Origin of the sequence: Mesorhizobium sp. ES1-1 (assembly GCF_020164785.1) — a bacterium.
In the GTDB taxonomy this organism is placed as follows: domain Bacteria; phylum Pseudomonadota; class Alphaproteobacteria; order Rhizobiales; family Rhizobiaceae; genus Mesorhizobium.
In genome coordinates this window covers 56,502-286,423 of the sequence record NZ_JAIUGX010000004.1, presented here as the reverse complement: position 1 = coordinate 286,423, position 229,922 = coordinate 56,502, and the positions used below count along the sequence as shown (strand labels likewise).

General features: G+C 63.4%; 213 protein-coding genes, 1 tRNA gene and 1 other RNA gene (1 of these 215 only partly in view). 78 read left to right on the top strand and 137 right to left on the bottom strand.

Annotated features, from left to right (window positions below; genetic code table 11):
• Window positions 1-1,478, bottom strand: the 5' portion of a protein-coding gene (locus LB513_RS09140; RefSeq protein WP_224663150.1) for a glucose/quinate/shikimate family membrane-bound PQQ-dependent dehydrogenase. Its footprint begins 838 nt before the window's first position; the window shows 1,478 of its 2,316 coding nt (coding positions 1-1,478); its start codon is at window positions 1,476-1,478; its stop codon lies off the left edge, out of view.
• Window positions 1,479-1,738: 260 nt separating this feature from the next.
• Here LB513_RS09140 and LB513_RS09135 point away from each other — a divergent pair, with 260 nt between their 5' ends.
• The gene (locus LB513_RS09135) at window positions 1,739-4,408 is read left to right on the top strand and encodes an ATP-dependent helicase (RefSeq protein ID WP_224663149.1); all 2,670 of its coding nucleotides are present in this window, start codon (window positions 1,739-1,741) and stop codon (window positions 4,406-4,408) included.
• A gap of 27 nt (window positions 4,409-4,435) precedes the next feature.
• Here LB513_RS09135 and LB513_RS09130 read toward each other — a convergent pair whose 3' ends face one another.
• Genes LB513_RS09130 through LB513_RS09120 form a run of 3 tightly spaced genes read right to left on the bottom strand, consistent with a single transcriptional unit; the run spans window position 4,436 to window position 7,159 of the window.
• On the bottom strand, window positions 4,436-4,750 hold the full coding sequence (locus LB513_RS09130) for a hypothetical protein (RefSeq protein ID WP_224663148.1): 315 nt from the start codon (window positions 4,748-4,750) through the stop codon (window positions 4,436-4,438).
• A gap of 39 nt (window positions 4,751-4,789) precedes the next feature.
• Complete coding sequence (locus LB513_RS09125; RefSeq protein WP_224663147.1) at window positions 4,790-5,545, bottom strand: DUF4239 domain-containing protein; 756 nt, start codon at window positions 5,543-5,545, stop codon at window positions 4,790-4,792.
• Between the two features lie 60 nt (window positions 5,546-5,605).
• Window positions 5,606-7,159: a trimethylamine methyltransferase family protein gene (locus LB513_RS09120; protein WP_224663146.1), complete on the bottom strand. Its 1,554-nt coding sequence runs from the start codon at window positions 7,157-7,159 to the stop codon at window positions 5,606-5,608.
• A gap of 224 nt (window positions 7,160-7,383) precedes the next feature.
• Here LB513_RS09120 and LB513_RS09115 point away from each other — a divergent pair, with 224 nt between their 5' ends.
• Complete coding sequence (locus LB513_RS09115; protein WP_224663145.1) at window positions 7,384-8,868, top strand: esterase-like activity of phytase family protein; 1,485 nt, start codon at window positions 7,384-7,386, stop codon at window positions 8,866-8,868.
• A 42-nt stretch (window positions 8,869-8,910) separates the two neighbouring features.
• On the opposite strand, the gene LB513_RS09110 is transcribed toward LB513_RS09115, so the two are convergent.
• Complete coding sequence (locus tag LB513_RS09110) at window positions 8,911-9,726, bottom strand: L,D-transpeptidase (RefSeq protein WP_224663144.1); 816 nt, start codon at window positions 9,724-9,726, stop codon at window positions 8,911-8,913.
• A gap of 165 nt (window positions 9,727-9,891) precedes the next feature.
• Here LB513_RS09110 and LB513_RS09105 point away from each other — a divergent pair, with 165 nt between their 5' ends.
• The gene (locus tag LB513_RS09105) at window positions 9,892-11,364 is read left to right on the top strand and encodes an MATE family efflux transporter (protein ID WP_224663143.1); all 1,473 of its coding nucleotides are present in this window, start codon (window positions 9,892-9,894) and stop codon (window positions 11,362-11,364) included.
• A gap of 71 nt (window positions 11,365-11,435) precedes the next feature.
• A complete protein-coding gene (locus LB513_RS09100; RefSeq protein ID WP_224663142.1) occupies window positions 11,436-12,011 on the top strand; it encodes a TMEM175 family protein in 576 nt (191 codons plus the stop codon).
• A gap of 1 nt (window position 12,012) precedes the next feature.
• Here LB513_RS09100 and LB513_RS09095 read toward each other — a convergent pair whose 3' ends face one another.
• The gene (locus LB513_RS09095; RefSeq protein ID WP_224663141.1) at window positions 12,013-12,294 is read right to left on the bottom strand and encodes a hypothetical protein; all 282 of its coding nucleotides are present in this window, start codon (window positions 12,292-12,294) and stop codon (window positions 12,013-12,015) included.
• A gap of 131 nt (window positions 12,295-12,425) precedes the next feature.
• On the opposite strand from LB513_RS09095, the gene LB513_RS09090 reads away from it, so the two are divergent.
• Window positions 12,426-13,292: an SDR family NAD(P)-dependent oxidoreductase gene (locus LB513_RS09090; protein ID WP_224663140.1), complete on the top strand. Its 867-nt coding sequence runs from the start codon at window positions 12,426-12,428 to the stop codon at window positions 13,290-13,292.
• Between the two features lie 14 nt (window positions 13,293-13,306).
• On the opposite strand, the gene LB513_RS09085 is transcribed toward LB513_RS09090, so the two are convergent.
• The 3 genes from LB513_RS09085 to LB513_RS09075 all read right to left on the bottom strand — a co-directional run bounded on the left by LB513_RS09085 (window position 13,307) and on the right by LB513_RS09075 (window position 15,043).
• Window positions 13,307-13,747 (bottom strand): low affinity iron permease family protein, encoded by a 441-nt coding sequence (locus LB513_RS09085; protein ID WP_224663139.1) that lies wholly within the window; start codon window positions 13,745-13,747, stop codon window positions 13,307-13,309.
• A 103-nt stretch (window positions 13,748-13,850) separates the two neighbouring features.
• Complete coding sequence (locus tag LB513_RS09080; protein ID WP_224663138.1) at window positions 13,851-14,510, bottom strand: DapH/DapD/GlmU-related protein; 660 nt, start codon at window positions 14,508-14,510, stop codon at window positions 13,851-13,853.
• Between the two features lie 83 nt (window positions 14,511-14,593).
• Window positions 14,594-15,043, bottom strand: coding sequence for a CreA family protein (locus tag LB513_RS09075; protein WP_224663351.1), 450 nt, complete (start codon window positions 15,041-15,043; stop codon window positions 14,594-14,596).
• Between the two features lie 269 nt (window positions 15,044-15,312).
• On the opposite strand from LB513_RS09075, the gene LB513_RS09070 reads away from it, so the two are divergent.
• The 3 genes from LB513_RS09070 to LB513_RS09060 all read left to right on the top strand — a co-directional run bounded on the left by LB513_RS09070 (window position 15,313) and on the right by LB513_RS09060 (window position 18,794).
• Window positions 15,313-15,912 (top strand): SCO family protein, encoded by a 600-nt coding sequence (locus tag LB513_RS09070; RefSeq protein ID WP_224663137.1) that lies wholly within the window; start codon window positions 15,313-15,315, stop codon window positions 15,910-15,912.
• Between the two features lie 40 nt (window positions 15,913-15,952).
• Window positions 15,953-16,825, top strand: coding sequence for a 50S ribosomal protein L11 methyltransferase (locus LB513_RS09065; protein ID WP_224663136.1), 873 nt, complete (start codon window positions 15,953-15,955; stop codon window positions 16,823-16,825).
• Window positions 16,826-16,949: 124 nt separating this feature from the next.
• Window positions 16,950-18,794, top strand: a complete 1,845-nt coding sequence (locus LB513_RS09060; RefSeq protein WP_224663135.1) for an aminopeptidase P family protein — start codon at window positions 16,950-16,952, stop codon at window positions 18,792-18,794.
• Window positions 18,795-19,032: 238 nt separating this feature from the next.
• On the opposite strand, the gene LB513_RS09055 is transcribed toward LB513_RS09060, so the two are convergent.
• The 23 genes from LB513_RS09055 to mraZ all read right to left on the bottom strand — a co-directional run bounded on the left by LB513_RS09055 (window position 19,033) and on the right by mraZ (window position 46,167).
• Window positions 19,033-19,329, bottom strand: a complete 297-nt coding sequence (locus LB513_RS09055) for an AzlD family protein (protein ID WP_224663134.1) — start codon at window positions 19,327-19,329, stop codon at window positions 19,033-19,035.
• Window positions 19,326-20,054 (bottom strand): AzlC family ABC transporter permease, encoded by a 729-nt coding sequence (locus LB513_RS09050; protein WP_224663133.1) that lies wholly within the window; start codon window positions 20,052-20,054, stop codon window positions 19,326-19,328. The genes LB513_RS09055 and LB513_RS09050 overlap by 4 nt, the downstream gene beginning before the upstream one ends.
• Before the next feature lie 91 nt (window positions 20,055-20,145).
• On the bottom strand, window positions 20,146-20,859 hold the full coding sequence (locus tag LB513_RS09045; RefSeq protein ID WP_224663132.1) for a DUF2461 domain-containing protein: 714 nt from the start codon (window positions 20,857-20,859) through the stop codon (window positions 20,146-20,148).
• Window positions 20,859-23,063 carry an NAD-dependent DNA ligase LigA gene (gene ligA / locus LB513_RS09040; protein WP_224663131.1) on the bottom strand — a complete coding sequence of 735 codons (2,205 nt, stop codon included), beginning with the start codon at window positions 23,061-23,063 and terminating at the stop codon, window positions 20,859-20,861. Before ligA ends, LB513_RS09045 begins: the two co-directional genes overlap by 1 nt.
• A gap of 138 nt (window positions 23,064-23,201) precedes the next feature.
• The gene (gene recN / locus LB513_RS09035; RefSeq protein WP_224663130.1) at window positions 23,202-24,875 is read right to left on the bottom strand and encodes a DNA repair protein RecN; all 1,674 of its coding nucleotides are present in this window, start codon (window positions 24,873-24,875) and stop codon (window positions 23,202-23,204) included.
• A gap of 13 nt (window positions 24,876-24,888) precedes the next feature.
• On the bottom strand, window positions 24,889-25,758 hold the full coding sequence (locus LB513_RS09030; protein ID WP_224663129.1) for an outer membrane protein assembly factor BamD: 870 nt from the start codon (window positions 25,756-25,758) through the stop codon (window positions 24,889-24,891).
• A 264-nt stretch (window positions 25,759-26,022) separates the two neighbouring features.
• Window positions 26,023-26,973: a UDP-3-O-acyl-N-acetylglucosamine deacetylase gene (gene lpxC / locus LB513_RS09025; RefSeq protein WP_224663128.1), complete on the bottom strand. Its 951-nt coding sequence runs from the start codon at window positions 26,971-26,973 to the stop codon at window positions 26,023-26,025.
• A gap of 280 nt (window positions 26,974-27,253) precedes the next feature.
• Window positions 27,254-28,942: a cell division protein FtsZ gene (gene ftsZ, locus LB513_RS09020; RefSeq protein ID WP_224663127.1), complete on the bottom strand. Its 1,689-nt coding sequence runs from the start codon at window positions 28,940-28,942 to the stop codon at window positions 27,254-27,256.
• Window positions 28,943-29,010: 68 nt separating this feature from the next.
• The gene (gene ftsA, locus LB513_RS09015; protein WP_224663126.1) at window positions 29,011-30,318 is read right to left on the bottom strand and encodes a cell division protein FtsA; all 1,308 of its coding nucleotides are present in this window, start codon (window positions 30,316-30,318) and stop codon (window positions 29,011-29,013) included.
• Window positions 30,315-31,256 (bottom strand): cell division protein FtsQ/DivIB, encoded by a 942-nt coding sequence (locus tag LB513_RS09010; RefSeq protein ID WP_224663125.1) that lies wholly within the window; start codon window positions 31,254-31,256, stop codon window positions 30,315-30,317. Before LB513_RS09010 ends, ftsA begins: the two co-directional genes overlap by 4 nt.
• On the bottom strand, window positions 31,244-32,170 hold the full coding sequence (locus tag LB513_RS09005) for a D-alanine--D-alanine ligase (RefSeq protein ID WP_224663124.1): 927 nt from the start codon (window positions 32,168-32,170) through the stop codon (window positions 31,244-31,246). Before LB513_RS09005 ends, LB513_RS09010 begins: the two co-directional genes overlap by 13 nt.
• A 302-nt stretch (window positions 32,171-32,472) precedes the next feature.
• Window positions 32,473-33,438, bottom strand: a complete 966-nt coding sequence (gene murB, locus LB513_RS09000) for a UDP-N-acetylmuramate dehydrogenase (RefSeq protein WP_224663123.1) — start codon at window positions 33,436-33,438, stop codon at window positions 32,473-32,475.
• Window positions 33,435-34,841: a UDP-N-acetylmuramate--L-alanine ligase gene (gene murC, locus LB513_RS08995; RefSeq protein WP_224663122.1), complete on the bottom strand. Its 1,407-nt coding sequence runs from the start codon at window positions 34,839-34,841 to the stop codon at window positions 33,435-33,437. Before murC ends, murB begins: the two co-directional genes overlap by 4 nt.
• The gene (gene murG, locus LB513_RS08990) at window positions 34,838-35,962 is read right to left on the bottom strand and encodes an undecaprenyldiphospho-muramoylpentapeptide beta-N-acetylglucosaminyltransferase (RefSeq protein WP_224663121.1); all 1,125 of its coding nucleotides are present in this window, start codon (window positions 35,960-35,962) and stop codon (window positions 34,838-34,840) included. Before murG ends, murC begins: the two co-directional genes overlap by 4 nt.
• A gap of 1 nt (window position 35,963) precedes the next feature.
• Window positions 35,964-37,115 (bottom strand): putative lipid II flippase FtsW, encoded by a 1,152-nt coding sequence (gene ftsW / locus LB513_RS08985; RefSeq protein ID WP_224663120.1) that lies wholly within the window; start codon window positions 37,113-37,115, stop codon window positions 35,964-35,966.
• The gene (gene murD / locus LB513_RS08980) at window positions 37,115-38,515 is read right to left on the bottom strand and encodes a UDP-N-acetylmuramoyl-L-alanine--D-glutamate ligase (RefSeq protein ID WP_224663119.1); all 1,401 of its coding nucleotides are present in this window, start codon (window positions 38,513-38,515) and stop codon (window positions 37,115-37,117) included. The genes ftsW and murD overlap by 1 nt, the downstream gene beginning before the upstream one ends.
• 8 nt (window positions 38,516-38,523) lie before the next feature.
• Window positions 38,524-39,606 (bottom strand): phospho-N-acetylmuramoyl-pentapeptide-transferase, encoded by a 1,083-nt coding sequence (mraY, locus tag LB513_RS08975; RefSeq protein ID WP_224663118.1) that lies wholly within the window; start codon window positions 39,604-39,606, stop codon window positions 38,524-38,526.
• A gap of 23 nt (window positions 39,607-39,629) precedes the next feature.
• Window positions 39,630-41,087 (bottom strand): UDP-N-acetylmuramoylalanyl-D-glutamyl-2,6-diaminopimelate--D-alanyl-D-alanine ligase, encoded by a 1,458-nt coding sequence (locus LB513_RS08970; RefSeq protein WP_224663117.1) that lies wholly within the window; start codon window positions 41,085-41,087, stop codon window positions 39,630-39,632.
• Entirely contained in the window at window positions 41,084-42,538 is a 1,455-nt protein-coding gene (locus LB513_RS08965; protein ID WP_224663116.1) for a UDP-N-acetylmuramoyl-L-alanyl-D-glutamate--2,6-diaminopimelate ligase, read from the bottom strand. The genes LB513_RS08970 and LB513_RS08965 overlap by 4 nt, the downstream gene beginning before the upstream one ends.
• Window positions 42,539-42,592: 54 nt before the next feature.
• A complete protein-coding gene (locus LB513_RS08960) occupies window positions 42,593-44,302 on the bottom strand; it encodes a peptidoglycan D,D-transpeptidase FtsI family protein (protein ID WP_224663115.1) in 1,710 nt (569 codons plus the stop codon).
• Window positions 44,299-44,676: a hypothetical protein gene (locus tag LB513_RS08955; protein WP_224663114.1), complete on the bottom strand. Its 378-nt coding sequence runs from the start codon at window positions 44,674-44,676 to the stop codon at window positions 44,299-44,301. Before LB513_RS08955 ends, LB513_RS08960 begins: the two co-directional genes overlap by 4 nt.
• Window positions 44,677-44,680: 4 nt before the next feature.
• A complete protein-coding gene (gene rsmH / locus LB513_RS08950; protein ID WP_224663113.1) occupies window positions 44,681-45,712 on the bottom strand; it encodes a 16S rRNA (cytosine(1402)-N(4))-methyltransferase RsmH in 1,032 nt (343 codons plus the stop codon).
• Window positions 45,709-46,167: a division/cell wall cluster transcriptional repressor MraZ gene (mraZ, locus tag LB513_RS08945; protein ID WP_224663112.1), complete on the bottom strand. Its 459-nt coding sequence runs from the start codon at window positions 46,165-46,167 to the stop codon at window positions 45,709-45,711. Before mraZ ends, rsmH begins: the two co-directional genes overlap by 4 nt.
• A 407-nt stretch (window positions 46,168-46,574) precedes the next feature.
• On the opposite strand from mraZ, the gene LB513_RS08940 reads away from it, so the two are divergent.
• The gene (locus LB513_RS08940; RefSeq protein WP_224663111.1) at window positions 46,575-47,690 is read left to right on the top strand and encodes a cystathionine gamma-lyase; all 1,116 of its coding nucleotides are present in this window, start codon (window positions 46,575-46,577) and stop codon (window positions 47,688-47,690) included.
• 56 nt (window positions 47,691-47,746) lie between these two features.
• On the opposite strand, the gene rnpB is transcribed toward LB513_RS08940, so the two are convergent.
• From rnpB to LB513_RS08915, 5 genes are all read right to left on the bottom strand, one after another.
• An RNA gene (gene rnpB / locus LB513_RS08935) (RNase P RNA component class A) lies at window positions 47,747-48,156 on the bottom strand.
• A gap of 129 nt (window positions 48,157-48,285) precedes the next feature.
• Complete coding sequence (locus LB513_RS08930) at window positions 48,286-48,963, bottom strand: lytic transglycosylase domain-containing protein (protein WP_224663110.1); 678 nt, start codon at window positions 48,961-48,963, stop codon at window positions 48,286-48,288.
• Window positions 48,964-49,172: 209 nt separating this feature from the next.
• Window positions 49,173-49,928 (bottom strand): N-acetylmuramoyl-L-alanine amidase, encoded by a 756-nt coding sequence (locus tag LB513_RS08925; protein ID WP_224663109.1) that lies wholly within the window; start codon window positions 49,926-49,928, stop codon window positions 49,173-49,175.
• Window positions 49,925-50,644, bottom strand: coding sequence for a J domain-containing protein (locus LB513_RS08920; protein WP_224663108.1), 720 nt, complete (start codon window positions 50,642-50,644; stop codon window positions 49,925-49,927). Before LB513_RS08920 ends, LB513_RS08925 begins: the two co-directional genes overlap by 4 nt.
• A 136-nt stretch (window positions 50,645-50,780) precedes the next feature.
• A complete protein-coding gene (locus LB513_RS08915; RefSeq protein ID WP_224663107.1) occupies window positions 50,781-50,981 on the bottom strand; it encodes a hypothetical protein in 201 nt (66 codons plus the stop codon).
• A gap of 178 nt (window positions 50,982-51,159) precedes the next feature.
• Between LB513_RS08915 and LB513_RS08910 the strand changes: the two genes are divergently transcribed.
• From LB513_RS08910 to LB513_RS08900, 3 genes are read left to right on the top strand one after another with little or no spacing between them, the layout of a single operon-like run.
• Window positions 51,160-54,768, top strand: coding sequence for a hydantoinase B/oxoprolinase family protein (locus LB513_RS08910; RefSeq protein ID WP_224663106.1), 3,609 nt, complete (start codon window positions 51,160-51,162; stop codon window positions 54,766-54,768).
• Between the two features lie 30 nt (window positions 54,769-54,798).
• The gene (locus tag LB513_RS08905; protein ID WP_224663105.1) at window positions 54,799-56,097 is read left to right on the top strand and encodes a DUF3419 family protein; all 1,299 of its coding nucleotides are present in this window, start codon (window positions 54,799-54,801) and stop codon (window positions 56,095-56,097) included.
• Window positions 56,094-56,780 (top strand): class I SAM-dependent methyltransferase, encoded by a 687-nt coding sequence (locus LB513_RS08900; protein WP_224663104.1) that lies wholly within the window; start codon window positions 56,094-56,096, stop codon window positions 56,778-56,780. The genes LB513_RS08905 and LB513_RS08900 overlap by 4 nt, the downstream gene beginning before the upstream one ends.
• On the opposite strand, the gene LB513_RS08895 is transcribed toward LB513_RS08900, so the two are convergent.
• Window positions 56,777-58,156: a serine hydrolase domain-containing protein gene (locus tag LB513_RS08895; protein ID WP_224663103.1), complete on the bottom strand. Its 1,380-nt coding sequence runs from the start codon at window positions 58,154-58,156 to the stop codon at window positions 56,777-56,779. The two genes, LB513_RS08900 and LB513_RS08895, sit on opposite strands and share 4 nt — an antisense overlap.
• A 269-nt stretch (window positions 58,157-58,425) precedes the next feature.
• Here LB513_RS08895 and LB513_RS08890 point away from each other — a divergent pair, with 269 nt between their 5' ends.
• On the top strand, window positions 58,426-59,220 hold the full coding sequence (locus LB513_RS08890) for a GH25 family lysozyme (protein ID WP_224663102.1): 795 nt from the start codon (window positions 58,426-58,428) through the stop codon (window positions 59,218-59,220).
• Between the two features lie 244 nt (window positions 59,221-59,464).
• Window positions 59,465-60,643: a lytic murein transglycosylase gene (locus tag LB513_RS08885; RefSeq protein ID WP_224663101.1), complete on the top strand. Its 1,179-nt coding sequence runs from the start codon at window positions 59,465-59,467 to the stop codon at window positions 60,641-60,643.
• Between the two features lie 36 nt (window positions 60,644-60,679).
• On the opposite strand, the gene LB513_RS08880 is transcribed toward LB513_RS08885, so the two are convergent.
• Complete coding sequence (locus LB513_RS08880; protein ID WP_224663100.1) at window positions 60,680-61,900, bottom strand: alanine racemase; 1,221 nt, start codon at window positions 61,898-61,900, stop codon at window positions 60,680-60,682.
• 224 nt (window positions 61,901-62,124) lie between these two features.
• On the opposite strand from LB513_RS08880, the gene LB513_RS08875 reads away from it, so the two are divergent.
• Entirely contained in the window at window positions 62,125-63,042 is a 918-nt protein-coding gene (locus LB513_RS08875) for a DMT family transporter (RefSeq protein WP_224663350.1), read from the top strand.
• A 66-nt stretch (window positions 63,043-63,108) separates the two neighbouring features.
• Here the strand turns inward: LB513_RS08875 and LB513_RS08870 are convergent, their stop codons facing one another.
• The 3 genes from LB513_RS08870 to LB513_RS08860 form a co-directional block, all read right to left on the bottom strand.
• On the bottom strand, window positions 63,109-64,977 hold the full coding sequence (locus tag LB513_RS08870) for a hypothetical protein (RefSeq protein WP_224663099.1): 1,869 nt from the start codon (window positions 64,975-64,977) through the stop codon (window positions 63,109-63,111).
• 640 nt (window positions 64,978-65,617) lie between these two features.
• A complete protein-coding gene (metF, locus tag LB513_RS08865; protein WP_224663098.1) occupies window positions 65,618-66,529 on the bottom strand; it encodes a methylenetetrahydrofolate reductase [NAD(P)H] in 912 nt (303 codons plus the stop codon).
• Window positions 66,529-67,551, bottom strand: a complete 1,023-nt coding sequence (locus tag LB513_RS08860; protein WP_224663097.1) for an ArsR/SmtB family transcription factor — start codon at window positions 67,549-67,551, stop codon at window positions 66,529-66,531. Before LB513_RS08860 ends, metF begins: the two co-directional genes overlap by 1 nt.
• A 155-nt stretch (window positions 67,552-67,706) precedes the next feature.
• On the opposite strand from LB513_RS08860, the gene tsaA reads away from it, so the two are divergent.
• Both tsaA and LB513_RS08850 read left to right on the top strand, forming a co-directional pair.
• Window positions 67,707-68,231: a tRNA (N6-threonylcarbamoyladenosine(37)-N6)-methyltransferase TrmO gene (tsaA, locus tag LB513_RS08855; RefSeq protein ID WP_411962691.1), complete on the top strand. Its 525-nt coding sequence runs from the start codon at window positions 67,707-67,709 to the stop codon at window positions 68,229-68,231.
• Window positions 68,228-68,542, top strand: a complete 315-nt coding sequence (locus LB513_RS08850; RefSeq protein ID WP_224663096.1) for a DUF2293 domain-containing protein — start codon at window positions 68,228-68,230, stop codon at window positions 68,540-68,542. Before tsaA ends, LB513_RS08850 begins: the two co-directional genes overlap by 4 nt.
• A 49-nt stretch (window positions 68,543-68,591) precedes the next feature.
• On the opposite strand, the gene LB513_RS08845 is transcribed toward LB513_RS08850, so the two are convergent.
• The gene (locus LB513_RS08845; protein WP_224663348.1) at window positions 68,592-69,209 is read right to left on the bottom strand and encodes an MOSC domain-containing protein; all 618 of its coding nucleotides are present in this window, start codon (window positions 69,207-69,209) and stop codon (window positions 68,592-68,594) included.
• Window positions 69,210-69,404: 195 nt separating this feature from the next.
• On the opposite strand from LB513_RS08845, the gene LB513_RS08840 reads away from it, so the two are divergent.
• Window positions 69,405-69,971 carry a methyltransferase family protein gene (locus LB513_RS08840; RefSeq protein WP_224663095.1) on the top strand — a complete coding sequence of 189 codons (567 nt, stop codon included), beginning with the start codon at window positions 69,405-69,407 and terminating at the stop codon, window positions 69,969-69,971.
• A 24-nt stretch (window positions 69,972-69,995) separates the two neighbouring features.
• Here the strand turns inward: LB513_RS08840 and LB513_RS08835 are convergent, their stop codons facing one another.
• From LB513_RS08835 to ettA, 7 genes are all read right to left on the bottom strand, one after another.
• Window positions 69,996-70,412, bottom strand: a complete 417-nt coding sequence (locus LB513_RS08835) for a GFA family protein (protein ID WP_224663347.1) — start codon at window positions 70,410-70,412, stop codon at window positions 69,996-69,998.
• A gap of 177 nt (window positions 70,413-70,589) precedes the next feature.
• On the bottom strand, window positions 70,590-71,711 hold the full coding sequence (locus LB513_RS08830; RefSeq protein WP_224663094.1) for a beta-ketoacyl-ACP synthase III: 1,122 nt from the start codon (window positions 71,709-71,711) through the stop codon (window positions 70,590-70,592).
• 127 nt (window positions 71,712-71,838) lie between these two features.
• The gene (locus tag LB513_RS08825) at window positions 71,839-72,174 is read right to left on the bottom strand and encodes a hypothetical protein (protein ID WP_224663093.1); all 336 of its coding nucleotides are present in this window, start codon (window positions 72,172-72,174) and stop codon (window positions 71,839-71,841) included.
• Window positions 72,175-72,280: 106 nt separating this feature from the next.
• Window positions 72,281-73,075: a trans-aconitate 2-methyltransferase gene (tam, locus tag LB513_RS08820; RefSeq protein ID WP_224663092.1), complete on the bottom strand. Its 795-nt coding sequence runs from the start codon at window positions 73,073-73,075 to the stop codon at window positions 72,281-72,283.
• The gene (locus LB513_RS08815; protein ID WP_224663091.1) at window positions 73,072-73,338 is read right to left on the bottom strand and encodes a type II toxin-antitoxin system RelE family toxin; all 267 of its coding nucleotides are present in this window, start codon (window positions 73,336-73,338) and stop codon (window positions 73,072-73,074) included. Before LB513_RS08815 ends, tam begins: the two co-directional genes overlap by 4 nt.
• Window positions 73,335-73,583 (bottom strand): DUF6290 family protein, encoded by a 249-nt coding sequence (locus LB513_RS08810; RefSeq protein WP_224663090.1) that lies wholly within the window; start codon window positions 73,581-73,583, stop codon window positions 73,335-73,337. The genes LB513_RS08815 and LB513_RS08810 overlap by 4 nt, the downstream gene beginning before the upstream one ends.
• A gap of 58 nt (window positions 73,584-73,641) precedes the next feature.
• Window positions 73,642-75,291, bottom strand: coding sequence for an energy-dependent translational throttle protein EttA (gene ettA, locus LB513_RS08805; RefSeq protein ID WP_224663089.1), 1,650 nt, complete (start codon window positions 75,289-75,291; stop codon window positions 73,642-73,644).
• A gap of 263 nt (window positions 75,292-75,554) precedes the next feature.
• Between ettA and LB513_RS08800 the strand changes: the two genes are divergently transcribed.
• Window positions 75,555-76,838: a sensor domain-containing diguanylate cyclase gene (locus LB513_RS08800; RefSeq protein ID WP_224663088.1), complete on the top strand. Its 1,284-nt coding sequence runs from the start codon at window positions 75,555-75,557 to the stop codon at window positions 76,836-76,838.
• A gap of 66 nt (window positions 76,839-76,904) precedes the next feature.
• Here the strand turns inward: LB513_RS08800 and LB513_RS08795 are convergent, their stop codons facing one another.
• Window positions 76,905-77,915, bottom strand: coding sequence for a ribonuclease T2 family protein (locus LB513_RS08795; protein ID WP_224663087.1), 1,011 nt, complete (start codon window positions 77,913-77,915; stop codon window positions 76,905-76,907).
• 183 nt (window positions 77,916-78,098) lie between these two features.
• Between LB513_RS08795 and LB513_RS08790 the strand changes: the two genes are divergently transcribed.
• The 3 genes from LB513_RS08790 (at window position 78,099) to LB513_RS08780 (ending at window position 81,952) form a co-directional block, all read left to right on the top strand.
• Window positions 78,099-79,031, top strand: coding sequence for an alpha/beta fold hydrolase (locus tag LB513_RS08790; RefSeq protein WP_224663086.1), 933 nt, complete (start codon window positions 78,099-78,101; stop codon window positions 79,029-79,031).
• Between the two features lie 99 nt (window positions 79,032-79,130).
• Window positions 79,131-80,306 (top strand): CaiB/BaiF CoA transferase family protein, encoded by a 1,176-nt coding sequence (locus tag LB513_RS08785; protein ID WP_224663085.1) that lies wholly within the window; start codon window positions 79,131-79,133, stop codon window positions 80,304-80,306.
• Window positions 80,303-81,952, top strand: a complete 1,650-nt coding sequence (locus LB513_RS08780; protein WP_224663084.1) for a thiamine pyrophosphate-binding protein — start codon at window positions 80,303-80,305, stop codon at window positions 81,950-81,952. The genes LB513_RS08785 and LB513_RS08780 overlap by 4 nt, the downstream gene beginning before the upstream one ends.
• Before the next feature lie 39 nt (window positions 81,953-81,991).
• Here LB513_RS08780 and LB513_RS08775 read toward each other — a convergent pair whose 3' ends face one another.
• The 6 genes from LB513_RS08775 to LB513_RS08750 form a co-directional block, all read right to left on the bottom strand.
• A complete protein-coding gene (locus LB513_RS08775; RefSeq protein WP_224663083.1) occupies window positions 81,992-82,429 on the bottom strand; it encodes a CHRD domain-containing protein in 438 nt (145 codons plus the stop codon).
• Between the two features lie 165 nt (window positions 82,430-82,594).
• Window positions 82,595-83,566 carry an ABC transporter substrate-binding protein gene (locus LB513_RS08770; RefSeq protein ID WP_224663082.1) on the bottom strand — a complete coding sequence of 324 codons (972 nt, stop codon included), beginning with the start codon at window positions 83,564-83,566 and terminating at the stop codon, window positions 82,595-82,597.
• Window positions 83,567-83,605: 39 nt separating this feature from the next.
• Complete coding sequence (locus LB513_RS08765; protein ID WP_224663081.1) at window positions 83,606-84,760, bottom strand: ABC transporter permease; 1,155 nt, start codon at window positions 84,758-84,760, stop codon at window positions 83,606-83,608.
• Window positions 84,757-85,635 carry an ABC transporter permease gene (locus tag LB513_RS08760; protein WP_224663080.1) on the bottom strand — a complete coding sequence of 293 codons (879 nt, stop codon included), beginning with the start codon at window positions 85,633-85,635 and terminating at the stop codon, window positions 84,757-84,759. The genes LB513_RS08765 and LB513_RS08760 overlap by 4 nt, the downstream gene beginning before the upstream one ends.
• Entirely contained in the window at window positions 85,636-86,166 is a 531-nt protein-coding gene (locus LB513_RS08755; protein WP_224663346.1) for an endonuclease domain-containing protein, read from the bottom strand. It lies immediately after the preceding gene.
• On the bottom strand, window positions 86,159-86,950 hold the full coding sequence (locus tag LB513_RS08750) for an ABC transporter ATP-binding protein (RefSeq protein ID WP_224663079.1): 792 nt from the start codon (window positions 86,948-86,950) through the stop codon (window positions 86,159-86,161). Before LB513_RS08750 ends, LB513_RS08755 begins: the two co-directional genes overlap by 8 nt.
• A gap of 124 nt (window positions 86,951-87,074) precedes the next feature.
• On the opposite strand from LB513_RS08750, the gene LB513_RS08745 reads away from it, so the two are divergent.
• The gene (locus tag LB513_RS08745) at window positions 87,075-87,479 is read left to right on the top strand and encodes a cupin domain-containing protein (protein WP_224663078.1); all 405 of its coding nucleotides are present in this window, start codon (window positions 87,075-87,077) and stop codon (window positions 87,477-87,479) included.
• A gap of 17 nt (window positions 87,480-87,496) precedes the next feature.
• Here the strand turns inward: LB513_RS08745 and LB513_RS08740 are convergent, their stop codons facing one another.
• The 4 genes from LB513_RS08740 to LB513_RS08725 all read right to left on the bottom strand — a co-directional run bounded on the left by LB513_RS08740 (window position 87,497) and on the right by LB513_RS08725 (window position 92,326).
• On the bottom strand, window positions 87,497-87,835 hold the full coding sequence (locus LB513_RS08740; protein ID WP_263482042.1) for a hypothetical protein: 339 nt from the start codon (window positions 87,833-87,835) through the stop codon (window positions 87,497-87,499).
• Between the two features lie 40 nt (window positions 87,836-87,875).
• Window positions 87,876-89,327: a dihydropyrimidinase gene (hydA, locus tag LB513_RS08735; RefSeq protein ID WP_224663076.1), complete on the bottom strand. Its 1,452-nt coding sequence runs from the start codon at window positions 89,325-89,327 to the stop codon at window positions 87,876-87,878.
• A gap of 349 nt (window positions 89,328-89,676) precedes the next feature.
• Window positions 89,677-90,927 carry a Zn-dependent hydrolase gene (locus LB513_RS08730; RefSeq protein ID WP_224663075.1) on the bottom strand — a complete coding sequence of 417 codons (1,251 nt, stop codon included), beginning with the start codon at window positions 90,925-90,927 and terminating at the stop codon, window positions 89,677-89,679.
• Window positions 90,928-90,997: 70 nt separating this feature from the next.
• Window positions 90,998-92,326 carry an aspartate aminotransferase family protein gene (locus LB513_RS08725; protein ID WP_224663074.1) on the bottom strand — a complete coding sequence of 443 codons (1,329 nt, stop codon included), beginning with the start codon at window positions 92,324-92,326 and terminating at the stop codon, window positions 90,998-91,000.
• Window positions 92,327-92,552: 226 nt separating this feature from the next.
• On the opposite strand from LB513_RS08725, the gene LB513_RS08720 reads away from it, so the two are divergent.
• A complete protein-coding gene (locus tag LB513_RS08720; protein WP_224663073.1) occupies window positions 92,553-93,188 on the top strand; it encodes a TetR family transcriptional regulator C-terminal domain-containing protein in 636 nt (211 codons plus the stop codon).
• Between the two features lie 90 nt (window positions 93,189-93,278).
• Here the strand turns inward: LB513_RS08720 and LB513_RS08715 are convergent, their stop codons facing one another.
• Entirely contained in the window at window positions 93,279-94,139 is an 861-nt protein-coding gene (locus LB513_RS08715; protein ID WP_224663072.1) for a helix-turn-helix transcriptional regulator, read from the bottom strand.
• Between the two features lie 110 nt (window positions 94,140-94,249).
• Here LB513_RS08715 and LB513_RS08710 point away from each other — a divergent pair, with 110 nt between their 5' ends.
• Entirely contained in the window at window positions 94,250-94,972 is a 723-nt protein-coding gene (locus LB513_RS08710) for an SDR family oxidoreductase (RefSeq protein WP_224663071.1), read from the top strand.
• A 42-nt stretch (window positions 94,973-95,014) separates the two neighbouring features.
• On the opposite strand, the gene otsB is transcribed toward LB513_RS08710, so the two are convergent.
• The 8 genes from otsB to LB513_RS08670 form a co-directional block, all read right to left on the bottom strand.
• Window positions 95,015-95,758, bottom strand: coding sequence for a trehalose-phosphatase (gene otsB, locus LB513_RS08705; RefSeq protein ID WP_224663070.1), 744 nt, complete (start codon window positions 95,756-95,758; stop codon window positions 95,015-95,017).
• Window positions 95,755-97,542, bottom strand: a complete 1,788-nt coding sequence (locus LB513_RS08700; protein ID WP_224663069.1) for a trehalose-6-phosphate synthase — start codon at window positions 97,540-97,542, stop codon at window positions 95,755-95,757. Before LB513_RS08700 ends, otsB begins: the two co-directional genes overlap by 4 nt.
• Window positions 97,543-97,682: 140 nt before the next feature.
• Entirely contained in the window at window positions 97,683-99,845 is a 2,163-nt protein-coding gene (locus LB513_RS08695) for an amylo-alpha-1,6-glucosidase (protein WP_224663068.1), read from the bottom strand.
• 41 nt (window positions 99,846-99,886) lie between these two features.
• Window positions 99,887-100,948, bottom strand: a complete 1,062-nt coding sequence (locus tag LB513_RS08690; RefSeq protein WP_224663067.1) for a glycosyltransferase family 4 protein — start codon at window positions 100,946-100,948, stop codon at window positions 99,887-99,889.
• A gap of 125 nt (window positions 100,949-101,073) precedes the next feature.
• Window positions 101,074-101,532 carry a carboxymuconolactone decarboxylase family protein gene (locus tag LB513_RS08685; RefSeq protein WP_224663066.1) on the bottom strand — a complete coding sequence of 153 codons (459 nt, stop codon included), beginning with the start codon at window positions 101,530-101,532 and terminating at the stop codon, window positions 101,074-101,076.
• Between the two features lie 24 nt (window positions 101,533-101,556).
• Window positions 101,557-102,075, bottom strand: coding sequence for an RrF2 family transcriptional regulator (locus LB513_RS08680; protein WP_224663065.1), 519 nt, complete (start codon window positions 102,073-102,075; stop codon window positions 101,557-101,559).
• A 366-nt stretch (window positions 102,076-102,441) separates the two neighbouring features.
• A complete protein-coding gene (gene preA, locus LB513_RS08675) occupies window positions 102,442-103,755 on the bottom strand; it encodes an NAD-dependent dihydropyrimidine dehydrogenase subunit PreA (protein ID WP_224663064.1) in 1,314 nt (437 codons plus the stop codon).
• 2 nt (window positions 103,756-103,757) lie between these two features.
• Window positions 103,758-105,122: an NAD(P)-dependent oxidoreductase gene (locus LB513_RS08670; RefSeq protein ID WP_224663063.1), complete on the bottom strand. Its 1,365-nt coding sequence runs from the start codon at window positions 105,120-105,122 to the stop codon at window positions 103,758-103,760.
• A gap of 518 nt (window positions 105,123-105,640) precedes the next feature.
• Between LB513_RS08670 and LB513_RS08665 the strand changes: the two genes are divergently transcribed.
• Window positions 105,641-106,417 carry a VOC family protein gene (locus LB513_RS08665; RefSeq protein ID WP_224663062.1) on the top strand — a complete coding sequence of 259 codons (777 nt, stop codon included), beginning with the start codon at window positions 105,641-105,643 and terminating at the stop codon, window positions 106,415-106,417.
• Window positions 106,418-106,439: 22 nt separating this feature from the next.
• Here the strand turns inward: LB513_RS08665 and LB513_RS08660 are convergent, their stop codons facing one another.
• Entirely contained in the window at window positions 106,440-106,928 is a 489-nt protein-coding gene (locus LB513_RS08660) for a hypothetical protein (RefSeq protein WP_224663061.1), read from the bottom strand.
• A gap of 199 nt (window positions 106,929-107,127) precedes the next feature.
• Between LB513_RS08660 and LB513_RS08655 the strand changes: the two genes are divergently transcribed.
• Together LB513_RS08655 and LB513_RS08650 are read left to right on the top strand one after the other, a co-directional pair.
• Window positions 107,128-107,517 carry a DoxX family protein gene (locus LB513_RS08655; protein WP_224663060.1) on the top strand — a complete coding sequence of 130 codons (390 nt, stop codon included), beginning with the start codon at window positions 107,128-107,130 and terminating at the stop codon, window positions 107,515-107,517.
• Window positions 107,518-107,581: 64 nt separating this feature from the next.
• Window positions 107,582-108,172: a transglycosylase SLT domain-containing protein gene (locus tag LB513_RS08650; protein ID WP_224663059.1), complete on the top strand. Its 591-nt coding sequence runs from the start codon at window positions 107,582-107,584 to the stop codon at window positions 108,170-108,172.
• Between the two features lie 18 nt (window positions 108,173-108,190).
• On the opposite strand, the gene LB513_RS08645 is transcribed toward LB513_RS08650, so the two are convergent.
• The 6 genes from LB513_RS08645 to LB513_RS08620 form a co-directional block, all read right to left on the bottom strand.
• Entirely contained in the window at window positions 108,191-110,524 is a 2,334-nt protein-coding gene (locus LB513_RS08645) for an ABC transporter ATP-binding protein (RefSeq protein WP_224663058.1), read from the bottom strand.
• Between the two features lie 47 nt (window positions 110,525-110,571).
• Entirely contained in the window at window positions 110,572-111,729 is a 1,158-nt protein-coding gene (locus tag LB513_RS08640) for an ABC transporter permease (protein ID WP_224663057.1), read from the bottom strand.
• Between the two features lie 12 nt (window positions 111,730-111,741).
• Window positions 111,742-112,776: an ABC transporter permease gene (locus LB513_RS08635; protein WP_224663056.1), complete on the bottom strand. Its 1,035-nt coding sequence runs from the start codon at window positions 112,774-112,776 to the stop codon at window positions 111,742-111,744.
• A 150-nt stretch (window positions 112,777-112,926) separates the two neighbouring features.
• Entirely contained in the window at window positions 112,927-114,585 is a 1,659-nt protein-coding gene (locus LB513_RS08630) for an ABC transporter substrate-binding protein (RefSeq protein WP_224663055.1), read from the bottom strand.
• A 256-nt stretch (window positions 114,586-114,841) separates the two neighbouring features.
• Window positions 114,842-120,895: a translocation/assembly module TamB domain-containing protein gene (locus LB513_RS08625; protein ID WP_224663054.1), complete on the bottom strand. Its 6,054-nt coding sequence runs from the start codon at window positions 120,893-120,895 to the stop codon at window positions 114,842-114,844.
• A gap of 3 nt (window positions 120,896-120,898) precedes the next feature.
• Window positions 120,899-122,827 (bottom strand): autotransporter assembly complex protein TamA, encoded by a 1,929-nt coding sequence (locus LB513_RS08620; RefSeq protein ID WP_224663053.1) that lies wholly within the window; start codon window positions 122,825-122,827, stop codon window positions 120,899-120,901.
• A gap of 268 nt (window positions 122,828-123,095) precedes the next feature.
• Between LB513_RS08620 and LB513_RS08615 the strand changes: the two genes are divergently transcribed.
• From LB513_RS08615 to LB513_RS08580, 8 genes are all read left to right on the top strand, one after another.
• Window positions 123,096-128,576, top strand: a complete 5,481-nt coding sequence (locus LB513_RS08615; protein WP_224663052.1) for an alpha-2-macroglobulin family protein — start codon at window positions 123,096-123,098, stop codon at window positions 128,574-128,576.
• A 158-nt stretch (window positions 128,577-128,734) separates the two neighbouring features.
• Window positions 128,735-130,825: a penicillin-binding protein 1C gene (pbpC, locus tag LB513_RS08610; protein WP_224663051.1), complete on the top strand. Its 2,091-nt coding sequence runs from the start codon at window positions 128,735-128,737 to the stop codon at window positions 130,823-130,825.
• A 204-nt stretch (window positions 130,826-131,029) separates the two neighbouring features.
• Window positions 131,030-132,055: a sulfate ABC transporter substrate-binding protein gene (locus LB513_RS08605; RefSeq protein WP_224663050.1), complete on the top strand. Its 1,026-nt coding sequence runs from the start codon at window positions 131,030-131,032 to the stop codon at window positions 132,053-132,055.
• A 20-nt stretch (window positions 132,056-132,075) separates the two neighbouring features.
• Entirely contained in the window at window positions 132,076-132,927 is an 852-nt protein-coding gene (cysT, locus tag LB513_RS08600; RefSeq protein WP_224663049.1) for a sulfate ABC transporter permease subunit CysT, read from the top strand.
• Entirely contained in the window at window positions 132,920-133,804 is an 885-nt protein-coding gene (gene cysW, locus LB513_RS08595) for a sulfate ABC transporter permease subunit CysW (protein ID WP_224663048.1), read from the top strand. The genes cysT and cysW overlap by 8 nt, the downstream gene beginning before the upstream one ends.
• 12 nt (window positions 133,805-133,816) lie before the next feature.
• On the top strand, window positions 133,817-134,857 hold the full coding sequence (locus LB513_RS08590; protein ID WP_224663047.1) for a sulfate/molybdate ABC transporter ATP-binding protein: 1,041 nt from the start codon (window positions 133,817-133,819) through the stop codon (window positions 134,855-134,857).
• A gap of 245 nt (window positions 134,858-135,102) precedes the next feature.
• On the top strand, window positions 135,103-136,524 hold the full coding sequence (locus LB513_RS08585; RefSeq protein ID WP_224663046.1) for a sensor histidine kinase: 1,422 nt from the start codon (window positions 135,103-135,105) through the stop codon (window positions 136,522-136,524).
• Between the two features lie 4 nt (window positions 136,525-136,528).
• Window positions 136,529-137,176, top strand: a complete 648-nt coding sequence (locus tag LB513_RS08580; protein WP_224663045.1) for a LuxR C-terminal-related transcriptional regulator — start codon at window positions 136,529-136,531, stop codon at window positions 137,174-137,176.
• A gap of 14 nt (window positions 137,177-137,190) precedes the next feature.
• Here the strand turns inward: LB513_RS08580 and LB513_RS08575 are convergent, their stop codons facing one another.
• From LB513_RS08575 to LB513_RS08565, 3 genes are all read right to left on the bottom strand, one after another.
• On the bottom strand, window positions 137,191-137,646 hold the full coding sequence (locus tag LB513_RS08575) for a hypothetical protein (protein ID WP_224663044.1): 456 nt from the start codon (window positions 137,644-137,646) through the stop codon (window positions 137,191-137,193).
• A gap of 218 nt (window positions 137,647-137,864) precedes the next feature.
• The gene (locus LB513_RS08570; RefSeq protein WP_224663043.1) at window positions 137,865-138,206 is read right to left on the bottom strand and encodes a hypothetical protein; all 342 of its coding nucleotides are present in this window, start codon (window positions 138,204-138,206) and stop codon (window positions 137,865-137,867) included.
• Window positions 138,207-138,636: 430 nt separating this feature from the next.
• Entirely contained in the window at window positions 138,637-138,918 is a 282-nt protein-coding gene (locus tag LB513_RS08565) for a hypothetical protein (protein WP_224663042.1), read from the bottom strand.
• A gap of 345 nt (window positions 138,919-139,263) precedes the next feature.
• On the opposite strand from LB513_RS08565, the gene LB513_RS08560 reads away from it, so the two are divergent.
• The 3 genes from LB513_RS08560 (at window position 139,264) to LB513_RS08550 (ending at window position 141,496) form a co-directional block, all read left to right on the top strand.
• Window positions 139,264-139,566 (top strand): DUF1236 domain-containing protein, encoded by a 303-nt coding sequence (locus LB513_RS08560; RefSeq protein ID WP_224663041.1) that lies wholly within the window; start codon window positions 139,264-139,266, stop codon window positions 139,564-139,566.
• 246 nt (window positions 139,567-139,812) lie between these two features.
• Entirely contained in the window at window positions 139,813-140,799 is a 987-nt protein-coding gene (locus tag LB513_RS08555; protein WP_224663040.1) for a sulfate ABC transporter substrate-binding protein, read from the top strand.
• A gap of 247 nt (window positions 140,800-141,046) precedes the next feature.
• Complete coding sequence (locus tag LB513_RS08550) at window positions 141,047-141,496, top strand: RrF2 family transcriptional regulator (protein WP_224663039.1); 450 nt, start codon at window positions 141,047-141,049, stop codon at window positions 141,494-141,496.
• Window positions 141,497-141,506: 10 nt separating this feature from the next.
• On the opposite strand, the gene LB513_RS08545 is transcribed toward LB513_RS08550, so the two are convergent.
• A complete protein-coding gene (locus tag LB513_RS08545; RefSeq protein ID WP_411962690.1) occupies window positions 141,507-143,075 on the bottom strand; it encodes an acyl--CoA ligase in 1,569 nt (522 codons plus the stop codon).
• Here LB513_RS08545 and LB513_RS08540 point away from each other — a divergent pair.
• Window positions 143,058-144,311 (top strand): hypothetical protein, encoded by a 1,254-nt coding sequence (locus LB513_RS08540; RefSeq protein WP_318011182.1) that lies wholly within the window; start codon window positions 143,058-143,060, stop codon window positions 144,309-144,311. The two genes, LB513_RS08545 and LB513_RS08540, sit on opposite strands and share 18 nt — an antisense overlap.
• Here LB513_RS08540 and LB513_RS08535 read toward each other — a convergent pair.
• The 7 genes from LB513_RS08535 to LB513_RS08505 form a co-directional block, all read right to left on the bottom strand.
• Entirely contained in the window at window positions 144,306-144,857 is a 552-nt protein-coding gene (locus LB513_RS08535) for a gluconokinase (protein ID WP_224663038.1), read from the bottom strand. The two genes, LB513_RS08540 and LB513_RS08535, sit on opposite strands and share 6 nt — an antisense overlap.
• A gap of 2 nt (window positions 144,858-144,859) precedes the next feature.
• Window positions 144,860-145,846, bottom strand: coding sequence for an ABC transporter permease (locus LB513_RS08530; RefSeq protein WP_224663037.1), 987 nt, complete (start codon window positions 145,844-145,846; stop codon window positions 144,860-144,862).
• Entirely contained in the window at window positions 145,843-146,823 is a 981-nt protein-coding gene (locus LB513_RS08525; protein ID WP_224663036.1) for an ABC transporter permease, read from the bottom strand. The genes LB513_RS08530 and LB513_RS08525 overlap by 4 nt, the downstream gene beginning before the upstream one ends.
• Window positions 146,820-148,367 carry a sugar ABC transporter ATP-binding protein gene (locus LB513_RS08520; RefSeq protein ID WP_224663035.1) on the bottom strand — a complete coding sequence of 516 codons (1,548 nt, stop codon included), beginning with the start codon at window positions 148,365-148,367 and terminating at the stop codon, window positions 146,820-146,822. Before LB513_RS08520 ends, LB513_RS08525 begins: the two co-directional genes overlap by 4 nt.
• Window positions 148,368-148,445: 78 nt before the next feature.
• Window positions 148,446-149,573 (bottom strand): sugar ABC transporter substrate-binding protein, encoded by a 1,128-nt coding sequence (locus LB513_RS08515; protein ID WP_224663034.1) that lies wholly within the window; start codon window positions 149,571-149,573, stop codon window positions 148,446-148,448.
• 293 nt (window positions 149,574-149,866) lie between these two features.
• On the bottom strand, window positions 149,867-150,895 hold the full coding sequence (locus LB513_RS08510) for a LacI family DNA-binding transcriptional regulator (RefSeq protein ID WP_224663033.1): 1,029 nt from the start codon (window positions 150,893-150,895) through the stop codon (window positions 149,867-149,869).
• 142 nt (window positions 150,896-151,037) lie between these two features.
• A complete protein-coding gene (locus LB513_RS08505; protein WP_224663032.1) occupies window positions 151,038-152,267 on the bottom strand; it encodes an MFS transporter in 1,230 nt (409 codons plus the stop codon).
• Between the two features lie 167 nt (window positions 152,268-152,434).
• On the opposite strand from LB513_RS08505, the gene LB513_RS08500 reads away from it, so the two are divergent.
• The 4 genes from LB513_RS08500 to LB513_RS08485 all read left to right on the top strand — a co-directional run bounded on the left by LB513_RS08500 (window position 152,435) and on the right by LB513_RS08485 (window position 155,710).
• Window positions 152,435-152,722: a DUF3175 domain-containing protein gene (locus tag LB513_RS08500; protein ID WP_224663031.1), complete on the top strand. Its 288-nt coding sequence runs from the start codon at window positions 152,435-152,437 to the stop codon at window positions 152,720-152,722.
• Between the two features lie 119 nt (window positions 152,723-152,841).
• Window positions 152,842-153,753 carry a myo-inosose-2 dehydratase gene (iolE, locus tag LB513_RS08495; RefSeq protein ID WP_224663030.1) on the top strand — a complete coding sequence of 304 codons (912 nt, stop codon included), beginning with the start codon at window positions 152,842-152,844 and terminating at the stop codon, window positions 153,751-153,753.
• Between the two features lie 187 nt (window positions 153,754-153,940).
• Entirely contained in the window at window positions 153,941-154,147 is a 207-nt protein-coding gene (locus LB513_RS08490) for a LacI family DNA-binding transcriptional regulator (RefSeq protein ID WP_224663029.1), read from the top strand.
• Window positions 154,148-154,255: 108 nt separating this feature from the next.
• Complete coding sequence (locus tag LB513_RS08485) at window positions 154,256-155,710, top strand: PLP-dependent aminotransferase family protein (protein ID WP_224663028.1); 1,455 nt, start codon at window positions 154,256-154,258, stop codon at window positions 155,708-155,710.
• 63 nt (window positions 155,711-155,773) lie between these two features.
• On the opposite strand, the gene LB513_RS08480 is transcribed toward LB513_RS08485, so the two are convergent.
• Window positions 155,774-156,217 (bottom strand): SRPBCC family protein, encoded by a 444-nt coding sequence (locus tag LB513_RS08480; RefSeq protein ID WP_224663027.1) that lies wholly within the window; start codon window positions 156,215-156,217, stop codon window positions 155,774-155,776.
• Between the two features lie 201 nt (window positions 156,218-156,418).
• On the opposite strand from LB513_RS08480, the gene LB513_RS08475 reads away from it, so the two are divergent.
• Window positions 156,419-157,213, top strand: coding sequence for a pyrroline-5-carboxylate reductase family protein (locus LB513_RS08475; RefSeq protein WP_224663026.1), 795 nt, complete (start codon window positions 156,419-156,421; stop codon window positions 157,211-157,213).
• A gap of 72 nt (window positions 157,214-157,285) precedes the next feature.
• Here the strand turns inward: LB513_RS08475 and LB513_RS08470 are convergent, their stop codons facing one another.
• Complete coding sequence (locus LB513_RS08470; protein WP_224663025.1) at window positions 157,286-158,530, bottom strand: DegT/DnrJ/EryC1/StrS family aminotransferase; 1,245 nt, start codon at window positions 158,528-158,530, stop codon at window positions 157,286-157,288.
• A 320-nt stretch (window positions 158,531-158,850) separates the two neighbouring features.
• On the opposite strand from LB513_RS08470, the gene LB513_RS08465 reads away from it, so the two are divergent.
• The 5 genes from LB513_RS08465 to LB513_RS08445 all read left to right on the top strand — a co-directional run bounded on the left by LB513_RS08465 (window position 158,851) and on the right by LB513_RS08445 (window position 164,111).
• Window positions 158,851-159,813 (top strand): polysaccharide deacetylase family protein, encoded by a 963-nt coding sequence (locus LB513_RS08465; protein ID WP_224663024.1) that lies wholly within the window; start codon window positions 158,851-158,853, stop codon window positions 159,811-159,813.
• An 88-nt stretch (window positions 159,814-159,901) separates the two neighbouring features.
• Window positions 159,902-160,870, top strand: a complete 969-nt coding sequence (locus LB513_RS08460) for a sugar ABC transporter substrate-binding protein (RefSeq protein ID WP_224663023.1) — start codon at window positions 159,902-159,904, stop codon at window positions 160,868-160,870.
• A gap of 158 nt (window positions 160,871-161,028) precedes the next feature.
• Window positions 161,029-162,144, top strand: coding sequence for an ABC transporter permease (locus LB513_RS08455; RefSeq protein WP_224663343.1), 1,116 nt, complete (start codon window positions 161,029-161,031; stop codon window positions 162,142-162,144).
• Entirely contained in the window at window positions 162,141-162,974 is an 834-nt protein-coding gene (locus LB513_RS08450; protein ID WP_224663022.1) for an ATP-binding cassette domain-containing protein, read from the top strand. The genes LB513_RS08455 and LB513_RS08450 overlap by 4 nt, the downstream gene beginning before the upstream one ends.
• Before the next feature lie 33 nt (window positions 162,975-163,007).
• Window positions 163,008-164,111 carry a Gfo/Idh/MocA family protein gene (locus LB513_RS08445; RefSeq protein ID WP_224663021.1) on the top strand — a complete coding sequence of 368 codons (1,104 nt, stop codon included), beginning with the start codon at window positions 163,008-163,010 and terminating at the stop codon, window positions 164,109-164,111.
• Window positions 164,112-164,149: 38 nt separating this feature from the next.
• Here the strand turns inward: LB513_RS08445 and LB513_RS08440 are convergent, their stop codons facing one another.
• On the bottom strand, window positions 164,150-164,926 hold the full coding sequence (locus LB513_RS08440) for a FadR/GntR family transcriptional regulator (protein WP_224663020.1): 777 nt from the start codon (window positions 164,924-164,926) through the stop codon (window positions 164,150-164,152).
• A 102-nt stretch (window positions 164,927-165,028) separates the two neighbouring features.
• Window positions 165,029-165,925 (bottom strand): NAD-dependent epimerase/dehydratase family protein, encoded by an 897-nt coding sequence (locus LB513_RS08435; protein ID WP_224663019.1) that lies wholly within the window; start codon window positions 165,923-165,925, stop codon window positions 165,029-165,031.
• Window positions 165,926-166,021: 96 nt separating this feature from the next.
• Between LB513_RS08435 and LB513_RS08430 the strand changes: the two genes are divergently transcribed.
• Window positions 166,022-166,981, top strand: a complete 960-nt coding sequence (locus LB513_RS08430; protein WP_224663018.1) for an NAD(P)-dependent oxidoreductase — start codon at window positions 166,022-166,024, stop codon at window positions 166,979-166,981.
• Window positions 166,982-166,996: 15 nt separating this feature from the next.
• Here the strand turns inward: LB513_RS08430 and LB513_RS08425 are convergent, their stop codons facing one another.
• Window positions 166,997-167,779, bottom strand: a complete 783-nt coding sequence (locus tag LB513_RS08425) for a FadR/GntR family transcriptional regulator (RefSeq protein WP_224663017.1) — start codon at window positions 167,777-167,779, stop codon at window positions 166,997-166,999.
• A 172-nt stretch (window positions 167,780-167,951) separates the two neighbouring features.
• On the bottom strand, window positions 167,952-168,941 hold the full coding sequence (locus tag LB513_RS08420; RefSeq protein ID WP_224663016.1) for a sugar-binding protein: 990 nt from the start codon (window positions 168,939-168,941) through the stop codon (window positions 167,952-167,954).
• Between the two features lie 461 nt (window positions 168,942-169,402).
• Between LB513_RS08420 and LB513_RS08415 the strand changes: the two genes are divergently transcribed.
• From LB513_RS08415 to LB513_RS08365, 12 genes are all read left to right on the top strand, one after another.
• Window positions 169,403-170,143, top strand: coding sequence for an ATP-binding cassette domain-containing protein (locus LB513_RS08415; protein ID WP_224663015.1), 741 nt, complete (start codon window positions 169,403-169,405; stop codon window positions 170,141-170,143).
• Window positions 170,144-170,182: 39 nt separating this feature from the next.
• Complete coding sequence (locus LB513_RS08410; RefSeq protein WP_224663014.1) at window positions 170,183-171,181, top strand: ABC transporter permease; 999 nt, start codon at window positions 170,183-170,185, stop codon at window positions 171,179-171,181.
• A gap of 7 nt (window positions 171,182-171,188) precedes the next feature.
• A complete protein-coding gene (locus LB513_RS08405; RefSeq protein ID WP_224663013.1) occupies window positions 171,189-171,956 on the top strand; it encodes an SDR family oxidoreductase in 768 nt (255 codons plus the stop codon).
• A gap of 174 nt (window positions 171,957-172,130) precedes the next feature.
• Window positions 172,131-172,958 carry a helix-turn-helix domain-containing protein gene (locus tag LB513_RS08400; protein ID WP_224663012.1) on the top strand — a complete coding sequence of 276 codons (828 nt, stop codon included), beginning with the start codon at window positions 172,131-172,133 and terminating at the stop codon, window positions 172,956-172,958.
• 115 nt (window positions 172,959-173,073) lie between these two features.
• A complete protein-coding gene (locus LB513_RS08395) occupies window positions 173,074-173,517 on the top strand; it encodes an SRPBCC family protein (RefSeq protein ID WP_224663011.1) in 444 nt (147 codons plus the stop codon).
• A gap of 11 nt (window positions 173,518-173,528) precedes the next feature.
• The gene (locus LB513_RS08390; RefSeq protein ID WP_224663010.1) at window positions 173,529-174,320 is read left to right on the top strand and encodes an FAD binding domain-containing protein; all 792 of its coding nucleotides are present in this window, start codon (window positions 173,529-173,531) and stop codon (window positions 174,318-174,320) included.
• A 57-nt stretch (window positions 174,321-174,377) separates the two neighbouring features.
• Window positions 174,378-174,860: a (2Fe-2S)-binding protein gene (locus tag LB513_RS08385; RefSeq protein ID WP_224663009.1), complete on the top strand. Its 483-nt coding sequence runs from the start codon at window positions 174,378-174,380 to the stop codon at window positions 174,858-174,860.
• Window positions 174,861-174,872: 12 nt separating this feature from the next.
• Window positions 174,873-176,240 (top strand): xanthine dehydrogenase family protein molybdopterin-binding subunit, encoded by a 1,368-nt coding sequence (locus LB513_RS25170; protein ID WP_263482024.1) that lies wholly within the window; start codon window positions 174,873-174,875, stop codon window positions 176,238-176,240.
• A 1-nt stretch (window position 176,241) separates the two neighbouring features.
• Window positions 176,242-177,246: a xanthine dehydrogenase family protein molybdopterin-binding subunit gene (locus tag LB513_RS25165; protein WP_263482023.1), complete on the top strand. Its 1,005-nt coding sequence runs from the start codon at window positions 176,242-176,244 to the stop codon at window positions 177,244-177,246.
• Window positions 177,247-177,254: 8 nt separating this feature from the next.
• Complete coding sequence (locus LB513_RS08375; RefSeq protein WP_224663008.1) at window positions 177,255-178,136, top strand: AAA family ATPase; 882 nt, start codon at window positions 177,255-177,257, stop codon at window positions 178,134-178,136.
• Window positions 178,133-179,404 carry a vWA domain-containing protein gene (locus LB513_RS08370; protein WP_224663007.1) on the top strand — a complete coding sequence of 424 codons (1,272 nt, stop codon included), beginning with the start codon at window positions 178,133-178,135 and terminating at the stop codon, window positions 179,402-179,404. Before LB513_RS08375 ends, LB513_RS08370 begins: the two co-directional genes overlap by 4 nt.
• Window positions 179,404-180,291: an amidohydrolase family protein gene (locus LB513_RS08365; protein ID WP_224663006.1), complete on the top strand. Its 888-nt coding sequence runs from the start codon at window positions 179,404-179,406 to the stop codon at window positions 180,289-180,291. Before LB513_RS08370 ends, LB513_RS08365 begins: the two co-directional genes overlap by 1 nt.
• Window positions 180,292-180,338: 47 nt before the next feature.
• Here the strand turns inward: LB513_RS08365 and LB513_RS08360 are convergent, their stop codons facing one another.
• The 7 genes from LB513_RS08360 to LB513_RS08330 form a co-directional block, all read right to left on the bottom strand.
• Window positions 180,339-180,746 (bottom strand): carboxymuconolactone decarboxylase family protein, encoded by a 408-nt coding sequence (locus LB513_RS08360; RefSeq protein ID WP_224663005.1) that lies wholly within the window; start codon window positions 180,744-180,746, stop codon window positions 180,339-180,341.
• A 380-nt stretch (window positions 180,747-181,126) separates the two neighbouring features.
• Window positions 181,127-182,623: a sugar ABC transporter ATP-binding protein gene (locus LB513_RS08355; RefSeq protein ID WP_224663004.1), complete on the bottom strand. Its 1,497-nt coding sequence runs from the start codon at window positions 182,621-182,623 to the stop codon at window positions 181,127-181,129.
• Complete coding sequence (locus tag LB513_RS08350) at window positions 182,623-183,678, bottom strand: hypothetical protein (RefSeq protein ID WP_224663003.1); 1,056 nt, start codon at window positions 183,676-183,678, stop codon at window positions 182,623-182,625. The genes LB513_RS08355 and LB513_RS08350 overlap by 1 nt, the downstream gene beginning before the upstream one ends.
• Window positions 183,675-185,798, bottom strand: coding sequence for an ABC transporter permease (locus tag LB513_RS08345; protein WP_224663002.1), 2,124 nt, complete (start codon window positions 185,796-185,798; stop codon window positions 183,675-183,677). The genes LB513_RS08350 and LB513_RS08345 overlap by 4 nt, the downstream gene beginning before the upstream one ends.
• 207 nt (window positions 185,799-186,005) lie before the next feature.
• A complete protein-coding gene (locus LB513_RS08340; protein ID WP_224663001.1) occupies window positions 186,006-187,031 on the bottom strand; it encodes a sugar ABC transporter substrate-binding protein in 1,026 nt (341 codons plus the stop codon).
• An 89-nt stretch (window positions 187,032-187,120) separates the two neighbouring features.
• Complete coding sequence (locus LB513_RS08335) at window positions 187,121-188,107, bottom strand: ABC transporter permease (RefSeq protein WP_224663000.1); 987 nt, start codon at window positions 188,105-188,107, stop codon at window positions 187,121-187,123.
• 269 nt (window positions 188,108-188,376) lie between these two features.
• Window positions 188,377-189,723 (bottom strand): DHA2 family efflux MFS transporter permease subunit, encoded by a 1,347-nt coding sequence (locus LB513_RS08330; protein WP_411962694.1) that lies wholly within the window; start codon window positions 189,721-189,723, stop codon window positions 188,377-188,379.
• Window positions 189,724-189,929: 206 nt separating this feature from the next.
• Between LB513_RS08330 and LB513_RS08325 the strand changes: the two genes are divergently transcribed.
• Window positions 189,930-190,931 carry an ornithine cyclodeaminase family protein gene (locus tag LB513_RS08325; RefSeq protein WP_224662999.1) on the top strand — a complete coding sequence of 334 codons (1,002 nt, stop codon included), beginning with the start codon at window positions 189,930-189,932 and terminating at the stop codon, window positions 190,929-190,931.
• Complete coding sequence (gene hutH / locus LB513_RS08320) at window positions 190,928-192,445, top strand: histidine ammonia-lyase (RefSeq protein ID WP_224662998.1); 1,518 nt, start codon at window positions 190,928-190,930, stop codon at window positions 192,443-192,445. The genes LB513_RS08325 and hutH overlap by 4 nt, the downstream gene beginning before the upstream one ends.
• Here hutH and LB513_RS08315 read toward each other — a convergent pair.
• The 6 genes from LB513_RS08315 to LB513_RS08290 form a co-directional block, all read right to left on the bottom strand.
• A complete protein-coding gene (locus tag LB513_RS08315; protein WP_224662997.1) occupies window positions 192,410-193,210 on the bottom strand; it encodes a 3-methyl-2-oxobutanoate hydroxymethyltransferase in 801 nt (266 codons plus the stop codon). The two genes, hutH and LB513_RS08315, sit on opposite strands and share 36 nt — an antisense overlap.
• A 30-nt stretch (window positions 193,211-193,240) precedes the next feature.
• Window positions 193,241-193,555 (bottom strand): MocE family 2Fe-2S type ferredoxin, encoded by a 315-nt coding sequence (locus LB513_RS08310; protein WP_224662996.1) that lies wholly within the window; start codon window positions 193,553-193,555, stop codon window positions 193,241-193,243.
• Between the two features lie 13 nt (window positions 193,556-193,568).
• Window positions 193,569-194,663: a fatty acid desaturase family protein gene (locus tag LB513_RS08305; protein ID WP_224662995.1), complete on the bottom strand. Its 1,095-nt coding sequence runs from the start codon at window positions 194,661-194,663 to the stop codon at window positions 193,569-193,571.
• 18 nt (window positions 194,664-194,681) lie between these two features.
• The gene (locus LB513_RS08300; RefSeq protein ID WP_224662994.1) at window positions 194,682-195,596 is read right to left on the bottom strand and encodes a sugar phosphate isomerase/epimerase family protein; all 915 of its coding nucleotides are present in this window, start codon (window positions 195,594-195,596) and stop codon (window positions 194,682-194,684) included.
• Window positions 195,597-195,652: 56 nt separating this feature from the next.
• Window positions 195,653-196,741 carry a Gfo/Idh/MocA family protein gene (locus tag LB513_RS08295; protein ID WP_224662993.1) on the bottom strand — a complete coding sequence of 363 codons (1,089 nt, stop codon included), beginning with the start codon at window positions 196,739-196,741 and terminating at the stop codon, window positions 195,653-195,655.
• 122 nt (window positions 196,742-196,863) lie between these two features.
• Entirely contained in the window at window positions 196,864-197,808 is a 945-nt protein-coding gene (locus tag LB513_RS08290; RefSeq protein ID WP_224662992.1) for a hemin ABC transporter substrate-binding protein, read from the bottom strand.
• A gap of 183 nt (window positions 197,809-197,991) precedes the next feature.
• Here LB513_RS08290 and LB513_RS08285 point away from each other — a divergent pair, with 183 nt between their 5' ends.
• Both LB513_RS08285 and LB513_RS08280 read left to right on the top strand, forming a co-directional pair.
• Complete coding sequence (locus LB513_RS08285) at window positions 197,992-200,115, top strand: TonB-dependent hemoglobin/transferrin/lactoferrin family receptor (RefSeq protein WP_224662991.1); 2,124 nt, start codon at window positions 197,992-197,994, stop codon at window positions 200,113-200,115.
• A gap of 1 nt (window position 200,116) precedes the next feature.
• A complete protein-coding gene (locus LB513_RS08280; protein ID WP_224662990.1) occupies window positions 200,117-201,202 on the top strand; it encodes a siderophore-interacting protein in 1,086 nt (361 codons plus the stop codon).
• 45 nt (window positions 201,203-201,247) lie between these two features.
• Here the strand turns inward: LB513_RS08280 and LB513_RS08275 are convergent, their stop codons facing one another.
• The 11 genes from LB513_RS08275 to LB513_RS08225 form a co-directional block, all read right to left on the bottom strand.
• Complete coding sequence (locus tag LB513_RS08275; protein WP_224662989.1) at window positions 201,248-201,670, bottom strand: aconitase X swivel domain-containing protein; 423 nt, start codon at window positions 201,668-201,670, stop codon at window positions 201,248-201,250.
• Complete coding sequence (locus LB513_RS08270; RefSeq protein WP_224662988.1) at window positions 201,667-202,917, bottom strand: aconitase X; 1,251 nt, start codon at window positions 202,915-202,917, stop codon at window positions 201,667-201,669. Before LB513_RS08270 ends, LB513_RS08275 begins: the two co-directional genes overlap by 4 nt.
• Window positions 202,918-203,147: 230 nt before the next feature.
• Window positions 203,148-204,215 (bottom strand): ABC transporter ATP-binding protein, encoded by a 1,068-nt coding sequence (locus LB513_RS08265; protein ID WP_224662987.1) that lies wholly within the window; start codon window positions 204,213-204,215, stop codon window positions 203,148-203,150.
• On the bottom strand, window positions 204,215-205,003 hold the full coding sequence (locus LB513_RS08260; protein ID WP_224662986.1) for an ABC transporter permease: 789 nt from the start codon (window positions 205,001-205,003) through the stop codon (window positions 204,215-204,217). The genes LB513_RS08265 and LB513_RS08260 overlap by 1 nt, the downstream gene beginning before the upstream one ends.
• Window positions 205,003-205,872 carry an ABC transporter permease gene (locus tag LB513_RS08255; protein WP_224662985.1) on the bottom strand — a complete coding sequence of 290 codons (870 nt, stop codon included), beginning with the start codon at window positions 205,870-205,872 and terminating at the stop codon, window positions 205,003-205,005. The genes LB513_RS08260 and LB513_RS08255 overlap by 1 nt, the downstream gene beginning before the upstream one ends.
• Window positions 205,873-205,940: 68 nt before the next feature.
• Window positions 205,941-207,002, bottom strand: a complete 1,062-nt coding sequence (locus LB513_RS08250; RefSeq protein ID WP_224662984.1) for an ABC transporter substrate-binding protein — start codon at window positions 207,000-207,002, stop codon at window positions 205,941-205,943.
• Between the two features lie 39 nt (window positions 207,003-207,041).
• Window positions 207,042-208,019 (bottom strand): PfkB family carbohydrate kinase, encoded by a 978-nt coding sequence (locus LB513_RS08245; protein ID WP_224662983.1) that lies wholly within the window; start codon window positions 208,017-208,019, stop codon window positions 207,042-207,044.
• Window positions 208,016-209,056 (bottom strand): ADP-ribosylglycohydrolase family protein, encoded by a 1,041-nt coding sequence (locus LB513_RS08240; protein WP_224662982.1) that lies wholly within the window; start codon window positions 209,054-209,056, stop codon window positions 208,016-208,018. Before LB513_RS08240 ends, LB513_RS08245 begins: the two co-directional genes overlap by 4 nt.
• 3 nt (window positions 209,057-209,059) lie before the next feature.
• Window positions 209,060-209,785 carry a GntR family transcriptional regulator gene (locus tag LB513_RS08235; protein ID WP_318011181.1) on the bottom strand — a complete coding sequence of 242 codons (726 nt, stop codon included), beginning with the start codon at window positions 209,783-209,785 and terminating at the stop codon, window positions 209,060-209,062.
• 160 nt (window positions 209,786-209,945) lie between these two features.
• Window positions 209,946-210,233, bottom strand: a complete 288-nt coding sequence (locus LB513_RS08230) for a DUF982 domain-containing protein (protein ID WP_224662980.1) — start codon at window positions 210,231-210,233, stop codon at window positions 209,946-209,948.
• Window positions 210,234-210,607: 374 nt separating this feature from the next.
• A complete protein-coding gene (locus tag LB513_RS08225; protein WP_224662979.1) occupies window positions 210,608-210,772 on the bottom strand; it encodes a DUF3309 family protein in 165 nt (54 codons plus the stop codon).
• 247 nt (window positions 210,773-211,019) lie between these two features.
• Here LB513_RS08225 and LB513_RS08220 point away from each other — a divergent pair, with 247 nt between their 5' ends.
• On the top strand, window positions 211,020-211,328 hold the full coding sequence (locus tag LB513_RS08220; protein WP_224662978.1) for a hypothetical protein: 309 nt from the start codon (window positions 211,020-211,022) through the stop codon (window positions 211,326-211,328).
• Between the two features lie 54 nt (window positions 211,329-211,382).
• Here the strand turns inward: LB513_RS08220 and LB513_RS08215 are convergent, their stop codons facing one another.
• From LB513_RS08215 to LB513_RS25310, 10 genes are all read right to left on the bottom strand, one after another.
• Window positions 211,383-212,132: a formyltransferase family protein gene (locus tag LB513_RS08215; protein ID WP_318011180.1), complete on the bottom strand. Its 750-nt coding sequence runs from the start codon at window positions 212,130-212,132 to the stop codon at window positions 211,383-211,385.
• Between the two features lie 304 nt (window positions 212,133-212,436).
• Entirely contained in the window at window positions 212,437-212,955 is a 519-nt protein-coding gene (msrA, locus tag LB513_RS08210; protein ID WP_224662977.1) for a peptide-methionine (S)-S-oxide reductase MsrA, read from the bottom strand.
• 194 nt (window positions 212,956-213,149) lie between these two features.
• Window positions 213,150-214,727, bottom strand: coding sequence for a glycosyltransferase family 39 protein (locus tag LB513_RS08205; RefSeq protein ID WP_224662976.1), 1,578 nt, complete (start codon window positions 214,725-214,727; stop codon window positions 213,150-213,152).
• A gap of 319 nt (window positions 214,728-215,046) precedes the next feature.
• The gene (locus LB513_RS08200) at window positions 215,047-215,376 is read right to left on the bottom strand and encodes a hypothetical protein (protein WP_224663341.1); all 330 of its coding nucleotides are present in this window, start codon (window positions 215,374-215,376) and stop codon (window positions 215,047-215,049) included.
• A gap of 100 nt (window positions 215,377-215,476) precedes the next feature.
• On the bottom strand, window positions 215,477-215,677 hold the full coding sequence (locus LB513_RS08195; RefSeq protein ID WP_224662975.1) for a hypothetical protein: 201 nt from the start codon (window positions 215,675-215,677) through the stop codon (window positions 215,477-215,479).
• The gene (locus LB513_RS08190; RefSeq protein WP_224662974.1) at window positions 215,662-215,901 is read right to left on the bottom strand and encodes an ABC transporter permease; all 240 of its coding nucleotides are present in this window, start codon (window positions 215,899-215,901) and stop codon (window positions 215,662-215,664) included. Before LB513_RS08190 ends, LB513_RS08195 begins: the two co-directional genes overlap by 16 nt.
• A complete protein-coding gene (locus LB513_RS08185) occupies window positions 215,898-216,098 on the bottom strand; it encodes a hypothetical protein (RefSeq protein ID WP_224662973.1) in 201 nt (66 codons plus the stop codon). Before LB513_RS08185 ends, LB513_RS08190 begins: the two co-directional genes overlap by 4 nt.
• 2 nt (window positions 216,099-216,100) lie before the next feature.
• Entirely contained in the window at window positions 216,101-216,829 is a 729-nt protein-coding gene (locus tag LB513_RS08180; RefSeq protein WP_224662972.1) for a glycoside hydrolase family 108 protein, read from the bottom strand.
• Window positions 216,830-217,060: 231 nt separating this feature from the next.
• Window positions 217,061-217,849: a hypothetical protein gene (locus LB513_RS08175; RefSeq protein ID WP_224662971.1), complete on the bottom strand. Its 789-nt coding sequence runs from the start codon at window positions 217,847-217,849 to the stop codon at window positions 217,061-217,063.
• Between the two features lie 665 nt (window positions 217,850-218,514).
• On the bottom strand, window positions 218,515-220,008 hold the full coding sequence (locus LB513_RS25310; RefSeq protein ID WP_411962689.1) for a terminase large subunit domain-containing protein: 1,494 nt from the start codon (window positions 220,006-220,008) through the stop codon (window positions 218,515-218,517).
• A 94-nt stretch (window positions 220,009-220,102) separates the two neighbouring features.
• Between LB513_RS25310 and LB513_RS08160 the strand changes: the two genes are divergently transcribed.
• A complete protein-coding gene (locus LB513_RS08160) occupies window positions 220,103-220,375 on the top strand; it encodes a hypothetical protein (protein WP_224662970.1) in 273 nt (90 codons plus the stop codon).
• Window positions 220,376-220,665: 290 nt separating this feature from the next.
• Here LB513_RS08160 and LB513_RS08155 read toward each other — a convergent pair whose 3' ends face one another.
• The 3 genes from LB513_RS08155 to LB513_RS08145 are packed head-to-tail and all read right to left on the bottom strand — an operon-like array spanning window position 220,666 to window position 222,113.
• Window positions 220,666-221,220: a terminase large subunit domain-containing protein gene (locus LB513_RS08155; RefSeq protein WP_224662969.1), complete on the bottom strand. Its 555-nt coding sequence runs from the start codon at window positions 221,218-221,220 to the stop codon at window positions 220,666-220,668.
• A gap of 40 nt (window positions 221,221-221,260) precedes the next feature.
• Window positions 221,261-221,719 carry a hypothetical protein gene (locus tag LB513_RS08150; RefSeq protein WP_224662968.1) on the bottom strand — a complete coding sequence of 153 codons (459 nt, stop codon included), beginning with the start codon at window positions 221,717-221,719 and terminating at the stop codon, window positions 221,261-221,263.
• Window positions 221,712-222,113, bottom strand: coding sequence for a hypothetical protein (locus LB513_RS08145; protein WP_224662967.1), 402 nt, complete (start codon window positions 222,111-222,113; stop codon window positions 221,712-221,714). The genes LB513_RS08150 and LB513_RS08145 overlap by 8 nt, the downstream gene beginning before the upstream one ends.
• Before the next feature lie 444 nt (window positions 222,114-222,557).
• Here LB513_RS08145 and LB513_RS08140 point away from each other — a divergent pair, with 444 nt between their 5' ends.
• Entirely contained in the window at window positions 222,558-223,373 is an 816-nt protein-coding gene (locus LB513_RS08140; protein ID WP_224662966.1) for a class I SAM-dependent methyltransferase, read from the top strand.
• Window positions 223,374-223,546: 173 nt separating this feature from the next.
• Here LB513_RS08140 and LB513_RS08135 read toward each other — a convergent pair whose 3' ends face one another.
• Window positions 223,547-223,975, bottom strand: a complete 429-nt coding sequence (locus LB513_RS08135) for a DoxX family protein (RefSeq protein ID WP_224662965.1) — start codon at window positions 223,973-223,975, stop codon at window positions 223,547-223,549.
• A gap of 178 nt (window positions 223,976-224,153) precedes the next feature.
• Here LB513_RS08135 and LB513_RS08130 point away from each other — a divergent pair, with 178 nt between their 5' ends.
• The 5 genes from LB513_RS08130 (at window position 224,154) to LB513_RS08110 (ending at window position 225,820) form a co-directional block, all read left to right on the top strand.
• Window positions 224,154-224,345, top strand: a complete 192-nt coding sequence (locus tag LB513_RS08130) for a hypothetical protein (RefSeq protein WP_224662964.1) — start codon at window positions 224,154-224,156, stop codon at window positions 224,343-224,345.
• Between the two features lie 170 nt (window positions 224,346-224,515).
• A complete protein-coding gene (locus LB513_RS08125) occupies window positions 224,516-224,695 on the top strand; it encodes a DUF3606 domain-containing protein (RefSeq protein WP_224662963.1) in 180 nt (59 codons plus the stop codon).
• Window positions 224,696-224,802: 107 nt separating this feature from the next.
• Window positions 224,803-225,246, top strand: a complete 444-nt coding sequence (locus LB513_RS08120) for a GFA family protein (protein WP_224662962.1) — start codon at window positions 224,803-224,805, stop codon at window positions 225,244-225,246.
• A 79-nt stretch (window positions 225,247-225,325) separates the two neighbouring features.
• Entirely contained in the window at window positions 225,326-225,562 is a 237-nt protein-coding gene (locus LB513_RS08115) for a DUF982 domain-containing protein (RefSeq protein WP_224662961.1), read from the top strand.
• A gap of 12 nt (window positions 225,563-225,574) precedes the next feature.
• Window positions 225,575-225,820 (top strand): DUF982 domain-containing protein, encoded by a 246-nt coding sequence (locus tag LB513_RS08110; protein ID WP_224662960.1) that lies wholly within the window; start codon window positions 225,575-225,577, stop codon window positions 225,818-225,820.
• Between the two features lie 76 nt (window positions 225,821-225,896).
• On the opposite strand, the gene LB513_RS25160 is transcribed toward LB513_RS08110, so the two are convergent.
• From LB513_RS25160 to LB513_RS08095, 4 genes are all read right to left on the bottom strand, one after another.
• A complete protein-coding gene (locus tag LB513_RS25160) occupies window positions 225,897-226,031 on the bottom strand; it encodes a hypothetical protein (RefSeq protein ID WP_263482021.1) in 135 nt (44 codons plus the stop codon).
• Window positions 226,032-226,118: 87 nt separating this feature from the next.
• Complete coding sequence (locus tag LB513_RS08105) at window positions 226,119-226,421, bottom strand: hypothetical protein (protein ID WP_224662959.1); 303 nt, start codon at window positions 226,419-226,421, stop codon at window positions 226,119-226,121.
• A gap of 135 nt (window positions 226,422-226,556) precedes the next feature.
• Complete coding sequence (locus LB513_RS08100) at window positions 226,557-227,087, bottom strand: MgtC/SapB family protein (RefSeq protein WP_224663340.1); 531 nt, start codon at window positions 227,085-227,087, stop codon at window positions 226,557-226,559.
• 115 nt (window positions 227,088-227,202) lie between these two features.
• Complete coding sequence (locus LB513_RS08095; protein ID WP_224662958.1) at window positions 227,203-228,270, bottom strand: sensor histidine kinase; 1,068 nt, start codon at window positions 228,268-228,270, stop codon at window positions 227,203-227,205.
• Window positions 228,271-228,819: 549 nt separating this feature from the next.
• Between LB513_RS08095 and LB513_RS08090 the strand changes: the two genes are divergently transcribed.
• From LB513_RS08090 to LB513_RS08080, 3 genes are all read left to right on the top strand, one after another.
• On the top strand, window positions 228,820-229,113 hold the full coding sequence (locus tag LB513_RS08090; protein WP_224662957.1) for a hypothetical protein: 294 nt from the start codon (window positions 228,820-228,822) through the stop codon (window positions 229,111-229,113).
• Window positions 229,114-229,202: 89 nt separating this feature from the next.
• A tRNA-Gln gene (locus LB513_RS08085) sits at window positions 229,203-229,276 on the top strand.
• Between the two features lie 100 nt (window positions 229,277-229,376).
• A complete protein-coding gene (locus LB513_RS08080) occupies window positions 229,377-229,583 on the top strand; it encodes a hypothetical protein (RefSeq protein ID WP_224662956.1) in 207 nt (68 codons plus the stop codon).
• 60 nt (window positions 229,584-229,643) lie between these two features.
• Here the strand turns inward: LB513_RS08080 and LB513_RS08075 are convergent, their stop codons facing one another.
• Window positions 229,644-229,883: a hypothetical protein gene (locus LB513_RS08075; protein ID WP_224662955.1), complete on the bottom strand. Its 240-nt coding sequence runs from the start codon at window positions 229,881-229,883 to the stop codon at window positions 229,644-229,646.
• Window positions 229,884-229,922: the final 39 nt, after the last annotated feature.

Genomic DNA, 229,922 nt, shown 5'->3' with positions numbered 1-229,922 from the left:
TCGCCGCTGCGGCGGTCCAGCACATAGAGGTCGCCCTGCTTGGTCGGCCCGACCAGCGCCGGAACCACGCTGCCATCTTCCTTGGTAATGTCGACGAGGCTCGGCTGCGCCGGCACATCCATGTCCCAGAGGTCGTGATGCACAGTCTGCCGCACCCACTTCAACTGCCCCGTATTGAGGTCGAGCGCGGTGATGGACGACGAGAATTTCTCGACATTGGCGCTGCGCCCGGCGCCCAGCTGATCCGGCGTCTGGTTGCCGAGCGGCACATAGAGCAGGCCGAGCTTCTCGTCGGCGCTCGGCGTCGACCACATGTTGGGCGAGTTCGCAGTATATGTCTGGCCCGCGGGCAGCGGCGTCGTCTGGTCGGGATTGCCGGAATCCCAGTTCCAGACGAGCTTGCCGCTGCTAGCGTCATAGGCGCGAATGACGCCGGACGGCTCCTGCGTCGAATAATTGTCGTTGACCGCCCCGCCTACGATGATCTTGCCGCCGGCGATCAGCGGCGCCGATGTCGAGTAGTAATAGCCCGATTTCGGATAGGGCATGTTGGTCAACAGGTTAAGTGTTCCGCCCTCTGCGAAGCCCGGGCAGACCTGGCCGCTGGCGGCGTCGAGCGCGATCAGCCGCGCATCCGAGGTCGGCAGGTAGACCCGGCTCGCACAGGCCTGGCCGGCGGCGATGGCCGGGTCGGCATAATAGGAGACGCCACGGCAGGTCTGGTGCTGGCGATCCTTGTCGAGCTTGACCTGGGGATCGTAGCGCCATTTCTCCTTGCCGGTCGCGGCGTCGATGGCGATGGCGAAATTGTGCGGCGTGCAGATGTAGAGCGTGTCGCCGATCTTCAGCGGTGTCACCTGGTAGGTGGTCTCGCCGACGTCGCCTGGTCCCTTCACGTCGCCGGTTCGGTAGGTCCATGCGGGCTGCAGTTTGGCGACATTGTCGGGCGTGATCTGGTCTAACGGCGAATAGCGCTGGCCGAACTGGGTGCGGCCGTAATAATGCCATTCGCCGGCCGGCACGTCATTGCCGAGATTGGCGTTGGCGGCCACCTTGTCGGTGGCGAGGTTGCCGGCAAGATCCTTCGGATCCGTGGTCATGGAATAGCCGGCCACCGCCAGCGACGCCAGCACGGCCAGGATCATCGGCGCTCGGCCGTCGGGGCCGATAAGTCCCCGCCTCGCCCAGGGTGTCAGCAGCCAGAGCGCGATCAGCACGATGACGCCGCCGCGCGGCGCCAGTTCCCACCAGTCGAAACCCGTTTCCCACACGGCCCAGGCCAGCGTTGCCAGCACGATCCCTGCATAGAGCCATAGGGCCGTCGACCGGCGCCGGTAGAGCAGCCAGCCCGTGATCAGGAAGGCCAGGCCGGTGATGACATAATACCAGCTGCCGCCGACCGAAGCCAACCATAGGCCTCCTGCGCCAAGCGCGAGCCCGATGATGAAAAGGATCAGGGAGGTGATGGTGACAGCCAAGACGATACTCCTTCGACTGTTTTCGCCAGCGGCGCTGCTTTCGGCAGACCAGACATCCAGTCTTACCGAATTGCCTGCCCGACCGGTACAGCTTTTCTTCTCGCTGCAGCGCCTGTCAAGCAAAGGTGACCGGCGGACGCTGCGCTCCTTGGTCCCACGGCGCCGGGAATGCGGTGCATTCGCGTCACTCGACCGCTTCGCCGGAACAAAACGTAGACAGTTCTGGTCTTTCCCGACCGAATCATTACATTCGGAGGAAGATGTCCGGCTTTTCGGAAGACATGCCCTTTTTCGACGAACCCGATGCGCGGCCCACGGCCCCGTCGGGCATTGCCGCGCGCGCCATGGCCGCCCGCAGCGGCCACAACAATGCGCCCGATTATCTCAAGGGACTCAATCCCGAGCAGCGCCTGGCGGTGGAAACCACCGAGGGGCCCGTCCTGGTGCTGGCCGGCGCCGGCACTGGCAAGACCCGCGTCCTGACCACGCGCATCGCCCACATCCTTGCCACCGGCAAGGCCTTCCCGTCGCAGATCCTCGCCGTGACCTTCACCAACAAGGCCGCGCGGGAAATGAAGCTCCGCATCGGCTTCCTGATCGGCGAAGGCAATGTCGAGGGCATGCCATGGCTCGGCACCTTCCACTCGATCGGCGTCAAGCTGTTGCGCCGGCACGCCGAACTGGCCGGGCTGAGATCCGACTTCACCATTCTCGACACCGACGACGTGGTGCGGCTGATCAAGCAGCTGATCCAGGCCGAGGGCCTGGACGACAAGCGCTGGCCGGCCAAGCAGTTCGCGCAGATGATCGACGGATGGAAGAACAAGGGCCAGGGTCCCGCCGACATTGCCGAGGGTGACGCCCGCGCCTTCGCCAACGGCAAGGGCCGCGAACTCTACAAGGCTTACCAGGCGCGGCTGCAAACGCTGAATGCATGCGACTTCGGCGACCTCTTGTGCCACCCGATCCGCATCTTCCGCGCCAACCCGGATGTGTTGAAGGAATATCACAAGCGCTTCCGATACATCCTCGTGGACGAGTACCAGGACACCAACACCGCCCAATACATGTGGCTTCGCCTCCTGGCGCAGCGGCCGGAGAGCGGGCGCGCGTCAACATCGACGGATCTGCGAACGGCCGAAGGCCGCAAGCCCGACCGGGCGTCGGCCGGCCAGACCGCCCCCGCGGAGGCCAGCGAGCGAAGCTCGCGTACGGCCGCGAGCGAAAACAAGGTCAACATCTGCTGCGTCGGCGACGACGATCAGTCCATCTATGGCTGGCGCGGCGCCGAGGTCGACAACATCCTGCGCTTCGACAAGGACTTTCCCGGCGCTACCATCATCAGGCTGGAGCGCAACTACCGCTCCACGGCGCACATTCTCGGCGCTGCCTCCCACCTCATCGCTCACAATGAGGGGCGCTTCGGCAAGACCCTGTTCACCGACCGCGACGAGCCCGAGGACGGCAAGGTGCATGTCCACGCCGCCTGGGATTCCGAAGAGGAAGCCCGCGCCGTCGGCGAGACCATCGAGAGCTATCAGCGGCAGAAGCACAATCTCAACGACATGGCGATCCTTGTCCGCGCCTCCTTCCAGATGCGGGAGTTCGAGGATCGTTTCGTCACGCTGGGCCTCAACTACCGCGTCATCGGCGGGCCGCGTTTCTATGAGCGCATGGAAATCCGCGACGCAATGGCCTTCTTCCGCGTCGTCGCGCAAGGCGCCGACGACCTCGCCTTCGAACGCATCGTCAATGTGCCGAAGCGCGGCCTCGGCGAAACCACCATCCGCCAGATCCACGACACCGCCCGCGCGCTGCGTGTGCCGATGCTGGAAGCAGCCGCCAAGCTGGCCGAGAGCGACGAATTGAAGCCAAAGCCGCGCGCTTCGCTGCGCGAAGTCACCGCCAATTTCGAGCGCTGGCAAAAGGCGCTGGAGACCACGCCGCACACCGAGCTCGCCGAGACCATTCTCGAGGAGAGCGGCTACACCGACATGTGGAAGAACGATCGCTCGGCCGAAGCGCCGGGCCGGCTGGAAAACCTCAAGGAACTGATCCGTTCCATGGAGGAATACGAGTCGCTGCGCTCCTTCCTCGAACATGTCGCGCTGGTCATGGACGCCGAGCAGAACGCAACGCTCGACGCCGTCAACATCATGACGCTGCATTCGGCCAAGGGCCTCGAATTCGAGACCGTTTTCCTGCCCGGCTGGGAGGAAGGCCTGTTTCCGCACCAGCGCGCGCTCGACGAAGGCGGGCGCTCCGGCCTGGAGGAAGAGCGCCGCCTCGCCTATGTCGGCCTTACCCGCGCCAAGAAGAACCTGCATCTCTGGTTCGTCTCAAACCGCCGCATCCATGGCCTGTGGCAGTCGACCATCCCGTCACGCTTCCTCGACGAACTGCCGGAAGCGCATATCGAGATCGCCGAAGGCGGCAATTCCTATGGCGGCTATGGCAATTCCTATGGCGGCGGCTCGTTCGCCTCCGGCCGCGGCGGCCAGGGCGCGGGGCGGCAGAACCCGTATGGCGCGTCGCGCTTCGACAATGTCGGCGCCGACACTGAAAAATCCGGCGCCTTCTCGAACACCTATGCCACACCGGGCTGGCAGCGAGCGCAGGCCAACCGCACCGAAGCGACCGACCGCAATTGGGGCTCGCGCTCCGGCCACCAGGTCGAGCGCATCGGTTATGGCGAAACCGATAGCGGCTACGGGGCCGGCCGCACCTCGGTGAAGGGCCGCACCATCGACGGCGAACTGGTCGCCAAATCAGTCTCCGACACACCCTCCGCCTTCAGCGTCGGCGACCGCGTCTTCCATCAGAAATTCGGCAACGGCAACATCTCCGCCATCGAAGGCAACAAGCTGACCATCGACTTCGACAAGGCCGGCCAGAAACGCGTTCTGGACGGATTCGTCGCGGCGGTGTGATCTTGGGGTTGGCAGGTCCGAAGTCGGTCAATCCACCTTCTTCTCGCCCGCTTCGCCCGCCTCGACGATATCGCCCGTCGTAAACAGGATTTCTTTCAGCTCCGCGCGCCAATCGTCCTTTATCCGCAGCAGGAATTCGAGGTTCATGCCGAAATGCTTGAACTCCTCCTGCTGCGCATTCTTCATGATCGCGCGGGCCTGGTCGTTTTGCTCGACCGACATGCGCTGCTCGTACCAGCTGATGGCTTCGGCCTCCTCGATCAACGAGGTGATCATGCGGGCAAAGGTGCGCACTTCCTGCGACAGCTCTTCCGGCGGTTCGTGATACTGATCGAAACCCATGTCGTCACCCTTTCCGATAATCGTTCGACGAACGGTACGTCATTGCTGCAACTCCGCCAACGCCCTTTGCACCGGCGCCGGGGAAATCTGGATCGGGCCGGAGAACGGCACGTCCATGTCGAGGATCAGATAGACCGCTCCGGCGATCAGCGCGGCCGACACGACAAACGTTGAAACCGTGATTGCATTGCGCGGTGCCCGGAACCCGAAACTGGCAAAGATCAACCCCAGCCACGCCACCAGCATGGCGATCAGAGGTCTGGGAATCGAGCCTTCCGACTGTTCGATCAGCACCCAGCGCTGGTCCAGCACTTGCCGCAGGCGCTGGCGGGCATCCTGCAACAGGAAATCATGCGCGGCATCGATCGTCGGCAAAGCGTTCATCCGGGTGCCGATTTCTGTCAGCAGATGCTCGGACAGCCGGTTGGCGACGACCGGATTTTCCTCGGTCTGCGACCATTGGCTGGCGACCCTCTGCACATAGGCGGCCAGCGGCTCACGCACCGCATCGGCTTCCTGGCCATATTGGCGCAAGGTCCTGTCGAGCAGGATCAGGTCGGTCGCATAGGCGTGGACATTGTGGTCGACCGATTCATAGGTGTTCTTGGCGGAATTGATCATCAGCCCCAGCACCAGCGATGTCATCACGCCGAACAGGTTGGCTGCGAGCCGCAGGACATTGTTCGTCTCATCATCGCGGTGCCTGGCCGGAAGCCTCGGCCAGATTGCGATTGTGGCCAGCGGAGCCGCCACCAGGCAGAGAAAAATCACAAGGGCGACGGCTTCATCCTGCATGGCCGCTATTTCTGCACGGGAAGCACGGATTGCCAATGGCCGTTGCGGCGCTTCCCAGCCCTAGGACACCGGCAGCGCGCCGCCCTCCTGCGTGCGCTTCGCGATGAACTCGTCGAGCACGCCCGACGTTGCGGCCGCCGACGCCGGCGGCACGAAATCGGCGAGCGTGCGCTTCCAGATGCCCGTTGCGCGCTCGGTCGCCGTCTTCGAGCCGCTTTGCGTCCAGTTGCCGAAATTCGACCAGTCGGCGACCAGCGGTTCGTAAAAGGCCGTGCGGTAGCGGGCCATGGTGTGGCCGGCCGCGAAGAAATGCCCGCCAGGCTGCACTTCAGCGATCGCCTCGAAGCCGATGGCATCGCTGTCGCCGGCAGTGGGTACGCAGAGTTCGGCAATCGTCTGCAACGCCTCGATGTCGGTGATCAGCTTTTCCAAGGACACGCTGAGGCCGCCTTCCAGCCAGCCCGCCGCATGGATGCACATCGTCGCCCCGGCCAGGACCGACCCCCATAGCGCGAATTGCGTTTCGTGCGCGGCCTGAGCGTCCGAAATATTGGCGGCGCTGCCGCCGCCGGACCGCCAAGGCAGGCCGGTGAAGCGCGCCAGCTGGCCGGCGCCCAGCGTCGCCTTGACGTGCTCAGGCGTGCCGAAGGCCGGCGCGCCCGATTTCATGTCGACATTGGACGAGAACGATCCGTAGACGACCGGCGCGCCCGCGCGCACGATCTGCGCCAGCGTCAGGCCGGCCAAGGCCTCGGCATGCTGCAATGTCAGCGCCCCTGCGACGGTGATCGGCGCCATGGCGCCCGCCAGGCAGAATGGGGTGATGACCAGGACCTGCCCTGCCCGGGCAAAATCGATGATGCCTTGCGCCATCGGAATGTCGAGCTGACGCGGCGAGTTGGTGTTGATGACGGTGTAGCAATGGGCATTGGCCAGGAACTCGGACTGTGACAGGCCGCGCGCCAACCTTATCATCTCGAACCCGTCCTCGACCTGGGGCGTGCCGCGCGCAAAGACGAACGGAAACTTGTCCGACAGGGTCAGTTGGGCGCGGTTGACGGCATAGTGGCGAATGCGGTTGTCGACATCTTGCGGCTCGATACAGGGTCCCAGCATGTGCAGCACGTCGAAATGCTGAACAAGCCGCATAAGATCTTCGAAATCGGCCAATGTTCCAGCCCGCCTTCCCCGCTCGAGGTCGGTCACGTTCGGCGCGCCGGAGCCCGCCAGGAAACTCATCGAGCCGAGTTCGAGCGTCAGGTCGCGGGCGCGCGACCCGGCGTGGGCCTGGATGGATCTCGGTGCCGATGCCAAGGCCGCCGCCACCATGTCGCGGCCCATGCGCACCATGTCGGTGTCGGGATCGACCAGCGCGCCTGCTCCCGCGAGGTAATCGCGCGCCTGCGGCAGCAGCACCTTGATGCCGAGTTCATCCAGCACGCGCAGCGCGGCATCGTGGATCGCCGCCACATGGTCGTCGGAAAAGATCGGCTGCGGCAGGAAGGGGTTTTTCAGCGAATGGTAATTGGTCTGGCGGCTGCTCTCGCTGCCGGCCTCGCCCAGGCGCCCGCGTCGGCGTTCGCGTCTGCTGTCCCGTGCGGCGTCATCGTCCATGGTGATCCTCGGTACCGCCCATTGCCCTGCCGTCAGCAGCGTCCCGACGCGGAGCGCTCTAAATCTTGGCGCCCCACCGGCGTCCAACGCCGCCTGTCACGCAAGCATCATGTTCGCGCCGTAGACCGACATGCAAGGGCGCACCCGGATCGTCATTGGTGCCTTTTGCAGTCCGGCCCAGGCCCACCCGTCCACGGTGCCCTGCGCATTAAAGAGGATCATCCATGAAACACCTATCCAGAAATGCGTCAGTCTGCGTCGCCCTGGCATTGTTCACGGCGTCGACGCCGGCTTTGGCCGACAGCACGGCGACCGTCGGCGGCACCAGTTTCATCAACAAGGGACTGGTCGGCGTCGGCCGCATCCCGGCTGCCCAGCGCGACAAGTTCGGCGAGACCTTCGGATCGGGTTCGGGCATGGCGATCGACACATCCGGATGGGCGCATGACCAGGCCGGCTACAAGGGTTCGCTCTGGCTGCTGCCGGACCGCGGCTACAATGTCGCCGGCACCACCGATTACCGCCCGCGCCTCAACACGATCGGAATCGAGTTCAGACCGGTCCCGCCGGGCGCGTCGCCCGCCGCCGGCCAGGAGCAGACAGGTGTGAAGGCGACACTTGCCGACACGCTGCTGCTGACCGACGACAAGGGCGCCGACGCGACCGGCCTCGATCCGCTGTCGGATGTGCGTCCGGCCTCCGGCGACATGCCGATCCTGCCGGCGGCCACCAATGGCAAGCTCGCCGTCGACAACGAGGCCATCGTGCGGCTGCCCGACGGTTCGATGTTCATTTCCGATGAGTACGGACCCAACATCTACCGCTTTTCCGCCGAGGGCCGCCTGCTCTCGGCGACCCAGCCGCCGGCGGCGCTGGTCCCGATGCGCAAGGGCACGCCGAACTTCTCCTCCGACAATCCGGGCCCTGGCGCCGCCGATCCCGATCCGAAGGATCCAGAAACCGGCCGCCAGAACAACCAGGGCCTCGAAGGCATGGCGATGACGCCGGACGGCAAGTTCCTCATTGCCGTGCTGCAGTCGGCGCCGCGGCAGGACGGCGGGGATTCGCCGGCGACCCGGCAGAACACGCGGGCGCTGGTCTATGACGCGTCCGACCTCGGACACCTCAAGCTGGCGCACGAATATGTCGTGCCGCTGCCGGTGTTCAAGGACGCCAAGGGCAAGACCAAGGTCGCCGCACAAAGCGAGATCGTGGCTTTGTCGGACACCGCATTCATGATGCTGGTGCGCGACAGCGGCAACGGCCAGGGCTTGAAGGGAGACGCCTCGCTGTACCGAGAGATCTCGATCGTCGACGTTTCCGCCGCCACCGACATCGCCGGCAGCGCCTTCGATGCCGCGGACAGGCCAGTCGCGGTCAAAGGCGGGCTCGATGCGTCGGTGACGCCGGCCAGACTTGCGCCGTTCATCGACCTCAACGACAGGGCGGAGCTTGGCCGCTTCGGCCTGCACAATGGCGCGCCGAACGATCACGACAATCTGTCCGAGAAGTGGGAAGCGATGTCGCTCGCCAGCGTACTGGACCCCAGATTGCCCGACGACTATTTCCTGTTTGTCGCCAATGACAACGACTTCCTGACCCAGGACGGGTTCCAGGTCGGCGCTCCCTACAAGGCCGAAGACGGCGCCAATGTCGACACCATGTTCTTGGTCTATCAGGTTACGCTGCCGGGGCTCGCCAGGAAGTAAGGGCCAGGCGCCGGGGACAGCACCCCCGGCCGGATCTTGGCGCTATTTAAGGAACTCCGCATCCTTCGGCACGCCGGCATCGATCGGCTCGGCCGTCCTGTTCGACACCGCCATGTTCTTGCCGGCGGCCGACAGGTTCGGGCGAACGAAGACCTGCGCAGGGCCGTTGACGCGGCTGTATAGGTCGATGATGTCCTGGTTCATGAAGCGCACGCAGCCCGACGAAGCGTTCTTGCCGATGGACTCCCATTCGGGCGTGCCGTGCAGCCGGTACATCGTGTCCTTGCCGTCGCGGAACAGATAGAGGGCGCGCGCGCCAAGCGGGCTCTGCGGGCCAGGCGGCATTCCGTCCTTGTATTTGGCCAGTTCCGGCCGGCGCTTGATCATTTCCGGCGGCGGCGTCCACACCGGCCACTTCTTGCGCGCCTGGATCACGGCGCTGCCGGTCCAGCCGAAACCGGCCTTGCCCAGGCTGACGCCATAACGCATGGCCTTGCCGTCTTCGCGTACCAGATAGAGGAAGTGCTCGGAGACATCGACGACGATCGTGCCTGGCTTTTCGCCGGTCGGGTCGGCCACGATCTGGCGCACGAATCTCGGATCGAGCTTGGCAACCGGGATTGCCGGCAATTGATAGCCTTCATCGGTTCGCGCCGCATACATGCTGGCCGTGTCGCCTGATGCCGGATCGGCAGGTGCGGGATCGCCTGTTGCCGGATTGGTTGGCGCCGCGGCCATCGGCGGCGCGACGTCCGTCGTGGTACAGGCTGAAAGCCCCAGCGACGCCGCGCCCAAAGCAGACGCACCCAGGAACGCGCGCCGGCTCAGGCGCTCGGAAAACAGCGAAGTATTGGACATTGGCCCCCCGGCTATCCACACATCCGATAAGGATGTCCTGGGAGCAATATCCCATTCCGATCGTTTTGAGAACAGGTTACAGCAATGGGCCTTGTCCCACTGTGCTGACCGTTCGCTTGGCCCGGCAACCGGGCAAATCCAGATAAACCTTGCCGAGTAGCCGCCATGACCGAAAAAATGCTGCCGCGCCGGCGCACCGGCGACCTGACCAGCGGTCCCATTCCCCGAACATTGCTGCTGTTCGCCTTGCCTGTGCTCGGCTCCAACGTGCTTCAATCGCTCAACGGGTCGATCAACGCCGTCTGGGTTGGCCGCTTCCTGGGCGAATCGGCGCTGACCGCGACCTCCAATGCCAACCTTGTCCTGTTCCTCATCCTGGGCACGGTGTTCGGCATCGGCATGGCGGCCACCATCCTGGTCGCACAGTCGGTCGGCGCCCGCGACCTGCCGGAGGCGCGCCGCATCGTCGGCACCAGCGCCAGCTTCTTCTTCGCCATCTCGGTGGTGTTCGCGGTGTGCGGCTGGATCTGGGTCGACGCGATCCTCAACGCGCTCGGCACACCGGCCGATGCGTTGCCGCTGGCACGCTCCTATCTGCGCATCATCTTCATCGCCGTGCCGATGATGAACCTTCTGTCCTTCGTCATGACCGTGCTGCGCGGCGCCGGCGATTCCCGTACGCCGTTCTTCTTCATGGCGTTGGCGGTGGCGCTCGACATCGTGCTCAACCCCTTGCTCATTCGGGGCATCGGCCCCTTCCCCGAACTCGGCATCGCCGGATCGGCAATGTCGACCCTGATCGGGCAGACCGTCAGCGCGATCGCACTTCTCATAGCGCTCTATGCGCGCAGGCATCCGCTGCGGCTGGCCGGCGCCGACCTGGCGCTGCTGCGGCCGGACCCGGCCTTGCTGCGCTTCGTCGTCTTCAAGGGCGTGCCCATGGGCCTGCAGATGATCGTCATCTCGGCATCGGCGCTGACGGTGATGGGCATGGTCAACGGCTACGGCTCCCGTGTTGCCGCCGCCTATGGCATCGCCGCCCAGCTATGGACCTACATCCAGATGCCGGCGCTGGCCATCGGCGCTGCGGTCTCGTCCATGGCGGCACAGAATGTCGGCGCGGGGCGCTGGGACCGGATCGGCCGCATCGCCGCCTCCGGCGTCGGCTTCAACCTGGTCCTGACCGGCGCGCTCGTCGCGTTGCTGTGGCTGTTCGACCGCTCGATCCTCGGCCTGTTCCTCAGCCGCGAGAGCGCCGCGATCGACATCGCCGTCCACATCAACACCGTGGCGTCGTGGTCGTTCATCCTGTTCGGCATCACCATCGTGCTGTTCGCCACCGTACGCGCCACCGGGGCCGTGATGCCGCCGCTGATCATCCTGGTGATCTCGGTCCTTATCGTGCGTACCGGCTTTGCCTATTTCATGCGGGGCTTACTCGGCGAGGAAGCGCTCTGGTGGAGTTTTCCCGCCGGCTCGATCACCTCGCTGGTGCTGGCCGCCGCCTACTATCGCTTCGGCAACTGGCGCAACACGCACATGATCGAGGACAGGCCGGCCGGCGGCGAGCCCCCGGATACCGGCCTGGGCGTTCCCCGACAGCGCGCCGGTCTGTCGACTGGAACACCGAACGGTTGAGAACCGGATCGAAGCCTTTAACGGCGGCGGTCGCCTGGTCTAGACTGCCGGGAGCGGGATAAGGGACCTTCATGGGCAAAGGCAGGGTCGAGGCATTCACCGATGGCGTGGTCGCCATCATCATCACCATCATGGTCCTGGATTTGAAGGTGCCCGAGGGTGAGGACTTTTCGGCCTTGCTGCCGCAATGGCCGGTCTTCCTGTGCTACGTGCTGTCCTTCGTCAATGTCGGCATCTACTGGAACAATCTGCACAACATGTTTCACACCGTGCAGCGCGTCGACGGCCGCGTCCTGTGGGCCAACCTGCATTTGCTGTTCTGGCTGTCGCTGATGCCCGTCACCACCGCCTTCATGGGCGAAAACCATTTCGCCACGGTTCCGGTCGCGGTCTACGGTTTCGACCTCGTCATGTGCGCGACGGCCTACACCATCCTGGTCACCGCGCTGCATCGGCTGCACGGACCGGACACTGCCTTTGCCAAGGCGGTGGGCAATGACCGCAAGGGAAGGCTTTCCCTCGCCGTCTACATCGCCGCCATAGCGCTCACCTTCGTCGACCGATGGATCGGAGTGGGGCTCTACGTCGCCGTCGCCTTGGTATGGCTGGTGCCGGACACGCGTTTCTCGCGGGTCCTCGATAGATAGCCTATTTGCGCATAGCCTTCAGCTTTTCGGCCACGGACGCGGCAAGATCGCCATAGCGCTCCTCCAACCGTTCGGCCGCCTTGATGATCGGGAAATCATGGCCGAACTTTTCCAGCGCCATACGCAGTTTCTCGACGAATTCGGCCTGTTTTTCCAGTGCAGAGAACAGCGTTCTCACCTGCGCTTCGCTGATGTCGGGATCGGCAAGCATTTGCGGCACTTCCCGTCCCATCTGGTCCCCGGTGCGCGTCTGCTCCTTCAGAATTTCAACCCAGTCCGTCAACAGGCAATCTCCATTACCACGCCAACATGCGCGGTAAGGACCTGAGTGGTCAACCCGGGCACGTGCCGTTACGGGCTTGCACCGGCCTGTACCAGCACTAAGTTGCGCGCATAAAGCAAGGAAGCCTGCCTATGATCACCGACGTCGAAATCCAGAACGCTCTGCCCGCGCTTGGCCGAGGCAAAACCGCCGTGATCACCGGCGCCGCCAGCGGCATCGGCCTCGCGGCCGCCAAGCGGCTGGCGCTGATGGGCATGAAGATCGTGCTGGCCGACATTGGCGGCACACGCCTCGACGATGCCTCCCGCGCCGTCGCCGCCATCGCTGGCGATGAAGCTGTGCTCGCCGTGGCGACGGATGTCTCGAAGGCCGATGAGGTCGACCGCCTCGCTGACCGGGCATTCGGCGCGTTCGGCGGCGTGTCGATGCTGATGAACAATGCCGGCATCGGCAACAACCCCGGCAAGCCGTGGGAAAATCGCGAAGCCTGGAGGCGGCTGCTGGACATCAATTTCTGGGGCGTCGTCCATGGTGTCGAGGCTTTCGCGCCGCGCATGCTGGCGGCTGCAAAGCCCGGACTCATTGTCAACACCGGCTCCAAGCAAGGCATTACCACGCCGCCCGGCAACCTCGCCTACAATGTCTCCAAGGCCGGCGTGAAGACGTTTACGGAGGGCCTTGCCCACGCGCTGCGCAACGAGCCCGGCGCCCATGTCGCCGCGCACCTGCTTATCCCGGGCTTCACCTATACCGGGCTCACCGTGGGCGCCACCGAGAAGCCGGCGGGAGCATGGACCGGCGAGCAGGTGGTCGATTTCATGCTTGAGTCGATGACGCTGCGCGACTTCTACATTCTGTGCCCGGACAATGAGGCGGCGCGCCCACTGGACGAAAAGCGCATGGCCTGGGCAATCGGCGACATCATCGAGAACCGCCCGGCCCTGTCGCGCTGGCATCCCGATTACAAGGAGCCCTTCGCGGCGTTCATGAAGCAATGAGATGACGGCCCGAACTATGCAGCGCTCTTCTTGTTAGCCGTACGCTTGCGCGCCTCGACTTTGTTCGCAGCCATGGTGGCGATCTTCTCCTCGCGCTGCTGGTCGTAACGTTTCGCCGCCTTCTCGCATTTCGCCCGGATTTCCTCGACTTCCGACTCGGTCAAATGCTCGATGCCGATGAAGTGATTGTGACCTTTGCTGACACGGATCAGTTCGTCGAGCTTGGCCTGCATGGCGGCGCCGTCGCGGTTCTGGGTATTCTGGATGAGGAACACCATCAGGAAGGTGATGATGGTGGTGCCGGTGTTGATCACCAATTGCCAGGTGTCCGAGAAGCCGAACACTGGTCCGCTCACGCCCCAGACAATGACGATCAGGCAACAAGCGGCGAATGTCAGAGGCAACCCGGCCAGATGGGCGACTTTGTTGGCGACCTTGGTGAAGATTTTTTCCATGATCCAAGTCCATTAGTGCCCCCACAAGAAACACTTCGCGCGGTGTCCGGTTCCCCACCGCAGCAACCGAACCGCCGCGATGGCGGCCACGGACCGGCTCCGCCTATTGGCGGGCGGAAGCTGAAATGCCGTCGGACTCCCAGCGATCGAGGAACATCTCGATGGACATGGTCTGCATGTCGGGAACAGCGCGAGCCAGCTTGTCGACCGGCCAGTCCCACCAGGCCAGGCGTTCGATCCGTGCCGCGATGTCGTCGACGAAACGCGGCCGCAAGGGTCTGGCGGGCACGCCGGTCGCGATCGTGTAAGGGGCCACATCATGCGTCACCACTGCATTGGCGCCGACGACTGCGCCATTGCCGATATGCACGCCCGGCATGATCACCGCGCCGTGGCCGATCCACACATCATGGCCGATGGTCACTTCTTTCGCCTGCCGCCGCTGGCGGAACGCGGCATCGACCCCCAGCCAGCGGAAATACTCGTTCGGCCTATAGCTGACCTTGTGCTGAGTCAGCCGCTCGATTGGATGTTCAAGCGCGTTGAGACGGCTGTTGGCGGCGATCGAACAGAACTTGCCGATGGTTGTGTAGATGGCTTCCGAATGGCGCTCGAAATAGGAGAAGTCGCCGACGGTCACCTCGCGCAGCACCACTCGCTCGCCGATCGAGACATAGCGGGCGAGTTTACATGCCTTCAGTTCCGCCGTCGTATGGATGCGCGGTGCGGAATCCTTTGGCACGAGAGCTTCGGAACGATCCATGCCGGCCGCTTTACCCCCGAGCGATTGCTCCCGCAAGGCGGCAGCAATCGTCCGTGAGCCAGTCGCAACGCGGCGCTGGACGCCTATTTCGGCTTTCCGTTGCTCCACACCACGTTCTGTCCGTAAAGCGGCACCGTGGTCACCGACATCTTGGCCGAGCCATCCTGGACCTGGCGCGAATGCGACAGGTAGATCAGCGTCTCGTTGGCTTTATCGTAGATGCGGTTCACCACCTGCTTCTTCCAGATGAGGCTGATGCCTTGCTTGAACACTTCCTCGCCGCCTTCGCCCATGTCGATGTCACCGATGGTGATCGGGCCGGTCTGGCGGCAGGAGATCGAGGAATCGGACGGGTCTTCGAACCAATTGCCCTTATGCAGCCGGTCAATGACACTTCGATCGAAATAGGAAACGTGGCAGGTGACGCCCTCAACTTTCGGGTCCTTGATCGCTTCGACGATGATATCGTTGCCGACCCAGTCCACGCCGACCTTGCCGACTTCCTCGGCCATCGCGTTGGCGGCGCCAAGCATCGTGGAGGCGGCCAGTGCGCTGCCGATGAGTTTTCGCCCGGTCAATCGTGGCAAGCCAGCCTCCTGCGTTTCGAGTTGCCGGTCACAGGTGGGACGAACCGCGCAGCTTTGCAAGTCGCCTGGCTAACCAAACCGCGAACCGGTTGCGTCAACGCGACCTCTTTGCGTCCGGCCAAACGAAACACTATGGTCGCACGCTCTCGAAATCTGGATTCTCGCCACCGCGCCCAGAGTTCACAGCATGTACAGTTCTGCTTGGGTCAACCGCTATGTCCACTCAACCATCCCCCACAATGCGCTTCATCCTGATCGGCATCCTCGTGCTGATGGCGGGTGTCACAGGGATGATGACGTTCAACTGGTACAGAAGTTTGTATGGCGGCAAGCCCTATGGCGACGCCTTCACCCTGGTCGACCAGAAAGGCGCGCCGATCACACAGGCCGCGTTCAGAGGCCAGCCGAGTGTGGTGTTCTTCGGCTTCACCCATTGCCCGGAGGTCTGTCCGACCACGCTGTTCGAACTCGCCGGCTGGCTGAAGACCCTTGGCGACGACGGCAAGAACCTGCATGCCTATTTCGTCTCGGTCGACCCGGAGCGCGACACGCCCGAAGTGATGAACACCTATGTGAGCAATTTTTCCGACCGGATCACCGGCATCACCGGCGACCCCGATAAGGTCCACGCCATGGCCAAGTCCTTCGGCATCTATTGGAAAAAGGTCGACACCGGCGACGGCGACTACACGATGGACCACACGGCGTCGGTCCTGCTGCTGGACGGCAAGGGCGAGTTTGCCGGCACGATCGCCTATGGCGAAGGCGCGGAGACCGCCATCGCCAAGCTGAAACGGCTGGCGGCCAAAGGCTAGGCGTGACCGTATCGCGTCACGCTCAACAAGAATGGAATCCATGACCCAGACGCGGCTGCATTTCATCACCGGCAAGATCGAGGCCGAGCGCGTCTTCGCGGCGTTCGAAGTAGCCTTCGAGGATGACGGCCTGCCGATCTCGGTGCTCGAGGTCGACGAGGACAAGGACATCCACGAAGTCTCGCTCTATGCAGATGACGACGTCGACGATGTGGAGGCGCGGGTAAAGGACATACTCGCCGGTCTTTCGCTGTCGCCGCTCATCGAGCGCGAGGCGCTGCCGGACGTGGACTGGGTCGCGCGCTCGCTGGAAGGATTGAAGCCGGTGCGCGCCGGACGTTTCTTCGTCCATGGCGGGCATGATCGCGCAAAGCGACACAGCGGCGAACTCGCAATCGAGATCGAGGCCGGCCTTGCCTTCGGCACTGGCCACCATGGCACCACGTCAGGCTGCCTGGAAATGCTGGAGAAGGTCGTGCGGCGCGAGCGCCCGCGCAACGCGCTCGACCTCGGCACCGGAAGTGCGGTGCTGGCCATCGCCGTTGCCAAGCTGGCGCATATTCCCGTGTTGGCCACGGACATCGATCCGGTGGCGGTCAGGGTCGCCGCCGCAAATGCCCGGCTCAACCACGTCAAGGCGCTGATCGAGACGGTGACCGCGCCTGGCTTTCACCACCCGATCTTCGGCAAGCGCGCGCCCTTCGATCTCATCGTCGCCAACATATTGGCGCGCCCGCTGATGCGGCTGGCGCCGCAGATGGCCGGTCATATCGCACTTGGCGGCTCGATCGTGCTCTCCGGCATCCTCGAGCGCCAGCGCGATGCCGTCATCTCGGCCTATGTCGGTCAGAATTTCCGCCATGTGCGCACCTTGCACCGCGAAGGCTGGGTGACCATCCACCTCAAGCACTGAGACCGGCTTGGACCAAGCCCAGCCTGTTGTCAGCCAGGCGACGCCGTAGCAGTTTGCCCCCCTGGAAATCGATTCCGATTTCCAGGGCCGTAGGCTACGGTCGCGCGAATAGAGGAGGCCCACAATGTTCCAGACCTTCGATTCCGCAGGCGACCCGACCGTCGGCAAACCGCGCGTGGAACTGCTGCGCAAATGGATGGCGGAGAATGGCCTCGACGGGTTTGTCATTCCGCGCGCCGACGAACACCAGGGCGAATATGTCGCCGATCGTTCGGCTCGGCTGAAATGGCTGACCGGCTTCAGTGGCTCGGCCGGTGTCGCCATCGTGCTGCGCGAGCGGGCCTTCGTCTTTGTCGACGGCCGCTACACGTTGCAGGTGCGCGGCGAGGTCGATCTTGACATCTTTTCGATCGAAAGCCTGGTCGACAATCCACCTGCCTCCTGGCTCAAGGACAATCTGGGCAAAGGAGCGCGACTTGGTTTCGATCCGTGGCTGCATACGATCAGCGAGGTCAAGGCTCTGCAGGCCTCGGCGGACAAGACCGGAGCGGTCCTGGTGCCGCTCGACCAGAACCCGATCGACATCATCTGGGCTGATCAGCCGGAAGCGCCTGCCGCCCCCGTCGAGATTCACCCGATCGGCTTTGCCGGCGAGCTGGCCAGGGACAAGCTGGCGCGGCTCGCGGCTGCCATCGGCTCGGATGGCGCCACCCACGCCGTACTGACCGACCCGTCCTCCATCGCCTGGGCCTTCAACATTCGCGGCGGCGACGTGCCGCACACGCCTCTGGCTCTGGGTTTCGCCATTCTTGCCGCCGACGGATCACACCAGCTGTTCATGGATCAGCGCAAATTCTCGCGCCAGGTCGCGGCCTATCTCACGCAGCTTGCCGATCTGCACGGGCCGGCTGAGTTCGAAGCGGCGGTTGTTGCCCTCGCCAAGGATGGCGCGAAGATCGCGCTCGATCCGGTTCTGGCGGCGGACAAATTGCGCATGCTTGTCGAGGAGAATGGCGGCGCCGTCATCGCGGCCGCCGACCCTGCCCGCATTCCGCGCGCCACCAAGAACCAGGCCGAGATCAATGGCAGCCGCGCCGCTCACCGTCGCGACGGCGCCGCCATCGCCAAGTTGCTGTGCTGGCTGGACCGCCAGGAGCCAGGGAGCCTCGACGAGATCGACGTCGTCACCAGGCTGGAGGAGACCCGGCGGGCGACCGGCGAGGAAACGCAGATGCCTCTGCGCGACGTGTCCTTCGACACGATCTCGGGCGCTGGCCCCAACGGCGCCATCATGCATTACCGCGTGTCGCGCGCCACCAGCCGCAAACTTCAAGCGGGCGAACTGTTCCTGCTCGATTCCGGCGGCCAGTACCAGGATGGCACCACCGACATCACCCGAACCGTGCCCATCGGCGAGCCGACCGAAGAGATGCGCGAACGCTTCACCCTTGTGCTGAAGGGCATGATCGGCATCTCCACCTTGCGCTTCCCCGCCGGCACGCGTGGCTCCGAGATCGACGCCGTCGCCCGCGTGGCGTTGTGGCGGCACGGCTGCGATTTCGCCCACGGCACCGGCCATGGCGTCGGCTCTTACCTGGCCGTCCATGAAGGGCCGCAGCGTATCGCCCGTACCGGCACAGAAAAGCTGCTCGAGGGCATGATGCTGTCCAACGAGCCCGGCTATTACAAGGAAGGCTCCTACGGCATCCGCATCGAGAACCTCATCCTGGTGACGCCGGCGGAGCCGATCGAAGGCGGCGACATCGCCATGCACGGCTTCGAGACCCTGACCCTGGCGCCGATCGACAAGCGGCTGGTACGCACCGACCTGCTGACGCGCGACGAACTGCAATGGCTCGACGCCTACCACGCCCGCGTGCTGGCCGAGATCGGCCCGATGCTCGACGGCGAGACGCTGGCCTGGCTTGAGAAAGCGACTGCGCCCCTGCCGCATGACGCGAAGATTTGAAGTGACCGATATTCAACTTGGAGGACTGCCGCGCTGCCCCTCATCCGCCTTCCGGCACCTTCTCCCCGTATAGCGACGGGGAGAAGGAGGCTATCATCGCCGCCTTCGCGAATCTGACGTTGCAAGAACGGCACCGGCGTTGCCCTCAGTTCCCTTCTCCCCGTCACTATACGGGAGAAGATGCCGGCAGGCAGATGAGGGGCAGCGCCAACGGTCCAAACCGATGGCGCCCGCAAGATCAGCCCACGAACTGCCGAGCCGCGATCAACACCGCGGCTCCAGCCAGAAACATCGGCATCAGCCCGCCGCGCAGCGACACCAGAGCCGTGACCACGAGTGCAGCCCATTCCGCTGGTCCTGCATTCAACATTTCAGGCGCCACCAGCGTCGTTAGAACTGCCGCCGGCACGGCGTTCAATCCTGCCTCTACGCGCGGATGGATGTTCTCGAAACGCGAGATGACCAGATGCCCGCCGATGCGCGTGAGATAAGTCGCGATCGCCGCCGCGATGATGATCCAGAATGTCGTGCTCACGGTCGCGCCTCCACGCCGCTGTGGCGGGGCGGCAGGATGACGGCGAGCAGGATGCCGGTGACGGCGCCGATCGAAACGTGCCAGGGCGAGCCGACCGTCTTGTAGGCGATGATGGAGCCGACGGCGCTGGCGACGACCACCGGCAGCCACAGGGGCCGCTTGCGGAAGCCCAGCACAAGACCCAGGAAGTAGATCGGCAGCAGGAAATCGATGCCGAGCGCATGGGTGTCGGGGATGAGCTTGCCGAACACTGCGCCCAACGCGCTTTCGACAATCCACAGAACATAGACCGGCAGCCCAAGTCCGAGATACCAGGCAAAGCCGACCGTCTGGCCGGACTGCGCCCTCGCCTCGGCCACCGCGAACTGCGGATCGGTCAGGATAAAATAGCCGAGCGCCTTCTGGATCAGCGGCCAGTGCGCGATGCGTCGCCCGATGCCGGCGGAATAGAGCACATGGCGGAAATTGACGGCAAAGATCGACAGCACGATGAGCCACGGTGCGACATGCTGGCCGAACAACTGGATGCCGACCATCTGACTGGCCCCGCCGAAGACGAGCGCGCTCATCAGGAACGCTTCGAGGACCGAGAACCCCTGCTCGACCGCGAGTGCGCCGAACAAGACCGCGAACGGCGCCGATGCGACCACGACCGGCATGGACAGCCGCACGCCTTGCCAGAAATCGCTCTTCGCGCTGCTCTCGGAAATTGCATCCGTCGTCATCGACCACTCCCTCGGGAGCGGCGGTATTTAGGTGCAGCCGCCAACCTTGTCACACGAATTCGCTTGAGCCAACGATCAGCGGAAATGATCGTCAGGCCGTCGGGACCGAACCCTGATCCTGCGTGGTTCGGCCCTCGATTGCCCTGCCCCAATCCAGCAGCGGCTTTGCGCGCACAGCGAAATCGACGAGCTCGTCCGCCAGCGCCGGACCATGGATCGCGGCCTGATCGATGGCGTGCCGAACGACGAAATGCCGGTTGCGGATCGCTGTGACCAGGTCTTCATCGGTGACCTGTTCGAAGCCGCGCGGCGTGCGCTTCATGCAGCCTTCGGCGTCGAGTTGAAGCCCCTGCTTGCTCAACGCCGCCACCATAGCGCGAAATTCACGCGGCTTCATCGCAATCGCCTTGCGCATCGCCAGCAGCAATTGCGGCCCCGGCTGCCACCAGGCCACTCCTGCAAAGCAGCCCTCCAGCCCGATATGAACATAGAACACGCCCTGTTCCATCTTGCTGCCATCGGGAGACAGGATCGCCGACAGGTGCCGGTTGTAGGGCCGTTTGTCCTTGGCAAAGCGTACATCGCGGTTGATGCGGAACAGCGATTTCTTGCGGTCGCCGCGCAGGCCAAGCCCGGCCTGCGCGAAGCGCTGCGTCAGCGTCTCGACCAGGTCGCCCAGCGGATCGCGCAACTCGCTTTCGAACAGGTCGCGATTTTCCAGGAACCACTCCCGGCTCTGGTGGAAATCCAGCGCTTTCAGGAACGGGATGGCCTTTTGACCGAAGCCCTTGAACGCGCCTTCCATCACGCCTTGCCGATCCGCGCCAGCCAGGCGTCCTCGTCGATCACCTCGATGCCCAGCTCGCTGGCAAGCTTCAGCTTGGAACCGGCGCCAGGCCCGGCCACCACCAGATCGGTCTTCGCCGACACCGAGCCCGCGACCTTGGCGCCGAGACGTTCCGCCATCGCCTTGGCTTCCGGGCGCGTCATCTTCTCCAGCGTGCCCGTGAACACGATCGTCTTGCCCGCGACGGCACTGTCTGCCGAGAGGGTCACGATGTAAGGCTTCGGGTGGACCTGTTCGAGCAGCGCGTCAAGCACGGCATCGTTGCGCTCATTGCCGAAGAAATCGCGCAACGCATCGATCACCGTATCGCCGATGCCGTTGATCGATGGGAAAACCGTGTGCGGATCATCGGCCGCAGCCGTCTCCTTACCGACCCGGATCAGTTCCTCGACCGTCGAGAATGTCTTTGCCAGCAAGGCGGCGGTCGTCTCGCCGATATGGCGGATCCCGAGGGCGAAAATGAAACGGTCGAGCTCAGGTTCACGGCGCGAATCAATGGCGGCGAACAGCTTGTCGAGGCCTTCATAGTTGCGGTCCTCGACGCCTCGCACATTCTTGCGGGTCTTGCCGGACGCGGCCTCGCGCAGCCTGGCCTGCTCCTCGCGCCGCTCGGCCAGCGCCTTGGTGACGGCGGTACGGCGCTGCTTGAGTGTGAAAATATCGGCGGCGGTCTTGATCAGTCCGGCATTGAAAAACAGGTCAATATTTTCCGAGCCGAGGCCTTCGATGTCCATGGCGCCGCGCGACACGAAGTGACGCAATTGTTCGACGGCCTGCGCGGCGCAGATCAGTTCGCCGGTGCAGCGGCGGCGCGAATCTTCCTTGCTGGTCTTTTCGTTGACCTCACGCGTCGCCGGCGAGCCGCACACCGGACAGACATGTGGGAATTCGTAAGGCACCGCATCTGCAGGGCGCTTGTCGATGACGACGCTGACGATCTGGGGAATTACATCCCCTGCCCGCTGGATCACGACAGTGTCGCCGATGCGCACGTCGATGCCGTCTCGAATCGGTTGTCCGTTGCTGTCGAAGCCCTTGATATAGTCTTCATTGTGCAGCGTGACATTCTCCACCACGACGCCCCCAACGCTGACGGGGGCCAGCCGCGCGACCGGCGCCAGCGTGCCGGTCCGGCCGACCTGGATGTCGATCTTCTGCACGGTGGTCATCGCCTGCTCGGCGGGGAATTTGTGCGCGATCGCCCAGCGCGGCTCGCCGGTGGCGAACCCCCACCGCCGCTGGAGCTCGAGCTGGTCGACCTTATAGACGACGCCGTCGATGTCGTAGCCGAGCGACGAGCGCTGCTCCTCGATGAGGTGATAGTGCGCGACAAGGTCCTCGACCGATTTCGCCCGCACCATCAGGGGACTGATCCTAAATCCCCAATCGGCGAATTTCTGCACCGATTCATACTGCGTCGCTGCCGGATCCTGCGTGGTATAGCCCCACGCATAGGCGAAGAATTTGAGATTGCGGCTGGCGGTGACCGAAGCATCCTTCTGGCGTAGCGACCCTGCCGCAGTGTTGCGCGGGTTGACGTACTCCTGCCCACCCAAGGCGGCCGAACGCTGCTTGAGAGCCTCGAACTCGGCGTAGGTCATGTAGACCTCGCCGCGAATCTCGATGATCTCCGGCCAGCCTGACCCTTCGAGCTTCTTGGGAATGTCGGCGATCGTCCTGAGGTTAGCGGTGATGTCCTCGCCGACTGCGCCGTCACCGCGTGTCGCCCCCTGCACGAACACCCCGCCCTCATAGCGCAGCGATGCCGACAGCCCGTCGATCTTCGGCTCCGCGGTGAACGCGATCTCAAGGTCCTTGTCGCGGTCGAAGAAGCGGCGGCCCCGTTCTATGAAATCGGCGACGTCCTGATCAGTATAGGCCTTGGCGAGGCTGAGCATTGGGACGGCGTGGCGCACCTTGGTAAAGCCTTCCGCCGGCGCGGCGCCGACCCGCCGCGACGGCGAATCCTCGCGGATCAAAGCCGGAAAACGCGCTTCCAAGGCAAGGTTGCGCCGCGCCAGCGCGTCGTACTCGGCATCGGTGATAACAGGCGCGTCCTCGGTATGATAGCGCCGGTCGTGCTCGGCGATCTCCTCGGCCAGGCGCTTCAGTTCTGCCTCGGCCTCGCTCTGCGTCAAGGCATCGACTGGTTTTTCGGACATGTGCACACCCGGCTGCTGTTGGTGCGGACAATAGATCAGGAATTGGAGCGGCGGGAACCAGAATCTGGCAAAACAACGCGCAAACAGCGGCATGCAGCCATCTGCTGACTCAGTTCAGAAGCCTCAGCCTGGACAGGATCAGGAAGCGCCGGTGTTCTCACGTAGCAGTCGCTCGGCGGCTGCGCGGGCCTCGTCGGTGATCGTCGCGCCGGCCAGCATGCGCGCGATCTCTTCCTGCCGCGCCGGCCGGTCCATCTCGGCAATGCCTGTCGCGACCCGGTCGGCGCCGCCGGACTTGGAGATCAGGAAATGGGTCGCTGCCCGAGCCGCCACTTGCGGTGCGTGCGTCACCGAAAGCACCTGGACGCGCTTCGACAGCCGCGCCAGCCTTTGGCCGATGGCATCGGCGACGGCACCGCCAACACCGGTGTCGATCTCGTCAAAAACAAGCGTTGGCGCCGAACCGCGATCAGCCAGAGCCACCTTCAGCGCCAGAAGGAAGCGCGACAGCTCGCCGCCGGATGCGACCTTCATCATCGGCCCGGGCCGCGTGCCGGGATTGGTGCGCACCCAGAATTCGATCTGGTCGATGCCTTCTTCCATGCGGTTGTCGGCATCGCTTGCCAGTTCGACGATGAAGGCCGCGCGCTCGAGCTTCAGCGCCGGCAACTCGGCCATGACGGCCTTGGTCAGGCCGACGGCCGCGGCATGGCGAAGCGAGGAAAGCTGCGCGGCGGCGCTGTCATATGCCTCGCGCGCCGCCGCCGCTTGCTTTTCCAGCCCGTGCAGACGCCCCTCGCCGGCATCGAGATCGGCGAGATCGGCCGACATCGTGTCGCGCAGTTGCGCCAGATCGTCAACGGCGACGCTATGCTTGCGGGACGCCGCCCGCAACGAGAACAGCCGCTCCTCGGCCTTTTCCAGCCGCTGCGGATCATATTCGGTCGCCCGCAACGCTGCCTCGACGCCAGATTGCGCCGCGTCCAGCGACAGCATCGCCTCGTCGAGCGACTTCACCACATCATCGAGCAGGCCGGGCGCTTCCGTTACCTTGCGCTGCAGCCGTCTGAGCAGGCTTGCCAGTTGCGGCAGCGGCGAGGACGGGCCGGAGAGCACATCCTGAGCATCATGGATTTCCGACGCGATCTTTTCCGCCCGCATCATTGAAGCACGCACTTCAGCGAGGTCGGTCTCCTCGCCGGGTTGCGGGTCGAGCTTGGTCAATTCCGCCACTGCGGCACGCAGATAGTCCGCCTCGCGGGCGGCCGCCGCCACCTTGGCGCGATGACGTGAAAGCTCCTGCTCGCAGTCGCGCCAATGCCGCCACGCTTCGGCCGTCGAGCGAACGACGCCGACATGGCCGCCGAACGCATCGAGCAGCTCGCGGTGGGCGCCGGGATCGACGAGAGCGCGTTCGTCGTGCTGGCCGTGGATTTCGACCAGCGCGCGGCCGACATCGCGCATCAGAGTGACGCTCGAAGGCTGGTCGTTGACGAAGACCCGGGTGCGGCCGTCCGCGGTCTGCAAGCGACGCAGGATGATATCGCCATCATCGTCGATGGCGTTCTCGGCAAGCAGGGCGCGAGCAGGATGGTTGCGCGGCACGTCGAAGACCGCGATGACCTGGCCCTGCCCCGCGCCATGGCGCACCAGAGACGCGTCGCCGCGCGCGCCGAGCGCCAGCGACAGGGCATCGAGCAGGATGGATTTGCCGGCGCCGGTCTCGCCCGTCAGCACGGAAAGACCGGGCGCGAAGTCGATGTCCAGCTTCTCGATCAGGACGATATCGCGGATCGACAGTCTGGAAAGCATCTCTACGCCTGCATCAGGCGCCGGTGATCAGCTTCCCGGCCTTGGAAATCCACGAGCCGGCGTTCTCGCGCGGCGCAAGCCCATTGCTCTGCAGCAGCTTGTAGGAGTCCTTGTACCACGGGCTGTCGGGGTAGTTCGTGCCGAGCACGGCCGCGGCCGTCTGCGCCTCGGAGGTCAGCCCCAGCGCGTAGTAGCTTTCGGTCAGGCGGGCCAGCGCTTCCTCGACGTGACGCGTATTGGAATACGTCTCCACAACGGTGCGGAAGCGCTTGACTGCGGCGATGTACTCGCGGCGCTCGAGATAATAGCGGCCGATCTGCATCTCCTTGCCGGCGAGCTGATCATTGGCAAAACGGATCTTTTCCTTGGCATCGTCGACATATTCCGACGTCGGCCAGCGCGTCACCAGATCCTGCATCGTCTGCACGGTCTGCCGCGCTTCCTTCTGATCCTGTGTCACATCCTTGATCTGCCGGTAGTAGCTCAAGCCGATAATGTACTGAGCATAGGCGGCGTCATCGGTCGACGGGTAGAGCGTGAGATAGCGCTTGGCGGAGCTGATCGCCTCGTCATAATGGCCCTGGCGATAATCGGCGAAGGCGCCCATCACCATCGATTTGCGGGCAAACTCCGAATAGGGATGCTGGCGGTCGACCGCATCGAACTTGCGGCTCGCCTCTTGCAGGCGGCCGGCGTTCAGATTGGCGAGGCCTTGATTATAGAGCACATCCGCCGGCTCGGTCTGGTCGACATAGGTCGACAGGTCGATATCCTTTTCCGACGACATGCAGGCCGAAAGGAGGAGCGATGGAACGACCATCGAAAGCGCCAACAAGACGGAAGGCCGCGGCGCTTTCGATTGACCAATTCGCTTGAAGACCATGATTGGATTCCGCCCTTTCGGCGTTGTTTCAATGCTTGTCGCATGTCGCCGTCACAAAACAAGCAAGCAACTTCAAGCGCCATGCACTAATCGACGGCAGCAGCCATAAACCATAACCGCCGTGCCGGGCAACGCTATCTCCGGCCAATCGCACATTTTTGTGGCGGTCGGGCGCTACCTGGCCAACCAGGCGATTTCCCCAAGGGGTGATACATCCATGCAACAGCCCGTGGGTCGTTCTGAAATCCGAAAAACGGCGAAGAATCAGATCATCCAAGGCGCGTAGAGTGGAGCCTTGACGGCGTTCATCTCGGCGGTCCGTCCCCGTTCGCGGCGCGTCGTCTCGACGATCTCGAACGCGGTGCGGTCCGACAGCAGCCGGCGCAAAGCGGCGGCATTCATCCTGTGGCCGCCACGATAGGAGCGGAAGCAGCCTATGAAGCGGGCGCCGGCCAAGGCCAGATCGCCCATGGCGTCAAGCGTCTTGTGGCGGACGAATTCATTGGGGTAGCGCAGGCCGCCCATATTGATGACGCGGTGATCGTCGCCGATAACCAGCGAATTCTCCAGCGACGAACCGAGCGCATAGCCGGCCGCCCACAGCCGCTCGACATCCTTCATGAAGCCGAAGGTGCGGGCGCGCGCGATGTCGCGGCGAAAAATATCGGCGTTCAGGTCGGACGCGAAAAGCTGACGGCCGATGGCCGGACTTTCGAAATCGATCTCGATCTCGAAACGGGTGCCGTCATAGGGCCTGAACTCCGCCCACGAGGCGCCGTTCTCGATTCGAACCGGCTTGATCACCCTGATATAGCGCCGCTTGACCGGCAGCGCCTCGATGCCGGCCTGATCGATGGCATCGACAAACGCCATCGCGCTTCCGTCGAGAATGGGGACCTCGCGGCCGTCGATCTCGATCACGACATTGTCGATGCCAAGTCCGAATAGCGCGGCCATGATATGCTCGACCGTGGCGATATGCTCTCCGGCCGGGTCACCCAGCATGGTGCAGAGATCCGTTGCACCAACTTCCGAAACCAGGGCGCGGAATTCACGGATTTGACCGCTTTCGTTGGACAGATGGAAGACGACGCCGGTATCGGCATCCGCCGGCACGAAGCTGATGGAAACTTCCTTGCCGCTGTGGACGCCGGTGCCGGTAAGCGACGCGCGCGTCTTCAATGTCGTCTGATGGTCGTGCAAAACAATCCCCATAAGCCCGTATTGCCTGGGTCCGCTTCGCCACTGGAGCGCGCGGCTCTTGTTTGAATCGGCGGGCGAGGCAATTTCCCCCGAAATCCCGACGCACCGACCATGGTAGGCAGCCAAGATAATGTTGCGGGTGGGATACTCCAAATCACGGTTTCTTACCCTTTGTAACCGCTCGCCGAGATCCAAGCCCAACGTAACCTCTTGATATAGCATGCTTTTAAACGTTAATGGGCAAGCAGTAACCCTGCTCGCCCGTTAACAATCATTACTGTGCGTTTACCAATCAGTTGGCTTGGCGGCGCAGGAAGGCCGGGATTTCCAGCTGATCGTCGTCGTGAGTCGGCCTCACCTGCGGCGTCAGGCGGCCCTGGTCGTCGAGTTGGCCGCGGCGCGGTGCGTAGAGCTGCGAATCCTGGCTGGCAAGACGGCGCACTTCAGGCGCGGCCTGCCGCAGCTTGGGTTCACGCGGCTGCGCCGGTTGCAGGCGGGCAGGCTCTTCCTCGCGGCGGGTCAGGCCATTCGTCAGGCGCTTCAGAAGGCCCATCGGCCCGCTGTTCTCATGATCCTGCGGACGGCCCTTGGCATCCACCTCGGCCTTCACCACCGGCGGAAAGTCCTCGACGCGCGGCATGCGCTGCGGAGCCATCTGGACCGGGCGCGGCGCTTCGGTCTGCAGAACTTCGCGAGGCTGCTGAACCGGCTGGACCATCTGCTGGACCACGGGCTGCGGCATCGGCTGCGGCGCTGCGGGCGGAGCCTGGAAGATCTTGCTCTGCGGACGGAAATCGTCAGCGTGAGCAACGGGCGCCGGGCGCGCATGGGCCATGGCCGCGGCATTCGCTTCAGCCAGGTTGATCGCTTCGGCGACCGGGTCGACGGCGCGCGGTTCGTAAGCCGGCTGCTGGACAGCCGACGGGCGGTTTTCGACGGCGGCGACCGCGGGACGGCCGGTCGGCTTCGGCGGCGCGCTGCGGATCGAGATCGGCGCGGCGGCGATTTCAGCCGCGGACTTGTCGATGCCCGTTGCAACCACCGAGACTCGGATGACGCCTTCGAGTTCCTCGTCGAAGGTGGCGCCGAGGATGATGTTGGCGTCCTGGTCGACCTCCTCGCGGATGCGGGTGGCGGCCTCGTCGACTTCGAACAGGGTGAGGTCGCGGCCGCCGGTGATCGAGATCAGCAGGCCCTTCGCACCCTTCATCGAGGTCTCGTCGAGCAGCGGGTTGGCGATGGCGGCCTCGGCGGCGGCCATCGCGCGGCCCTCGCCCGAAGCTTCGCCCGTGCCCATCATTGCCTTGCCCATCTCGCGCATCACCGAACGCACGTCGGCGAAGTCGAGGTTGATCAGGCCTTCCTTGACCATCAGGTCGGTGATGCAGGCGACGCCTGAGTAAAGCACCTGGTCGGCCATCGCGAAGGCATCGGCGAAGGTGGTCTTGTCATTGGCGAGGCGGAACAAATTCTGGTTGGGGATGACGATCAGCGTATCGACGCATTTCTGCAATTCCTCGATGCCCAGATCCGCCGTCTTCATGCGGCGCTGGCCCTCGAAATGGAACGGCTTGGTGACGACGCCAACGGTGAGGATGCCCTTTTCACGCGCGGCGCGGGCAACGACCGGTGCTGCCCCGGTGCCGGTGCCGCCGCCCATGCCGGCGGTGACGAAGCACATATGGGTATTGGTCAGATGATCGAGAATCTCATCGATGCATTCTTCGGCGGCCGCGCGGCCGACCTCAGGCTGCGATCCGGCGCCAAGACCCTCGGTGACATGCGCGCCAAGCTGGATCAGCCGGGAGGCCTTCGACATGGTCAGCGCCTGCGCATCGGTGTTGGCAACGACGAACTCGACGCCCCGCAGACCCGCGGTGATCATGTTGTTGACGGCATTGCCGCCACCGCCGCCGACACCGAACACGGTGATGCGCGGCTTAAGCTCGGTGATGTCCGGCTTCTGCAGATTGATGGTCATTGTCTCCGTCCTTTTGCCTTTAACGCCGCTTCGCCGCCGCGGCCGCCTAATGGGGCTGTCCCCGTCAATTAGAAACTGTCTCTCAACCACTGACTCATGCGATGCAGTTTTCCGCCTGTTCCGGTCATTCTCAGACCGGAAATTCCTTTCGCATGATGGCTCTCGAAACTCGCCATCTGCGGATAGATCAGAAGCCCGACCGCGGCCGAAAACGCCGGGCCTTTCGCCGCTTCCGGCAGACCTGCCACGCCAAGCGGACGGCCGATGCGCACGTTGCGCCCCAGAATGCGCCTTGCCGCTTCGGGAAGGCCGGCCAGCTGGCTGGCGCCGCCCGTCAGCACGACGCGCTTGCCGACCGCGTTGCCATAGCCCGACTTGTTCAGCCGGTCGCGCAACAGTTCCAGCGTCTCTTCGATGCGGGCACGCACGATTCGGGTCATCACCGAGCGCGGTATCTGCAGCGGCACGTCGCCATCGTCGCCGATCGGCTGGATCGACACCAGGTCGCGGTCGTCGGCGCTGCCCGGCAGGGCCGAGCCATGCATCACTTTCAGCCGCTCGGCGGCATCGAGCGAGGTCGAAAGCCCCTTGGCCATGTCCAGCGTGACATGATTGCCGCCGATGGCGATGGCGTCGCCATGCACGAACTTGCCTTCCGAGAACACCGAGATTGTCGTCGTGCCGCCACCCATGTCGATGCAGGCGGCGCCCATTTCCAGTTCGTCGTCGACCAGTGCGGCCAGGCCGCTGGCATAGGGCGTCGCCACCATGCGCTCGACCGACAGATGCGAGCGGTTGATGGAAAGTTCGAGATTGCGCATCGGCGCGGCGTCGCCCGTCAGCACATGCATGTCGACGCCGAGCGTGTCGCCAACCATGCCGCGTGGATCGCGCACGCCGCGCTCGGCATCGAGCGAGAAGCCCACGGGGAGCGAATGGACGACCTCGCGCTCGGCCTTCAGCGCCTGCTTGGCGCCGGCGCCCAGCACGCGCTTGATGTCGGCCTCGTCGGCCTCATGGCCGCCAAGGTTGATGGTCGCCGAAAAAGCTTCGCTCTTCAGCCTGCCCGCCGTCATGTTGACGATCAGCGAATCGACCGTCAGCCCCGCCATGCGCTCGGCGGCGTCGACAGCAAGGCGGATGGCATGTTCGGCCCGGTCGAGATCGACGATCACCCCCGACTTCACGCCCTGCGATTTCTGGTGGCCGATGCCGACGACCTGGATTCGGTGCGAGCGGCCGCGCAGCAGCTTGCCGTCTTCGCGCGGCTTGAGCTTGGCCACCATGCAGCAGACCTTGTTCGAACCGACATCCAGCACCGTAAGGGTGCCGGAACGGCGCGACGAGGCATCGCCAGAACCGCCGAGCCAGCTCATATCTTCGTCTCCGGCTTGTGTTTCAGGCTCTTCGGCTTCTCGCTGAGCGCGGCTTCGCGCTGCGTCGCGGCTTCTGGCGTCAACTGCACGACCAGCCGGTCCGACAGGCGCATGTCGACCGCCGCGATATCGCGCGACAACAACCCATTGTCGTGGTCCATGCCGACAAGTTCGGCGATGGCCTGATCCTCGCCATCCTCGGGAAGCTTGACGGTGATGCCGTTGTCGAGCTTCAAGTCCCAGCGCCGCTCGCCGACGCGGACATAGCCTTTGACCCGGCTGGCGAGCTCGGGATATTTTTCCATCCTCGCGAGGAAATCGGGCGCCATGGCCGGCGCACCGGTGCCGATCAGCAGCGGCAGCAGCACCTGCTTGCCGCCGGAGAACGGCGCGATCACGGCGCCATCCTGCTCGATGACCGAGAGCTTATCGCCCTGCTGCCACAGCGCGAAGGCCTTGCGCTCCTCGACGCGCACTTCGAGCGTGTGCGGATAGACCTTGCGCACAGCCGCGACCTCGATCCAAGGCAGGCCCGAAATCCGCTCGCGCGCCGCCTCGACATCGAAGCCGATCAGCGACGTCCAGCCGTCGAGCTCCAGCCTATCGAGGATGTCGATCTCCGAGGTCTGGCGATTGCCGACCACCTTGACCTGGTCGACGGCAAATCCGGTGCGGGCGGTGATGCTTTGAACGATACCGTCGGCGTGGCCGCCGAGACAGGCGCCGTAGACGCCGCTCGAGGCAAGCAGCACGGCCGACATGACCCCCATCAGGAAACGTGGCGGCTGCACTTCACCGACGCCCAGTCGCGCCAGGACGCGCACCGGGCGGCGAAGCATGCGCGGCAGCACGAAATGGTCAAATGACAACGACAGGCCGAACAACGCTGGCCCAGCCGCGCTCCTCTCCCTACCTTGTCCCCATTTCAACGCAGACACGAAGCGTCCTCCACCATCCAACTCAACAAATCGCCAAACGAGTGCCCAGCCTGGGCGGCGATCTCAGGCACCAGCGACGTCGGAGTCATTCCCGGTTGGGTGTTGACCTCGAGCCAGACGATCTCGCCGTTTTCGGAATGCCGATCGTCATACCGGAAGTCCGACCGGGAAACGCCCCGGCAGCCGATCGCTTGGTGAGCCTTGAGCGCCAGTGTTTGTATTTTTTGGTAAATATTCGGTGAAAGTTTTGCGGGGCATTCGTGCTTTGATCCCCCGGCGACGTATTTTGAATCATAGTCGTAGAAGGAATGGCCGGTCGGAATGATCTCGCAGACCCCCAGCGCCACGTCGCCCATGACAGCACAGGTAAGCTCGCGGCCATGCACGTAGCGCTCCACCATGACGGTGTCGCCATATCGCCACTCGGACGAGCCGATAAGCTGCGGCGGATGCGACTGGCCTTCATGCACGATCACGACGCCGAAGCTCGACCCTTCGTTGACCGGCTTGACCACGTAAGGCGGCTTCATCGGATGCTTGTTCTGGATGGCGAAGCGGTTGGCTACCTTTGACTCGGCGACAGGGACGCCGACAGACTTGCCGACCCGCTTGGCCTGCTCCTTGTTCATGGCCAACGCCGACGCAAGCACGCCGGAATGGGTGTAGGGAATGCCAAGATATTCGAGGATGCCCTGGATGGTGCCATCTTCGCCAAAGGGACCATGAAGCGCGTTGAAGGCGACATCGGGCTTGAGTTCGGCAAGCACCGAGCCGACGTCGCGCCCGACATCGACGCGGGTGACTTGGTAGCCTTCCTTCTCGAGTTCATCGGCGCAAGCCTTTCCCGACGACAGGGACACGGGCCGCTCGGACGAAAACCCACCCAGCAGGACGGCCACATGCTTGTTTTTCATTCCCCGTCATCCCCTCTCACGGCGGACCAAAAACCAAGATTTTCCGCAACATTGAGTCAGAGTCTCCCGGCAGGTTGCCCCCCCCAGACGGAAAACGCTGAAAACGCGTCGAACGACTCAAATCAGGAAACGCTTTTAAGCAGAGAATCAGAGAGTTGATTCACTGGCAAGTGCTTACGATTCCGAGAGATTCACTTTCCGTGAAAACGGATGCGAAAACCCTCTCATTGAGTCTTTGGAGCAACGGTTACGACGCTGTTTCAGCGCTTGCACTTCATGTATCACATGAACTTCAGACCGGGCTAAAGGAGCTGCCCAAGAAACTCCTGGACGGCATGTCCCGGCCGGAAATTGCCGATGCGCTTGATTTCCCACTGCAGCCGGATTCCGGAGTTCTCGAGCACCCGAGCGCGCACGGTCTCGCCGAGATATTCGAGGTCGTAACCGGTCGCCGTTCCGGTGTTGATCATGAAGTTGCAATGCATCGGAGACATCTGCGCGCCGCCGATCATCAGCCCCCGGCAACCCGCTTTGTCGATCTCCTTCCAGGCCGACGTGCCTTCCGGATTCTTGAAGGTCGAACCGCCCGTCTTCTCGCGGATCGGCTGCACGGTTTCGCGGTGGTTCTGGACCGCTTCCATCGCCGCCTTGATCGTGGCCTTTTCCTCGGCAAAGCCCTCGAGCACGGCCGAGGTGAAGATGAGCCCGGAGTGCGCCGATGAATGGCGATAGGCATAGCCCATCTCGGCACTGCTCAGCGTATGGACATTGCCGTGGCGGTCGAGCGCACGCACTTCCACGACACGCTCGCGCGTCTCGACGCCATTGGCGCCGGCATTCATCCTCAGCGCGCCGCCAATGGCGCCTGGAATACCGTGGTAGAAATGAAATCCCCCGATCCCCGCTTCATAGGCCGCGGCCGCCACGCGCTTGTCGGGGGCCGCGGCGCCGGCCTTTATGGTGGTCGGTGAAGTGATTTCCGTCTCGCCAAAGCCCTTGGCCGAAAGGCGGATGACAAAGCCCGCAATGCCACCGTCGCGAACCAGCAGGTTCGAGCCGATGCCGACCATGGTCAGCGGGATTTCCTCTGGCACCGCCTTGAGAAACGTGGCGAGATCCTCCTCGTCGGCCGGCTGGAACAGCACTTCGGCCAACCCGCCGGCGCGAAACCATGTGATCTTGTCCATCTCGGCATTCGGCGTAAGGCGCCCGCGCAAGCCCGCAAGCCGGTCTCCGAGTCGCTCGATCAGAGCCTGGCCGCGCATCATGAGACGGTCCCGCCAAGCTCCTTCGGAAGCGCGTAGGCCCATTGCGTGATGTTGCCGGCGCCAAGGAAGACGACGAAGTCGCCGGGCTTGGCGAGGTCACGAATGATCGGCGCGATATCGGCCGGCCCTTCGATGTAACGGGCATCGCGATGGCCGCCGGCGCGGATGCGCGACACCAGCTCGTCCGAGGTGACCCCGTCGATCGGATCCTCACCCGCGGCGTACACTGGCGCCACCATCACCGTATCGGCATCGTTGAAGCAGGCGGAGAACTCGTTGAACAGATCATGCAGCCGGGTGAAGCGGTGCGGCTGGGCGATGGCGATGACGCGTCCCTTGGTCGCGCTGCGCGCCGCCTTCAGCACCGCCGCGATCTCGACCGGATGGTGGCCGTAATCGTCGAAGACGTCGACGCCGTTCCAGGACCCCGTATGCGTGAAACGGCGCTTGACGCCGGCAAAGGACGACAATCCCTTCTTGATCGCCTCGGCCGACAGGCCAAGCTCATGCGCGACGGCGATCGCGGCCGTGGCATTCGAGACGTTGTGACGGCCGGGCATTGGCAGGCGAAGCCCCGATATCGTGGTCTGCCCGCCGCTCTTGCGGTCGCGGATCACGACGTCGAATTCCGAGGTTGCGCCCGCCATGCGGTGGTTGGTGAAGCGCACATCGGCCTGCGCGTTCTCGCCATAGGTGATGACCCGGCGATCCTCGATGCGGCCCACCAGCGCCTGCACCTCCGGATGGTCGGTGCACATCACGCCGAAGCCGTAGAACGGCACGTTCTCGACGAATTGGCGGAACGCCTCGCGCACCTTGTCGAAACTGCCATAGTGATCGAGATGCTCGGGATCGATATTGGTGACCACGGCGATCTCCGCCGGCAGTTTCAGGAAGGTGCCGTCGCTTTCATCGGCCTCGACCACCATCCATTCACCATCGCCCATGCGGGCGTTGGTGCCATAGGCGTTGATGATGCCTCCATTGATGACCGTAGGGTCGAGCCCGCCCGCCTCAAGCAGCGTGGCGACCATGGAGGTCGTGGTGGTCTTGCCATGCGTGCCGCCGATCGCGACCGCCTGGCGGAAACGCATCAGTTCGGCCAGCATTTCGGCGCGGCGCACGATCGGCAGCAATCTCTCTCGCGCGGCGTTCAGTTCAGGATTGGTTTTCTTGATCGCTGTCGAGACGACAACCACCTCGGCGTCACCAAGATTCTCGGCCTTATGGCCGACGAAACACTCGATGCCCTTGTCGCGCAACCGCTGCACATTGGCGCTCTCGGCCTGGTCCGACCCCTGCACCTTGTAGCCGAGATTGTGCAGCACCTCGGCGATGCCGCTCATGCCGATGCCGCCAATGCCAATGAAATGCACAAGGCCGATGGTCTGCGGCATCTTCATGGTTGCGTCCCCTTCCTGAATTCCGAGACTGTTTTTTTGGACGCAATAGCCTCTGCGAGATCGGCGAGCAACCGCGCCGCGTCATGCTTGCGAACCGATTTGGCCGCCTGGGCCATGGCCGCGAGCCTATTATGGTCGCTCAGCAGTGCCAGGATCTCCGCCGCGAGCGCAGCTGGGTCGAGTCCGGGCTGGCGGCGCATCACCGCACCGCCCGCATCCACCAGGATTTGCGCATTGTGACCCTGGTCATCGTCGAGCGCGTGCGGAAGCGGCACGAGGATGGACGGCCTCCCGATCACGGAAAGCTCCAGCACCGTCGACGCGCCGGAGCGCGAGACGACGAGATGGGCTGCGGCCATGCGCGCCGGCAGATCGGAAAAGAACGGCGCAACCTCGGCCTCGATGCCGAGCGCACGGTGGCGTTCGCTGACCCGCGCCTGGTCCTCGCCGCGCGCCTGCTGCACGATCCTCAGCCGCGAGCGCATGGCGGCCGGCATTGCCGCAACCGCCTCGGGCACCGTGTCAGAAAAATAGCGCGCGCCCTGGCTGCCCCCGAAGACAAGCAGGCGCAACGGCCCGCCGGGCTCGGGAGTGGCAAAGGGTGTGCCGGCCACGTCGAGCACCGCCTGCCGGACCGGATTGCCCGTCTCCACGATTTTTGTGGAGAAGGGACCGGACGCCTTGAGGAAACCCCCGGCGATCGCCGTCACGCGTGGCGCGAGCGCCTTGTTGGCGCGGCCCATCACCGCGTTCTGTTCGTGGATCAGCGTCGGCACCCGGCGTCGCGTCGCGGCGAATAGCGGCGGCAGCGTCGGATAGCCGCCGAAGCCCACCACGGCACTCGGCTTGAGCCGGGAAATCAGCGCGGACGATTGCCGGAATCCGCGCCACAAGGCCCAGAAGGTCCTTGCGACGGCCAGCGGCTGTCTCGAGCCGAACGTGCCGGAAGCGATGGCGTGGATGCCGTCGCCGGGAAATTTGCCGGCATAGCGCTCGGCACGGTCGTCGGTGGCCAGATGCACCGACCAGCCGCGCGCTTTCAGCTCATGTGCCAACGCCTCGGCCGGAAAGAGATGCCCGCCGGTTCCGCCCGCCGCGAGAAGGATGACGCCCTTGGCCATATCACTCCGCCGGAACGGCGCGCTGCGACAGGCCAAAGCCCATCTGCTTGCGCTTTTCCGGCCGCTTGCGCGTCAGCGCCAGCACCATGCCCATGGAGATGGCGATCGCGATCTGCGACGAGCCGCCATAGGAGATGAAGGGCAACGTCATACCCTTGGCCGGCATCAGCTGCAGATTGACGCACATATTGATGACGGCCTGCAGGCCAAAAACGGTGACCAGCCCGCCAACGGCATAGCGGGTGAAGTCGTCATGCTCCTTCAGCGCCGCGTTAAGACCGCGCAACACGATGAAGGCGAAGATCGACATGATGAAGAAGCACATGATCAGCCCGAATTCCTCTCCCGCGACCGAGAAGACGAAATCGGTATGGGCATCCGGGACGATGCGCTTGACGGTGCCCTCGCCCGGCCCAACGCCGAACCAGTTGCCGTTGATCAGCGCCTCGCGGCCCATATCGACCTGGAACGTATCGCCTTCCCCGGTCAGGAACTTGTCGATGCGCAACGCGACGTGCGGAAACACCGTGTAGGCGGCGAACACACCACCTACGCCGAGGCCGCCCAGCAGGATGATCCATATCCACGGCAGCCCGGCCATGAAGAACATGATGCCCCAGGTGCCGGTCGTAAGCATCGTCTGGCCGAGGTCGGGCTGGGCGACGAGCAACGAGACGACCAGAACCAGCAGCAGCATGGCGAACAGATTGCCTGGAATGTCGGGCTGGCGCTTGTGCTCGGCGAACAGCCAGGCGCACATGACGACGAAGGCGGGTTTCAGGAATTCTGACGGCTGGATCGACAGGCCGGCCAGAGACACCCAACGGCGCGCGCCCTTCACCTCGACGCCGACATAGAGCACCGCCACCATCAGCACCAGCATCAGGCACAGCATGATCAGTGCCATGCGCCGGATCTCGCGAGAATCGAGGAACGAGACCGCCAGCATGACACCGAGCGCCGGCACGGTGAAGATGATCTGCCTTGTGGCGAAATGGAAACTGTCGAGGCCGATGCGCTCGGCCACCGCCGGGCTGGCGGCGAAGGACAAGACGATGCCGAGCCCCATCAGCGACAGGAACGCCGCCAGGAACCAGCGATCGATAGTCCACCACCAGGTGGCAACCGGACTTTTGTCGAGACGGCTCTGCATTAACGTGCCCCTCCGATGGGCTTCACACCCGCGACAGCATTCACGGCTTGCCGGAAGGCCTCGCCGCGAACCTCGAAATTCTTGAACTGATCGAAACTCGCGCAGGCCGGTGACAGCAGCACCACCACCTCGCCACCCTCGTCGCCGGCCGCGTCATGCGCGGCGTGCTCTACCGCCGCGGCCAGCGTGCCGGATATTTCATACGGCACGGCCTCGCCCAGCGTCGCCGAGAAGGCAGGCGCGGCCTCGCCGATCAGATAGGCCTTGGCAATGCGCGGAAAGAAGCCGCGCAACGGCTCGATGCCGCCTTCCTTGGGCAGGCCGCCGGCAATCCAGTAGATCCGCGGGAAGCTCGAAAGCGCGGGCGCAGCGGCGTCGGCGTTGGTGGCCTTGGAATCGTTGATGAACAACACATGGTCCTTGCGGCCGACCTGCTCCATGCGGTGCGCAAGGCCCGGGAAGCTTTCCAGCCCGGACTGGATTTCGCCAAGATCCAGTCCGACCTTGAGGCAGGCGGCAACTGCGGCCAGCGCGTTTTGCGCATTGTGCTGGCCTCGCAGCGAACCGATGCCTTCGAGGAAGGCGATGCGGCTGTAGCGGCCATGCACGGCTTCCATCAGATCGGTGCCGTCGGCGAAATAGCCATCGGTGAGCGGCAGCCGCTTGGAGATGCGTATCACATCCCTGCCCGTCCGCTCGAGCCGCTCGGCGATCTGCGCGCACCAGGAATCATCGATGCCGACGATGGCGGTTTCGCTGCCGGCCACCAGCCGCTCCTTGATCGCCGCGTAGTGCTGCATGGTGCCGTGCCGGTCGAGATGGTCGGGCGTGAGGTTGAGCAGGATGCCGGCCGTCGGGTTGATCGAGGGCGCGAGATCGATCTGGTAGGACGAGCATTCGACGACATAGTGCCGGTCGGGCGTTGGCGGATCGAGCGTCATCACCGCGCGGCCGATATTGCCGCCCATCTGGGTGTCTCGTCCCGCCGCCTTCAGTATGTGCGCGCTGAGCGCGGTCGTTGTCGACTTGCCGTTGGTGCCGGTGATGGCGATGAAGGGCGAGTTTGGCGCTGCGAGAACCCTCTCGCGGCAGAAGAGCTCCACATCGCCGATAATCTCGACACCGGCGCCACGCGCCAATTCCACTGTCCAATGCGGCTTGGGATGGGTCAGCGGCACGCCCGGCGAGAGCACGAAAGCCGAGAACTTTGCCCAGTCGGCGCCGCGCAGATCACTGGTCGCGATACCCGCGGCGCCAGCCTTGGCGACGCTTTCGGGATTGTCGTCCCACGCCAGCACGTCGGCCCCGCCCTCGATCAGCGCCCGTGCGGTCGCAATTCCCGAGCCACCGAGCCCGAAGAGCGAAACGCGCTTGCCTGCGAAGGATGCCGCGGGGATCAATTGGATGCCTATCTGAGCTTGAGGGTGGAAAGGCCGACCAGCGCCAGGATGACGGCGATGATCCAGAAACGGATCACCACCTGGCTTTCGGTCCAGCCGAGCTTTTCGAAATGATGGTGGATCGGCGCCATCAGGAACACGCGCTTGCCTGTCATCTTGAAGTAGCCGACCTGGATGATGACCGAGAGGATTTCGACGACGAACAGGCCGCCGACGATGACCAGCACGATTTCATGCTTGGTCGCGACCGCGATCGTGCCGATCAGGCCACCCATGGCAAGCGAGCCGGTGTCGCCCATGAAAATTGCCGCCGGAGGCGCGTTGAACCAGAGGAAGCCGAGGCCGGCGCCGATCACAGAGCCAAGCACGACCGCGAGTTCGCCCGTTCCCGGCACGAAATGGATCTGCAGATATTCGGCGAACACCGCATTGCCGGAGAGATAGGCGATGACGCCGAACGACGCGGCCGCGATCATGATCGGCACGATTGCCAGCCCGTCCAGGCCGTCCGTCAGATTGACCGCGTTGCCCGCGCCGACGATGACGAAGCAGGAGAACGGTATGAAGAACCAGCCGAGATTGATGATAAATTCCTTGGCGAAGGGAAATGTCAGCGACGAGGAGAACGGCGCCTGGCCGTTATGCATGATCACCCAGGCGGCGATGCCCGCGATGACGAATTCAAGCGCCAGCCGCGCCTTGCCGGAAAAGCCGAGATGCGATTGCTTGGTCACCTTGAGGTAGTCGTCGTAAAAGCCGATCGAACCGAAGCCCAGCGTCACCAGCAGCACGACCCAGACATAGATGCTCGACAGGTTCGCCCACAACAGCGAAGAGCCGATGATGCCCGACAGGATCATCAGCCCGCCCATGGTCGGCGTGCCGGCCTTCTTGAAATGGGTCTGCGGCCCGTCGGCGCGGATCGGCTGGCCCTTGCCTTGCCGCAGCCGCAGCGAATTGATGATGCCCGGCCCGAAGATGAAGACGATCAGCGCCGATGTTATCAGCGCGCCGCCGGTACGGAAGGTGATGTAGCGGAAGACATTGAAGACCGAGACCTTGTCCGCGACATCGACGAGCAGTGTAAACATGCGCTTTCGTCCCCCGACCAGACCTAGGTCTGTTTGCTGCTTGTTGTTTCAGCCGGGAATTTGCCCAGCAGCGCATCGACCAGTTTTGCAAAACCGATGCCCTTCGACGATTTGACCATCACCACGTCACCTGGCCGCAGCGCCGCCAGCAGCACCGGCTTCAGTTCCTCGACGCCGGCGTAATATTCGGTCTTGACCTCGGCGGGCAGCGCCTGCGCCAGCGCACGCATTTCCGGACCGCCGAGGAAGACGGTCTGCGTGGCGGTGCCGACAATGAGACCTGCAAGCGCCGCATGCAGCTTGGCCGAGTGGTCGCCAAGTTCGAGCATATCGCCCAACACTGCGATGCGGCGGCCCTCGCCGGTCACCGGAGTCGCGTTGAGCAACGCCATGGCGGCGGCCATCGAAGCTGGATTGGCGTTGTAGCTCTCATCGATGAGCGTGATCGGTCCACCGGCCTGGCCGGAAGCAGAGCCACCGGGGTGACGCAGCACATGCCGCTTGCCGCGCCCGCGCTCGGCGGAGAGATCGGCCAACGCCAGCGCCACCTTGTTGAGATCGGCGCCGACCAGATGCGCCGCTCCCAGCACCGCCAGCACATTCTGCACCATGTGACGGCCAGGCGCGCCGACGCGGGCGATCATGTCATGACCGTCGATCCTGGCGGCAATGTCGGAATGGTCCGCATGGAGATCGCATTCGACCAGTTTGAACGTTGAGCGCGCATTCTCGCCGAAGCCATAGACATGCTCGACACCGGCGGCATGCGCCATCTTGTCGAGCAGCTTGAAGCGAGCGTCGTCGCGGTTGAGGACGGCGGCCCCGCCGGGCTCCAGCCCTTCGAAGATCTCTGCCTTGGCCTTTGCGATCTCATCCAAATTGCGGAAAAAGCCGAGATGGGCCGCCGCGATCATGGTGACGATGGCGACATGCGGTCTCACCATCTTGACCAGCGGCCGGATCTCGTCGGGATGGTTCATGCCGATCTCGAAGACGGCATAGTCGCAATCGTCGGGCATGCGCGCCAGCGTCAGCGGCACGCCCCAATGATTGTTGAACGATTGTGCGGACGCGTGCACCTTGCCAACCGCCGACAGGACATGGCGGAGCGCTTCCTTGGTGGTGGTCTTGCCGGCCGAGCCGGTCACCGCGATAATTTTAGCTTGCGAGCGGGCGCGTGCCGCGACACCAAGCTTTTCCAGCGCCGCCAGCACGTCTTCGACGACGATGATCGGCGCCGTCAGCCGGCCGAGCGAGGGCAGCCTGCCTTCCGCCACCACCAGCACGCCGGCCCCGGCCTTGATGGCCGCGGTGACGAAATCATGTCCGTCCATCGCCTCGCCCTTGATCGCGAAGAACGCATCGCCGGGCTGCAGGCTGCGGGTGTCGATCGAAATGCCGGATATGCCCTCCGGCATCGGGCCGAGCGGCCGCCCGTCCATCGCGGAAACCAGCGCCTCTGAGGTCCATAGCAGGCTCATGCGGCACGCTCCAGCAGCGCGGCGCGCACCTCTTCATGATCGGAAAAGTGCAGGGTCTGCGACCCGACCGTCTGGCCCTCCTCATGGCCCTTGCCGGCAACGATCAGCGTATCGCCGGCGTGCAGCATGGCCACAGCCTCGTGGATCGCCTGGCGCCGGTCGCCGATTTCAATGGCCCCGGGTGCGGCGACGAGGATGGCCGCACGGATTGCCTGCGGCACTTCCGAACGCGGATTGTCGTCGGTGACGATGACGACATCGGCAAGACGCGTTGCGATCTCGCCCATGATCGGCCGCTTGCCGCGGTCGCGGTCACCGCCGCAGCCGAACACGACAAGGACGCGGCCAGTGGTGAACGGTCGCACCGAGGCGAGCACGTTTTCAAGCGCGTCCGGCTTGTGGGCGTAATCGACATAGACGGGTGCGCCATTGGCGGTGGTGCCGACGAGGTCGAGCCGGCCAGGCGCGCCCTTGAGTTTCTCAAGCGCCATCAGAGCTTTGGCGACAGGTGTTCCCGTCGAAATGGCGAGCCCGGCCGAAACTAGCGCATTCGCAATCTGGAAATCGCCGGCCAGCGGCAGGTCGATCTCGTACAGCTCGCCTCCGGCCTCGACTTCGGCGCGCTGGCGATGGCGCTCGTGCTCGACCCGCTTCAGCCTGAGGAAATCGCCGTTGCGGCCGACGGTGAGCACGTCGAGCCCAGCAGCCCGTGCCGCCTGGACCGTAGGCGCCGACCAGGCATCGTCTGCGAAGATGACTGCCGGAGCGCCTGTCGGCAGCAACGTGTCGAACAGGCGCAACTTCGCTCGATGATAGTCTTCGACCGTTGGATGATAGTCCATATGGTCGCGGCCGAGATTGGTGAAACCGCCGGCGGCAAGCTTCACACCGTCGAGACGGCGCTGGTCGAGCCCGTGGCTCGAGGCCTCCATCGAAGCATGGGTGACGCCGGCGTCGGCCAATTCGGTGAGCAATTGGTGCAAGGCAACCGGATCGGGTGTCGTCAGCGAACCGTAATCATTGCGGCCAGGCGCCACCACGCCCGTGGTACCGATCGAGGCGGCGGCATAACCGGCCTGCTCCCAGATCTGCCTGGTGAAGGCTGCGACCGATGTCTTGCCGCTGGTGCCGGTCACCGCGACCATCACTTCCGGTTGCTTGCCGAAGAAACGCGCCGCGCTGAGCGCCAGCGCCAGGCGCGGATCATCGACGGTCATCACGGGAGCGCCCAATGGGCCAAGATGCCCACCCGGCCCGGCAACGATCGCGACGGCGCCACGCTTGATTGCGTCGTCGGCATAGGCCGAGCCGTCCGCCTTGCTGCCCGCGAGCGCGAAGAAGACCACGCCAGGTTTTACCTGGCGTGAATCCGAGGAAATCCCGGTAATGTCCATATCGAGGGAAGCTGTTCCTTGGACTGGCAGGATACCGGCTAGATCTCTGAGCTTCATCGAGTCCCGTTCACCGCAACAAAATAGCGCGCAGTTGCCGGCGCGCCCCAAGAATCACTGATAGGAAACCAGCGTTGCACCGTTTTCATGGCTGAAATCTGGCTTCACGCCAAGCATGGCTGCGGAACGCCTGATGATATTACCTGCGATAACCCCCGCATTCGCCGCCGCGACGTCTGTCATTCCGGGCTTTTCCGGGTGTGGCGCATCGGCAATCGTGAACACGAGATATTGCGGGTCGTCCATCGGGAAGGCCGCAACGAAGGTGTTGAAGTTCAGGTCTTTCGAGTAGCGTCCGTTGATGACCTTCTCGGCGGTTCCGGTCTTGCCGCCAACGCGGTAGCCGGGCACCCGGGCGTTTCTGGCCGAGCCCTTCTCGGCATTGAGCGTATAGAGATAGCGCATGCCCTCGACCGTCTTTTCGGTGACGACCCGTTTGGCCGTGGCCATCGCCTCCTGCTCGCTGCGCACTAGGAACGTCGGCTGCATCAAGAATCCGCCATTCATCAGCGCCGCGCAGCCGACAGCCGCCTGCAGCGGCGTCGTCGAGACGCCATGGCCGAAGGCGATTGTGAACGAATTGACCTGCTTCCACACCTTCGGTTCGGTCGGGCGCGCGACTTCCGGCAGTTCGGTCTGCATTTTCTCAAGAATACCGAGGCGATGCAGGAATTCGCGGTGCCCCTCGATGCCGACCATCTCGGCCTCCCTGGCCGATCCGATGTTGGATGAGTAGAGGAACACTTCCGGCAGCGACAGGATACGGTTCTTGCCGTGGAAATCGTGAATGGCCTGATGGCCGACGCGGATTGGATGCGAGGCGTCGAACCGGCTTGCCATCGTCGCCTTGCCGGAATCGAGCGCCATCGCCGAGGTGAAGCTCTTGAAGGTCGAGCCCATTTCATAAAGGCCGGCGGACATCCGGTTCAGCCGGTCCTTTTCCTGTGCGTTGTACGGGTTGTTGGGATCAAAATCCGGCACCGAGGCCATAGCCACCACTTCCCCGGTCTTGACGTTGAGCACGACTGCCCCGGCGCCGATGGCGCGATAGCGTTCCAGCGCGGCGGCAATCTCGTCGCGCACGATATGCTGGACGCGCAGATCGATCGACAGCTTCACCGGCTTGAGATCCTTGGCAATCGCCAGGCCCGACGCCTGCAGGTCGCTCAAGCCCTGCTCGTCGATGTATTTCTCCATGCCGGAGATGCCCTGGTTGTCGATGTTGGTGAGACCGACGACGTAGGACGAGGTCTCGCCGCTCGGATAAAAACGGCGCTTCTCGGTGCGGAAGCCGAAGCCGGGAATACCAAGCTGCATGATGTCGGCCTGCTGCTTGGGCGTCAGCTGGCGCTGCAGCCAGACGAAGCCGGCGCCGCTCTTGAGCTTGTGATAGGTCTGCTCGTAGTCGATCTCGGGCAGCACCGTCGACAGTTTCTCGATCGCCTCGTCGGCATCGACGATGCGGCGCGGTTCGGCGAACAAGGATGCCGTCTTGATGTCGGTCGCCAGCACCTCGCCATTGCGGTCGACGATGTCGGGCCGCGATGCGGTGACCCGGCTCTGCGGACCGCCCGACAGGTCGGGGGTCTGGAAGCCGAGATAGACCAGCCGTCCGGAAATGGTCGAGAAGATGCCGAAGAACACCGCCATCGTCATCACGATGCGTGTCCTGCCCCTGCCGCCGGTCGCCTTGCGGGCACCATCGACGATGATCGAGCCGTCTTCAGCCGTCCTGGCGCGACGCTTCAGCAGTTTGCCGATCATTGGGCGATGCCTCCGGTCACCACGGGGTCCTTTTCCGAACTTTCGGCCATGCCGCCCTGCCGCCCGGAAAGGATGTCCTGGATGTCGAGCGCCTTTGCCGGCAGGTCACCGACGCCGACGATCTGGTGCGCGCTGACAGGCTCGAGATCGAGCTGCGATTTATAGAGTTCGGTGAGCCTTTGCAGTCGCGACGGCTGCGTAAGCAGGCTCCAGTCGGCCTTGAGCAGGTCGATCGTGTCCTCTTCGTACCGTATCTGCGCATGGATCTTCTGCACCGTGGCCAATTGTTCCTCGGCCTCGCGCTTGGTCTTGTAGGTAAGGGCGGCCGCCGAAACCATGACGGCGATCAGGACAATGTCGCTGGTACGAAACACGTGCTCACCTCTCTTCCGGCTGGTTGATGCCGGGAAGCTTTGGAAGGCCGAAAATCGAAAAATCGCCGGTGCGCGCCGGAGCCTCGGTACGGACCGCCGCGCGCAGCCTTGCCGAACGCGCGCGCGGGTTCGCGGCGATCTCGGCGTCACCGGGCGTCACGCCGCCGCCCGCCTTGCGGAACGTGGCGGTGCGTGCCTGTGCCTCGGGCAAGTGGCGCGAACCGGTGACCGCGTCGGCACGGTCGGCGATGAAGCGCTTAACGATGCGGTCTTCAAGAGAGTGGAAGGTCACCACGACGAGCCGCCCGCCCGGCTTTAAGGCGCGTTCGGCCGCAAACAGCGCCTTGGCGAGCTCGCCGAGTTCGTCATTGACGAAGATACGCAGTGCCTGGAAGACACGGGTGGCCGGATGAATCTTGTCCTTCGGCGCCCGGCCGACATGCGTTTCGATGGCGTCGGCGAGTTCCAGCGTGCGTTCGAATGGACGCTTTTCACGGCGAGCCTCGATCATACGGGCGATGCGGCCAGCATGGCGCTCCTCGCCGAGAAAGCCGAAGATGCGGGCGAGATCGCCCGGCTTGAAGCTGTTCACGACGTCGGCCGCGCTCAGGCCCGCCTGCGCCATTCGCATGTCGAGCGGCCCGTCGGCACGGAAGGAAAACCCGCGCCCGGCCTGATCGATCTGCATCGAGGAGACGCCGATGTCGAGCACGATGCCGTCGGCGCTTTCGACATGGTCGTCCAGTGTCGAAAACGGCGCCTGCACCAGCCGCAGCCTGCCGGCCGATTGCGCCTCGAGGTCGCGCCCGGCTGCGATCGCATCCGGATCGCGGTCGATCGCCACGACGGAAGCTCCCGAGCCAAGGATCGCCCTTGTGTAGCCGCCGGCGCCGAACGTCCCGTCGATGATGATATCGCCCTCTACAGGCGCCAGTGCTTTGATCACTTCGCCGAGGAGGACCGGAATGTGGCGGGGCGATCCGCCAAGGGCGTGGCCATCTTCGGCGTGGAGATCATCGCCGGGACCAGCGGTCATGCCGATTGCTCCCCGGGCTTCGTCCCCTGCCGAAGCCGCAAAAGCCGGGCTCGTGCCTGCGCCCCATAGGCCGCAAGCCGTCCCGGCTCCCAGATCTGAAAGAAATTGCCGCGCCCGACAAAGGCCACTTCCGCCGAGATGCCCGTATGTTCGCGGATGAAATCGCTCATCGTGATGCGCCCATCCTGGTCGAGCTTCAGGAAGGTGCCGTCGCCATGACAGAAGAACGACATGTCGTCCGCCGTGCCCAGGAAGGGATCCTCGAGCGCGATGCGCTGCTCGTAGCGATCGAGCAGGTCCAGCCCGCCCACATCCATCGCCGGCAGGTCGAGGCAACGCAGGCCATAGAGTTCCGAGTAGCCGCGTTTCTGCACGACGGCGCGGAAATGCGCAGGAACGGACACTCGTCCCTTCGCGTCGATCCTGCTCACCGTGTTCGATAGAAACCGGTCCATCACGCGTTACGGCAGCTCGCGCCGCCGCACCCCTCTGCATCCTGTCGAGCGCGTCGCCCCAACGCGTTCCCTGCCCCGAACCGGCCTCCCCCACAGAGGTAAAAATCGGCAAACGCGCAGCCATTGCGGCTGCCCGATTGGCGTACGCTTTACCCTGACACGGAACGAAGGCTTGAGTATCGGAATGGGATATCATGGGGCACTATGGGCGTCAACGGGAATAGGCTTGTCAGACACGCATTGCGACCAATCGAGATAGCCGCAACGGCGCACCTACTCTTTATGGGTCATTAAGCCTAACGAAGCGTTTAGACCCGCCTGGCCCAACCCCACGCGGCTTGCTCCGGCTCGCCGCCCCGCATAGCGTCGACACACCGCATTCGCCCACCGACACAAGGATCAAGCTCATGTCCGAGACGGCAAACTCGCGCGCCGCCGCACTCTCCCATCTGCGTAGCCACGGCTTCACCAGTGGCGACCCGATCCCCTTGCCGCTGACCATGGCGTCGATCTTCCACACGCCGGGTGTCGAGACCGGGGTCGATCAATATGGCCGCTACGACAACCCGACCTGGCGCGCCGTGGAACATGTGCTCGGCCACCTGGAAGACGCGCAATGCGTGAGCTTTCCATCTGGAATGGCGGCGATATCCGCGGTGTTCTTCGCCCTTCTGAAATCGGGCGATCGCGTGCTTCTGCCGGCGGACGGGTACCATGCCACGCGCGCTATGGCCGAACGCTTCCTGAAGCCGCTCGGCATCACCTGTGATAGCAGGCCGACGCCGACTTTCCTCGACGGCGGCTTCGAAGCTTACCGGCTGGTCTTCATCGAAACCCCGTCAAATCCGCGGTTGGACATCTGCGATATCTCCGCCGTCGCCAAGGCCGCCCACGAACAGGGGGCAATTCTTGCCGTCGACAACACCACGATGACGCCATTTGGCCAGCGTCCGCTCGACTTCGGCGCCGATATCGTCGTCTCCGCGGATACCAAGGCGGTCAACGGCCACTCGGACGTGCTGTTCGGCCATGTCGCCAGTCGCAACGCCGACATCATCGCGGGGGTGACCGACTGGCGTGCGATGGTCGGCGGCATTCCCGGACCGTTCGAAGCCTGGCTGGTGCATCGCGGCCTCGAGACTCTCGAGGTGCGCTTCGATCGCATGTGCTCTTCCGCCGAGATCATCGCTCGACGGCTGAAGGAACATCATGCGGTACGCGGCCTGCGCTTTCCGGGCCTGGATGGCGACCTGTCGCACAACCTTGCCCGCGCACAGATGGACCGTTTCGGCTTCCTCATCTCGTTCGAGCTCTCGTCGGAGGAGAAAGCCGAGGATTTCATCAACAATTGCCAACTGATCGAGGCGGCGACCTCTTTCGGCGGCGTCCACACATCGGCCGAGAGGCGATCGAAGCGAGGCGATGCAGTTCCGGCTGGCTTTGTGCGCCTGTCGGTCGGCTGTGAGCCGGTGGAAGAGCTGTGGCGAGCAATCGCAGAGTCGCTGGACAGGACCGGCGGCTGACCTGACCGATCAAAGGCCGCGCATCCTGCTGAATCCTTAGGGGATTCGGGGGAGAAACTGCCAGCCGGCCTGTAAGCCGGGTTCTGTATGGCCCCCGCCCCTTGCAAGGCGAGAACGTGGCGGCCATTCATCTTGGGCGCATGTTGCCATGCGCCTCACGCAACCTACCCGGACGGTGAGCCGGAAACAGCCCTCGAGAGTTTCCCCTCGCACCGTCCCTATTCGGTCTTGCTCCCGGTGGGGTTTACCGTGCCGCTCCTGTTGCCAGTCGCGCGGTGGGCTCTTACCCCACCCTTTCACCCTTGCCACGAGCCCGGCAAGCCGGGTCGTGGCGGTTTGCTTTCTGTGGCACTTTCCCTGGGGTCGCCCCCGCCGGCCATTAACCGGCACCGTGTTTCCATGGAGCCCGGACTTTCCTCACCCACGGCCTTTCGGCGTTTGCAGGTGCGGCCGCCCGGCCAGCTGGCAGGGCGTATAAAGGGGTTCACGCCGCAAAACGCAAATGAAAAAGCCGGCCTTGGAGGAAACCGTGCAGCGCCTTGCGGGAGACGATTTCGTTACAAGCTGCCCCGTTCCCTCCCGGTGGCCCGGTGGCCTATAGCGCCGCCATCTGCACCTTGACCTTGCTGCAATAGGCGGCTGAAACCGGGTTCATGCGTGTGGCGGCGTGGCCGGCATTGTATTTCAGGATCGTGCCGCAGGTCGTGCCGCCGCCGAGATCCTGCGCCATGGCGAGATACTTCATGCCGTATTTGATGTTGGTATCCGGATCGAACAGCCCCTTGTCCGCGCCGCTGTAGCCCATCATGCGCGCCGTCGCCGGCTTGATCTGCATCAGGCCGATCTCGCCGGCACTGCCCACCATGTTTGGACGGTAGTTGCTCTCGATCCTGATGACCGCGTGCGCCAGGGAAACCGGCACCCCGTAGGTCGCTGCGTAACGCGCGACGATCGCCGAGTACTGGCCATCGCCTGCCGGCGCCGTCGGCAAGGCAACGGGTCTTGCGCCAATCGACGCCGTCGTCATCGTGTCGACGGCCATATGGGCGCGCCTGGACCTTTTCTTTGCCTTCAACGTCTTGGCGTGGGTCAAGCTTGCCTTTTCGACTTTTGCCGGAGCGCGCTTCGTCACCTTGGCAGGGCTGGTCTTCGCCGAGGGTGACGAGAGTCCCTGGTCGGCACGCGGGCTGAGCGGAGCGGAATGTGCGGTACTGAAGGCAACACTGAATACTCCGGCAGCAAGAGCTGCCGTTACAACGGTCAATTTGTGCATGTGATCCTGTTCTGTCTGCACCGCGCGAAGGTTTCAACGCGGCAACGCCTGATCAATATCGGGCCACCGCTAGATTGGAGGTCCGACGTCTGTACAGCAGCCGTTTGACGCTCGATTTAGAGCCAATGAAGGCCGGACAAATCACTTTGCGCGACAGTTTGTAACTTAATGATTCGGTAGCTTTTACTTGGCCCCAGCCTTCCTCTACGTCACTGGACCAGGGAAGCGAGGAGCCTCTGCAATGTCCGGACGGTCGAACGGTCGGCAACCCCGTCAACCCGGCGCTGGCGGAAATGGCGCTGAAACGCCTCCACCACAATTTCGGTCTGGCGGTCGAAAACGCCTGATATCTCCACGGCATAGCCGTACAATGCCAGCATCGACTGCAGCGCCTCCACCTGGCCGCCGGCGGCCCCGACTTCCAGGACCGGTCCCCGCCTGATCGGCGCGGGCGCCACCAGATGCCCTATGCCGGCAGCGAACAGTGCCGCCCACGGGAATTTTTCACCCGGATCGACCTTGCGGCCGGGCGCGATATCCGAATGCGCCAGCACCCGCTCCGGGGCAATCGCATGTCGGCCCGATATTCCCTGGCAAAGTCTGATCACCGAGCCGATCTGCCGCCTGGGAAAAGCGGGGTAGCCCAGCGAATGGCCGGGATTGACGACCTCGATGCCGATCGAACAGGAGTTGATGTCCGTCATACCTGACCACGAACTCTTGCCAGCGTGCCAGGCGCGGTCGCTTTCCCTGACCATCTGCACGATATGGCCGTTCTCATGCACGAGATAATGCGACGAGACCTCGCTGGCTGGATCGCAAAGCCAGGATTCCGCCCCGGTCCCGGTCGCCATGCCGGTATAGTGCAACACGATCATGTCGGGCTTCAACGGCCCGCGCCGCGGACCGAAATTCGACGATACCCTGACCTCGGCACTCGGCTCGTCGGGCAGGAAGCCGCTCATGCGTGGCGCAGGCCCCGCTCGATCATCTCATAGGCAGCGTTGATCGCCGCGACCCTTGTCGTAGCGATCTTGATGAATTCCTGCGGCAGGCCGCGGGCGATGAGCCGGTCGGGGTGATTGTCGGACACCAGCTTGCGGTAACGCTTCCTGACCTCTTCGAACGGCTTGCCGCGCTCGATGCCGAGGACGACGTAGGGATCACCTGCGCCGAGGTTGACGTGACGCGCCATGATGGCTTCGTAATGCAAATTGTCGATCTGGAAGATTTCGGCGATGCGGTGCAGGAACTGGCCTTCTCGCTCATGCACCAATCCGTCCGCTTTGGCGATGTGGAACAGCCCGTCGAGTATATCTTCCAGCATCACGCAGTTCGAACGACCCGAGCCGCACATCTGCGCCATGCGCTCGGCATAGGTCTCGAACCCAGCCACATCGCGCTGGGCTAGATCGAACAGCCGCGCCACATTGCGCGTTTCCTGCTGCGGAACTTCGAATATCTGCTGGAAAGCCCTGACCTCGTCCTGGGTGACGATGCCATCGGCCTTGGCCATCTTGGCCGACAGGGCAATCATGGCCACCGAGAACGCCACGCGCCTGCGCAGGTCTGCATCGCCGGAAAAGACCGTGCGAACAGCCTCTACCACGTCGGAAACACCAGACGAGGTTGAGGATGAAACACGGGTAACAAAGTCGCCGAGGCGATCCCAAATCGACATGACGGCTTATTAAAGCGGCTGCCGCTCGCTATCAAGCCGCGATGCGCGGCATGCGCTTCACGGCAGCAACTCCACGCCAAAGAAAAGGCCGGCTCGAGGCCGGCCCTTCCGTTAGGCTCTGACTTCCGCTCTGCGATTACTGCGCGGGGGCCGGAGCCGGTGTTGCCGGAGCCGGTTCGGCTGGCTTCGGAGCATCGGGCGTTGCAGGCTTCATCGGCTGCTCTGCGGCTGGAGGATTGGTGCTCTGGGTCGTGGTGTTGTCGGTGCCGCTATCGCTGCAGGCCGCGACGCCGAGCAAAGCAAGAGCCGAAACTGACGCAAGAATAAGCTTCTTCATAACATCTCTCCTTTTATCAACGCCGCCGCTCGCGGTGGCGCTCGGAGACAAAATGCACCGGCCTACAATGGGTTTCGTAACGTTGCGTTTCCGCATGTAACATCATTGGCGCGCGTTGCTGCTTGCGCATCGTCACATTAACAAGGAGACCTCGAACAAAACGCCGGAGAAAGCCGCGATGACCACGAAGTGGGATTTCTGGATCGACCGCGGCGGCACCTTTACCGACGTCATCGGTCGCGACCTGCAAGGGAGCTTGCATCCACGCAAGCTTCTCTCGGAAAATCCGGAGGCCTATTCCGATGCCGCCATCCAAGGCATTCGTGACCTTCTTGGCCTCGAAGCCGGCGCGATCCCGCCGGGCCTGATCGGCGATATCAAGATGGGCACCACGGTTGCCACCAACGCGTTGCTGGAACGCAAGGGCGATCGCGTGCTGCTGCTGATCACCAAGGGCTTTCGCGACGCCCTGAGGATCGCCTACCAGGCGCGCCCGGACATCTTCGCCAAGGAGATCATCCTTCCGGAACAACTTTATGAACGCGTGATCGAGATCGAAGAGCGGGTGCGCGCGGACGGCTGCGTCGAGCGCCTGCTCGACATCGCCGCCTGCCGGCCGGCAATCGAACAGGCAAAGGCCGACGGCATCGATGCCGTCGCCATAGTGTTCATGCATGCCTGGAAATTTCCCGATCATGAGAAGGCCGTTGCGAAAGTCTGCCGCAGCATCGGCTTCGGCCAGGTTTCGGTCAGCCATGAAGTTTCGCCACTGATCAAGCTGGTGGGCCGGGGCGACACCACCGTCGTCGATTCCTATCTGTCGCCGATCCTGTCGCGCTATGTGCAAAGGGTAGCAGGGGAACTGGGCAGCGGCCCGCGCTTGATGTTCATGATGTCGTCGGGGGGCCTGACCGCCGCCGACATGTTCCGGGGCAAGGACGCGCTGCTGTCGGGCCCGGCAGGCGGCGTTGTCGGCATGGTAGAGACGGCGAAGCGCGCCGGATTCGGCAAGGTCATCGGCTTCGACATGGGCGGCACGTCGACCGACGTCGCCCACTATGACGGCGCATACGAGCGCGCCTTCGACACGGAGGTCGCCGGCGTACGCGTGCGCGCGCCGATGATGCGCATTCATACCGTCGCCGCTGGCGGCGGCTCGATCCTGCACTACGAGGCCGGCCGCTTTCGGGCCGGACCGGACTCCGCTGGCGCCAACCCGGGTCCTGCAGCCTATCGGCGCGGTGGGCCGCTGGCGGTCACCGACGCCAACGTCATGCTGGGCAAACTCCAGCCGGATTTCTTTCCGGCGATTTTCGGGCCCAGTCAGGACGAGCCGCTCGACGTCGCCACCGTGCGGGCAAAATTCGCCGCACTTGCCGCCGAAATCGGCGATGGGCGATCACCTGAAGCGGTCGCCGAGGGGTTCATCACCATTGCCGTCGAGAACATGGCCAACGCCATCAAGAAAATCTCCGTGCAGCGGGGCTACGACGTCACTGAATATCTGTTGAACTGTTTTGGCGGCGCCGGCGGCCAGCATGCCTGCCTGGTCGCCGATGCGCTGGGCATGGAGGCGGTGCTGATCCACCCGTTCTCCGGCCTGCTATCGGCCTATGGCATCGGATTGGCGTCTGTCTTCGCCTCGCGCGAGCAGGCGCTGTTGAAGCAGCTTAGCGAAGAGTCCAGAACCGAGATCGAGGCTCTCATTGCCAGCTTGAAAGAAGCCGTCATCGCCGAACTCGCCGCACAAGGCATTTCGGAGGAAGCCGTCGCCGCGAAACCGGTGCTGCATATTCGCTATGATGGTACAGACACGGCTCTGCCGGTGAATTTCGAGTCAGGCTCGATCTTCCAGGCCAGGCGCGATTTCGAGATCGCACACAAGGCACAGTTCGGTTTTGTCTATGCAGACAAGCCGATGATCGTCGAGACCGTCGGCGTCGAAGGCACCGACACCGGTGGCACCGTTGACGACGAAACTGATTCGGAACTTCAGGATATCGTCACAAGACCTGCACAAACCCGCAGAATATTTGCCGAAGGTGAGTGGCGCGATAGCGGCGTCTTCCTTCGCGATGTGCTGAAGCCCGGCAACTGGATAGCCGGTCCCGCCCTGATCATCGAGCCGAACCAGACAATCGTCGTCGAGCCGGGCTGGCAGGCCGAAATCACCGCTCGAAACCATGTGCTGCTGCGCCGCGTCATGACAAAGCGCCGGCAGGCCGCCCTTGGCACATCAGCCGATCCGGTGATGCTGGAAGTCTTCAACAACCTCTTCATGTCCATTGCCGAACAGATGGGCGTCACCCTGCAGAACACCGCCTATTCCGTCAACATCAAGGAAAGGCTGGATTTTTCCTGCGCCGTCTTCGACCGGACCGGCGCGCTGGTCGCCAACGCGCCGCACATGCCGGTGCATCTGGGCTCCATGGACCGCTCGGTCGAGACAATCATCCGGCTGAACTCCGGCGACATCCATCCCCGCGACGTCTTTGCCCTCAACGCCCCCTATAATGGGGGCACGCACCTGCCCGACATCACGGTGGTCACGCCCGTCTTCGACGATGCGCAAAGAACAATCCTGTTCTGGGCGGCCTCGCGCGGCCATCACGCCGACATTGGCGGCACGGCGCCGGGCTCGATGACGCCGCTCGCTACCACTGTGGACGAGGAAGGCGTGCTGTTCGACAATTTCCGCATCGTCGATCGCGGCTGCTTTCGCGAGGAAGAGCTGCATACGCTGCTCATCGATCATCCCTATCCGGCCCGCAATCCGCACCAGAACATCGCCGACCTCAAGGCGCAGATTGCCGCCAATGAGAAAGGCGTCGCCGAACTGCGCAAGATGGTCGCGCATTTCGGACTCGATGTGGTCGAGGCCTATATGGGCCATGTCCAGGACAACGCCGCCGAAAGCGTGCGCCGCGTCCTGGAACGGCTGCCCGACACGTCGCAATACGAATACCCGACCGACACCGGCCAGGTCATCAAGGTCAAGATCACGGTGGACCGGCAAAAGCGCGAGGCGACGGTCGACTTCACCGGCACGTCGCCGGTCATGAAGAACAATTTCAACGCGCCGGAGCCGGTCGCGCGCGCGGCTGTCCTCTACGCCTTCCGTGTCATGGTCGAGGATATGATCCCGATGAATGCCGGCTGCCTGAGGCCGATCAACATCATCATTCCCGATGGTTGCATGCTTAAACCCGCCTACCCCGCGGCCGTCGTCGCCGGCAATGTCGAGACCTCGCAGCACGTCACCAATGCCCTGTTCGGCGCCATGGGTGCGATGGCCAATGCCCAGGGAACGATGAACAACCTGACCTTTGGCAACAAGCAATATCAGTACTACGAGACGATCTGTTCCGGCTCGCCGGCCGGCCGGATGAACTCCGGGCGAGGATTTGACGGCACATCCGGAGTCCACACCCACATGACCAATTCCCGCCTCACGGACCCCGAAGTGCTGGAACTGCGCTTCCCTGTCCTGCTCGAGGACTTCCACATCCGCCAAGGCTCCGGCGGCAAGGGCAAATGGAACGCCGGCGACGGCACAAGGCGCACCATCCGCTTCCTGGAAAAGATGGAATGCGCCATCCTCTCCTCGCACCGCAACCGCCCGCCGCAAGGATTGGACGGTGGCGGCGATGGCGAGGTCGGCTCGACGAAAGTCCGCCGTAACGATGGGGCGATCGAAGTGCTCAAAGCCTGCGATCAGACCGTGCTACAGCCTGGGGAGGCCGTCATCTTGACGACACCAACGCCAGGCGGGTTTGGCAAAGCCTGACCGGCGTCAACAGGCTGTCACCGGCCTGTCATGCCCCTGGGTTACCCGCTTGCGGCAAAGCAAGTGGGGAATCATTTGGCCATGACGGACGTCTCCTCGGATCTGGTTTTTCGCCGTGGCAAGAAAGTTGGAAAGGCCGTCTATCAGAACCGCGCTCTGTCGAAGGCCGGCATGTCCGAGCGGCTGTTCGCCTTCCTGTTTTCCGGCCTCGTTTACCCGCAGATCTGGGAAGACCCCGACGTCGACATGGACGCGATGCAGCTTGGCAAGGGCCATCGCGTCGTCACCATCGCCTCGGGCGGCTGCAACATCCTGGCCTACCTCACCCGCGCGCCGGCACGCATCGAGGCTGTCGACCTCAACGCCGCCCACATCGCTCTGAACCGGATGAAGCTCGAGGCCGTGCGCCGCCTGCCCTCGCAGGGCGACCTGTTCCGCTTCTTCGGCGCCGCCGGCACCAGCCACAATTCGCAAGCCTACGACCGGTTCATCGCGCCGCACCTCGATCCGGTCAGCCGCCACTATTGGGAGCGCCGCGACTGGCGCGGCGTCAGGCGCATCGGTGTCTTCGACCGCAATTTCTACCGGACCGGCCTGCTCGGCCTCTTCATTGCGATGGGCCACCGCACGGCGAAATTCTTCGGCGTCGACCCGGCCGGAATCATGCAGGCCCGCAACATCGGCGAGCAGCGCCGCTTCTTCCATGAGGAGCTGGCGCCGGTCTTCGACAGGCCATTGCTGAAATGGGCAACGTCGCGCAAGGCCTCCCTGTTCGGCCTCGGCATCCCGCCGGCGCAATATGATTCGCTGATCACCTCGGGCGACGGCACCATGGCCAGCGTCCTGAAGGCGCGGCTGGAAAAACTCGCCTGCGATTTCCCCCTGCGCGACAATTATTTCGCCTGGCAGGCCTTTGCCCGCCGCTACCCCGAACCCGGCGAGGCCGCCCTGCCCGCCTATCTGGAAAAAAGCAACTACGACACCATCCGCGGCAATATCGACCGCGTCGCCATCCACCACGCCAACCTGATCGAATTCCTCGCCGGCAAGGATGCCGGTTCGGTCGACCGCTTCGTTCTACTGGATGCGCAGGACTGGATGACCGACGAACAGCTGAACGGGCTTTGGTCGGAAATCAGCCGCAGCGCTTCGGCCGGCGCACGCGTCATCTTCCGCACCGCCGCCGAACCCACGCTCCTGCCGGGCCGCGTCTCCACCTCGCTGCTCGACCAGTGGGCCTACCAGGACGAGGCTTCGCGTGACTTCTCGGCCCGCGACCGTTCCGCCATCTATGGCGGCTTCCACCTCTATGTGAAGCGCGCGCCATGAGCACGACGGAGCTGCCGGCCGGCCCCGAATTCAACGCCAACCATGCCGAACTGATGGATGGCGTCTACCGCTGGCAGCGCCATATCTACGACCTGACCCGCAAATACTATCTGCTCGGCCGCGACCGGCTGATATCAGGGCTGGATGTCCTGCCGGAAGGCACCGTGCTCGAACTCGGCTGCGGCACCGGCCGCAACCTCATTCTGGCCGCCCGCCGCTACCCCGAAGCGCGTTTCTTCGGCCTCGATATCTCTGCCGAAATGCTGGAAACGGCGCGCAGGGCGATAGACCGCGCAGGTCTGTCCGCCCGCGTCACCCTGGCACGGGGCGACGCCACCGATTTCGATCCCAATGCGCTCTACGGCCTTGAGCGCTTCGACCGCATCTTCATCTCCTATTCGCTGTCGATGATCCCCGATTGGGAAAAGACAGTAACCGCAGCATTGGCGGCGCTCGCCCCCGGCGGCTCGATGCACATCGCCGATTTTGGCCAGCAGGAAGGCCTGCCCGGCTGGTTCCGTACCTTGCTGAGCGGCTGGCTCCAAAAATTCCACGTCTCGCCGCGCGAAACTCTACGGGATGTCCTTGAATCGGAAACATATAAAGCGGGCGCAACCTTCCGTTTCCGCACACTTTATCGCGGCTACACCTGGCTGGCGGTGATTGGGCAGCCAAGCCGCTAATGCAGCGCCTTCACCAGGGCGCCCACCATCGTCTGCGGCCGGTAACCGAGCTTCGCCGGGGTCAGCCCCAGCCGCACCACCACCAATTGCTCCGAGGGGATGATGGCGACAGTCTGCCCGTCATGCCCCTCCATCCAGTAGGTGTCACTGGGCAAGCCGGCGGCCACGCCAGCACCCGGATTCTCCTCGTCGCCCGGCGCTTCCAGCCACAGCTGGCCCTTGCCATAGACCTTCGAGGCCGAAGCCGGCTCGCGCATCCAATCGACGAAACCGGCCGGCAGGATCTGGTTGCCTTTCCAGACGCCGCCCTGAGCCAGGAACTGGCCGTAGCGCGCCCAGTCATGTGCCGTGGCGTAGAGATAGGACGAGCCGACAAAAGTCCCCTGCTCGTCGGTTTCGAGCAAAGCACTGTGCATGCCTATCGGCCCGAACAGAGCCGTGCGCGGCCAAGCCAGGGCCTTGGCCTTATCGCCGATCGCGTCCTGCCAGAGCCGTGACAGCATCACAGCTGTGCCGCTCGAATAGGAGAACACCTTGCCGACGTCGGCGGTGAGCGGCTTGGCCTGGGCAAAGCCCGCCATGTCGGGCTCGAGATAGAGCATGCGCGTTACGTCGGCGACATCGCCATAATCCTCGTTGAACGCCAGACCGCTCGACATCGCCATCATGTCGGCAACGCTGATGCCGGCACGACCGTCGGCCCTCCACGACGCGAACAGACCCTTGTTGTCGACGGCCATCTTGCCGTCCTTGACCACCGTGCCGATGATTGCGGCATTCACCGTTTTGGTCATCGACCAGCCAAGCAATGGCGTCGTGGCCGAAAATCCGTCGCCATAGCGTTCCGCGACGATCCGGCCGTTCTTCACGACCAGGATCGCTCGCATGCCCACTCCGGCCAGTGCGGCATCGTCGAGCAGCTTCGCGACCACCGGATCCTGTGAGGCATCCACGCGCTCGCCATCCGGCCACAGCGCGTCCTCGCCGGCTGCCCGCGGTTCGACACGGATTGCCGTGCGACGTGCCTTGCCGACGTCGCCATCGGGAACCGAAGCACAGCCCAAACCGTCCCGGGCGACGGCAACGCTCTTGCCGAGGAAACCAAGCAGGCCGGCTGAGACCGTGCCGCGGTTCTTGTCGACCGAGACGCGCATCAGCCGCAGCAGGGGATGACCGGGCGCCTGCACGTCGACGGCCAGCACTTCATCCGGATCGCGTCCGGCAACGAAGACGTTCGAACACACGATCTTGGCCGAATAGCCTGAGCCGACGCGGATCAATTCTGGCGGGGCGACATAGAGCCAGGCAAACAAAGCGGCAATCGCCAGCACGATCAGGCCAAGCATCCATTTGACGATCTTGACCGCAAACCGCATTGTTTCCTCCCGGGCTGTCGCCTAAGCCTTATGTCATCGAATTGCCGCCATTGCTTCCGCAAATTGGAGGTCCTTGTCGCGCCATCAACGGATTATCAACCATGATAGGCGATCACAGGGATGGCTGTCCTCCTGCCGGGCATTGAGATCGCAGGACGACGGACACGAATGCCGGGTGATGCGTGGGGCGATCGCTCGGAGGGGGCCGGACCGGCCATCTGCTCATACAGACCCATCAGTGACCGGCTGATTCCGGCTTGGAAGTTGCGATGCGCCGTCTTGCGGCCCTTTTCATGCTGACGCTGCTTGGCGCGTGCTCGACCGTGGACGATCTCTCGCCGCTGTCGCCATCCAGCAACCCGACGGTTGCCGTGCGCGCGCCGCGATTTGCCGATTCCAAGCCGCACGAATGGGACAGCGGCGCGCCGTGGAACTATGCCGTTCATGGTACCGATGTCTCCAAATACCAGACCTCGGTCGATTGGCCGACGGCCAGGGCCAGCGGAATCTCCTTCGCTTTCATCAAGGCGACCGAGGGCGGCGATCGCTTCGACCCGTATTTCGACGAGCACTGGTCGCGCACGAAGGCCAACGGGATTCCGCGCGCGGCTTATCATTTCTTCTATTTCTGCACGCCGGCCGCCGTGCAAGCGCGCTGGTTCATCCAGAATGTCCCCGTTGACCGCTCGGCCATGCCTCCGGTTCTCGACATGGAATGGAACCCGCAATCGCCGACCTGCCGACTGCGTCCCGATGCGGCCACGGTGCGCGCGGAAATGACCACTTTCCTTCAGATCGTCGAGCGGCATTACGGCAAGAAACCGATCATCTACACCTCGGTCGACTTCTTCGACGACAATGAACTGTCCTCCTTCCGCGGCTATCCATATTGGCTGCGCTCCGTCGCGGGCCATCCGCGCGAGAAATACGGAAGCCACCCCTTCACCTTCTGGCAGTACACCGGAACCGGTATCGTACCCGGAATGACCGGCAAGTCCGACATCAACGTCTTCAACGGCAGTGAATCCGCGTGGAGAAAATGGCTGCGGCAGAACACCCATTAGGCTGAACGGCAGCACTCATGAGTCAGATTGCTCCCATCCCATCGCGTTGAGCGAGCAGCGAGCAGCGAGCAGCGAGCAGCGAGCCGCTTTCAACACCGCGCCGGGGAAGAAGAAACGTTGACACCGGACCTGTCGCCTGCTTTTCGACACAGCCAGCGGTGACGAGTGCAACCGCCGGGCGATCCAAGGCGTTGGGGCGCCAAGGCTAGCACGATGATCCCCCGTCCGTTTCGAAAGGAAGCCGATGCACTTGCGTCTCCATGCTCTCGCGGCGCTGTTCATGTGCGCCACGGCCCTGCCGGCAATGGCGCAGCAATGCGGCGGCGATTTTGAAACCTGGAAGCAAGGCGTTGCCACGGAAGCCAAGGCTGCCGGCGCAGGCGCTGTCGGTCTCGCGGCGCTGGAAGCCGCCACCATCGACGAGAAGGCGCTGGCGCGCGACCGCGCGCAGGGCGTCTTCACCCAGACCTTCATCGAATTCTCCAACCGCATGATCTCGGCCTACCGGCTGAAGCAGGGCGCGGCCAATTTAAAGAAATACGCGGAAGTCTTCGCCCGCGCCCACCAGCAATTCGGTGTCCAGCCGCCCATCATCGCCGCATTCTGGGCGCTCGAAACCGATTTCGGCGCCGTGCAGGGTGATTTCCATACGCTCAATGCGCTCGTCACGCTGGCGCATGATTGCCGCCGTCCGGACCTGTTTCGGCAGCAACTCGTGCCGCTCCTGGAACTCATCGACCGCGGTGTCGTGCCGGCCGATGTCGAGGGTGCCTGGGCCGGCGAGATCGGCCAGACGCAGATCCTTCCGTCCGACTATCTGGCGCATGGCGTCGACGGCGATGGCGACGGCAAGATCGACCTGCGCGGCAGTGCGCCGGACGTGATCATGACCACGGCCAGCAAGATACAGTCGCGCGGCTGGAAGCGCGACCAGCCCTGGATCGAGGAAGTCCGCGTGCCCGATGACATGCCGTGGGACCAGACCGGCCGCACCAACAAATTGCCGTTGACGCAATGGGCGCAGTGGGGCGTCACCTATCCCAGCGGTGCGCCGCTCGTCGACAATGGCCTGAAGGCCGGCCTGGCGCTGCCAATGGGGCGCAAGGGCCCGGCCTTCCTCACCTATGACAATTTCGATGTCTACCTCGAGTGGAACCAGTCCTTCACCTACGCGCTGACCGCGGCCAACCTTGCGGCCCGTCTTGCCGGCGCGCCCAGATTCGACCCGCGCAATCCCGAACCCGGCCTCGATGGCGACCAGATGAAAGCCTTGCAGACCAAGCTGGAAGCCAGGGGCTATGACGTCGGCACCGTCGACGGTATCCTCGGCACCAACACCAGGGAAGCCATCCGCAAGGAACAGATGCGCCTCGGCATGGCCGTAGATGGCTGGCCGACGCCGGAGTTGCTGGGGAAATTGTAGCTCATCTTCCTTCTCCCACAGGGCAGAAGGAAGAACTCAGTCCGCCATCGTCTCCAAGCTCGCAAACCCCTGTGGCGCGTCGCCTTCGTCGAAGGGCGTCGTCACCTCGACGAAGGTGTCGGGATAAAAGCCGTTGAAGCGGGTCCTGAGCGACAGCGAGTAGGCGCCGATATGGCCGATCTCGATCCAGTCGCCGGTATCGACGGTTTCCGGCAGCCAGAACGGCCGCGACAGGATGTCGACGGAATCGCAGGTCGCGCCGCAGACCTTGAAGGGCACGATGTTCTTCTCCTCGCCATTGCGCGAGCGGATCGCGGGGTCGGGAATGAAGCGTGCCGGCAGGGTGATCTTGCCGGTCCATGAGTCCGACAGCGACGCCCAGATGCCATCATTGATGTAGAGCCGCTTGCCCTTGCGCAACAGCACGCGCACGATGAGCGACAGGCAGCGCGCAACGATCACCCTGCCCGGCTCGGCCACCAGCGGCATCTTGTCGAACTGGTATTCCTTGAGGTCGCCCGACAGCCGTGACATGATCTGGCCGAGCGACGGCATCTCGACCTGCTTGCGGTTTGGGTCGAGCCCGTATTCGGCCGGAAAGCCGCCGCCGACATCGAGCCCGGCAATGTCGAAGGTCAGCCGGTTGCGCACCCAGTCGGCCGAGGCCAGCGCCCGCTCGTAAGTGTCGGGATCCTCGATCTGGCTGCCGACATGGAAGCAAAGGCCAACCTTGTAGCCGGTGCGGTTGAGCCGCTCGGCGAGCTCGACGGCATAGGCCGGTCCGGCGCCGAATTTCTTCGACAGTTCATAGGCGGCATGGCCCTTGGTCTGGACGCGCACGAACACGCTGATCGTGCCCGGATCGATGTCGAGCGCGCGCACCACCCTTGTCAGCTTGGTGATCTCGTCCTCATGGTCGAGCGAGATGACGCGGATGGCGTATTTCTCCAGCGCCAGCTTGATGTCCGACTGCGCCTTGACGGGGTGCATGTAGAGCATCTCGGCGTCGCTCGAGACGGCGCGCACGGCGGCGAACTCTCCCGGCGAAGCGACGTCGAAAGCGGAGACGCCGGCCTCGACCAATGCTTTCAGCACGATCGGCTCGCCATTGGTCTTGACGGCATAGGCCGTCTTGCCGGGGAACATGCCCATGAACTGCCTGGCATCGTCCTTGAGCACCTGCGGCCGGAAGCAGTAGACCGGATCGTCCGGGCGAAGCGCCAGTGCCGCCTCGCGGGCATTCTCGAATCGCTGCATCGACAAATCCTTGATCTGAGCCGCGCACAATTAAGCCAAGCTAACGGCCAATGAAAACAATTCTGTGTCTTACGCGCCTGACGCAGCGGCGCTAGTCTCGAGCGGCGCTATCGTTCGCGGCGATCGGGTTTCGGGTGGCGCTTACCGCGGGACCCGATATGCCCATCCGGATATGCCTACCGGATATACCCATGTCCGACCGCTCGCTCAGGGATGATTTTCACATGGCAATTGCCGCTGCATCGCCGCCGCGCGGTCCAATGACGCTGACCGACTGGGGGCAGTTGCTACTGCTCGGCGCGATCTGGGGCGGTTCGTTCTTCTTCGCCCGCATCGCGGTCGCCGAGCTTCACCCGCTGGTGCTGGTGCTCTTGCGCGTCGCTATCGCCGCGATTGCGCTCCAACTGTATCTGATGATCCGTAGACCGTCATTCGGCCTCGCCCTTCCTCACGCCGGCCTGTTCTTCCTGCTGGCGCTGACCAACAACGTCGTGCCCTTCTCGCTGATCTTCGCCGGCCAGACTCAGCTTGGCGCCGGGGTCGCCTCGGTGCTCAACGCCACGACGCCGTTCTGGACGCTGCTCTTCGCCAATGCGCTGACAGCAGACGAAAAACTCTCCTGGAACAAGCTCGCCGGCATTGCGCTGGGGGTCGCCGGCACCGCTGTCATGATCGGCCCTGGCCTGCTTGCCGGGCTGGGCGGCCCGGTCTGGGCAAAATTCGCTCTGATCGGCGCTTCCCTGTCCTATGGCGTCGCCCTGATGATTGCCCGCCGCTTCAAGGGCGTGCCCTCGCCGGTCATCGCCACCGGGCAATTGACTGCATCCACCATCATCATGATCCCGGTGGTGCTGCTGACCTATGGTCCAGAAGGTCTTTTCATGGCGTCGCCGCAGGTCTGGACGGCGGTGTTCGCGCTGGCGCTGCTCTCCACGGCCTTTGCCTATATTCTCTATTTCAACCTCGTCGCTTCGGCCGGCGCCACCAATGCGTCGCTGGTAACGCTCATCGTGCCGGCCAGCGCGATGCTGCTTGGCTTTCTGTTCCTCGGCGAACGGCTTGAACTGTTCGAGGTCGGCGGCGTGATGCTGATCGCGCTGGGACTTGTCACCATAGACGGACGGCTGTTCGGGCGGCGGTAGCACCTCATCATGACAGGCCATCGAAGCTATCTCCGGCTGCCTGTCCGGCTCGAAGGTGCCTTGCCGTCAGTAGGCGACGCGAAAGCTTTGAGGGCCCATCACGCGTATCGTAGACTCCAGACCCTTTCCCAGCGCGACGCCTAGGCTCCTCAATTCCACGCCCGCGGCTCTTGGACCGACCCCGCTTTCTCCATCGGGCGCCGGAAATGTGTCGAAGGAGTTCGGAAAACCCGCGGCGCGACTGTTGGGGCCGCCATCGCCATCGTCGGGCGCCGGATAATAGGCGTTCGGATCGGGACGCGACGCATTCGGATCGGGCTTCTTGTTTGGATCCTCGGGCTCTGGCTCGGTCACGACGGGAACACCTTCGGTCGCCTCGCCGCCGGCATCACCCTCATCCTTGGGCACGCCACCCCCCGAATTGGTCGACGTGTCGACGCCTCCATCCTTCGGGATCGGCTCGGTGCCACCCCCCGCCCCCCCCAAGACCATCTGACCGATACCCATGCCAATCACCATAACTCCCGAGAAACCCAGCACGACGGCGGTGGCAGTGGCGCCCTCTATTGCAAAAATCGTATACCCTGCGGCCGCCATCGCGCCGCCAACGATGCCCTTGTCCTTCGCTGAACTGTGGCCAGACGTCCTTTGGTCAGCAGGAGACTTACCTCTTCCAAACGGGCCGCCCAGTTCGGGCGCGCCGCCATTCATGCCAAATCCGCCCCCAAGGCCAAATGCCCCGCCCAGTCCGGAGTTGCCGCCAACACCAAAGCCGCCGTCGAAACCAGCTCCACCTCCGAGACCAAATCCACCGCCGGCCCCGCCGGGCTGTCGGCTGCCATTGTTTCCGAGACCTGACCCGCCGCCGAGACCATAGCTGCCATCCGGCCCGTACCCTCCGGCTGCTCCAAAGCCACCGCCAGGCCCATATCCGCCGCGGCCCTGGCCGTTGCCAAAGCCAAAGCCGCCGCCCGGTCCATAGCCACCACCGGGGCCATGGCCGCCGCCCGGCCCATAACCTCCGCCGGCGCCAAAACCACCACCGGGTCCGTATCCGCCGCCAGGTCCATAGCCGCCTCCACCGGGGCCATAGCCGCCCGGCCCGTAACCTCCGCCGACGCCAAAACCACCGCCGGGTCCGTATCCGCCGCCAGGTCCATAGTCGCCACCACCGGGGCCATAGCCGCCCGGCCCGTAACCTCCGCCGGCGCCAAAACCACCGCCGCGTCCGTATCCGCCGCCAGGTCCATAGCCGCCACCACCGGGGCCATAGCCGCCACCACCGGCGCCATGGCCGCCGCCTGGCCCGTAACCTCCGCCACGACCGGTAAATTTACCAAACTGTCCGTTAGGCACCGTGCGCGAAATTCGGCCTGGATCCAGGCGTTTGACGTCGTCGGGGCTGAAGAGTTCGACCGTAGAAGAACTTGCGTTGACGGCAAAGAGACCGTTGCGTTGAGCCAATGCACCCGCCGGCACGAACTTCGACCAGACGCGCAATGCGTAATCGGCAAGTTCGTCGTCGCAGAACGCCCATGTCGATTCGATCGTTGTCGAGAGGATCGACTCGAATCCCGTCGCATCCCTTCTCGTTTCGATGAACCGGCAGAGATATTCCAGGAAGGAGAGACGCGAAATCATGTCGAGCGACACGACGCTTGCCGTCATTCCCGCGATGAAATTGTGGACGGTCAAAGCGGCTTGCTTCGGCTTCAACCTCTTCACGAAGCTGGAGTGAACCCATACGTTTCTGCCCATCAAGCTGCCAGCGAGTTCCGCACCGAAGGCGAGTGCGGTCGGTATCGGGGCTGACAGCGCCAAAATCATGCGGAAGTAGATCAGGCCCGAGCCTGTCTGGTAGGGCGCGTTGCGATAGTCACCCTGATTGCGGAAAATTACACTGCGGACCGCAATTGCCTTGTTGGGCTGTTCCATTTCATCGCTCCCAGTACCCGCGATCCCCCGGACGGTCGCGTCGACAGCTGAGGACCGAATTTTCCGCATTGGCCAGCGGCCGGTGGCAATCGTTCCGTTCCAACAACGCGAAAGTCTCGATCATCGGCACCCGAACGACGGCATCAATATACCCTCGGTAATGCGCAGGGGCAGTCGTCATATGCCGACTGTCCGCGACGGCCGATGCAGCAGTCTCGGATCCCGGATACCATCGTCATGACGGCGTGGGCTATGGGCGGTAGGGCTGTGATGGCACGGCCCAGACACACCGCCGTCACAATTTATTCACAGCCGTGAACCGGGGTTTTCGCTAGGAGTTTCAAAGCCTAATGCAGAAAGCCCAACCGCAGGATCGGCAATTGCGGCGCGATTCGGCACATTTCCGCTTGCCTGTGGCACAAATGAACCTAGACTCCCTGACATAGCTCTTTAAGAGGAGGCTATGTCGTCATGGGACTTACGAGGCCTATCAACGCATTGATGATCTGTGCAGCGTTTGCGTTCATCGGAGCCCTCATCATGGGCTTTCTTCCCTGACCGCCAAGACGGGAAGACCAACATCCAACAGTTCGAAAGGCCGGGTATGTACCCGGCCTTTGCGCATCTTGGGGCCTTCGCGTTAAGCCGCTGCTGAACCCGCCACCTCATGCGAGCGGATGCCGATCATGTGGCAGATGGCGAAGACCAGATCGGCCCGGTTCATCGTGTAGAAATGGAAATCGCCCACGCCGCGTTCCACCAGGTCCATCACCTGTTCCGCGGCTACCGCCGAGGCCACCAGCGCGTGTGTCTGCGCGTCGTTGCGCAGGCCTTCGAAGCGTTCGGCCAGCCAGGCTGGAACCAGCGCGCCGCAACGCGCCGAGAAATTGGCGACCTGGGTGAAATTATGCACCGGCAGGATGCCAGGCACGATCGGGATGTAGATGCCCGCGCGGCGCACCCGTTCGACATAGCGCTCGTAGAGATCATTGTCGAAGAAGAACTGGGTGATCGCCCGCGTCGCGCCATTGTCGACCTTGCGCTTCAGCATGTCGATGTCGGTGGCGAAGTCGGGGCTCTCGGGATGTTTCTCCGGATAGGCCGAAACCGAAATGTCGAAATCGCCGGCGCCCTTCAGGGCGCCAACCAGTTCAGCGCCGTTGGCATAGCCTTCGGCATGCGGCCGGTAGGCCGAGCCGACGCCTTCGGCCGGATCGCCGCGCAAGGCGACGAAGCGCTTCACGCCCAGATCGGCGAATTCACGGATCACCGCATCGACCTCATGGCGCGCGGCATCGACGCAAGTCATGTGGGCCGCCGGCGTCAGGCTGGTCTCCTTCAGGATGCGTCCTATGGTGCGCGCCGTGCGCTCGCGTGTCGAACCACCTGCGCCATAGGTCACCGAGACGAATTGAGGATCAAGTGGCTCGAGCCGCGTGACCGTGTCCCAAAGTCTCGCCTCCATCTCGTCATTCTTCGGCGGGAAGAACTCGAAGGAAACCGTGACCTTGTCGCCAATGTCGGGGCGGCGGGAGAAGCGGAACTGGTTCATCAGGCGATTTCCCCTACCGGGTTCACTTTTAGCTGACTGGCGTCGGCGGAAGGATCGGCCACCAACAGGCGGCGGTCGCGGCCGAGCCAGAGCTTGACGGTAAGCTTCGCCTCGCTGCCGCCGCGCGGCTCGAACTCCTGGGAATCCTCCAGATCGAGTCCGGCTTCGCCAAACCAGTCGGCGATCTGCCGGTCGGAAAAGCCGAGCCTCGCATGCGCGTGCTCTTCGCGCAGGAACTCCAGCGTGTGCGGCGCGAAATCGACGATGACCAGCCGGCCTGCCGGACGCAGCAACCGCGCCGCCTCGTGGATGGCGCGGCCAGGATCGTCGAGATAGTGCAGCACCTGATGGATGGTGACGAGATCGAAGGCGTCGCGCTCGACCGGCGGCGAAAAAATATCACCTTGCCGTACCTGCGCGTTCGAAACGCCGGCCTTGTCGAGATTGGCGCGCGCCACGGTCAGCATCTCGCGCGACATGTCGATGCCGATGCCGCGCCTGTAGAGCGGGGAGAATATCTCCAGCAGCCGCCCCGTCCCGGTGCCGAGATCCAGCATCGCCTGGAACGGTCGTTTGCCGACCAGTTTCAGCAACGCCGCTTCGACCGCACGGTCCGGCACATGCAGCGAGCGAATGTGATCCCAGCTCGCCGCGTTCACTGAGAAATATTGGGCAGCGCGGTCCTGCCGCTTGCGTTTGACCGAAGAAAGCCGCTCGAGATCGCGCTCGACCTGCGGATCGGCCCCGCGAATTCCGGAAACCAGGCCGGTAACGAAGTCGCGCGCGGCATCCGTGTCGGACAGCCGGAAGAAGGCCCACGAGCCTTCCTGGTAGCGGCCGATCAGCCCGGCCTCCAGCAAGAGTTTCAGGTGGCGCGAAACGCGCGGCTGCGATTGGCCGAGAATTTCGGTAAGATCCGAAACGGTGAGGTCGCCACGCGACAACAGTGCCAATATGCGCAGCCGGCTGGATTCGGCCGCTGCCTTCAACGTATCCACCATGGTGTCGAGCGAGACATGCATCAGCGTATTCTCTTTGAAAAAGATATAAACATATGTTTATGTCGATTTTCAGTGACGTGCAAGCCCTATGTCGCTCTGGGACAAGAAAATGCCGCAGGCGTGAGATGGCGAATAAGGACCGATCATTCGACAGGGCCGCGCATCGCGAGGTAAACATGACTTCATCAAGCAATATGTTCGAGGCACGCGAAGGCGAACGGAGGCTGGATCAGGATCCGGCAACCATGCCCCCAGACGGCGGCGTCGTCTTCATAGGGCGCTTCACATCGTCCTGGAATGCGCGCGACACCTGCCCGAAGAACATGCGGGCCGCGCGCGCGGCTGGGCAGCCGGCGGTGCTGACCGTCGACGCACCCTATCGGCCTGGGCTGCAGGGTCTGGAGCGTGCCAGCCACATCATCATCCTGTCCTGGCTGCACCACGCGCCGCGGAATCTGATTGTGCAGAAACCGCGCCATGCGGCTGATGCCAAAGGCGTATTCGGCTTGCGCTCCCCTGCCCGGCCGAACCCCGTCGGCCTGCATGTGGCGAGGCTCGTCGGGCTCGACATCGGAACGGGACGCATCGACATCGACGCCATCGATGTCCTCGACGGCACGCCGTTCATCGACATCAAGCCTTATTTCGCCTCGACCGACGCCATTGCCGAGGCGACGGTAGAGGGGCGCGAGGAGCGATGACAGCGCCGACCGGCCGACGCCGTGCCATTGCCAAGGCGCTGACAGCGCTTCTGCCGTTGGCGCCCTATGCCGACATGGAAAAGATCCGCACTGAGGCCGGCGCGGTGCACATGAAGACCTTGCCGCCGACGATCGCTGTATGGCTGGCCACCATTGCCCATGTCCGTCATATGCACACCGACTATGACAAGCTGCTGGGCGAGGGTTACGACCGTGACTCCGCACGCTTCTTCGTTATCGAACAGACCAACACCGTGCTGACCCGCTGGCGCGCTACACGTCTGCTCGATGCCGATGACGAAGAGGATTGACGGCCATCGGCCATTCCTTGGCCCGCTCGCACAGCGGCGCGGCTCCGGTTCAAGCTCGGTAGATCCATTGCTCCGGAATGCGCACGGAGATCTCTTCGCCGGCCCTGATCGTCCCCGGCTTCTCGACCCAGGCAACGACGCCGCGCAGGCGCTTGGCGGCTTTCGGGAATAGTAGGGCACCGGCTTCCACATCGGCCATGCCGGCGTTTTCAGCCACAGCCCGCCCGGATAGACGGCACGGCCGGTTCAGACCGTCGACCTTGATCGTCACTCCGCCCTTGAAGAACAAAAACGTGCCCGCCGGCAGCGTGGAGAGGTTTGGCACACCCTCGATGAGAAGATTGGCGCCGATCCATTCCGGCTTGATCTCGGCGACGTCCATCCGCTCGGCGACAACGGCGAGTTCATCGGCTGCGACGATCGACAATTGGCGCTCGTTGCGAATCTCGGTGCCGCGCGGATACCAGGGTTCGCGCCCGCCCGACCGCCGCGTCGGCCCGGCGTGGAAATCGCCTGATATGCCGTCGAAGCCGAGCCGCAATTCGTCCACCGGGCGCGTCTGGAAATGATCCGACGCTGCGACGTAGAGCGCGGCGGCCTTGGCGACAAGCTTGCGTCCCGGAGTGATTTCCGCCGGCTTTTCTACCTCGGGAAAGAGATCCAGCATGGCGGTCCGGTTTTTCGTCATGCCTGTGTTATCCGTGCCGGCTTTTTCGGCGTCCAGTTCAAAGTGCTGATTGTCGGATCAACTTCGACGATGAGACTCCGATCACGATCTTCTGACCGTCCTTTGCACCGCGCCCAATTGCCGCCCCGCCATGCCGGCTTCATGGTGAGGAGGAGGCAGGCCAAGGAGGTCACCATGCGTCCCGGCGAGGCGATTCTGCTGCTTTGGCTGGCCTGGGCAGTGTCCTGGGCAGCGGCCGCCTTCTGGGCCGACAGGGTCGAAAAACGCGCCGGCTTCCGGGCCGAAGCGCCTTACCGCACAGTGCTGGTGCTCGGCGCCATCTTGTTCTTTGTTCCCGCGCACGGCTATGCCGGATGGCTTCGCCTGTGGTCTCCCAACCTTGCCGAGGCGTGGATCTGCGTCGCGCTGGTCGCCGCCGGCCTCGCCTTCGCCTGGTGGGCGCGGCTGCATCTCGGTAGGCTTTGGTCGGGCACGGTCACCGCCAAGGCCGACCACCATGTCGTCGACACCGGCCCTTACGGCCACGTCCGACACCCGATCTACACCGGATTGCTGCTCGCCATCCTTGCCACAATGGCTGCCAAGGGCACGGTCTGGGGCGTTGCGGGAGCTGTGCTTCTCATCATTGGCATCGTCATCAAGGCAAGGCTCGAAGAAAGCTTCCTGCGCGGCGAACTTGGCCCCGCCTATGACGACTACGCGCGGCGGGTGCCAATGCTGGTCCCCTTCACGCCGGCCTGACAGGCGAAGACGGCGAACGCCGGCTCAACCCAATTTCGCCGCCGCACTGCTTTGCCAAAAATGGTCGATGGCACCGTCGATCTGAACCCAGCTGTGCTTAGACTCTTCGAAAATCGACCTGACAGGCGGCGGGAATTGCGGGTCGGCAAGCGCACCGACGGCAACACCGATCATCGACGGCAGCCTCTCGGCCTTCCAATAGACCGTCGACCCGCAGTCCGGACAAAAATAGCTTTTCACCTTGCCGCCGCTCGCCGCGACGCGCGTAAACTCTTTCGAGATCCCCGCGATGGCCACAGCGTCGGCCGGATAGAAAGCACCGACGCCGAAGGGTGCCCCGGTCCTGCGCTGGCAATCGAGACAATGGCAGGCGACCACGCGCCTTGATGGCCCTGGAAGCGTCAGCGTAAGAGCGCCGCAGCAGCATCGGGCATCAATCATTGGAATCCTCCTTATCTGAAACGAGATCGAATTGGTCCAAGCCCCCAACACAGCCTGTGTTGAAGGTCGAATCAGGCTGAACGGGAGTGGAAGAAAGCCGCGAAGCAACCGGGTGTGGTCGGACTTCAAAAGCCAGGATGGCCCTTTCGGGCCAGGGTCATTTCGACATCAATATGCCTAGAGCATCCTGATCAACGCGCCGCCGATCGAATACCCCGCGCCGAAGGCGCAGATCAAGCCGAAATCGCCGGGTTTCATGTCGGCATGGTGCTGGGACAGCGCGACAATGGCGCCGGCTCCCGCCGTGTTGCCGAGCTTTTCCAGAACCATCGGGGCGCGGTCGTTGTCGACCTCATGGCCGAACGACAGTTTCAGGATCATGGCGTTCATGCGGGCATTGGCCTGGTGCAGCCAGAACCGCCTTACAGCCTGCGGCGTCAGCCCATGCTCGGCGAGGAATTCGACGATGAATTTGTGCCCGGCGACGGTGACTTCCTTGAACACCTTGTTGCCGACCTGCTTGATCAGGTTGCCCTCCAGATTGATCATGTAGGGATCATCCTGGGCGGTACGGGTGTGATAGCCGAGATTGGTACGGATGTTGTTCGACATCTGCGTCCAGATGCGCGTGTCCAGCACTTCGAAACGCCCCGGTCGCCTCTCGCCCTGCGCCAAGCCTTCGACGACCATCGAAACCGATGCATCGCCGAAGATGAAATGCGTCTGTCGGTCGCGAAAATTGAGATGGCCGGTGATGATCTCGGGCGTCGTCACCAGAATGCGCTTGTGCGCGCCCGAGCGGACCAGATTGACCGCCATGTGCAGGGCCGCTGCCGCGGAAGAACAGCCGAGCCCCATATCGAAGCCGGCGCCCGTCGTGCCCAATGCTTCCTGCATTTCGATGGCGATCGCCGGATAGGGCCGTTGGTGGTGCGAGGCCGAACAGATGATCAGGTCGATGTCCGACGGCTTCAGTCCCGCATGGTCCAGCGCCTTCCTGGCCGAGGCGATGCCGAACTCCGCCTCCAGCGACAGCGCATCGTCCGGCCGCGCCGGAATGCGCGGCGTCATGCGGGTCGGGTCGAGAATGCCTTCGCGTTCAATGACATGACGCGAGCGCACGCCCGAAGCGTGGACGATGAAATCGCTATCGGATTTCTGCAGCACGGTTTCGCCGGTCAGTTGGCGCCGCGCATTCTCCGTGTCGACCCAGCTGTTGAAGCTCTCGACCAGTTCTTCATTGGTGATGACGGCTTCCGGAATTTCAGCGCCAATGCCGCTGATGATGACGCGATGCATGTTCAGTTCGTCCCATCCGCAGGCGTTGCGGCTTCATTTGGGCGCCGAAATGCCTCGGCGCAACACTTTTCTCATCGCGCCGGTTTACGCCGGCTTAAAGCAAGGGGTTTGGATCGCTGAGGCCGGCTCACCAGGCGCACAGCTTGGTGCTCGTCTGCGGGTTGTTCCAGCAGGCGCCATCGTCACGGCTGCGCACATATTGTCCCGGCAAGGGCAGATTGCGGTGGCCCAGATTGACAAAGCCATAGGCGAAGCCCGGCCCGTCGATCTCCAGCACATAGGTCGGATAGCCCGGCGCCGAAATGCGGAAGCTGCCGGCATCGTCGATCGCCCGGTAGCTGCAGGGAAAATAGCCGTCGTCGGTGGTGAAGCAGCGCGCCCGCTTGGCCTCGGCCGAAACCGAGAATGCCAGCAGCGCCGCCGCACAAGCGCCGCCGCCGAGAACCATCCTTTTCAATGCCATCGCCTTACCCCTTGCCATGGGCCATCCTGGCCCACCCCAGGTGAATTGGCCACGTTGGCGAAACAGGGTCAAGACGCCGCTGCCGCGAAGGCGAAACCGATATTTTCTATCCGGCCCGCTTGGCGACAATGAAGATGCGAGGGAAGCGCAGCAGCACCTTGCCATTCGCCATTTTCGGATAAGCCCCTTGGATCCTGGCCGTATAACTATCCAGGAACATGTCGCGTTCGTCCGGATCCAGCGGGTCGAGGAACGGCTTCAGTCCGGTCGATTTCACCCATTCGACGATTGCCCCGGCATCGGCCAATGGATGATTGTAGGCCGTATGCCAGATGTCCAGCCGTCCGCACAGCGGCGACAGAAGGTCGTAATAGAAGGACACCGATGGCAACGGTCCGCGCGCCGCACCTTTCAGCTTTGTAGCGAAGGGCATCTCGGCGGCCGTGTCGCGCATCAGCTGGTGCGAGGGCTCGCGCATATTGTCGGGCATCTGGACCGCCAGCGCACCGCCAGGCGTCAGGAAGCCCAGCAGCCGCTGGAACACCGCCGGATGCGTCGGAAGCCACTGGAACACCGCGTTGGCAAAGATCACGTCCACCGGCTCGGCCGGCGCCCATGTCGCGGCGTCCGCCAGGTCGAAGGCGACATCGGGCAGGCGCGCCCTGGCCTTCTCGATCATGTCGGGCGAAGTGTCGAAGCCGCTCACTTGCGCATCCGGCCAGCGCTCGACCAGAAGCTCGGTCGAGTTGCCCGGCCCGCAGCCTATGTCGACGACCCGGCGCGGGAAATCGACCGGCACTTGCGCGACCAGATCGCGCGCGGGCCGCGTGCGCTCATCCTCGAATTTCAGATATTGGGCGGCGGACCAGTCGGGCTTGTGCGGAACGGCGCCATTGTTCATCGATAGACCTCGCGACGATTGCCTATTTCCACGACAAGGACAACAAGGCGGCTATCTTGAAACTGGACGATGATCCGGTAATCGCCGACACGAAACCGCCACGCTTCTTCTTTCGTTCCGACCAAGCGTTTGGCGAGCGCTTTTGGGTCCGGATGTTCCAAAACTCGCCCGGAGAGAAAGTTGAGTATGCGGCGCTGATCCTTCGTGGAAAGCCGTTCAATGTCCTTCCTGGCCCGCTGCGTGAACTCGACACGCCAACTCATTCAGCGGCAGGCTTGCTGGTGCGCTCCTCGGCCTCACGAAGTTCAAGACTCCGGATCATGTCCTCCAGAGGGACACGAACGCCATCGTCACTCCCGATGCGTTCATCGGCAATCCTGGCGTCCTGCCAATCCTCGATAGCCCCGAGGATCGCATCGACCGCGACCTGATCGGAGGTTCGACCGCTGGCCTTGGCCATCTCGGCAAGAAGCGTCTCTGTCTTTTGCGGCAGTTTGACTGTGATCATGGAAAGCTCCGTCACACAATTTAGGTCAAACGCCCATCTCCCGCAACGGCCAGTCGCCCTACCGCGTCAGCCTCTTGTAGGTCATGCGGTGCGGGTTGACGGCATCCGGGCCCATGCGGCGGATCTTGTCCTGCTCGTAGTCCTCGAAATTACCCTCGAACCATTCGACATGGCTGTCGCCTTCGAAGGCGAGTATATGCGTCGCCAGGCGATCGAGGAACATGCGATCGTGCGAGATGATGACGGCGCAACCGCCGAAATTCTCCAGCGCGTCTTCGAGCGCCGCCAGCGTTTCCGTGTCGAGATCGTTGGTCGGTTCGTCGAGCAGCAGAACATTGCCGCCGGTCTTCAGCATCTTGGCCAGATGCACGCGGTTGCGCTGTCCGCCCGACAGATTGCCGACCTTCTGCTGCTGGTCTCCACCACGGAAGTTAAAGGATGCGCAGTAGGCGCGCGTATTGGCCTCGAATTTGCCGAGCTTGACCACTTCGGCGCCGCCGGAAATCTCCTCCCACACCGTCTTCGACGGATCGAGCGCATCGCGGCTCTGGTCGACATAGCCGAGCTTCACCGTCTCGCCGATGCGCACGGAGCCCGCATCGGGCTTTTCCTGGCCGGTGATCATGCGAAACAGCGTCGTCTTGCCGGCGCCGTTCGGACCGATGACGCCGACGATGCCGCCGGGCGGCAGTTTGAACTCCAGACCCTCGATCAGCAGCGTCTCGCCAAAGCCCTTGGTCAGGCCTTCCGCCTCGATCACCACATTGCCGAGCCGCTCGCCATGCGGAATGACGATCTGGGTGTCGCTCGGGCGCCGCTTGTCGGCAGCATCCAGAAGGTCCTGGAAGGCCTGGATACGCGCCTTGGACTTGGTCTGGCGGGCCTTCGGGCTCGACTGGATCCATTCGCGCTCGCGGCCGATGGCGCGCTGGCGGGCGTCGTCCTCGCGGCCTTCCTGCTTGAGCCGTTTGGCCTTGGCTTCGAGATATTTGGTGTAGTTGCCCTCATAGGGAATGCCGCGGCCGCGATCGAGCTCGAGGATCCAGCCGGTGACATTGTCGAGGAAGTAGCGATCGTGGGTGATGATCATCACGGCGCCCGGATAGGCGCGAAGATGCTTTTCCAGCCAGGCCGTGGTCTCGGCGTCGAGATGGTTGGTCGGTTCGTCGAGCAGCAGCAGGTCCGGCTGGCGCAGCAACAGCTGGCACAGCGCTACGCGCCGGCGTTCGCCGCCGGAAAGCTTGGTGACATCGGCATCCTTGGGCGGGCAGCCCAGCGCTTCCATCGCCATCTCGACCTGCTGTTCGAGATCCCACAGGTTGAGCCGATCCATTTCGTCCTGAAGCTTGGCCGACTCGTCGGCCGTCTCGTCGGAATAGTTCATCATCAGTTCGTTGTAGCGTTCGATGATGGCGGTCTTGGCGGCGACGCCTTCCATGATGTTCTCGAACACGGTCTTGTTCGGGTCGAGTGCCGGCTCCTGCGCCAGATAGCCGACAGTGGCGCCCTCGGCGAGCCAGGCTTCGCCGTTCCATTCCTTGTCGATGCCGGCCATGATCTTGAGGATGGTCGACTTGCCGGCACCGTTCGGGCCGAGAATGCCGATCTTGGCATCGGGGTAGAAGGACAGATGGACGTTCTCGAGCACCTTCTTGGTGCCGTAGGCCTTGTTGAGGCCGGCCATGTGATAGATGAACTGGCGTGCCACGCGCGCTTTCCCTGAAAAATGACTGGCCCAGCAGAACTGCCTGGATCCGTCGAATTGAATGGAGGTTGGCCGCTATGTAGGCGATGCGGCGCCGAACGGCAATCGCTTTCGCCGCGTCGCACCGACCATGGCCGTTCTGACCGCGAATTTTCGCTTGCCAAATCGATCTCTGAAAGCTCCGGTTAACCCTTCGACGGCAAAACGGAATCAGGGTGAATCGCCGGCCTTGCCGCGATTTTGGATGAGAGATCGGGTCGACGGCATTGCTGAATAGTTTTCTGCTCCTTGCCGAGGCCGTGGTCTATTTCGCCGTCATGGCGGCGCTCTTTCGCTTCAGGAAGCGGATCGGCCTGGGCGTGTTCATCTGCGCGCTTGGTGTCATGCATTTTCTCGAAACCTATCTCGCCAGCGTCTTTTACGTCGCCCTGCCATTCGGCATGGTCTCGCCCGGCTCGGCGGTACTGTTTTCGGGTAAGCTCGTGATGCTCCTGTTGCTGTATATGAAGGAGGACGCCGCCACCGTCCGTCAGCCGATCTATGGCCTGCTGCTCGGCAACGCCTTGATGATCGCACTGGTGCTGCTGGTGCGCATGCATGCCATCGCGCCGCTTGCAAACGGCAGGCTGCCCGACATCGGCTTCATCGACGAGATGGGCTGGCTGATGGTGTGGGGCACGGCGCTGCTCTTTATCGATGCCATCCTGATCATCCTGCTTTATGAAAGGCTTGGGCGCTCGCTGCGCGGCGCGCAGTTCACTCGGATCCTCATTTCCGTTGCCTGCGTGCTCACCTTTGACCAGGCCGGGTTCTACACCGCCCTGCGTCTCCTCTCCGACGCGCCGACCGCAGTCTTCTTCGGAGGCTGGTTCGCCAAAATGGCCGCCGCTCTGACTTTCAGCACGCTGCTCATCGCTTATCTCAAATGGTTCGAGGACCGCCGCATCCCCATGCCGCGCGGCCTGACGGACATCTTCGACACGCTGACCTATCGCGAGCGTTACGAAGCGCTGGTCGAACATGTCGGACGCGACGGGCTGACCGGTCTCCTCAACCGTGGTCGCTTCGACAGTGACGGCGAGCTTGCCGTGCAGTCCAGCCTGCGCATGGCCCGGCCGCTCAGCCTGCTGATCATCGATGTCGACCATTTCAAGCTAATCAACGACCGTTTCGGCCATGCCGAGGGCGACAAGGTGTTGAAAGCGGTGGCGGCGCTGCTCGCCGAAGCGGCAGGTTCGGAAGATCAGGTGTTCCGGATCGGTGGCGAGGAATTCGCCATCCTCAGTTCGCGCCCGCATCCGGTGGCAAAGCTGTTCGGCGAAAGCATCCGCTACGCCGTCAAATCATCGCCAAACACCCGCCGCTTCGACCTGACGATCAGCGCCGGCGTCTCCAGCGTCAGCGAAAGCACCCGCGGCCTAGCCGACCTGTTCGCCCTCGCCGACCACCGGCTCTACAAGGCAAAGTCGACCGGACGCGACCGGATCGTCGGCGAACCCGCCATCAACGAATCCTCTGCCGCTGCATGGACAAAGTCCGTGCAGTCCTGACGCTGTTCGCCTCACGACCTCTCCCGGCGCGTCATGGGCCTCGAGGCTCACGCGCCCAGCTCGCGACTACTGGAAACCGATCGCGTCGACCGTGCCTGTCGGGCAGCCCGCCTTGTTGGTCGGCACCGAAGCCTGCAACAGGTCCTTGAGCGAACTGTTCGGGCCGATCGGGCCGGCGAGGCCCAGCGTCAGTTCGCCGATCAGTCGCCTGCCGTTCGACGGATCGATGACGCAGGATACACGAACGCGATCCCCCGCTCCGGCGCCGAAGGCATTGTCGAAGGCGCCACGTATCTGATCGGCCGTCAGCTTGCCGCCGATGCTCTTGGCGAAGAGATCGCGCACGGGCGAGGCGTTGACAGCGCGGATGAGATTGAGCGCGTCGGAGAAATACTCCTGCTGGCCTTTGCCGTAGCAGGTGCCGTGCTTGATCCATTCGTGCCGGTCGAGCTGCGAAGCGGTTCCCGGCATCACCCGGACGAGCTCGGCGCGTGTTGCAGCGTCGAGCTTTACCGGCGGCAGGTCCTTCCAGTGGGCCGGAGTGTCGTTGGCCTTGTCGGCCGCCGTCGCCTCGCAGTAGAAGTTGCCGTTCGGCTGCGGCCAGAGCCCGTGCAACGTGAAATGGGTCGCCTCGAAACTGTTGGCGTTCTGCGCCTTGCATTCGGCTTTGTTAGACTTGGTCTCGCAAAAAGCCGGCTGCCAGCTCAAAGCGAAGACGTATTCGGGTTTGCCGGAGGCGGCCGGCTTGCCGGAGCCGGCCGCCTCCGGTGCCGTCGCGGTGGCCGCGCTGCTGCCGGAGACGTGACCACAGCTGACCTTCACCCAGCGGCGCTGCGGATCTGCACCCGGAACCAGGATGAGATAATGCGTCGGCGCATCCTTGTTGCCGGCAAGCAGTTGATAGCCCTGACCGGCGTCGGTCGAGACGTTGCCAGGATTCTTGCCGTTCTTGATCGCCTGCGTTGCCGGACAAGCGGCATCGGCGACGAAGGTCCCGCTCATCTTCACATCGGCATGTGCAGCACTGGCCAGTGACGCCGCCAGCATGGCCAACCCGAAAACAACCCCAACGCGCATGGAAATCCCCAGTTGAACAAGTGGCAACAGCCTGCCGCTGTCTCCGTGTCAGAATTGCGATAGTTCGCTGGTCGAACGCAAGAAACATCGTCGCAAAGATCCAGCGGGCGCATTGACGCGATAGCGCGGGCGGGCGCACACAGGCTGCGCCGTCATGGCGGCCAGAACCGGAGACCGAGCGGCATGTCATTCAGCCAGCAGCGCGTCGTTGCCTCCCCGACCGGTGCCCGCCTCAACCTCTTTGTCCGGCACGCCGATGGCCGTCCTCGCGCGGTGGTGCAGATCAATCACGGGCTGGCCGAGCATGCCGCGCGGTATGCTCGCTTCGCCGAGTTCCTCGCTTCGCGCGGTTTCCACAGCTATGTCCACGACCATCGCGGCCATGGCGCGACCAAGGCGCCAGACGCGCCGCTCGGCAGGTTCGCCGACAAGGATGGTCCCGCCAAGGTGATCGCCGACGTCGACGCCATCCATGATCTCATCGCCACCGAAGAGCCGGACCTGCCGGTCATCCTCTTCGGCCATTCGATGGGCGCATCGGTGGCGTTGAATTATCTTATGCACCACTCGCCACGCGTGCATGCGGCGGCAATCTGGAACGGCAACTTCTCGGCCGGACTGCTTGGACAGGCGGCGTTGGCCATCCTCGCCTGGGAGCGGTTCCGGCTAGGCTCCGACGTGCCGTCGCGCCTGCTGCCAAAACTGACGTTCCAGGCCTGGGGCAAGGCGGTTCCCAACCACCGCACATTGTTCGACTGGCTGTCGCGCGACGAGGCCGAGGTCGCGAAATACATCGCCGATCCTCTATGCGGCTGGGACGCCTCGGTATCTATGTGGACCGACGTCGTCCGCATGGCGGTGAACGGCGGCAGGGATGCTGGCTTTGCCGGTATACGGCGCGATCTTCCGGTCGCAATCATTGGCGGCGAGAAAGACCCCGCCTCGGATTACGGCAAGGGCATCGTCCATCTCGCCCAGCGCCTGCGCGCAATGGGCTTTTCGAATCTCGTTTCAGAGGTTTACCCCGACACCCGGCACGAAAGCCTGAACGAGGTGAACCGCGACATCATCATGATGGATTTCGCCGCCTGGGCCGAAGCCGCGCTGAAGCGGTAGGGACTGGCCCATCGCAAGGGGTCGTGACAGCCCGTGCCGGGCTTGATAGAGGCTCTGCTGTCACGGCAATCACGATGATTGCGGCCATCACGGTGATCTATGAGCGAACCCCCGCTGAAAGGCGTCCGCGTCGTCGAACTCGCCCGCATCCTGGCAGGTCCCTGGGCGGGGCAATTGCTCGCCGATCTCGGTGCCGACGTCATGAAGGTCGAAAGCCCCGACGGCGGCGACGACACCCGCAAATGGGGCCCGCCCTTCGTCATCGCCAAGGATGGCGAGAACCTGTCGGCCGCCTATTATCATTCCTGCAATCGCGGCAAACGCTCTATCGCCATCGACTTTTCGACGCCGGAAGGTGCCGAGACCGTGCGCCGCCTGATCGCCACCTCGGATGTGCTGATCGAGAACTTCAAGCTTGGCGGCCTGAAGAAATACGGGCTCGACTACGACAGCCTGCACAAGATCAATCCGCGCCTGATCTATTGCTCGATCACCGGTTTTGGCCAGTCGGGGCCCTATGCGCCTCGCGCCGGCTACGACTTCATCATCCAGGCCATGGCCGGCATGATGTCGATCACCGGCGAAGTCGGTCGTGAGCCGCAAAAAGCCGGCGTCGCCATTTCCGACATCTTCACCGGCCTTTATTCCGTCATCGCCATCCAGGCCGCCCTGCGTCATGCCGAGAAGACCGGCGAGGGTCAGCACATCGACATGGCGCTGTTCGACACGCAGATCTCGGCGCTCGGCAACCAGAACATGAATTACCTCATCTCCGGCCAATCTCCGGTGCAGATGGGCAATGCGCATATGAACATCGCGCCTTACGAGGTGGTGCCGGTCCGCGATGGCCACATCATCCTGGCGGTCGGCAATGACGGCCAGTTTGCTAAATTCTGCGCCGCCGTCGGGTTGGACCCGCTGTCCGTGGATCCCGACTTTGCCACCAATCCGGCGCGTGTCGCAAACCGGGTGAAGCTGCGCGAGCACATCATCGAGGCGCTGAAGGCCTTCGATCGCGATCCGCTGCTGGCTCGGCTGGAAGCCGCCGGCGTGCCGGCGAGCCCGATCAACACAATCGGCCAGATGTTTGCCGATCCGCAGACGATCGCACGCGGCATGAGGCTCGACCTAGACGACGGCCATGGCAATGTCCTGCCATCGGTGCGCGCGCCCATGGTCATGTCTGAAACGCCGCTCGTCTACGAGCGCCCCTCGCCGCGGCTCGGCGAGCACACGCAAGAAATCCTTGCCGAACTGGAGAAGTCTGGACAATGAAGACCGGCGGACAATTGATCGTCGACGCGCTGGAAGCCAACGGCACCGACCGCATCTATTGCGTGCCAGGCGAATCCTATCTGGCGGTGCTCGACGCGCTGCATGATTCATCGATCCGCACCATCGTCTGCCGCCAGGAAGGCGGCGCGGCGATGATGGCCGATTGCCACGGCCGCCTGACCGGCAAGCCAGGCATTTGCTTTGTCACGCGCGGCCCCGGCGCCACCAACGCCTCGGCGGGCATCCACATCGCCATGCAGGACTCGATTCCGCTCATCCTGTTCATCGGCCAGGTCGCCAGCCACGCCAAGCATCGCGAGGCCTTCCAGGAGGTCGACTATTCGCGGTTCTTCGGCGACATCGCCAAATGGGTGGTCGAAATCGACGATGCCTCGCGCATTCCCGAATTCGTCACCCGCGCCTTCGCGGTGGCGACATCGGGACGACCCGGGCCCGTCGTCATCTCGCTGCCCGAGGATATGCTGACCAGAATCGCCGACGCGCCGGCCGCCCTGCCCTATACGCCGGTGGAAACCCGTCCCGGCGAAGCCGAACTCGCTACATTGGAAGACCTCTTGGCCAACGCCAGACGGCCCTTCGTCATTCTTGGCGGCACGCGCTGGGACACAGACTCGGTGGCAGGCATGCGCGCCTTTGCGGAAGCCTGGTCGCTCCCCGTCGGCTGTTCCTTCCGCCGGCAGATGCTGTTCGACCATCTGCATCCGAACTATGCCGGCGATGTCGGCATCGGCATCAACCCGAAGCTGGCGACGGCGATCAAGCAGGCCGACCTCGTGCTGCTCATCGGCGGCCGAATGGGCGAAATGCCGTCCTCCGACTACACGCTGCTGAAGAGCCCCTACCCCGATCAGATGCTGGTCCATGTCCATGCCGATGCCGGCGAACTCGGCCGCGTTTACCGGCCGACGCTGGCGATCAATGCGTCGCCCGCTGCCTTTGTCGAAGGGTTCGCCAAGCGCAAGCCGGCTTCGGAGCCGGTCTGGGCAGGCGAGACGCCAAAGCTCCATGCCGCCTATCTCGACTGGTCGACGCCGCCAGAAAGCGGTCCCGGTTCGGTCCAGATGGGCCCGATCATGAAATATCTCGAAAAAATGCTGCCCGACGACGCCATCCTCACCAACGGCGCAGGCAACTACGCCACCTGGGTGCATCGTTTCCACCGCTTCCGCCGTTTCGGCACGCAGGCCGCGCCGACATCGGGCTCGATGGGCTACGGCACCCCCGCCGCTGTGGCCGCAAAGCAATTGTTCCCGGAGCGCCCCGTGGTCGCCTTCGCCGGCGACGGTTGCTTCCTGATGAATGGGCAGGAATTCGCCACAGCGGTGCAATATGACCTGCCGATCGTCGTCGTCGTCGTCAACAATGGCATCTACGGCACGATTCGCATGCATCAGGAACGCGAATATCCGGGCCGCGTCGTCGCGACCGACCTGAAAAATCCCGATTTCGCTGCCTTGGCCCGCGCCTATGGCGGCCATGGCGAGACGGTGGAGAAGACGGCGGACTTCGCGTCTGCCTTCGAGCGGGCCAGCGCCAGCGGCAAACCCTCGATCGTCGAGATAAGGCTCGATCCGGAGGCCATCACGCCGACCCGAACGATGAGCCAGATCCGCGACAAGGCGTAAGGCAAGAGGCGGTCGCCCGCCCCTCGCCCCTATGCATGGCTACATGGCCTTTTCGATCTGCCCGCGGATCTCGCCATCCTTATGGGCGGCAGTGTGGACGTTGACGTAGTATTTGCCGGCTTCCAGATCGGCGGCCTGGGCATCGGTAAGCGTCGCCGATCCCTTTATCGGGCTCTTCAGTTTCTTGAACGGGATGACCGGCGGAGCGTTTTCACCCATTGCCGCCGGGCCGTGGATGTGAGCCGCCGTCGCGGGCCCGCTGAGGCCGGAATATTTGACGTTCCAGCTGAGCGTCTTCTTGACGGTATCGAACGTCAGCGTGGCCGAACCCTTGCCCTTCGTGGTGACAGGCGGGCTCTGCTGGCTGCCGTCGAGCGTAGCCTTGTATTTCACCATCTCCGCCAGCGCCGGCGAAGCAAACAAGGCGGTTGAAATCGCCAGCGCGGAAAGCACAGGCAGGAAAGTGTTCATGCGCATGGAGAACCTCCTATTGGATGTCACATGCGTCGCGGCCCAAGCGCGCGCATGCAGCAACCAACGGCCGAATGGCCAGATGTATCCCGGCACACGCTATCGTGAACCCGCAATGGAAAAGGGGCGGTCGCCCGCCCCTTTGTCGCATTCGTCGATCCGAGCAGCCTTTTACTTTACGGCCTTGTCGGTGATCGCGGTCGTGTAGGCGCCCTTGGGCTCCTTGGTGATGATCTTCTGGTCGAGCAGCGCCTTGGCGGTGCGCTCGTAGGTCGCCGGGTCGAGCTTGCCGTCGGCATTGTCGATCAGCTTGGCGACTTCGCTCATCATGCGCTTCTGGTGGTTTTCGTCCTGGCCGCCGCCGTCCATGACGATTTCAGCCGCCTCGTCATTGTTGTCGATTGCGTATTTCCAGCCCTTCATCGAGGCGCGCACGAAACGCACCATCTTGTCCTCGAAAGCCGGATCCTTGAGCTTGTCTTCCGAGGCATAGAGGCCGTCTTCGAGCAGGTCGTTGCCCATCGCGGAATAGTTGAACACGGTCAGCTGTTCTGGCTTGTAGCCGGCGTCGATCAGCTGCCAGTACTCGTTGTAGGTCATGACCGAGATGCAATCCGCCTGTTTCTGGATGAGCGGCTGCACGTCGAAGCTCTGCTTCAGCACGGTCACGCCGTCCGGTCCGCCCTCGGTCTTCAGCCCGAGCTTGTTCATCCACGCGTAGAACGGGTACTCGTTGCCGAAGAACCAGACACCGAGCGTATGGCCCTTGAAGTCTGCTTCGGTCTTGATCGGCCCATCCTTCGGGCAGACCAGCTCCATGCCGGCCTTCTTGAACGGCTGTGCGATATTGACCAGCGGCACACCCTTTTCGCGCGCCGCCAGCGCACCGCCCATCCAGTCGACGATGACGTCGGCGCCGCCTCCGGCGATCACCTGCTCAGGCGCGATGTCGGGGCCGCCCGGCTTGATGTCGACGTCGAGGCCCTCGGCCTCATAGAAACCCTTGGCCTTGGCGACATAGTAGCCGGCAAACTGTGCCTGCGTGACCCACTTCAACTGCAAGGTCACCTTGTCGGCGGCCATCGCCTGGAAGGCGGCCAGCGACATCGCGCCAGCCAGAACGGGAATAATCAGTCTTTTCATTTTTCTACCCTCTGAAGTTAGTGCCCTGTACCCACCGCCCTATCCACCACGGACAGAGGGATGCCAAAACGTGACGGCTCTTTCGATAAGAGCGACCACGCCATAAAAGACCGAACCCGCAAGGGCTGCAACCGCGATTTCGGCCCACACCATGTCGATGTTCATCCGCCCGACCTCCGTGGAGATGCGGAAGCCCATGCCGACGACAGGCGTGCCGAAGAACTCCGCGACGATGGCGCCGATCAGCGCCAGCGTCGAGTTGATCTTCAGCGCGTTGAAAATGAAAGGCGCCGCTGCCGGCAGCCTGAGCTTGATCAGCGTCGGCCAGTAACCCGACGCATAGGTGCGCATCAGGTCGCGCTCCATATGGCCGGAGGCGGCAAGGCCGGCGACCGTGTTCACCAGCATCGGGAAGAAGGTCATGATGATGACCACCGCCGCCTTGGACTGCCAATCGAAGCCGAACCACATCACCATGATGGGCGCCACGCCGATGATCGGCAGGGCCGACACCATGTTGCCGATCGGCAGGAGCCCGCGCCGCAGGAACGGCACGCGGTCGGCAAGAATCGCGGTGATGAAGCCCGCGCCGCTGCCCACGACATAGCCGAAGACGACTGCCTTGAAGATCGTCTGCCGGACATCGGCGCCGAGTGTTGGCAGCGAATTGGCGATGCGCACACCGATAGCGCTGGGTGGCGGCAGCAGGATGAAGGGAATGCCGGCGCCGCGCGTCACCGCTTCCCAGATGATCAGGATCCAGGCGCCGAAGATGGCGGGGATGATCAGGCGCAGACCCGTCCGTGCCCAGTTCGCCATGGGGCGCACCGACGACAGCACCGCCACGCAGCGCCAGCCAAGCAGCCAGGCCGCCATAAGCAGCAGGAAATACGGCATCAGTGCCGTGCCTTCGAAACCCGCTATGCCTGAGATCAGCAGCCAGGCGGCAAGATGAGCGCCGACGAACAGCACCACGGCTTCGGCGATTGGCGGCATGCATATCATCGAGATCAGCGCCGCCAACATGACCAGGCCGAGCATCAGCTGCTTGGTTGCAAGATAAGGATAGTTGAAGCTGGCGGTCGGATCGGCAATGGCAGCCGCTTCCGGCTTCGACATTGCGCCGAGAGCGATTGCGCCCAGGCACAACAGGATCGCCAGCACTGTTTGCCAGTAGGGCTTCAGCCAGGTCATGCAGGTCTCCCGCCCATGGCGCGGTCGACGAGGCGCCCGGCAATGCCGACCACCATGACCAGAAGCGCGGCCACCACCGAGCCGGCGACCAGCGCCGACCAGATGTCGATCGACTGGCTGTAATAGGCGCCGGCCAGCAGCTTGGCGCCGATGCCTGCCACCGCGCCCGTCGGCAGTTCGCCGACGATGGCGCCGACCAGGCTGGCGGCGACCGCCACCTTCATCGAGGTGAACAGGAACGGCACCGAGGCCGGCACGCGAAGTTTCCAGAAGGTCTGCGTGCCGCTGGCATTGTAGGTGTGCATCAAATCGAGATGCATGATCTCGGGCGAGCGCAGCCCCTTCACCATGCCCACCGTCACCGGGAAGAACGACAAATAGGTCGAGATCATCGCTTTCGGGATCAAGCCTGTAACGCCGACCGCCGCCAGGACAACGATGATCATCGGCGCCACCGCCAGGATCGGGATCGTCTGCGAAGCGATGATCCACGGCATCAGGCTGCGGTCGAGCGTCGTCACATGCACGATGCCGACGGCAATGACTATGCCGAGCCCGGTGCCGAAGGCAAAGCCGAGCAGCGTCGAGGACAGCGTCACCCAGGCGTTGTAGACGAGGCTGCGGTTGGAAGTGATGGGCCGCAGAAAAGTATTCTCGAAAAAGTTCACCGCCACCTGATGCGGCGCCGGCAATGTCGGCTTCGGCTGCGACAACGTCTTGCCGATGAGTTCGCCGAAGGTGGAAGTCTCATTGGCGCGGCGGTCGAGATCACGTTGGAACGGCGCGTTGAGGACCACCGCCATGATGTACCAGAGAACAACGACACCCACGAGGATGGATGTCACGGGGATGAGCTTGTCGCGGAAGCTATCCATCTAGCGAGCCCCGCCTGAGCGCTCTCCTCTCCCCGCCGGGGAGAGGGTGGCCGGAGCGAAGCGAAGGCCGGGTGAGGGGAAGTGTATTTGCCCCTCAAGCACCGCTAATATTGTATCCAAAACCGCCCGCCGCTCCGCCAAAACCTCGTGATTCCAGAAGCGAAGAACAGAATAACCGTGGCTGTTAAGCCAAGCTGTCCTGCTTTCATCCGTCGCGGACTCGGCATGTTGACTGCCATCGATCTCAACGATCAGGCTCTTCTCGCGGCAGAGAAAGTCAGCGAAGAACGGTCCAAGTGGCACTTGCCGTACGAACTTGTAGCCGTTGAGATGACGCCCCCGGAGCTCGCCCCAAAGCCGATAGTCGGCCTTCGTCTCGTCAAACCGCAACTCTCGGGCACGAGCGGTTGCCCCAACCTTCCTCTTGGATGGATGGGCTGGCGCCACCCCCTCACCCGACCTCCGCTTCGCTTCGGCCACCCTCTCCCCGGTGGGGAGAGGAGGAAGCTCATCTTGCCTTCCCTCAATCATCATAGCTATGTCCCGCCCTAAGGCCGTCGCGTACGCGCGCGGCGATCGCCAGGAATTCGGGCGTCTCGCGGATGTCGAGCGGCCGCTCCTTTGGCAGCGTCGATTCGATGATGTCGGAGACACGGCCCGGCCTCGGCGACATCACGACGATGCGCGTCGAGAGATACACGGCTTCGGGAATGGAATGGGTGACGAAGCAGATCGTCTTGTTGGTGCGGGCCCAAAGCTCCAGCAACTGCTCGTTGAGATGGTCGCGCACGATCTCGTCGAGCGCGCCGAACGGCTCGTCCATCAAGAGCAGGTCGGCGTCGAAGGCAAGCGCACGCGCGATCGAGGCGCGCTGCTGCATGCCGCCCGAGAGCTGCCAAGGGTATTTCTTCTCGAAGCCCGAAAGGTTGACGAGGTCGAGCGTGCGCTTAATGCGCTGGGCCTGCTCCGCCCTGGGCAGGCGCATGATCTCCAGCGGCAGGCCGACATTGCGCTCGATGGTGCGCCAGGGGAACAAAGCCGCCGCCTGGAAGACGTAGCCGTAAGCGCGCTTCTCGCGTGCCTGTTCTGGCGACATGCCGTTGACCGAGATCGTGCCGGACGTCGGCTTCTCCAGATCGGCTATGACCCGCAGCAATGTGGTCTTGCCGCAGCCGGACGGGCCGATGAAAGAGACGAACTCTCCCTTGCCGATGGTCAGGTCGACATTGGAGAGCGCCTGCACCGGCCCGTCATTGGTCTGGAAGGTGAGGCCCAGTTTGCTTGCCGCGACGACGGCTGGCGACATCGCGTTCATTAACGATCGCCCGCCTGCGACCGGGGCGCCGGCCGGATACCGATTGCTTTTATCGCGATGTTGTTTTCCACTCGCCCCGTCCCATTGATCTTGTCCCACTCGAACCGACGCCCGGAGTTTCCCGATGTCGCCCAAACCCACCTGTCACCTTATCCGCCCCCAAAGCACCTATGAAGGCAAGCAGGGATTGACCTATTTCGCCGGCATCGCCAGCGAAACCGTTGGATCCGCCGGCATCTGCATGCACGTGCTTACCATGCCGCCCGGTGCCCGCGCCAAGGCGCATCTGCATGAGAACCACGAAACGGCGATCTATGTGCTCTCGGGCGAAGTCCATACCTGGTATGGCGACCGGCTCGAACATCATATCGTCGTCAAGGCGGGCGACCTGTTCTACATTCCCGCCGGCGTGCCGCATCTGCCGGCCAATCTGAGCAATGCCCCATCTTCCGCCGTCATCGCCCGCACCGATCCCAACGAACAGGAAAGCGTCGTCCTGTTGCCGGAGCTCGATGCGCTGGTCGCCTGAAAAGGCCGCGACCGCCGTCATTTGCACCGGGAGACTTCGCCCATGACATTGCCGTCTTCGTCGGTCACCACCAGCTTCTTCGCGTTCTTGGCGCTGCGCTTGATGGTGAACTTGGTCGGCTCCTGTCCTTCCTCGCCTTCCGCCTCGCAGGTCGCCGTCACCACCAAGGATCCGTCGGCCTGCGCTTGTTTGTCGCTGAACGTGCAGGCGCTGGCCGCGGTGATCAGGTCCGTGTCGGTCAGAAGAAGCATCTGGTCAGCTGCCACTTCCTGGCCGTTCCTGTTGATGCAGCCATATTTATCGCCGTAGGGCTTGCTGAGATCGATGCCAGCAGCCGCCACCTGGCTGGCCGCCATAACCACAACAACAGCGAAAAGAACTCCCGCCCGCCGCACGTCAGACTCCCGTCGCCGGAATGCCCGTGCGTTCGACCTTGCGCGGCGCGGTTATATCCTTCCACGTAGACAGCGCCCGGTTGACCGCTGCGTTGGGTTCACGGCCGACGAACTGGCCATGGCCCTGCTTCGCCTTGACCTCGGCCTCCTCGATCGACAGCTCCCCGCGCGAGAACACGAAGCGCGGCAGGCCGGTCACCTCGAACCCTTCGAACACATTGTAGTCGATGGCGGATTGCTGCGTCCCGGCGCTGATCGTCTTTTTGCGCTTCGGGTCCCACACGACGATGTCGGCATCGGCGCCTTCGACAATGGCGCCCTTCTTCGGATACATGTTGAGGATCTTGGCGATGTTGGTCGACGTCACCGCGACGAATTCGTTCATCGTCAGCCGGCCGGTGCCGACGCCCCTGGTCCATAACACCGAGAGCCGGTCCTCGAGTCCTCCGGTGCCGTTGGGAATCTTGGTGAAATCACCGACGCCATTACGCTTCTGCTTGGTGGTGAAGGCGCAATGGTCGGTCGCCACCACTTGCAGCGACCCTGCCTGCAGGCCGGCCCATAGCGAGTCCTGATGCAGTTTGTTGCGGAAGGGCGGGCTCATCACGCGCCGCGCCGCGTGGTCCCAGTCCTTGGCGAAATACTCGGTCTCGTCCAGCGTCAGATGCTGGATGAGCGGCTCGCCGAACACGCGCATGCCCTTCTGCCGTGCCCGGCGGATCGCCTCGTGGCTCTGCTCGCAGGAGACATGCACGACATAGAGCGGTACGCCCGCCATATCGGCAATCATGATGGCGCGATTGGTGGCCTCGCCCTCGACTTCCGGAGGGCGCGAATAGGCATGGCCCTCGGGACCGTTATTGCCGGCGGCCAGCAGCTTCTGCGAGAGCGCGGCAACCACGTCGCCATTCTCGGCATGCACCAGGGGCAGCGCGCCGAGATCGGCGCAGCGCTGGAACGACGCATACATCTCATCGTCGTCCACCATCAGCGCGCCCTTGTAGGCCATGAAGTGCTTGAACGAGGTGATGCCCTTGTCGACGACAGTCGCCATCTCGTCGAACACCTGCTTGCCCCACCAGGTGATCGCCATATGGAAGGAATAGTCGCAGGACGCTTTCGAAGTCTTGTTGTCCCACATCTGCAAGGCTTCCAGCAGCGATTGCTGCGGCGCGGGCAGGCAGAAATCGACCACCATCGTCGTGCCGCCGGCCAACGCCGCCCGCGTGCCGGATTCAAAGTCATCAGCCGAATAGGTGCCCATGAACGGCATCTCGAGATGAGTATGCGGATCGATGCCACCGGGCATCACATAGCAGCCGGTGGCGTCGTACTCATGGTCGCCATGCAGGTCCGGACCGATGGCGACGATCTTGCCGTGGCTGAACAGCACGTCGGCCTTCCAGCTTCGGTCGGCGGTGACGACGGTGCCATTCTTGATGACTTTGGTCATTTTCTTGTTCCCTTGCTCGATACGCTTCTGCGAGCGCTTTGCTTGTTCGCGTCGTATGACGACTTCAGCTGACGCCAATTCTCCTGAAGTCAGCGTCGCCCCTCACCTGCCTGCCGGCATCCTCTCCCCGTTTAGTGACGGGGAGAGGGGCGCTGTCATCAGCGACTTCGCCAATCCCAAACTTTGTAGAAATGGCGCCAAGTTTTGGCCAGCCGCTTTCTCCCCGTCACTATACGGGGAGAAATGCCCGGCAGGGCAATGAGGGGCAGCGCGGCCGTCGGCAGAATAACTCAATCCCATCCGAGACCTCTGGTCCCAACGCCGAAGTCGAGCGTACAGCGCCAACGCTTCACTCCACGATACCCGCCGTCTCCACCACCGCGTGGAACAGCACGTCGGCACCCGCCGAGGCCCATTCCTTAGTGATCTCCTCGGCCTCGTTGTGGCTCAACCCGTCGACGCAGGGACACATCACCATGGCCGTCGGTGCAACGCGATTGATCCAGCACGCGTCGTGGCCCGCACCCGAGACGATATTGCGGTGGGAGTATCCTAGCCGTTCGGCGGCGTCGCGGATCGCCTTGACGCAGCCGGCATCGAAGGTGACCGGGTCGAAAGCGCCGACCTGTTCTATCCCGTATTGGATGTCGAGCGCCTCGCAGATCGTATCTATCCCCTCGCGGATGCGGCCATCCATGGCGTCGAGCACTTCCTTTTCCGGTGAGCGGATGTCGATGGTGAAGACGGCGCGCCCGGCGATGATGTTGCGCGAGTTCGGGAACACCTCCATGTGGCCGACTGCGCCAACCGCATCAGGCTGGTAGTCCATGGCGATCTCGTGCACCAGCTCGATCACGCGGGCCATGCCAAGGCCGGCATTGCGGCGCTTGGGCATCGGCGTCGAGCCGGTATGGGCTTCCTTCCCGGTGAGCGTCACCTGCAGCCATTTCAGCCCCTGGCCATGGGTGACGACGCCGATGTCGATGTCTTCATCCTCGAGGATCGGTCCCTGCTCGATATGCAGTTCGAAGAAGGCGTGGATCTTGCGTTCGCCGACCTTCTCGGTGCCGTTCCAGCCGATCCGCTCAAGCTCCTCGCCGAATTTCTTGCCTGCCTTGTCGGTATGCTCATAGACGTCAGCCTGGTCGAGCACACCGGCGAACACGCCGGACGCCATCATCGCCGGGGCAAAGCGCGAGCCCTCTTCGTTGGTCCAGTTGGTGACCACGATCGGATGCCTGGTCTTGATGCCGAGATCGTTGAGCGAGCGCACCACTTCCAGCCCGCCGAGCACGCCGAGCACGCCGTCATATTTGCCGCCAGTCGGCTGAGTGTCGAGATGGCTGCCGACATAGACCGGCGGCAGGCTTGGGTCGGCGCCTTCGCGGCGGGCGAACATCGTGCCCATCTCGTCGAGGCCCATTTCGAGCCCCGCCTCCTCGCACCAGCGCTTGAAAAGATGCCGGCCTTCGCCATCCTCGTCGGTCACGGTCTGGCGGTTGTTGCCGCCGGCAATGCCGGGGCCGATCTTCGCCATCTCCATCAGCGAATCCCACAAACGGTCTGAATTGATTCGCAGATTCTCGCCGGGTGCGGCCATTCGTAGTCCTTCCATTACAACTGAACGGGTGGCGGCGGTTACCGCCGCCACCCGTTCAGGCAAGCGAGTGCTAATCTATCGACCTCAGCACTTCCCGCACATGGTCGATTAGCTCGTTGATCTGGCCCTTGGTGATGATCAGCGGCGGCGACAGCGCGATGATGTCGCCCGTGGTGCGGATCAGCGCGCCGCGCTCGAACGCCTTGACGAAGGCCGAGAAGGCCCGCTTGGTCGGCTGGCCGGCAATCGGCGCCAGTTCGATCGCGCCGATGAGGCCGATGTTCCTGATGTCGATGACGTTCGGCTCGCCCTTCAGCGAATGCAGGGCGTCTTCCCAATAGGGCGCCAGCTCCTCGCCGCGCGTCAGCAGCCCCTCTTCCTTGTAAGTGTCGAGCGTGCCGAGTGCCGCCGCGCAGGCGATCGGATTGCCCGAATAGGTGTAGCCGTGGAACAACTCGATCATATGCTCGGGGCCGGTCATGAAGGCGTCGTGGATCTCCTTCTTGACGAACACCGCGCCCATCGGGATGACGCCGTTGGAGACGCCCTTGGCGGTGGTCATGATGTCCGGGGTGACGCCGAAATAGTCGGCCGCGAAGGGCGTGCCGAGACGGCCGAAACCGGTGATGACCTCATCGAAGATCAACAGGATCCCATGCTTGGTGCAGATCTCGCGCAGCTTCTGCAGATAGCCCTTGGGCGGCAGGATGACGCCAGTGGAACCGGCGACCGGCTCGACAATGACGGCTGCGATCGTCGACGCGTCATGCAGGGTGACGATACGCTCCAGCTCGTTGGCGAGTTCGGCGCCATATTCCGGCACACCCTTGGTGAAGGCGTTCTTTTCCGGCAGATGCGTATGCGGCATGTGGTCGACGCCGCCGAGCAGCGTGCCGAACATCTTACGGTTGGTGACGATGCCGCCGACCGAGATGCCGCCGAAATTGACACCGTGATAGCCACGCTCGCGGCCAATCAGGCGGGTGCGCGAGCCCTCGCCCTTCACCCGATGATAGGCGATCGCCATCTTCAGCGCCGTCTCCACCGATTCCGAACCGGAATTGGTGAAGAACACATGGTCCATGCCCTTGGGCGCCAGGTCGACCAACCGGTTGGCAAGTTCGAACACGATCGGATGGCCCATCTGGAAGGCCGGCGCGTAGTCGAGCTCGGCAGCCTGGCTCTGGATCGCTTCGGTGATCTTCGGCCGGCAGTGGCCTGCATTGACGCACCAGAGACCTGCGGTGCCGTCCAACACCTTGCGGCCGTCGCTGGTGGTGTAGTGCATGTCCTTGGCCGACACGAACATGCGTGGCGCCTGCTTGAACTGGCGATTTGCCGTGAACGGCATCCAGAATGCGCTGAGATCGTTCGGCGTGACTTTCAGCCGGTTGGACATGACCAAGACTTCCCCTTGTACCCTGTTTCGGTGCGCCCAACGCTTGGTCTTTGTCGCGCTTTCATGTTACGCAAATTTTGACCGATTGGACAAACGTTAGCACCGCCCTATCGGCGGTCAAGGGATTACTAGCGGAAATGCGGCTCCTGAAGTGCGTTCCACAGGGCAGGGAAAAACTGGTCCAGAGAATTGGTCCAGATGGCCGCCAAGGCGAGGGTTTGCAACGGTGAGCGTCGGCACTGAAGCCCCTCGCCGCACCCGCATCCAGCAGGAAAAGCGCGAACTCATCCTGGAGGCCGCGCTTGAAGTGTTCTCCGCCCATGGCTTCCGCGGTTCGACCATCGACCAGATCGCCGAAGCGGCGGGCATGTCGAAGCCCAATTTGCTCTACTACTTCCGCCGCAAGGAAGACATCCACGAGACGCTGATGCAGCGCCTGCTCGACACCTGGCTGGCGCCGCTCAGGGAACTGGACGACATCGGCGACCCCCTGACCGAACTCAGGGGCTACATCAGGCGCAAGCTCGAAATGGCGCGCGACTTTCCACGCGAGAGCCGCCTCTTCGCCAATGAAATCCTCCAGGGCGCGCCGCGCATCATGCCCCTGCTGGAGGGTGAGTTGAAAACGCTTGTCGATGAGAAGGCCTCGGTCATCAAGGGCTGGATGCGCGCCGGCAAGATCACCAGGACCGATCCGTGGCACCTGATCTTCTCGATCTGGGCGACGACCCAGCACTATGCCGATTTCGATGTCCAGGTCCGCGCCGTGCTGGGCCCGAACCGCGGCGGCGAAGGCCGCTTCGAGGACGCGGCACGCTTCCTGGAGCAACTGTTTCTCGATGGCTTGAAGCCGAAGACCTGACTGTCTAACCGAGGCTTACCCCTAAACTCCTTGTTCCGCGGGTGCTCAGCCCGGACTCAGGGACGACGGAACTGGGGGTGCCGCGCCCACTCACCCACTCCGTCCCTCATCCAGCAATGTCCGCAGCTTGGCGATCGTGTCCTGATCGGCCAGCGGCGTGTAGACGATCAGCTTCATGTCGGAGCCGTCATCGATCGACAGGCTCATATGTTCGAACACCATCGCGCCAGCGATCGGATGGCGGATGTGCTTGAGACCGGAAAGGCGATGCGTCACGTCCCGTTGAGGCCACCATGCACGAAATTCCGGGCTTGAGTGCGTCATGAGCGAGATCAGCCGCTCGAAGTCTGGATCACCGACATACTTGGCATTTTCTGCGCGGAATGCGGCAAGGGTTGCGCGAGCGAGCCTTTCCCAATCGACCAGCAACTGCCGCCGTCGCGGATCGGTGAACATCCCGTGCACGATGTTGCGGGCGTCGCCTTCCAACAGTCCGTAATCGCCAAAGATGGCGACAGCCCCGGCATTCCACGCCAGCACATCCCAGCGCGGGCCGACGACGTAAGCGGGCTGAAGGTGAAGACTGTTCAGCATATGCAGCAGCGGGCCTTCGACCTTCGCCGGCACGATACGGCGGCGCTCGGGCTGCTGGCGACCGGCAAGGGTGAACAGATGCCGTTTCTCCGCCGGGTCGAGCCGCAGCGCCTGGCACAGCGCCGTCAGCACCTCCGTCGACGGGCGCACGTCCCTGCCCTGCTCGAGCCAGGTGTACCATGTGGTGCCGACGCCGGCGATCATGGCGACTTCCTCGCGGCGTAAGCCCGGCGTGCGCCGACGAGTGCCCGCCACTATGCCTGTCGTCGATGGTGCCAGCCGTTCGCGCCGTGAGCGCAGGAAGGCGCCGAGTTCGCGGCGGCGGCTGTCATCGGAAGTTTGGGCAACCAGATCCATCGCATTATTATAGCAGTATTGATACCAGCATAAAGTTTGAACTGTCTGTCGCGTTCCTGACCCTCCATTTTGCGCCACATCCTCACCAGCGCAACCGAATGGAGCAAATCATGACCGGCAGGATCGAACACACCGTCATCATCGGCGGATCGTCAGGCATCGGCCTGGCGACAGCGCGCAGGCTGCTCGGCCCTTCCATGAAGGTGACGATCACCGGGAGAAACCAGGAGAAGCTGGACAGCACCTGCGAAAGTCTTGGCGGCAAGGCGGACACAGCAGCCTTCGATGCCTCCAAACCGGATCAGGTTCGCCAGTTCTTCGAACGCCTGGGTCCGTTCGACCACCTTGTCCTGGCGGCAAGCGGCGGCAGGGGGCTTGGGCCATTCGCAACCCTCGACCTTGCGGATATTGCGAGCGGCGTCGATGAAAAAGTCCGCCCGCAGCTCTCCTGCCTGCAGGCAGCCCTGCCGACGCTCGACAGATCGGGCTCGGTCACCTTCGTCGCGGCGGTGTCCGCGCAGGTCGCTATGCCCGGAGTTGCCGGGATTGGAGCGATCAATGGTATGCTGTTGACCGTGACGCCGGTCCTGGCGGTGGAATTGAAGCCTTTACGCGTCAACGTCGTTGCGCCCGGCGTCATCGACACGCCCTGGTGGGATTTCATGCCCGCCGAGCAGAAGCAGGCCGTTTTCGCCGACTATGCCGGCAGGACGCCTGTCGGCCGCATCGGGAAGGCCGACGACGTCGCCTCGTCCATCGCGTTTCTCGTGTCCAACAGCTTCGTCACCGGCCAGGTGCTGACCTGCGATGGCGGTCTGAGATTCGCCGCGTAGAATGCGCAGGACATTGACAGCGCGCCTCGCCTGTCGGGGCGCTCAAAGTTGACTTCTCAGCCACTCCAGGGTTTCGCCAACGCCAACGAGGCCGTACTGCGCCGCGGTCTTCGCCATCGGCCTGATTCGTATCGAGATGCCGCCGGCATCATTCACAGCCTCAAACCCGTTTTCGTCGGGCGTGTCATCACCGAGGAAGACCGGCCGGCGGCCTGCGAAGGGCGCGATGGACATGAAGCGCCGGATTGCCGCCCCCTTGGCGGCTTCGAGCGGCAGCAGCTCCACGCCGGCATTGCCGGGGACCACCCGGTATCCCTTGGGCAATGTAGCAAGGGCGCGCTCGACAAGCTCCGTCGCGCGCGGCAGCAGGTGCGGAGCGGCGCGCGTGTGGATGGCCAGCACCCTGCCCTTGCGCTCGATATGGGCCTGACCATGGCCCAACTCGGCCTCGATCTCATCCGCGAGAGCGGCGATGTCGGCGGGCTCCCCGGCAGCCTCCACGGCGTCATCAGGCGTCAACCTGTGTTCAAGGCCGTAGAGTCCGGCGGCGCGAAGTTTCAACGGTCGGAAAAGATGGTCGACCGCCGCCACGGAGCGGCCCGTGACGACGGCCAGCGCTCCATCCAGCTTGCGCTCCAGATCCTGCAGCAGGGACCGTAGCTCCGCGCTGACCGACACCGCGTCCGGATGGTCGGCATGTTCCAGCAGGGTGCCGTCAATGTCGAGGAACAGGGCCCAATCCCCGGTCAGCAGGGCTGGCGGGGCTGCAAGTGCTTCATTTATCACCTTGCCACCCTTTTCCGTTCGGCTATCGAGATGACATTGTCGTGGACTGGGGGCGCCGCGCCACCGGTCACCTTCTCCAGGTCACCGCGCTTGCGCAGGCGCGCCGCGTCGAGAAGCATGCTGCCGGCCCAGCGATAGACATTGTTGTTGCGGACGATCTCGCGCATGGGCCGCATGCGCTCGCGCTGTTCGTCGGGCGTCATGGTCAGCGCCTGCAACAGCGCCTCGCTCATCATGGCGGCGTCGTAAGGATTGACGATAAGCGCTTCCAGCAGCTCCCGCGATGCGCCGGCGAAGGTGCTCAGCATCAGCACGCCCTGCTCGTCGTCACGCGCCGCGACGAATTCCTTGGCCACCAGATTCATGCCGTCATGCAGGCTGGTGACCATGCAGATGTCGGCACCGCGATAGATTTCATAGACCTGTTCCTGCGAGTGGTGTTCGGCCACCATGATGACCGGCCTGTAGCCCTCGCTGCCATAACGCTCGTTTAGTTCCTCGGCATAGCGGTGGCACTCATCATGCAGCAGCTGATAGGCCGGCAGCGTACCCCGGCTGGGTGCGGCTATCTGCAGGAAGACCAGTTTGCCGATCCATTCGGGGTGTCGCTTGAACAATTCGTCCAGCGCCTGGAATCGATCGAGAATGCCCTTGGTATAGTCCAGCCGCTCGACCCCGACAGCCAGCTTCACATCCGGCTTCAGCGCAAACCTTTCGCGCAGCCGGGCACGGCAGTCCTCGACGTCGGGCAGTTTCGCCAGCAGCTCCGCCGGCCATTCGATCGAGATGGGATAGGCATGCACAAGCGTCGTCTGGCCGCCATAGGAGATGGCCGCGTCGGCGCGCTCGATCCGGCTCTCGAGGAAGCGGTCGACGCTTTCGGTGAAATTGTTGGCGTGGAATTGAGTGTGGAAGCCGATGATCGAACTGCCGAGCAGCCCCTCCAGAATGCGCTCGCGCCATGGACAGATGCTGTAGACCTCCGAGTTCGGCCAGGGGATATGCCAGAAGGTAATGATGATGGCCTCGGGCAGCCGCTCGCGGATCATCCGCGGCAGAAGCGCGAAGTGGTAGTCTTGTACAAGCACGATCGGCCGCTCGTTGCGGGCCTCGGCAACCACCGTATCGGCGAATTTGCGGTTGACGGCCTCATACGCTTCCCAGTCCGACAGGCGGAAAACCGGCCTGGTGAAAGCTATGTGGCACAGCGGCCAGAGACCTTCATTGGCGAAGCCGAGATAATAGCCCTGATATTCATCCTCCGTGAGCCAGACCCGGCGCAGCGTGTAGGACGGATTGCCGGGCGGCACCTGAACCCGATCATCCTTGTCGACGGTCAGCCGGTCCGCCGTTCCGCCGCCATAGGCGATCCAGGTGCCGGCACAGGCGCGTGTGATCGGCTCGAGCGCCGAGACCAGGCCGCTCGCCGGAACCAGCAGCTCAATCCCGTCATTCGCGATCCCGTCATGTCTCGTGTTGTGGATATAGGGCTCGCGGTTGGACACGACGATGACTTGCGCGTCCGGCAAGTCGACGGCCAGAATCTTGCGCAAGGTTTCGGGCGACCATGTCACCAAGGCGGAATCGACCGACTGAGCGTTTTTCTCGAACTCCCGGATCACTTTGCGGGCGGCTTCCGCGGCCACGTCTTCGCCGGATGGCCGGGCAACAGCTGGAGGATGAGCGCGGCGGTGGCGGGACAGCGAGAAGAAAACGGCGAAAGTGGAAAACCCCAGGCTCGCGATGATCAGGACCCAGAGGAGAGCCGCGCTATAATCGGTCATTGGAATGCCAACTCGTTCCGGCCGTTCGGCGGCCGCTTGCTGATGTTTCGATTTGAAATTTGTCCGCGGGCAATCAGCTCACTGCCCGAGGTTGCGTTTTCGCAACGCACAAAACCGGGATCGGTTCCGGCCTCAACACCTCATGTTCGGACGATAAGCGGCACCAGCCCCTCATGCCGGTCGGCAAGGAAAGCCACGACACGGTCGCCGACCCGTTGGAACGTCAGATCGACCCTCGTGTCGCCGACGCCCAGATGGCGCAGCGTGAGCGTGTCGATACCGATCGGCAGACGCGGGCGGGTAACGCGTATCTCTCCATCCCACCCATCGATCTCCAGCCCGAGACAGGCTTGCATCAGCATGAAGGCCGAACCGGCCGACCAGGCCTGTGGCAGGCAGGCAACCGGATAGGCGATCGGCGCCTCGCCCGGGGCACGAGTGAATCCGCAGAACAGTTCCGGCAGCCGCATGTTGAAGTGGACCGCCGATTCGAAGGTTCCGCTCATTAGGCGGACCACGCTTTCACGTTCGCCATACCGCGCCAGCCCCGCGCCGCAGATGGCGGTGTCATGCGGCCATATCGAGCCGTTGTGATAGGACATCGGGTTGAAGAACACGGCATCGTCGGCCAGCGTGCGCAAGCCCCAGCCGGAATGGAATGAGGCGGAAAGAAGCTGGTCGGCGACCATCTTCGCACGTTCCGGCTCGGGAAGCCCGACGAGCAGCAGATGCCCGGCATTCGAGGTTCGCACCTTGCAGGGCTCGCCAGCGCCATCGATGGCCAGGGCGTAGAAGCCGAGATCCTCCAGCCAGAAATCGCGCTCCACCGCGATCCGCATGGCCTCCGCGCGGCTCTCCCAATGATCGGCCCTCTCATCCTCGCCACGGCGTCGGGCGAGCTTGGCCAAGCCCCGAAAGGCGGCAAAGACATAGCCTTGTACCTCGACAAGCGCGATCGGGCCCTTGGGGATGCGGCCGTCGGCGTGGAAGACGGAATCGAAACTATCCTTCCATCCCTGGTTGGCGAGCCCGGACTCGGCGGCCCGCTGATAGGTGACGAAGCCGGTCTCGCGGCCCGCCTCCTCGGTCCATTCGGCGGCCGCGCAGAGCGACGGCCACAGCCTGTCGATGAACGCCATGTCGCCGGTACGATCGGCATAGGCACAGGCAAGATGGATATAGAGCGGCGTTGTGTCGACGCCCCCATAGTAGCGGCCGAACGGAAGCTCCCGCAGCGCCACCATTTCTCCCTTGCGGGTCTCGTGCATGATCTTGCCGGGCTGCGAATCGCTGAATGGCGATGTCTCGGTCGCCTGATGCTCCGCCAGGAAGGCGAGCACGCCGCGCGCCAGGCCCGGATTGAGCCACAGCATCTGCAGCGCCGAAATGACCCCGTCGCGACCGAACGCCGTCGAGAACCAGGGGATGCCGGCATAGGGGTAAGGCCCGGTCGCAAGCTCGGTGGTCAGCAGAGCCACATCGGCGCGGGCACGCTCGATCCAGTCGTTGAAGACGCGGCCGGAGCTGTGGACCGTCGCGCCATGCCGGCGCTTGGCCCGCATGCCGAAGCGTGCACGCGCGGCGGCGGCCCGGAAACGGTCGCGATCGGGCGCTTCCGCCGCCTCGGACCCGACTTCAATGTAAAGCACCTTGCTTCTGCGCTTGCTCACCGCGAGCAGGAAGTCGGCGCGGTCCGTTGTCAATTGGTCCGGCGCCTGCGAGAAAGATATCGCGGATGCCCGGGAAACCCCGTCCAGCCCGTCATAACGCAGCAGAACGCTGCTCGCATTGGTCTCGGCAACATGAGCCACTCCGCGCCTGGCGCGTGTCGAGCCGCGCACTTCGAACATATCGCGGAAATCCGCGGCAAAGCTTAGGGAGACCCTGATCGTCGTGCTTTCACGGCTGTAGTTGGACAGGGTAATCCTCTCGAACAGCCTGTCCTGCCAGATCAGCCTGACGCGTTCGATATGGATTGCGCCCTGCGGGATTTCGCGGCCGATCACGCTCTCGATGGGCAAATTGGTCAGGTTGGTGGTGAACAGCACATTGTCCTGGCTGAGCGACGCGCCAAGCAACGATGTCTGCCTGCCGCCTACGGTCAGCCGGAATTCGGACAGCACCCTTGTGTCGTCGCGAAAGAAGCCGTCGCCGGCGCCGCGTATGTCACCATAGGCGTCGGCAACGACGAAACAATCGCCCTGCTTGAGTGCGAAGAGCCGGTGCGGTTCACGCGGCGCCGTCTCGTCCAGTGAGGCAAGCGCCACGGCGGGATCGAGCTGTCGCTCGTCAAGTTTTGCCATCTGTCACACATCCCTGTGATTTCGCGCCGGCACGGCGCGGTTCACGATGCCTTCGCTTCGACGGGGACGCCGACCAGCCGCGAATAGGCAGCCAGATAGTCGCCCGCCATTCTCCTGGCGGAGAACCGCTTTTCGAAGACGGCCCTTATCTTTCGCCTGTCGAGCCGCAGCAGTTCCGGCACAGCGGCAACCGCGCCATCCATCGTATCGGCGATAAAGCCGGTAACGCCTTGATCTATGATCTCCGGCAGCGCACCGCAATTCCAGGCGATCACCGGCGTACCGCAGGCCATCGCCTCGATCGCGGCAAGGCCGAACGGCTCCGGCCAGTCGATCGGAAACAACAGCCCGGCCGCCTTGCCGAGGAACTCGGCCTTCTGGTTCTCCTCGATCTCGCCGACATAGTCGATGCGATCGCCGTCGATCAAGGGCTCGACCACTTCGTGGAAATAGGCGCGATCATCATCGCCGATCTTCGCCGCGAGCTTCAGCCTCAGGCCCGATCGCAAGGCGATCTCGATGGCGCGGTCCGGCCGCTTGTCCCGAGAAAAACGGCCGAGAAAGACAAGGTAGGGTTCCTCCGTCGCCGTCTCGAAATTCGGCTCATAGAGGCCAGTCGGCAATCCATGGTGGATCGTCGACAGCCAGTTGGCCTTGGCAAGCCCTGCCCTCTGGCTGTGCGAAATGGAGATCATCGGAAAGCGCGGAAACCGTTCGTAGGCCGGCGCCAGGTCGACGTAATCGAGCCTGCCATGCGGCGTCGTCAGAGTGCGCCCGGCCATATCCTCGAAGAAAGAAAAGTGCAGGAAGTGGCTGAGATGGAAATGGATGACGTCGAACTCCCGCGCCCTGTTCCGCACCTCGGCAAGCATGGAAAGATGCGCGGCCGTCTCGGATTTCAGCGGCCGCGGATCGAGGCGAAGCGCGCATTCGCGGCCCGGTACCAGCGTTGCGGAGGTCTGGCTGTCGCCGCTTGCAAACAGCGTCACCTCGTGTCCGAGGTCGACCAATGCTTCCGTCAGATAGGAGACTATGCGCTCGGTGCCGCCATAGAGTTTGGGCGGCACCGATTCATAAAGCGGCGCGACATGGGCGATTTTCATATCTCATCCTGGATGCAGGGCATTCAGGGGTCGAAATGCGTCAGCGCCGCGATTGGTTCCGATATCGGCCTCGCCGCGTTCAGGGCACCGCCGCAGCATTCCATGACGGTGGCCGCTGAGGGCAATCAGGCCGCTTTGGCTGACGCCATCGGATGAATGGCCTGGAACGGGACGCACAGCCGATTCCAGACATTGATCATCCCGACAGCTACCGACAGCTTGACAAGTTCCTCTTCCGAGAAATGCTCCAGCGTGCGGGCATAGAGTTCGTCCGGCACGCCATTGCCCGCGATCAGGGTCACGGCTTCCGTCCAGGCGAAGGCCGCGCGCTCCCGGTCTGAAAAGAGCGGCGATTCCTTCCAGGCCGCGACCAGATAAAGCCGCTGCTCGGTCTCGCCGTCGCGCCTCGCCTCGCGGCTATGCATCTCGACGCAGAATGAGCAGCCATTGATCTGCGAAGCCCTGAGCTTGATCAGATGGAGCAGGCTCACCTCCAGTCCGCATTCATCGACCGCCTTGTTCAGCGCCGACACGGTCTTCATCAGATCGGGCGCCTTGGCAAAAAACTGCAGTCTTTGTTTCATCGTCTTGTCCTTTCCTGAGTGTTTTCAGCTTCGCTTGGTTGAACCGGATTTCTGCGGCCGCTGGTGGCGCTCCACGAAGGCACAGCTGGCGGCGATCGATCTCGGATCGCCTTCTGCCTGGTACTCCGCCACAATGTCCGAGAGCCGCGTCTCGGCAAGCGCGGCGCGATAGGCTCGCTCCGCCCTCAGCATCGCGGCGTTGATCCCGCAGGGTTTTACGTAGGCGGACGCATCGAGCTTGGCCGGACCATTGCGGCGGATCTCGCCGCAGCGGAAAGCCGGTTCGCGGCCTTCTATGGCCAGCACGATGTCGAGCAGCGTTATCCGCTCGGCCTCCCGCGCCAGCCGGTAGCCGCCCGCCGGCCCCGGCACCGATTCCAGGATACGCGCCGCAGCCAGCATGTTGAGCTGCTTCAGCAGATAGCTCGGCGACAGGCCAAAGGACTCCGCCAGCGCTGCCGCTGGCATGGTGCTGTTCCCGGCGAGGCTCGCCAGCGTGGCCGCGCAGTGGATAGAAGCTTCAACGCCCTCGCCCAACTTCATCGTGCCGATCTCCAATTCATGGATAGTTTGTATCGTGGATAAGATGTATCCGCAATAGAAAATGGAGAAGCATCTGTCTTCAATCGGAAAAGACGGCAGTGATTGGGCGAAGTCGGCGAGGGCAGCGTCTTTCTCCCCGTCCCTATACGGGGAGAAATGCCCGGCAGGGCAATGAGGGGCAGCGCCGCCCGAACCAAGCAAGGCCCACCGTGCGAACACGCAGGCGATTGCGCGATCGTAACTGATGAGGGGAAGACAAGGGCGCAGATTATCTCGAGAGGGAAGCGCTGCCCAGCATCCGCCTGCCGGCACCTTCTCCCCGTATAGCGACGGGGAGAAGGAAGCGGCTGCGCTCTCGACGCTAAACTACTCCGCTGCCACCTTGGCCATCGGGTTGTTGGGATGCGTAGTCCAGTTGGCGTAGATCGGCGAGACCGGCTTGCCGGTGCGCTGGTCCAGCATGCCCGCTGCCAGCGGCTCCATCGTGATGCAGTTCTCCACAGGGCAGACATTGACGCACAGATTGCAGCCGACGCACTCAGCCTCGATCACTTCGAAATACCTGACGCCATTGACCATGTTGGTGATCGCCTGGTGCGAAGTGTCCTCGCAGGCGATGTGGCAACGGCCGCATTTGATGCAGGCGTCCTGGTTGATATGGGCCTTGGCGACATAGTTGAGGTTGAGATATTGCCAGTCGGTGACATTGGGCGTGGCGCGGCCGATCACATCGTCCAGCGTGGCGTGGCCCTTCTCGTCCATCCAGTTCTCGAGGCCGGCGATCATCTCCTGCACGATCTTGAAGCCGTACGTCATCGCCGCCGTGCACACCTGCACATTGCCGGCGCCAAGCGCCATGAATTCGGCGGCGTCGCGCCATGTGGTGATGCCGCCGATGCCGGAGATCGGCAGCCCGCGCGTTTCCGGATCGCGCGCGATCTCCGCAACCATGTTCATGGCGATCGGCTTCACCGCTGGGCCGCAATAGCCGCCATGCGACCCCTTGCCGTCGATGCTGGGCATGGGCGCGAAATTGTCGAGGTCGACGCCGGTAATCGAGCTGATCGTATTGATCAGCGAAACGGCATCCGTTCCACCTGCATGCGCCGCCCGCGCGGGCTTACGGATGTCTGTGATGTTGGGCGTCAGCTTGGTGATGACGGGCATGCGCGTGTACTGCTTGCACCAGCGCACAACCATTTCGATATATTCCGGCACCTGGCCGACGGCCGCACCCATGCCGCGCTCCGACATGCCATGCGGACAGCCGAAATTGAGCTCGATGCCATCGGCACCGGTCTCCTCGACCAGCGGCAGGATGGCTTTCCAGCTTGCCTCTTCGCAAGGCACCATGATGGAGGCGACCAGCGCCCGGTCCGGCCATTCCATCTTGACCTGCTTCATCTCGCGCAAATTGGTCTGCAGGTCGCGGTCGGTGATCAGTTCGATGTTGTTGAGGCCGAGCAGCCGCCGGTCCGCGCCCCAGATCGCGCCGTAGCGCGGCCCGTTCACATTGACCACCGGCGGCCCTGCCTCGCCGAGCGTCTTCCACACCACGCCGCCCCACCCCGCCTTGAAGGCACGGATGACGTTGTAGGCCTTGTCGGTCGGCGGCGCCGAGGCGAGCCAGAACGGATTGGGCGATTTGATGCCGACGAAATTGTTTCTGATATCAGCCATTCTCATGCCCTCCCGTTCGAGGTCAGCGTCCGATGAATGCTCTCGGCCGCGTCGCGGCCCTGTGCAACGGCCGAGACGGTGAGGTCGTCGCCGCCGAAAATGCAGTCGCCCCCGGCCCAGACCTTGGCAAGCGTGGTGCGCCCTTGCGCATCGACCTTGATGCGGCCGGCCTCGAGCTCGATCGCCGCACCGCTGCCGTTTAGCGCCGTTGGCAAGAAACTTTGGCCGATCGCCTTGAACACCTGATCGGCGACGAGCGTCAGCGTCTCACCGGTGCCGGCAAGCCTGTCGCCGTCCATTGCCGTGTATTCGACTTCGATCCCGCTGACCTTGCCGCCTTCGGTGATCACCCGCCTGGGCTGCAGCCAGTGACGGATGGTAACGCCATTGGCGGCAGCCAGATCCTGTTCGAACTCGGAGGCATTCATATGCTCCTGGCCCCGGCGATAGCAGATCGTCACCTCCTCGGCGCCGAGCAGCTTCGACTGCACCGCCGCATCGATTGCCGTCATGCCGCCGCCGATGACGACGACACGGCGGCCGACAGGCAGGCTCGCAAGATCGCTGGCCTGGCGCAGTTCCGCAATGAACTCCACCGCATTGGTGACGCCGTCGGCGTCCTCGCCCTCGGCGCGCAGGGCGTTGACGCCTCCCAGCCCCATGCCGAGGAAAACCGCATCATAATTGCGGACCAGGTCGGAGAGCTGAAAGTCGCGGCCAAGCGCCTTGCCGTTCTGGATGTCGATGCCGCCTATGGCGGTCACGTAGTCCACCTCTGCCTGGGCGAAATTGTCGACGCTCTTATAGGCGGCAATGCCGTATTCATTGAGGCCGCCAGCCTTAGGCCGCGCCTCCAGAATGGTAACGTCATGGCCATAACGGGCGAGCCGGTGCGCGGCGGCGAGCCCGGCCGGGCCGGCGCCGACGATGGCGACGGTCTTCCCGGTCGGCGCGGCGCGCGGATAGAACTGCTTGTTCTCGCTCATCGCGACGTCGGTGGCATAGCGCTGCAGGCGGCCGATCTGCACCGGCTTGCCTTCAGCGATCTCTCGCACGCAGACTTCCTCGCAGAGCGTCTCGGTCGGGCAGACCCGGGCGCACATGCCGCCGAGGATGTTCTGGTCGAAGATTGTCTTGGCCGAGCCGATCGGGTTGCCGGTCGAGATCTGTCGGATGAACAGCGGGATATCGATCGAGGTCGGACACGCATTCATGCAAGGGGCGTCGTAACAGAAGTAACAGCGATCGGATTCGACCAGCGCCTCGTGGTGATCGAGCGGCGGGTGCAAATCGGAAAAATTATGCGCGTACTGGCCGGCCGGAAGCCGCCCGCCGGCAATGCCTTCCCTGTTCTGTCCTTCTGGCATCCTGAGCTTCCCATGTTCTCGTTTTGAGAAAGGCTAGCATGTTTTATTTTTTTATCAATTGGTCAATTTTTGACGCAAACAACTGAAAAGACTGCATAAAAATATGACATTCTTGATCAAGTTAAGCTCTGTCTCTAGCAAGTAGTCTCATCGCCGCCACCAGCTCCTGTAGCCGTCACAGATTGCCATCATGGATGCGGAAGGCTTCAAGATGGCTGACCGTTTCGGAGAGATATTCCGTACCGGGCAGATATGGCCGCGGGCCTGGGCGAGCACGCCGGTCACGAAGGTCGAGCGGCCGGTTCACCGCGCTTACCTGGTGCCGCAAGCTCAAGCGGGAGCGACATCCGGCGCATTAATAGGCCCTTGGTTGCCACAGAGAATCGAACCGGCCCTTCAGGCAAGTTGCGGCGCCGAGCCACGACGATCATTTTTTTCGAGCTTGTCGGTATTCGATTGCGAGGAACGTCCTAGGATCGGATCGAACCAAATCCGTACGCAAGCGAAGGAGACCGATAATGCCGAAATCGCCAATGCCCTTCTTCTGGTACGAGTTGATGACATCGGACCTCGACGCGGCCGAAGCCTTCTACACCGCCGTCATTGGTTGGAAGGCCGAGCCTTTCAACCAGGCGCCCGGCATGCCGCGTTATATCGTGGTCAACTCCGCCGAAGGCGGCGTCGGCGGGCTGATGACCATGCCCGAGGGGCCAGCAAGCGCGGGCATGCCGCCGGCCTGGCTCGGCTACATCAAGACATCCGATGCCGATGCCTCCACCGAGGCTCTTGTGGCGGCGGGCGGTGCGGTGCACCGGGAGCCCTCGGACATCCCCGGTGTGGGCCGCTTTGCCGTCGTTGCCGACCCGCAAGGTGCTACCTTCATGTTCCTGCAGCCCAACGGGGCGGACCAGCCGCCGCTGCCCGCCACGACCCCCGGCCATGTCGGCTGGCACGAACTTTACACCAGTGACTGGGAGGCGGCCTTCGATTTCTATTCCGGTCAGTTCGGCTGGACCCGGGAAGGCGATTTCGACATGGGCGAAATGGGAAATTATCGAACCTTCGCCGCCGGGCCTGCCTCCGGCGGCGGGATGATGGACAAACCCGCCCAAATCCCCGTCCCCGTGTGGCAATTCTATTTCAACGTCGATGCAATCGATGCCGCGGCCGCGCGCGTCACCGACAATGGCGGCAAGGTCATCATGGGCCCGATGCCGGTGCCCACCGGCCAATGGATCATCCAGTGCCAGGATCCGCAAGGGGCGCATTTCGCCTTGCTGGCGCCGGTGAGATAAAGCTGTCCAGCGTGGCGCCGGCTCACTCCGGAGCAAGCACCGCCACTTTGAGCTCGGCCTTCCTGGCGCCGCTGAACTGGACGGTGGCCGGGCCGGCGGCAAGCTTGAAGCGAATGCTCTTGCGGATATCCCTGCAGGTTTTCACGGCGCTGTAGCCCGCCGATTTGACGGTGTGGCCATCCTGGATGACATCGATCCAGGCGTCCCCCGAGAGACTGATCTGGATCGCTCCCTCGGGCGGCACCTCCACGCTGGCGACGGCGCCGAAGGTGCCCTCCGCCGGAGAGCGCTCGGGCGGCAGCGTGAAACCGGCCTTTTCCGCCGGGACCAGCGCCAGGTCCGCGGCGGCGCCTACCGCCAGTTCGGCTCCCGGCGATGTCGCCTGTGCGGCCGCGAACAGGACCTGCTCCCGCGTCACCGGCCATTTGAAGGCTTCGCAACCCGCGTCTTCGGCGGTTGCCGCGCTACCGCATGCAAGGATTGCGAAGAGGGCGATGATGACTTTTTTCATGGCGAAGAGACCCCAGTTGCTCGGAAACACTCTCGCCACATATACAACCATAGCGGTATCAATGCAACTATGACGTGAGCGCGTAGGGGCGAAACTGCGGCAGCGTGTCACCGCTTGTTGATGGCGACAGCCACGACGTGAATGGCCGATGCCTGCGCGATGATCTATGGCCGTACGCGGGAGGTGCATCGGAGTTCAAATGAAGCTGTTCGAAAGCCTCTCCCCTTACCGGCCGCAAGCGCTCGGCGTGCTGCGCATCATGACCGCACTGCAATTCATCGAACACGGCACCCAGAAGCTTTTCAACTTCCCTGTCAGCGCCGCGCCACACGCCCTCGGCGGCCTGTCGCTCACCGCTGCAATTCTCGAATTCGCTGGCGGCATCCTGCTGGCGCTTGGCCTGATGACGAGACCGGTCGCTTTCCTGCTCGCAGGCGAAATGGCCGTCGCCTATTTCATGGCGCACATGCCGCGCGACTTCTTCCCGGTCAACAATGGCGGCGACGCGGCGATCTCCTTCTGCTTCATCTTTCTCTATCTTGTGTTCGCCGGCCCCGGCGCGTTCGCGCTGGACAATCGCAGGGCATGACGCCTCGCAGCGGTTAACGCCCGTCTCAAGATTCCTTTTATGATTTCGGCCTATTGCTGTTCCAATGCGTAGGTCAAGTTTGAGTAAAATTGTAGCGCTCGGCGTTCTGCTGGCCCTGGCGGCCTGCGCGACGGCCCCCAGCCACATCAACAATGTCTGCGCCGTCTTCGACCAGAATGACGGCTGGTTCGACAATTGGCAGTCGGCGGCCGAGCGCACGCAACAAAAATATGGCGTGCCGGTTCCCGTGCTGATGGCGACGGTGCGCAAGGAGTCGGGCTTCAAGAGCAATGCCAGGCCGCCCCGCACCAAGCTGCTCGGCTTCATTCCCTGGAAGCACGTCTCGACTGCCACCGGCTTCTCGCAGGCGCTGGACGGCACCTGGTCGCAATATCAGCGCGAGACCGGAAACTGGGCTGCGCGCCGAACGAAATTCGCCGACGCCGTCGATTTCGTCGGCTGGTACCATTCCAAGACGTCGGACACATACGGCGTCGCCCGCAACGACACCTACAATCTGTATCTCGCCTATTATCTCGGGTGGACAGCCTATGGCCGCGGCAACCGCGGCGACGCCGCCGTCCAGAGCTATGCGCGAGCGACCGACAAGATGGCGCGTGACTACAGCCAGCAACTGAGCCAGTGCGGCAACTGACGTGCCGCCGTGGCCGGCTCAGTTCGGCTCGCCGTCGTCAGGATCCGTCACCCCACCGGTTTCCGAGACCTCGTCGCGGACCTCATGATTGCGGGCGCGTGAGACGGCTTCGCTCTCTTCGACTGCTTCCCCGATCGCATCGGCCTCCGCATCGCCCCGCTTGCCGTGCGGCCGGTCAGGCGGCGTGCCGGCAAAGCCCGGCCCTTCGCCATGCGGCGCATCTTCCGGCACGCCCTCATGGGCTGCATGTTCCTTGTCGAATTTGATCACCGGTTCCATTGTCGCCAGCACATCGTCCGACAGCCAGCACAGGCTCATATGGCCGCCGCCAAGATGCTTGACCGGCGGCACCTTGGTCTCGCACAGATTGTCCGGGACCAGCTTCTTGTAGCCGCAGCGCGTCTGGAACGGACAGCCCGACGGCGGGTTCATCGCCGAAGGTATGTCGCCTTCCAGCACGATGTGACGCTTGACGACGCTTGTGTCGGCGATCGGGATCGCCGACAGCAGCGCCTCCGTATAGGGGTGATAGGGCGGAGCGAAGATCTGGTCGGTCGTGCCCTGCTCGACGATATAGCCCAGATACATCACGACGACGCGGTCGGCGATGTAGCGCACGACGGACAAATCGTGGCTAATGAACAGCATCGTCGTCTTGTTCTTGCGCTGGATGTCCATCAGCAGTTCGGTGACTGCCGCCTGCACGGAGACGTCGAGCGCCGAAACCGGCTCGTCCGCTACCACCACCTTGGCGTCGCCGGCAAAGGCCCGCGCCACGCCGATGCGCTGCTTCTGGCCGCCGGAGAGTTGGCGCGGCTTGCGGCTCTCGAAGGCGCGCGGCAGCTTCACCAGGTCGAGCAGTTCCAGCATGCGCTTGCGGCGGTCGGCAACGGTCTTGCCGACATTGAACTTCTCCAGCGTGCGGATGATCTGCGAGCCCACCGAATGGCTGGGATTGAGAGTGTCGAACGGGTTCTGGAACACCATCTGGATCGACGATACGGTCTCGACGCTGCGCTTCTCGATGCTGGTCGACTGGATTTCCTTGTTGCCCAGCGTCACGCTGCCCGAGCTTGCCGTCTCCAGCCCCAGCAGCACCTTTGCCAGTGTCGACTTTCCGCAGCCGGATTCGCCGACGATGGCGACTGTTTCGGATTCGCGCGCCATGAACGAGATCGTCTCATTGGCTTTGACGACGCGGCCTTCACTTGAGCCGAACACCTCGCTGCCGCCGACCTTGTAGTATTTCCTGAGGTCCTCGATCTTGAGCACCGGCGCGCCGGGCACGACACGTTCATTGACCTTCTTGGCGCCGGGCGGCAGCGCCTCCCAGTCGATCTCGTTGAAACGCACGCAGCGCGAGAAATGCCCGTCATGCCCCGCAACCTCGATCATCGGGATTTCGGCGGCATTGCAGACGCCCTCGACGAAATGGTGGCAGCGTGGCCCGAAATTGCACCCCTTGGGCCGCTCATGCGGCAGCGGCAGTTGCCCGGGAATGGAGATCAGCGGCCGTGAATTCTTGTCGGCGCCGGGCAGCGGGATCGAGCGGAACAACCCTTGCGTATAGGGGTGGCGCATGCGGTCGAACACGTCCTTGATCTTGCCCGTCTCGACCGCCTCGCCCGAATACATCACCGTGATGCGGTCGCAGGTCTCGAGGATCAGGCCGAGATTGTGCGAGACGAAGATCATCGAGGTGCCGAACTGCTCGCCCAGCCCCTTGACCAGTTCGACGATGCCCGCCTCCACCGTCACGTCCAGCGCCGTGGTCGGCTCGTCGAGCAGAAGCAGCGCCGGTTTCGACAGCAGCGCCATGGCGATGACGATGCGCTGCTGCTGGCCGCCGGAGAGCTGGTGCGGATACGACCGCATCATGCGCTCGGGATCCGGGAGCTTGACGGACCGCACCATGTCGAGCGAGCGCTTGTAGGCCTCTTCCTTGGACACTTTGTCGTGGATCAATGGCACTTCCATCAATTGCTGCCCGACCTTCATCGCCGGATTCAGGCTGGCCATCGGCTCCTGATAGATCATCGCGATCTTGTTGCCGCGAATGGCGCGAAGCTCCTCCTCGGAAAGCTCGCCCATGTCCTTGCCCTGGAACTTGATCTTGCCGCCGACGATCTTCCCGATATTGGAGAGGTCGCGCATGATGCCGAGCGACACTGTCGACTTGCCGCATCCCGACTCGCCGACGATGCCCATCGCCTCGCCCGGCATGACCGTGCAGGAGAAATCCATGACGGCGGGTATTTCGCCCTTGCGGGTGAAGAAGGAGATCGACAGGTTCTCGATCTCGATGATCGGCCCGTTGGTTTGCGCTGCGGGATTTCGAACTGCCTCGTTCATGGGTCGCTCCAATCCAAATTTACCAGGTGCGGGCCACAGGTCCGCAATCAGTCCTTCATCGATTGCTCACGCAGCGAGTCGGCCAACAGGTTCAGACCCAGCACGAACGACATGAGTGCGATCGTCGGCGGCAGCGCCGGGTGGATAAAGGAGCGCAGCAGGCGGCTGGCGTCCTTGATCGCGGTGCCCCAATCCGGGCTTTCCGGCGCCAGACCTAGGCCGAAATAGCCCAGCGTGCCAAGCAGGATGGTCGTGTAGCCGATGCGCAGGCAGGCATCGACGATCAGCGGCCCGCGCGCATTGGGCAGGATCTCCCACAGCATGATGTACCAGGGCGATTCGCCGCGCGTCTGCGCCGCCGCCACATAGTCGCGCGTCTTGATGTCCATCACCAGGCCGCGAACGATGCGGAAGACGCCGGGACTGGACGCGAACACCACCGCCACGAAGATGTTGAGCTGGTTGGGTTCGATATGGACGATGTGCAAAGGGTCGGCGTCGAAGACAAGACCGACATAGATCCAGCCGCCGACGATCAGCGTCAGGCCAAGCAGGATGTAGATCCGATCCGGCCGGTTCTTGTAGCGGGTCCAGACCAGCACGCTGAAAAAGACGATGGGAAACAGGAAGAACACCCCGGCGAGCGCATACGGGATCGGCGTATCCATGATCCCCGGCGTGACCAGCAGGTAGAACAGCAGGATGACGGGGAAGGCCAGCACGAGATTGGCCAGGAACGACAGGACGGAATCGATCTTGCCGCCATAGTAGCCGGCAGGCAGGCCGAGCGTGATGCCGACCATCAGCGCGAACCCGGTCGCGGCAGGCGCGATGATCAGCACGATCTGGCTGCCATAGACCATGCGTGAGAACACGTCGCGCGCCAGCTTGTCGCCACCGAACAGGTAGACCAGTCCCGATTGCGGCTCGATGGCGCCCGGCAGCGTGTCCTTCATGATCGGGATCTGGCCGAGCGGATCGAAGGGCGCGACGGTCGCCGCGAAGATCGCAGTAAACAGCCAGAACAGGCAGATGAACACACCCGCTATGCCGACGCCGCTATCGAAAAGCTGCCCATAGAGCGCGAGCTTCTTCTTGTAGAGAAAGCTCGCCCCCATGACGATGGCGAGCGCGACCCATACCGGCCAGAAGCGCCAGAGCACTTCGAGGAAAATGGAGGAGGCGCCGATATATTGAGCTTGCATGCGCCGTCTCTCCTACTGAACCCGGATGCGTGGATTGAGGAACGCGTAACCGACGTCGGAAATGAGCTGCGTGATCAGGACGATGAATACCGACACCAGCGAACAGCCCAGCAAGAGATCGATGTCGTTGTTGCCGGCGGCCTCGACCAGCGTGTAGCCGAAGCCCTGATAGCGGAACATGACTTCGACGATGACGACACCGGTCAGCAGCCAGGGAAATTGCAGCATGATGACGGTGAACGGCGCGATGAGCGCGTTGCGCAGCGCATGCTTGACCACCACGCTCTTGAAGGACAGGCCCTTCAGCCGTGCGGTGCGGATATATTGTTGCGTCATCACCTCGACCATCGAGGCGCGCGTCATGCGCGCGATATAGCCGATCCCGTATATGGCCAGCGTGATCACCGGCAGCGTGAAATTGTAGAAGGTGATGCCTTGGCTCGCCGATGCGGCCGACCCGTTGAGCCAGCCCAGCCATGAGGCAAAGATGACGGTGAAGATCACCCCCGACACATATTCGGGCGTTGCCGTCGAGGCGATCGAAGCTATCGACAGGACGCGATCCGTGCGGGAGCCTTCGCGCATGCCGGCCAGGATGCCGATCAACAGCGACACTGGCACCATCACCGCCAGCACCCAGAACATCAGGATGCCGGTGGCGCCCAGCGCCGGGAATAGCTTGGCAGCCACGGTGTTCTTGAACTTGGTCGAGCAGCCGAAATCACCCTCGAGCACGCCCGAGAAGGTCGGCACGGTCGGGTCGTTGCAGAAGGAAAACCGCTGCGTCACCTTGCCGGTCGCCGGGTCGGTGATCGGCTGCTCCGGCAGGACTCCGAGCCACTGGCCGTAGCGGACGAAGAAGTTCTGGCGATAGCCGTGATTTGCCAGCCAGCTTTCCAGCTGCTCGGCCGATGTGTGCATTTCGGTCTGGCTGATCGCCAGTTTCTTCAAATTGGGTTCGAGATTGACGAGGAAGAAGACGACCAGCGTCAGGCAAAGCATCGTAAGCAGAATCGTGCCGATGCGTCTGATGATGAATGAGAACATTGCGCCCCCCTGCCGGCCGGGTTGGGGTCTCAGATAAGGTCAACCCTGTTTCGAAAACCTTGCGACGACACGCCGCCGCTGCATCTCGTGCAACGGCGGCGATCCCGGAAATATGAGGCGCTGACGCCCCCCATATCCCTCAAGCCATGGTCAAGCCTGTTCGAGCCAGACCTTGCCGAAATCGTGCTCGTAGGTGGGGTGCATCGAGTGGTTCTTCACCTCGGGCTTGATGTTGATGTAGAGCTTGCGCCAGTAAGGCTGGATGATGATGCCGGAATCCTGCAGCATCTGCTCGATATCCTTCATCACCACCTTGCGCTTCTCCGCATCGGCGATCCCGAGGGCCTCGTTGACCTTCTTGTCGAAGTCCGGATTGGCATAGGCCGTCTCGTTCCAGGCTTCGCCTGAACGGTAGGCGATGGCGATGACCTGGATGCCCAACGGACGCATGTTCCAGTTGGTTTCCGAGAACGGATATTTCGTCCAGTCATTCCAGAAGGTCGAGCTCGGCAGCACGGTGCGCTTCACCTTGATGCCGGCCTCGCGCAGCTGGGCCGCGATCGCGTCCGTGGTGTTCTTGTGGTAGTCCTCGTCGTTGCTGATCAGCTCGTGTTCGAAATCGATCACGCCGGCTTCCGTCAGCATCTGCTTGGCCTTGGCGATGTCGCGCGGGATTTTCGGCAGTTCGACATATTCCGGATGGATCGGCGCGACATGGTGGTTTTCCGCCGGCGTGCCGGCATTGCCGTAGCCGAGCTGCAGCACCACCGAATTGTCGACGGCCAGACACATCGCCTGGCGCACCTTCTGGTCACCATAGGGTTTGGCGTTGATGTTGAAGCGCGAGACCACGGTGGCCGCGGTCACCACTTCCGATGCGGGGGCGCCGACGTCCGCGATGATCTTGACGTAATCGGCCGTCGTCTCATGGTTGGTTTGCACCTCGCCGGATTCGAAAGCCGAAACGGTCGCCGCCGGATCGGTGCCGTAGTCGATGAACTCGACGCCGTCGAGGAACGCCTCGCCCTGCCACCACTTGCCGGTGGTGCGTCGCTTGTAGACGACCTTCTGGCCAACGTCATAGGACACGAGTTCGAAGGGACCGGTGCCGATCGGGCAGTTCTTGAAGTTCGCGCCCTTCTCGTCGAAGGTCTTGTGCACGATAAGCGCCGGATAGTCCGTCAGGTTGGCAATGAGCGCGATGTCGGGCTTGGTCAGCTTCAGCTTGACCGTCATGTCGTCGACCTTGGTGATCGACCCTTCGCTCAGCTTCTTGGTCTTTTCGTCGACGAGGCTGCCGAGGCGGCCCGGCATGGAGTTGCCCTCGGCGTTCTTGTCGGCCCAACGCGTGAAATTGTAGATCACGTCGTCAGCGGTGAACTTGTCGCCATTGTTCCACTCGACGCCCGGGCGCACATGCAGAGTATACTCGGTCGCGTCGTCGTTGATGTCCCAGCTCGCCAGCAGGTAGGGCGCGAAGGTGTACTCCTTGGTGTACTTGACCAAGGGCTCCAGCGCCTGGCGCTCCGCGTTCGAGATCTCCGACCAGTCGGCCGTCCGCGGATCCTTGGGGTCCTTCACGGACATGGCGACTTTCAGAACACCGCCCTTCTTGCCCTGCACATCCTCGGCCTTGGCCGGGGTTGGGGCCGCGAGGCCGAGCAGGCCGTAGGCCATGGCTGTCGAGGCGCCGAAAATGCTGGCCAGCGCCAGGAATTCTCTACGGTCTACCGTTCCCGCCTTGGCTTCTTTGGCCATGGCCAGGATGTGATCCGGAACGTTGTCGCCGTTGCTCTTATAGATTGTCATAACTAGCTCCCATTGTTGGCTTTCCGCCGATTAACATTCCGCATCCAGGTCACGATGTCAAAGACGTCATGGACCTGGAACTGAACATGCAGCGAATGTGCAACTTTGGAAAGGGAGCGGTGCGCGCGATAACGACAGTCTTGGCGCAAAAGTGCTAGCGCGCCCCGATTCCGCCAAATTCTCACGGGGCGTCCAAACTGGAATATTGGCAGGGATAACGACAGTCCCAGTTCCGGCCATGATGAGGGCCAGGCCGTCAATATTCCTTCTCGTAGAAGATGCCGCCCTTGGCCTCGCCACCATCATTGGCCTCGCCGCGCAATTTGACGCCGCGCCCGACATTCAGGTCGATCGTCGCCTTGCCGGAGCCCGGCTTGTCGCCCTTCTGGATCGTCACATAGGTGCGGTCGTTCAGATACTTGCCGGCCGAGACGGATGTACCGCCCTGGTCATCGGTAGTGACGTCGAGATCATCGACGCCGATCGCGCTGCGCAGGTTTTCCAACAGCGAGGTCGAGCCGCCCACCCCGGCCAATTGGCCGGCCGCCTCGGCAAGTTGGGCGATCTGCAGAGGCGACAGGTTCGACATGGAGCGCCCGAAGATAAGCTGGGCCAGGACCTCGTCCTCGGGCAGCGCCGGCACCGAGGAGAAGTTGAATTTGGGGTTGTTGGCCTCGCCCGACACCACGATGGTGACGGTGGTGCTGCCCGTCGTCGTGGTCGCCGTCAAATTGAGGTAGGGCACCAGCGACCCGGAGAAGCCGACCGTTCCTTCGGAGAAGGTCAACCGCTTGCCCAGGATCGACAGCCGCCCGCGCTGCAGCGTAAAGGTGCCGACCGCCTGCGGCGACGAGGCCGGACCGGTCAGCCGCAGCGACCCGCCCAGTTCAGCGTCGACGCCCCTGCCCTGGATGAAGATCTGGTTCGGCGCATTGACGGTGACGTCGAGGACGAGGCCACTGCCACCCTTTCCCCCGCTGCTCGTCGCCGGACGGAGCGCCTTGTCCTGGGCCCTGACGGCGCTCGGCGCATTCTTGTGCTTGACGTCGAGCGCAGCCAGCGAGCCCGGCAATTTGTCAGGAACCGTGATCACGGTCTTGGCGAGATTGACGGTTCCGGCGATGACCGGCGCAGAGACGAGCGGGCCCTTGATCGTCAGGTCGCCGCCGAGATTTGCGGTAACCACCCTGCCGTCCGTGTAGCGGCCGTCAACCAGCTTGATCGACAGATTGGCCGGAAACCCCTGTGCCGGATCGATGCCCACCGTGCCGCTGGCCGACAGGCTGCCGCGCGTCGACAGCGTTCCGGTGAGCCGGTTGATCCTGGCGACGCCGCCGCCAATCGATATGTCGGCCGCGAGGTCGTTGACCGCGAGGCCGGAACGCGCGTCGACAAGACGCGCCCCGGCGGTGCTGACGCTGCCGCCGATGACCGGCGATGTCGCTGGGCCGCGCACCTGAACATTGACCTTGGCCGTTCCAGCCAGCGACAGGCCTTGTGCGGCGAGCTTCTGCGCAAGGATGCCGAAAGGCACGGAGCCGTTGAAGTCGAGCGCGAGCGCCGGTGTGCCCGAAGTTGTCACCGTGCCTCCGCCCTTCAGTCCCAGCCCACCACCGCCGCTGACAGTGGCGTCGAATGTCAACTTGTTGCCGGCAAACGATCCGGAGGACGAGACGCTTACCGCGCTGATGCCGGCGCCCCTGGTCTGCGAGGTCTGCACGCCTGACGCGTCGAGTTTGAAAGCGACGGATGGACTGGCCGGCGTGCCGGTCACCTTTGCCGTGCCCGAGATCGAGCCGGCCGCGTCGAGACCGGGCGAGAAACTGTTGGCGAGCGACATCGGCACCCGCGCCAGGGTCGCATTGATGTCGAGAGTTGTACCGATCTTGCCGGTCACCGTCGCCGTGCCGCCGCCGAGGTTGAGCACCAGCCTCTCGAGCGTCGTCGAGCCATTGGCGATCGTCACGGTCGAGGCCTGGGCGATGGCGGCCTTGATGCCCTGGACCGTCGCCTGGCCGGAAACGAGTTCGATGGTCGTCGTGCCGTTCACCACTTTCACGCGGCCGGCCGCCTTGGCGGGGATGCCCTTGACCGTCGCGCCGCCGGAAAAGCCGGTCCAATCGCCGTCGCGTTTCAGGTCGACATCGATGCCGTTGATGACCGTGCCGCCCGAGGTGACGGTGTCGGCACGTATCTTCCCGGAGATCACCGGCGCGGCCAGATAATTGGCGATCAGCGCATCGATGGAGACAGCCTTTGCCTGCAGGTCTCCGCGCGAGATCGAGGCCGTGGTGGCCTTGATCGCAACCTGCGGTCCCGTGGCATTTTTCGTGAATGCGATCGTGCCGCGGACATCGCCTTCCGCCTTTTCCAGAGCCAGCGCGGCGAGCGGTCCGATATCCGGCAGGTCGAGCGAGACCGTGCCCTCAGGAACGAACTTTTCATCCAGCGCCAGATCGCCTGAAATCCTGTTCTTGCCGAGCGACAGCAGCAGGCCGTTGATGGCGCTCTTGCCGTTTGCCGTCGCCAGCACCGCGCTGCCCTGCAAGGGCTGGCCGGCGACATTGCCGGTGAGCTGCACATTTGCTGCCGGATTGGCGGCATCGGCCTTGCCGGTGGCCGTCAGCTTCAGCCCGGTGATCTCGCGCGCTGCGACCAGGAGCCGGTCGCTGCTCACGGTCAGAGACAGGTCCGGCGCGGTCGCCGGGCCTTGAGCGTTCAAGTCGAAGGCGATGGCGCCCTTGGCGTCTTTCGACAACAGGGAGATATCGGTGAGCGAACCCGTGATGCCTGCTGCCACCTTGTTGTCGGCGAGGCTCGCCTGCCCCTGCGCGCTCAATGCACCCGACGACAGTTTCAACCCGTCGACGTTCACATTGCCTGCGTCATCGCGCTTGAGTGTCGCGCTGAGTTGGGTGCGTTCGGCAAGCACTCCACGAGCGGCCGACGGCAGCGCCGCCGATGCCGCGTCGGCTTTCAGGTTGAGGTCGATCGCGCCGTCCGCCAGGGAGACCCGGCCGGTGAAGACGCTGTTCAGCGCATCGCTCGTCACCGAGCCGCTGTCGATGGTGATCGCGTCGGCGGCAAGGGTCCCGTCGACCTTGGCTCTAACCTTGCCGGCGATCAGCGGCGCGATCGTCGCATTGTCAAGGCCGATCCTGTCCGCCGAAACCGTTGCCGAGATCGGCCCGGTCCGAGCCTTGAGATCGAACGCTTCGGAATGCAGGGCAAGCGTCATGCCTTCAACCTTGGCAGGTTTGGTGGCGACGGAGGGCAGCGTCGCCGAAATGTCGAGGCGCGGCCGAGCGCCCTGCCCGGCCGCCTTTACCGAAAGGGTCTGCAGTTCGAGCTTTATCGGGCTTTCCGCGCTGCCAAGCGTCAGCGGCAGGCTTGGCCCGGCGGATGCGAGGTCGAGCGTGAAGTCGCTGGAGCCGTTCGGGTTTATGGTGCCGGCGGCCTTGCCCGAAATCTTGTCGCCGCTCAGCGTCGCGTGGTCGAGAGCGACGCCGCCGGCCATTGTGTAGCTGCCGGCCGCGTCGACTGCCAGCGGACCCAGCGCGGCCTGGCGCGTCTGGCTGGTCTCGACGCCTCCCAGTTGCGCGTTGAACCGGACATCTGGCGCGGCCGCCTGGCCGCTCACCCGCGCCGTGCCGCTAAGCGTGCCCACGGCATTGAGCCCCGGCGAAAAATCATTGGCAAGCGCGGCCGGCAGGGCAGAAAATTCCGCTGCCAGGTCGAGCGTCTCGCCCGCGGTTCCAGACACCGTCACGGAGCCGCCTCCGACATCGAGCGCCAGTTTTTCGATGCTGGTCGTGCCGTTGGCGATGCTCAGCGTCGAGGGCTGAGCGATGGCCGCCTTGATGCCGCGGATCGTGGCTTCGCCCGAAACGACCTCAACGCTGGTGACGCCGTCTGCGATCTTGAGCTGGCCGGCTGCGGTGGCCGGAATGCCCGCTATCGTCGCTCCGCCGGTAAAATTGGTCCAGTCGCCGTCGCGCTTGAGGTCGACGGCAATGGCGCCGATCTGCGTGCTGCCCGAAGTGACGTTGTCCGCCTTGATCGAACCCGCAAACGCCGGCGCCTTCAGATAGTTTGAGATCAGCGCGTTGACGGTGATAGCTTTGGCCGTGACGTCGCCGCGCGCGATCGCCGTGCTTTGCGCATCGATCGCGACGGACGGGGCGTCGCCCTCTTTGCCGAAATTAATGGTGCCATTAATGTCTCCCGTCACCGCTTGCCCGGCAAGTGCCGCGAGCTGGTCGACGGCAGGCGCGGCAAGCGTCAGCGTGCCCAGCGGCAGGAATTTGTCGTCCAGAGCCAAATCGCCCGAAACCTTATTGTCGCCCAGCGAAACCAGGAATCCTTTGATCGAACGCTTGCCCTCGCTCGTCACCAGCTCCGCCTTGACGTCGAGTGCCTGCTCGTCCACCAGACCGGTCAGGGCGATGGTAGCGGCGGGGTTGGCGATATCCGCCTTGCCGCTCGCGTTCAGCTTGATGCTCTTCACCGTGCGGCCGGAGGCGGTCAGGCTGTCGCTGTCGGCGGACACCGTGAAATCGGGCGCACTCCTGGCGCCGCTGGCCGAAAGGGCGAAATCGACGCCGCCGGCGACAGGCACACCGACCGTCGGCGACAGGACCGAAACGTCGCCCAGCGTGCCCTTGATATCGGCCTGGATGTCGGTGCCTTGCGCGCTTGCCGTACCGCTGGCGCTCAGCGTACCCGATGTGAATTCGATCTCGTTGGCGGCGAAGGACCCCTGCGGATCGCGCGTCGCCGACGCCGAGAATTTCACCCGCGCGCCGAGCACGGACGCGATCTGCGGCGGCAGCGCGGTGGACACCGCATCGGCGTTCATCTTGAGCTGCATCGACAGATCGGCGAGCGCGACCGTCGCCGTCAGCGAGGCGTTCAGCGCGTCCGACCGCAACGTGCCCTGGTCGATGGCAATGGCGTCCTTGCTGATCGAACCGGCGAGATCGACATCGACCTTGCCGGTGACCAGCGGAGCCAACGTTGCCACGTCCGTGTTCAGCCCGCCGGCTTCCAGCTTGACGGTCACCGGCCCGGCGCGGTTCTGGATGTCGAAGCCATCGGAATGCACCTGAGCCACCAGATCGTCCAGCCGCGTTCCGCCGGCCACGATAGAGACGAAGGAGGCGCCGATGTCGACGGCCGGCGCCCTGCCGTCACCGAAGGCACGGGCGGTCGCGTTCTTGATGGCGAGCGTGATCGGCTGCGCCTTGCTGCCGACGCTGATCACCACGGGCGGCCCCTTGGTGGCGAGTTCGACGGACAGATCGCTGGCACCCGCCGGATCGACGATGCCCTTTGCAGTGCCGTGCACCGCGTCGCTGTCGATATTGGCCCGCTCGACGCTGATACCGCCTGCGGCTGTCGCGACGCCCGCGACATCGAAAGTGGTCTTGCCGGCGAACAGCGGCTTCAAATTCTCCGGCAGGAAGCGCGCGAAATCGCCATCGCCTTTGGCCTCCACATGGTTGCCCTTGTCGGTGAGTTGGTGGCGGCCGGTCAATTGGGTGACGATCTTGCCATCGACGCTGAAGGTGCCGATACCATTCCAATTGGCGAGCGAGCCGGTGCCCGATACGGTGATGTCAACCGGCGGCGCATCGGGCAATTGAAGCAGATTGGCGATGATTCCGCCCGCCGGCTCCGATGCCTTGAGGTCGAGGTCGAGCCTGTTATCGGCCGGTGCGAAGTGGATCTTGGCGTCGACCTTGCCTTGCTTGCCGTCGTGACGGGTAACGTTGAGCGTCGTCTCGACGGCCAGCGGCGCGGCATCAGCCTTGAGCATTCCCTTGGCGGCGAGTTCGGCAATGCCGCTGCCGGCAAGGTCCTGGCCGAGTGCGATTTCGGGCAGGTCGAACTGCTTGATATCGACCGAAACCGGCAGGGTCGTGGTGCTGCCCTGGGCCTGCTGACGGGTCGAGGCCACCGGCAGCCGCGCCAGCTCTATCCGTTCAGCGGCGATGCGGTCGGCGCTGAAGCGTTTGGATAGCAACGCCAGAGGCGACCAGTCGATTGCCACCTTGCGCGCCACCAGCCAGGCGCCCTCGCGGTCCTCGAGAACCACATGGTCGACGCTGAGATTGCCCGACCAGACGCCATCGATGCCGCTGACGGTGATCTTGCTGTCGTCGCTTGAGGCCACCCGCGAAATGATGCCGGCGAGATTGTCGCGTCCGCGCTCGGTCTTGGTCAGCACCACCAGGGCGCCGATCGACCCGGCAACCACGATGAGCAGCGTGTAGAGGACAATGCGGAGAATGCGCCAGACCGTCTTCATCGCTCAGAACGCCTGCCCAATGCCGGCATAGATGCCGAAGGTCGGATCGCCGGGGTCCCGGTTAAGCGGCACCGCGGCATCGATCCGCAGCGGTCCGAACGGTGTCACGTAGCGCAGTCCGACGCCGGCGCCGACCTTGACGTCGGAGAAGTTCGGCACCGATTTCGTCGAGACCGAGCCGGCATCGACGAACGGCACGATGCCGATCGTATCGGTGATGGCGATGCGCATCTCCACCGAGGTTTCGAAGAAGGAGAGTCCGCCGATCGGCTGGCCGTTGAAATCCTTGGGGCCGATGCCCTGATAGGCGTAGCCCCGCACCGAGCCGCCGCCGCCCGAATAGAAGCGCCGGTCGGCCGGCACGTGTTCGAGGCTGGTGCCGACGATCGAGCCGACGGCGACCCGTTCCGCCAAGACGAAGCGCGACGCCGAATCCACCGACTGATAGGCCGATCCCTCGCCCCTCAACTTGAGGAAGGCCGCACCGCTCAAAATGTCGTAGCTCGGCTCGGCGTAAGCCAGCAGCCTGAAGCCGCCGGTGGGGTTCAGCCGGTTGTCCCTGTTGTCGTACACATATTGCAGCGGGATGCTGGCGATGAGGTATTTGTGCTTGCCGAAGGCATCGGTAACCCGCGAATAATCGAGCGCAACCTCGGCTGAGACGGTCTGCTTCTTGTCGAGTTCGTAGGACAGGCCCGTGTTGCCCTTGACCGAGAAATGGTCATAGGCATCGGGATGCTCGAGCACCGTCTTGACGCCGGCGAAGAACTTCGACGCCGGCCCGACCACGCCCGGCTTCTCGAACATGATCCCGGCATTGTAGTTGAGTTCGCCCAGATCATTGCTGCCAATGCCGCTGATGGCGCCCTCGATGCGCAGCTTTTCGGCGTGGCCGAAGAGGTTGCGGTGGCCCCAATAACCTTCCAGCCCAAGTCCCTCGGTGTTGGACAAGGTTCCGCCAAGACCGAAATACCGGGGCTTGCGTTCGCTGACCTGGACGCCGATCGGAATGTTGCCGTCGGCGTCGAACTTGTCGGCCTCCTTGAGGGTCACGCTGTTGAAGACCTCCAGCGCCAGCAGCCGGTCGCGCGCATCGCTGACCTCGTCGGGTGAATATTGCCGGCCGCGTTTGAGGCCGGTCATGTATTCAGTGAAGTCGCGATCGACCTTGTCCGTGCCTTCCACCGTCGTCGCGCCATAGCCGGCGACCGGGCCGGCCGCCACCGTAAGCGTCACGTTGAGCGTCGAGGTGGCATGGTCCGCGACGATCTGTCGGTCCGTCACCTTGGCCAGCGGCCTGCCTTCCTGCTTCAGTGTCCTGACGATCAGCGCTTCAGCCTTCAGCACGGCTCCCGAGCCGGCATCGCCGCCGGCGATGAGGCCGTAATCGGCGCTCAGCAGTCCCGCAGCGTCACCCGCAAGCCTGATGGTGCCAAGGGTGAATTTCGGGCCAGCGACAATCTCGACCACCACCGGAATTGGCTGCGGACCCTTGAATTCCGCATCGGGCGGAAGCTCGTCGAGCGGCTTGCCGTCAATGGTGATGGTGACGACACCCTCATAGCGTGCGTCGGCGTAGAGCGCAGCGACAAGCTGTTCGCGATCACTCCGCGCCTTGGCCATCAGCCCCAGCGAACCGGCCACCGGATGGTCGACATCGCTCTCCAGGGATGATGCGTTGGAAAGCTTCTTGACGAGGTTCTTGTCGGCGTCGGGCGCATTGATGGTGACGGCGTAGCGCAACGGATCGACAATGTCGGCGTCTTCGTCGCTGGACGAGCCCCAAAGCTTGAAGCCGAAAAGCTCGAAGGCTGCCGCCGGTCTTGATTCACCAGCCAGCGCGGCCGCGCAGACCGCAGCCAGAAGCAGGGCGCGCGGAAGCCGGCGCCGTGGCGCCGTGCCCCCTGACATCTGCTCTTCATGCGCCGACATTAATCACAACCTAGGATACAAAACTAAAATTGGAATGAAGTTTTGAAGCGCTCGTAAAGGGGCCACAATCCAATTGTCTGAAATAGGACGGGCTTGGAATTCACACCTTTTGCGTCTTCGCAAGAATGCGTGATCCTTTTCCTATGGACGTACTACCGGCGTTGCGCCGGAAAGGAAACCGTTGGCGGGCGGAACCGCCGTGTCCTGTGTTGACAAGCTTGATTGAAGCTTGATCATTCCGGGACGTCTGCACTGTCTGGAGGGTGGAATGACAATGCGCGCGGCTCGTGGCCTGTCGATTTTGATGCTTTTTCTCTTCGCCTGGGGCTCCGTCGCGCAAGCGGCCGAAGCGCGGCGAATCGCAACGACCGAAAATTCCGACTATTTCGGCTTTGACCTTCGGTCCGAACAGAATGTCACGCTCGACCAGTGCAAGACGACCTGCCTGGGCGATCCTGCCTGCCGCGCCTTCACCTACAACAAGAAGGCGAAATGGTGCTTCCTCAAGTCAGACTACAACCAGTTGAAGACGTTCAATGGCGCGGTGGCCGGCAAGATCGTCACCATCGACGGCGATCCCGACATCGGCGCGCCGCCGGAACTCGCCTTCTTCCCCGGCTGGATGGCGGACCAGGCACAGCAATATCGCAACAAGCTGCTCGGCCCGGCCTATGAAAAGCCGACTGAAGGCATTGCTGGCCTGACCAGCGCCGCCGCACAGGCCGTGCTCGCCGGCGACCACCGTTCCGCCATGCTGAAATATGAAGCCGCCGTCTCGGTCCTGCCCGACGACGGCCGGCTCTGGCTTGATTTGGCGCGCGAAACACTTGCCGTCGAGCCCGCCGCCAACACTTCGGAAGCTTCCACTTTACCGGCAAACGGCACTTCTGCCGCCTTCAATGCCTACAAGCTGGCGCGTACCGCCAGGGCGCGAGCGGAAGTGCTGGCGCTGCTCGGCAAGGGCCTGGACAAGCGCGACCTCTACCGTCCTGCCCTGCAGGCCTATGAAGCCAGCCTTGCCCTGGAGGCGTCTCCCGCCGTCCAGGCAGACTATGCCGATCTCAAGGCGCGCAAAGGCTTCCGCGTCATCGACCACACTGTCGATGCCGACACCAGCGCGCCGCGTATCTGTGCTCAGCTTTCCGAGGACCTGGTCAAGACCGGCGTCGACTACGCGCAATTCGTCACAGTCGACAACGCGGCGCCGAAGGGCGTCGAGGCCAAGGACAAGCAGATCTGCGTCGAGGGCCTCGAACACGGCCAGCACTATGACGTCACCTTCCGCGCAGGCTTGCCGGCGGCCATCGGCGAAGTCACTGCTGCGCCCGTGGTGCTGTCGATCTATGTGCAGGACCGCGCTCCTTCGGCCCGCTTCACGGGTGATAGTTTCGTCCTGCCGGCGGGCGCGCGCCGCGGCATTCCCGTCGTCACCGTCAATATGAACGCCGCGCAAATGAAGCTCTATCGCATCGGCGATCGTTCGCTGGCACAGCTCCTATCGGGCTACCAATTCCTGCACCAGCTCGACAGCTACGACATTTCGAATATTTCCGAGCAGATGGGCGCGCCGGTCTGGCAGGGTCAGCTCGACATTGCCAACGATCTCAACAAGGAGGTCACCACTTCCTTCCCGGTGGACGAAGCGCTGCCCAGGCGCAAGCCCGGCGTCTATGTGCTCACGGCCGAGGCCGTTGACGGCAAGGGCGATGACTACAGTTCGCTGGCGACCCAGTGGTTTGTCGTTTCCGACATCGGGTTGTCGACCTATGCCGGCCAGGACGGGCTCAATGTCTTCGCCCGCTCGCTGGGTAGCGCGAAGCCGATCGCCGACGCGGAGTTGACGCTGGTGGCCCGCAACAATGAGGTTCTGGGCACCGCCGTATCGGACGCCGAAGGCCACGCCGTCTTCAATCCCGGCCTGACGCGCGGCGACGGCGGCATGGTGCCGGCCGTGCTGATGGCCAAGCAGGGCGACGACGATTTCGTCTTCCTCGACATGGGCCGCGCGGGCTTCGACCTGTCGGACCGTGGTGTCACCGGGCGCGCGGCACCGGGCGCGCTGGACGTCTATGCCTGGACCGAACGCGGCATCTACCGCGCCGGGGAGGATGTCCATGTCGCGGCACTTGCCCGCGACGGCGCAGCCAAGGCGGTCGAGAACCTGCCGCTGACCTTCATCTTCTCTCGCCCAGACGGCGTCGAGGACCGCCGCATCGTCAGCGACGGCGCATCCGCCGGCGGCCATGCCGTCGACCTGCCGCTAGAGCCTAACGCCATGCGCGGCACCTGGTCGGTGTCGATCTACACCGATCCCAAGCAGCCGGCGGTCGCCACCCAGATGTTCCTGGTCGAGGATTTCGTGCCGGATCGCATCGAATTCGACATGACCGCCGACAAGAAGGAGATCGCGCAGGGCGAAACCGCGAATATCAGCATTGACGGCCGCTTCCTTTATGGCGCGCCGGCGGCAGGCCTGGCGCTGGAAGGCGAATTGACGCTCTCGACCTCGCGTGACTGGGATCGCTTCCAGGGTTTTTCGTTCGGTCTTGCCGACGAACAGTCGGCCGAACCCACGGTAACTCCCCTCGCCGATCTGCCGGTGGTGGGGGACGACGGCAAGGTGACCTTCCCGGTCTCGGTCGAGCAACTGCCCGCGACCACCAAGCTGGTCGACGCCAAGGTAACGGTGCGCATGCGTGAAACAGGCGGACGCGCCATCGAGCGCTCGCTCGAGATCGGCATCCGCCCGCAAGGCCACATGATCGGCATCCGGCCGGACTTTGCCGACAATGAGGTACCGCAGGGCGGCACGGCCAAGTTCAGCCTGATCGCCGTCGATCCCGAAGGCAAGCGCGAGGCCCTGAAGGGCGCGCGCTGGTCGCTGGTCAAGGTCGAACGCAATTACCAATGGTACCGGTCGAACAGTTCCTGGAACTACGAGCCGGTCACCTTTACCAAGTCCATCGCCAACGGTCAGGTCGACCTTGGCGCCGACGGCGACGCGACCGTTTCCGTGCCTGTCGATTGGGGCCAGTACCGGCTCGAGGTCGAAACATCGGACCCCGAGGGACCGGCGACCAGCTATGAGTTCGATGCTGGCTGGTACGTCTCCTCGACCACCACCGAAACGCCCGATGGCCTGGAAATCGCCCTCGACAAGGACAGTTACGCTGCGGGCGAAGTGGCCAAGCTGAAGGTCTCGCCGCACTTTGCCGGTGAACTCCTGATCAATATCGGGTCCGACAAGCTGCTGAAGACCGTCACGGCCACCGTGCCGGCAGGCGGCGGCACCGTCGACATTCCGGTCGGCGAAGACTGGGGCGCCGGCGCCTATGTCACGGCAACCCTGTTCAGGCCCGGCGATGCGCAGGAATCGCGCATGCCGGCCCGTGCCATCGGCGTGAAATGGCTCAACGTCGATCCCGGTTCGAAGAAGCTCGCGGTTACATTGACGCCGCCGGACAAGACGATGCCGCGCCAGCAGCTGTCGATCCCGGTTTCCGTGGCCGGCGTGCAGCCCGGGACCAACGCCTATGTCATGGTCGCCGCTGTCGATGTCGGCATCCTCAACCTTACCAACTACAAGGCGCCGGATCCCGAGAACTGGTTCTTTGGCCAGCGCATGCTCGGCATGGAGATCCGTGACCTCTACGGACGTCTGATCGATGGTTCGCTAGGCAATACCGGCAAGATCAGGACCGGTGGTGACGGCTCCAACATGCAGGCGCAAGGCAGCCCGCCGACCGAAAAACTGGTCGCCTTCTTCTCCGGTCCGGTCGAGCTTGATGCCGACGGCAAGGCGAGGATCGACTTCGACATCCCGCAGTTCAACGGCACCGTGCGCGTCATGGCTGTCGCCTGGACCAAGGAAGCGGTCGGCCATGCCCAGTCCGATGTCATCGTTCGCGATCCGGTGGTGATCACCGCCGGCTTGCCGCGTTTCCTCGCACCCGGCGACAACGCCGTCATGCGCCTTGACGTTGCCGACACCGACGGCCCCGCCGGCGACTACGCGCTGTCGATCGAGACCACGGGTGACCTGTCGACCGGCGACAAGCCATTGCCCGCGAAGCTCACGCTCGCCCCAGGCAAGCGCCAAACGCTGACCGTGCCTCTGGTTGCGGCCGTGGCGGGCGATGCCTCGCTCACCATCACGCTTGCCCATGCCGACGGCACCACGGTCGAGCAGACGCTTTACGTGCCGGTACGCCCGGCGCAATTGCCGGTGACCACCCGTCTCGTGGTCGACCTCAAACCGAATGGCGGTGCACTGCGCGTCGACAAGGAGTTGCTGGCGGCAAGCCTGCTCGACGGCGCCTCCGTCAGCGTCGGCGTTTCCCAGGCAGCGGCCTTCGACGTTCCGTCGCTGCTGATGACGCTCGACCGCTACCCCTATGGTTGCGCCGAACAGACCACCAGCCGCGCCATGCCGCTGCTCTATGTCAATGACATGGCCTCCAGCATGGGCATGGAAAGCGATCCCGACCTGCATGGCCGGGTCCAGGACGCTATCTACAAGGTGCTGAGCTACCAGTCCTCGTCCGGCAGCTTCGGCCTCTGGGGCCCGGGGTCCGGCGATCTTTGGCTCGATGCCTATGTCAGCGAATTCCTGACCCGGGCGCGCGAGCAGAAATACGACGTGCCTACCCTTGCCATGAACCAGGCGCTGAACAATCTGCAGAACTCCCTTGGCTACGACCAGAGTGTGCAGGATCGCGGCAGCGAGATCGCCTACGCGCTCTACGTCCTGGCCCGCAACAAGAAGGCCTCGATCGGCGATCTGCGCTATTATGCCGATACTCAGTTGGAAGCCTTCTCGAGCCCGATGGCCGTTGCTCAACTGGCGGCGAGCCTGGCGCTCTACGGCGACACCCAGCGATCGCAGGCGACGTTCGAGGCCGCTCTCCGGCTCGCCAAATCGGCGACGGAGTACGACTACTATCGTTCCGACTATGGCTCGCCGCTGCGTGACGGCGCGGCGATGCTGGCCCTGGCGGCTGAGTCAAAGCCGGTGCCGACGATCGTTCCTGAACTGATCAAGCTGGTCACAAGGGAACGCGCCGAGGCCAGGTGGACCAGCACACAGGACGAAGCCTGGATGCTGATGGCGGCGCGCGCGCTGAAGGAAGGCAATGATGCGATCACGCTGACTGTCAATGGCGCGACGCATTCGGGCGGCTATTCCAACCAGGTCGATGGCGGCGCGCTCGCCGACAGCCCGCTGGAAATCGCCAACACCGGCAAGACGCCGCTGCAGGCCTTGGTCACCACAGTGGCAGCGCCGGTAGAGCCTTCGCCGGCCGGCGGCGACGGCTTCACCATCGAGCGCACATACTACAAGCTCGACGGCACCGAAGCCAATGTGACGGAGGCAACCCAGAACGAGCGCTATGTCGTCGTGCTCAAGGTCAACGAGCAGAACAGCTGGCCGTCACGCCTGCTGATCACGGACCTATTGCCCGCCGGCTTCGAGATCGACAATCCGGGCCTGGTCTCCAGCGCCCAGCTGACGAACTTCTCCTGGCTGGCACAGACTGATGCCGCGCACCTCGAATTCCGCAACGACCGTTTCGTGGCGGCTTTCAACCCAGCCGACGGCGACCACGACCACAATCTGACGCTTGCCTATGTCGTGCGCGCCGTGACGCCCGGCACCTACGCCCACCCGGCAGCAACGGTGGAGGACATGTACCGGCCGCAATACTCGGCCCGCACCTCCACCGGCATGATGGAGATCAAGGCGCCGTAAGGGGCTATGATGACGATGGACAGGACGATGGCGCTGCCCCTCATCCGCCTGCCGGCACCTTCTCCCCGTGGAAAACGGGGAGAAGGGTCGAGCTCCAACATTGGCATCCCCCTCTCCCCGTTCTTCACGGGGAGAGGGTAAGGGTGAGGGGCGGCGCCATGCTTTCAAGAAGAGTCCTTCGCCGGGCGGCTATTGCCGGCCTTTCCCTCGTTTCGTTTACGGCAATCGCGGCCGCCTCCCTGTGGGAGCTCGACCGCGCCTTCCCACCTCCCCTTCCAGCCGAACTCACGGTCTCCACCGAAATCCAGGACCGCGACGGCCAGCTGCTGCGCGCCTTCGCCACGCCGGACGGGTACTGGCGGTTGAAAACCCGGCTAGACCAGGTCGACAAGCAATTCGTCGACATGCTCGTCACCTATGAGGACAAGCGCTTCTGGGACCATGAAGGCGTCGACCTCCTGGCGCTGGGGCGCGCCGCCGGCCAGTTCGCCACCAGCGGCCATATCGTGTCCGGCGGATCGACGCTGTCGATGCAGCTTGCCCGCCTGATCGAGCCACGCGAGAGCCGCAGCCTCGGCTCCAAGCTCAAGCAGATGCTGCGCGCCATCCAGATCGAGCGGCGGCTATCTAAGCGCGAGATCCTCGAACGCTATTTGACGCTGGCGCCCTATGGCGGCAATCTGGAGGGCGTCCGCGCCGCCACGCTCGCCTATTTCGGCAAGGAACCGGCGCGGCTTACCGTTTCCGAAGCCGCCCTGCTCGTTGCCCTCCCCCAATTGCCGGAAAGGCGCCGGCCCGATCGCAATCTCGGGATTGCCCATGCCGCCCGGGACCGGGTGTTGGCTCGCATGGTGTCTTCGGGCCTGCTTGGCGAACGCGAGGCGGCCCGCGCCGCGCTGGATGACGTCTCCGGCCTGCGTCGCACCCTGCCGGCGCTGGCGGCTCACGCTGCCTATGCGATGCTGCCCAGGGCCGTGCCCGGCGAGCCGCTGCGACTGACGATCCGCAAGAGCGTCCAGGTAGGGCTGGAGCAGGTGGCGCGCGATGCCGCCACCAGGCTCGGGCCCCGCCTCTCGGTCGCCATGGTGCTGGCCGATTCCCGCACCGGCGACATTCTGGGGGAAGTCGGCTCTGCCAATTTCTTCGACGCCAGCCGCTCCGGCTGGATCGACATGACAAAAATCGTCCGCTCGCCCGGCTCGACGCTGAAGCCGTTCATCTATGGCCTTGCCTTCGAGCAGGGGCTGGTGGCGCAGGAAATGCTGATCGAGGACAGCCCGGTCGACTTCTCCGGCTATCGCCCGAAGAATTTCGACATGGGCTACCAAGGTGATGTCAGCGTCCGCCAGGCGCTGCAATTGTCGCTCAACGTGCCTGCCATCCGCGTCCTCGACGCGGTCGGGCCCGCCCGGCTGATGGCGCGTTTCCGTCAGGCCGGCGTGAACCCAGTGCTGCCGGTCAACGAAGCGCCCGGCCTCGCCATCGGGCTTGGCGGCGTGGGCATCACGCTGCGCGATCTTGTCCAGCTCTACACAGGGCTCGCCAATGGCGGCAAAACGCAGGCGCTGCATGACGGCACCGAGCCGGCCGGCGCCGAGCGCGCGAGCACCACGATCCTCGATGGCCAGGCCAACTGGCAGATCACAGACATATTGTCGGGCGTCAAACCGCCCGAAGGCGCGTTGCAGCGCGGCATCGCCTACAAGACCGGTACCTCCTACGGCTATCGGGACGCCTGGTCGGTCGGCTTCGACGGACGCTACGTGCTGGGCGTCTGGGTCGGCCGCCCCGATGCCGGCGCTGTTCCCGGTCTCTCCGGCTATGTCTCGGCCGCCCCTGTTCTGTTCGAGGGTTTCGCACGATCGGGCTTGGCCGCCGTCCCCCTGCCCGGCAAGCCACCCGGCATGTTCACCCCCAAACGCGAGGATTTGCCGGTGACGCTCGCCCGGTTCGGTGCGGGCGCCGACGGCCTCGTCCAGGCGGCGCCGACCGAACCCGCGCCCACCATCATCTTTCCGCCCAACGGCGCCCGCGTCGACCTCGCCACCAATTCGGCCGACGCATCGCCGCTGGTGCTGAAGCTGCAAGGCGGCCGCGCGCCGTTCCGCTGGCTGGCCAACGGCAAGCCGCTGACCGGTATCGACCGCCGCCGCACCGCGACCTGGATGCCGGACGGCGCCGGCTATTCGACGCTGACCGTCATCGACGCTGCCGGGCGCGCGGCCAGCGTGAAAGTGTTCGTCGAGTAGGCGAAGCCGACGTCCGCCTGGGAGCGAGGGTCGTCAACCCCTGGCGGGGCCGGCGGCCAACCGGCGCGCCGGGTTGAGGAAAAAATTTCTCGGATTGGCGATTTTTCGCTGAACATTTTCTTCAGTCGGGTGAAAGATGCAACATTCGTTGCATCTAAATTCTATTAATTCGATAGAGTTCGCTTCATATTAATGGAGGCGGGAATGCAACCTCATTTCAAGAAACTGCTGGGCGCGCTGGTCGCAACGTCTGTCCAGTTTGGTACGCTCGGTTTCGCGTTTGCCGACACCACCATCCTCAACGTGTCCTATGATCCGACGCGCGAACTCTACAAGGCCTATGACGAGGCGTTCGTCGCGCACTGGAAGGCGGAGACCGGCGAGACTGTTACCGTTCAGCAGTCGCATGGCGGATCGGGCGCCCAGGCGCGCGCCGTGATCGATGGGCTCGACGCCGATGTCGTGACGCTGGCACTCGAAGGCGACATCAACGCCATCGTCTCCAAGTCGAAGAAGATCAATCCTGACTGGCGCAAGAAATTCGAAAATAATTCAGCACCTTACACATCGACGATCATCTTCCTGGTTCGCAAGGGGAACCCGAAGGGCATCCATGACTGGAGCGACCTCGTCAAGGACGGCGTCCAGGTGATCACGCCGAACCCAAAGACCTCCGGCGGCGCGCGCTGGAACTACCTGGCGGCCTGGGCCTACGCCAATGCAAATGACGGCGGCGACGAAGCCAAGAACAAGGAATTCGTCGGCAAGCTCTACGCCAATGCGCCCGTGCTCGACACCGGGGCGCGCGGCTCGACGGTGACGTTCGCGCAAAAGGGTATTGGCGACGTGCTCATCGGCTGGGAAAACGACGCGTATCTCGCGCTCGACGAGTTCGGCGCCGACAATTTCGACATCGTCTATCCGCCGACTTCGATCCTGGCCGAGCCGCCGGTGGCTGTTGTCGATGCCAATGTCGATGCCAAGGGCACGCGCAAGGTGGCGGAAGCCTATCTCGGCTGGCTCTATTCCAAGGAGGCCCAGACGATCATCGCCAAGAACCACTACCGACCGGCCAAGCCCGAGCTCGTGGCGCCGGCGGATATGCCGAAGACGCCCGACATCAAGCTGATCTCGATCGACGATCCGCTTTTTGGTGGCTGGAAGAAAGCACAGCCTTACCATTTCGGCGACGGTGGTATATTCGACCAGATCTACAAGCCGGCCCAGTGAGCTAAACAGATCAGGACGATATGACCACAGCACCCGCGCCAGCGGGGTGGCGGTTCAGGCAGCCGAGTGTCATTCCGGGTTTCGGATTGACGCTCGGCTTCTCGCTTGCCTACCTCACCCTGATAATCCTCATTCCTCTGTCGGGACTGGTCTGGCGCTCGGCCGCCCTTGGCTGGCCCGAATTCTGGTCGATCGTCACCGATCGCCGCACCGTCAACGCGCTTGAAATCAGCTTCGGCACCGCTTTCGTGGCGGCCGCCGTCAACGTCGTCTTCGGCACTCTTGTCGCCTGGGTACTGGTGCGTTACCGCTTTCCCGGCCGGCGCGTGGTCGACGCGATGGTCGATCTTCCCTTTGCCCTGCCGACGGCGGTGGCGGGCATCGCGCTCACCACGCTCTACGCGCCGAACGGATGGATCGGCAAATTGCTGATGCCGCTCGGCATCAAGGTCGCCTACACGCCGCTCGGCATCGTCATCGCGCTGATCTTCATCGGCCTGCCCTTCGTTGTGCGCACCGTGCAGCCGATCATGGAAGAGATCGATCGCGAGGTCGAGGAAGCAGCTGCCACGCTGGGCGCCAGCCGCTTCCAGATCATCACCCGCATACTGTTTCCGGGGCTGGCGCCGGCCATCACCACCGGCTTCGCGCTTGCCTTCGCGCGCGGCGTCGGCGAATACGGATCGGTCATCTTCATCGCCGGCAATCTTCCCTACAAATCCGAGATCGCACCGCTTTTGATCGTTATCCGGCTTGAGGAATACAACTACCCGGCGGCGACCGCGATCGCGGCGATCATGTTGCTTTTGTCGTTCGTTATGCTGCTCATCATCAATCTTGCACAGTCATGGAGCCGCAAGCGCTATGGCTGACCCCGAGATCAAATCCTGGGCACCAGATCATGAGAGCCGTTCGGCAGCGGTCACCGAAAGCCGGCCCGCGCAGGCTGTCCTGATGGCCATCGCCTTCGGCTTCCTCGGCATCTTCCTGCTGCTGCCGCTGATCATCGTCTTTCATGAAGCCCTCGCAAAAGGCCTGGACGCCTATACGCAGGCGCTGAGTGATTCCGACACTCGCTCGGCGATCCGGTTGACGCTGCTGGTCGCGGCCATCTCCGTGCCGCTCAACGTCGTCTTCGGCATTTCGGCGGCCTGGGCGATCGCCAAGTTCGAATTCAAGGGGAAGGCGTTCCTGACCACGCTGATCGATCTGCCCTTCTCGGTCTCTCCCGTGATATCGGGACTTGTCTACGTGCTTCTCTTCGGCGCGCAGGGCCTGCTCGGCGGCTGGCTGAAGGCGAATGGCATCCAGATCTTGTTCGCGGTGCCCGGCATCGTGCTCGCCACCGTCTTCGTCACCTTCCCCTTCGTCGCGCGCGAACTGATCCCGCTGATGCAGGAACAGGGCAATGGCGACGAGGAGGCGGCGCTTTCGCTCGGCGCCAATGGCTGGCAGACCTTCTGGTATGTGACGCTGCCCAACGTCAAATGGGGACTGCTCTACGGCGTTCTCCTGTGCAACGCACGGGCCATGGGCGAATTCGGTGCCGTGTCCGTTGTCTCCGGCCATATACGCGGCCTGACCAACACCATGCCGCTGCATGTCGAAATCCTCTATAACGAGTACAACGCCGTCGGCGCCTTTGCCGTCGCCTCATTGCTGGCTGGCCTGGCACTCGTCACGCTGGTCTTGAAAACACTTCTCGAGATGCGCTACGGCGCCGAGATCGCCGCATCGCGCGGGCATTAGAAGGTTCTGCCGATGGAAGTTCGCGTTGCCAACGTGCGCAAGGAGTTTGACCGGTTTCCGGCCCTGCACGACGTGTCGCTCGACATCAAGTCGGGCGAGCTGATCGCGTTGCTTGGCCCTTCGGGTTCCGGCAAGACGACTTTGCTCAGGCTCATCGCCGGACTGGAGCGGCCGACCCGCGGCAAGATCTTTTTCGGCGACGAAGACGCCTCCCACAGATCCATCCAGGAGCGCAATGTCGGCTTCGTCTTCCAGCATTATGCCCTGTTTCGCCACATGACGGTGGCTGACAATATCGGTTTCGGGTTGAAAGTCCGGCATGGAGCGACGCGCCCGCCGGCTCAGGAAATTCGCCGCCGCGCGTCCGAACTGCTCGACCTCGTGCAGCTGTCAGGCCTCGAAAAACGCTATCCCGCGCAACTTTCGGGCGGCCAGCGCCAGCGCGTGGCGCTGGCGCGCGCCATGGCGATCGAACCCAAGGTGCTGCTACTCGACGAACCCTTTGGAGCGCTCGACGCGCAGGTGCGGCGCGAACTGCGCCGCTGGCTGCGCGAGATCCATGACCGCACCGGCCACACCACCGTCTTCGTCACCCACGACCAGGAGGAGGCGCTGGAGCTTGCGGACCGCGTTGTGGTGATGAGCCAGGGCCGCATCGAACAGGTCGGCACTGCCGACGACATTTACGACACGCCTAACTCGCCCTTCGTATACGGCTTCATCGGCGAGTCGAGCTCGCTGCCGGTGAAGGTCGAGAATGGCGAAATCTGGCTGGCCGACCGCCCAATCGGACTGTCTGCGCCCCATGCTCCCCCTGGCGACGCCACGCTCTTTTTCCGCCCGCATGATGTGGAACTTCTCGATGGCTGCAGCGGCTGCATCGCCGGTACGGTCGTTGCCAGCCGCCGCGTCGCCGGCACGAGACGTGTGGAGCTCGAAATAGGCGGCCAGCGCCAGCGCGTTGAGATCGAGCTTCCGGTTGGCCATCCGGCCGCACAGAAAAGCCGGGTGGCATTCCGTCCCGGACGCTGGAGACTGTTTCCGGCCGCTTGATTCCGAAGGGCTCTTCGAACCAGTTCTGGTTCGTTTCTTCCTCGCCCCTGCCCCCAGCGGCAGTCGCGCCTGGAACCGTTGCCGGGCTCGCGCGTTAGGCGCATCATGTCAAACCTTTATTGGCCTGGCTGCGAGGGTTGCTGGAGCACGATGAAGGCGCATAACTGTCCACATCGGTTTTGGTCCAGATGAATCGGCCGCCTCTTGCGACGGATCTGGTGGTCGACCAAGGAAGCCACACCATATTGGCAGCTTCGAGAGGTGAGAAGCGATCACGCGTTGCTCTGGTCGTGGCCGAACTTTCGCGCCGCTGGGCGCAATTGTCGCTAGCTCTGCAGTTCCTGATTGTTGGCGGCTTCGGCCTGGTCGTCTTGATGCTAGTCGTCGGCCTTTGGGTGACATGGCAAATTCGAGAAGGCGTCATCAAGAATGCCGCCGGTACAACCGCTCTGTACGTCGACAGCGTGATCGCACCTCTTTTGCCGGACATGCGCACCGGCAACGAGCTGACCGATGGTGTGAAGCAAGCCCTGGACGAGACCCTGGACCAGGGTGCGCTCGGCAAAAGATTGGCTTCTTTCAAACTTTGGCGGCGAGACGGCAAAATCCTCTACGCGACGGACAGTGCCCTGATCGGCAAGGTGCTCACGCCGAGCAAGAACCTGATTGCTGCCTTCGGCGGCAGTGTCGCAGCCGAATACGACAATCTGGACCCCGCCGAGCAGGAAGAGCAAAGGGACGCCAAGTCGCCCTTGCTCGAAATCTACAGTCCGGTTCGCGAACCTTGGTCCGGCGAAGTCGTTGCGGTCTCCGAATTCTACGAAGTCGCCGACGACTTGCGGGCGACGCTGGCGTCCGCCTTGTGGTGGAGCTCGCTCGTCGTGGCCGGAGCCACTGTCACGGCGCTCGCCATGTTGTTCGCGATTGTCCTGCAAGGAAGCCGCACGATAGTCAGCCAGCGCTCCTCCCTTGAGGGCCGGCTACGCGAATTGCAGGAGTTGCTGGCGCAGAATTCCGCGCTCCGGCAGCGTGTCCAGCGCGCCGCCGGCCGGGCCACCGCCCTCAACGAACGCTATCTTCGTCGCATTGGCGCGGATTTGCACGATGGTCCGGCCCAGCTCGTCGCCTTAGCGGCTTTGCGACTGGACAGCCCGCTTCTGTGTGCCCCCGACACGCCCCCGTCGGAGCGACAGGCCGAAATCGCCAACATTCATCATACGTTGGGCGATGCGTTGCACGAGATTCGCGCCATTTGCCACGGCCTGGTCTTGCCTCAGATCGAAACGTCGGGGGTCGCCGAGATATTGAAGCTGGCGGCCTCGGAGCACGAACGCAGAACATCATCCGACGTCGAACTCGAGCTTGCCCCTGATCTGCCGGAACTCGGAACATCTGAAAAAATCAGCATTTATCGCTTTGCCCAGGAAGGGCTGAACAATGCCTGGCGTCACGGCAAGGGAAAGGATCAAACACTGAAAGCCATGATCAAGGACGGCAGATTAATGGTGCAAGTCACCGATCACGGGCCGGGCTTCAAGGTCGTGACGCGCGAAGGGCTCGGACTGGCTGGGCTTCGGGAACGCATTGAAAGCATTGGAGGCCATTTTGAGACGGTTTCGAGCGCAGCGGGGACGGCCTTGACGATCGCCCTTCCTTTGGAGAGTTAGGACAATGAGCGGTCCGGTCCGTATTGCCATCTTCGATGACCATCCGCTTTTTCGTGAAGGAGTCTCCCGGAGCATCGCCGAGGTCGGCGGTTTCCTCATTGTAGGCCAAGGCGCCACTGCAGCCGAAGCAGAGGCGCACGCGGCCAGCGGTGAGCAAGACATCGTCCTTCTCGACATCAGCATGCCCGGCGGCGGGCTTGAAGCCGCCGCGAGGATTCTGGCAAAGGCCCCGTCCCAGAAAATCGTCGTCTTGACCGCATCGGAAGTCGATGCGGACGTGGCGCGGGCGCTGGCAATCGGCGTGCGCGGCTATGTGGTCAAAGGTGTCGGGGCCAACACCCTCGCCGAAATCCTGCGGGGCGTCGCAGCCGGGGAGCGCTACGTATCGCCTACACTGTCCGCGAGACTGCTCACGGACCTGATGCATCAAAACAAGGGAAAAACCGACCTTGTCAGCCAATTGTCGGAGCGCGAGGCCGAAGTGCTCAACATCGTGGCCGAGGGGCTGAGCAACAAGGAGGTCGCGATCAAGCTTGGTCTGCAGGAGAAGACCGTCAAACATCACATGACGCAAGTCATGACCAAGCTCAAGGCTCGCAACCGCACAGAGGCGGCCATCCTTCTGCATCAGTCGAAAAAGCGCGACCTGTAGCTGTCCGGCGATGCCTATCTGCTTTTAAGGCGCAGGATGTCAGAGGGCCGGGCGCGCCTGTTTATGATTGTTCTGCCCATTTTATCCATCATCATGAAGCGACCGGCTTCGACCTTCTCCGTAATCCCATCCTCATGCACAACTTGGATGGTGCCGCTTTGAACGTCGGCCTTTTGAGCTTCTGCAGCCTTGGCAGCATTTCCCTTATTACCGGAGTTGCTGTTGCCGTTCCCGGAGTTCCCGCCGTTGCCGTTCCCGGAGTTCCCGCCGTTGCCGTTCCCGGAGTTCCCGCCGTTGCCATTCCCGGAGTTCCCTCCATTGCCGGAATTGCCACCGTTTCCGTTGCCACCCCCCTTGGCATGAGCGTCCGCGAGTACGAAACACGGCACGCCGGCATCCGAGAGCTTGATCGCGTAAGGAGAAAGCACAAGCGCCGCTGTAACGACGAGACGCTCCGCTATGACGATCACTCGTCGCGATTGAGGTCGGGGCATTCAACACCTCCGTTCAGCGGCCGGACGCCAGTTTGAGGGAGTAGCATTCCCTTGATCACCGTCCTCTCGGCCTGGCGAGCCATTTGCGTGACAAGTGCTCGAGCCGAGAAGGTAACTTCGTCTATGTCTCTTTGCCCCTGAAATCTGGTTTAAGTGTGTGACTGACGCCTGATGCTGACATGCAGCCCTTGGATTCAAGCAACCTCGACCTGCAAGGTCTCAGGCGAGTGGACACCGACGTCAACCGAAAGCGGTGCTGTCTGTTCCTTTTGGGGCCGAGGGCCATAGTGACTGGACAAGACCCTGCCGTCTGGCTGGCGGATCTCGACGGATACCACATTGCCGATCAGCATGTTGATCTGCAGCATGGCTATCACGTGAGCATTAGCTGAGTTCTCGTCCGGAAATAAGGTCCGGGCAAGTTCGCCTTCTTCGCCGTACCAGACAACCGTGCAGGGCAAACCTGCCCCCTTGCGAGTCTTTCGAACATTCGATGGTCCTGTGCTCTTGGCCTCAGCGGGGGGCACTGAATTCATTTGATCGCTCCTTGCCTGGCTAGGCGACTTGGCTTGCCCTTTAGGTCGGCGGGAGTGCAGGGCTGCCTGAGATCCAGACAGCCCTACTACCGGCGCATGAAGGGACATGATGCGCTGGTTAGGACTTCACGCGAACGCCACCGGTAGCAACATGAATGTCATGCACACTGCCAAGATGGGAAACAGCAGCCACCGGGCTTCATAAACACTCCGTTCCACGGCACATCTCCAATATTAATCTTCAGATATTCGTTTTAAGACAGACCGGCTGATATGTCCGATCTTGGCGATGCAGCGCTTATCCTCTCGAATTCGCTGGCTGCCCGAACCATCATGATGAGCATCGTGAGGACCAGGATCCACACCGCCACCCGTGCGCCGCTCTTCAACCGCGATTTATGAGAGAAGGGCATGACGCGAGACGAGTACATCAGCCGCGGCGCCAATCGCAAACGCGCACCTTCTTGACCACCCAATGATGGTGGCGGCGAGTCTTGATGATCTTGACGGAGCAGTGCCGGTTACGGTGCCACCTCTGATCTTCGTGACGATGGCGGTGCCAGCTGCGATCTTCGTGATGGCGCCAATGACGTCGATACTGGCCATCATTGTTATCGTCGGTGCTGATTACGACACTTGCGGCTTTTGCCGGAACGAGAACGGATGAGACGGCAGATAGTCCGATCATCACCGCTAGGATAATTTTCTTCATTTCAGATTCCTCCTGCTGGATAGTGTTGGCGGGCTCGGTTGAGCGACGCCTATGCAATCCTGGTGAAACCCAGTTGTTCCGGACTTTACGGAGCTTCGGACGTATGCCTTTCCAAGGTCGGACTTAGGTCTGATGCGGGAACGCGATAGTCTTATACGTGGAACGGAGACACTACCGGTCCGTTGTCCCAAGACTGGTTCTTTAGCATGAAGTGAAGGTCACAAGTAGTCTATCGTAGGGATTTTGTGGACTAGATCGCAATTCCGTAAAACATTCTTTTGCACGGATCTATAAAAATAGAATGTCGAGAAGATCTAAACAGCCGATATCATCAAGGAGACGAAAATGAAAAGACTTATTCGGAACGCAGCTATCTCCCTGTTTGTCATTGCAGGGACAGGCTCGGCATTCGCACAAGACGTGGTGGTCGTGCAGCCCGAACAGCAGACCATCGTGCGGGAATATGTGAAGAAGCAGCCTTTGGCCTCGGTCAATCTGCTGGGTGTGGAGCTGAAGCTTGGCTCTTCAGTGCCCGACACGGTCGAATTGCGCGAGGTGCCGAATGTGAAGTATCGTGTCGCTGTCATCAATGATCAGACCGTCCTTGTCGACCCGGACACGCATCAGATCGTCGAAATTCTCAACTAACTCTATATGACATTTCTTAACGCGGGTGGGGCCGTTCCGGCGCCACCCGCGCCAATGCGCTTGCTGCGGTAATGCAAGATTTTGCAGGCAGAAAAAGCGTCAGTTGGAATAAAATACTCCGGTTAGCCATTTTAAGCGACGCATTTTCTTACATTGAGATCCGTCCCTTGCTCTCTGTGCCTCGTGCGGACTCCAGTGACACGGCTATGTTCAGGTCGTGACCGCATTGCATCCGGAGCCCTTTTCATGAAGCGATTTTCCCTCGGCGTCGCCGCTCTCGTCGGCCTGTTCCTCGCGTCCTCCCAAGCTTGGTCGGCGGACAAATTGCTGAACGCCTCCTATGATGTCGGCCGCGAACTGTTCGTCCAAATCAACAAGGCCTTCATTGCGGCGCACCCAGGCGTGAGCATCGACCAGTCGCATGCCGGCACTTCGGCTCAGGCCCGCGCCATCGCCGAAGGGCTCGCCGCCGATGTCGTCACCTTCAACCAGGTCCCCGACGTCGATTTCCTGGTCGGAAAAGGGCTGATCTCTGCCGACTGGCAGAAGGATTTTCCGGACAATTCCTCGCCCTTCTATTCGCTGCCTTCGTTTCTTGTCCGCGCCGGCAACCCCAAGCATATCAGGGATTGGAACGATCTGGTCCGCGACGACGTCCAGGTGATCTTCCCCAACCCGAAAACATCAGGCAATGCGCGCTACACCTATCTGGCGGCCACCGCCTACGCCAAGGAAGCCTTCAAGGGCGACGACGGCAAGGTGCAGCAGTTCATCACCAAGCTGTTCGCCAACGTGCCGATCTTCGATACCGGCGGCCGGGCCGCGACCACCACTTTCGTGCAGCGCGAAATCGGCGACGTGCTGATCACCTTCGAGTCGGAGACGCGCGGCATCCGCAAGGAATATGGCGACGACAAGTTCGAGCAGGTCACACCATCGGTTAGTCTGCTTGCCGAGTTCCCGGTCGCGATCGTCGACAAGGTCGCCGATGACCATGGCTCGCGCGATCTCGCCAAGTCTTATCTCGACTTCCTTTACACGCCGGAAGGTCAGGAAATAGCCGCTCGCAATGGCCTGCGGACACGCGATGCGGCCGTGTCCGCCAAATACAAGGCCGATTTTCCCGAGATCCGCCTGCTGACGGTTGAAGATGTGTTCGGCGGCTGGGACGAGGCCCAGCAAGAGCACTTTGCAGCCGGCGGCCTGCTCGACCAGGCCTACGGCAGCCGCTGACATTGCGATCGAGTTGAATGAAAAGCCGGCGCGTCGCCGGCTTTTCCCGTTTGATGCGCTGGAAATCCGGTTTGCCGGGGGAATATCGGCGGCGTTCAGACAAAACGTTAGAAAGAATCAACGCGTTCGTGTCCAACATCTCCCTCCAATGGTTGTCTTGCCTCGCATCAGCTGGGGCAAGTGTCATCATTTGCACACAAACAGTCGCCAGATGCGGGTGGCTGGGGCTTTATGGGTTGATCAGGGCATGTTGACGAAAAAGGGCAAATACGGCCTCAAGGCACTCGTGCATCTGTCTGGCCTGCCGACGGGCCAATTGGCCTTCGTCAACGACATCGCCATCGCCAACAACATCCCGAAGAAATTTCTCGATGCGATCCTTGGCGAGTTGCGCAATGCCGGTTTCGTGCAAAGCCGCAAGGGCAAGGAAGGCGGCTATCGCCTCGCCCGCCCTGCATCGGACATCAGGATCGGCCATGTCGTGCGCGTGCTGGACGGGCCGCTGGCCCCGATTCCCTGCGCCAGCCGCACGCAGTACCAGCGTTGCGAGGACTGCGACGAGGCGACCTGCCAGGTCAGGCACATGATGCTGGAGGTGCGCCAGGCGATCGCCGAGGTGCTGGACAATCGCAGCCTCGCCGCCATGCGCGACGCCGACAATGATGATTTTCCTGTCGAACTGACCTCGCGGATATAACTCCGGTTTCTCAAACCAAGCCGAGCTTGTCGGCAAGGCCGACGCGCTGGACCTTGCCGGTTGGACCCTTGGGGATCTCCTGCAGAAACAGGATGTGGCGCGGCACCTTGAACTCAACGATACGGCAGCGTGCAAAATCGCGGATCTCATCGGCGTCGGCTGAAGCGCCATCCGTCAGCACGATGGCCGCGCCCACCTCCTCGCCAAGCATGGCGTGCGGCACGGCGAAAGTCACCGCCTGCGCCACCAGCGGATGATCGAGCAGCACATTGTCGACCTCGAGTGGTGAGATTTTCTCGCCGCCCCGATTGATGATTTCCTTCAGCCGGCCGGTTATCTTCAGGTCGCCGTCCTCGTCAATCAGCCCCTCATCGCCTGTACGAAACCAGCCGTCCGTGAAGGCCGTGGCGTTGGCTTCAGGATTGTTGAGGTAACCGTCGTGGATGTTGGCGCCGCGCACCGCAATCTCGCCTTTTTCGCCGACGGACAGGATAGTGCCCTTGTCGTCCAGGATCGTCACCTCGGGGCCGGCAGGCAGTCCGACCGAGCCCGGCTTGCGACGCGCCGGTGGCAGGCCATTCGAGGTGATCTGGTGCGCCGCCTCGGTCATGCCATAGGCCTCGACCACCGGGCAGCCGAACACGCGTTCGAGATCGTGGAAGACGCTAACGGGAAGCGCCGCCGAGGACGAGCGGACGAAACGCAGCCTCGACTTCGCGATGACGTCGCCGTTGCGCGCCGCGCGCGCCAGGATCGCCTGATGCATGGTCGGCACCGCGCTGTACCAGCTCGGCCGGAACTCGGCCAGCCAACCGTAGAATTTGAGCACGTTGAAGCCCGGCGTGCAGATGACAGCGCCGCCGACTGCTAGCTGTGCGCTGACCGCTGCCGTGAGCCCGTGAATATGGAACAGCGGCATCACGTTGAGACTGATATCGTCTGCCGACATCGCAAGCGTTCGGGCGGTGTTGGTCATCGACGCGTGCAAATGGCGCTGCCGCAAGCCGACGATCTTTGGCAGTGCGGTAGTTCCCGACGTGTGCAGGACCAGCGCGAAGTCGTCTGGTCCGTTTAGCTGCATCTCGTTCAAGTGGGCCGAGCCGGCGATCGCCAGCTCGGCATCGCCCGACAGAACAAATTCACCGGCCCTGGCGCCTTCGGTCAGGACAACATCGAGCACCGGAATGCGCAGCGCCTTTGCGGCATTGCGCGCGGCATCGCCCATGCCCTGTCCGCACAGCAGGAGCTTCACATCGAGATCGCTGAGATAAAAGCGAAATTCGTCTTCGCTATAGGCCGGATTGAGCGGGGCCGCCGTCGCCAGCGCCGACACCGCAAGAAAACAGCTTGCCGTCTCAGGGCCGTTTGGGAGCACGATGCCGACAGCAGTGTTGGGGCCAAAGCCACGCCCGGCGAGATCGCCGCACAATTGCCCAACAAGATTGGCGAGGCCGGCAAAGCTTAGCGGCGGCCGGTCCGGGGCCATCAGCGCCACCGCCGCCGGCTGCCAACATGCCAGTTGCGGAAGTGCGTGGGATAGCGCCTGTTTCAAGCTTGAGCCTTGAATGCCGATCACCATGGTTTCCGCCCGCGCCGATTGCGCGCCCGTGAAAGACGCAGTAAAGCGATTTTTGGACACCCGCAAGAACAGGTGGATACCGAGCGGATGAGGCTGCCGTGGTTGGGGAAATCCCGCAGAGCCGGCCGGACACCGTCCTCCGCCGACACTTTCCACACCGAGACCATCGCCGACGTGCTGGTCCCCGGAAGAGCCGAGCACGTCCGCTTCTTCGGCCGCAGACTTGTCAGTGCGGGCAGGTTGCGAACTTTCAACAACAAGGATTTGCGCGAGTTGCTGCTGGCTGCCTTCTATCTCGGCGTCGCTGCGGTGCTGCCCGCAAGCCGGTGGGCTGCTGTCTGCAGCCGCGTATCGGGGTTGCGCCTGAAGCGTCACATGCGCAAAGAGTTTCCGCGCTACGGTGTCGCTACACGCGCGGTGCTCGGCAGCGACATCGATGCAGAAAAGCAATTCAGGGCCTTTCGGGCCGCCGCCCACCGCTGGCGCCTCCTGGTTGCCGCGCATCTCGTTGGCAACAAATGGTCTCCCGTTATTCGGCTGGAAGGTCTTGAAGGCCTGCAGGCGGCGCTGGATCGCGGCCACGGCGCCATCATCTGGTGTGATCAGTTCACCTCTCAGACGGTCATAGGCAAGCGCGCACTGTATGAAGCCGGGATTGAGACGCACCAGCTTAGTGTCAGCGCCCACGGCATCTCCGGCTCTAAATTCGGCCGGCGCTTCCTGAACCCGATGCTGATCCAAGTCGAGAATCGTTTCCTGAAAAGCCGGATCGTGTTCGACCGCGCCGACGCCTACCACGTCACCAGCAGGATCCAGAAGATCCTCGGCAACAACGGCGTCGTGCTGATCACCAACGCCGTACATGCCGGCTCGACCTTCACAGAAGCCGGCATTGGCGAAAACGGCTGGACCCATCTTGCGTCGTCGCCGACGAATTTTGCTGCAAGAGGCAAGGCCGCGCTGTTTTCCATGTCGACCTTCGAGACAGATCCGTTCCGCCAATACCTGGCCGTTGTGAGCCCCGAACTCGTGCCGGCCTGGACGCCGACGGGCGAGCGCGCGCCGAGGGCCGGCGGCACGAAGAACATGACGTTGCAGGCCGAATACGTATTGCTGAAACGCGACCACCTGTTGGAGGCGCTGAAACTCTATCCGGAGCAAATGATGGTCTGGTTCGGCCAGCATCGGTTCACCGAACGGCCCGGAAACGTCTTGCCCGGCGATGGCGATTTATGACCGTGCAGTCAGCATTGTCATCGCCGCGGTGACGATATTGGCAACGGGAAGTGTCGCATCGACCGCGAGTGCCCGTTCATCCGCTCCTGGCCGTTCGAGGATGGCGAACTGGCTGTCGACCAGGCTCGCCGGCATGAAGTGGCCCTTGCGGTTGGCGACACGCAGCTTGGCCGAGACGGGATCGATCTCCAGGTAGAGAAAGACGATTTCCCCGCAGAACCCGGTCAGGCGCTCTCGATAGGAGCGTTTCAGAGCCGAGCAGGCGGCAACCACTCCCTCGCCCTGCGCCGCCGACAGTGCGATGCGCTCCCCGATCGCATCCAGCCAGCCAGCGCGCAGCTCGTCGGTGAGCGGCAGGCCGCTTGCCATGCGCGCCACGTTTTCGGGCGGATGCAATTTGTCACCCTCGATGAACAAGGCGTCCAGGGCTGCCGCAAGCGCGGTGCCGACAGCCGACTTGCCGCAACCGGCCACACCCATCACCACGATGGCCGGGGCCACGCGGCCCGCAGCGCCGGTCGGCGCCTTTGCCGGCTTTTCGTCCACGGTCAGCGGCTTGCCGGCGCGCGGCCGTAGAGCAGCAGCATGGCGACGATGACGACGCCATAGATGATCTGGCGTCCCGCCTCCGGCATCTGCATGACCGACAGGATGGATTGCAGCAGCGTGATCAGGATAACGCCGGCGACCGTGCCGAGATAGGAGCCGCGTCCGCCCAGGATCGAAGTGCCGCCAAGCACCACCGCGGCGATCGAGGGCAGAAGATAGGCATCGCCCATCGACTGGGCGGCCTTCGAGGCATAGCCCGCCAGAAGCACGCCTCCGAAAGCAGACAGCCCGCCCGACACGGCGAAGGCGATCATCACCACACGCCTTGTATCGATGCCGGACAGGTAGGCCGCGCGCTCGCGGTTGCCGATCCCATAGACGGTGCGGCCGAAGCTGGTGCGGGTCAGCGCGAACACCATGGCCGCGCCGATCAGCGCCCAGATGATGACCGCGTTCGGCACGCCCGGAATGGTGAAGCCCGTGGCCAGGTAGCGCATGGCGACAGTGGCTGAATCCTGCGGCGAGAAGCCGCCGGTATAGACAACCATGAGTCCCTGCGCGACGGCATTTGTGGCCAGCGTGATGATCATCGACGGGATGCGCAGATAGGCGACGCCGATGCCATTGACGATGCCGATCGCGACGCCGCACAAGATGCCGAAGGGAATGGCCAGAGCCACGCCGGTTGGACCATAGGCCGCCGCCGCGCAGGCCATCATTGCGCCCGCGGCCACCGACCACGGCACCGACAGATCGATCTGGCCGAGCAGGATGACCAGCATCATGCCGGTTGCGATGACCCCGAGGAAGGAAGCCACCTTAAGCTGCTGCAGGAGGTACTCGGGCGACAGGAAGCTGCGCGAATACAGGCTGCCCAGGAACAGGAGCAGCACGATACAGGCAAAGGCCGTCAGCACCGCCGGATCGGCGCGGCGGATGAATTTCGGCATGCGGCCGGCAATGCCGCCAAATGTCGTTTCGCTCAAAGGAACCACTCCAGCCGGTTGCGGACCCTAAACAGGGCGAAGGCGCCGAGACTGACGGCGATCAGCAGGATGACGCCCTGGAACAGCGGCTGCCAGAGCGGATCGAAATCGAACACGAACAGCAGATCGCCGATCGTGCGGAAGGCGAGCGCGCCGAAGATGGCGCCGATGGCGCTGCCCTTGCCGCCGAACAGCGACACGCCGCCGAGAACCACGGCAGCGATCGAAAACAGCGTGTAGGAATTACCGCTCGCATAGGCCGCCTCGCCCGTATAGGTGAAGAAGGTCAGGAACAGGCCTCCAATCGCCGCCAGCAGCCCGGCCAGCGTGTAGGCCATGAACTTGCCCCGGCGGATCGGCACGCCCGACATGTAGGCGGCCGTCTCCGACGATCCCGCGGCATAGGCGGCGCGCCCAAGCACGGAGCGGCTGAAGGGCACCCAGACGACCAGCACCACGGCCAGCAATACCACCAGGCTTGCCGGCACCAGTTCGAACACGCGCCCGGTCAGCGCGTCGGCCAGATCCTCATTGACCGATCCGCCCGGAAAAGGCCGCAGCAAAAGGCCGATGCCGTAATAGACGGCACCCGTGGCGATGGTGGCGACGATCGGCTGCAGCCGGCCGTAGATGACGATCGCGCCGTTGATCGCACCGCAGACGAGGCCAACGGCCAGCACCGCGACGACGCCGAACGCTGTCTCCATGGGCGTGCCGACCACCAGCCAGGAGGCCAGGCAGTTGGTCAACAGGAAGATCATGCCGACGGACAGGTCGATGCCGGCAGTGATCACCACCAGAGTCTGCGCCATGGCGACGAAGGCCAGGAGCACGCCCTTGTTGGCCGCCGTCTGCACCACATTGGCGTTGAAGCCGGCCGGGTGGTTGGACGTGTAGATGATGAACATGACGATGAAGATGCCGAGCGCCAGCAGGGTACCGCGCTGTTCGGCCAGCCAGTAACGCCAATCTTTCACGCACTTGCTCCCAGGCCCACCGGGCTCTCCTCGCCATGGATGTTGAGCGCGCTGGATATCAGCGCCCGCTCCGTGATCTCGGCCCCAACCAGTTCGCGCTTGACCGCGCCGTCATAGAGCACCAGCACCCGGCCGCAGCAGCCGATCAGCTCGTCATAGTCGGTCGAGTAGAACAGGATCGCCGCGCCCGCATCGGCGAGCTTGCGCATCAACTGGTAGAGCTCCTGCTTGGTGCCGACGTCGATGCCGCGTGTGGGATCGTTGAGCAGGATGATGCGGGGCTGGCGCATCAGCCATTTGGCGATCACCACTTTCTGCTGGTTGCCGCCCGACAGGGCGCCGACCGGGATGTCGAGGCCCGCGGTCTTGATCGCCAGCAGGCCGACCATGTCGTCGATCAGCCGTTGCTCGGCGGCGCGGTCGATGATGCCGGCCTTCGAAAGCCGATCGAGCGCCGCGAAGGACAGGTTCTCGCGCACCGTCATCGGCAACATCAGGCCTTCGGTCTTGCGATCCTCGGGGATGAGCGCCATGCCGATATTGTTCTCGCGCGCCGCGGCCGGGCTGGCGATGGCGACGGGCTTGCCGTCGATAAGCACCTGGCCGGTGAGGCCGCGCAGCACGCCGAAAAAGGCAAGCAGCAGTTCCCGCTGGCCCTGGCCGTCCAGACCGCCCAGGCCGACCACCTCGCCTGCCCTGACAGTCAGCGAGATATTGTGCAGCCGATCCGTCCAGCTGAGGCCGCGGGCTTCCAGGATAGGCACTGCCGTGGCCGCAACGGCGGCAGGCTTCGGCGGGAAAATATGGCTGTACTCGCGGCCGATCATCAGTTCGACCACTTCATTGTCGCTCTTCGTGCCGGCCTTGTAGCTGGCGACGTTGCGGCCATTGCGGAACACGGTGCAATGGTCGGCGAGTTCGGCGATTTCGTTCATGCGGTGCGAGATGTAGAGCAGCGCCAGCCCTTCGGACCGCAGCCGCTTCAGCACCGCGAATATTTTCGAGACATCCGCGGCCGTCAGCGCCGAGGTCGCCTCGTCGAGGATGAGGATGCGTGGCTTGCGGGCCAGCGCCTTGGCGATTTCGACCATCTGCCTGCGCGACAGCGGCAGGTCCTTGACCAGCGACAGCGGATGGATGTCGGCGGCTCCGGCGCGCGCCAGCGCATCTTCCGCGATGCGGCGCTGCGCCTTGCGGTCGATCATGCCGAAACGCTTCGGCGGATCGGAAATGACGATATTGTCGGCGACGCTAAGTTCGGGGATCAGTGACAGTTCCTGGAAGATGCAGACAATTCCGGCCTTGTTGGCCGCGCCGGGCGAAGCGAAGGTCACTTCGCGCCCGTCCAGCATCATGCGCCCCTCGTCGGGCGCCACCACGCCCGACATGACCTTGATCAGCGTCGATTTGCCGGCGCCGTTTTCACCAAGAATGGCATGGATGCTGCCGGCTTGTATGACAAGCTCGGCCTTCTCGAGTGCCCGCACGCCGCCATAGCGCTTGGATATGCCCTCCATGCTGAAGAGCGGAGCCGCACCGTCCATCAACCCTCCCAAGGTGGCTCGTGACATTGGAGGCTGGCGCCGCGGCCTGCCGCGGCGCCAGCAACTACCAAGCCAGACTTACTGGTTTTCCTTGGTCTGCCCCATGATTTCCTGGGCACTGAAGTTGATGCCGCAGGTGGGGAAGGAATTGCCGACGAAGAAATTGTCGGATTCCTTCGGGAAGTAGTCGGTGCCTTCCTTGAAGTTCGGATCGGAAGCGACCGCCAGCGGCAACTTCACCTCCTGCGGCACCACTTCGCCCTCGAGCGCGGCGATAGCGGTCTTGATGGCGACAGCGACCTGGGCCGGACCGGAGCCCGCCGACGTGCACTTCAGCCCGTCCGCCGAATGCGCAGCGCAGTACTTGCGGAAGCCGTTCTCGGTTTCGCCGCCGAACGGCACGAAGGGATGCTTGGCATCGATCATCGCCTGGACGATGCCGGTGTCGCCGCCCTGGCCGGTGATGCCGTCGAAAGGACCGTTGGTGGCGATCGCGTCGGCGGCCACTTTCTGCGCCACGCCGTCATCCCATTTGCCGGCGACTTCCGTGACATCCCACTTCTTGCCGGAAGCGTCGAAGACCTCATGGATGCCGTTATGGCGGTCGGTGTCGACCGAGGTGCCGGCGACGCCGCGCACTTCGAGGATCTTGCCGCCATTCGGCACCTTTTCGACCAGCCACTTGGCCCACAATTCGCCAAGGCCCTTCTGGTCGACATTGACGTTGATGGCGTCCTTGGTGTCGAGGATGTTGTCGAAGGCGACCAGCACGATGCCGGCCTGCTTGGCGCGCTTGATCACCGGACCGAAAGCGGTCGGGTTCTGCGCGTCGGTGACGATGGCGTCATAGCCGGAATCGATGAAATTGTTGATCGCCGAGATCTGCGCCGGCACATCCTCGCCGGTCGAGACGACCTTGAATTCCTTGATCTTGGCCTTCACTTCGGGCTGGGCCGCATAGGCCTTGGCCGTCTGCACCATTTGGATGCGCCAAGTATTGGCGATGTAGCCATTGGCAAAGGCGATCCGGAACGGGCCTTCCTTCTTGGGATATTTGAAGAACTTCGTATCCGCGCTCCAGGGCGCGAAGCAGTCCGCCTGCGCGGCTGGACCGGAAACGACCTCCGGACCGGCAGCCATGGCGGCCGAATTGAGCATGACGAATGCACTGGCGGCAACGATGCCGCCGACGAGTGACTTGATCATCGATATTCCTCCCGATTGTAGTCTGTTCGTGGTTTCGTTCTGCGAGTCTCACGCGCGGCCGGCCCTTGCCGTTTCCTCGCATGCAGTATGTCGCTTCTGGTTGCCGAAACTGGCCCTCCCCCTGTCGCAACCAGCGCCGCAAATTATCATATTATCCATAAGAAACAAGAACGGGTTGTCGCTTATGTATAATAAACAGGGCCCACCTCGCTGACCGCAGCCCTGTTGGATGAAGATGGTAGCGCTACCAACGGACGCTGTAAACCTGATTTCGCGAGCCACCGGCCTTGTTTTTAGCGAGCCGTGCTCTCGCGGCGCTTGAGTTCGAAACCAAGGTCGGCGACCCGCTCCTGCGGCCTGTTGCCGGCGATCGCCGCGAGCGCCATGGCGACCGCCCGTCTGCCGATTTCATATCGGGGGGTTCGGATGCTGGTGATCGACGGGAACGCCACCTCCATCATGTCGAGATCGTTGAAACCCACGATGCCGATCGTCGTCGGGACTGAGATCGAAGCGCGATGGCATTCGAAAAGCACGCCCAGCGCGATGTCGTCATTGTTGCAAAAAACGCCATCCAGCGTCGGCATCTTGGCCAGGGCATCGCGGAACAACTCGCGTCCCAGCGTGACACTGGATGGCACCGGGGTCGTGGTGACGAGGCGCGGGTCGAACAGGCAGGCCTTTTGCATCGCCGCGCGGTACCCGGCAAGGCGGCGCTGCGAGCGAGGGTCCATACGCGCGCCGATGAAACCGATCCGGCGGTAGCCCGCCTCGATCAGGTGTTCTGTCGCCCTCCGGCCGCCATCAAGATGCGAGAAGCCGACCATCATGTCCACCGGGTCCGGCCCTATCTCCATTACTTGTACAACCGGACAGCCGGCATTCTGCAGCAGGTTCCGCGATGCCGGCGTCTGGTCGATGCCGGCCACGATCAACGCCGCAGGCCGCTGCGAGCCGAACAGCTGCAGCAGCCGCTCCTCCTCAAGGCCGGAATAATGCGTGTTGCCCAGCTGAATGCGGAACGGGCCGTCCGACAGGCTGTCATAGATGCCGCGCACCACTTCCGCAAAGACGTTGTTGGTTAGCGACGGCACCAGCACGCCGAACACTTCGGCGCGCGCGGAAGCCAGCGCCCGCGCGTTCGGATCCGGCACGTAGCCGAGCTCCTCGACCGCCGCCTCGATCTGACGGCGCAACTCTTCCGAGACGCGACCGGGCTCGCGCAGGGCGCGAGACACGGTGATGGCGCCAACGCCGGCCAGGCGCGCGACATCCGCTATCGTCGGGCGGCCGCCACCCCGGCGCGAGCGCGCCTTCAGCAAGGCCGTGGCCCCAGCGCACGTCTCGTCCGCGCAATCATCCCAGCTATCGCCATCCCACCGGCCTTCGTCCCCCGACTTTGGTCGCGCGGCGACTGCCCCCTGTCACCCAAGGAATTGTCCGCCCGTTATGGTCTGAAGCGTCTCAGGCCATCACGGCCGCGTCACGCCTCGTTTTCCATATCAACAGGCCGATCGCCAGCACGTTCAGCATATTCCAGGCGATGCCGTTGAGGAATGCCGCCGCGTAGGAGCCGGTCAGATCGTAGATCCAGCCCGACATCCAGCCGCCGATCGCCATGCCGAAGATCGTGGCCATCATGACGATACCGATACGCTGGCCCGCTTCCTTGGCCGGCAGGTATTCACGAATGATGATCGCATAACAAGGCACGATGCCGCCTTGCGAAAGCCCGAACACCAGGGACACGACATAGAGCGAGGCAAGCCCGTCGAAAGGAATGTAGAACAGCAGCGAAAGGCATTGCAGCACAGAGCCGATGAGCAAGGTCTTCACCCCGCCGATGCGGTCGGCGATGAAGCCCGACGCAAGCCGGCTGACGACGCCAGCCGCCATCATGATCGAAAGCATGTCGGCGCCTTGCGCCACGCCATAACCGAGATCCATGCAATAGGCGACGATATGGACCTGCGGCATCGACATCGCCACGCAGCAACCGAGGCCCGCGACAACCAGCAGCGCCTGGAGAGCTGCCGGCGACAACGAGATCGCCTGCACCGGCCTGGTCCCCGGCGATCCTGCCGCGGCAGCCGGCGGAGCGCCGCGGCGCAGCATCAGCACCAGAGGCACCATCGTCACCAGGCAGAAAACGCCGATCGCGGCATAAGTGAAGCGCCAGCCTTCCGTTTTCATCATCGTCGGGATGATCGTCGGCCAGATTGCGCCGGCAAGATAATTGCCGGCCGCCGCCGCTGTCACGGCGACACCTCGCCTGCGGTTGAACCAGTGCGAGATGTCGGCGATCAACGGCCCGAAGATCACGGATGTGCCGACGCCGATCAGTATTCCCTGAGCCAGGCTGAATTGCAGGAGCGACGTGGACACCGCCGCGAGCAGAAGGCCGGCCGCGAGCCCGACCGAGGACAGCAGCGCCGGGAGCCAGTATCCCATGCGATCGATGGCACGGCCGATCAACACATTGCCGGCTGCAAAGCCGACCATGGTCGCGGTGTAGGGCATGGATGCAGCGGCACGATCGACGCCGAACTCGGCCTGCACTGCCGGCAGCACGACCACGACGGCCCACATGCCGACGGCGCCGATTGTCGCCAGCAGCATCGAGATGGCCAATCGCAGCCAGGCGTAAGGGCTGTCTATGCCGGGGCTCGGCCGGCTGGAAAGGGTTGGGGTCAAAGGCGTTTCCTGTCGGCAATCTGGAAGATCGGTTGCCGTTTGGTTCACTATCGGCGCATTCGCGGCGTAAAGCAGCGCCACAACCGGCAAATCCGTGGCTCCAGAGCGGGAACCGGCGCCTATGGCCGGAGTTTCGAAGCGAACCACCTTGAAAAACGGAGTTCGTCATGACAGCGAAGAAGAAATGGTCGGCCGATGTGACCGAACACAGCGACGCAATGGACCTCGAGGATCATGTCTTCGAATCCGACGATCCAAAGAAGATCGCCGCCTCTCTCAAGCGCTCCGCCGAACATAGCGACCGCCGCAAGGCCGAGCCGTTCCAGTCCGCCATGTCGATGCTGAATTTCTACATCAACCGCGCCGGCAAGAACCTGCCGGCGGCGCGCAAAAAAATCCTGGAAGACGCCAAGGACGAACTGCGAGCCGCCTTCGGTCGCGACAGGGAAGACTAAGGCGGCCTGCGCAAAATCGCCAAGCGGTCCCGCCAAATTCGCCGGAATTGGACCTAGTGACAGGTCCTGCTTGTCTTCACTTTGCCCCCTGGCCTCGTTACGGGGCGCAGGGGCGAAGCATGACAGTCAGGATTGGCATCAATCCCATCACTTGGACCAATGACGATGTCCCGGCGCTTGGAGGCGACACGCCCTTGGAAAGCTGTCTGTCGGAAACCGCGCTTGCCGGCTACTCCGGCACCGAACTCGGCGGGAAGTTTCCCAGGCAAAGCGAAACGCTCGGGCCGATCCTGTCGTCTTATGGGCTCGACCTGGTTTCCGGCTGGTATGACGGGCGCATCTTCGATCGTACCGTCGAGGAGGAGTTTGATGCGATCATTCCGCATCTGACCTTGCTGCGCGACCTCGGCGCGACGCTTGTCGTCTATGCCGACACATCGCGCGGCCGCCATGACGCGATCTTTGCGCCGATCTCGCAGCGCCCTCACCTGACCGAAAGTGAATGGCCGGCCTACGGGGAGAAGATCACCCGACTGGCCGACCGCATGGCAGAATTCGGTGTCGGCATGGCCTTCCACCACCATATGGGCACCATCGTCGAGACCGACGACGAGGTGGACCGTTTGATGGCAAGCACAGGCAGGAGCGTCGGCCTGCTTTTCGACACGGGCCATTGCCTGTTCTCCGGCGGAGACCCACAGGCGTTGTTAAGACGGCATCTGGACCGCGTCGTGCATTTCCATTGCAAGGATGTTCGCCGCCCGGTGCTTGAAAGGGCGCGGCAGGAGGATATGAGTTTCATGGCGGCAGTCATGGAGGGTATCTTCACCGTGCCTGGCGATGGTTCGGTCGATTTCCTGTCACTGTTGAAGCCGCTGGCCAGCCGCGGCTACGAGGGCTGGATCGTCGTCGAGGCCGAGCAGGATCCCGCCAAGGCGCATCCCTTGACCTATGCCAGGAAAGGCTACGCCTCGCTGCTTGCGACTGCCCGCGAGGCCGGCTTCGACGTGGCGACACGACAGAGGACCTGACCGGCGCAAGGGCGCATGGTGACCAATCGGGCGCGCGCCGAGGCGGGGGTAGCGACGCGAAAGCGCCCGGCGATCCGCGCCGCACTTCTCCCTGTGCGGTGCGGATCGCGGACATCGTTCCGGCCCTTCTGCTTTCGGCCTTGAGACCGGCCGCCAGCCGTGCCTTGATGTGGATGAAGGAGTGGACATGGCTTTCGAGGAAGCGCTAGGCGTGGAACGGCTGTGCACGATCCGAGAGATCGCCGACCACGCCAAACTCGGGGCAGCGACCGTCCACCGCGCCCTGAAGAACAGCCGCGAGATCCGGCCCGAGACGAGGCGGCTGGTGCTCGACACGGTCTGCCGCCTCAACGAGGAAAAGATCGCCCGCGCGGCGCGTTATGTCGAGGGGTGACATGATACCGGGAATTGGAGGCCGGCTTTCGGAAAGGTTCATGGGCCGAAATAGAGATGGATCCGGACGATGCTCCCGCCAATCCTCGTCATGATCTAGACCGGCTGCATGCGACTTTCCCTCGACATCATGTCGGTAGACCGCGCGTCGGACGAGCCGATGCATCGGCAGATCTACGGGGCGTTGCGACGTTTCATCCTCGATGGCCAGATACCGCAGAACACGCTTTTGCCATCGACGCGCTCGCTGGCCGAGGATTTGAAGGTCGGCCGTAACACGGTGATCGCCGCCTACGACCAACTCCTCGCCGAGGGCTTCATCGAGGCGCGTGCCGGTTCGGGGACCTGGGTCGCGCCGATCCAGCGCGACCGCCCGCTGGTCTCGCTGCGAGCCGGGCTCGGCGCTCCGCAAAAACTGTCGCGGCGCGGCCAGACCATCGTCAACGGGCCGCAGCCGCCGCGCAATGCCGGCGTCATCAACTTTCATCCAGGTGTCCCAGAAACGGCGTCCTTTCCCTTCAGCATCTGGTCGAGCCTTCTGGTGCGCAATGCGCGCAGCCGCGACGAGAGCCTGCTCGGCTACCTGTCCTTCGCCGGTCATCCCGGCCTGCGGCAGGCCATTGCTTCGACCATCAGCCTGTCGCGCGGGATCAACTGCACCGCCGACCAGGTGATCATCGTTACCGGCGCCCAGGCAGCACTTGACCTCGCGTCGCGCGTTCTGATGGATGAGGGCGATCATGTCTGGATGGAGGAGCCAGGCTATCTCGGCGCCAAGAGCGCGTTCCTGGCTAGCGGCGCCAAGCTGGCACCGCTGAAAGTGGACCGGCGTGGTTGGCATCTTTCCGACCCGGCCCTGCCGCCGCCCCGGCTGATCTATGTGACGCCGTCGTGCCAGTGGCCCTTCGGCACAATCATGCGCATTGAGGAGAGGCTGCAGCTGCTCGACATCGCCGAGCGCCACGGCGCCTGGGTCGTCGAGGACGACTATGACGGCGAATACCGGTATCGCGGCCGCCCGGTGCCGGCGCTGCGCGGCCTCGATCACGCCGACCGCGTCGTCTATATCGGCAGTTTCGGCAAGACTTTGATCCCTGCCCTGCGCATCGGTTATCTGATCGTGCCGCGCGAACTGTCGGTTCCGTTCGACAGGGCGGTCAGCATCACCGGCCAGTTCGCGCCGCTCATCCTGCAGGCGACCGTCAACGACTTCATCACCCAGGGCTATTTCGCCACCCATCTGAAGCGGATGCGCCGGCTCTATGCGCGCCGCCAGGCGAATTTCGTCAAGCTCTGCCAGGACCATCTGTCCGAGTGGCTGACGGTGACGGAGAACGATTCCGGCATGCAACTGCTGGCGAGCTTTACACGGCCATATAAGGACGGGGATGTTGTCGCCGCCGCGCTCAAGGAAGGGCTGGACGTCCAGGGCATTTCCATCAACTACCATTCCAGCGAACCGGAGAACGGACTGCTGCTTGGCTATGCGGCGATGGACGAACGCCAGATCCTGCGCGCCGTCCTGGCCCTGCGCGCCGCGTTCATCAGGCTGGACAGAAGCTAGCGCCAAGGGCTCCCGGCATAGCTGCCGGTGCGTTCATGCAAGAGCCCTTGGCGGAAGTGGGAGCTACTGGTTGATTTCCGGTTCGACGAGTTTGGCCAGGTTCCGCAGCGATTCCTGCCAGCCGAGATAGCAGGCCTCCACCGGAATGACATCCGGGATCCCGGCTTGCGTTATATCGACCTCCGTGCCGACGGAGACCTTCTTTAGGACGACAGTTACCTCGATCTCGCCAGGCAGATTGGGATCGTCGAACCTGTCGGTGTAGCGCAGCAATTCGCCGGGGACGAGCTCGAGATACTCTCCGCCAAACGAGTGGCTGCCGCCATTGGTGAAGTTGCGGAACGACATTTTGAAGGTGCCGCCAACCTTGGCCTCCAGATGATGGACGGTGCAAGTGAAGCCATTTGGCGGCAGCCATTTAGCCAGCGCGTCGGCCTCGATAAACGCACGGTAGACCTTTTCCGGGCTGGTGGTCAGGACGCGATGCAGACGTACAGTGCCGGGCATTTCGATACTCCTCTTCAGTGCCTGGAAGATGCCCCAAGGACGGGCGGTGCCGGCCCGATCCGACATCGGCTCGTCGGTTTTTTGCCGGCGGCGTTCTTTTGCTACGACAGCGCCCGGGAAAGAACAACGCGTGCGCATTGCCGGGGCGCTGGACACGGACCCGGCCTCCCGCACCTTGACGCGAATAATGGAGGTACGCGTATGGGCGCTTCGTTCAAGCTTGGCATTGTCGGTGGCGCAGGCTGGCTGGGCGGAGCAATTGCCGGCGCGGCTTTGGCAGCCGGAACCGTGCGGGCGGAAAATCTCACGCTCTCTTACCGGCGCAACAAGCCGGACCGCTTTTCCAGCGCCTTATGGACCACCGACAACCAGATGCTCGCCGATCGTTGCGATGTCATCCTCATCTCGGTACGGCCTGAGGACTGGCCTTCCCTCGATCTAAACGCCAGGGACAAATTGGTGATTTCGGTCATGGCCGGCATCCGCCTCGCCGCGATCGGCGAGAAGCACGCCACCTCGCGCGTCGTGCGCTCGCTGCCGAACGCCGCTGCCGAAGTGGCGAACTCCTACACGCCATGGATCGCCAGCGACAATGCCACACAAGCCGATCGTGACTTCACCCGCGCCATCTTCGATGCCTCCGGTGTGCAGGATGAGGTCGGCAGCGAGCGCGACATCGATTACCTCACCGGACTTACCGGCTCGGGTCCCGCCTTCCCTGCCCTGCTGGCGCACGCCATGATGCGTGACGCGGTCGCCTTCGGCCTAGCGCCCGAAATCGCGCGGCGCGCCGTCAACACGGTGCTCACCGGAAGCGGGCGGCTGCTCGAAGCGCGAGATGCCTCACCTGCCGAAACGGTGCATGCTTTCCTCGACTATCGCGGCACCACCGCCGCCGCGATCGAGACCATGCGGCAAGCCGGTTTCGAGCAGGCGGTGGCGAACGGACTGGCGGCGGCGTTCAAGAAGTCGATTGCGATGGGTAACTCTGATTGAACATCATCTCGGACGCTTGACCCAGCACAAGCTTTCAGGGCGGTGACCGCTCCGCCCCCGATCCGCGCACGCTCAGTTGACGCTGTCGAACTTTTGCAGATCCACGGGCGCCGCCTTGCGCAGCTCGACCTCGTCCAGCGACGCATGTTCGAGAGCTACCCGCGCCGCCGCATCGATGTTGTGGATCATGTCGTCGATCTCGGCACCACCATGCGCCGGGTTCATGGCGATCATGACCGTGCGGTTGAGGATGTCGAGCGACCTCTTACCGAGGTCGTCGGCATAATCCAGCCGTAGCCCCTTGTTCTCCGGCAGCGTGTAGGGATTGAGCGCCGGATGATGCGCGCCCTCATGCATCAGCACCTGGTCCCACTGGGTGAAATTATGGCGGCCGGTCTTGCCGGCAATGACGCTTGGAATGGTCGCCGAGAATGTGCGGGCCGCCTGCTCGCTCGGCAACAGATACATAACCTGCGCCGCGCAATCATCATCCGGGCTGTTCATCGGCGACGGTATCAGGCCGAGATTGCCGAGATGCCGTGTGCCCGCCAACACCTTCTTCTTCTCCGCTCGCATCGCCTCGATGATGCCGTCGAGCCTGTCCAACTGAACATTGAGCATGGCTCCCATCAATTCGGAGGCGCGAGCGCCGATGCCGGCGAACGGCTTGATGCTGTCGCTGCGCCCCTGCCAGTAGAAATGGCAGGGGTCGATCGCACAGCGCGCGCGTTCCGCCACTTTCGGATCGCTGGTGGCGATGCCGCCGCCCTCGCCCGAGGTCATATTCTTGAAATAGTTGAAGGAGTAGGCGCCGACGTGGCCGATCGAGCCGAGCTTGCGCCCGTGGTACCCGCCGCCAATGCCCTGACAGACATCTTCCAGCACCAGCAGGCCGCGCTTGGCCGAGATCTCCATGATCGCGTTCATGTTGCAGGCCGCGCCCCACATATGCACCGGGATCACCGCCCTGGTGCGCGGGCCGATGGCATCGCGCAAGGCAGCGGGATCTATGGTCAGGCTCTCGTCTATGTCGACGATGACTGGAATGGCCCCGACTGACAGTACCGCGGTCGCCGTCGCCATATAGGTGTGCGCCGGAACCAGCACCTCGTCGCCGGGGCCGACGCCGAGGCCGATCAGCCCGGCGGCAAGCCCATAGGTGCCGCTGGCGGCGAGCGCGAAATGTTCGACGCCGAGATGACGGGCATAGCGGCCCTCGAAGCGGTCGCACTCGCTGTCCTCGCCATAGCGAAACAGTGCGCCCGAGCGGATCACCCTGGCGATAGCTTCGATCTCTTCCTCACCGGCACTGTACATGGCGGTCTCCCTTGTTCGATGGTGCTCACCCTGTATGCTTGCCCGCCCTGTTTGAAAGAACCACTCCGCCTTGATCGGACCAAGCCATCCAATAGCCACGTACCCCGCCGGGTTCGACTGGCGGCAAATGAAATCACCATTCCAATTAGCCGCTCGTTGGAAAAATCGTACCCATCCGATTCCGAAAAAGTGGCTCTGTCGGAACGGCCGGTTTGGGCGTTCCATCGCGTCCAGTTGGGCAAACGGTCGGGTTCCATGCATCACGGAACACACTTTGGAAGACCCTCGCGGCCGGCCCTCAGCCGGGAAGACCGCCGTTCATGAACACCGCCGCTCCCCGTCGCCGCATTGTCCTGCATGAAGACGATGTCGGCATGTGCCACGGCGCAAATAGCGCTTTCCTCGAACTGACGGCGCTGGGCGTCTGCAGTTCCGGCGCGGTGATGGTGCCTTGTCCCTGGTTTCTCGAGATGGCCGAGGCGGCCGCCGCGGATCCTGCTATCGATCTCGGCGTCCACCTTACGCTCAACAGCGAGAAGCAGCACTATAAATGGCGACCGCTGACCTCTCCGTCCCGCGCGGCGGGCCTGACCGACGAGCTCGGCTATTTCTGGCCCGATGTCGCGACCACCCGCCGCAAGGCCGCGCCGCAGGCGGTCGAGACCGAATTGCGCGCACAGATCGACGCCGCCTATCGCGCCGGCATCGATGTCACCCACCTCGACGCGCATATGGGCGCCGCGCTGTCGCCGGAATTTTGCGATATCTATATCAGGCTCGGCCTGGAATATCGCCTCCCCATCCTGCTGACCAAGTCCCTGTCGGCCTATTCGCCCAACGACAATCTGGTCGGCGTCACTGAACAGGCGTTCCAGACAGGCGTCGCGCAGGCACGCGCCGAGGGCTTCGTCATTTTCGACGCCGCCATCCAGACGACTTGGAGCCGGCCCCGCTCGCGGCCGGTCGAACCGGCTTATAAAGCCCTGGTCGAGGGCGTGCGTGACGGGCTGACGTTCTTTTGCCTGCACTTCAATGCGCCTGGTGAGCTTGAACTGATCGAACCGCGTTCCGCCTATATCCGCACCGAGGAATATGAATTGTTCCGGGACCAGGGGTTCCGCGACTGGCTCCGCGCCCAGGATATCGACATCATCGGCATGAGGCCGTTGCGCGAGGAGCTTCGCGCGGCGCTTGCGAAATCGACCGGCCCCGGCAACGCGGCCGACGCACACCAATCGGCATCGGCAAAGGCCCGCAAAGCGGCCGCCCGATCCGCGACGTGACCGCTCACCGCGAGCGGCGCACGCCAAGAGGAGAACGAGAGCCTGTCCATGACGGGCTTTTGCACCGCAACGGCAATGGGAGACTGAAATGAAGACAATATTGAAAATGGCGCTCGGCGCTGTCGTCTCTGTGGGCGTGCTCGCCGGCATTGCGCAGGCCGCCGGGCTGAAAGACCCGAAAGACGTCCGCATCACTTTCGTCGTGCATGGATCGGCATCGGACCCATACTGGTCGGTGGTCAAGCGCGGGGTCGACGACGCGGCGGCGCTTACCGGCGCCAAGGTCGAATATTACGCGCCGCAGGTGTTCGACGTCGTCGAACAGGCCCGGCTGCTGGACGCCGCGGTCGCCACCAAGCCGGACGGCATCGCCGTGTCGATCGCCGACGCAAACGCGCTCGGCAAATCGGTCAAGGCCGCACTTGCCGCCAACATCCCGATGGTCGTGCTGGATTCGGGCGAGAAGGAAGGCGCCGAACTCGGCACGTCGCTCTATGTCGGCACGGTTTCGGAATATGAGTCCGGCAAGAAGGCGGGAACTCGGCTGGCCAAGGAAGGCACGCTCAAGGTCGTCTGCATCAACCACGAGGTCGGCAATGTCAGCCTCGACCAGCGCTGCCAGGGCGTCAATGATGGTCTGAAGGCGGCCGGCGGCGCCGCCGAGGTTCTGACCGTCTCACCCGATCCAGCCGATATCCAGCGCCGCACCGAGGCCTATCTGTCGGCGCATCCCGACACCCAGGCCGTCTTTGCCCTCGGTGCCACCGCCGCCAATCCACTGATCCCGTTTTTCCGTGATCACGAGCTGTTCGGCAAGATCAAGCTCTACACATTCGACATCAGCCCCGAGGTCCTGGATTCGGTGGTCGCCGGCGAAATGGGTTTCGGCATGGACGCCCAGCAATATCTGATGGGCTACCTGCCGGTCATCTACCTGGTCGAACAGGCAACGCATGGCTTCTGGCCGCAGAACAATTCCTACACCGGCCCGCTGTTCATCGACACGCCCGACAAGGCCAAGGCGATCCTGGCGCTGGCCAAGGACGGCATTCGCTAGCCGGAGAGAGACCCTGGGGGCGCGCGCGAGCCCCTCCCCGGGGTGTCTGATCGATGTTGCGCAGTAAGCGATTGGGGAGCCTAATGGCTGCCGTGGAAGACAAGGCGATACCTTCGGACATACCGGCTCCCGGCTCTCTGGCCAGTGACCGCTTCGGCATGACCTCGAAGCGGGCGGCCGGCGCCGACGAGCGGTTGGCCAGCACCGGCAGGCTGACCCAATGGCTGCGTCGGCCCGAAGCGGGCGCCGCCGGCGGGCTCCTGGCCACAATCATCATCTTTGCGCTGCTGCCGGGCGCGGCGAACCTCTACTCGCTGCAAGGGTCAATGACCTTCCTGACCCTGTCGGCGGAACTCGGCATCATCGCCACCGCCGCCGCCCTTCTCATCATCGCCGGCGAATTCGATCTCTCCGTCGGCTCGATGGTCGGCTTCGCCGGCGTCGTCATCGGCCTGACGGTGAAGTACTGGGGGCTGCCGCTCTGGGGCGGCATAGCCTGCGCCTTCGCCGTCGCCATCCTCACCGGCTATGTCAACGGCCTGATCGTGGTAAAGACCCGCCTGCCCTCCTTCATCGTCACCCTGGCCTCGCTTTATATCCTGCGCGGCCTGTCGATCGGCATCACCCGCGCCGTCACCGGCCGCACGCAGATCCCCTATATTCTCGACGGCGCGCCGGATCCCGGCACGTCGGCCCTGTTCAACGGGCACATATTCGCTGGGCTCTTCCACTGGATGGGTTCGCAGGGCTGGATCGCGACGCGCAGCGACGGTATTCCCTTCGTCGCCGGCATCCCGATGTCCATTGTCTGGTGGCTCGGCCTGACCGCGCTCGCCGGTTATGTGCTGACCCAGACCAAATACGGCAACTGGATCTTCGCCACCGGCGGTGATCTCAACGCTGCCCGCAATGTCGGCGTGCCCGTCGACCGCGTGAAGATCAGCCTGTTCATCTACACCGCCTGCGCGGCGACGCTGCTCGCCACAATCCAGGTTATGGAGGCCGGCTCCGCCGACACAACGCGCGGCCTGCTCAAGGAGTTCGAAGCCATCATCGCCGCCGTCATCGGTGGCGTGCTGCTCACCGGCGGCTATGGCACCGTCTACGGCGTGCTGTTCGGCGCCCTGATCTTCGGCCTGGTGCAGATGGGCATCTTCTATACCGGCATCGACACCGACTGGTTCAAGGTGTTCCTCGGCATCGTCATCCTGATGGCCGTTCTGGTCAACAACTACATCAGGCTGAAGGCTCTCGGACGCGGAGGCGGCAAATGAGCCAGTCTGCCCAGACCATCCATCCCGCCATGGAACTTCGCGGCGTTTCCGTCAGCTTCGGTTCGGTGCGCGCGCTGCAGGACATCGACATCAAGGTCTACCCTGGCGAGGTTCACTGCCTGCTCGGCGACAATGGCGCCGGCAAGTCGACGCTGATCAAGGTGCTCTCCGGCGTCCACCGGCCGACCAAGGGCGAAATCCTGGTCGACGGCAAGCCGGTCGTCTTCCGCAGCCCGCGCGATGCCCAGGACCTCGGGGTGGCAACGGTGTTCCAGGACCTCGGCATGATCTCGCTGATGTCGATCACCCGCAACTTCTTCCTCGGCCGCGAGCCCACCCGCAGCAGCCTGCCCTTTTCGCGCATCGACAAAGAAGGCGCCAACAACATCGCCCGCCAGGCGATGGCCGATATCGGCATAGACGTGCGCGACCCGACGCAGGCCGTCGGCACGCTGTCGGGCGGCGAGCGCCAATCGGTGGCGATCGCGCGCGCCGTGCATTTCGGCGCCCGCGTGCTGATCCTTGACGAGCCGACCTCGGCGCTCGGAGTGCATCAGGCGGCGATGGTGTTGAAATTCATTATCGAGGCGCGCATGCGGGGCCTGGCCGTCATCTTCATCAGCCACAACATCCATCACGCCTATCCCGTCGGCGACACCTTCACGCTGCTCAACCGGGGCCGCAATCGCGGCACCTATGCCAAATCGGACATCTCGCGCGATGAGGTTATCTCGATCATGTCCGGCGGCGAGGATTTGAAGGCGGTCGAGGCCGAGATAGCCGGCCTGCTGGCGCAGATCGGCAACCGGTCGCCAGCGATCGCATCCTGACCAACCCCTTGAGAATCTTCAGAAAGTGACGGCATGAGCAGGTTAAGGGCCGGGGTCATCGGCGCCGGCATGATTTCCCAGGTCGAGCATATTCCCAACTTGCTGGGCCTCGCCGGCCTGTTCGAACTGGTTGGGGTCACCGATCCCTCACCCATCTCGCGGCAGTTCGTCACCGACACCCATGGAGTCCGCGGTTTCGAAACGCCCGAACAGCTTCTCGACCAGCGCCTCGACGCCGTCATCATCGGCTCGCCGGACCCCCTGCATTACGAACAGGTGCTGGCAGCCCTGAGCCGGGGGCTGCACGTGTTCTGCGAAAAGCCGCTTTGCTATTCCCCGGCCGAGATCGCCGACATCGCCGCTGCCCGCGACAGGGCGGGAAAACTGGTGCAGGTCGGCTATATGAAGCGTTTCGACCCAAGCTACCGGCTGGCGCTTGAGTCCCTTCCCGGCACGGCCGGAACGCTTCGCTCCGTGTCGGTCGAGGTCAACGACCCCGACGCCTGGCCCTTCATCGCCCATCACCGCTACAAGCGCGGCGGCGATATCCCAAAGGAGTTGATCGCGGCCGCCATCGACAAACAGCGGCAGCAGGTGGAGCGCGCCATTGGTATACCCCTGACCGATCTGGCTTTCCGTGGATTTACCGGGGCTTACAGCTCCGCCCTGATTCACGATGTCAACGCCGTGCATGGCCTTCTCGACGCGCTCGAAGTACCAGACGGCGAGATCGTCGGTGCGCAGATCTTCGCCAATGGCGATGGGGGACAAGGTGCGGTCAAGCTGCTCGATGGCCAGGCTTTGTGGACCATGACGCATCTGACCGTGCCGAAGCTTGCCGACTACCGAGAACGCATCACGCTGTTTTTCGACGATGCCAGCCTAGAACTCGAATTCCCTTCGCCCTGGCTTAACCACCAGCCGACACGGCTGACGGTGAAAACGTCGCAGGGCCACACTCTCTCGACAAGAGATTTGCGCGCCGGCTACGCGGAAGCCTTTGTCGAGGAGCTGCGCGGCTTCTGGGGCGCAATCGTCAACGGCGACCCTGTCCTGAACCCGCCCGAACACGCGGCCCGCGACCAGGCGCTTCTGGTAGGCCTGACCCGCCTTCATCTGTCGGGTTTGACATCCTGACCGCGGACACAATGGGCGGGCGGCGTCGGCACGATCACCTATCTGGACTGGATGACGCCGTCGGTGTTGGCCAGCAGCTTGCGCACCGCGCTGCGTGCGGCGTCCGGCCGCCGCAGCCTGATGTTCTTCTCGATCGTCTCGTGCAGTTTCTGCGCGTGGCTGAGATCGTCGAGTTCACGCGTCGTATAGGCAAATAGATGATCGAAGGCGGATTCGATCAGCACACCCAGCGGCACGAGCAGGTCGTTACCCGAGGCGCGCAGGATGGCGAGGTGGAAGCGCGTGTCGGCCCGGGTACGCTCCTGCAGGCTGGTCGCCTCGCCCATCTCCCTGCAGGCCAGGCTGATCTCGGCCATCTGCTCGTCGGTGCGACGCATGGCGGCGAAAGCCGTAGCCTCTGGCTCGATAATGTGACGGAACTCCTGCACGGTCTTCAGGAAGACCTCGCGGTCCGGCGATGTCGCGTACCAGGCCAGCACATCGCGGTCGAGCAGGTTCCAGCGTTCCTTCGGTTCGACCCAACTGCCGATCTTCGGGCGAGAGGCCAGCAGGCTCTTGGCCATCAGCATCTTGATCGCTTCGCGCACGGCCGAACGACTGACACTGAAGGTTTCCGACCATTTCGCCTCGTTGGGCAGGATCGTTCCAGGCGGATAGTCGCCGCGCACGATCCGCAGGCCGATCTCGTTGGCCAGCGATGTGTGCACGCTGGCACCGGGGATGCGTGCCGCGTCGGGCGGGCGCACGCCCGCCGGACGCTCAGCCGCCGCCGCTTTCGCCGTCGATTTGTCCTTTCTCGGCTTCGCGTCCCGCATGGATCCAGAAAGTCCGGTTTCAGCAGGCAGTCAAGCGCGGCCAACGGCTCGGCGGGCAATGCCGGCTGCTTTGCACAGATGAACCCGCTTTTCGCCCAGTGATCAGGCCGTCTTGACGTATTTGCGCCAGCTGTGCTCCGGCCGGAAGCCGAGCACGTCGCGCGCCTTGCGATTGGACAGAAGCGTCTCGTATTCCCCGAGATCGGCTTTTACAGGGACGCCCGGATAGAACCGCTTGAGAAGTTCCGCCGTGGGCAGGTCGGACGATGTGTCATCATTGGCGGCGTTGAACACCTGGAAGCCGAGCCCGTCTTTTTCGATGGCGCGCAAGGTGATCTGGCCGAGATCGCGCGCGTCGACATAGCTCCAGGCGATGCGCTTGCGAAAACCTGGATCTGCGAACCATTTCGGGAAAAGCGAATATTCGTGCGGCTCGATGACATTGCCGATGCGCAGCGCATAAATGTCGATGCCGCTGCGCACGGCGAAGGCGCGCGCCGTCTTCTCGTTGACGATCTTGGAGAGGGCGTAGCTGTCCATTGGGTCGACGTCATACTCTTCGTCCAGCGGGAAATGCGTCGGATCGCGCGGCTCGTTGGCGAAGACCAGCCCATAGGTCGTCTCGCTGGACGCGATCACCACCTTGCGGATGCCGAGCTTCACCGCAGCCTCGATGACATTGTAGGTGCCCATCGCATTGATGCGGAACACCTCATTGTCGGGCGTGATCATGATGCGCGGTATGGCTGCGAAATGCACCACGGCGTCCACCGGCTGGGCGCGCAGCGACGGATCGAACTCGTGCAGGCCCATATAGCTCGACAGCGCATTGAAGACCTGCCCGCTGTCGGTAATGTCGGTGATCAGCGTTCGAACCTTGGGATTGTCGAGCGGCTTGGTGTCGATGTTGAGCACCTGGCAGCCCTGCTCGACCAGATACTGCACGACGTGCCGTCCGGCCTTGCCGCTGCCGCCGGTGAACATGATCCGCTTCGTCATTTTGATCTCCAATGCTGGGTATTTATGTGTATTGTCAGACAATAAGCCGCTTCGCAACCGCCGGTTCCCCCCAAAGCGCGATTGCGGACATCACCAGTGCAAACAGGACGAGACGACATGAACACGACTGCTGCCAGCGAGACGATCGGCTTCATCGGCCTTGGGCTGATGGGGCACGGGATAGCCAAGAACATCGTCGACAAGGGTTATGCGCTGACCTTTCTCGGCCGCAAGAATCGCAAGCCGGCGGAAGACCTGCTTGGCCGGGGCGCCAGGGAAGCCGCCACTTCGCGTGAGGTTGCCGCCGCGTCCGACATCGTCTTCATCTGCGTGACAGGCTCGCGCGAGGTGGAGGCCATCATCCGCGGCCCCGGCGGCCTGAAGGAAGGATTGAAGAAGGGCTCGGTCGTCGTCGACTGCTCGACCTCCGATCCTGTCTCCACCGTCGCTCTCGCCGCCGAACTCGCGGCGCTCGGCGTCGACTATGTCGACGCCCCGCTCAGCCGCACGCCCAAGGAGGCCTGGGAAGGCACGCTCGACGCCATGGTCGGCGCACCGGACGCCGTCTTCGCCCGGGTCAAGCCGGTGATCGAAACCTGGGCGGGGCGCATCGTCCATATCGGCGACACAGGCGACGGCCATCGCATGAAACTCCTCAACAATTTCATCTCGCTCGGCTACGCCGCGATCTATTCCGAGGCACTGGCGCTGGCGCAGAAGGTGGGTATCTCGCCGCCGCGCTTCGACAGCGTCATCCGCAACGGCCGCATGGATTGCGGCTTCTACCAGACCTTCATGCGCTGGACACTGGAGGGCGATCGCGACGCGCATAAATTCACCATCGCCAACGCCTTCAAGGACCTTACCTATCTGGAATCCATGGCAGGAGCCGCCGGGATCGCCAACCCGCTCGGCAACGCCACCAAGAATTCCTTCGCCGGCGCTCATGCCACCGGCCCAGCCGAGCAATTCGTGCCGATGCTGGCCACACATATCGGCAAGGTCAACGGCATCGACCTGATGCCTTCCAAGGATGGGGTCAATCAGACGATCTGAGCCGGACCGGCCGCCTTACCGGGGTCCCCGTCCGATCGCGGCGTCGGTGTCGGCCAGCAGCCTGTGCACCGCATTGCGGGCTGCGGCGGGGCGCTGCAGGCGGATGTTCCTCTCGATAGCCTCATGCAGTTTCTGTGCATGCTGCTGATCGCCGACCCGCTGCGTGGCGTACGCGAACAAATGGTCGAGCGCGGATTCGATGAGCACGCCCAGCGGCACAAGCAGGTCGTTGCCGGACGCGCGCAAAATGGCGAGGTGGAAGCGTGTGTCGGCGCGAATGCGCTCCGGCAGGCTTGCCGCCTCGCCCATCTCACGGCATGCCTTGCTGATCTCTTCCATCTGCTCGTCGGTCCGCCGCATTGCGGCGAACGCGGATGCCTCCGGCTCGATGATACGCCGGAACTCGTGGACGGTGCGCAGGAAGGCTTCGCGATCCGGCGATGTCGCGTACCAGCCCAGCACGTCACGGTCGAGCAGGTTCCAGCGCTCCTTCGGCTCGACCCAGCTGCCGATCTTGGGTCGCGACGCCAGCAGGCTCTTCGCCATCAGCATCTTGATGGCTTCGCGCACCGCCGAGCGGCTGACATTGAAGGTCTCAGCCCATTTTGCCTCGTTGGGGAGAATGGTGCCGGGCGGGTAATCGCCGCGCACGATGCGCAGACCTATCTCGCCGGCCAGTGAAGCATGGACGCTCGAGCCTGGAAAATGCGCCGCGTCGGGGCGTCTCAGGCCTGCCGGTCGGTCGGCGGGGGCCGCCTTGCCGACATCCGATTGCTTCTGTGATAGGTCGTCCGGCATCCACGGTCCAATGCGTCGGCAGTTCCGTCCGCAATGGTTCCGGGCCCGTGCGGCGCGCCGATATCGTTGCCGAAATTCAGGTGATGCACGTGCCAAGGCTGGAGCCGGTTGCTCCGCCAGGGCGTCGCTTCGGAAAAGGGGGCGCCCGTTGCCAGGCGCCCCTTGATCCAACTTACTTCTGGATGCAGGTGTCGACCGTGTCCTTGGTGCATTCGTCAAGGCCGGTGAACACCGGATCGGCGACAGTCTTGCCTTCGATGAGATCGATCATCACCGCCGGCGCCTTGTAGCCCATTTCGAACGGACGCTGACCAACCAGCGCGGTCACGAGCCCGTCCCTGGCGATGGCCACCTCGTCACCGATCGTGTCGGCTGCGCCGATGACGAAATCATTGCTGGCGATCTTGTCCTTCAGCGGGCCTATCAGGTCACGGTAAGGCTGCGGAGCGCCGAACAGCGGCCAGCCGCCCATGATGCCGAACGCATCGAGCTTGGGGTTGGCGGCGAGGATGTCGGTCATCGCCTGAACGCCCTTGGCGCCGTCATCATTGGTGAACACCGGGCAGCCGGCCACTTCGGTCCAGCCACCTTCGCCGGCAAGCGTCGCGAGACCTTCCTTGCCGGTCAGCGCGTCACGCATGCCTTGCGCGCGGCGCAGGATGTTGTCGGCGGCCGGGTTGCCCTCGATCGTGCAGATCGTTCCGCCGTTCGGCTTGGCCTTCTTGATGTACTCGCCGATCTTCTTGCCCATCAGATAGTTGTCGGTGCCGAGATAGGTCTTGCGCAGCGCCGCATCGTCCTTGCCGAGGTCGGCGTCGAGGGTCATGATCGGGATCGTCGGATTGGCGCTCTTGATCGTCTGCGCGATGAGCGGGGCGTTCGACGGCGAGATCGCCATCGCCACCGTGTCGGCCTTGCTCAGCATGTCCTGCACGATCTGCGCCTCGCCGGCCTCGTCCGACGTTGATGCCGGTCCGGTGTAGAAGCACTCATATTCCGAAGACGCGTTTTCCTTGTTCCATTTTTCGCAGCCCTGGTGGATGGCTTCGAAGAACGGGTTGTCGAGACCCTTCACCACGATGACGAGCTGTTTCTTGGCCAAAGCCGGCCCGGCGCCCAACGCCATGGCGGCGACGGCGGCGAGCAAAAGTGTTTTCCTCATGTCAGTCCTCCCTTGAAACAGACGGACACGGCGTGCCCGCCACACAAATCGACCGGATGCGTGATGACAGAGGTTCGTTGCACGAGCACTCATGTCCCAGGCAGATCGATAAGCATTTCCCGATCGCCTCAGGCCGGCTCCACATGCGTGAACCTAGCCATCGGCCGATAAGACCCACGCCGGTTCCAGCCAGCTTCCCGGCCAGGCATCGGCATGATCTCCTCCTATCCTTAGCTAATATCGTCGTGTCGACGACGTCAATCCTATTTGTCCTACAAAACAGATTTTTGCTGTGAAGGAGCCCCCTGTTCGTCTGACAATTGATTGACGCGCGCCGGCTTTTGCGTAAAAGAACGCTGACGCTGTTTCCGGGAGGAGCCGGGGAAAGCGAGGCCAAAGCAGCGCCCGCGCGACGAGCGGGGAACAGCAGCAGGCAACAGAACGGGGAGGCTAGAAGGCTGGTGGCGGTTCTCGAACTCACCAACATATCAAAGCATTTCGGCGCCATTCAGGCCGTCAACGACGTATCGTTGTCGATCGAGCCCGGCCAGGTGGTCGGACTGATGGGCGACAATGGCGCCGGCAAATCGACGCTGGTCAAGATGATCGCCGGCAATTTTCCGCCGAGCCACGGCAGCATGCGGATGGATGGCAAGGAGCTTGTCCTGCACAAGCCGGTGGAAGCCCGCCAGCACGGCATCGAGATCGTCCACCAGGACCTGGCGCTGTGCAACAATCTGACCGCCGCCGCCAATGTCTTTCTCGGGCGCGAATTACGCCGCGGCGTCGGACCGTTCCGCATCCTCGATTACGCTTCGATGTACAAGCGTGCCGGCCAGATCTTCGCCGAGTTGAAATCCGAGACCCGTCCACGCGATCTGGTCAAGCAGATGTCGGGCGGCCAGCGCCAGGCGGTGGCCATCGCCCGCACCATGCTTTCGCAAGCCAAGATCGTGCTGATGGACGAGCCGACCGCGGCGATCTCCGTGCGTCAGGTCGCCGAGGTGCTCAATCTCATCCGCCATCTGCGCGACCAGGGTATCGCGGTCGTGCTGATCAGCCACCGCATGCCAGACGTCTTCACCGTCGCCGACCGTGTCATCGTCATGCGGCGCGGCCGCAAGGTCGCCGACAAGACGATCGCATCGAGTTCGCCCGAGGAAGTCACCGGGCTGATCACGGGCGCGATCGAACAGGTTTGATATCAGGCGTTCACCACGAACAGCAGATGAAGGTCGCCGATGGCACTGACAATTGACCAGCCGATCGAACACAAGCAGCAAACCCTGCCCGCCAGGCTGTTTGCCAGCCAGACCTTCTGGGTGGTGATCGCGGTGATCGTAGCCTGCCTGTTCCTGTCGTTTGCCACGGACGCCTTCGCCACCTCGAAGAACCTCTACAACATCACCCGCAACATCACCTTCGTCGCCATCATCGCCCTGGGGATGACCTTCGTCATCATCACCGGCGGCATCGACCTCTCGGTGGGCTCGGTGCTTTGCCTGTCCTCCATGGTTCTGGCGGTGACGATGCATGCAGGCTACTCGATCGAAATCGGCATTCTGGCCTCGATCGCAACCGCGCTCGCCATCGGTGCCTTCAATGGTGTGCTGATCGCCTATCTGGGCTTTCCGCCCTTTGTGGTGACGCTCGGCATGCTGTCGATTGCGCGCAGCCTGGCCATGGTCGCCTCCAATAACACCGTCGTCTTCCAGTTCGGCCCGGATCACGACAAGCTGCTGGCGCTCGGCGGCGGCGCCTGGGTGTTCGGCATCGCAAATCCGGTGCTCTACACGATCCTGCTGGCGCTGATCACAGGCTTCACCCTGCGCTGGACGAAGTTCGGCCGCCACATCTTCGCCATCGGCGGCAATGAGCATGCCGCGAGGCTGACCGGCGTGCCGGTCCGCCAGATCAAGGTCGCCGTCTACATGATCTCAGCGCTGTCGGCGGGCATTGCCGGCATCATCCAGACCGGCTGGCTCGGCGCCGTCACCACCAATATCGGCACCGGCATGGAACTGCAGGTCATCGCAGCCACCGTCATCGGCGGTGCGAACCTCGCCGGCGGCGTAGGCACCGCCTTCGGCGCGATCGTCGGCGCGGCGCTCATCGAGGTGATCCGCAACAGTCTCGGCCTGCTCGGCATCAACGCCTTCTGGCAGGGCGTGTTCATTGGCGGCGCCATCCTGATGGCCGTGTTGTTCGACCGCATCCGCAACTTCAGGCGCAGCGATTAAGCCGGCCGTGCCAAGCCCCTTGTTTGATCTCGCGGGCCGGTTGGCGCTGATCACAGGCTCCAGCCAGGGCATCGGTTTCGCTCTGGCCCGAGGTCTCGCCGAACACGGCGCAGCCGTCGTGCTCAACGGCCGCGATGCCGGCAAGACCGGGGCCGCCGTCGAAAAGCTGCGCGAAGCCGACTTCAGTGCGCACGCCTCCGTCTTCGACGTGACAGACTCCCGCGCGGTGGCGGCGGAAATCGACAGGATCGAGGCCGCGATCGGTCCTATCGACATCCTGATCAACAATGCCGGTCTTCAGTTCCGCGCCCCGCTCGAGGACTTTCCCGAAGAGCAGTGGGAGCGGCTGTTCAGGACCAACGTCTCGGGTGCCTTCCACGCGGGTAAGGCCGTCGCCCGGCACATGATCGGTCGGGGCCGGGGCAAGATCATCAACATCGGCTCGGTGCAGAGCGAATTGGCCCGGCCCAACATCGCGCCCTATACCGCGACGAAGGGCGCCATCCGCAACCTGACGCGAGGCATGTGCGCGGACTGGGCGAGGCACGGCCTGCAGATCAACGCCATCGCACCAGGCTATTTCCGCACCGAGATGAACCAGGCGTTGGTCGACAATGCGGAATTCTCGGCCTGGCTGGAAAAGCGCACACCGGCGGGCCGTTGGGGCAATGTCGACGAGCTGATCGGCGCCGCCGTTTTCCTGGCGTCCGACGCATCGTCCTTCGTCAACGGGCACACGCTCTATGTCGACGGCGGTATGACCGCTTCGGTTTGACGGCGCACTGCCGAACCTCTGTCGTTCCGGAGCCTATCGCTCAGTCTGAAAATCAGTCCCGCCTCGGTGCCCGGCATGTCAACCGGCCCGCCGCGCCTTGACGTATGCCCGAACTCAGCCGCACAATCCCCGGGCGTGCGAAGGGAGGCCAGTCGCCCGCGGGAGGATATACCCATGACGGAAGCGATCAGGCTCTACTGGGGCCGGTTCGGACATGTTTCTATCCTGAATGTCGCAAGCGACTTCGTCACCCATGCCCATGTCGAGGCACATCTGATCATATGGTTGGAAGGCACGGCCGGCGAGATGACAATCGGCCGGGAGACGGTGCGGCTTGGTCCATGCACCGCAGCCGGCATCAATTCCTTCCAGCCGCATAGCCACGTCCTGTCGCGGAACGGGGCGCCCGGCCTGTTCCTGGCCTTCTACATCGACCCTGATTGGGCGCGTCGGCGCCGTGATCTGCCCTCGTCCGCGCCATTGTTCCAACAGGCCGCAATCACGCTCGAACCCTGGCTGCACCAGGCGGCCGCCAATCTGCTCGACCACCTCACCGACAATGAAAGCATCGATGACGTCGCCAATTACGAAATCGAGCGCTTCATCGACAGTGTGCTGGACGCGGCCGACGCTTCGTCGCCGCGGGAGGCACGTCTTCGCGTCCATACGATGCAGGACTTTCGCGTCCGCAAGGCGATCCAGCTGATGAAGGCCAATGTCTGCGAACGCATCTGCTTCGACGAGGTCGCGCGCAGCGTCGGCCTGTCACGGCCGCATTTCTTCGCCCTGTTCAAGGAGCAGACCAACCTGACGCCCAATGTATATTGGAACACGCTGCGCATGGAGGAAGCCGTGCGGCAGCTGCAATGGTCGCGCGAACCGCTGATTTCGGTCGCCTGCAATCTCGGCTTCACGACCCAGGGCAATTTCTCGCGCTTCTTCCGCGACCATGTCGGCGTGCCGCCGACGCTTTATCGCGAGGCCGCCAGGGCGATCGCCTGAGGCGCGGAACGGGCCTTTTTCAGACTCCTTGATACGCGTTTGAGACGCATTGATAAGCGCCGAGGCAATGGCCCGCCTACCCTAGCATCCTGTCGCAGTTGCAAGGGAAAATCCTATGGCGAAAGTCACCATCTCCAGCGTCATCGACGCGCCGGTCGAAAAGGTCTGGGCACGCATACGCGACTTCAACGGTCTGCCCGGCTGGCATCCGCGCATGGTCGAAAGCCATATCGAGGACGGCAAGGACGCTGGCGAAATCGGCTGCGTGCGGAACTTCCAGCTGGCCAGCGGGGCCCGCATCCGTGAGAAGCTGCTCGACTTCTCCGATGACAATTTCCTCGTCAGCTACTCCATCCTGGAGACGCCGCAGCCCCTGACAAACCATAAGGCGACGTTGCAACTGCGGCGCGTCACCGATGGCGACCGCACCTATGCGGAATGGACCGCCAGCTTCGACGCCGCGTCTGAGGAAGCCGACAAGCTTGCCGAGGGCATGGGCGCAAACGTTTTTCAGGGCGGTTTCAACGCTTTGAAGAGCCACTTCTCCGGCCAGGGCTGACGGAGACAGTCATGGCGCTCGCCTTGCAGACCTTTTCGACCCTGAAGGACGCCAATGCCGCCCTGCAGTCGGCAGGCACGCGCTATCTCGGCGGCGGCACCCTGGTCGTGCGCGCCGCCAATGAGGGCGACGTCTCGGTCACCGGCCTCGTTCGCTCGACGGAGCCATCCCTTTCGACAATAGACGTTTCCGACGGCAAGGCCCGCATCGGCGCTTCGGTGACGATGGCGGCGGTCGCCCGTCATGCGGAACTTGGCTTCCTTGCCGGGGCGGCGCGCGCCGTCGGCGGGCCGGCCGTCCGCAACATGGCGACTGTCGGCGGCAATCTCTTCGCGCCCACGCCTTATGGGGACTTCGCGGTTGCCCTTCTGGCGCTCGATGCCACCGTCACGACGGAGGATGGCGAAACGCCGATCGACGCCTTTTTGGCGCACCGCGACGTCAGCCGCGCGATCGTGACCTCGGTCGGCTTTTCCGTGCCCCAAGATGGCTTTCGCTTTCTGAAAGTCTCCCGGGTCAAGCCGAAGGGCGTTTCAGTGCTGAGCATCGCCGCCCTGGTCGAACGGGCAGCCGACGGCACCATAGCCTCGGCCCGGATAGCCCTTGGCTGCATGGCCGACAGGCCGATGCGCGCCAAGGCGGCGGAAATGGCGCTGGTCGGCGCAAACCTGACGAAGGAAGGCATCGCACCGGCCCTGGCCGTTGCCACTGAAAGCACCTCGCCGGCCACCGATCCGATCGCCAGCGCCTGGTATCGCAACGAAGTGCTGCCGGTCCATCTCGGCCGGTTGCTGCTCAGCTAGTCAACTGTCGGGGGGCGCGTCTGTCCGATTGCTCGGGCAGGCGCGCAAGGAGGAAAAATGGCGAAGGTCCCGGTCCAATTCACGCTCAATGGCAGCGAGACGGCCGAATTCATCGACAGCGGTTCGACGCTGCTGCATGCGTTGCGCGACAAGATCGGCGACACCTCGCCGAAGGGTGGCTGCCATCAGGGCACCTGCGGCGCCTGCTCGGTCATCATCGACGGCGAACTCCGGCTTTCCTGCCTTACATTGGCCGAGAACTGCAATGGTACCGCCATCACGACGACGTCCGGCCTGTCAGAAGGCGGCGTCCTGCATCCGCTGCAGCGCGCCTTCCTCGACGCTTTCGCCTCGCAATGCGGCTTCTGCACACCGGGCATGATCATGGCCGCCAAGGTGCTGCTGGACCATACGCCCAATCCCAGCCGCGACGAGGTGGTCCAAGCGCTGTCGGGTAATATCTGCCGCTGCACGGGGTATGAGCCGATTATCCAGGCGGTGCTGCTCGCGGCCCGCGCCAATTCGCAGAACGCGGCCTGAAGGACCAACAGAATGGAACTGCGCAAGAATTACTTCGCCGATGTCCGCAAGGACGATCTGCACGAGATCGGCCAGGATCGGCCGCGCTCGGATTCGCCCGGCCATGTTACCGGCAAGACCAGTTTCTTTGCCGACCGCAACTTCCCCGGCATGCTGCATCTGAAGATGGTGCGCAGCCCCCATCATCATGCCCGGATCCGCTCGATCGACACCTCCGAAGCCGAGAAACATCCAGGCGTCGCAAGGGTGCTCACGGCCAAGGACGTGCCGCATAATGTCTACACCATCCTGATCCTGATCCAGGTCGGCCCCGAGGACGAGACCGTGCTGGCCGACGGCAAGGTGCGCTTCAAGGGCGAGGCCGTTGTGGCGGTACTGGCCGATACCGAGCGCGCGGCACAGGAAGCCGCGGCCAAGGTCAAGGTCGACTACGAGGTGCTTCCGGCCGTCTTCGACATGGAGGAAGCGCTGAAGCCCGGCGCCCCTCTGGTCAACGAATATCACGGCCAGAATTATTATCTCTACGACAGCGGCGAGTGCCGCAAAGTTCGGTTCGGCGATGTCGAGGCTGGCTTTGCCGAGGCCGACCACATTCTCGAACAGAGCTACCAATCCTCGCCAATCGAACACGCGCCGACCGAAACCACCGGTTGCGTGGTGGCTCCGGCGGGCAACGACCGCTTCACCTGCTACACCAACACCCAGGCGATGTTCTTCACCCTCGACAACACCTCGATCATCCTGCAGATGCCCGGAAGCAAGCTCCATTTCGTCGGCGGCACCGTCGGCGGCGGCTTCGGCGGCAAGGTCGACGTCATCGTCGAGCCGATCGCCATCCTCGGCGCCAAGCTCACCGGCCGGCCGGTCTCCTTCATCTACAGCCGCGAGGAAGAAATGCAGATCTCTTCGCCGCGCGCCGCCGAGAAGGTCGTCATCAAGGACGGCGTCATGAAGGATGGCCGCATCGTTGCGCGTAAGGTGACCGGCTACACCGACGCCGGCGCCTATTCGCGACACTCGCCCTATGGCGCGCAGAAGGGCGCCGGCCACTATCCCGGTCCCTACACCATCCCCAATGTCTGGATCGACACCTATTGCGTCTACACCAACCGCACCCCCTCCTCCGCCATGCGCGGCTTCGGCGTCACCATCGGCGATTTCGCGCTGGAGGTGCAGATGGACAAGCTGGCGCGGCTGATCGGCATGGATCCGCTCGAATTCCGCTTCATCAACGCCTATCGCGACGGCGACATGAAGGCGCATCGGCAGCCGACCGAAGGGGCGGCGCTGATCGAATGCATGCAGGAAGCCTCGCGCGCCGCCGATTGGCCGGTGGCGGAGAAATACATGGCGATGTCGTCCTACGCGAAGGGAGCTTGAGATGGCGATCAAGCGCGGACGCGGCGTCGCCGCGATCAACTATCCGACCGGCATGAATCTCGGCGGCGACCCCACCCAGGCGCTGGTGCATTCGACTCCGACCGGTAATTTCATGGTGACGCTGTCGTCGGTCGACCTCGGCCAGGGCATGAAGCAGATCATGGCGCAGATCTGCGCCGAGACGATCGGCGTGCCGACCGACCGCGTCGTCGTCGACACCGCCGACACCGATACCGGCCCGCACTGCATGGGCACGTTCGCCTCGCGCGGCACCCACCGCGCCGGCAACGCTGTCATCCAGGCAGCCAAGGAAGCGCGTCAGGTGATGCTGGAAGTGGCCGCCGAGGAACTGGAGGTCAACGCCTCCGACCTCGAGACGGACGGCCTGGGGAACATCCTGGTCAAGGGCGCGCCGCAAAAGGCGATCTCGATCTTCGATGTCGCGCTGTCGGCGCATTTCAAGCGCGGCCGCTCGATCTCCGGCCGCGGCATGTTCCTGATCCCGCGCTCCTATCCGGAGAAGGAGACCGGCGCGATGAAGCCGTCGACCTGCTACGCGCATGCTTGCACCGTCGCCGAGGTCGAAGTCGATGACGAGACCGGCGAGGTCACTGTCCTGACCGTGAAGAACGTTTTCGAGATCGGCCGTGCGCTGAACCCGAAAATGGTCGAACAGCAGCTTGTCGGCGGGTCCTGGATGGGCATCAGCCACGCGCTCTACGAGACGACCGAACCCTATTATCCCAACCGCGACCATGGCGGCACCGACTTCAACCAGTATCTGATGCCAGGCCCCGGCGACCTCGCCGAAACCGAGATCATCGTGCTGGAACGGCCCTCGGCCGACGGGCCCTATGGCGCCAAGGGGCCAGGCGAAATGTGCGCCAATCCGCAGATTCCAGCGGTCGCCAATGCCGTGTTCGACGCGGTCGGCGTGCGCATCGACACGCTGCCGATCACGCCGGAGCGCATCCTGCGCGCGCTCAGGGCGCAAGCGGCGACCTGAGCGGCAACATGTCCGGAGCGAACGCCGAAACTGTCGCGATGTCGCCGGAGGCGGTAGCGCAGCATCTGGCCGGTTCACGCTATCTCGCCGACGAGAGCCTGGCGACCGCCATCTTCCTGGCGATCCGGATGGGCAAACCCCTCCTGCTCGAAGGTGCGCCCGGCGTCGGCAAGACGGAGGCGGCCAAGGCTGTCGCTACGTTGCTCGGCCGCGATCTGGTGCGCCTGCAATGCTATGAAGGCATTGACGCCGCGCACGCTCTCTATGAGTGGAACTACCAGCGTCAACTGCTCGCCATCCGCCATGCCGGCGAGCAGGACATCGACATTTATGACGACCGTTTCCTGATCGCCCGTCCCTTGCTGCAGGTGCTTAGGGCGCCGCAACAGCGCGTGCTGCTGGTCGACGAGATTGACCGTTCGGACCATGAGTTCGAGGCCCTGCTGCTCGAATTTCTCTCCGACTTCCAGATCAGTATACCCGAGCGCGGCACGATCCGCGCGGCGGCACAGCCGATCGTCATCCTGACCTCGAACCGCACACGCGAACTCGCCGAAGCGCTGCGCCGGCGATGCGTCTACCATTGGATCGGCTATCCCGATGCCGAGCGTGAGGCCGCCATCATCATGCTGCGCGCCGGCGATGTCGCACAAGCCACCGCACGCGCGGTGGCGGCGGCCGTGCAGACCATCCGCGCCAGGCCGCTTGCCAAGCCGCCTGGCATCGCCGAGGCGGTAGAGTGGGCGAACGCCGCGACCATCCTGGAAAAGGGCGGCAGCCCTTGGCCGGAAGCCTTCCGCCGCGCCATTGGCGTGCTGATCAAGGATGAGGAGGATCTCACCTACATCGCGCCGGAGCTTGGCCGGATTGTCGAGGAGGCGCTGGGGTGATGGGCGATCTGAACGACCCCTTCTCCCCGTTCACGGGGAGAAGGTGCCCTGAAGGGGAGGATGAGGGGCAGCGCCATCGTGGGCAGAAGGTGGCGCCGCCCCTCACCTGCCTGCCGGCATCCTCTCCCCGTGAACGGGGCGAGGAGAGCTTGCCCCGCGCCGCCCAGCCCTTCCTCCACTTCGGCCGCCTTTTGCGCCGCTATGGCTTTGCCGTCGCCCCGGAGCAGGTCTCCGGCTTCATGCAGGCGGTGACATTGCTTGGGCCGCGCTCCATGGGCGACATCCGCCAGGCGGCGCTTGCCACCTTGGCGCCGCCACCCGACCGCCGTGAGGAGTTCGAAGCGCATTTCCAGAGCCATTTTTATGGCAGCACGCCGGCAATGGTCGAAGGCGATCCGGACGAGGAAACCCGCGTCAAGGATGATGGCGGCGCAGACGACGACCGCATGGAGGTCGAGCAAAGCCAGGAGGGCGGCGAACTATCCTCGGCCCGCGAGCAGTTGAGCCTCCGCGAATTCGAGCGCGACGAGGACAGGCTGACCGCCTTTCGCTGCGGCTTGTCGAGCGCGCTGCCCTCGCGCCGCTCCTTCCGCACCGTGCGCACGCATTCGCGCGGCAAGCTCGACCTGCGCCGGTCGCTGCGCGAGATCGTCAGCGCGGATGGCGACGTCCCCTCGCCGCTGCTGCGCCGCCGCCAGACCGTGGCGCGCAAGCTCCTGCTGCTGATCGATGTCTCCGGCTCGATGAAGCTGCACACGGCCGATTATTTGAAGCTCGCGCATGCCGCCGTTCAAGGCACGGACCGCGCCGAGATCTTCACCTTCGGCACGCGACTCACCCGGATCACCTCGGCCCTGCGCCTGCGCGACCGAGATCAGGCGCTGGCACGCGCCGCGGCCCAGGTGGATGACTGGGACGGTGGCACCCGCATGGGGCCGACGCTGCTTGCCTTCCTCTCCGTGCCGCGCTTTTCGTCTTTCGCGCGCGGCGCCGCGGTGGTCATTCTCTCGGATGCGCTGGAACGCGGCGACCATGCCGAGTTGGAGATGGCGATGCGGCGGCTGAGCGCCCGCGCCTTCCGCCTTTCGCTGGCGACCCCGCTGGCCGGCGATCCGCGTTTCCGGCCGGAAACGGCGGCGCTGCGCGCTATCCTGCCTGACCTCGACGATCTGGTCGACGGTTCGTCTCTCGCCGGCCTTGGCGATTTCATCCTGTCGCTCGCCCGCCCTGCCCCGCACGCGGCGACAATCTGGAAGAGGGTTTCGTGATGCAGAAGACCATCGACGCGCATTTCCACATCTGGCGCCAGCAGGACCAGCCTTGGCTGGTCGGGCCGATGGTGCCACGCATCTTCGGCCCTTACGAACCCATCCGCCGCGACTATCCGATCGAGGAGTTTCTCCAGGACCAGGAGGGCGCCGGCGTCGAAAGGGCCGTCTATGTTCAGACCAACTGGGCCAAGGAGGATTTCGAGAAGGAAGTCGCCTTTCTGCAGAAGACAGCCGACGAGACCGGCTGGCCCCACGCGATCGTCGGCTACACAGACATGACGGTGGACGATATCAGGCCCCAGATCGACCGCTTGATGAAGTATCCGCTGCTGCGCGGCGTGCGCATGCAACTGCACTGGCACGAGACGCCAGCCTTCCGCTTCGCCAGTTCGGCCGATCAGGTCATAGATCCCAAGGTGCGCGCCAATGTACGCCGGCTCAAGGACTACGGCCTGTCCTTCGACCTTCAGCTCTTCCCTGCCCAAATGAAAGACGGGCTAACGCTCGTGGGCGAAAACCCGGAAACCAACTTCATCCTCACCCACGCCGGCATGCTGATCGGCATGGAGCCGGAGACGACCGAAGCCTGGAAGGCTGGCTTGCGCACGCTCTCGGCCGCGCCCAATCTCTACGCCAAGCTTTCCGGTCTCGGCACCTTCGTGCACCGTAACGATCCGGCGCTGATCGCCTACATCGTCGACAACGCGATCGACATCCTTGGCAGCGACCACTTGATGTTCGGCTCGAACTTCCCGATCGAGAAACTGTGGACCAGTCACGCGGAGCTGATCAAGGCGCACCGCGCCGCGGTCGCAAAGCATGGCTGGGCCGCCGAAGCCGACATTTTCTGGAACACGGCGGAGAAGGTATACCGGCCTGTGTAAGCGCTGCCCCTTCCTCCCCTTGCGAGAGAAGGAAACGACGCTTCGCCTCACTTCACGTCGAACTGCGGGTCGACCGGGATCTGCAGTGCGGTCACCATGTGATTGGTCTGGCCGGCCAGTCCGATGATCGATACCAGCTCGCCATGCTGCGCATCGGTCATGCCTTTGGCCCGAGCAGCGGCCGTGTGCGAGTGGACGCAATACGAGCAGCCATTGGCGGTCGACACGGCGATGTAGATCATCTCCTTGGTCAGCGGGTCGATGGCGCTGTCGGCAACCATCACCACCTTGAGCTGTTCCCATATGCGCTTCAGCGCCGCCGGATCATTGGCCAGCCCGCGCCAGAAATTGTTGACGAAATCCGATTTGCGCGTTGCGCGGATGTCGTCGAAGACCGCTTTCACCGCCGGAATTCGTTCAACCTCGGCATCGGTCAGGAGTTTTGTGGTGGCCATCGCTTTTCCTTCTGTATCTTGATGAGGTCGTTGAATCAGGTCTCAAGCAAAGTAGGCTAATCGGCTCTTATGATTCAGCTTTTTATGCGGGTAGGATCAGAAGCGTTCAAGTTTGCGGACCCCTCACCCTTCGTCATCCTAGGGTGGAGCAGGCGCAAAGCGCCGTCGCGAAGACCCTAGCATCCATTCCGTGACGTCCGCCGGTGAACTCAGCGGAGCAGAATTCTGTGCCGCTGCGGCGCTTCGGAGTCCCGGCATGAATCCTCGGGTCTGCGCCGCGTCGCTACGCTCCTTGCTTCGCCCGTGGATGACGAACTGACGAACGGGTGGCGCCGCAAGCTCGAAGCTCCGGCACACTGTGCATACCCTCCAACAACAACCTAATGCACCGCCGCATACATGATCTTTTCCTCGGTCGCCTCCGCCGGCGAGAACTCCTCGACGATGCGGCCCTGGCGGCACACCAGGATCCGGTCTGACAGGTTCATGATTTCCGGCAGGTAGGAGGAGATGACCACCACGGCCAGTCCCTCGTCGGCCAGACGGTTGATGATCTGGTGGATCTCGGCGATGGCGCCGACATCGACGCCGCGTGTCGGTTCGTCGAAGATGACGATGCGCGGCTGCTGCACAAGGCCCTTGCCGATCACCACCTTCTGCTGGTTGCCGCCGGACAGCTCGACCACGCGGGCATTGTCGTTGATCGCCTTGATGTTCAGCGTCTTTGCCCATTCGGCCGAGAGCGTCCGCATCTCCTGCTGGTTGATCACCCAGGCCTTTTCGCGGCCCGCCGCCAGCAACCCGCCGAACAGGTTCTCGGCGATGCCCATCGTCTCGAAAATGCCTTCGCTCTTGCGGTCCTCGGTGACATAGACGATGCCGTCGGCCACCGCTTCGCTGGGCACGAGATAGCGCACCGGCTTGTCGTCCAGCTCGATGGCGCCGCCGCGCCGGAAGTCGCGCTTGTAGATGCCCGAGATGATCTTGAACGTCTCGGTGCGGCCCGATCCTATCAGCCCGAACACGCCGGTGATCTGGCCCTCGAAGATCGAGAAGGAATTGTTGCGCACGACATTGCTCATCGAGATGTCCTGAACCGACAGGACCTTCTTGCCGGCCTTGCGCAGCCTGGCCTCGTCGCGCTGGCTGTAGATCTGCCCCGACAACGTACGACCGACCATGGCGGCGACGATCTTGTCGCGGTCGAAGGCCGCCGTGTCGTCGGTGACGACCAGCTCGCCGTCGCGCAGGATGGTGATGCGATCGGCGATCATCAGCGCCTCTTCCAGCGCGTGGCTGATGAAGACGATGGAGACGCCGCTCGCCTTCAGCCGCCGGATCAGCGCGAAGAAGTGGCGCTTTTCTTCCGGTGTCAGCGTCGCCGTCGGCTCGTCGAAGATGATGATCTCGGCATTGTGGTGGACCGCGCGCGCGATCTCGACCATCTGCCGCTTGGCGGCGCCCAATGTCGCCACCATGGCGTTCGGGTCGACCGGGAAGTTCAGCGACTGGAGGAACTGCTGCGCCGAGATGTAGGTGCCGCGCAGCCGGTTCAGGAATTTTTCCGTGCCGAGATAGAGGTTCTGCGCCACCGTCATCGACGGCACCAGGCTGGTTTCCTGGAAGACCATGGCAATGCCGGCCTGAAGTGCAGCATGCGGCGAGGCGTAGGCAATCTCCTGGCCCTTGTGGAACATCTTGCCGGAGGTGGCGTCGACGACGCCGGCGATGATCTTGGTCAGCGTCGATTTGCCGGCGCCATTCTCGCCGAGCAGCGCGTGGATCTCGCCCTTGCGCAAGTCGAAGCTGACAGTCTTCACGGCGGGCACGCCGCGATAAGTCTTGGTGATGTTCTCCAGACGGACGATCGGCTCCATCAGAAACCTCCCGATGCGATGTCGAGGGCCAGCACGCAGTCGCCGCCCCTGGAAGCGACGAAGAGCCGGCCTTCGCTTTCGGCCACGCTGCAGATGCCGTGCCGCGAGCCGTTGGCGCGGCTGTGCAGGCTGAACTGCGGCTGCATGTCCGGGTCGAGCTTGACTACCAGCCCATAAGAGCGGCTTGGCGACCACGGCTTGTGGATGCCCATGGTGCGGATGGCGCCGCATTGCAGCGGTTCGAGGAAGCTGCGGCTGGAGGCAAGCGACGGTGCTATCCAGTAGGCGGGCGGCACCTGGTCCAGCATGTCCTGCCGGTAATGCGTTTCCTGCAGCACGAATTCGATCAGCCGGTTGCGCGGCGCGAACAGGGCCAGCCATGCGCCCCCATCGCCGGATGGCGAAAGTCGTGCGGGATAGCCGGGCAGATGCGTCAATACGGTTGAGCGGCGGCCGGTCGTGCCATCGAAGCGGACAAGCTGATGACGCCAGCTTTCGCTGACCACCACATCGCTTCCAACAGGATGCAGCCCATAGGGAAAGGCGATGTCCCCGGCCACCTTGCCGAACGCGCCGCCTGCAGCGTCCCGCTTCCAGAGCGAACCGGACGCGCCCTTCTTCATCAGGTCGGCGGCCCATTGCGATGGCGCATGCTCGGCCGAGCCGTTGGCCAGCCACAGCGTGCCATCGTCGGCATAGGCGAGCGCCGTGATGCAGCGGACGCCGGCCGGGAGCGCAACGTCCTTGCCCGATATCAAGAGCTTACCGGTTTCGAGCCCGACCGTCAGTTCTCCCGATGGCGACAGCGCCAGCGCGGTGACCGGAGAGGGAAAGGTCTCGACGACCTTCGGCGCGTCACCGGCCCGGATCGCATACACGCCATTGCCGCTGGAGGTGAGCAGACTGTCGCCTTTGGCCAGCAGATTGTCGGGCTCGGTCAGTTCGGCGAAAGCCGGTGCATCATCGAGCTGCGTGTTGGGCCGGAAGGCGCCGTCGAGCGGCGGGATGGTGACGGCCTTGCCGCGGAAGATATCCAGGATCGGATCGAGGATCATGATCTCGCTCCCCAATAGGAAGCGGTGCTGGTCCAGTTCGGGTCAGCGCCAGAAATCCTGTAGCGGCCGATGCGGTTGTTGAGGATGCCGCCGACGAACAGATAGCCCTTGTGCTCGCGCATCGAGGTGACCATCGGGTGCGCGCCGCCCGTCAGGTCGCCCATTGCCTCGACGATGCCGCCCTTCTCGTTGAACTTCACCACGCCGCCTGTGTTGATGTTGGGGAACAGCCATTCGTCCTGCGGCAGCCGCCGCGTCATGCGCTTGCGCATGTCGGGATGGCGCAGCGACAGGTCGAAGCTCGGCGTGCGCATGCCCAGCCACGCCATCCAGTAATTGCCGTCCGACGCCCGGTTGATGTTGTCGGGATAGCCCGGCATGTCGCGGATGACGCATTCGGCGGTGCCGGCCTTCGGCCCTTCCAGCCAGTAGCGATGCACGCGGCAGGCCCAGCTTTCGGCGAAGAACAGCGACTTGCCGTCATGCGCCATGCACACCCCATTGGTGTAGCGGTAGCCGTCGAGCAGCGTTTTGGTCGAACCGTCCGTCGGATCGTAGACCAGCAGGCGGCCGGTGGCGCGGTTCTCGATCGAATCCAGCGCCCAGTCGTGTGCGTCGTAGCGCTTGGTCGAGTCGGTGAAATAGATGCGGCCGTCCGGCGCGATATCGCAGTCGTTCGGGTCGCGCAGCCGCGCGTCGTCGACGATCGAGGTCCAGGAGCGCGCGGTCTCCGCCGACAGCCGTTTCACCTCGCGCTCCGGCGAGACGGAATAGAGCCCCATGGCGCCGACGCAACTGATGAGGTTGCCCGCCTTGTCGAAGGCGAGCCCGAGTGGAAAGCCGCCAATATGGGCAAAGACTTCCGACTTCACATAGTCCGGCGCGAAGAAGCGCACGATCTCGCCATGGCGGGTGCCGCAATAGAGATGGTCGTCGCGGTCGAGGATGACGTCCTCGGGACCCTCGAGCTCGCCAAGCCCGATATGGTCGGCCGCCGACAGCCGGTTGTCGAGCTCGTAGGGCGTGCCGGAGCCGGGAGCCGCCGACTGCGTCGCGCCCATCTTCAGGTAGACCGGCGCGACATAGACCTCGTTCAGGACCTTGTGGCGGTTCTTCAGCCAGCGGATATCGATGGTCACCGCCACCGCCAGCATGATGCCGAGCACCATTTGGTTGGTGCCGGTGCCATAGCCCAGCCGGATCAGCCCGTTGGTCATGGTCAAGACGATGATGGCGCCCATCAGGCCTTTGATCACCGAGCCGCGCCCGCCGCCAAGGCTGACGCCGCCGACCACCGCCGCCGTCAGCGCCATGATCTCCAGGTTGAGGCCGGTGCCAGGCCCTGCGCCGCTTAAGCGGCAGGCGATGAGGAAGCCGCCGATCGAGGCGCAGAAGCCGGAAAAGACATAGGTCATGAACACGGTGCGGCGCACGCGGATGCCGGCATTGTGGGCCGAGCGGCGGGAGCCGCCCACCGCCAGCACATGCCAGCCCGGCCTTGAACGCGTCAGCGCGATATGGGTGACGATGGCCAGTATGATCGCCAGCCAAACCGAGACGGAAAGGCCCCAGAAGGTGCTGTCGCCGATGAAATCGAGCACATCCGAAGTGGCGGTCGAAAGCTGCACGTCGGCGGCATAGGTGGTGACGAGGATGTCGAACAGCGCGCGACCGAAGATGAAGGTCACCAGCGTGGTCAGGAAGGCGCGCAGCCTGAGATAGCCGACGAGGTAGCCGTTGATGGCGCCGAAGATCAGGCCGGTGGCAAGCGAGGCGGCGAGCGCCAGCCAGATCGATTGTTCGAGGATGAAGAAGACATAGACGGCGGAAAAGCATGACAGCGCGAAGATCGAACCGACCGACAGGTCGATGCCGCCGCCCAGCATCACCACCGTCATGCCGGTGACCACCATCGAGAACTCGCCGAGCTGGCGGGTCGATTCCTGCAGCGAGGTCAGCTTGAAGAAGCCCGGAATGAGCGAGCCGAAGGTCGCCAATGTCACCACCAGCGCCAGGAACGGGATGGCGTTGTCGGTCCAGCGCTTGGTCAGGATCTCGCCGACAAGATGATCGGGCACGAGATTGTAGCGCCAGGACTGGAGGCGTTCGCGAAAGGACATTGGCTGCTGCTATTCCAAGAGAAAAGAAAAAGGGACCCGGGCTATAACCGCCTCAGGTTGCGCTGCCCCTCACCCCTACCCTCTCCCCGTATAGTGACGGGGAGAGGGGGTCACCAGCGTTGGCATACTCCCCTTCTCCCCGTCACTATACGGGGAGAAGGTGCCGGCAGGCGGATGAGGGGCAGCGCTAAGCTTGGGAAGCCTGGCTTACTTCGCCGCCGCTTCGGCCTGCAGCGCCTTCAGGTCCCAGCAGCTGTCGGGCTTCAGGTCGGCCTTCGTCGTCGCCTTCTCCAGCGTGTAGATATAGGTGTGCGAGGTGCCGGCCGGCTGGCCGCTCTGTAGCAGGAACTTGATGATGGCGTTCATGTCGCCCGACTGGCGGGCAAGATCGGTCATCACCACGGCGCCGTAGGTGCCGTCCTGCAGCTTGTCGCAATCGGCCGCCTTCTCGCCGCCGCCCGTGGTCACCAGGAACACCTTGCCGTCGAGCTTGGCGTCGCGGATCGCGGCGGAAGCGCCAGTCGCGTCACCATCCCAGAAATCGATGATGGCGCAGATATCGGGGTTCTGCTGCAGCATCGTCGTCGTCACATTGCGCGAGGTCGTCGCATCCCAGTTGGAGTCGGGCTTGGCCACGACCTTGAAGTCGGGATGCTTGTCCAGCACCTTCATGATGCCGGCATACTGGTAGAGGCTGGAGGAGTTCGCCTGGTCGCCCTGCACCAGGCCAAGCTTCTTCGAAGAGTTTTCGCCGCAGCCCTTGATCGCCGCTTCGGCCTCGAGCTGGCCAAGCCTGTCCCAGTCGCTACCGACAAACGCATCGGCCGGGAAGTTGGCCGGGTTGTCCACCAGGATCACATAGGTGCCGGCGGCCTGCGCCTTTTTCATCAGCTTGGAATAGGAATTGAGGTCCGGCGCGTGGATGATCAGCACGTCCGGCCTTGTGTCGGAGGAGATGGCGTCGGTGATCGCCTGCGCGCCGGCGTCGACCACCCAGTTCGGGTCGCGCGTCTCGAACACGCCGCCCCAGCCTTCGACTTCCTTCTTCAGGAAGTGGGCCCAGCCCTGCGCCAGGTCGAAGCCCATCGCCAGCGGCACCAGCATGACGCGCTTGCCCTTCAGCGCCTGCGCATAGGCGGCCGGGCCCGGATCGTCGGCGGCGAAGGTCGGCGCCACGAAGGCGGTGACGGCGAGCGCCGTGGCCGCGGCCATGAATGTTCTGATGAATTTCATATCGGATCCTTTCGTTGCATTTGTCATTGCCGGCCGATCGGAACGGATCGGACGGGGTACCCCAAGCAGGATGGGCTAGCCCATCTGCCCTAAATGTCGCCCTGCTGGGCGGTCTGTTCGTCACGCGGATTGATGATGCCGTCGACGATGATGGCGCCGAGCAGGATCGCCGCTTTGATCAGGTTCTGGTATAGCAGCGGAATGTCGATGATGGTCATGGCGTTCAAAAGGATGCCGATCAGCGCCGCGCCGACGAGCACGTTGCGCACCCCGCCGCGTCCGCCGGACAGGCCGATGCCCCCGATCACCGCCACCAGCACAATGTCGTAGAGCAGTGTCGAGTTGACGACGCGGGTGTTGATCGAATGCAGGCTGGCCGCCGTCAGCAGGCCTGCGATCAGTGCCACCAGGGCCGAAAGCACATAGCGCAGCACCAGCATCGGCCGTACCGGAATGCCGATGTTGCGCGCGGCGACCGGATTGTCGCCGGCGAAATAGATGTAGCGACCCCATTTTGTGTAGCGCAGGAACAGGAAGAAAAGGAAAGCCAGCCCCGCGAAGACGAAGACCTCGATGGGAATGTCGAGAAAGCGCCGCCCGCCGAGCAGTTCGACCCAATGACCCTGAGGCACCGGCACCGCGTCCTGCGTGATCAGTTGCGAGCGCACGTAGCCGAAGACGAAGGAGCCGGTCGCCAGGGTCACGAAGATCGCCGGCACATCGGCATAGGCCACGAGGAAACCGTTGAGCAGGCCGATCGCGAGCACGCCGGCCAGCACATAGGCGAACGCCAGTCCGTCCGGCGTCCCGGTGTTGAGAAGCTGCAGGTACCAGGCCACCGACATCGCCATGATAGCCACCGCCGACAGGTCGATGCCGCGGCCGATGACGACGACCGCCATGCCAAGCGCCAGAATGCCCAGCACCGACACCGATCGGACAATGGCGACGAGATTGTTGGGGTCGATGAATCCCGGCAGGCCGATTGCCGCGACGACGAACAGCACCACCGCTATGGCAAAGACAATGCCTTCCTGGTTCAGGCTCCTGAAACTTGGCCGGCTAATCGTGTTCATGTCCGCTTTCGCCCCGATGGCAGCGCTGCCATCCCCTAAAACAAAGGCTAATCGGCCGGGCGGCGGTTCGTCAAATGAATCCGCGACCAGCAGACAGCCTGAAGTCGATATTCATCGAGTGGACGCATTGATTGCCGAAACTGGCGCAATGCCCGGAAACTTCAATATTTTTGGCAAATGGTCGCCCCGTCGGCTATGGTGGCGAACGTTCCGTTTCGATGCGGGCCGACAAGGCGCAATTTATGTCCGCCTCCGGCAGGAATCCGCGCTCAACGCTTCGGTGCGTGGCCGGAAACCTCGATGCCTGCCGTGGCCGGCAAAGCGAGGAAGAGGAACGAAGTCGCCAGTCCGACAGCTCCGATCGCCAGGAAGGCGATTCGAAAATCGAAAAGGTCGAGCGCCGGCGTGTCCCTGGCGATCCGCGACAGGTTGAGGATTGCCGCGGCAAGGGCGACGCCAAACAACATCGCCACCTGCTGCAGCATCGAGGACAGCGTCGCCGCCGAGCTGCGCTGCGCCGCCTCGATGTCGGCGAAAGCCAGCGTGTTCAGAGCCGTGAACTGCATCGAGCGCGACAGGCCGGCGATCAACATCAAAAGAACCACGAGAGCTTGCGGCGTCTGCGGCGAGATTGCGCCGCAAGCCATGATCGAGGCCGAGGCGACGATGCCGTTGACGACCATCACCGAGCGGAAGCCGAAGAGCCGCAGCGTTGGCGTCGTCACGGTCTTCATGCCGAGATTGCCGAGGAAATAGGCCAGGATCATCATGCCCGCGTCGATCGGGCTGAGACCGAAGCCGACCTGGAACAGCAACGGCAGCAGGAACGGCGTCGCGTTGATCGCCACCCGGAAGATGGTGCCCGCCGCCAGAGTCGAGATGGCGAAGGTCAGCACCTTGAACGAAGAGAGGTCGAGCAACGGATGCGCCGCGCGCCTCAGATGCCGTATGGCCAGCCAGCCGATGAAAAGGCCGGACCCGATCAGCACGACCGTCGGCATCGCGCCATCCTCAGGGTGCGCGATGCGCTCGAGTCCGTAGAGCAGCAGGGCGAGCCCGGCCGACGTCAGCACGAAACCCGGCCAGTCGAGGGGCTTGGGGTCGGCCTCCCGATCTCCGGGAATGAAACGGGCCACCAGCGCCAGCCCGATGACCCCAAGCGGGATGTTGATGAAGAAATTCCAGTGCCAGGACAGATAGGTGGTGATGAAACCACCGAGCACCGGCCCGACGACAGGCGCGAACAGTGCCGGCCAGGTGATCAGCGCCGTCGCGTTGAGCAGCTCGGACTTCGACGCGTTGCGCAGGACGAGAATGCGACCGACCGGTGTCATGAGGGCGCTGCCCAGGCCTTGCACTGCGCGGGCGACGACAAATTCGGCCAGATTCTGCGAGAAGCCGCAGGCGAGCGATGCCAGGGTGAACAGCGCGATCGCAACGAGGAAGACGTTGCGCGCGCCGAAGCGGTCGGCGAGCCAGCCCGACAGCGGCACGAAAACCGCCATGGTCAGCATGTAGACTGTGATGCCGATGCTCATCGCCACCGCAGGCACGCCAAAGGAGGCACCCATCTGCGGCAGCGAGGTCGATATGATCGTCGAATCCAGCAGCTGCATGAAAAAGGCAATGGCGACAATCAGCGCCACGCGCCGCGCGTTCGTGGCCGTCTCGGTCAAGGCTTCGTATCTGGAATGGCAGTCATGACGGGTCCGGTTTGAACAGCATCCGGCCGGCTGCGTCCAGAGATGGTGCAACAAACTTTCGTGTCGCATCGCGGCCTGCTATGGGAGAGCGGGGGCGACCGAGGGAACTGTGCGCGTAAATGAAGCCCATCTATATCGACTATCTCAACGCCCTCGACATCGAAGCGCTTGCCATGACCGACGGCGAGATCATTGCCGCGGTCGAGGCCGGGCTCATCGCCCAGGGTAACGGCCAGACCGTGATCGAGCCGCGTGTCCATCTCGAACCGGACCCATCCTTCCATGGCCATTTCAACGTCTTGCGCGGCTATGTGGCGCCACTCGACACGGCGGGCGTGAAGATCGTTGGCGACTATGTCGACAACTATTTGCACGGCCTGCCCTCCGAATTCGGCATCCTCAATCTGTTCGATCCGCGCACCGGCACGCCGCGCGCCATCCTCGACGCCACCGTCATCACCGACATGCGCACCGGCGCCGTTACAGCGATCGGCGCCAGACATCTGGCGCGCAAGAATTCGAAGGTGCTGGCCCATATCGGCGCACGCGGCACGGCCTACTGGAACGTGCGCCTGCTCGACCACCTGTTCGACTTCGACGAAATCCGCGTCCACTCACGCCGTCCGGAAAGCCGCGACGTCTTCGCCGCCAGGCTCTCCGCCGATCTCGGAAAGCCGGTCACCGCTGTCGCCGACTGGCGGAGCTGCATCGAGGGCGCCGATATCGTCGTCGAGGCCTCGCGACTGCCGGAACCGCAACCCCTGCTCAAGACCGAGTGGATCAAACCCGGCGCCCTGGTCGTGCCCTATGGCACGATGAGCGCGGTGGAGCTGTCGCTGACCGACATCATGCAGAAAATGGTTGTCGACGATTGGGGCCAGTGCAAGGGCGGCAAGTTCGGGTCCCTGCGCGCCCATGTCGAGACAGGCAGGCTGAGCGAAAAGACGCTGCATGCCGAGCTCGGCCAGATCGCCGCCGGTCTCAAATCCGGACGTGAAAGCGACGACGAAACCATCCTGTTCTGGCATCGCGGCCTGTCGCTGTCCGACATCGCGCTCGGCAAGGCGATGCTCGCCAAGGCGCAGGCGCAAGGCATTGGCCAGAGGCTGCGCTTCGCATGAACGCGCTCGTCCTTTCCGGAGCCGGTGTCCGTATCGAGGATATCGCCGCCGTCGCACGCGAAGCGCGCAAGGTGGAGATTGGCGCCGATGTCATCGCCAGGCTGGAGAAAGCGCGAACCGTTCTGGACCAGGCAGCCGCATCCGGCCAGCAGGTCTATGGCCTGAACACCGGGCTCGGCGCCAATCTGGGCACCGCGGTCGAGGGTGATGCCAGCGCCTTCCAGCGGCAACTGCTCGAAGGGCGCAGCGGCGCGGTCGGCGAAGCGCTGCCGGTCGAGGCTGTCAGGGCAACGATGATCGCGCGGGCGGCGATGCTTTCAACCGGCGGCTCCGGCCTTTCGCCCGCGGTGTTCGTCGCTTTGGTCGATGCGCTCAATGCCGGCGTTCATCCGGTGATGCCTTCGCTGGGCTCTATCGGCGCCGGCGACCTGGTGCTGATGACGACGCTTGCCCGTATGCTCACCGGCGAAGGCGAAGCCGACTATCAAGGCCGGCGCATGCCGGCGGCCAAGGCACTGACGATGGCGCGTCTCGCCCCTGTCGGCCTGGCGCCAAAGGACGGGCTGTCGCTGATCAACGCATCGGCGGTTTCCGTGGGAAGCGGCGCGCTTGCAGTGTCGGACGCACTTTGCGCCCTTGCCCAGCAGCAGCAGGCCGGCGCGCTGACGATGGAAGGTCTCGCCGCCAACCGCACCATCCTCGATCCGCGCCTGCACATGGCCCGCCCGGCCGCCGGCCAGCAGGAAGCCGCCAAGGCGCTGCACGATCTTCTGGCCCGCGACGAGGCGCCAGCGCCGACCACCATTCAGGATCCACTGTCGATCCGCTGCATGCCGTCGATCCATGGCGCCCTGATCGACGCGATCGGCCAGGCGAGACAAGCCGTCGAGATCGAGCTCAATGCCGCCGCCGACAACCCGCTGGTACTGGGCGACGACGACCTTGTCCTGTCGACGGGCAATTTTCACACCGCCGCACTGTCGCTCGCCTTCGAGACGCTCGGCCTGGCCATCGCGCAGTGCGCTGCCGCGAGCGCCGCCCGCTTCATCCAGCTGACCGGCTCGGGCCGCAACGGCTTGCCGAAATATCTGTCGCCCATCGGCGGCGCATCGGCCGGCTTCGTGCCGCTGCACAAGACAGCGACATCGATCCTGGCCGCCATCCGCCACAAGGCCAATCCGGTGATGCTCGACTTCCTGCCCGTCTCGGAAGGCGTCGAGGACCACGCAACGCAGACGCCGCTCGCCGTGTCGAAATGCGCCGCCATGATCGCGCTGTGGCGGCGGCTGATCGCCTTCGAGCTGATGGCCGCTGCCCAGGCCGTCGACCTGCGTGAGGGGTTGGAGCTGGCACCACGCACCGCGGCTGTCCACGGCGCGATACGGGCGCTAATTCCGGTCCTCAAGCAGGATCGGCCGCTCGGCATCGATGCCGAAACGCTCCACGCCGCTCTTACCGGCGGCACCTGGCAGCCGGGACTATTTCGGGCCGACCTTGTCGAGGAAACGCTCTAGCTCGGCCGGATCCATCCGCACGACATGCCTGTCTTCGGGATAGGCGCCGCTGTTGACGTCGGCGACATATTCGGAAAATGCCGCCACCCGCTCCGCCTGCAGCCTGTCATATTCGGCGGCGAAATTGCGGTAGACTTTGGAGTGGCGCGGCATGTGGCCTCGGTTCTGGCCGAGTATATCGTCGGCGAACAGATATTGCGCGTCGCAGCCGGTCCCAGCCCCCATTGACAGCATGATCAGCGACGTGCGTTCCGAGATCGCCTTGGCCACCTCGACCGGCACCACCTCGATTTCGGCGCCGATGGCGCCGGCGGCCTCCAGCTGCTTCACCGCCTCGAAGATCTGCATGGCGGTGTCGGCGGTCTTGCCGACCGCCTTGAAGCCGCCGGTCCAGGTCGCGCGCGACGGGATCAGACCGACATGGCCGATGACGGGAACGGCGTCGTCGGCCATCCGCTTGATGGTGGCATAGCCCGCGCTGCAATAGACCGCGTCGGCGCCGGCCTTGTAGAGCCTGAAGGCCCAGCGCAAGAAATCATCCGCCGTGCCGATCTCGAAGAAATTCTCGCCGGGCATGGTGAACAGGCTGGGCGCGGCATCGCGATACGCAGGGTTGAGCACAAGTTCAGGGGGCACGGAGACGATGTCGACCCCTGCCCGCTCGGCGGCCTCCGCCTCGTCCATCGTCACGACGCGCAGCATGGTCAGCTGGCGCTTGCCCTTCATGGCGCGCAGATCCGCCACTGTCGGTCTTTTTCGGCTCATCGAAGTTCCCCCTCTGTATTCCCCGACGGATCAGCCGACCTGGATCAAGACCCTGCCGGCCTCGACCTTCACCGGGTAGGTCGCGAGATTGACGCAGACCGGCGCGCCCTTGGCCGCACCTGTCTTGTAGTTGAAGCGGCCATTGTGCTTCGGGCATTCGATGATGTCGTCCATCACCAGCCCGTCGGCCAGATGGACCTTCTCATGCGTGCAGAGACCATCGGTGGCGAAGAATTCATCGTCCGGGCTGCGATAGATCGCGAAGGTGCGGCCGTCATGATCGAAGCGGATGACATCCTCTTCCTCGACATCATCGACACCGCACGCTTCGACCCAATCACCCATGCCTGTTCTCCGCCTATTCCGCCGCCGCCGGTATCGTCAGCGCGTGAAACTCGTCGCGATAGGGCCGCGCCGTCGGCGGCAATTCGCGCTTGAGGAAATAGTCCTCATACCGAAGCTGTTTCAGCAGCACTGGCCAGACCTCGCGATAGGCATGCCACATCGACGGGTTCGGCGCCGGCAGATCATGCTTGATCAATTCGTGCAGCCTTGGCAACGCATGATAGGGCACCATAGGGAACATGTGATGCTCCACATGGTAGTTCATGTTCCAGTAGATGAACCGGCTGATCGGGTTCATATAGACGGTGCGTGTGTTCAGCCGGTGGTCGACGACATTGTCGGCAAGGCCGATATGCTGCAGCAGGCCTGTCAGAACCATGTGCCAACTGCCATAGAGGCGCGGCAGGCCGATCAGCACCAAGGGCAGCAGCGAGCCCATCGCGATCGCAAGCGCGATGGTCGCGACATAGATCGCGACATGCCAACGGGCCGCGATCACCGCCTTGTGCTGTTCCATCTCGGGGATGTAGCTTTTCTCGTCCTCGGACAGTCTGCCGAACGCCTGCCGCACCAGCGTCGGCAATGAGTACCGGAAATCAAGGATGCCGGTGAAGGCGAGTGCCGCCCGCAGAAGGTCCGGCGGCCGCATCACCGCGATCTCGGCATCGCGACCGACAATGATGGTGTCGGTGTGGTGACGGGCGTGGCTCCAGCGCCACTGGACCGGATTGCGCATCACCATGAAGGAGGCGATGTGGTAGACGACATCGTTCATCCAGCGCGTGCGGAACGCCGTGCCGTGGCCGCCTTCGTGCCAGCGCGAGTCGCTCGACGAACCGTAGAGCACGCCGTAGACGACCAGGAACGGCACCACCCACCACGTGCCCCAGAACCATATGATGCCGGCGGCGGAGCCCGCTATGGCCGCGATCCAGATGATGGTGTCGCGGATCGCCGGCCCGTCGGAGCGCTGCATCAGCTCCTTCATCGCCTTGCGCGGCAAGTCGGTATGATACCATTCGGCCGAAGCAAGCCCGGTTTCGATCGCGATCCGCGTGCTTTCGCCGACCAGGCTGTAATCCCGCTTTGTCTTGACCGCCGTCGCCATCGTCACCTCCTGCCCCGCCTACAGGCCGTTGGCGCGGAATTTCCCGTCGAGGAATTTTTTCGCGCGCGGCACGTCATCCTCGGTCAGGTGCTCGATGATGACCGGAATGTTCGGGTGCTTTTCGCTGAGCCGTTTCAGATAGAGGTCGTAGTTGAGCGCACCGAGCCCGGGCGCCGGCAGCTCGATTTCGCCGACGCCGCGAAAGGTCAGCCCCTCATGCGCATCGGCGTCGCCGATATCGGCATGCTTCTCTGACTTGTCGCTGCCCGACCGCTTGACGTCCTTGGCATGCGCGATCCGGATCTTGTCGGTCAGCGTGTCGAACACCTGGTTCAGCACCTGATCCATGCGGTCGATGTTGTGTGACTCGAAATAATTGGTCGGGTCCATCAACAGGCCAAGGCCGGGATGGTCGACCTGCGCGAACATCCTGACCGTTTCCTCGACCGAACCGACGACATTGTTGACATAGGTCTCGAGCAGGAAGACCGCGCCATGATCATAGGCGGTCTGGGCAAGATCAGAGATCACCTTGCGGCATTCCTCGAACCCTTCCTCGGTCTTGTTCCTGGGATGATGCACCCAGTCGGACTCGGTGTTGTAGGTGCCGGTCTCCGAGATCACGTAAGGCGTGCCAAACGCGCGCGCATTGCGGATGATCTCCTTGAGATAGCCCACCCGCTTCGCGCGCTCTGCCTTGTCCGGGTGGATGATGTTGGTGTAGCCGGATATGCAGCAGATCGGCAGATTGTGGTCGCGAAACGTGTCGCGCACCGTCCGCGCTTTGTCGCGCGTGATCTGGCCGGCCGACAGGTCCATATCGCGGAAATGCAGATCGAGCTGCACGGTGTTTAAATCGAGGGCGCGGATTTTCTTCGCCGTCTCGGCAAGGCCGTACGGGAAATAGCCGGTGAAAATACCTGCCTGCATCATGATGTGAAGTCCTCCGGTAAGCGATTCAACAACCAAGCAATTCAGCAGTTGGGCGTTCAGTCAGTGGAGATTTCGGAAAGCCTGATCGTGCGGCCTTCAGCCATCGAGCGATAGCCGGCCTCGACCAGCGCCATGGTCTTGACGTTGTCGGCGACGGACAGCGCCGGCGGCGTCCCCGTCTTCACCGCATGCTGCAATTGTTCCATCACGCCGATGAAGGCATGGGGAAACCACATCGTGTCCCAGTGCGGGCTGACCCACTGGCCGCCCGTTGCTTCGGTCGAGGCGTAGGTCAGGGTCGAGGCGACGCCGGTCGGCCAGCCGATTGTCCCCTTGGCGACGCCCCTGGTGCCGTCGACCCGCCAGTTGATGTGCTGGTCGTCCTGATAGCCCTGCTGGCGCGGGCCCGACCAGACATCCTCCAGCGACACGGCAAGCACGCCGGACGGGAACCGCAATGTCGATACCGTGATGCCATCGGAATGGTCGAACGTCGTGCGCGGGTCCTTGCGCGTCAGCGTGGTGATTTCGTCGGGGTCGCCGAACAGGAAGCGCAGCACGTCGAGATGATGCACGCTCATATTGGCCAGCGTCAGCCGGTCGTAGTCGGCAAGGAAGGCCTGCCAGTGCGGGATCGCGTGCATGTCGATCTGCGCGAACACGATGTCGCCGAGCGCGCCGCTGTCGATGATCTGCTTCAGCACGCGCATCGACTGGTCGTAGCGCATGTTCTGGTTGACCGAGAGGATCTTGCCAGCCCTTGCCGCTTCGTCGCGCAGCTTGATCGCTTCCTCGAGCGAAAGCGCCAGCGGCTTCTGCGCCAGGATCGCCTTGATATGCGGCTGCGTCAGCGTGTGGCGGATCAGCGCCGGCTGCTGGTCGGGCGGAAAGGCAAGGTCGACGATCTGGACCTGGCTGTCGTGGATCAAGTCTTCCGGCGTGTCGTGAACGGTCGGGATATTCCAGCGCGCCGCCACCTTCTCGGCGCTGCCCTTGGTGCGCGACGCGATCGCCACCACCGGGAACCCGGCCTGGGCGTAAGCCGCTAGATGGCATTCGGCCATGATCATGCCGGCGCCGACGCAGCCGATCCGGTATTCGCTGGTGCGAACCGTCACATCCGGCTCGAAGTCCATGCCTGCCATCCATTCCTCCCGTACCGGACAGGATATAGCGCCATAGGCCGGGCATCTGCCAAGGCCAGCACCATCATTTCCCATCACGAGCCGGCCGGGTCGGGAACGACACCGCAGCCGGCATCGGCGCGTCACCTGTCGGGATAGAGCGCCTTGGCAAGATCGCGGATCGCGTCGGCCGTGCGCGGGCCGAATCCGATCATATAGGCGCCGTCGAGCACGATGAGCGCCTTGTTCCGCGCTGCCGGCGTTGCCGCGAGCACGCGATTGCCGAACACCTGCTCGGGCGTTGGCCCGCCCTTGCCGTCGCTCATCATCAGGATTGCATCCGGCGCCATCTCGATCAGTTTTTCCTCCGAAGCCGGCTTGTAGCCTTGGACCGCATCCATCGGATTGAGGCCGCCGGCGTAGCGGATGATCGCATCGGCCGATGTTCCGGCGCCAGCGGCGCTCAGCTTCACCAGGCCGTGGAAAAACACCACCTTCTTGCGACGTTCGGGCGGAATTTTCGCCGCCAGACCGGCGGCGATTCGGAATGCTTCCAGCACCTCGCCCGAAACCACCTTGCCCTTGTCCTCGAGTCCGAGCGAAGCGGCGATCAGGGTAATCTTGCGCTCGATGCCTTGCGGGGTGTTGTCCTGCGGGATGAAGACGATCGGGATCGCCAGCGACTTCAACACCTCCACCGCTTCGGGTGGCCCACTGTCCTCGGCCGCCAGGATCAGGTCGGGTCGCAGGCCCGCCAGCCCCTCCACCGATAGCTGGCGGCGGTAGCCTACATTGGGCTTCCCGGTCATCTCAGGAGGATATTTGCTGCCGCGATCGACCGCGATGATCCGCTCGCCGGCGCCGAGCGCGTGGACGATCTCTGTGACATCGGAGCCGAGCGTCATGATCCGGGCACCCTCACCCGGCGCGACAGTCCGGCCCAGCGCGTCGACCACCCTCTCCGCTGCCATTGCCTTGAAGCCGCAGGACGGCGCCAGCAGCGCAAGCGCCAGCAACAACACCGCCCCTATCCTGCTGCCCGGCCACGGCCCAGCCGTTCTGCCGTCTTCGCCTTTGCCGCCGACCATTGCGTCCGCTCCTGTAGGAATGTTCCCTGAAGAAAAGCCGGCCTATAAATTTAAAGTTGACCCTTGTCATCATGTTTTAATAGTGGCCCCTGTCCCGACCGCTTCGTCGCGGGATTGGGATCCATGCCAGCCACGGCCGTTCGGCCATCGCCAGCAGATTGCGTTGCTTGGGGGCTGCACAGGATGAGAACGAAAACAACCATGATGGCGGGCACGGCGCTCGCCTTTACGCTAGGCCTTTGCGCGACGCCTTTGGCCGGCGCTCAGGCGCAGGGGCAGCAGAAAAAGCCCGCCACCGCCAAGGCCGACCGCCTGGCTTCGGCCAAGGCTACGCAGGACCAGCCGGCGACCGTGCTCGACCTGATCACCATCTCGGCAACAATGATCAAGACGGCTGTCATCGACTCGATGGCTGCCATCAGCGCCATCGATGAGGATGAGATCGACCGCATCCAGCCCGACACCGCCGCCGACATCTTCCGCACGACGCCCGGCGTCGCCGCCTCGATGAACGGCGACGATCCGGCGACCGCGATCAACATTCGCGGCCTAGAACAGTATGGCCGCGTCGTGGTGACGCTGGACGGCGCCCGGCAGGACTATTGGCGCGTCGGCCACGGTTCCGGCTCGTTCTATGTCGAGCCGGAGCTGATCAAGGACGCCACCGTCATTCGCGGCCCGGTGTCGAATGCCTATGGTTCGGGCGGCATTGGCGGCGTCGTCTCCTTTGAAACCAAGGATGCCGGCGATTTCCTCGGCAAGGACGAGCGCTGGGCGCTGAGCGAGAAGCTCGGCTATGAGGACAATGGCGACGGCTTCACCACCAGCACCACCGGCGCCTACCGCTTCAGCGACGATGCCGACATCATCGGCAACCTCATCTACCGCGACCGCGACAGCTACACTGACGGCAATGGCGAAAACGTGCCATGGACCGGCGAACGTATCACCAGCGGCTATATGAAGGCGACGCTGCGTCCCGCCTACGGCCACGAACTCAAGCTCGGCGCGATTCTGCAGCGCTTCAACGACCAGGTCACCGGTTCCAGCGGTTCGACCTCGCCGACGCTGAGCCGTTACGACACCGACACGACCAACCAGACCTACACGGCTGCCTATACCTGGAGGCCTGACGACAACGAGCTGGTCGACTTCAGCGCCAATGCCTACCACAACCGCACGCGCGCCGAGCAGACGCAGGTCTGGCCCACCGCGGGGATCGGCAATTTCCGGTTCTACGATGTCGCTACCACGGGCTTCAACGTCAAGAACTCCTCGCGTTTCGATGCTTGGGGACTAGCTCATACGCTGACTTACGGGCTCGACTATTACTCTCTCGAAGCGTCCTCGGAAGCCGCACATTTCGGCGCCGGCGAACAGCAGGGCTACGGCACCTTCCTGCAGTGGCAGGGCGATTACGAGAACTGGCTCCAGGTGATCACGGCCCTGCGCTACGACGGCTATACGCTGGATGGCGAGACCAAAACCGCGCCGCCGGAGCAAGCTTCGATTTCGGGCGACCGCTGGTCGCCGCGCCTGACCGTCAGCGTAACTCCCGTCGACGGCTTCCAGCTCTACGGTACCTATTCCGAAGGCTACCGGGCGCCAGGCCTGCAGGATGTCTTCCGTGGCGGCGGCGCGCATGGCGGCAGCGACACCTATGTGCCCAATTTGCTTCTTCAGCCGGAAACGGCAAGAAACTGGGAAGCCGGCGTCAACTTGAAATACGAGGATGTGTTAACTCCCGGCGATCGACTACGGGGAAAACTCAATTTCTTCCACACGGACGTTGAGGATTATATCGACGTCGACCTCACTGTCATGCCTCGCACAGCGATCAATATCGGAGACGCGCGTATGAAGGGCGTCGAGGCCGAGATCGTCTATGACTATAATTGGGGCTTCGTGAATCTGACCGGTGCGTTGATCGACGCCAAGGTCGTCAGCGGCGTCTATTCCGGCCAGGCGCTGAACAACACACCGCTCGATCGTTTTTCGGCCACCGTCGGCTTCCGCATGCTGGAAGACCAGCTCACCATCGGCGCGCAATATCTCAGCGTCGGCGAGATCACCCGCACCAGCCGGACCAATCCCAATGCCACGCCCGCCATCAATGACGGGTTCGAACTTGTCAATGTCTTCGCCAACTGGCGCATCAACGACAATGCCAAGCTAGACTTCGGCGTCGATAACATCTTCAACACCGCCTACACCGACCCGCAAAGCGCGTGGTCGACCTCGGCGGCAACCGAACAGGGCAAGGGCCGCACCTTCAAGGTGGCCCTCACCGGCAGGATCGGAGGCTGACATGAGCGAAGCATCGCTGCGCGAACTTGCCTGTGAGGCGCGGCTTAACCTCCGGCATCTGCCTGACTACATGGACAGCATCGCCGACAGGCTGCGGAGCTTCGAGGCCGGTGAGTCGCATCACGGGCAGCGCATCGATTTCCGTTTCGCCTTCGGCGCCGCATCCATCGACGTGGAGCAGTTGGTGATGCGGGCCCATGCGCCCGACCGTGACGGACTTGCCCGCATCAAGGACCTGCTGGCCACGGCGGTGCAGGTCTATGCCAAAGACGAGAACCCCGAGATCGTCTGGACCGGCGATCTCTCCGGCGAGACCAGCCTCGCCCAATTCCGCGAGATGACGGTGACCGAGGTCCGCGACCTCACTCCGCACATGCGCCGGATCCGCTTTGCCGGTGAGGACCTCACCCGCTTCGCCAAGTTCGGCGGCATGCACATTCGCATGCTTTTTCCAACCCGGGACGTGCCTGATCCGCTCTGGCCGGTGCTCGGAGGCAATGGCCTGCCGGTCTGGCCCGCCGATGACCGGCGTCCCGCGGCGCGCGTCTACACAATCCGCGCGCTCGACGCGGCCAGCGGCATCATCGATGTCGATTTCCTCGTCCATCCCGGAGAAAGCGTCGGCTCCGCCTGGGCCACTCAGGCGGCGCCAGGCATGAAGGTCGGCATCATGGGTCCGGTCGGCCGGCCGGTGCGGCAGGCCGGGTGGTATGTCATGGGATCGGATGAAACCGGTCTCCCCGCGCTGGCGCGCATGCTGGAAACGCTGCCGGCGCACACCCGAGGCGTCGCCTTTGTCGAAATCGCCGATGAGCGCGAGAAGCAGAAGATCGACAACGCAACCGGCATCGAATTGCACTGGCTGACAAGGGACGGCATCCCGGCGGGCGAGGATAGGCTGTTGACGGAGGCGGTCCGCTCGGTGGCTTGGCCGAAAGACGTGTCCACCTTCGGCTGGTTCGCGGCGGAAGCGGCCGCCGCCAAGATCGTGCGCGAGCACTGGCGCGGCACGCTGGGGCTCGGTCGCGATCAAACCCTGGCGGCGGCTTACTGGCGCCGTGGCGCCGCGGGATTGATGGCGGGCTGAGGCCTGAAGGGCATGGCAGCGGGATGAGCAGCGTCGGCGCTGTCTTCAGATCTTGACGATCGCCCCGCCGTCTTCGCGTATACCAACCAGAACTTGATCGCCGGAAACAATACCGGCGATTTCGCACACCACCAGCGGCATACGTATCCCATAGAGAAATTCGGCGACGATCGCCCCCACCGCCAGGATCGGGTCCGGCCGTTCGATCAGGATGCCGGCCGGTGCGGTGCCCCTGCGGATCGCCTCGGCCAGCACCGACGATGACGACGACGAGCCGCGTCCGCCCGGCATGACGAGAATCTTGCCGGCCACATTCTGGCCGAGGCCGGGATGGGAGTGATCTGTGATATCACCTGTCTCAACGTCGATGCCGCCCCAGAAGCTGAGCGCCTGCGAAAGCACCAGCGCCTGTCCCTCCGCTTCGCCGAGCACCAGAAAGGTTCCGGATCGCTCCACCGGGCGCGTCATGGTGCGCTCCGCACGACATGCCCGGCCGCGGCGGATCGGATGCAATCCTCCACGTCGGCGAAGGCGACGGTCACGCCGATATTGCCCGGAGCGTAATGCGCCCATTTGCCGGAATTGGTCATTACCACGCCGTCGAGCCGCTTCAGGATCGACGTGACATAGGTGCAGGTATCGGCCACCGGGATCAGGCCGAACGCCTCCATCCCGGCCAGCGCGCCCTCTTCCTGCAAACGGGTCAATGTCGCACGGCCGGTGTTGACGTAGATAGGGATGCCCCTTCCGGGCGCGACCGCATGCAGCAGAGACAACAGGCGCACCCATTCCTCATGCGAGAAATGCGGCGTGCCCAGCGATACGGCCGAAAGCGGCGCGCCATCCGGCACCGCCGACAGCCTGGCCAGCGCATGGTCGATATCGGCCTGGGTGACGCGGATCGTCTCTTCCGGCGCGTGGCCTTGGAACGCCTCATCGAGCGTCCCGGCTTCCGGCGTGATGCCGACCGCATGGAACAACGCCACGGCGCCGGTCGTCGCCGCCGCCGCACCCAGCGCCTTCAGCTGGTCTTCGTCGCGCGGCCGAGGCAGGCCGGAGATCACCGGAATGCGATCGCCGCTGGCCTGCCCGACGATCAGCCCGACGCCGACAAACAGGCTGTCGCTCGGCGCCGGTTCGGCAATATCCAGTTCGAACAGGATGCGGCCACGCCGGTTGTCGCTCAGATGCAACCCCCAGGCCGGCGCACGCCCGGTCAGGGCACAGCACAGATCGATGAAATCACCATAGCGGTTGGTGCGCGCGCCGATCACCGAATTGGCAAACACGATGGCGTTGGATTCACCCCAGGCGATCTGCTGGCCGAACTCCGGCCGAAAGCGCGTCTGGTAGGGCGCGCAGGTGAAAGTCGCCTGGCAGCCAAGTTCCATATGTGCCGTCATCAGCCGGCGCGCAGGTACCTCTTCGCCCTCCGGCATCTTCACCATGCCGGGATGGATGAGATCGAACGAACCGACATTGAGCGTCGTGGGTACCCGCACGCGCCCGCCGCCCTCGACCAGCCTTTCGACGAAATCGAGGCCGGCCTTGCCGTGATAGAGGCAGCCGTCGATATGGGCCCCCGATATGTCAAGCAGGCTGCCAGCGCCGATCGCGTTGGAGAATGCCACGAGGATCTTCATTGCTGCGGCGGCGGACGGACCTTGGCCGCCATCGAGCACGGATCGGTCCTGAGCAGTCAGTTCGAGCGTCATCGGTGCTCCGGGCCCATGCCTGACAAGATGGCGGGACAGCGCCCCCCTCTGCCTTGCCAGGCATCTCCCCGCGAGGGGAGATTAGCCATCATCTTTGACTTCGCAAATTTTCAGCGCTGGCGGAAGAGCAGCGGCGCGCACCCTGCCAATCTCCCCCTTGCGAGGGAGATGGCCGGCAGGCCAGAGGGGGTGGGCGGGAACGCACACCTCCGCAGTTGGAGGCCCGCCCCTCAGCCCGCCGGAAGCAACACTGTGCTCTCCGGCGACCAGCGCAGCACCACCTCCTGGCCCTCTGCCAGCCTGTCGGCCCCGGTGTTCTGCACGATCACCTTCAGCGTCTGGCCGGCACGCTCGACGAAGTAGGTGCTGTTGTTGCCGGCGAAGATGCGCTTCGACACCTGCCCCTTCAGCACGTTGTCATTGGTAGTGTCCGGAGCCCCGGTGTCGGTGGCAATTCCTATGCGCTCGGGCCGCACGGCGCAGCTCGCCTTGGCGCCGGCGGCGAGCGTGGGACCCGCACCCGCCTCGATCGCCGTGCCGTCCGGCAGACGAATGCCATTGCCCGTCGAGTCCCCGCGAAAGATATTGGCGTCCCCCAGGAAGGTGGCGGCGAACTCGGTCTTCGGCCGGTCGTAGATTTCCTCAGGCGGGCCTTCTTGCACCAGCCTGCCGTCTCGCAATATGCCGACGCGGTCGCTCATCGTCAGCGCCTCTTCCTGGTCGTGGGTGACGAAGATCGTGGTGATGCCGATCTCGCGCTGAATGCGTTTGAGCTCGATCTGCATGTCGACGCGGAGCGCCTTGTCGAGTGCGCCCAGTGGCTCGTCGAGCAGCAGCACGCGCGGCTTGGTGACAATGGCGCGGGCGAGCGCGACGCGTTGGCGCTGGCCGCCGGACAACTGGTGCGGGCGCCGGGCACCAAGCGTGCCGAGTTGCACGAGATCAAGCGCGCGCTGCACTTCTGTCGCGATAACCACCTTGGCCTCGCCGCGCACCGAAAGGCCGAAGGCGACATTGTCGGCGACGCTCATATTGGGAAACAGCGCATAGTTCTGGAACACCATGCCGATGCGTCGCTTCTCGACGGGCACGCGCTCGACGCTCTCGCCGCCGATGGAGATGCGGCCGGAGTCAGGAAAGTCGAAACCGGCGATCTGCCTGAGGAGCGTGGTCTTGCCGCTGCCTGATGGACCCAGCAGCGCATAGAAGCCGCCATCGGCAAAGTCGATGGAGACGTCGTCCAGGGCCTTGTGCGCGCCGAAGCTGCGCGAGACGTTCGAAACCTGCACGCCGGCCATTATTTTTCTCCGCCGAATTTGAAGAAGCGCGCGGTGAGCAGCATCAGCGCCATCGACACCACGATGATGATGGTCGACACCGCGTTGATTTCGGGCGTGAACCCCTTTCGGATCGCGGCGTAGATCTCGACCGGCAGCGTCGTCTGGCCAGGGGTCGCCAGGAAGTAGGAAACGACGAACTGGTCGAACGATACTGCAAAGGCAAACAGCCCGCCGGCAATGACGCCAGGCATGATCCACGGCAGCGTGACGCGCCTTGTCACCTGCCACTGGTTGGCGCCGAGCGAGCGCGCTGCCTCCTCCAGTTCCGGCGCGAAGGTCTGCAGCCGGGCCGAGACGACGACGATGACATAGGGCAGTGCCAGCGCGACATGGCCGAGCAGGATAGCGAACAGGCCGCGCCCGATGCCGACGCCGAAGAAGAAGATCAGCATTGCCGTGCCGGTGATCAGCCATGGAATGGCGATGGGCGGGAACAGCAGCGCCTGCAGAAATTTCTTGCCGCGAAACTCATAGCGGAACAGCGCGAGCGACGCCGCCGAGCCGAGCACCACGCAGATGACGGTGGTGATGATCGCGATCTCGATGCTGTTGCGCGTCGCCGCGATGAGTTGGTCGTTCTGCCACAGCGAACCGTACCATTCCGTCGTCCACTCGAACGGCAGCTGGTAGAAGGGCGAGACGTTGAACGACATCAGCGCCATGATGATGATCGGCAGATAAAGGAAGGCGAGCAGCAGCCAGATGTAAAGGCGGCCCAGCCATTCGAGGATGCGGGTCGTCGCCATCAGGTGGCCCTCCGCAGCACCGGCGAGGCAATCGCCAGGATCACCAGCACGACGGCCAGCAGGATGAAGGACAGGGCTGCCCCGAGCGGCCAGTTGAACACGGCGACGAACTGGTCCTCGATCACCGTGCCGTAGAAGGTGCCGGTGCGGCCGCCGAGAATGCGCGGTTCCATGAATGAGCCCACGACCGGAACGAAGATCAGCGCCGCGCCCGCCACCAGGCCCGGCATCGACAGCGGGATGATTACCCTCTTCAGGACCTGCAATCGGGTGGCGCCCAGCGAGCGTCCCGCCTCGATCAGCGAGTCGTCTATTGCCTGCAAGGTCAGGTAGCAGGTGAGCACCATGTACGGCACATAGGAGTGCACCAGGCCGATGATCACGGCCGGATAGGAATACATCAGGTCGATGTTGATCTTGAACGGCAGCACGGCGTTGAGCGCGGTGTCGAGGATGCCGCCTTCGCGCAGCACCATCGCCCAGGAGAAGATGCGCACCAACCCGTTAGACCAGAATGGCAGGATGACCAGCAGGAAGATCGCCTCGCGGCTGCGGCCCTTCAGCACCTTGGCCAGCACATAGGCGGCGGGATAACCGATGACGATGCACCACAGCGTCACCTCGAGGCCGAGACGCAGCGAAGCGAGCAGCAGGGTGAGGTAAAGGCTCTGCGAGAAAAAGGCGGCATAGTTGCCAAGCGTGAACGCCCACGCTTTTCCCGACAGCGGCAGGTCGGTCATGAACGAGAAAAAGACCATGGCCGAGAGCGGCAGGAAGATCGCCACCGTCAGCCAGAGATAGGCCGGCGCCAGCAGCGGCAGAGCCGATCTCAATCCGCTGCGCGACGCGACCGCTCCCTGTACCGCCATGCGACGCTCCTCCCCAGGATTGAAGGATCCAGTTGGCGCGAAGCGCCGGCTGGATCCGGACGCGGTCTCTACTTCACGTCGACCTTGAGCTGCTGCCATAGCGCCAGATAGGCCTCGCGCTGCGCGTCGGTGATCGGCGCCTGGAACTGGATGCGCTTGGCGACCTCTGGATCGCCCATGACCTTGCGATTGAAGGCGTCCTCAGGCAGCGCTTCCACCGCCTTGGTGTTGGCGGAGACCGGCGCGCCAACCTTGGTGACCCATTCGACATAGAATTTCGGGTCGATCATCCAGTTGATGAAGGCCTGCGCGCCTTCGACATTCTTGGAGCCGGCAGGAATGGAAAACGCATCGAGCCAGGCGACCGCCCCTTCCTGCGGGATTACCAGCGAGACCGGCAGCTTGAAGTGCGTTTTCGCGCGGTCGGCCGAGCCGCTCCAATAGGTACCGATGTCGATCTGGTTGGAGGCGACCATCTGGTTCCAGTCGTTCTCGGAGCTCCAGAAAGTCTTTATCTGCGGCATCAGCGAGGTGAGCTTCGCCTTGACGGCTTCCATATCCTTAATATCGTTGATGTTCTGTCCGGTGGCGATGGCTCCGAACTGCACCGCCTCGACCGCGTCGTCGCGGATGATGACGCGGCCCTTATGCGCGGGATCCCACATTTCGGCGATCGACGTCGGCGGCTTGTCGAAGGATTTCTCGTTGATGGCGAGTGCTGTCAGGCCCCAGACCCACGGCACGCCATAGACCTTGCCCTCATGCTTGAGCATGGGCGAGCCCGCCTTGTCAGGACTGATATTGGCATAATTGGACAGCTTCGACACGTCGATCGGCTGGATCAGCTTTTCCGCCATCGCCTGGTCGTTGAAGGCGGCGTTGATCATGACCACGTCGTAGAGGCCGGGATTGGTGCGGATCTTCGTCAGCATTTCCTGTTCGGAATTGAAGAAGTCGTTGACGACCTTGTTGCCGGTCACCTTCTCGAAAGCGGCGACGGCCCAGGGCTCGTCGGCCCCATAGCCCTTCCAGTTCAGCACATGCACGTCGGCGGCACCGGCGGCCAGCGTAAGCGCGGTTGTGAAGACGGCGGTCGCCGTCAGCAGGGCAGTCAGTTTTGGCAGGCGCATGTCGGTTCCTCTCTTTGTTTGCCCGCTTGGCGGGGCTTGTCAGGCTGTTTGGTGGGCCTTCTGGTTCTGGCCCGGCGCGCCGGTCTCGGGCGTCAGGGTCAGGAAAGTCTCGATTTCGCTGTCGGTCGGGGCCGATGATCCGCCATGGCGGGTCACCGAAATTGCCGCCGCGGCATTGGCGTAGCGCGCCGCCTCGAAAGGCCCCGCGCATCTCGCCAGCGCGCTGATGAAAGCGCCGATATGAGTATCGCCGGCGCCGTTGGTGTCGATTGCGGCAACCCTGAAGCCCGGAATGGCCTGCGCCGTGCCATCAGCCAACCGCACGTAACAGCCTTTGGCCGCGGCACGGATGATGACACCCGCCGCCTTTGGGCAATGGTCGGCCAGAAGTCGTGCCGCCATCGCTTCGACCTCGGCCGGACCGGCGATTTCGCTGGCCTCGGTAGCGTTGCAGCTCAACCATGTCGTGCGGGCAAGAACTCTGGACAGGATCGGGCGTGGAATATCCGCGACGACAGGCGTTGGATCGAAGACGAAAAGCGTTCCGGGAGGCAGCGCTTCGATCCAGTCGGTCAGTGTCTCACGGCTGCCGGGATAGCTCAGCGTGTAGCCCGAGGTGAACACCCAATCGCCGGGCGCAACCGATACCGGCGCCATCATGTCGGGGCTGAGCACACTTTCCGCGCCGGGCCAGGAGACGAAAGTGCGCTCGGCGTCGCTCGAGATCATGGCGACGCAATTGCCGCTGTCCATGACATGCGACGGCGGCGTCACCGTCGCGATTCCCTCGGCGGCCAAGGCGCCGCGCAGGAAGTCGCCATTCGGTCCGCTGCCGAGCTGGCCGCCGAAGACCACTTTCATGCCGGTCCGGGCGGCCGCGACCATCATGTTGAAGCCGCCGCCGGCGACCTGGGCGAAGCTCGATGCGGTCTTTTCCGTGCCGGCTGCCGGCAAGGCGTCGATGCGGTAGACGTAGTCCACCACGGCGCTGCCGATGTGGATGAGGCGCCCGCTCATGCCGCGGCGTCCTTGTCGGACCCGCCTTTGGACAGCCGCCTCGCGACGAGGTCCTCCGCAAGCGCGCGGACCTCCGCAAGATCGAAACCGACAAGCCTGGCGATATGTTGTTGCGGCAATCGTGAAAAGCCGGTGCAGGCGCCGGCCATGCCTGCCGCGATGGCACCGATCGTGTCGGTGTCGCCGCCGAGGTTGGCGCTGATCACCGCCGCTTGCCAGGGGTCGCCATCGGCGACCTCGAGCACGGCGAAGGCCGCCGGCACCGATTCCTGGCTGGCGACGCCGGTGCCGACCAGATCGGTGATCAGCCGGATCGCATTCTCGACCGTCTTGCCGCGCACAAGGTCTTGCGCCCAGATGATGCGCGCCCCGATATCCCCGCCAGTCACCCAATTGCCAAGCGTCGCACCCTGCCGGGCAGCGGCGACGGCAATGTCGCAAGCCGCTCGCCACCCGCCGCCCTCAATGCCGCGGCTGACGGCCGCCGCGACCGCGCTGGCCGAGGCGATGGCGATCGTGGTGTTGTGGGTTGCCCTGCAAGTCTGCGCCACCTTGGCGACGAATGCATCGAGTGGTTCCAGCGGCATCATGATGCCGACCGGCGCGATGCGCATCGCAGCCCCGTTGGTGTCGCCGCTGCGTCCGGCCTCCTCGGCCGGCACACCGTTGTTGATGGCGTCGATGGCGCGCTTGGTCGAAGGCCCCAGCAGATCGTAGCTGCCGCGCGCCTTGACCTGGCGCTCCCAATCGAGCAGCGCATTGACCCAGCGCGTGTGGTCGAAGTGTTCGCCGGACTCGACCAGGATGCGACCAAGCAGCAGCGCCTGTTCGGTATCGTCGGTGATGGTGCCCGCCACAAGCCCCTTCGACACCGGATGTTCGGCGAAGGGCGCGACGAAATCCTCGACATGGCCGTAGAGCTCGGCAATCCGTGCCGGGGACAGAAGCTGCGTCGGCATGCCGAGCGCGTCTCCGAGCGCTCCGCCGACGAGCGCGCCCATCGCCCGGTCGAACATGTCGCTGGAGACGTCTGCCATGGCTCAGAACCTCATGTGAAGCGCAAAATGCGCCGGGTTGAGCAGGCTGGTGACATATTCGATTGGCCGGTCGTCAGCGGCGCGCGTCAGCCGGCGGCCACGCAGGAACGGCGTCCCCTGCGGGCAGCCGAGAATGGCGGCGTCCTCGGGATTGAGCATCTCGATGCCGACCCACTCCTCGCCATGGTCCGGAATGAGCCCGGCGGCGCGCAATGTCTGGTGCAGCGAGCCCTCGCGCAGGCCACGCAGCGGCACATCCTCGAGTTCGGGAGACAGGGGCAGCCGGCTGCGCTCGATCGAGATAGCGTGACCGTCGCTGGCATTGGTGCGGGCGCGGTCCACCGCGATGAACAACGGGCTTTCGATGCCAATCAGCGCAGCGAGGCCAGCGTCCTCGATCACTTCGAGCCGCAACGTCCTCGTCTCGGCATTGGCGCCCGCATTCGCCAGCGCCCGCGACCAGCCGATGGCGTCGTCGACCGGTTTGCCGTCGAAAGTGACAAAGGAGCCGATGCCGACTTTGGTGGTGATCAGGCCGCGGCTGGACAATTCCTCCAGCCCTTTGCGGACGGTGTTGCGGCTGACGGAAAAGCGCTGGACGAGTTCACTCTCGCTTTGCAGGCGGTCACCGAACCCGAGCATGCCAGAGCGGATTTCATGTTCGAGTACGGTGGCGATCTGCTCGGGCTTGCCCGTGCCAGGTAACAGCTGAACCGCCCGCCGCATCATATAGGTACCTGTTCATTGAACCTGTATAGTCCTGTTCAATAGCGGCACGCCAATGGTGTGTCAACGCTCGCGCTATCTTGATCGGCAGGCCCTCGGGCTCCACAGGATCGGATTGCACGGATCCGGCAACCACTACTTGATCGACTTCTGTGAAAAACAGTCAAACGGTCCCGAGAGGTCCGAATGCTGGCGTCCCGCGGGCCTCGACAAGTATGTCCGCCTCGATCGCCGCTTCGAGGAAGGCGGCACGCGCCACCCACGCGTCTCTCCTGCCCTCCAGCACAGCCAGGCAAGCCTTTCGCGCGACAGTGTGCCTCTGTCCCGTCGCGACCGGCCAGCGGTTCATCAGGATGTCAGCGGCTTGAGCCACGCGCTCAACATTGAAGACCCTCCGTCCCGCTCTTCCGAGCGCGACTTTGACCGGCTCATCGAACTGTTGGTCTTTCACGCGCCACCTTTCTACGTCGGACGTGCCGCCTCAATTTCCGCTGTCGTGATAGGTTCCGCTGCGGAACAGCATTCTCGGCAACGGCCCGCGGACCGCTCCAGCACCGATCAGAAACGGCCTGCTACACACTGTCTCTGAATCCGTCCATCGATGTCAGGTGTTTGCAAAGTCCCAAGCCCAAAAGCAAAACCCGCCACGGCGTAGCCGAAGCGGGTCTTGGAGGAGGATGAAGGTGGGACCTTCATCTCTTGTTCCACGGGGGGGCGTGGACCGTGTCAACCATAGCAAACCGATCGGCCATGCTGGATCACAAGCCCAATTGCTTGCATCACGATCAGGTTACGGCGTCGCCCCAAAACATATGCTCTGGCTGACTAAATTCGCCCAAGCACGACAAGCACGATGATGATGAGGAGCACCAGCCCGAGACCACCGCCGCCATAATAGCCTGTTCCGTAAAAAGGTCCGCCGCCGATGCCGCTGAAACCTCCCAGCAGGGCAAGTACAAGAATAATGATCAGTATGGTTCCTAAGCTCATGGTCTTCCCGCTCCTGTAGGCGCTGGTGCGCCGGGTCCAACATCTCGCAATTGGGATGTTGCTGGGGATGTGAACGCGTTCGAAGCGTTAGCGTTCCATGGTCAGCGGAATTCTCCGGACCGCGGGATATGATCCGGTTACTGAGGTTACAAGGTTCAGGGAAGGAATTTTGTTCGGAACTATCAATGGCCCCAGGGATTGTTTCCATAGTCGCAACGCGACGAGATCACAGAAATGGAGATAGACCATGTTCATGAAAATCCTCGCGGCTTCGGCCTTTACAATTGCTCTCGCAACGTCTGCTATGGCGCAGAATGCTAACACAAACGGCGCCGATGGTTCCGGCGGTAGCGGCCAGTCGGTTACGGTTGACCCGAATACCCCCGCCTCTCCGGCCCCGGTCGATCCGGCAGCCACAAACAGCACGACGGGCACCTCGGGTGCGATGAATTCCAACGCCGACCAGAACTGCCCGACCAATCCGCAGGGCGCGCAGGCCGACGCGAGCGGCAATGCGACGGCACCGACGGTAAACGACAGCAACTGCGGTAAGTAAGCAGCTGGCAAGACTGACTAACAACATAAAGCCGCCGGGTCACGCTCGGCGGCTTTATCCCTTAGCGATAGCGTCTTTTGGAAGGATCCTGCCGGACGTGCGGATCTCCAGGGGCAAGTGCCGGCGCGGCACCCTGGCGAGCAGCCTTCTCCAAAGCACCCACCGCTTCACCAGGCGGCTGTAGGCCAGGTGCAATACCCTGCCGTCCGCAAGGTCGAAGGCCACAGTCCCCCATCGCCGAACCGAAGGCTCTCCGGTCGGCGGTCCAAGTCTTCGTATCCGAAAGCCAAGCCTCACGTTCGAGCCGGCACAGGTGATATAGATACCCGGCATCATTCCCAACACCCGCCACAAGCGCGCGACATGGTCGATCGACATCGTGCTAGAGATCATCAGGTGGTGAGCCTCCAGGCGCGCCCAGACAAAATCTCCGGCGGGTTGCGGTTCGCCCGACAGCATGCCGCGGCAGTACGCCGGCGCAGCCTCGCTTACCAGCATTCGCATCGCGGTTGCGTTGCGGTCCGCCAGGATCTCGCTCGACGCCCAGTCCGCCTCTGAAAACGCGACTTGCCCAACAATGTCGCCTTGATCGAAACCGGCGGACATGTTGTGCAAGGTTACCCCGCCATGAACAGTATGAAGGCCATCCACGGCAAGGCGATGGATCGGGTGCGGACCCCGATAGGCGGGCAATAGGGCTGGATGAAGATTAAGCCCGCCCATGGCAAACCCGCCGAGGAATTCCTGTGGTATCAGTTTGGGAAAAGCATGGCAGATCAGCACGTCCGCCTGCACTTGCGACACGTCTCGGCCAAGTTTGTGCCAGTCGTATGGAGGACCGAACTCGATCAGCTTGACCTGGATGTTCCCGATATAGCGCCTGAGCAGGAACCTGCGTTTCAGGCGCCTGCGAGAATTGCCGATACTGAAGCCTTGCGGCCGGCGCCGGAAGGCCGGCACGATGATCGCGCCAATCCGGTGACCTGCCTCCAGCCACCCTGCAAGCATCGGTCCGGTGGAAGCGGAGATATCGAGAACAAAAACCGCTGTGAGCGGCGCCGCTTGGGAAGGCTTCTCGCTCCGCCTCATCCGTGGAACCGCGCGGGCTTTATGAAACGGCCTCCGCGCGGACCGGCAGCTTCCAGCCCGGCCTGACGAAATGGCAGGTGTAGCCGTTGGGGTACTTTTCGAGATAGTCCTGATGCTCGGGTTCGGCCTCCCAGAACGGACCCACCGGCGCGACCTCGGTCACCACCTTGCCAGGCCACAGGCCCGAAGCATCGACATCGGCTATGGTGTCTTCGGCTACACGCTTCTGTTCCTCACTGGTGTAGAAGATGGCGGAGCGATAGCTCAGCCCGACATCATTGCCTTGGCGGTTGCGGGTCGTCGGATCATGGATCTGGAAAAAGCGCTCGAGCAGCGTTCGGTAGCTGATTACCGCCGGGTCGAAGTTGATCTCGATTGCTTCCGCATGGCTGCCATGGTTGCGGTAAGTGGCGTTGGCCACATCGCCCCCCGTGTAGCCAACACGGGTGGAACTGACGCCGGGATAGCGCCGGATCAGGTCCTGCATGCCCCAGAAGCAGCCGCCGGCCAGCACTGCGCGTTCGGTGGAAGTCGCCATAGCACATCTCCTTACAGGGCAATCTCCGCTCGCAAACGGAGCCAGAGTTGCGCAAACATATTGGGTGCTGCCATAAATGGGCATTGCGGCCCATTTCGTCCAGTACGCACTGTAACACCATGCAACCTCTGCTCCAGCGGGCGGAGAGGTATCTGGGAGATCAGCGGGGACAGCCCTGGGGGCCACCTTCAAACTCACTTGACCAGGTTTCCAGCCCTGGGTGGAGTCATGTCCGACGGGTTGTGTGTGCCGGGCAGAATGACGGCGAAGTTGACCTCCACTGGGGCCGCCACACGCGACCAGTCGACCAGCACGGTCTTGACGGGCAATGCCCCAACCCAGGGCCGCAGCCCGGGCGGCACCTCGCTGCCCGACCAGACCAGCAGCATGCCCTGGTCCCGCAGCCGTTGCGGCGTGATCCATGGCGCCAGCCGCATATCGAGGCCAGTGAAGATCGACGGTTTGTCACGGGCATCGAGACCGGCGAGCATGGCCAGATCATCGTCGCCACCGACGATCCCTAGGCGAGCCTTGGTTGCCTCGTGCCAAACCGTTTCAGCTTCATCGGACACCAGTTGGGCCGGCCAGCAGACAGGCTCCAGATGTCCGATCGCCCCACAGGCGGTCGCGCGGGTCGCCGCATACACTGCCGACATGACGACGATGCAAACGCCGGCGCAGGCAGCCAGCCTGCGCAGTTCGGCGGTGCCGAGCCGGCTGCCCAGGCAGGCAATCGCCACGACGCCGACAAGATTGTACATCGGCGCGCCCCACGCCTCGCCTGCCCCGGTGAACAGCGACGCCACCATCATCAGGGTCGCCGGCCCCAGCCCCATCCACAGCAGATAGTTGAGAGCGCGTGGCTCGACTTGCGCCTGGTGCAAACCGTCGGCGGGCCGACCGCGTCGCAACAGGCCGGATATGGAGAGGACGGCGACAAAGCCGGTCAGCCCCGCCAGCTGGACGCCGATGTAATAGAGGCGGGCGCGGTGGGCCATGACCCATTCATTGCGACTCGCGACATAGGTTAGGGGCAGGAAGTCGATGCGATAGAGTGCGATCGCCAGCGGTGCGACGATGCCAATGAACACCACGAGCGCAAGCCAGGGCCAGGGCGCACCAAGCCGAGCGCGAGCCCGCGTGTCGCACAACAGCCAGGTGGCGCCGAACAGCAACAGCAAGCCGGTGGAGAATTTCGCATAGAGCCCGACGCCGGAAACCAATCCGAGCGCAAGCCACCACCCTGGCCCGCCATCGCGGGCCGCCCGCCACAAAAGCCACGCAATGGCGGCCCAGAACGGCATCTGCGCGTAGTCGTGGTTGAATTGCGGCGTCGGCCAGCCGAAGAAATAAATAGTCGGCATCAGCAGCACGGCGGCCAGCGCGCGGGGCCGCCCGAGAATGTCGCGGGCAAGCAGATACACCAGGATGAACGTCGAGGAGATCGTCAGTTGGGCCAGCAGGTACTGGGGCCAGCGGAACGATCCGGTCAACAGGTGGCTGGCCTCGAGCAACCAGGCCGGAAGTTGCGGATGCTTGTATGTCAGCAGCACCCACTCCCGTCCCCACATGAAGCCTTCGACGACATCGCGGGGCGGAGCCGTGTCGACAAGCGCCGGCATCAGCGTCCAGCAGGTAATCTGCGTTACGCAAAGAATGGCCAGCCAAAGCTCGGGACGACGTACCAGGCCGAACGATAATGGCGGCGAAACCGGGCCCACCGCCTGGCCTGCCTGCAGCCAACGATCTATCGTTTCGTCAATACCAGCCATATCGGGCCCAGGTCAGGTCGCAAGGTCTACGAAGAAGCGCAAAGTCGACTGACGAAAAGCTACAGCCAGCGCACCACTCGAAGACCAGGATTGCGCTGGAATTTTGGCGTTCCTGTCCGTAGGCAGGATGCTTCGTGACAATCACTTGCGGCCATCGGCTTCCCCGATGCATCACCGCCATGCCGTCATGGACTAGCGCGAATTGAACTTCCGGCTGTCGCGGAAGCCGTGCTGGTCATCCTCTCGTGAACCAAAACGCGAAAGGCCCGCCATCCCGTGCGGGATGGCGGGCCTCGACGTGAGACGTAAGTGACGCAGGCTAGCCATTGTCGCCCAGCGTCGACTTCAGCTTGCGCACCGCAAACTCGAACAGGATATCCGAAATCCACATGGCGCAGACACCGATCAGGAAGGCGGCGGCCAGCGTGGTGGTGTCTTCGGACGGATCGGGCATAGGCAGGCCGGTCGTCTTGAAATAGGACACCGCCGGCAAGGTGAGATAGGCCGCCGCAAGCGCTCCGCAGATCGGCGAGGCAACCATTTCACGCAGCTTGTATCGATGCCGCGACAGCGCGCGCAGGACACCGCCGGCAAGGCCGGCGGCAACCACGGGTCCCTTGATGCCGAGCAGGTCGAAGAAATCGTGCATCATGTCGTCGTCCTCCAGGTCCGTTTGTGATGGGCCGCCGACCCGCCAGCCTTAGGCAACCCGCCCGGCGGCATGCCCGGGTCGGGCACAGGCGCGGCCGTCACGGCTTCCATCCGCACAATCTCTCGCCCTTGCGATTGTGCGCCAGAAGCGCCTTGACCTCGGCATTCGACAATGTGTCGACCGTCGCCGCCGACAGCCGCAATGGACTGGAGATCGTGCAAAATCCGCCCCTGGCGGAGACGCAGCCGGATGTCGAGGACAACGCGAGGATCACTGCGAAAATCAACCCTTTGCCCATGATTTGAGCTCCTTTCGAGCGTCGGCGGCAGGCAGTGTGCCGATATCGTTCTGCACCTGGTCCGCGATGTCGTGCGCCGCCGCTTCAGAAGCCGCCTGCCTCGCGCGCTCTGCGCGTTGGCCGGCCAGCTTCTGCCGAAAGCCCCAGCCGAGTGCGGCGATGACGGCGCCAACGATGCCGAGAACGGTTGGATTGTTGAGCAGGAGGGAGAGAAGCGCGCTCATTGGTTCGCCTCGTCTCTGACCAGATAGCCGGCGGCGAAGACCGCAACAGGCAAGAGCGTCGCCCACGTCTGCGGATCATACCAGGACGGCCAGACATTGCGCACGAAGACGCCGGAGACGGAGACGGCCGCGGCGGCGATCGTCGCTGCCGTGAGTTTGTTGGTCGGACGAATGGTCGGTTGTTTGATGGTGGCCATGGTCAGAAAATTCCTTGCAAGGCGGCAGCGATATGATGCCAAGCCGTGTAGGCAACGAGCAGGCAGGCGGCGATGGCGCCTCCGGCCTTTGCGGCGAGCAGCACGTGAGCGCCAGCCGGAGATGCCGGCGCCATCCCCGCTGCGTCGCCGGCAGGCGTTGCGGCCTCGGGTGGGAAAGACCCAGATGATGCGGGCTCGACAGGCGCGTCCGCCGAGGCTTGCGCCGACATCAGCAATGCCTGGGACCTCACCGATTTTACGCGGTCCGACCAGCCGCGCCCGAAGGTCGACCATGTCGGCAACCGCTTGAGAAACGCCAGCCGCGAATCGCAGACAAGGTCGATGACGACACCGGCCGGCTTGGCCTTGGCGGCGGCAAGAGTAGCAGGCCCGATGCGGCCGTCCTGAACGGTGCCGACCACCGCTTGAAGATATTTCGCGGCTCGGCTCGGGCCGCTATTCACGGCGAAATCGAACACCGCGTAGTCGACACCATCAGGCAGTTCCGCACCGAGCACCGCGTCCCAGTAGAACCGCCGATAGACCGTTGCCACCTGCCCGTCGCTGATCTTGCGCAAATCGGCCTTAGTGGCGTCGGCCTTTACATAGCGCCTGAAATTGCCGAGCGTTACGCCCTTCATGGTGGCCCCGCCAGGGTCGGCCGGATTATCCGACCAGCCACCTTCTGATTTTAGAACGAGCGCAAGCGCCCGCGCGAAATTGCGGTCCATAAGAGTTCCTTTCCGATTATGTCCAGATACAACCCGCACGTTGGCGGCGGCGATCAGGCGAAAAACGGACTACACGGTCGGAATCATCTCGATCGAAGTGCAGAGCGATGCAGTCAATAACTCAGCGCCATACAGCGACAATCCAGCAGCGATACCCCAGATGTGGGCCATCGAATTGCGAACAAGATTGGTAAAGCTCCAGCTACTTTATCGTCGGGCAAGCCAGAAAGCTCAGATCGAGAGTACGAATTCCTTCAATTCGTACCCACCGGCCAAGTCGCAAAGACCGACGAATCTCTCACCGAGACGCTGAAAAATGGTGGCTTGGGAGCGGCCGTCGATCTCATCTGCACTCCGCCCGAGAACAAGCAAACCGCCATCTGCGACCGTTGGCGCAACAGCACTTACCGCCCGCTCAACTTGCGGCCGGGGAAAGTTGCGCTCGCCGAGGGCGTTCATTACCCGGACGATGTCGTATCTGGCTTGCTCAGGCTCAAAGAAGCTTTCAGATGCCACAGTGAAGCGGGCGTCCGTTTTAGCCTTGGAGATCACATTCGGGTGTAGCAGAGATATCCGCTCTAGCGCCTCTATATCCGGGGAAAGGACCCTAGCGAGAAGCAAGTTTGCCCTTCGGTTACGCAAGGCAAAAGGTCCCAACGCGACTTGCATCATCGTTCGGTCCTTGTCGTAGAAAATGTGGAACGGGCCGCGCCGGGCGGCCCAAAGCGTGTCGTAATAATCGCTTGATCGAACGCGAACCTCGGGTATCGCTTCGCTCAGGAGATTGAATAGGTCGAGGGATGTAACCCCATCCGAAGCGGCCATGTCGTGCACAGCGATCGAGGCAGGCAACAGCTCACGAGCAGTTGACAAAATTGCCTGATCTAAGTGCCAGTGACGATGCTGCCGCGTCATTTTTAAGGTATACGGGCCAGCCTTCATGGCGGCAAAGATCCGGGTTCGCTGCTCGTCAGTGGCGTTTCCAGTTAGGCCGGTGAAGGCTGGGGTAAAAATTCGCATGCTGCAAATTCGATGATGGGCTGCATAATATCAAGTCCAACTTACATCGATTTGGCCTTGCCCCCCAGCGCCCCCAACAGGCGTTCCGCCAGTCCCTGCATTGCCGCCTACTCCGATAATGAGCGTGAGCGAACTTCCAGGTGTTAGGGCGCCCAATGTAAATGTTTTGATACAGAGACCACCCGAACCGCCGCCCCCGGCTCCAGCCGATACGCCCCTTCCTCCCCCACCGCCGCCGCCTGGCGGGTTACCGGGGTTGCCAGGGCTATTGGCTGTGGATTGTGTTGCCCCACCGGTTCCGCCGCCCGCCGGCGCATCAGCTCCGGCGCCTCCGCTTGAGCCTCCTGTTGTTCCTGGGTTACCAGCCGTGTTGATGTCACCGCCAGAGGCCGTACCACCTGCCCCACCGGCCTTCGAGCCTGCTGCGCCAACGCCACCAACGCCCCCATTGGCTACCAGTGACCCGGTGCAGGTTGAAGCACCACCAACGCCCCCAGAGCTAGTGGCGCCGTTGGCCCCACCGCCCCCGCCGCCCCCTCGCAGCGTGATTGTCAAAGAGGTCGAGTAATTTGGAACGACGAACGTTGACGTTCCAGGAGTCGTGAAAGATTGGGAGCCTGGAGTAACGAACAATGATGTGGGATAGTAAGAAATGCTCGGAATGCTCATTGGAGGGCCTCGATCGTGGCCGTTACACCAGCGTCAGATTTGTGTATATGCAGCTTGAACTTGTGGCCGCTGGTCATCGTCAGACTGGAGCCCTTCGGGTAGCCTGTAGCGAAGCCGGAGAAGGTGACAACGCCAGCCGAGGCACCGTTGGTTATGTCCAGTTCTAGATTATAGCTGCCCGACGTCGAAGGCGCCGCGAGTGTAAACGCTCCGTTGTTGATGCATTTGCGAAAATTGCCTCCTACTGGCGAAGGGGCATAGGTCCCGCTCGACTTGGTGCCATCGTCTGCGACCACCGAAGTAAACCCCGCCGTGATACCAGTGTTGTCCACCGCCTTCTGAAGCATCGCCGCTGCAATCTCCGACAGCGTGTCGAACGCCGTCGACACCCCGCCCAGCACCACGTCGACTGCCGCTTTGACGAAGCCCGTTGTCGCGATCTGCGTTGTGTTCGTGCCGGCCGCCGCTGTCGGAGCCGCCGGCGTCCCCGTAAACGTCGGGCTTGCCTTCGGTGCAAGGCTTGACATCGCGACTCCGCTATCCTTGGCGATCTTCCCCGTTGTGCCGTTAAACGTAACAATGTTGTCGGTTACGGCCGAGGCGGGGCCGGCAATCAGATCGACGGCCTTAATCCCGCTATCCTTGCCTACTTTCCCGGTTGTCCCGCCAAAGGTGACGATGTTGTCGACCGCCGACGAAGCCGGGCCCGTGAAGTCTCCGGCGCCCGCTCCATCAATCCCCTTGTCGCCGGCCCGGTCGAACATCAGCCAGACGCCGCCGGCCGTCGTCGGCAGGGTGCCGGTGCCGCTGACATAGCTGAGCGTCAGCTTGCGGTAGCGCGTTGCCGCCATCAGATCGTCGCGCAGCTTCACCACCTGGCCGTCCTTGCGGTGATAAAGCCGGAACTCCTCGAACCAGTCGGTGAGCGTCGAAAACACCTTGAAGCGGCCGGATTGCATGCGGTCGAGCATGTCCATCAGCCCGGCCTCGACCGAGACGGAACCGTCGGCGAATTGCGCGTGGCGCGACAACATGTTCAGCCCGTGCGCGCCATATTGCTTGGCAAGCGCCACGCCCGCCCCTTCAAGCGTCTCGCGGCGGCCGTCACGCGGCCACGCCCAGGGCAGCCAGTCGCCCCAGGGCTTCAGGGTCAGCGTCTGCATGGCGGGCGTCTGTTGCGAGGCGCGCGCGGCCTTGCAGACATAGACGACATCGGCCTCCGTATCCCAGGCGAGCTCGACCGCGGCCGAAGGATGGTCCCAGCCGAAATCGAGCGCGCCCAGCCGCGGCCAGTAGCGCGGCAGCCGGAACGGCTCGCAGGCGATCAGCGCCTCCGCCACCGGAAAGATGCGCCCCGAGCCCAGCACCGGAATACCCCGCGCCCGCGCCTCGCGCTCATGCTCGGGATAGGCCGCAACGATGGCCGCGCGTTCATCGGCCGAATAGTGCGCTGCATCGTCGATTGTCATGAAGGTGACGTGACGCGACATATCAGCCTGCCCTAATATTTAGCCAAATACAGCAATCGGCATTGCTTATACTGTGGATCCGGTCCATGTTTGCTTGGGGATTTGGGGAGCATACATGATCCGCATAGCAATTATGGTGGCCATCGCCGCCGGGACGTCTGCGTGCCAGTCGAACGTGCCGTATGATACGAGCAAGAAGACCTGCAGGATGTATGTGCTCAGAGGATTCCAACACGAAGTCTGCACCCCTGACGAGCCGAACAAGGTCTGCAACATCTGGTTCAATCGGATCACAGGTGACGAAAGGCTGTGGTGCCAACCGCTGACCCGGAAAGCCACCGATCCCAAGGCCCGCGCCAGGCAGCTTGCAGGCAGCCACTACCCATGAGCTCGCCTTCCCTTCTCCCCCTGTGGGGTAGGGCAATCGCATATGAATTTCCCGAAGGCTTTCGCCCTACGAGTACCCCCACCCCTAACCCCTCCCCACAAGGGGGAGGGAGACTTGGTCAGCGGTGATTTCGGAAATGTGCCGAGGTTTTCACACGGATCAGCAGATAGGCAGGGCGCGCGGCAGCGTTCCCTCCCCCTTGTGGGGAGGGTTAGGGTGGGGGTCCCCTTCGAAAGAATCCATATGCGATAGCCCTACCCTGTGGGGGAAGGAAACGCGCCGTGCGCTTCTCACCCCTTCCCCAACCGTTCCACCTCGCCCGCCGACAAAAACAGCAGCACCACATCGCTCATGCCCAGCAGCGGCGTGAAGGTCACGATGGTGATGCCGCCGGTGGCATTGGTGCGGGTCAGGCCTTCGGAATAGATGTCGAGCGGCGGTTCCTCGTCGAACCAGACGCCGTGCAGCGTCTCGCCCTGCCATTTCTCGCGGCCCTTCTCGAAACTCTTGAACGACAGCACGCTCTCGCCGGCCTGCACATCGCCGCCGCCGCCATGGCGCACCACGACGCTGTCAAGCGCGCCGGGCGCGCCGCGGCCCATGATGGTCTGGGCAATAGCATCGGCGGGGATCATGCCGGTGCCCCAGGCCTGCTGCTGCTGCGGAGGGCCGACCAGCACGCGCTGCGGGTTGTCGCGCGTGCCCTCGCCGGTCACCCCCGCCGCCCACAGCCGCACCGGCCCGTCGAACATTTTGCCCCGCCACCAGGCGGGGTAGCGGCCGGTGAGGTGCATGGCCCACTCCGCGCCGCCGGCCCTGGTCTTGCCCAGCTGGTTGCCGGCCATGAACAGCCTTTCGCGATTGGTCGCGCCAGCGGCGTGGAATTCAGCCTGGCGTTGATAAGGCGCGTAGGTCGCCAGCAGGTTGTTGCGGCGTCTCCGGTCCAGCTCCGCAAGCAGCGCCAGATATTCCGTCCGCGCCGCCTCCGGCCGGCTCGTCGAGGAACGGCCTGAGAATGGCTTCGAGGCTGCGGATGCGGCTGCGGATCTCCTCATCGCTCAGGCCGTCCAATTGGTTGATGGTGACAAGCGCGTCTCCCGAAAAATCCTTGGGCAGCACCGAAAGCACGATCTTCAGATATTGGTCCGGCTTGTCGGCCCGCACTTCGGCGATCACGCCGGCGCCATGTGCGCGGAAATCGGCGCGCACGGCGGCGAGGAAATCATCGCCCAGTGTTTTCTTGCTTCGCTTCGGGCGGGGTGGAGGCGCGGCGGCCGTGCCGGCGGCAGCACGCTTCGCCGGCCGTGACTTGCGGCGCGCCGGCCTCGCGGCGGCGTCAGACATCGGCCCGACCCGTGTCAGCGGCATCGCCCGCGCAATTGGCAAAACCCGCCTTTGAGATCGATCTGGCCGGCTTCTTCGAGCGCGGCTTCTTCTTCGCCGCCTTGCCCTTCGCGCGCTTCTGCTTTGCCGGGGCAAGGTTCGCCGCAACGGCTCGTCCTGCCACCCGCGCCCGGGCTTCAAGCCGCGCCAATATCAAGCCAACGACCGGGCCGCCGGTTTCAGGCTGCGGAAAACTGAAGCCGCCGGCGCCCCTCACCATCCCGATCCGCACGCCCGGCGCGACCTGCTCGATCCGGCCAAGACGCGACTGGGGTGCCGCGCCCTCGAACTCGCCGATGGCGCTGACGACGTCCTGGCCGTCATCGCCGGTAATGATCGTGGCATAGCGGGGCATGGGATTTCTCGCGGAGTGGATCGTCGGATGGAGGCCGGCACTCTACGGCGCCCCCCTCTGTCCTGCCGGACATCTCCCCCACAGGTGGGGAGATCTGACGCCGCGACGGCTTTCGCTAATCGCCGGCATCGCAGGATAGGCCGCAACGCGCAAGCTGCTGATCTCCCTCCTTGTGGGGGAGATGTCCGGCAGGACAGAGGGGGGCGCCGTGGAGCACCGGCTTACGGAAAAAGGATCACGGCCATAAAACACAAAACCCGCCTCGGCGGGCGGGTCAGCGGCGCAAATCAGCACCATGGACAAATATATAGCATGGCTGCCTTCACCCGGTCAACACATGTAAGAAAAGATTCCTATAACGTTGAGCCTTGGGTGGCACCCGTCCCCCCCACATTGCTTAAAACCCCCATCGGTGGGAAACTGCCGCCTCGATGGGAGGACGGCATGAGCAACGTCACCACGCATTACGGCAGCGACGGCATTGTGGAGCGCATCCTCGCCGCCATTCCCGATGCCACGATAGGCAGCCTCAGCGCCGAGCAGCTCTATCCGTTCGACCAGCTGCATGGCCGTGAACTGATCGCCACGCAGGACCACGCCGCCCGTCTCGCGCCCTCGCCTGGCGACCGGATCCTCGATATCGGCAGCGGCATTGGCGGCCCGGCTCGCTTCCTGGCCGCGACCTATGGCTGCGACGTCGAGGGGGTCGACCTGACGCCGGCTTTTGTCGAGGCGTCCAACCGGCTGACCGAGCTCTGCGGCCTGGGCGAAAAGGTCCGGTTCCAACAGGCTGACGCAGCGAAACTGCCGTTTGCCGACGCGACCTTCGAAGCGGCCATCTGCTTTTATGTCGGCATGAACATCGCCGACAAGCCTGCCGTGATCGGCGAGGCCTTCCGGGTGCTGAAGCCTGCGGGCCGGCTGATCTGGACCGAAGCGGTGTTGGCCGGTGGCGAGCCCTATTACCCCCTGCCCTGGGCGATCGCCCCGGCCGCGAGCCATCTGGTCGACCGGGCCGCGCTGCAAGCCCTGTTCACCGATGCCGGCTTCCGGATCGACGAAATCATCGACGAAACCGGCGACCATGTCGAACTGGCGCGCAAGAGGGCCAGTTCCGGCATCGTGCCTTCCCCGGCGCAGCAGCAGGCCAACGAGATCGTGCTCGGCGCCGAGTTCGTGCAGCGGCGCAAGAACTACATAGGCAGTCTCAGCGACGGCAAACTGGCCTCGCTGGCAATCATCGCCTCGAAGACGGGCTGAGCCCAGCACGGGCTTGCGGGAAAAAGCAAAAACCCGCCTGGGCGGCGGGTCGTCGGCCCAAATCAGCACCATGGGCAGATATGTAGCATGGCCGCCCTCATCTGGTCAAGGTCGAAAGGACAATATTCCTAGCGGCAGGAGGGCCACATAGTAGCCTGCGGCTGGCGCGCCCTTCACGCCCGTCCCGGCCATCCGGCCTTCACCGCAAGCACCCGGCCCGGGCCATGCACGGCGGCGAACAGCAGGCCGGCCAGGAAGGTGAAATGGTCGATGAAGAAGCCGAACTCCGCCTGGTTGGCGGCCCAGTGGCTGGGGCCGTGGAAGGCGAAGCCGAGGAACAGCACATAGGCGCCGGCAACCAGGGCTGCCTGCGAAAAGAAGGCGCCGGTCAGGAAGCACAGCACCAGCGCGACCTCCAGGATCGCCGCGCACCAGGCCAGGAACAGCGGGAATGGAAAGCCGGCGGCGGCGATGTAGCCGGCGGTGCCAGGCATATCCATGATTTTGAAGCTCACCGCCATCAGGAAGACCGCGGCGAAGATCAGCCGGGCGATGAGCAGCGCGGCGGTCCACAGGGGCGTTTGGGCGATTTCGGGCGACATCTGGTTCTCCAATGTGCAGCGATGCGGAATTTTCGCTCACAGGACGCGCGGGCGCCCCCCGGCCCGACATCCCGGCGAAGTTTTTCTGAGGCAATCGCGGTGAGCGCCGCCGTCTGCCAATCTCGAGTCCGCTTTGTCGGCTATGGTATGGTGCTTCCGTTCAATGGGGGAATCGGACATGGCCAAGGCATTGACCATCGGTGTGCCGCGACATCCGGCGACGGGCGCCGCCTATGAACAGGATTGTCGGGAGGCGCTCGGTCGCCATCTCGACGCGCTGCTCGACAAGGTCGAGGCCGCCGGCTGGGACCGCCGGCAGGCCGCCTCGGCGCTGATGTATCTCGCGGCCATGCGCCTGAAGCCGGCCTGAGACATCGCAGCGCGCTGCTGGCTGCGGATCGGAACGGGCAAACCGGCGCCGCTTATTGTCAATGCCGGTGGAACACAGCGCCGCGATCCGTGTTATGACCTGTTGATCACGGGATCGCGCCCGGAAGCCGCGCCAATGGGCTTCCACCCAAAGCAGAAGCGAGATGCGACATGGCTGACGACAAATCCAAGACCAAACAGGACCGCAAGCTTGTCTCGGGCGAAGAGCCCTATGAGGTTGCCGCCTTCGCCAAGAAATACGGAATTCCGCCCAGCGAGGCGCAGACCATCATCAAGCGCTATGGCCCGTCCAGGAAGAAGCTTGACGCCTATATGGCCGCGCGCGGCTGACAGGCGCGGGCCAGAAGGCTTCCGGCAGAAACAGATCGGCGCGCCCACCGTTAAGGCCGACGCCGAGCCGGTCCTTGGCGCAACCGGGATCAGGGAGAGCCGCGACCATGTCCGACACCATACGCAGGACCGGCGGCTGCCTCTGCGGCGGCGTGACCTTCGCGGTCACCGGCGAGCCGGTCAGGGTCGGCCTCTGCCACTGCAAGGATTGCCGCAAGGCCGGCGGCTCGGTCTTCTCCGCCTTTGCCATCTGGCCGCGCCGGGCCTTCGAAATGACCGGCATCGTCAGCTCCTATGGCACGCGAAGCTTCTGTCCAACCTGCGGCGGCCGCGTCGCCTGGGTTGATGACAAGGAGGCCGAGGTGATGATCGGCAGCCTCGACATCGCGCCGAGCGACCTTGCGCCCCAATATGAATTGTGGATCGGCCGGCGCGAAACCTGGTTGCACGCCTTGCCCGGCACGAAGCAGTTCGCGCATGACCGGGACGCCCCGGACGATGGCGATTCGGCTGCCGTTACCCCTCCGCCGGGCGCCGTCGCGATCGACTGAAATTTGGCTCCTCGCTGCTGGAACCGCTTCATGCCGACTGACGTTACCAGACGCTTCGCAGTGGATGGAGACGTTAGCTTTGAACGACAAGATGTTTCCTCGACCGATCAGGCTGAAATTCGCTCCGGAGCGCGAGCGCATCGTGCGCAGTGCCTGGGAAGGCCTTGAATGTCTGGGCGACTGGCCTGCGGGCCAGGGCAGACGCTACCGTGCGGCGCTCCGCAGCTGCCGCGACGCGCTGGATGGCTGGACGCCGCCCGAGAAGGCGATGCGGGCCATGATCGATGCCGCACGCGAAGCTCACTTCCTCCAGTAACCGAGTAATCCAATGGCCGCTCTGATGCTCACGGCGCCGATACGGATCAAGCCGGCCGGCTCGGACACGATCCGCGATGTCGTGACAATACATGATGCTAACGAGATCCTGATCGACTGGCCGCAAGCCAGGCGTGGGCCGTTCTACCAGGCCGCGCGCGAACAGGTGCAGGCCGCCCTCGATGGCAAGGCCACCGCCGCGCAGGCGCAGGAAGCGTTTGCCGCCCTGTGCGATCACGCGGGCATCCTGGTCCGCTAATCCTCGGACGCTAAGCTCCAAAGAAAAACGGGCGAGGTCCAGACCTCGCCCGTTTTTCGTTGGAAGTTCGCAATGGTCAGGGAGCCGAAACCTCGCCTTGCACGATGGGGTGCGACGATTCAAATCCAAAGCTCTTCGGCGCCATCAGCATCAAGGCAATGACGATCGCGATCGAGGCAACAAAAGTGGCGGTGCTGGCGATGTCTCTCACGGTCCTGTCCTTTCGAAATCGGTTTTGACAAAAACGTTTCGCCGGGAGCGAGGTTCCGGTCCCGGCGGCGCCGGGACAGAAAATTAACTATTGTGCCGGCGGCTGTGGCGGCACCTCGCCCGGCTTAATCACCGGCGTCTTGCCCTGGTCGGGAGCCGGCGCCGTCATGTCGTGATCGCCGGTTGCCGGCGGCTTCAGCACCCCGCCGCAATCGCCCAGCGTCTGGCTGAGATTGTCGCCGGTCGCCGGCTTCTGCTGGCCCTCACTGTCCGTCTTCGCTTGGCAGTTGGTGCTTTGCGAGGGCGGCAGGGTCTGGTCGGGCTGGGTCTGCGCCATTGCAGGCGCCGCCGCCAGCAACAGAACGCTGGATAAGATGATGCGCGTGTTCATCGACTTTCCTTTCGTTTTACCGGCCCGACCGCTTGAGCCACTAAGCGTGGCATCACGACGAGCCCAGACAGATGCGTCTCTGAAGACACAACGCGTGCCGGCGCGAAAGGTTTTCAGGTTTGTCTGGAGTGGGCGCTAATCCGCCTGAGTGGTGGCCGTTTCCGGACTTGCGCCCTCGTCTGGGCCCGCCACGCCACCTTTGCGCCGGGGCTGGAGCCGATGCAGAAGCCCGGCCACGATCAGCACGATCAGCGTGCCGAAGCCGGCGACCTGCCACAGGCCCAATCCGCAGGCAACGCCAATGGCACCGGCCAGCCACATGCCGGCGCCGGTGGTCAGCCCATGTACCTCGCCGCGCGAGAACATGATCGAGCCGGCGGCGAGGAAGGCGACGCCTGCGGTCACCGCCTCGACCACGCGGATCGGGTCGACGCTGATCGATTCGCCCGCAAACATCGGCGCATGAATGATCTCGATCGTCAGGATGCCGAAAGTGGCCGCGGCGACGCAGACGAGAATATGCGTGCGCAGCCCCGCCGGCCGTTCGCGCCATTCACGCTCGAACCCGATGATCGCGCCAAAGAGCGTGGCCAGCAGCAGCCGCGCCGCGATCACCGGGAACGAGGTGTAGGTCGGGTGGCCGAATTCCTCGACGAGTTGTTCCATCATGTCCCTCCAAAGCCAGACTGTGACAACGTGGTGACAGGGGAGCGGTTCCTGGAGGAGAGAGGCTGCGGATGCAACTTGGAACAATCGGCCCGCCGCAGGCGAGCCGCTGGTGTCAGGGGTTGAACGCTCGACTGACGTCCGCCACCGCGATCTCCACGCCGATCTGCGGAACGATGATGGAGTCGAGCGGCGCCGTCAGCGCCCAGCGAACATGGCCGGGGCCGCGCTCCATGGTAGCCGCGCCGTTCAGCGATTGCGGCGCGACCCGTTCCAGGACGACCGTGCCGAACCCCTTGCGCGTGTTGTCCTCGGCGCTTTCAGCCTGAGCCGGCGAGGTCTCGTCCCAGACGAGATTCAGTTCCCGCTGGCCGTCAGCGCCCGGGATGATCTGCCAGGTGATTTCGATGCGCCCGTCTTCGCCGCCCAGCGCGCCATATTTGGACGAGTTCGTTCCCAGTTCATGGAAGGCCATGCCTAGATTATGCACCGCGTTGGGCTGCAGGGTCAGCAGCGGCCCGGACAGCGAGACCTGCTCCTCATGGCCGAACGACTGCAACTGCTCCTGGATAAGGTCGAAGAGGCTGGCGCCCGCCCATTCCGAATTCACCAGCAGGTCATGCGACCGCGACAGCGCCATGATGCGGGAGCGGACAAGCCCTTCGAACTCGCGCGGATCGGTCGAGCGTTTGCTCGTCTCCCTGATCATCGAAAGGATCACGGCGAACTGGTTCTTGACACGATGGTTCACCTCTCGCAGCAAGATCCTGATCCGGCGCTCGCTTTCCTTGGTCGAGGTGATGTCGCGCGCGATCTTGGAAGCGCCGATGATCTCGCCCGCCCTGTTCCTGATCGGCGAAACCGTCAGCGACACGGCGATTATGCTGCCATCCTTGCGGCGCCGCACGGTTTCATAGCTGGCCACGACCTGGCCCTTGCGAACCCGGCCGATAATATCGGCCTCCTCGTCCCGCAGATGATCCGGAATTAGCATCAGCACAGACTGGCCTATCGCCTCTTGCGCGGTGTGGCCGAACATCTGCTCGGCCGCGCCGTTCCAGCTGGTTATGATGCTGTTGAGGTCCTTGCTGATGATGGCGTCGAAGGAGGAATCGACAATGGCCGCCAGCCTAGTCTCGGCGGTGATCTCAGTCAGACCGTCGCTGCCCTTGACTTCGGTCATGCCCAGCTTTCCTCGGGTCGGCATCAACCCTCTCGGCTCGCAACGCTTCACTCTGGCTCGGCCGCTTCGTCACCACGAGTCCGGGCCGCGCCCAGCAATGCCTGATCTATGATTGGGTTGCAATCACCGCGCCACATTCCGCCAAGGCCACGGACCTATCAAGCGATGGTCGCCAGTTGCAAAGCGTCCGTTCTGTGAAGGCTGGTCACGCGCGAAATCCCTGTAGAGGGAAGATTGCCGCCATGTACGAAAAGGCTCGGGTCCGAGGTTTCTTCATCAGACTCGAACGGCAGACTGTCGACGGGAGCTCTTTGCGGGCAGTCCTCATAGCCATGGTCGCGGCTGCCGCAAGACGAACAGCACCTGGTCCATCCCGGTTCGCTTCCCGGCCACGGGCGTGTGGTCTCGTATGAGTTGCTGCTGTCCATACCCGGAAATGCGCTACTCGAAGATTGGTTGCGCGCCGCACCCTGCTCAGAGGGAACCGCCGGACGGGATCCGAGTTTCCGACGCAGACCCTACGGGTGAACAAACCGCTTGAGGTGCCATATGTCCTTCCGCCGGATAGTGCTGACGACTGCAGCGGTCCTGCTTGCCGCGACCGGTCTCGCCGATGCGCGCCCGGACACGCGCAAGATGAGCTGCGAGCAGCTTCGCGACCTGATCCGAAGGCACCGTGCCGTGGTGGTGACCACCGGCCCTAACACTTACGACCGGTATGTCCGTCAGTTCGGCAATGAATGCGATTGGCCGGAAGTGCCGATGTCGGCCTACGTCCCGACGCGTGACGGGAGCTGCCCGGTCTACCGTTGCCAGGAGCCCGTCAACAACTTCCCCAACTGAGCGCGGACACGCGACGAGACGACCTCTTTATGCGGACCCGCGTTGATCCCGCCGCGCGAACCAGCTAGGGGTGTTCGTCTGGCAAGCATTCCCGCTTCGTCTAATGGTAGGACAGCGCCCTTTGAAGGCGTGAATCGAGGTTCGAGCCCTTGAGCGGGAACCAGCCTTGGAGCTGTTGGCCGATACGCCGGTTTTGCACCGTCACCGCCTGAAACCATTTCCCGCAGCCTGCGTTGTCGAGCGTCAGACACAGGAGACCACTTATGACCGTCAGCTGCCGTATTTCCATCGATAACCGGCCGGAAGCGGCCGACGCCCTTTTCCAGGCGGTCCCCCGCATTGGCGAGAGCGTCGCCCTGTCCATCGACGGGAATACGCAGGAGCTTCGGGTGTCGCGGGTGGTCCATGTCACCAACAGTTCGCCCGAAGGCGCCTCGATCATCGTCGAGGTGACGTCGAACATACTTTAGCGACAGCCCATTTCTGGGCTTCAATATCACCAGCTCCGTCGATGGATGTCGAGATGAACGTCAATCCTCGCCGTCGGCGGGGCCGTCGGTACGGCCGGGGGGCAGGATTCCATAATCCTGCGACTTGACGCCAAGATCGGCTCGCAGGAATCCCTCGGACGCGAGACCGCGCCGCAGCAGCTCCCTGACTGCGGCCGAGCGGCTTGGCATGCGATTGTCGAAACGCCAGTTCTCAAGTGCCGCCAGTTCATCGGCGGTCAGCATGATCTGCAATCGTTCCGGACGCTCAAGTTCTGCCAAGACGCGCCTCCTCGCTCAATGTTCGACAGATCGAGTGAG

Coding starts and splice junctions, on each gene's coding strand:
- LB513_RS08105 (WP_224662959.1), bottom strand. CDS start 226,421: ATGAACACGCGCATCATCTTATCCAGCGTTCTGTTGCTGGCGGCGGCG.
- cysT (WP_224663049.1), top strand. CDS start 132,076: ATGACCACAGCACCCGCGCCAGCGGGGTGGCGGTTCAGGCAGCCGAGT.
- mraZ (WP_224663112.1), bottom strand. CDS start 46,167: ATGGACCGGTTTCTATCGAACACGGTGAGCAGGATCGACGCGAAGGGA.
- LB513_RS08875 (WP_224663350.1), top strand. CDS start 62,125: ATGGCAATTGCCGCTGCATCGCCGCCGCGCGGTCCAATGACGCTGACC.
- LB513_RS08625 (WP_224663054.1), bottom strand. CDS start 120,895: ATGAAGACGGTCTGGCGCATTCTCCGCATTGTCCTCTACACGCTGCTC.
- LB513_RS08485 (WP_224663028.1), top strand. CDS start 154,256: ATGCGACTTTCCCTCGACATCATGTCGGTAGACCGCGCGTCGGACGAG.
- LB513_RS08520 (WP_224663035.1), bottom strand. CDS start 148,367: ATGGACGGTGCGGCTCCGCTCTTCAGCATGGAGGGCATATCCAAGCGC.
- preA (WP_224663064.1), bottom strand. CDS start 103,755: ATGGCTGATATCAGAAACAATTTCGTCGGCATCAAATCGCCCAATCCG.
- LB513_RS08620 (WP_224663053.1), bottom strand. CDS start 122,827: ATGTCGGCGCATGAAGAGCAGATGTCAGGGGGCACGGCGCCACGGCGC.
- murG (WP_224663121.1), bottom strand. CDS start 35,962: ATGGCCAAGGGCGTCATCCTTCTCGCGGCGGGCGGAACCGGCGGGCAT.
- lpxC (WP_224663128.1), bottom strand. CDS start 26,973: ATGGGGATTGTTTTGCACGACCATCAGACGACATTGAAGACGCGCGCG.
- LB513_RS08565 (WP_224663042.1), bottom strand. CDS start 138,918: ATGAAGAAAATTATCCTAGCGGTGATGATCGGACTATCTGCCGTCTCA.
- LB513_RS08635 (WP_224663056.1), bottom strand. CDS start 112,776: ATGTTCTCATTCATCATCAGACGCATCGGCACGATTCTGCTTACGATG.
- LB513_RS08455 (WP_224663343.1), top strand. CDS start 161,029: ATGACCTCGAAGCGGGCGGCCGGCGCCGACGAGCGGTTGGCCAGCACC.
- LB513_RS09110 (WP_224663144.1), bottom strand. CDS start 9,726: ATGTCCAATACTTCGCTGTTTTCCGAGCGCCTGAGCCGGCGCGCGTTC.
- msrA (WP_224662977.1), bottom strand. CDS start 212,955: ATGGCGACTTCCACCGAACGCGCAGTGCTGGCCGGCGGCTGCTTCTGG.
- hydA (WP_224663076.1), bottom strand. CDS start 89,327: ATGACCAAAGTCATCAAGAATGGCACCGTCGTCACCGCCGACCGAAGC.
- LB513_RS08555 (WP_224663040.1), top strand. CDS start 139,813: ATGAAGCGATTTTCCCTCGGCGTCGCCGCTCTCGTCGGCCTGTTCCTC.
- LB513_RS08295 (WP_224662993.1), bottom strand. CDS start 196,741: ATGGCAGGCATGGACTTCGAGCCGGATGTGACGGTTCGCACCAGCGAA.
- LB513_RS08440 (WP_224663020.1), bottom strand. CDS start 164,926: ATGCGGGACGCGAAGCCGAGAAAGGACAAATCGACGGCGAAAGCGGCG.
- LB513_RS08470 (WP_224663025.1), bottom strand. CDS start 158,530: ATGTACAGTGCCGGTGAGGAAGAGATCGAAGCTATCGCCAGGGTGATC.
- LB513_RS09060 (WP_224663135.1), top strand. CDS start 16,950: ATGTTCCAGACCTTCGATTCCGCAGGCGACCCGACCGTCGGCAAACCG.
- LB513_RS08475 (WP_224663026.1), top strand. CDS start 156,419: ATGGGCGCTTCGTTCAAGCTTGGCATTGTCGGTGGCGCAGGCTGGCTG.
- pbpC (WP_224663051.1), top strand. CDS start 128,735: ATGCTTTCAAGAAGAGTCCTTCGCCGGGCGGCTATTGCCGGCCTTTCC.
- LB513_RS08390 (WP_224663010.1), top strand. CDS start 173,529: ATGGCGCTCGCCTTGCAGACCTTTTCGACCCTGAAGGACGCCAATGCC.
- LB513_RS08750 (WP_224663079.1), bottom strand. CDS start 86,950: ATGAACGCGATGTCGCCAGCCGTCGTCGCGGCAAGCAAACTGGGCCTC.
- LB513_RS08960 (WP_224663115.1), bottom strand. CDS start 44,302: ATGATCGGCAAACTGCTGAAGCGTCGCGCCAGGACGGCTGAAGACGGC.
- LB513_RS09125 (WP_224663147.1), bottom strand. CDS start 5,545: ATGCAGGATGAAGCCGTCGCCCTTGTGATTTTTCTCTGCCTGGTGGCG.
- LB513_RS08400 (WP_224663012.1), top strand. CDS start 172,131: ATGACGGAAGCGATCAGGCTCTACTGGGGCCGGTTCGGACATGTTTCT.
- LB513_RS08780 (WP_224663084.1), top strand. CDS start 80,303: ATGAAGACCGGCGGACAATTGATCGTCGACGCGCTGGAAGCCAACGGC.
- LB513_RS08265 (WP_224662987.1), bottom strand. CDS start 204,215: ATGGCCGGCGTGCAGGTTTCGAACGTCTCGCGCAGCTTCGGCGCGCAC.
- LB513_RS08830 (WP_224663094.1), bottom strand. CDS start 71,711: ATGCATCGCGTCATCATCAGCGGCATTGGCGCTGAAATTCCGGAAGCC.
- LB513_RS08730 (WP_224663075.1), bottom strand. CDS start 90,927: ATGGCCGCACCCGGCGAGAATCTGCGAATCAATTCAGACCGTTTGTGG.
- LB513_RS08710 (WP_224663071.1), top strand. CDS start 94,250: ATGACCGGCAGGATCGAACACACCGTCATCATCGGCGGATCGTCAGGC.
- LB513_RS08590 (WP_224663047.1), top strand. CDS start 133,817: ATGGAAGTTCGCGTTGCCAACGTGCGCAAGGAGTTTGACCGGTTTCCG.
- LB513_RS08340 (WP_224663001.1), bottom strand. CDS start 187,031: ATGAAATTCATCAGAACATTCATGGCCGCGGCCACGGCGCTCGCCGTC.
- tsaA (WP_411962691.1), top strand. CDS start 67,707: ATGACTTCATCAAGCAATATGTTCGAGGCACGCGAAGGCGAACGGAGG.
- LB513_RS08245 (WP_224662983.1), bottom strand. CDS start 208,019: ATGAGCGGGCGCCTCATCCACATCGGCAGCGCCGTGGTGGACTACGTC.
- LB513_RS08910 (WP_224663106.1), top strand. CDS start 51,160: ATGACCACGAAGTGGGATTTCTGGATCGACCGCGGCGGCACCTTTACC.
- LB513_RS08345 (WP_224663002.1), bottom strand. CDS start 185,798: ATGTCCTTTCGCGAACGCCTCCAGTCCTGGCGCTACAATCTCGTGCCC.
- LB513_RS09135 (WP_224663149.1), top strand. CDS start 1,739: ATGTCCGGCTTTTCGGAAGACATGCCCTTTTTCGACGAACCCGATGCG.
- rsmH (WP_224663113.1), bottom strand. CDS start 45,712: ATGACCGCTGGTCCCGGCGATGATCTCCACGCCGAAGATGGCCACGCC.
- LB513_RS08515 (WP_224663034.1), bottom strand. CDS start 149,573: ATGATCAAGTCACTCGTCGGCGGCATCGTTGCCGCCAGTGCATTCGTC.
- LB513_RS08330 (WP_411962694.1), bottom strand. CDS start 189,723: ATGCAGCTGCTGGATTCGACGATCATATCGACCTCGCTGCCGCAGATG.
- LB513_RS08905 (WP_224663105.1), top strand. CDS start 54,799: ATGCCCCTGGGTTACCCGCTTGCGGCAAAGCAAGTGGGGAATCATTTG.
- LB513_RS08080 (WP_224662956.1), top strand. CDS start 229,377: ATGACCGTCAGCTGCCGTATTTCCATCGATAACCGGCCGGAAGCGGCC.
- murC (WP_224663122.1), bottom strand. CDS start 34,841: ATGAAGATGCCGCAGACCATCGGCCTTGTGCATTTCATTGGCATTGGC.
- LB513_RS08445 (WP_224663021.1), top strand. CDS start 163,008: ATGAGCAGGTTAAGGGCCGGGGTCATCGGCGCCGGCATGATTTCCCAG.
- LB513_RS08135 (WP_224662965.1), bottom strand. CDS start 223,975: ATGTCGCCCGAAATCGCCCAAACGCCCCTGTGGACCGCCGCGCTGCTC.
- LB513_RS09115 (WP_224663145.1), top strand. CDS start 7,384: ATGAAACACCTATCCAGAAATGCGTCAGTCTGCGTCGCCCTGGCATTG.
- LB513_RS08480 (WP_224663027.1), bottom strand. CDS start 156,217: ATGCCCGGCACTGTACGTCTGCATCGCGTCCTGACCACCAGCCCGGAA.
- LB513_RS08655 (WP_224663060.1), top strand. CDS start 107,128: ATGAAGCTGTTCGAAAGCCTCTCCCCTTACCGGCCGCAAGCGCTCGGC.
- LB513_RS09080 (WP_224663138.1), bottom strand. CDS start 14,510: ATGGATCGTTCCGAAGCTCTCGTGCCAAAGGATTCCGCACCGCGCATC.
- metF (WP_224663098.1), bottom strand. CDS start 66,529: ATGAACCAGTTCCGCTTCTCCCGCCGCCCCGACATTGGCGACAAGGTC.
- LB513_RS08195 (WP_224662975.1), bottom strand. CDS start 215,677: ATGGGCAAAGGGTTGATTTTCGCAGTGATCCTCGCGTTGTCCTCGACA.
- recN (WP_224663130.1), bottom strand. CDS start 24,875: ATGCTTTCCAGACTGTCGATCCGCGATATCGTCCTGATCGAGAAGCTG.
- LB513_RS08965 (WP_224663116.1), bottom strand. CDS start 42,538: ATGAAGCTCAGAGATCTAGCCGGTATCCTGCCAGTCCAAGGAACAGCT.
- LB513_RS08410 (WP_224663014.1), top strand. CDS start 170,183: ATGGCACTGACAATTGACCAGCCGATCGAACACAAGCAGCAAACCCTG.
- LB513_RS08095 (WP_224662958.1), bottom strand. CDS start 228,270: ATGACCGAAGTCAAGGGCAGCGACGGTCTGACTGAGATCACCGCCGAG.
- LB513_RS08255 (WP_224662985.1), bottom strand. CDS start 205,872: ATGGCGGTACAGGGAGCGGTCGCGTCGCGCAGCGGATTGAGATCGGCT.
- LB513_RS08665 (WP_224663062.1), top strand. CDS start 105,641: ATGCCGAAATCGCCAATGCCCTTCTTCTGGTACGAGTTGATGACATCG.
- LB513_RS08285 (WP_224662991.1), top strand. CDS start 197,992: ATGAGAACGAAAACAACCATGATGGCGGGCACGGCGCTCGCCTTTACG.
- LB513_RS08500 (WP_224663031.1), top strand. CDS start 152,435: ATGACAGCGAAGAAGAAATGGTCGGCCGATGTGACCGAACACAGCGAC.
- LB513_RS08680 (WP_224663065.1), bottom strand. CDS start 102,075: ATGAAGTTGGGCGAGGGCGTTGAAGCTTCTATCCACTGCGCGGCCACG.
- hutH (WP_224662998.1), top strand. CDS start 190,928: ATGAACGCGCTCGTCCTTTCCGGAGCCGGTGTCCGTATCGAGGATATC.
- LB513_RS08545 (WP_411962690.1), bottom strand. CDS start 143,075: ATGGTGATCGGCATTCAAGGCTCAAGCTTGAAACAGGCGCTATCCCAC.
- LB513_RS08660 (WP_224663061.1), bottom strand. CDS start 106,928: ATGAAAAAAGTCATCATCGCCCTCTTCGCAATCCTTGCATGCGGTAGC.
- LB513_RS08785 (WP_224663085.1), top strand. CDS start 79,131: ATGAGCGAACCCCCGCTGAAAGGCGTCCGCGTCGTCGAACTCGCCCGC.
- LB513_RS08435 (WP_224663019.1), bottom strand. CDS start 165,925: ATGACGAAGCGGATCATGTTCACCGGCGGCAGCGGCAAGGCCGGACGG.
- LB513_RS08570 (WP_224663043.1), bottom strand. CDS start 138,206: ATGAATTCAGTGCCCCCCGCTGAGGCCAAGAGCACAGGACCATCGAAT.
- LB513_RS08120 (WP_224662962.1), top strand. CDS start 224,803: ATGTCCGACACCATACGCAGGACCGGCGGCTGCCTCTGCGGCGGCGTG.
- LB513_RS08290 (WP_224662992.1), bottom strand. CDS start 197,808: ATGGTCGGCGGCAAAGGCGAAGACGGCAGAACGGCTGGGCCGTGGCCG.
- LB513_RS08930 (WP_224663110.1), bottom strand. CDS start 48,963: ATGCACAAATTGACCGTTGTAACGGCAGCTCTTGCTGCCGGAGTATTC.
- LB513_RS08150 (WP_224662968.1), bottom strand. CDS start 221,719: ATGTCTGACGCCGCCGCGAGGCCGGCGCGCCGCAAGTCACGGCCGGCG.
- LB513_RS08925 (WP_224663109.1), bottom strand. CDS start 49,928: ATGAGCGGCTTCCTGCCCGACGAGCCGAGTGCCGAGGTCAGGGTATCG.
- LB513_RS08140 (WP_224662966.1), top strand. CDS start 222,558: ATGAGCAACGTCACCACGCATTACGGCAGCGACGGCATTGTGGAGCGC.
- LB513_RS08850 (WP_224663096.1), top strand. CDS start 68,228: ATGACAGCGCCGACCGGCCGACGCCGTGCCATTGCCAAGGCGCTGACA.
- LB513_RS08745 (WP_224663078.1), top strand. CDS start 87,075: ATGTCGCCCAAACCCACCTGTCACCTTATCCGCCCCCAAAGCACCTAT.
- LB513_RS08190 (WP_224662974.1), bottom strand. CDS start 215,901: ATGAGCGCGCTTCTCTCCCTCCTGCTCAACAATCCAACCGTTCTCGGC.
- LB513_RS08460 (WP_224663023.1), top strand. CDS start 159,902: ATGAAGACAATATTGAAAATGGCGCTCGGCGCTGTCGTCTCTGTGGGC.
- LB513_RS08205 (WP_224662976.1), bottom strand. CDS start 214,727: ATGGCTGGTATTGACGAAACGATAGATCGTTGGCTGCAGGCAGGCCAG.
- LB513_RS08200 (WP_224663341.1), bottom strand. CDS start 215,376: ATGCACGATTTCTTCGACCTGCTCGGCATCAAGGGACCCGTGGTTGCC.
- LB513_RS08385 (WP_224663009.1), top strand. CDS start 174,378: ATGGCGAAGGTCCCGGTCCAATTCACGCTCAATGGCAGCGAGACGGCC.
- LB513_RS08220 (WP_224662978.1), top strand. CDS start 211,020: ATGTTCATGAAAATCCTCGCGGCTTCGGCCTTTACAATTGCTCTCGCA.
- LB513_RS08835 (WP_224663347.1), bottom strand. CDS start 70,412: ATGATTGATGCCCGATGCTGCTGCGGCGCTCTTACGCTGACGCTTCCA.
- LB513_RS08225 (WP_224662979.1), bottom strand. CDS start 210,772: ATGAGCTTAGGAACCATACTGATCATTATTCTTGTACTTGCCCTGCTG.
- LB513_RS08775 (WP_224663083.1), bottom strand. CDS start 82,429: ATGCGCATGAACACTTTCCTGCCTGTGCTTTCCGCGCTGGCGATTTCA.
- LB513_RS09085 (WP_224663139.1), bottom strand. CDS start 13,747: ATGGAAAAAATCTTCACCAAGGTCGCCAACAAAGTCGCCCATCTGGCC.
- LB513_RS08580 (WP_224663045.1), top strand. CDS start 136,529: ATGAGCGGTCCGGTCCGTATTGCCATCTTCGATGACCATCCGCTTTTT.
- LB513_RS09030 (WP_224663129.1), bottom strand. CDS start 25,758: ATGGTCTTCAAGCGAATTGGTCAATCGAAAGCGCCGCGGCCTTCCGTC.
- LB513_RS08185 (WP_224662973.1), bottom strand. CDS start 216,098: ATGGCCACCATCAAACAACCGACCATTCGTCCGACCAACAAACTCACG.
- LB513_RS08700 (WP_224663069.1), bottom strand. CDS start 97,542: ATGACCGATTATAGCGCGGCTCTCCTCTGGGTCCTGATCATCGCGAGC.
- LB513_RS08685 (WP_224663066.1), bottom strand. CDS start 101,532: ATGAAACAAAGACTGCAGTTTTTTGCCAAGGCGCCCGATCTGATGAAG.
- tam (WP_224663092.1), bottom strand. CDS start 73,075: ATGAACAATGGCGCCGTTCCGCACAAGCCCGACTGGTCCGCCGCCCAA.
- LB513_RS09075 (WP_224663351.1), bottom strand. CDS start 15,043: ATGCTTGGCGCCGCCAACGCGATGGCCGAGGAAGTCGGCAAGGTCGGC.
- LB513_RS08145 (WP_224662967.1), bottom strand. CDS start 222,113: ATGCCCCGCTATGCCACGATCATTACCGGCGATGACGGCCAGGACGTC.
- LB513_RS09050 (WP_224663133.1), bottom strand. CDS start 20,054: ATGACGACGGATGCAATTTCCGAGAGCAGCGCGAAGAGCGATTTCTGG.
- LB513_RS08550 (WP_224663039.1), top strand. CDS start 141,047: ATGTTGACGAAAAAGGGCAAATACGGCCTCAAGGCACTCGTGCATCTG.
- LB513_RS08605 (WP_224663050.1), top strand. CDS start 131,030: ATGCAACCTCATTTCAAGAAACTGCTGGGCGCGCTGGTCGCAACGTCT.
- LB513_RS08160 (WP_224662970.1), top strand. CDS start 220,103: ATGATCCGCATAGCAATTATGGTGGCCATCGCCGCCGGGACGTCTGCG.
- LB513_RS08920 (WP_224663108.1), bottom strand. CDS start 50,644: ATGTCGATTTGGGATCGCCTCGGCGACTTTGTTACCCGTGTTTCATCC.
- LB513_RS09070 (WP_224663137.1), top strand. CDS start 15,313: ATGTCCACTCAACCATCCCCCACAATGCGCTTCATCCTGATCGGCATC.
- LB513_RS08810 (WP_224663090.1), bottom strand. CDS start 73,583: ATGATCACAGTCAAACTGCCGCAAAAGACAGAGACGCTTCTTGCCGAG.
- LB513_RS08180 (WP_224662972.1), bottom strand. CDS start 216,829: ATGGACCGCAATTTCGCGCGGGCGCTTGCGCTCGTTCTAAAATCAGAA.
- LB513_RS08270 (WP_224662988.1), bottom strand. CDS start 202,917: ATGACGCTCGAACTGACTGCTCAGGACCGATCCGTGCTCGATGGCGGC.
- LB513_RS25310 (WP_411962689.1), bottom strand. CDS start 220,008: ATGTCGCGTCACGTCACCTTCATGACAATCGACGATGCAGCGCACTAT.
- LB513_RS08970 (WP_224663117.1), bottom strand. CDS start 41,087: ATGAGCCTGCTATGGACCTCAGAGGCGCTGGTTTCCGCGATGGACGGG.
- LB513_RS08450 (WP_224663022.1), top strand. CDS start 162,141: ATGAGCCAGTCTGCCCAGACCATCCATCCCGCCATGGAACTTCGCGGC.
- LB513_RS08260 (WP_224662986.1), bottom strand. CDS start 205,003: ATGGCGACGACCCGCATCCTCGAATGGCTGGGCCGCCTTTACATCTGG.
- LB513_RS08725 (WP_224663074.1), bottom strand. CDS start 92,326: ATGTCCAACCGGCTGAAAGTCACGCCGAACGATCTCAGCGCATTCTGG.
- LB513_RS08100 (WP_224663340.1), bottom strand. CDS start 227,087: ATGGAACAACTCGTCGAGGAATTCGGCCACCCGACCTACACCTCGTTC.
- LB513_RS08880 (WP_224663100.1), bottom strand. CDS start 61,900: ATGCAGCGATTCGAGAATGCCCGCGAGGCGGCACTGGCGCTTCGCCCG.
- LB513_RS08795 (WP_224663087.1), bottom strand. CDS start 77,915: ATGCGCGTTGGGGTTGTTTTCGGGTTGGCCATGCTGGCGGCGTCACTG.
- LB513_RS08300 (WP_224662994.1), bottom strand. CDS start 195,596: ATGATGCAGGCAGGTATTTTCACCGGCTATTTCCCGTACGGCCTTGCC.
- LB513_RS08860 (WP_224663097.1), bottom strand. CDS start 67,551: ATGCATGTCTCGCTCGACACCATGGTGGATACGTTGAAGGCAGCGGCC.
- LB513_RS08870 (WP_224663099.1), bottom strand. CDS start 64,977: ATGGAACAGCCCAACAAGGCAATTGCGGTCCGCAGTGTAATTTTCCGC.
- LB513_RS08690 (WP_224663067.1), bottom strand. CDS start 100,948: ATGAAAATCGCCCATGTCGCGCCGCTTTATGAATCGGTGCCGCCCAAA.
- LB513_RS08825 (WP_224663093.1), bottom strand. CDS start 72,174: ATGGCATTGAAAAGGATGGTTCTCGGCGGCGGCGCTTGTGCGGCGGCG.
- LB513_RS08090 (WP_224662957.1), top strand. CDS start 228,820: ATGTCCTTCCGCCGGATAGTGCTGACGACTGCAGCGGTCCTGCTTGCC.
- LB513_RS09120 (WP_224663146.1), bottom strand. CDS start 7,159: ATGGACGATGACGCCGCACGGGACAGCAGACGCGAACGCCGACGCGGG.
- LB513_RS08305 (WP_224662995.1), bottom strand. CDS start 194,663: ATGGCGACGGCGGTCAAGACAAAGCGGGATTACAGCCTGGTCGGCGAA.
- LB513_RS08335 (WP_224663000.1), bottom strand. CDS start 188,107: ATGAACACGATTAGCCGGCCAAGTTTCAGGAGCCTGAACCAGGAAGGC.
- murB (WP_224663123.1), bottom strand. CDS start 33,438: ATGATGCGCGGCCAGGCTCTGATCGAGCGACTCGGAGACCGGCTTGCG.
- LB513_RS08425 (WP_224663017.1), bottom strand. CDS start 167,779: ATGCCGGACGACCTATCACAGAAGCAATCGGATGTCGGCAAGGCGGCC.
- LB513_RS08395 (WP_224663011.1), top strand. CDS start 173,074: ATGGCGAAAGTCACCATCTCCAGCGTCATCGACGCGCCGGTCGAAAAG.
- LB513_RS08890 (WP_224663102.1), top strand. CDS start 58,426: ATGCGCCGTCTTGCGGCCCTTTTCATGCTGACGCTGCTTGGCGCGTGC.
- LB513_RS09105 (WP_224663143.1), top strand. CDS start 9,892: ATGACCGAAAAAATGCTGCCGCGCCGGCGCACCGGCGACCTGACCAGC.
- LB513_RS09090 (WP_224663140.1), top strand. CDS start 12,426: ATGATCACCGACGTCGAAATCCAGAACGCTCTGCCCGCGCTTGGCCGA.
- LB513_RS08815 (WP_224663091.1), bottom strand. CDS start 73,338: ATGAGTTGGCGTGTCGAGTTCACGCAGCGGGCCAGGAAGGACATTGAA.
- ftsA (WP_224663126.1), bottom strand. CDS start 30,318: ATGAGCTGGCTCGGCGGTTCTGGCGATGCCTCGTCGCGCCGTTCCGGC.
- LB513_RS08670 (WP_224663063.1), bottom strand. CDS start 105,122: ATGCCAGAAGGACAGAACAGGGAAGGCATTGCCGGCGGGCGGCTTCCG.
- LB513_RS08895 (WP_224663103.1), bottom strand. CDS start 58,156: ATGCGGTTTGCGGTCAAGATCGTCAAATGGATGCTTGGCCTGATCGTG.
- LB513_RS08845 (WP_224663348.1), bottom strand. CDS start 69,209: ATGCTGGATCTCTTTCCCGAGGTAGAAAAGCCGGCGGAAATCACTCCG.
- LB513_RS08900 (WP_224663104.1), top strand. CDS start 56,094: ATGAGCACGACGGAGCTGCCGGCCGGCCCCGAATTCAACGCCAACCAT.
- mraY (WP_224663118.1), bottom strand. CDS start 39,606: ATGTTTACACTGCTCGTCGATGTCGCGGACAAGGTCTCGGTCTTCAAT.
- LB513_RS08915 (WP_224663107.1), bottom strand. CDS start 50,981: ATGAAGAAGCTTATTCTTGCGTCAGTTTCGGCTCTTGCTTTGCTCGGC.
- LB513_RS08315 (WP_224662997.1), bottom strand. CDS start 193,210: ATGAGCCGAAAAAGACCGACAGTGGCGGATCTGCGCGCCATGAAGGGC.
- LB513_RS08110 (WP_224662960.1), top strand. CDS start 225,575: ATGGCCGCTCTGATGCTCACGGCGCCGATACGGATCAAGCCGGCCGGC.
- LB513_RS08350 (WP_224663003.1), bottom strand. CDS start 183,678: ATGATCCTCGATCCGATCCTGGATATCTTCCGCGGCAAGGCCGTCACC.
- ftsZ (WP_224663127.1), bottom strand. CDS start 28,942: ATGACCATCAATCTGCAGAAGCCGGACATCACCGAGCTTAAGCCGCGC.
- LB513_RS09100 (WP_224663142.1), top strand. CDS start 11,436: ATGGGCAAAGGCAGGGTCGAGGCATTCACCGATGGCGTGGTCGCCATC.
- LB513_RS08760 (WP_224663080.1), bottom strand. CDS start 85,635: ATGGATAGCTTCCGCGACAAGCTCATCCCCGTGACATCCATCCTCGTG.
- LB513_RS09045 (WP_224663132.1), bottom strand. CDS start 20,859: ATGGAAGGCGCGTTCAAGGGCTTCGGTCAAAAGGCCATCCCGTTCCTG.
- LB513_RS08130 (WP_224662964.1), top strand. CDS start 224,154: ATGGCCAAGGCATTGACCATCGGTGTGCCGCGACATCCGGCGACGGGC.
- LB513_RS08280 (WP_224662990.1), top strand. CDS start 200,117: ATGAGCGAAGCATCGCTGCGCGAACTTGCCTGTGAGGCGCGGCTTAAC.
- LB513_RS08790 (WP_224663086.1), top strand. CDS start 78,099: ATGTCATTCAGCCAGCAGCGCGTCGTTGCCTCCCCGACCGGTGCCCGC.
- LB513_RS08275 (WP_224662989.1), bottom strand. CDS start 201,670: ATGACGCGCCCGGTGGAGCGATCCGGAACCTTTCTGGTGCTCGGCGAA.
- LB513_RS09065 (WP_224663136.1), top strand. CDS start 15,953: ATGACCCAGACGCGGCTGCATTTCATCACCGGCAAGATCGAGGCCGAG.
- LB513_RS08240 (WP_224662982.1), bottom strand. CDS start 209,056: ATGGCAGACGTCTCCAGCGACATGTTCGACCGGGCGATGGGCGCGCTC.
- LB513_RS08630 (WP_224663055.1), bottom strand. CDS start 114,585: ATGACAATCTATAAGAGCAACGGCGACAACGTTCCGGATCACATCCTG.
- LB513_RS08640 (WP_224663057.1), bottom strand. CDS start 111,729: ATGCAAGCTCAATATATCGGCGCCTCCTCCATTTTCCTCGAAGTGCTC.
- LB513_RS25170 (WP_263482024.1), top strand. CDS start 174,873: ATGGAACTGCGCAAGAATTACTTCGCCGATGTCCGCAAGGACGATCTG.
- LB513_RS08420 (WP_224663016.1), bottom strand. CDS start 168,941: ATGAGGAAAACACTTTTGCTCGCCGCCGTCGCCGCCATGGCGTTGGGC.
- LB513_RS09130 (WP_224663148.1), bottom strand. CDS start 4,750: ATGGGTTTCGATCAGTATCACGAACCGCCGGAAGAGCTGTCGCAGGAA.
- LB513_RS08365 (WP_224663006.1), top strand. CDS start 179,404: ATGCAGAAGACCATCGACGCGCATTTCCACATCTGGCGCCAGCAGGAC.
- LB513_RS08355 (WP_224663004.1), bottom strand. CDS start 182,623: ATGGAGCCGATCGTCCGTCTGGAGAACATCACCAAGACTTATCGCGGC.
- LB513_RS08250 (WP_224662984.1), bottom strand. CDS start 207,002: ATGCGCCTGCCAAAACTGACTGCCCTGCTGACGGCGACCGCCGTCTTC.
- LB513_RS08310 (WP_224662996.1), bottom strand. CDS start 193,555: ATGGGTGATTGGGTCGAAGCGTGCGGTGTCGATGATGTCGAGGAAGAG.
- LB513_RS08765 (WP_224663081.1), bottom strand. CDS start 84,760: ATGACCTGGCTGAAGCCCTACTGGCAAACAGTGCTGGCGATCCTGTTG.
- LB513_RS08840 (WP_224663095.1), top strand. CDS start 69,405: ATGCGTCCCGGCGAGGCGATTCTGCTGCTTTGGCTGGCCTGGGCAGTG.
- LB513_RS08650 (WP_224663059.1), top strand. CDS start 107,582: ATGCGTAGGTCAAGTTTGAGTAAAATTGTAGCGCTCGGCGTTCTGCTG.
- LB513_RS08325 (WP_224662999.1), top strand. CDS start 189,930: ATGAAGCCCATCTATATCGACTATCTCAACGCCCTCGACATCGAAGCG.
- LB513_RS25165 (WP_263482023.1), top strand. CDS start 176,242: ATGGCGATCAAGCGCGGACGCGGCGTCGCCGCGATCAACTATCCGACC.
- LB513_RS08885 (WP_224663101.1), top strand. CDS start 59,465: ATGCACTTGCGTCTCCATGCTCTCGCGGCGCTGTTCATGTGCGCCACG.
- LB513_RS08770 (WP_224663082.1), bottom strand. CDS start 83,566: ATGAAAAGACTGATTATTCCCGTTCTGGCTGGCGCGATGTCGCTGGCC.
- LB513_RS08490 (WP_224663029.1), top strand. CDS start 153,941: ATGGCTTTCGAGGAAGCGCTAGGCGTGGAACGGCTGTGCACGATCCGA.
- LB513_RS08235 (WP_318011181.1), bottom strand. CDS start 209,785: ATGATGCGGCGGGCGGTTCAGCTGTTACCTGGCACGGGCAAGCCCGAG.
- LB513_RS08465 (WP_224663024.1), top strand. CDS start 158,851: ATGAACACCGCCGCTCCCCGTCGCCGCATTGTCCTGCATGAAGACGAT.
- ligA (WP_224663131.1), bottom strand. CDS start 23,063: ATGTCCGAAAAACCAGTCGATGCCTTGACGCAGAGCGAGGCCGAGGCA.
- LB513_RS08175 (WP_224662971.1), bottom strand. CDS start 217,849: ATGCGAATTTTTACCCCAGCCTTCACCGGCCTAACTGGAAACGCCACT.
- ftsW (WP_224663120.1), bottom strand. CDS start 37,115: ATGCAGAGCCGTCTCGACAAAAGTCCGGTTGCCACCTGGTGGTGGACT.
- LB513_RS08715 (WP_224663072.1), bottom strand. CDS start 94,139: ATGGATCTGGTTGCCCAAACTTCCGATGACAGCCGCCGCCGCGAACTC.
- LB513_RS09005 (WP_224663124.1), bottom strand. CDS start 32,170: ATGAAAAACAAGCATGTGGCCGTCCTGCTGGGTGGGTTTTCGTCCGAG.
- LB513_RS08560 (WP_224663041.1), top strand. CDS start 139,264: ATGAAAAGACTTATTCGGAACGCAGCTATCTCCCTGTTTGTCATTGCA.
- LB513_RS08615 (WP_224663052.1), top strand. CDS start 123,096: ATGACAATGCGCGCGGCTCGTGGCCTGTCGATTTTGATGCTTTTTCTC.
- LB513_RS08940 (WP_224663111.1), top strand. CDS start 46,575: ATGTCCGAGACGGCAAACTCGCGCGCCGCCGCACTCTCCCATCTGCGT.
- cysW (WP_224663048.1), top strand. CDS start 132,920: ATGGCTGACCCCGAGATCAAATCCTGGGCACCAGATCATGAGAGCCGT.
- LB513_RS08125 (WP_224662963.1), top strand. CDS start 224,516: ATGGCTGACGACAAATCCAAGACCAAACAGGACCGCAAGCTTGTCTCG.
- LB513_RS08740 (WP_263482042.1), bottom strand. CDS start 87,835: ATGGCGGCCAGCCAGGTGGCGGCTGCTGGCATCGATCTCAGCAAGCCC.
- LB513_RS08645 (WP_224663058.1), bottom strand. CDS start 110,524: ATGAACGAGGCAGTTCGAAATCCCGCAGCGCAAACCAACGGGCCGATC.
- iolE (WP_224663030.1), top strand. CDS start 152,842: ATGACAGTCAGGATTGGCATCAATCCCATCACTTGGACCAATGACGAT.
- LB513_RS08360 (WP_224663005.1), bottom strand. CDS start 180,746: ATGGCCACCACAAAACTCCTGACCGATGCCGAGGTTGAACGAATTCCG.
- LB513_RS08695 (WP_224663068.1), bottom strand. CDS start 99,845: ATGGCAAAACTTGACGAGCGACAGCTCGATCCCGCCGTGGCGCTTGCC.
- LB513_RS08375 (WP_224663008.1), top strand. CDS start 177,255: ATGTCCGGAGCGAACGCCGAAACTGTCGCGATGTCGCCGGAGGCGGTA.
- LB513_RS08155 (WP_224662969.1), bottom strand. CDS start 221,220: ATGGCCGGCAACCAGCTGGGCAAGACCAGGGCCGGCGGCGCGGAGTGG.
- LB513_RS08755 (WP_224663346.1), bottom strand. CDS start 86,166: ATGATTGAGGGAAGGCAAGATGAGCTTCCTCCTCTCCCCACCGGGGAG.